Origin of the sequence: Arthrobacter sp. StoSoilA2, from assembly GCF_019977195.1 — a bacterium.
In the GTDB taxonomy this organism is placed as follows: Bacteria; Actinomycetota; Actinomycetes; order Actinomycetales; family Micrococcaceae; genus Arthrobacter.
This window is the reverse complement of record NZ_AP024643.1, coordinates 2,126,076-2,356,761: the sequence shown is the minus strand read 5'-3', so window position 1 is coordinate 2,356,761 and position 230,686 is coordinate 2,126,076. Positions and strand designations below refer to the sequence as shown.

General features: G+C 60.1%; 187 protein-coding genes and 8 pseudogenes (2 of these 195 only partly in view). 76 read left to right on the top strand and 119 right to left on the bottom strand.

What is annotated here, in order from left to right; translation table 11 throughout:
* The 11 genes from LDN82_RS10700 to LDN82_RS10650 form a co-directional block, all read right to left on the bottom strand.
* A protein-coding gene (locus LDN82_RS10700; protein WP_224089979.1) for a carbohydrate binding domain-containing protein crosses the window boundary here: on the bottom strand, positions 1 to 1,544 show its 5' portion. Its footprint begins 1,366 nt before the window's first position; the window shows 1,544 of its 2,910 coding nt (coding positions 1–1,544); the start codon lies at positions 1,542 to 1,544; the stop codon falls past the left edge of the window.
* Between the two features lie 186 nt (positions 1,545 to 1,730).
* Complete coding sequence (locus LDN82_RS10695; RefSeq protein WP_224167361.1) at positions 1,731 to 3,782, bottom strand: immunoglobulin-like domain-containing protein; 2,052 nt, start codon at positions 3,780 to 3,782, stop codon at positions 1,731 to 1,733.
* A gap of 344 nt (positions 3,783 to 4,126) precedes the next feature.
* Positions 4,127 to 6,055 carry a beta-L-arabinofuranosidase domain-containing protein gene (locus LDN82_RS10690; RefSeq protein ID WP_224089977.1) on the bottom strand — a complete coding sequence of 643 codons (1,929 nt, stop codon included), beginning with the start codon at positions 6,053 to 6,055 and terminating at the stop codon, positions 4,127 to 4,129.
* A gap of 63 nt (positions 6,056 to 6,118) precedes the next feature.
* The gene (locus LDN82_RS10685) at positions 6,119 to 7,063 is read right to left on the bottom strand and encodes a BadF/BadG/BcrA/BcrD ATPase family protein (protein WP_224089976.1); all 945 of its coding nucleotides are present in this window, start codon (positions 7,061 to 7,063) and stop codon (positions 6,119 to 6,121) included.
* 16 nt (positions 7,064 to 7,079) lie between these two features.
* Positions 7,080 to 8,354, bottom strand: a complete 1,275-nt coding sequence (gene manA, locus LDN82_RS10680; protein WP_224167360.1) for a mannose-6-phosphate isomerase, class I — start codon at positions 8,352 to 8,354, stop codon at positions 7,080 to 7,082.
* Between the two features lie 72 nt (positions 8,355 to 8,426).
* Positions 8,427 to 10,523, bottom strand: a complete 2,097-nt coding sequence (locus tag LDN82_RS10675; protein ID WP_224089973.1) for a glycoside hydrolase family 36 protein — start codon at positions 10,521 to 10,523, stop codon at positions 8,427 to 8,429.
* 3 nt (positions 10,524 to 10,526) lie between these two features.
* Positions 10,527 to 11,579: a hydroxyacid dehydrogenase gene (locus LDN82_RS10670; protein WP_224167359.1), complete on the bottom strand. Its 1,053-nt coding sequence runs from the start codon at positions 11,577 to 11,579 to the stop codon at positions 10,527 to 10,529.
* Positions 11,576 to 12,421: a sugar phosphate isomerase/epimerase family protein gene (locus LDN82_RS10665; protein WP_224167358.1), complete on the bottom strand. Its 846-nt coding sequence runs from the start codon at positions 12,419 to 12,421 to the stop codon at positions 11,576 to 11,578. Before LDN82_RS10665 ends, LDN82_RS10670 begins: the two co-directional genes overlap by 4 nt.
* A gap of 31 nt (positions 12,422 to 12,452) precedes the next feature.
* Entirely contained in the window at positions 12,453 to 13,322 is an 870-nt protein-coding gene (locus LDN82_RS10660) for a carbohydrate ABC transporter permease (protein ID WP_224167357.1), read from the bottom strand.
* On the bottom strand, positions 13,315 to 14,274 hold the full coding sequence (locus LDN82_RS10655; protein WP_224167356.1) for a sugar ABC transporter permease: 960 nt from the start codon (positions 14,272 to 14,274) through the stop codon (positions 13,315 to 13,317). The genes LDN82_RS10660 and LDN82_RS10655 overlap by 8 nt, the downstream gene beginning before the upstream one ends.
* Positions 14,271 to 15,551 (bottom strand): extracellular solute-binding protein, encoded by a 1,281-nt coding sequence (locus LDN82_RS10650; RefSeq protein WP_224089962.1) that lies wholly within the window; start codon positions 15,549 to 15,551, stop codon positions 14,271 to 14,273. The genes LDN82_RS10655 and LDN82_RS10650 overlap by 4 nt, the downstream gene beginning before the upstream one ends.
* A 151-nt stretch (positions 15,552 to 15,702) precedes the next feature.
* Between LDN82_RS10650 and LDN82_RS10645 the strand changes: the two genes are divergently transcribed.
* A complete protein-coding gene (locus LDN82_RS10645; RefSeq protein WP_224089960.1) occupies positions 15,703 to 16,326 on the top strand; it encodes a DUF624 domain-containing protein in 624 nt (207 codons plus the stop codon).
* Between the two features lie 38 nt (positions 16,327 to 16,364).
* Entirely contained in the window at positions 16,365 to 17,390 is a 1,026-nt protein-coding gene (locus LDN82_RS10640) for a LacI family DNA-binding transcriptional regulator (protein WP_224167355.1), read from the top strand.
* A gap of 107 nt (positions 17,391 to 17,497) precedes the next feature.
* Here LDN82_RS10640 and LDN82_RS10635 read toward each other — a convergent pair.
* The 5 genes and pseudogenes from LDN82_RS10635 to LDN82_RS10605 form a co-directional block, all read right to left on the bottom strand.
* Positions 17,498 to 17,572: pseudogene (locus LDN82_RS10635) on the bottom strand (recombinase family protein); the annotation flags it as partial.
* 1,267 nt (positions 17,573 to 18,839) lie between these two features.
* Positions 18,840 to 19,370, bottom strand: coding sequence for a DUF732 domain-containing protein (locus LDN82_RS10630; RefSeq protein WP_224167354.1), 531 nt, complete (start codon positions 19,368 to 19,370; stop codon positions 18,840 to 18,842).
* Positions 19,371 to 19,719: 349 nt separating this feature from the next.
* Positions 19,720 to 19,942: pseudogene (locus LDN82_RS10625) on the bottom strand (integrase core domain-containing protein); the annotation flags it as partial.
* A gap of 1,582 nt (positions 19,943 to 21,524) precedes the next feature.
* Positions 21,525 to 22,343 carry a VCBS repeat-containing protein gene (locus LDN82_RS10615; RefSeq protein ID WP_224167352.1) on the bottom strand — a complete coding sequence of 273 codons (819 nt, stop codon included), beginning with the start codon at positions 22,341 to 22,343 and terminating at the stop codon, positions 21,525 to 21,527.
* 531 nt (positions 22,344 to 22,874) lie between these two features.
* On the bottom strand, positions 22,875 to 23,570 hold the full coding sequence (locus LDN82_RS10605) for a hypothetical protein (RefSeq protein ID WP_224167351.1): 696 nt from the start codon (positions 23,568 to 23,570) through the stop codon (positions 22,875 to 22,877).
* A 647-nt stretch (positions 23,571 to 24,217) separates the two neighbouring features.
* Here LDN82_RS10605 and LDN82_RS10600 point away from each other — a divergent pair.
* The gene (locus LDN82_RS10600; RefSeq protein ID WP_224167350.1) at positions 24,218 to 24,646 is read left to right on the top strand and encodes a response regulator; all 429 of its coding nucleotides are present in this window, start codon (positions 24,218 to 24,220) and stop codon (positions 24,644 to 24,646) included.
* Positions 24,647 to 24,910: 264 nt separating this feature from the next.
* Here LDN82_RS10600 and LDN82_RS10595 read toward each other — a convergent pair whose 3' ends face one another.
* Both LDN82_RS10595 and LDN82_RS10590 read right to left on the bottom strand, forming a co-directional pair.
* Positions 24,911 to 25,756 (bottom strand): VCBS repeat-containing protein, encoded by an 846-nt coding sequence (locus tag LDN82_RS10595; RefSeq protein ID WP_224167349.1) that lies wholly within the window; start codon positions 25,754 to 25,756, stop codon positions 24,911 to 24,913.
* A 220-nt stretch (positions 25,757 to 25,976) separates the two neighbouring features.
* Positions 25,977 to 26,522, bottom strand: a complete 546-nt coding sequence (locus LDN82_RS10590) for an SHOCT domain-containing protein (RefSeq protein WP_224167348.1) — start codon at positions 26,520 to 26,522, stop codon at positions 25,977 to 25,979.
* A gap of 511 nt (positions 26,523 to 27,033) precedes the next feature.
* Here LDN82_RS10590 and LDN82_RS10585 point away from each other — a divergent pair.
* Positions 27,034 to 27,813, top strand: coding sequence for a hypothetical protein (locus LDN82_RS10585; RefSeq protein ID WP_224167347.1), 780 nt, complete (start codon positions 27,034 to 27,036; stop codon positions 27,811 to 27,813).
* A gap of 473 nt (positions 27,814 to 28,286) precedes the next feature.
* On the opposite strand, the gene LDN82_RS10580 is transcribed toward LDN82_RS10585, so the two are convergent.
* Positions 28,287 to 28,748 (bottom strand): hypothetical protein, encoded by a 462-nt coding sequence (locus tag LDN82_RS10580; RefSeq protein WP_224167346.1) that lies wholly within the window; start codon positions 28,746 to 28,748, stop codon positions 28,287 to 28,289.
* 752 nt (positions 28,749 to 29,500) lie between these two features.
* On the opposite strand from LDN82_RS10580, the gene LDN82_RS10575 reads away from it, so the two are divergent.
* A complete protein-coding gene (locus LDN82_RS10575; protein WP_224167345.1) occupies positions 29,501 to 29,746 on the top strand; it encodes a hypothetical protein in 246 nt (81 codons plus the stop codon).
* Between the two features lie 210 nt (positions 29,747 to 29,956).
* Here the strand turns inward: LDN82_RS10575 and LDN82_RS10570 are convergent, their stop codons facing one another.
* Complete coding sequence (locus LDN82_RS10570) at positions 29,957 to 30,259, bottom strand: DUF4259 domain-containing protein (RefSeq protein ID WP_224167344.1); 303 nt, start codon at positions 30,257 to 30,259, stop codon at positions 29,957 to 29,959.
* Positions 30,260 to 30,360: 101 nt separating this feature from the next.
* Between LDN82_RS10570 and LDN82_RS10565 the strand changes: the two genes are divergently transcribed.
* Complete coding sequence (locus LDN82_RS10565) at positions 30,361 to 31,296, top strand: GIY-YIG nuclease family protein (RefSeq protein ID WP_224167343.1); 936 nt, start codon at positions 30,361 to 30,363, stop codon at positions 31,294 to 31,296.
* A gap of 114 nt (positions 31,297 to 31,410) precedes the next feature.
* Here the strand turns inward: LDN82_RS10565 and LDN82_RS10560 are convergent, their stop codons facing one another.
* The gene (locus LDN82_RS10560) at positions 31,411 to 31,656 is read right to left on the bottom strand and encodes a DUF1508 domain-containing protein (RefSeq protein WP_224167342.1); all 246 of its coding nucleotides are present in this window, start codon (positions 31,654 to 31,656) and stop codon (positions 31,411 to 31,413) included.
* A 426-nt stretch (positions 31,657 to 32,082) separates the two neighbouring features.
* On the opposite strand from LDN82_RS10560, the gene LDN82_RS10555 reads away from it, so the two are divergent.
* From LDN82_RS10555 to LDN82_RS10535, 5 genes and pseudogenes are all read left to right on the top strand, one after another.
* Positions 32,083 to 33,822: a hypothetical protein gene (locus LDN82_RS10555; protein ID WP_224167341.1), complete on the top strand. Its 1,740-nt coding sequence runs from the start codon at positions 32,083 to 32,085 to the stop codon at positions 33,820 to 33,822.
* Between the two features lie 136 nt (positions 33,823 to 33,958).
* Positions 33,959 to 34,624, top strand: coding sequence for a hypothetical protein (locus LDN82_RS10550; protein ID WP_224167340.1), 666 nt, complete (start codon positions 33,959 to 33,961; stop codon positions 34,622 to 34,624).
* A 1,103-nt stretch (positions 34,625 to 35,727) separates the two neighbouring features.
* Positions 35,728 to 36,413: pseudogene (locus LDN82_RS10545) on the top strand (SOS response-associated peptidase).
* A gap of 150 nt (positions 36,414 to 36,563) precedes the next feature.
* A complete protein-coding gene (locus tag LDN82_RS10540) occupies positions 36,564 to 37,433 on the top strand; it encodes a hypothetical protein (protein ID WP_224167339.1) in 870 nt (289 codons plus the stop codon).
* A gap of 685 nt (positions 37,434 to 38,118) precedes the next feature.
* Positions 38,119 to 38,418 (top strand): DUF4193 domain-containing protein, encoded by a 300-nt coding sequence (locus tag LDN82_RS10535; protein ID WP_224167338.1) that lies wholly within the window; start codon positions 38,119 to 38,121, stop codon positions 38,416 to 38,418.
* A gap of 440 nt (positions 38,419 to 38,858) precedes the next feature.
* On the opposite strand, the gene LDN82_RS10530 is transcribed toward LDN82_RS10535, so the two are convergent.
* From LDN82_RS10530 to LDN82_RS10500, 7 genes are all read right to left on the bottom strand, one after another.
* Positions 38,859 to 39,872 carry a PASTA domain-containing protein gene (locus LDN82_RS10530; protein WP_224167337.1) on the bottom strand — a complete coding sequence of 338 codons (1,014 nt, stop codon included), beginning with the start codon at positions 39,870 to 39,872 and terminating at the stop codon, positions 38,859 to 38,861.
* A gap of 381 nt (positions 39,873 to 40,253) precedes the next feature.
* On the bottom strand, positions 40,254 to 40,625 hold the full coding sequence (locus LDN82_RS10525; protein WP_224167336.1) for a hypothetical protein: 372 nt from the start codon (positions 40,623 to 40,625) through the stop codon (positions 40,254 to 40,256).
* Between the two features lie 415 nt (positions 40,626 to 41,040).
* On the bottom strand, positions 41,041 to 41,376 hold the full coding sequence (locus LDN82_RS10520) for a hypothetical protein (protein ID WP_224167335.1): 336 nt from the start codon (positions 41,374 to 41,376) through the stop codon (positions 41,041 to 41,043).
* Positions 41,377 to 41,426: 50 nt separating this feature from the next.
* Entirely contained in the window at positions 41,427 to 41,810 is a 384-nt protein-coding gene (locus LDN82_RS10515) for a DUF4259 domain-containing protein (RefSeq protein WP_224167334.1), read from the bottom strand.
* A 374-nt stretch (positions 41,811 to 42,184) separates the two neighbouring features.
* The gene (locus LDN82_RS10510; RefSeq protein WP_224167333.1) at positions 42,185 to 42,436 is read right to left on the bottom strand and encodes a hypothetical protein; all 252 of its coding nucleotides are present in this window, start codon (positions 42,434 to 42,436) and stop codon (positions 42,185 to 42,187) included.
* A 427-nt stretch (positions 42,437 to 42,863) separates the two neighbouring features.
* The gene (locus LDN82_RS10505) at positions 42,864 to 43,061 is read right to left on the bottom strand and encodes a helix-turn-helix domain-containing protein (RefSeq protein ID WP_224167332.1); all 198 of its coding nucleotides are present in this window, start codon (positions 43,059 to 43,061) and stop codon (positions 42,864 to 42,866) included.
* Positions 43,062 to 43,180: 119 nt separating this feature from the next.
* On the bottom strand, positions 43,181 to 43,750 hold the full coding sequence (locus LDN82_RS10500) for a hypothetical protein (RefSeq protein ID WP_224167331.1): 570 nt from the start codon (positions 43,748 to 43,750) through the stop codon (positions 43,181 to 43,183).
* 389 nt (positions 43,751 to 44,139) lie between these two features.
* Between LDN82_RS10500 and LDN82_RS10495 the strand changes: the two genes are divergently transcribed.
* On the top strand, positions 44,140 to 44,568 hold the full coding sequence (locus LDN82_RS10495) for a hypothetical protein (protein ID WP_224167330.1): 429 nt from the start codon (positions 44,140 to 44,142) through the stop codon (positions 44,566 to 44,568).
* A 233-nt stretch (positions 44,569 to 44,801) separates the two neighbouring features.
* On the top strand, positions 44,802 to 45,530 hold the full coding sequence (locus LDN82_RS10490; RefSeq protein WP_224167329.1) for a hypothetical protein: 729 nt from the start codon (positions 44,802 to 44,804) through the stop codon (positions 45,528 to 45,530).
* Positions 45,531 to 45,807: 277 nt separating this feature from the next.
* Here the strand turns inward: LDN82_RS10490 and LDN82_RS10485 are convergent, their stop codons facing one another.
* From LDN82_RS10485 to LDN82_RS10425, 13 genes are all read right to left on the bottom strand, one after another.
* Entirely contained in the window at positions 45,808 to 46,101 is a 294-nt protein-coding gene (locus LDN82_RS10485) for a hypothetical protein (RefSeq protein ID WP_224167328.1), read from the bottom strand.
* Positions 46,102 to 46,477: 376 nt separating this feature from the next.
* Complete coding sequence (locus LDN82_RS10480) at positions 46,478 to 47,791, bottom strand: dihydrolipoamide acetyltransferase family protein (protein ID WP_224167327.1); 1,314 nt, start codon at positions 47,789 to 47,791, stop codon at positions 46,478 to 46,480.
* A gap of 5 nt (positions 47,792 to 47,796) precedes the next feature.
* Positions 47,797 to 48,804: an alpha-ketoacid dehydrogenase subunit beta gene (locus LDN82_RS10475; RefSeq protein ID WP_224167326.1), complete on the bottom strand. Its 1,008-nt coding sequence runs from the start codon at positions 48,802 to 48,804 to the stop codon at positions 47,797 to 47,799.
* 13 nt (positions 48,805 to 48,817) lie between these two features.
* Complete coding sequence (gene pdhA / locus LDN82_RS10470) at positions 48,818 to 49,966, bottom strand: pyruvate dehydrogenase (acetyl-transferring) E1 component subunit alpha (RefSeq protein WP_224167325.1); 1,149 nt, start codon at positions 49,964 to 49,966, stop codon at positions 48,818 to 48,820.
* Between the two features lie 224 nt (positions 49,967 to 50,190).
* Positions 50,191 to 51,204 carry an alpha/beta hydrolase gene (locus tag LDN82_RS10465; RefSeq protein ID WP_224167324.1) on the bottom strand — a complete coding sequence of 338 codons (1,014 nt, stop codon included), beginning with the start codon at positions 51,202 to 51,204 and terminating at the stop codon, positions 50,191 to 50,193.
* A gap of 447 nt (positions 51,205 to 51,651) precedes the next feature.
* Positions 51,652 to 52,503, bottom strand: a complete 852-nt coding sequence (locus tag LDN82_RS10460; protein ID WP_224167323.1) for a carbohydrate ABC transporter permease — start codon at positions 52,501 to 52,503, stop codon at positions 51,652 to 51,654.
* Between the two features lie 59 nt (positions 52,504 to 52,562).
* Positions 52,563 to 53,522 (bottom strand): sugar ABC transporter permease, encoded by a 960-nt coding sequence (locus LDN82_RS10455; protein ID WP_224167322.1) that lies wholly within the window; start codon positions 53,520 to 53,522, stop codon positions 52,563 to 52,565.
* Between the two features lie 73 nt (positions 53,523 to 53,595).
* Complete coding sequence (locus LDN82_RS10450) at positions 53,596 to 54,921, bottom strand: sugar ABC transporter substrate-binding protein (protein ID WP_224167321.1); 1,326 nt, start codon at positions 54,919 to 54,921, stop codon at positions 53,596 to 53,598.
* A gap of 1,067 nt (positions 54,922 to 55,988) precedes the next feature.
* A complete protein-coding gene (locus LDN82_RS10445) occupies positions 55,989 to 56,666 on the bottom strand; it encodes a TetR/AcrR family transcriptional regulator (protein WP_224167320.1) in 678 nt (225 codons plus the stop codon).
* Positions 56,647 to 57,300 carry a TetR/AcrR family transcriptional regulator gene (locus tag LDN82_RS10440; protein WP_224167319.1) on the bottom strand — a complete coding sequence of 218 codons (654 nt, stop codon included), beginning with the start codon at positions 57,298 to 57,300 and terminating at the stop codon, positions 56,647 to 56,649. Before LDN82_RS10440 ends, LDN82_RS10445 begins: the two co-directional genes overlap by 20 nt.
* A 67-nt stretch (positions 57,301 to 57,367) precedes the next feature.
* Complete coding sequence (locus LDN82_RS10435; protein WP_224167318.1) at positions 57,368 to 58,141, bottom strand: TIM barrel protein; 774 nt, start codon at positions 58,139 to 58,141, stop codon at positions 57,368 to 57,370.
* Between the two features lie 183 nt (positions 58,142 to 58,324).
* The gene (locus tag LDN82_RS10430; protein WP_224167317.1) at positions 58,325 to 60,799 is read right to left on the bottom strand and encodes a glycoside hydrolase family 2 TIM barrel-domain containing protein; all 2,475 of its coding nucleotides are present in this window, start codon (positions 60,797 to 60,799) and stop codon (positions 58,325 to 58,327) included.
* Positions 60,800 to 61,012: 213 nt separating this feature from the next.
* A complete protein-coding gene (locus LDN82_RS10425) occupies positions 61,013 to 61,465 on the bottom strand; it encodes an Lrp/AsnC family transcriptional regulator (RefSeq protein ID WP_224167316.1) in 453 nt (150 codons plus the stop codon).
* 148 nt (positions 61,466 to 61,613) lie between these two features.
* Between LDN82_RS10425 and LDN82_RS10420 the strand changes: the two genes are divergently transcribed.
* Entirely contained in the window at positions 61,614 to 63,290 is a 1,677-nt protein-coding gene (locus LDN82_RS10420) for a thiamine pyrophosphate-binding protein (RefSeq protein ID WP_263422297.1), read from the top strand.
* 193 nt (positions 63,291 to 63,483) lie between these two features.
* A complete protein-coding gene (locus LDN82_RS10415) occupies positions 63,484 to 64,659 on the top strand; it encodes a pyridoxal phosphate-dependent aminotransferase (protein ID WP_224167314.1) in 1,176 nt (391 codons plus the stop codon).
* Between the two features lie 614 nt (positions 64,660 to 65,273).
* Here LDN82_RS10415 and LDN82_RS10410 read toward each other — a convergent pair.
* On the bottom strand, positions 65,274 to 66,698 hold the full coding sequence (locus LDN82_RS10410; RefSeq protein ID WP_224167313.1) for an MFS transporter: 1,425 nt from the start codon (positions 66,696 to 66,698) through the stop codon (positions 65,274 to 65,276).
* 281 nt (positions 66,699 to 66,979) lie between these two features.
* On the opposite strand from LDN82_RS10410, the gene LDN82_RS10405 reads away from it, so the two are divergent.
* Positions 66,980 to 67,531 (top strand): methyltransferase, encoded by a 552-nt coding sequence (locus LDN82_RS10405; protein WP_263422296.1) that lies wholly within the window; start codon positions 66,980 to 66,982, stop codon positions 67,529 to 67,531.
* A 1,094-nt stretch (positions 67,532 to 68,625) separates the two neighbouring features.
* On the opposite strand, the gene LDN82_RS10400 is transcribed toward LDN82_RS10405, so the two are convergent.
* From LDN82_RS10400 to LDN82_RS10390, 3 genes are all read right to left on the bottom strand, one after another.
* The gene (locus tag LDN82_RS10400; RefSeq protein WP_224167312.1) at positions 68,626 to 68,769 is read right to left on the bottom strand and encodes a hypothetical protein; all 144 of its coding nucleotides are present in this window, start codon (positions 68,767 to 68,769) and stop codon (positions 68,626 to 68,628) included.
* A gap of 801 nt (positions 68,770 to 69,570) precedes the next feature.
* On the bottom strand, positions 69,571 to 69,939 hold the full coding sequence (locus tag LDN82_RS10395) for a type II toxin-antitoxin system death-on-curing family toxin (protein WP_224167311.1): 369 nt from the start codon (positions 69,937 to 69,939) through the stop codon (positions 69,571 to 69,573).
* Complete coding sequence (locus tag LDN82_RS10390) at positions 69,936 to 70,136, bottom strand: ribbon-helix-helix protein, CopG family (protein ID WP_224167310.1); 201 nt, start codon at positions 70,134 to 70,136, stop codon at positions 69,936 to 69,938. Before LDN82_RS10390 ends, LDN82_RS10395 begins: the two co-directional genes overlap by 4 nt.
* A 383-nt stretch (positions 70,137 to 70,519) precedes the next feature.
* On the opposite strand from LDN82_RS10390, the gene LDN82_RS10385 reads away from it, so the two are divergent.
* Both LDN82_RS10385 and LDN82_RS10380 read left to right on the top strand, forming a co-directional pair.
* Complete coding sequence (locus LDN82_RS10385; protein WP_224167309.1) at positions 70,520 to 70,999, top strand: DUF4192 family protein; 480 nt, start codon at positions 70,520 to 70,522, stop codon at positions 70,997 to 70,999.
* 53 nt (positions 71,000 to 71,052) lie between these two features.
* Complete coding sequence (locus tag LDN82_RS10380; RefSeq protein ID WP_224167308.1) at positions 71,053 to 71,550, top strand: DUF4192 family protein; 498 nt, start codon at positions 71,053 to 71,055, stop codon at positions 71,548 to 71,550.
* A gap of 529 nt (positions 71,551 to 72,079) precedes the next feature.
* Here the strand turns inward: LDN82_RS10380 and LDN82_RS10375 are convergent.
* The 3 genes from LDN82_RS10375 to LDN82_RS10365 all read right to left on the bottom strand — a co-directional run bounded on the left by LDN82_RS10375 (position 72,080) and on the right by LDN82_RS10365 (position 75,646).
* Positions 72,080 to 73,039, bottom strand: coding sequence for a D-glycerate dehydrogenase (locus tag LDN82_RS10375; RefSeq protein ID WP_224167307.1), 960 nt, complete (start codon positions 73,037 to 73,039; stop codon positions 72,080 to 72,082).
* Entirely contained in the window at positions 73,036 to 74,235 is a 1,200-nt protein-coding gene (locus LDN82_RS10370; RefSeq protein ID WP_224167306.1) for an aminotransferase class I/II-fold pyridoxal phosphate-dependent enzyme, read from the bottom strand. Before LDN82_RS10370 ends, LDN82_RS10375 begins: the two co-directional genes overlap by 4 nt.
* A 268-nt stretch (positions 74,236 to 74,503) precedes the next feature.
* Positions 74,504 to 75,646, bottom strand: a complete 1,143-nt coding sequence (locus LDN82_RS10365) for a glycerate kinase (RefSeq protein WP_224167305.1) — start codon at positions 75,644 to 75,646, stop codon at positions 74,504 to 74,506.
* 163 nt (positions 75,647 to 75,809) lie between these two features.
* On the opposite strand from LDN82_RS10365, the gene LDN82_RS10360 reads away from it, so the two are divergent.
* From LDN82_RS10360 to LDN82_RS10325, 8 genes are all read left to right on the top strand, one after another.
* Positions 75,810 to 76,709 carry a LysR substrate-binding domain-containing protein gene (locus LDN82_RS10360; RefSeq protein WP_224167304.1) on the top strand — a complete coding sequence of 300 codons (900 nt, stop codon included), beginning with the start codon at positions 75,810 to 75,812 and terminating at the stop codon, positions 76,707 to 76,709.
* Between the two features lie 239 nt (positions 76,710 to 76,948).
* Entirely contained in the window at positions 76,949 to 78,109 is a 1,161-nt protein-coding gene (locus LDN82_RS10355) for a branched-chain amino acid ABC transporter substrate-binding protein (RefSeq protein ID WP_224167303.1), read from the top strand.
* Positions 78,106 to 79,050, top strand: coding sequence for an NAD(P)-dependent oxidoreductase (locus LDN82_RS10350; RefSeq protein ID WP_224167302.1), 945 nt, complete (start codon positions 78,106 to 78,108; stop codon positions 79,048 to 79,050). Before LDN82_RS10355 ends, LDN82_RS10350 begins: the two co-directional genes overlap by 4 nt.
* A gap of 144 nt (positions 79,051 to 79,194) precedes the next feature.
* Positions 79,195 to 80,088 carry a branched-chain amino acid ABC transporter permease gene (locus LDN82_RS10345; RefSeq protein WP_224167301.1) on the top strand — a complete coding sequence of 298 codons (894 nt, stop codon included), beginning with the start codon at positions 79,195 to 79,197 and terminating at the stop codon, positions 80,086 to 80,088.
* 3 nt (positions 80,089 to 80,091) lie between these two features.
* A complete protein-coding gene (locus LDN82_RS10340) occupies positions 80,092 to 81,156 on the top strand; it encodes a branched-chain amino acid ABC transporter permease (protein ID WP_224167300.1) in 1,065 nt (354 codons plus the stop codon).
* Positions 81,153 to 81,875, top strand: a complete 723-nt coding sequence (locus LDN82_RS10335) for an ABC transporter ATP-binding protein (protein ID WP_224167299.1) — start codon at positions 81,153 to 81,155, stop codon at positions 81,873 to 81,875. The genes LDN82_RS10340 and LDN82_RS10335 overlap by 4 nt, the downstream gene beginning before the upstream one ends.
* A 1-nt stretch (position 81,876) precedes the next feature.
* Positions 81,877 to 82,599 (top strand): ABC transporter ATP-binding protein, encoded by a 723-nt coding sequence (locus LDN82_RS10330; protein ID WP_224167298.1) that lies wholly within the window; start codon positions 81,877 to 81,879, stop codon positions 82,597 to 82,599.
* A gap of 1 nt (position 82,600) precedes the next feature.
* The gene (locus tag LDN82_RS10325) at positions 82,601 to 83,911 is read left to right on the top strand and encodes a hypothetical protein (RefSeq protein WP_224167297.1); all 1,311 of its coding nucleotides are present in this window, start codon (positions 82,601 to 82,603) and stop codon (positions 83,909 to 83,911) included.
* A gap of 83 nt (positions 83,912 to 83,994) precedes the next feature.
* Here the strand turns inward: LDN82_RS10325 and LDN82_RS10320 are convergent, their stop codons facing one another.
* A complete protein-coding gene (locus LDN82_RS10320; protein WP_224167296.1) occupies positions 83,995 to 85,227 on the bottom strand; it encodes a helix-turn-helix domain-containing protein in 1,233 nt (410 codons plus the stop codon).
* A gap of 213 nt (positions 85,228 to 85,440) precedes the next feature.
* Between LDN82_RS10320 and LDN82_RS10315 the strand changes: the two genes are divergently transcribed.
* The 5 genes from LDN82_RS10315 (at position 85,441) to LDN82_RS10295 (ending at position 92,550) form a co-directional block, all read left to right on the top strand.
* Complete coding sequence (locus LDN82_RS10315) at positions 85,441 to 86,349, top strand: NAD(P)-dependent oxidoreductase (RefSeq protein ID WP_224167295.1); 909 nt, start codon at positions 85,441 to 85,443, stop codon at positions 86,347 to 86,349.
* Complete coding sequence (locus tag LDN82_RS10310; RefSeq protein ID WP_224167294.1) at positions 86,346 to 87,830, top strand: aldehyde dehydrogenase family protein; 1,485 nt, start codon at positions 86,346 to 86,348, stop codon at positions 87,828 to 87,830. The genes LDN82_RS10315 and LDN82_RS10310 overlap by 4 nt, the downstream gene beginning before the upstream one ends.
* A 97-nt stretch (positions 87,831 to 87,927) precedes the next feature.
* A complete protein-coding gene (locus LDN82_RS10305) occupies positions 87,928 to 89,409 on the top strand; it encodes an amino acid permease (protein WP_224167293.1) in 1,482 nt (493 codons plus the stop codon).
* Complete coding sequence (locus LDN82_RS10300) at positions 89,406 to 90,773, top strand: aminotransferase class I/II-fold pyridoxal phosphate-dependent enzyme (protein WP_224167292.1); 1,368 nt, start codon at positions 89,406 to 89,408, stop codon at positions 90,771 to 90,773. The genes LDN82_RS10305 and LDN82_RS10300 overlap by 4 nt, the downstream gene beginning before the upstream one ends.
* 388 nt (positions 90,774 to 91,161) lie before the next feature.
* The gene (locus LDN82_RS10295; RefSeq protein ID WP_224167291.1) at positions 91,162 to 92,550 is read left to right on the top strand and encodes an L-serine ammonia-lyase; all 1,389 of its coding nucleotides are present in this window, start codon (positions 91,162 to 91,164) and stop codon (positions 92,548 to 92,550) included.
* 1,367 nt (positions 92,551 to 93,917) lie between these two features.
* On the opposite strand, the gene LDN82_RS10290 is transcribed toward LDN82_RS10295, so the two are convergent.
* Together LDN82_RS10290 and LDN82_RS22570 are read right to left on the bottom strand one after the other, a co-directional pair.
* Positions 93,918 to 95,234 carry an ABC transporter substrate-binding protein gene (locus LDN82_RS10290; protein ID WP_224167290.1) on the bottom strand — a complete coding sequence of 439 codons (1,317 nt, stop codon included), beginning with the start codon at positions 95,232 to 95,234 and terminating at the stop codon, positions 93,918 to 93,920.
* A 223-nt stretch (positions 95,235 to 95,457) separates the two neighbouring features.
* Positions 95,458 to 95,580, bottom strand: a complete 123-nt coding sequence (locus LDN82_RS22570; protein ID WP_263422295.1) for a hypothetical protein — start codon at positions 95,578 to 95,580, stop codon at positions 95,458 to 95,460.
* A gap of 661 nt (positions 95,581 to 96,241) precedes the next feature.
* Here LDN82_RS22570 and LDN82_RS10285 point away from each other — a divergent pair.
* Positions 96,242 to 98,218: a N,N-dimethylformamidase beta subunit family domain-containing protein gene (locus tag LDN82_RS10285; RefSeq protein WP_224167289.1), complete on the top strand. Its 1,977-nt coding sequence runs from the start codon at positions 96,242 to 96,244 to the stop codon at positions 98,216 to 98,218.
* Positions 98,219 to 98,347: 129 nt separating this feature from the next.
* Here LDN82_RS10285 and LDN82_RS10280 read toward each other — a convergent pair whose 3' ends face one another.
* The 8 genes from LDN82_RS10280 to LDN82_RS10245 all read right to left on the bottom strand — a co-directional run bounded on the left by LDN82_RS10280 (position 98,348) and on the right by LDN82_RS10245 (position 107,377).
* Positions 98,348 to 99,262: an acyl-CoA thioesterase gene (locus LDN82_RS10280; RefSeq protein ID WP_224167288.1), complete on the bottom strand. Its 915-nt coding sequence runs from the start codon at positions 99,260 to 99,262 to the stop codon at positions 98,348 to 98,350.
* Positions 99,263 to 99,457: 195 nt separating this feature from the next.
* Positions 99,458 to 100,594 (bottom strand): serine hydrolase, encoded by a 1,137-nt coding sequence (locus tag LDN82_RS10275; protein ID WP_224167287.1) that lies wholly within the window; start codon positions 100,592 to 100,594, stop codon positions 99,458 to 99,460.
* A gap of 101 nt (positions 100,595 to 100,695) precedes the next feature.
* Positions 100,696 to 101,523: an ATP-binding cassette domain-containing protein gene (locus tag LDN82_RS10270; protein ID WP_224167286.1), complete on the bottom strand. Its 828-nt coding sequence runs from the start codon at positions 101,521 to 101,523 to the stop codon at positions 100,696 to 100,698.
* Complete coding sequence (locus tag LDN82_RS10265) at positions 101,520 to 102,503, bottom strand: ABC transporter ATP-binding protein (protein WP_224167285.1); 984 nt, start codon at positions 102,501 to 102,503, stop codon at positions 101,520 to 101,522. Before LDN82_RS10265 ends, LDN82_RS10270 begins: the two co-directional genes overlap by 4 nt.
* Positions 102,500 to 103,387, bottom strand: coding sequence for an ABC transporter permease (locus LDN82_RS10260; RefSeq protein ID WP_224167284.1), 888 nt, complete (start codon positions 103,385 to 103,387; stop codon positions 102,500 to 102,502). Before LDN82_RS10260 ends, LDN82_RS10265 begins: the two co-directional genes overlap by 4 nt.
* Positions 103,387 to 104,337 (bottom strand): ABC transporter permease, encoded by a 951-nt coding sequence (locus LDN82_RS10255; protein ID WP_224167283.1) that lies wholly within the window; start codon positions 104,335 to 104,337, stop codon positions 103,387 to 103,389. Before LDN82_RS10255 ends, LDN82_RS10260 begins: the two co-directional genes overlap by 1 nt.
* 60 nt (positions 104,338 to 104,397) lie before the next feature.
* The gene (locus LDN82_RS10250; protein ID WP_224167282.1) at positions 104,398 to 105,888 is read right to left on the bottom strand and encodes an ABC transporter substrate-binding protein; all 1,491 of its coding nucleotides are present in this window, start codon (positions 105,886 to 105,888) and stop codon (positions 104,398 to 104,400) included.
* Positions 105,889 to 106,450: 562 nt separating this feature from the next.
* On the bottom strand, positions 106,451 to 107,377 hold the full coding sequence (locus LDN82_RS10245) for a LysR family transcriptional regulator (RefSeq protein ID WP_217639235.1): 927 nt from the start codon (positions 107,375 to 107,377) through the stop codon (positions 106,451 to 106,453).
* A gap of 248 nt (positions 107,378 to 107,625) precedes the next feature.
* On the opposite strand from LDN82_RS10245, the gene hisD reads away from it, so the two are divergent.
* From hisD to LDN82_RS10215, 6 genes are all read left to right on the top strand, one after another.
* Positions 107,626 to 108,945: a histidinol dehydrogenase gene (hisD, locus tag LDN82_RS10240; protein WP_091325411.1), complete on the top strand. Its 1,320-nt coding sequence runs from the start codon at positions 107,626 to 107,628 to the stop codon at positions 108,943 to 108,945.
* A 118-nt stretch (positions 108,946 to 109,063) separates the two neighbouring features.
* On the top strand, positions 109,064 to 109,315 hold the full coding sequence (locus tag LDN82_RS10235) for a hypothetical protein (protein WP_091325409.1): 252 nt from the start codon (positions 109,064 to 109,066) through the stop codon (positions 109,313 to 109,315).
* A gap of 169 nt (positions 109,316 to 109,484) precedes the next feature.
* A complete protein-coding gene (locus LDN82_RS10230) occupies positions 109,485 to 109,787 on the top strand; it encodes a hypothetical protein (protein WP_224167281.1) in 303 nt (100 codons plus the stop codon).
* 181 nt (positions 109,788 to 109,968) lie between these two features.
* Entirely contained in the window at positions 109,969 to 111,648 is a 1,680-nt protein-coding gene (locus tag LDN82_RS10225) for a thiamine pyrophosphate-dependent enzyme (RefSeq protein WP_224167514.1), read from the top strand.
* A 56-nt stretch (positions 111,649 to 111,704) separates the two neighbouring features.
* On the top strand, positions 111,705 to 113,186 hold the full coding sequence (locus tag LDN82_RS10220; protein ID WP_224167280.1) for an NAD-dependent succinate-semialdehyde dehydrogenase: 1,482 nt from the start codon (positions 111,705 to 111,707) through the stop codon (positions 113,184 to 113,186).
* Positions 113,187 to 113,840: 654 nt separating this feature from the next.
* Positions 113,841 to 114,167, top strand: coding sequence for a hypothetical protein (locus LDN82_RS10215; protein WP_224167279.1), 327 nt, complete (start codon positions 113,841 to 113,843; stop codon positions 114,165 to 114,167).
* A 452-nt stretch (positions 114,168 to 114,619) separates the two neighbouring features.
* On the opposite strand, the gene LDN82_RS10210 is transcribed toward LDN82_RS10215, so the two are convergent.
* The 6 genes from LDN82_RS10210 to LDN82_RS10185 form a co-directional block, all read right to left on the bottom strand.
* Positions 114,620 to 115,156: an ANTAR domain-containing protein gene (locus LDN82_RS10210; protein WP_224167278.1), complete on the bottom strand. Its 537-nt coding sequence runs from the start codon at positions 115,154 to 115,156 to the stop codon at positions 114,620 to 114,622.
* A gap of 1,745 nt (positions 115,157 to 116,901) precedes the next feature.
* Entirely contained in the window at positions 116,902 to 117,846 is a 945-nt protein-coding gene (locus LDN82_RS10205) for a PfkB family carbohydrate kinase (RefSeq protein WP_224167277.1), read from the bottom strand.
* Positions 117,843 to 118,652: a Cof-type HAD-IIB family hydrolase gene (locus LDN82_RS10200; RefSeq protein ID WP_224167276.1), complete on the bottom strand. Its 810-nt coding sequence runs from the start codon at positions 118,650 to 118,652 to the stop codon at positions 117,843 to 117,845. Before LDN82_RS10200 ends, LDN82_RS10205 begins: the two co-directional genes overlap by 4 nt.
* A gap of 30 nt (positions 118,653 to 118,682) precedes the next feature.
* Complete coding sequence (locus LDN82_RS10195) at positions 118,683 to 119,486, bottom strand: pentapeptide repeat-containing protein (RefSeq protein WP_224167275.1); 804 nt, start codon at positions 119,484 to 119,486, stop codon at positions 118,683 to 118,685.
* Between the two features lie 80 nt (positions 119,487 to 119,566).
* Positions 119,567 to 121,861, bottom strand: a complete 2,295-nt coding sequence (locus LDN82_RS10190) for an AAA family ATPase (RefSeq protein ID WP_263422294.1) — start codon at positions 121,859 to 121,861, stop codon at positions 119,567 to 119,569.
* A gap of 682 nt (positions 121,862 to 122,543) precedes the next feature.
* Positions 122,544 to 124,283 carry a hypothetical protein gene (locus LDN82_RS10185; RefSeq protein WP_224167273.1) on the bottom strand — a complete coding sequence of 580 codons (1,740 nt, stop codon included), beginning with the start codon at positions 124,281 to 124,283 and terminating at the stop codon, positions 122,544 to 122,546.
* Positions 124,284 to 125,340: 1,057 nt separating this feature from the next.
* On the opposite strand from LDN82_RS10185, the gene LDN82_RS10180 reads away from it, so the two are divergent.
* The 3 genes from LDN82_RS10180 to LDN82_RS10170 all read left to right on the top strand — a co-directional run bounded on the left by LDN82_RS10180 (position 125,341) and on the right by LDN82_RS10170 (position 128,276).
* On the top strand, positions 125,341 to 126,372 hold the full coding sequence (locus LDN82_RS10180; RefSeq protein WP_224167272.1) for a DUF4192 domain-containing protein: 1,032 nt from the start codon (positions 125,341 to 125,343) through the stop codon (positions 126,370 to 126,372).
* 375 nt (positions 126,373 to 126,747) lie between these two features.
* Positions 126,748 to 127,089 (top strand): DUF1508 domain-containing protein, encoded by a 342-nt coding sequence (locus LDN82_RS10175; RefSeq protein ID WP_224167271.1) that lies wholly within the window; start codon positions 126,748 to 126,750, stop codon positions 127,087 to 127,089.
* A 389-nt stretch (positions 127,090 to 127,478) separates the two neighbouring features.
* The gene (locus LDN82_RS10170; RefSeq protein WP_224167270.1) at positions 127,479 to 128,276 is read left to right on the top strand and encodes a pentapeptide repeat-containing protein; all 798 of its coding nucleotides are present in this window, start codon (positions 127,479 to 127,481) and stop codon (positions 128,274 to 128,276) included.
* A 590-nt stretch (positions 128,277 to 128,866) separates the two neighbouring features.
* On the opposite strand, the gene LDN82_RS10165 is transcribed toward LDN82_RS10170, so the two are convergent.
* A complete protein-coding gene (locus LDN82_RS10165; protein ID WP_224167269.1) occupies positions 128,867 to 129,016 on the bottom strand; it encodes a hypothetical protein in 150 nt (49 codons plus the stop codon).
* A gap of 101 nt (positions 129,017 to 129,117) precedes the next feature.
* Between LDN82_RS10165 and mobF the strand changes: the two genes are divergently transcribed.
* Positions 129,118 to 132,681: a MobF family relaxase gene (mobF, locus tag LDN82_RS10160; RefSeq protein ID WP_224167268.1), complete on the top strand. Its 3,564-nt coding sequence runs from the start codon at positions 129,118 to 129,120 to the stop codon at positions 132,679 to 132,681.
* Positions 132,682 to 132,699: 18 nt separating this feature from the next.
* Positions 132,700 to 133,206 carry a hypothetical protein gene (locus LDN82_RS10155; RefSeq protein WP_224167267.1) on the top strand — a complete coding sequence of 169 codons (507 nt, stop codon included), beginning with the start codon at positions 132,700 to 132,702 and terminating at the stop codon, positions 133,204 to 133,206.
* Between the two features lie 307 nt (positions 133,207 to 133,513).
* On the opposite strand, the gene LDN82_RS10150 is transcribed toward LDN82_RS10155, so the two are convergent.
* From LDN82_RS10150 to LDN82_RS10110, 9 genes are all read right to left on the bottom strand, one after another.
* The gene (locus LDN82_RS10150) at positions 133,514 to 134,023 is read right to left on the bottom strand and encodes a single-stranded DNA-binding protein (RefSeq protein ID WP_224167266.1); all 510 of its coding nucleotides are present in this window, start codon (positions 134,021 to 134,023) and stop codon (positions 133,514 to 133,516) included.
* Between the two features lie 44 nt (positions 134,024 to 134,067).
* Positions 134,068 to 135,213, bottom strand: a complete 1,146-nt coding sequence (locus tag LDN82_RS10145) for an ArdC-like ssDNA-binding domain-containing protein (protein ID WP_224167265.1) — start codon at positions 135,211 to 135,213, stop codon at positions 134,068 to 134,070.
* Between the two features lie 87 nt (positions 135,214 to 135,300).
* Positions 135,301 to 135,801, bottom strand: coding sequence for a hypothetical protein (locus LDN82_RS10140; protein ID WP_224167264.1), 501 nt, complete (start codon positions 135,799 to 135,801; stop codon positions 135,301 to 135,303).
* The gene (locus tag LDN82_RS10135; RefSeq protein ID WP_224167263.1) at positions 135,798 to 137,600 is read right to left on the bottom strand and encodes a TraM recognition domain-containing protein; all 1,803 of its coding nucleotides are present in this window, start codon (positions 137,598 to 137,600) and stop codon (positions 135,798 to 135,800) included. The genes LDN82_RS10140 and LDN82_RS10135 overlap by 4 nt, the downstream gene beginning before the upstream one ends.
* A complete protein-coding gene (locus tag LDN82_RS10130; RefSeq protein WP_224167262.1) occupies positions 137,597 to 139,057 on the bottom strand; it encodes an ATP-binding protein in 1,461 nt (486 codons plus the stop codon). Before LDN82_RS10130 ends, LDN82_RS10135 begins: the two co-directional genes overlap by 4 nt.
* Positions 139,054 to 140,544, bottom strand: coding sequence for an SCO6880 family protein (locus tag LDN82_RS10125; RefSeq protein WP_224167261.1), 1,491 nt, complete (start codon positions 140,542 to 140,544; stop codon positions 139,054 to 139,056). Before LDN82_RS10125 ends, LDN82_RS10130 begins: the two co-directional genes overlap by 4 nt.
* Positions 140,537 to 141,949: a type IV secretion system protein gene (locus LDN82_RS10120; RefSeq protein WP_224167260.1), complete on the bottom strand. Its 1,413-nt coding sequence runs from the start codon at positions 141,947 to 141,949 to the stop codon at positions 140,537 to 140,539. Before LDN82_RS10120 ends, LDN82_RS10125 begins: the two co-directional genes overlap by 8 nt.
* Positions 141,950 to 141,961: 12 nt before the next feature.
* Positions 141,962 to 142,261, bottom strand: a complete 300-nt coding sequence (locus LDN82_RS10115; protein WP_091466830.1) for a hypothetical protein — start codon at positions 142,259 to 142,261, stop codon at positions 141,962 to 141,964.
* A gap of 376 nt (positions 142,262 to 142,637) precedes the next feature.
* Complete coding sequence (locus LDN82_RS10110) at positions 142,638 to 143,879, bottom strand: hypothetical protein (protein WP_224167259.1); 1,242 nt, start codon at positions 143,877 to 143,879, stop codon at positions 142,638 to 142,640.
* 265 nt (positions 143,880 to 144,144) lie between these two features.
* Between LDN82_RS10110 and LDN82_RS10105 the strand changes: the two genes are divergently transcribed.
* The 3 genes from LDN82_RS10105 to LDN82_RS10095 all read left to right on the top strand — a co-directional run bounded on the left by LDN82_RS10105 (position 144,145) and on the right by LDN82_RS10095 (position 146,504).
* Complete coding sequence (locus tag LDN82_RS10105; protein WP_224167258.1) at positions 144,145 to 145,314, top strand: hypothetical protein; 1,170 nt, start codon at positions 144,145 to 144,147, stop codon at positions 145,312 to 145,314.
* Positions 145,311 to 145,757, top strand: coding sequence for a hypothetical protein (locus tag LDN82_RS10100; protein WP_224167257.1), 447 nt, complete (start codon positions 145,311 to 145,313; stop codon positions 145,755 to 145,757). The genes LDN82_RS10105 and LDN82_RS10100 overlap by 4 nt, the downstream gene beginning before the upstream one ends.
* Before the next feature lie 96 nt (positions 145,758 to 145,853).
* Complete coding sequence (locus tag LDN82_RS10095) at positions 145,854 to 146,504, top strand: hypothetical protein (RefSeq protein WP_224167256.1); 651 nt, start codon at positions 145,854 to 145,856, stop codon at positions 146,502 to 146,504.
* A gap of 222 nt (positions 146,505 to 146,726) precedes the next feature.
* Here LDN82_RS10095 and LDN82_RS10090 read toward each other — a convergent pair whose 3' ends face one another.
* Both LDN82_RS10090 and LDN82_RS10085 read right to left on the bottom strand, forming a co-directional pair.
* Positions 146,727 to 147,575, bottom strand: coding sequence for a hypothetical protein (locus LDN82_RS10090; RefSeq protein WP_224167255.1), 849 nt, complete (start codon positions 147,573 to 147,575; stop codon positions 146,727 to 146,729).
* Between the two features lie 383 nt (positions 147,576 to 147,958).
* Positions 147,959 to 150,616: a UvrD-helicase domain-containing protein gene (locus LDN82_RS10085; protein WP_224167254.1), complete on the bottom strand. Its 2,658-nt coding sequence runs from the start codon at positions 150,614 to 150,616 to the stop codon at positions 147,959 to 147,961.
* 217 nt (positions 150,617 to 150,833) lie between these two features.
* Here LDN82_RS10085 and LDN82_RS10080 point away from each other — a divergent pair, with 217 nt between their 5' ends.
* On the top strand, positions 150,834 to 151,643 hold the full coding sequence (locus tag LDN82_RS10080; protein WP_224167253.1) for a hypothetical protein: 810 nt from the start codon (positions 150,834 to 150,836) through the stop codon (positions 151,641 to 151,643).
* Between the two features lie 90 nt (positions 151,644 to 151,733).
* Here LDN82_RS10080 and LDN82_RS10075 read toward each other — a convergent pair whose 3' ends face one another.
* Complete coding sequence (locus tag LDN82_RS10075) at positions 151,734 to 152,435, bottom strand: DUF6308 family protein (RefSeq protein WP_224167252.1); 702 nt, start codon at positions 152,433 to 152,435, stop codon at positions 151,734 to 151,736.
* Positions 152,436 to 152,500: 65 nt separating this feature from the next.
* Positions 152,501 to 153,136 (bottom strand): hypothetical protein, encoded by a 636-nt coding sequence (locus tag LDN82_RS10070; protein ID WP_224167251.1) that lies wholly within the window; start codon positions 153,134 to 153,136, stop codon positions 152,501 to 152,503.
* Between the two features lie 580 nt (positions 153,137 to 153,716).
* Here LDN82_RS10070 and LDN82_RS10065 point away from each other — a divergent pair.
* Complete coding sequence (locus tag LDN82_RS10065; protein ID WP_224167250.1) at positions 153,717 to 153,947, top strand: serine dehydratase beta chain; 231 nt, start codon at positions 153,717 to 153,719, stop codon at positions 153,945 to 153,947.
* A 64-nt stretch (positions 153,948 to 154,011) separates the two neighbouring features.
* Here the strand turns inward: LDN82_RS10065 and LDN82_RS10060 are convergent, their stop codons facing one another.
* The 3 genes from LDN82_RS10060 to LDN82_RS10050 form a co-directional block, all read right to left on the bottom strand.
* The gene (locus LDN82_RS10060) at positions 154,012 to 154,866 is read right to left on the bottom strand and encodes a riboflavin kinase (protein WP_224167249.1); all 855 of its coding nucleotides are present in this window, start codon (positions 154,864 to 154,866) and stop codon (positions 154,012 to 154,014) included.
* Positions 154,863 to 155,393, bottom strand: coding sequence for an NUDIX domain-containing protein (locus LDN82_RS10055; protein ID WP_224167248.1), 531 nt, complete (start codon positions 155,391 to 155,393; stop codon positions 154,863 to 154,865). Before LDN82_RS10055 ends, LDN82_RS10060 begins: the two co-directional genes overlap by 4 nt.
* 111 nt (positions 155,394 to 155,504) lie before the next feature.
* The gene (locus LDN82_RS10050) at positions 155,505 to 156,008 is read right to left on the bottom strand and encodes a flavin reductase family protein (RefSeq protein ID WP_224167247.1); all 504 of its coding nucleotides are present in this window, start codon (positions 156,006 to 156,008) and stop codon (positions 155,505 to 155,507) included.
* 714 nt (positions 156,009 to 156,722) lie between these two features.
* On the opposite strand from LDN82_RS10050, the gene LDN82_RS10045 reads away from it, so the two are divergent.
* Genes LDN82_RS10045 through LDN82_RS10035 form a run of 3 tightly spaced genes read left to right on the top strand, consistent with a single transcriptional unit; the run spans position 156,723 to position 159,426 of the window.
* Complete coding sequence (locus tag LDN82_RS10045) at positions 156,723 to 157,865, top strand: zinc-binding dehydrogenase (protein ID WP_224167246.1); 1,143 nt, start codon at positions 156,723 to 156,725, stop codon at positions 157,863 to 157,865.
* A 2-nt stretch (positions 157,866 to 157,867) separates the two neighbouring features.
* Positions 157,868 to 158,692, top strand: a complete 825-nt coding sequence (locus LDN82_RS10040) for an aldolase/citrate lyase family protein (protein ID WP_224167245.1) — start codon at positions 157,868 to 157,870, stop codon at positions 158,690 to 158,692.
* Positions 158,689 to 159,426, top strand: coding sequence for a nitroreductase family protein (locus LDN82_RS10035; protein WP_224167244.1), 738 nt, complete (start codon positions 158,689 to 158,691; stop codon positions 159,424 to 159,426). Before LDN82_RS10040 ends, LDN82_RS10035 begins: the two co-directional genes overlap by 4 nt.
* A 510-nt stretch (positions 159,427 to 159,936) precedes the next feature.
* Here the strand turns inward: LDN82_RS10035 and LDN82_RS10030 are convergent.
* The 13 genes from LDN82_RS10030 to LDN82_RS09965 form a co-directional block, all read right to left on the bottom strand.
* Entirely contained in the window at positions 159,937 to 160,194 is a 258-nt protein-coding gene (locus LDN82_RS10030) for an ATP-binding protein (protein WP_224167243.1), read from the bottom strand.
* Positions 160,195 to 160,285: 91 nt separating this feature from the next.
* A complete protein-coding gene (locus LDN82_RS10025; RefSeq protein ID WP_224167242.1) occupies positions 160,286 to 160,546 on the bottom strand; it encodes a hypothetical protein in 261 nt (86 codons plus the stop codon).
* A gap of 140 nt (positions 160,547 to 160,686) precedes the next feature.
* Positions 160,687 to 161,091 carry a hypothetical protein gene (locus LDN82_RS10020; RefSeq protein WP_224167241.1) on the bottom strand — a complete coding sequence of 135 codons (405 nt, stop codon included), beginning with the start codon at positions 161,089 to 161,091 and terminating at the stop codon, positions 160,687 to 160,689.
* A gap of 214 nt (positions 161,092 to 161,305) precedes the next feature.
* On the bottom strand, positions 161,306 to 162,202 hold the full coding sequence (locus LDN82_RS10015) for an SMP-30/gluconolactonase/LRE family protein (RefSeq protein ID WP_224167240.1): 897 nt from the start codon (positions 162,200 to 162,202) through the stop codon (positions 161,306 to 161,308).
* A gap of 246 nt (positions 162,203 to 162,448) precedes the next feature.
* Complete coding sequence (locus LDN82_RS10010) at positions 162,449 to 163,312, bottom strand: NAD(P)-dependent oxidoreductase (RefSeq protein WP_224167239.1); 864 nt, start codon at positions 163,310 to 163,312, stop codon at positions 162,449 to 162,451.
* Positions 163,313 to 163,386: 74 nt separating this feature from the next.
* The gene (locus LDN82_RS10005) at positions 163,387 to 164,163 is read right to left on the bottom strand and encodes an enoyl-CoA hydratase-related protein (protein ID WP_224167238.1); all 777 of its coding nucleotides are present in this window, start codon (positions 164,161 to 164,163) and stop codon (positions 163,387 to 163,389) included.
* A 46-nt stretch (positions 164,164 to 164,209) separates the two neighbouring features.
* Positions 164,210 to 165,004 (bottom strand): enoyl-CoA hydratase-related protein, encoded by a 795-nt coding sequence (locus LDN82_RS10000; RefSeq protein ID WP_224167237.1) that lies wholly within the window; start codon positions 165,002 to 165,004, stop codon positions 164,210 to 164,212.
* 2 nt (positions 165,005 to 165,006) lie between these two features.
* Complete coding sequence (locus LDN82_RS09995; protein WP_224167236.1) at positions 165,007 to 166,203, bottom strand: CoA transferase; 1,197 nt, start codon at positions 166,201 to 166,203, stop codon at positions 165,007 to 165,009.
* 452 nt (positions 166,204 to 166,655) lie between these two features.
* Positions 166,656 to 167,813 carry a hypothetical protein gene (locus LDN82_RS09985; RefSeq protein ID WP_224167235.1) on the bottom strand — a complete coding sequence of 386 codons (1,158 nt, stop codon included), beginning with the start codon at positions 167,811 to 167,813 and terminating at the stop codon, positions 166,656 to 166,658.
* A gap of 7 nt (positions 167,814 to 167,820) precedes the next feature.
* The gene (locus LDN82_RS09980; protein ID WP_224167234.1) at positions 167,821 to 168,627 is read right to left on the bottom strand and encodes an enoyl-CoA hydratase-related protein; all 807 of its coding nucleotides are present in this window, start codon (positions 168,625 to 168,627) and stop codon (positions 167,821 to 167,823) included.
* A 56-nt stretch (positions 168,628 to 168,683) separates the two neighbouring features.
* Positions 168,684 to 170,045 (bottom strand): MFS transporter, encoded by a 1,362-nt coding sequence (locus tag LDN82_RS09975; RefSeq protein ID WP_224167233.1) that lies wholly within the window; start codon positions 170,043 to 170,045, stop codon positions 168,684 to 168,686.
* A 480-nt stretch (positions 170,046 to 170,525) separates the two neighbouring features.
* Entirely contained in the window at positions 170,526 to 171,893 is a 1,368-nt protein-coding gene (locus LDN82_RS09970; protein WP_224167232.1) for an LLM class flavin-dependent oxidoreductase, read from the bottom strand.
* Between the two features lie 191 nt (positions 171,894 to 172,084).
* Entirely contained in the window at positions 172,085 to 172,879 is a 795-nt protein-coding gene (locus LDN82_RS09965; protein ID WP_224167231.1) for an aspartate/glutamate racemase family protein, read from the bottom strand.
* A 1,299-nt stretch (positions 172,880 to 174,178) separates the two neighbouring features.
* Here LDN82_RS09965 and LDN82_RS09960 point away from each other — a divergent pair.
* Both LDN82_RS09960 and LDN82_RS09955 read left to right on the top strand, forming a co-directional pair.
* Entirely contained in the window at positions 174,179 to 175,315 is a 1,137-nt protein-coding gene (locus LDN82_RS09960; RefSeq protein ID WP_224167230.1) for a helix-turn-helix domain-containing protein, read from the top strand.
* 915 nt (positions 175,316 to 176,230) lie between these two features.
* Positions 176,231 to 176,551 (top strand): EthD family reductase, encoded by a 321-nt coding sequence (locus tag LDN82_RS09955; protein ID WP_224167229.1) that lies wholly within the window; start codon positions 176,231 to 176,233, stop codon positions 176,549 to 176,551.
* Positions 176,552 to 177,158: 607 nt separating this feature from the next.
* On the opposite strand, the gene mftG is transcribed toward LDN82_RS09955, so the two are convergent.
* The 8 genes from mftG to LDN82_RS09915 form a co-directional block, all read right to left on the bottom strand.
* A complete protein-coding gene (gene mftG / locus LDN82_RS09950; RefSeq protein WP_263422293.1) occupies positions 177,159 to 178,664 on the bottom strand; it encodes a mycofactocin system GMC family oxidoreductase MftG in 1,506 nt (501 codons plus the stop codon).
* Positions 178,665 to 178,878: 214 nt separating this feature from the next.
* On the bottom strand, positions 178,879 to 180,264 hold the full coding sequence (gene mftF, locus LDN82_RS09945; protein ID WP_224167511.1) for a mycofactocin biosynthesis glycosyltransferase MftF: 1,386 nt from the start codon (positions 180,262 to 180,264) through the stop codon (positions 178,879 to 178,881).
* 247 nt (positions 180,265 to 180,511) lie between these two features.
* Positions 180,512 to 181,204, bottom strand: coding sequence for a mycofactocin biosynthesis peptidyl-dipeptidase MftE (gene mftE, locus LDN82_RS09940; RefSeq protein ID WP_263422292.1), 693 nt, complete (start codon positions 181,202 to 181,204; stop codon positions 180,512 to 180,514).
* A gap of 74 nt (positions 181,205 to 181,278) precedes the next feature.
* The gene (gene mftD / locus LDN82_RS09935; RefSeq protein ID WP_224167227.1) at positions 181,279 to 182,481 is read right to left on the bottom strand and encodes a pre-mycofactocin synthase MftD; all 1,203 of its coding nucleotides are present in this window, start codon (positions 182,479 to 182,481) and stop codon (positions 181,279 to 181,281) included.
* Positions 182,482 to 182,510: 29 nt separating this feature from the next.
* Positions 182,511 to 183,746, bottom strand: a complete 1,236-nt coding sequence (gene mftC, locus LDN82_RS09930; RefSeq protein WP_224167226.1) for a mycofactocin radical SAM maturase — start codon at positions 183,744 to 183,746, stop codon at positions 182,511 to 182,513.
* Complete coding sequence (mftB, locus tag LDN82_RS09925) at positions 183,743 to 184,039, bottom strand: mycofactocin biosynthesis chaperone MftB (RefSeq protein ID WP_224167225.1); 297 nt, start codon at positions 184,037 to 184,039, stop codon at positions 183,743 to 183,745. The genes mftC and mftB overlap by 4 nt, the downstream gene beginning before the upstream one ends.
* 19 nt (positions 184,040 to 184,058) lie before the next feature.
* A complete protein-coding gene (gene mftA, locus LDN82_RS09920) occupies positions 184,059 to 184,172 on the bottom strand; it encodes a mycofactocin precursor MftA (RefSeq protein ID WP_224167224.1) in 114 nt (37 codons plus the stop codon).
* Between the two features lie 281 nt (positions 184,173 to 184,453).
* Positions 184,454 to 185,581 (bottom strand): NDMA-dependent alcohol dehydrogenase, encoded by a 1,128-nt coding sequence (locus LDN82_RS09915; RefSeq protein WP_224167223.1) that lies wholly within the window; start codon positions 185,579 to 185,581, stop codon positions 184,454 to 184,456.
* 521 nt (positions 185,582 to 186,102) lie between these two features.
* On the opposite strand from LDN82_RS09915, the gene LDN82_RS09910 reads away from it, so the two are divergent.
* From LDN82_RS09910 to LDN82_RS09890, 5 genes are all read left to right on the top strand, one after another.
* Positions 186,103 to 188,271 (top strand): glycogen debranching N-terminal domain-containing protein, encoded by a 2,169-nt coding sequence (locus tag LDN82_RS09910; protein ID WP_224167222.1) that lies wholly within the window; start codon positions 186,103 to 186,105, stop codon positions 188,269 to 188,271.
* Between the two features lie 343 nt (positions 188,272 to 188,614).
* On the top strand, positions 188,615 to 188,890 hold the full coding sequence (locus LDN82_RS09905) for a hypothetical protein (protein WP_224167221.1): 276 nt from the start codon (positions 188,615 to 188,617) through the stop codon (positions 188,888 to 188,890).
* 239 nt (positions 188,891 to 189,129) lie between these two features.
* Positions 189,130 to 190,548, top strand: coding sequence for an aldehyde dehydrogenase family protein (locus tag LDN82_RS09900; RefSeq protein WP_224167220.1), 1,419 nt, complete (start codon positions 189,130 to 189,132; stop codon positions 190,546 to 190,548).
* Positions 190,549 to 190,695: 147 nt separating this feature from the next.
* A complete protein-coding gene (locus tag LDN82_RS09895; RefSeq protein ID WP_224167219.1) occupies positions 190,696 to 191,652 on the top strand; it encodes an alpha/beta hydrolase in 957 nt (318 codons plus the stop codon).
* Complete coding sequence (locus tag LDN82_RS09890) at positions 191,645 to 193,225, top strand: NAD(P)/FAD-dependent oxidoreductase (protein ID WP_224167218.1); 1,581 nt, start codon at positions 191,645 to 191,647, stop codon at positions 193,223 to 193,225. The genes LDN82_RS09895 and LDN82_RS09890 overlap by 8 nt, the downstream gene beginning before the upstream one ends.
* Before the next feature lie 86 nt (positions 193,226 to 193,311).
* Here the strand turns inward: LDN82_RS09890 and LDN82_RS09885 are convergent, their stop codons facing one another.
* The 9 genes from LDN82_RS09885 to LDN82_RS09845 form a co-directional block, all read right to left on the bottom strand.
* Positions 193,312 to 194,271 (bottom strand): AraC family transcriptional regulator, encoded by a 960-nt coding sequence (locus LDN82_RS09885; protein ID WP_224167217.1) that lies wholly within the window; start codon positions 194,269 to 194,271, stop codon positions 193,312 to 193,314.
* Positions 194,272 to 195,780: 1,509 nt separating this feature from the next.
* Complete coding sequence (gene pntB, locus LDN82_RS09880) at positions 195,781 to 197,256, bottom strand: Re/Si-specific NAD(P)(+) transhydrogenase subunit beta (RefSeq protein WP_224167216.1); 1,476 nt, start codon at positions 197,254 to 197,256, stop codon at positions 195,781 to 195,783.
* Entirely contained in the window at positions 197,253 to 198,812 is a 1,560-nt protein-coding gene (locus LDN82_RS09875; RefSeq protein ID WP_224167215.1) for a Re/Si-specific NAD(P)(+) transhydrogenase subunit alpha, read from the bottom strand. The genes pntB and LDN82_RS09875 overlap by 4 nt, the downstream gene beginning before the upstream one ends.
* 712 nt (positions 198,813 to 199,524) lie before the next feature.
* Positions 199,525 to 201,033: an NAD(P)/FAD-dependent oxidoreductase gene (locus LDN82_RS09870; RefSeq protein ID WP_224167214.1), complete on the bottom strand. Its 1,509-nt coding sequence runs from the start codon at positions 201,031 to 201,033 to the stop codon at positions 199,525 to 199,527.
* Between the two features lie 18 nt (positions 201,034 to 201,051).
* Complete coding sequence (locus tag LDN82_RS09865) at positions 201,052 to 201,921, bottom strand: alpha/beta hydrolase (RefSeq protein ID WP_224167213.1); 870 nt, start codon at positions 201,919 to 201,921, stop codon at positions 201,052 to 201,054.
* Between the two features lie 87 nt (positions 201,922 to 202,008).
* Complete coding sequence (locus tag LDN82_RS09860) at positions 202,009 to 203,079, bottom strand: alcohol dehydrogenase catalytic domain-containing protein (protein ID WP_224167212.1); 1,071 nt, start codon at positions 203,077 to 203,079, stop codon at positions 202,009 to 202,011.
* A 134-nt stretch (positions 203,080 to 203,213) separates the two neighbouring features.
* Entirely contained in the window at positions 203,214 to 204,020 is an 807-nt protein-coding gene (locus LDN82_RS09855; RefSeq protein WP_224167211.1) for an SDR family oxidoreductase, read from the bottom strand.
* 337 nt (positions 204,021 to 204,357) lie between these two features.
* Entirely contained in the window at positions 204,358 to 205,194 is an 837-nt protein-coding gene (locus LDN82_RS09850; protein WP_224167210.1) for an alpha/beta hydrolase, read from the bottom strand.
* 88 nt (positions 205,195 to 205,282) lie between these two features.
* On the bottom strand, positions 205,283 to 206,932 hold the full coding sequence (locus tag LDN82_RS09845; protein ID WP_224167209.1) for an NAD(P)/FAD-dependent oxidoreductase: 1,650 nt from the start codon (positions 206,930 to 206,932) through the stop codon (positions 205,283 to 205,285).
* A gap of 310 nt (positions 206,933 to 207,242) precedes the next feature.
* Here LDN82_RS09845 and LDN82_RS09840 point away from each other — a divergent pair, with 310 nt between their 5' ends.
* From LDN82_RS09840 to LDN82_RS09820, 5 genes and pseudogenes are all read left to right on the top strand, one after another.
* On the top strand, positions 207,243 to 208,925 hold the full coding sequence (locus LDN82_RS09840) for a helix-turn-helix domain-containing protein (protein WP_224167208.1): 1,683 nt from the start codon (positions 207,243 to 207,245) through the stop codon (positions 208,923 to 208,925).
* A gap of 423 nt (positions 208,926 to 209,348) precedes the next feature.
* Positions 209,349 to 209,666, top strand: a pseudogene (locus LDN82_RS09835) (alcohol dehydrogenase catalytic domain-containing protein); the annotation flags it as partial.
* Between the two features lie 157 nt (positions 209,667 to 209,823).
* On the top strand, positions 209,824 to 210,255 hold the full coding sequence (locus LDN82_RS09830; protein ID WP_263422291.1) for an IS110 family transposase: 432 nt from the start codon (positions 209,824 to 209,826) through the stop codon (positions 210,253 to 210,255).
* Between the two features lie 42 nt (positions 210,256 to 210,297).
* Positions 210,298 to 210,438, top strand: a complete 141-nt coding sequence (locus tag LDN82_RS09825) for a hypothetical protein (RefSeq protein WP_224167207.1) — start codon at positions 210,298 to 210,300, stop codon at positions 210,436 to 210,438.
* Positions 210,413 to 210,727 carry a transposase gene (locus tag LDN82_RS09820; protein WP_263422290.1) on the top strand — a complete coding sequence of 105 codons (315 nt, stop codon included), beginning with the start codon at positions 210,413 to 210,415 and terminating at the stop codon, positions 210,725 to 210,727. The genes LDN82_RS09825 and LDN82_RS09820 overlap by 26 nt, the downstream gene beginning before the upstream one ends.
* 41 nt (positions 210,728 to 210,768) lie before the next feature.
* Here the strand turns inward: LDN82_RS09820 and LDN82_RS09815 are convergent.
* A pseudogene (locus tag LDN82_RS09815) lies at positions 210,769 to 210,989 on the bottom strand (IS256 family transposase); the annotation flags it as partial.
* A gap of 630 nt (positions 210,990 to 211,619) precedes the next feature.
* On the opposite strand from LDN82_RS09815, the pseudogene LDN82_RS09810 reads away from it, so the two are divergent.
* Positions 211,620 to 211,775 (top strand): annotated as a pseudogene (locus LDN82_RS09810) (recombinase family protein); the annotation flags it as partial.
* 54 nt (positions 211,776 to 211,829) lie between these two features.
* On the opposite strand, the gene LDN82_RS09805 reads toward LDN82_RS09810, so the two are convergent.
* From LDN82_RS09805 to LDN82_RS09795, 3 genes are all read right to left on the bottom strand, one after another.
* The gene (locus LDN82_RS09805; protein WP_224167206.1) at positions 211,830 to 213,152 is read right to left on the bottom strand and encodes an MFS transporter; all 1,323 of its coding nucleotides are present in this window, start codon (positions 213,150 to 213,152) and stop codon (positions 211,830 to 211,832) included.
* 229 nt (positions 213,153 to 213,381) lie between these two features.
* Positions 213,382 to 214,524, bottom strand: a complete 1,143-nt coding sequence (locus LDN82_RS09800; protein ID WP_224167205.1) for a cupin domain-containing protein — start codon at positions 214,522 to 214,524, stop codon at positions 213,382 to 213,384.
* Positions 214,525 to 214,648: 124 nt separating this feature from the next.
* On the bottom strand, positions 214,649 to 215,029 hold the full coding sequence (locus LDN82_RS09795; protein WP_263422289.1) for a Dabb family protein: 381 nt from the start codon (positions 215,027 to 215,029) through the stop codon (positions 214,649 to 214,651).
* A 434-nt stretch (positions 215,030 to 215,463) separates the two neighbouring features.
* On the opposite strand from LDN82_RS09795, the gene LDN82_RS09790 reads away from it, so the two are divergent.
* Positions 215,464 to 216,324: an alpha/beta hydrolase gene (locus LDN82_RS09790; protein WP_224167204.1), complete on the top strand. Its 861-nt coding sequence runs from the start codon at positions 215,464 to 215,466 to the stop codon at positions 216,322 to 216,324.
* Positions 216,325 to 216,465: 141 nt separating this feature from the next.
* Here the strand turns inward: LDN82_RS09790 and LDN82_RS09785 are convergent, their stop codons facing one another.
* The 3 genes from LDN82_RS09785 to LDN82_RS09775 all read right to left on the bottom strand — a co-directional run bounded on the left by LDN82_RS09785 (position 216,466) and on the right by LDN82_RS09775 (position 220,475).
* Entirely contained in the window at positions 216,466 to 218,136 is a 1,671-nt protein-coding gene (locus tag LDN82_RS09785; RefSeq protein ID WP_224167203.1) for a CocE/NonD family hydrolase, read from the bottom strand.
* Positions 218,137 to 218,469: 333 nt separating this feature from the next.
* The gene (locus tag LDN82_RS09780) at positions 218,470 to 219,438 is read right to left on the bottom strand and encodes an IS481 family transposase (RefSeq protein ID WP_224167202.1); all 969 of its coding nucleotides are present in this window, start codon (positions 219,436 to 219,438) and stop codon (positions 218,470 to 218,472) included.
* A gap of 260 nt (positions 219,439 to 219,698) precedes the next feature.
* Complete coding sequence (locus LDN82_RS09775; protein WP_224167201.1) at positions 219,699 to 220,475, bottom strand: IclR family transcriptional regulator; 777 nt, start codon at positions 220,473 to 220,475, stop codon at positions 219,699 to 219,701.
* Between the two features lie 152 nt (positions 220,476 to 220,627).
* Between LDN82_RS09775 and LDN82_RS09770 the strand changes: the two genes are divergently transcribed.
* From LDN82_RS09770 to LDN82_RS09720, 11 genes and pseudogenes are all read left to right on the top strand, one after another.
* A complete protein-coding gene (locus LDN82_RS09770; RefSeq protein ID WP_224167200.1) occupies positions 220,628 to 221,848 on the top strand; it encodes an FAD-dependent monooxygenase in 1,221 nt (406 codons plus the stop codon).
* On the top strand, positions 221,848 to 222,909 hold the full coding sequence (locus LDN82_RS09765; protein ID WP_224167199.1) for a maleylacetate reductase: 1,062 nt from the start codon (positions 221,848 to 221,850) through the stop codon (positions 222,907 to 222,909). The genes LDN82_RS09770 and LDN82_RS09765 overlap by 1 nt, the downstream gene beginning before the upstream one ends.
* A gap of 10 nt (positions 222,910 to 222,919) precedes the next feature.
* Positions 222,920 to 223,828, top strand: coding sequence for a dioxygenase (locus LDN82_RS09760; RefSeq protein WP_224167198.1), 909 nt, complete (start codon positions 222,920 to 222,922; stop codon positions 223,826 to 223,828).
* A gap of 97 nt (positions 223,829 to 223,925) precedes the next feature.
* Positions 223,926 to 224,603: a substrate-binding domain-containing protein gene (locus tag LDN82_RS09755; RefSeq protein ID WP_263422288.1), complete on the top strand. Its 678-nt coding sequence runs from the start codon at positions 223,926 to 223,928 to the stop codon at positions 224,601 to 224,603.
* A gap of 1,023 nt (positions 224,604 to 225,626) precedes the next feature.
* A pseudogene (locus LDN82_RS09750) lies at positions 225,627 to 226,277 on the top strand (hypothetical protein).
* Entirely contained in the window at positions 226,277 to 226,966 is a 690-nt protein-coding gene (locus LDN82_RS09745; RefSeq protein ID WP_224167196.1) for a 3-oxoacid CoA-transferase subunit A, read from the top strand. Before LDN82_RS09750 ends, LDN82_RS09745 begins: the two are co-directional and overlap by 1 nt.
* A 1-nt stretch (position 226,967) precedes the next feature.
* A pseudogene (locus tag LDN82_RS09740) lies at positions 226,968 to 227,683 on the top strand (3-oxoacid CoA-transferase subunit B).
* A gap of 461 nt (positions 227,684 to 228,144) precedes the next feature.
* Complete coding sequence (locus LDN82_RS09735; RefSeq protein ID WP_224167195.1) at positions 228,145 to 228,297, top strand: hypothetical protein; 153 nt, start codon at positions 228,145 to 228,147, stop codon at positions 228,295 to 228,297.
* A 409-nt stretch (positions 228,298 to 228,706) separates the two neighbouring features.
* A complete protein-coding gene (locus tag LDN82_RS09730; protein WP_224167194.1) occupies positions 228,707 to 229,462 on the top strand; it encodes an SDR family oxidoreductase in 756 nt (251 codons plus the stop codon).
* Positions 229,463 to 229,502: 40 nt separating this feature from the next.
* Complete coding sequence (locus tag LDN82_RS09725) at positions 229,503 to 230,195, top strand: TetR/AcrR family transcriptional regulator (protein WP_224167193.1); 693 nt, start codon at positions 229,503 to 229,505, stop codon at positions 230,193 to 230,195.
* 249 nt (positions 230,196 to 230,444) lie between these two features.
* Positions 230,445 to 230,686: the 5' portion of a hypothetical protein gene (locus LDN82_RS09720; RefSeq protein ID WP_224167192.1), read on the top strand. It continues 490 nt past the right edge of the window; the window shows 242 of its 732 coding nt (coding positions 1–242); its start codon is at positions 230,445 to 230,447; its stop codon lies beyond the right edge, outside the window.

Below are 230,686 nucleotides of genomic sequence, written 5' to 3'. Positions count from 1 at the left end.
TACGCGTCGCGTCGCAGCGGAAGAGTGCCGGACGTGGGAGGCGTACCGTTGACCAGCTCAAGGGTGACGTCATCGAACCATGCTGTTCCGGTTCCCTCAAGGCGCAGGTCGATGCGGATGCGGGCCGCACCGGCGGGTGTGGGCAGTTCCGCGGTGATTTGCTCCCAGTCGTGGGTGCCGGCGGTTGCAAAGAACTTTCGGTCACTTTGCACCACTGCGCCGGCAGAATTGTAGAAAAGGATGTTCAGGTAGGCCCCCGGCGCTGTTGCAGCTGCGGTCTTACACCAGGCGGAGATGCGGTAGGTTCCGTTGCCGACAAGGGGTCGGCTGTTACCGGCGAGGGTGACGCCCACGACGCTGCCGGTTGAGCCGCTCGGGTTGGCCGTTACTTTCAGGGAACTCTTGCCGGAGCGTGCAACGGCGGGGTCCGCGACGGCGGAGCCGCTCCCCCTCCAGGTGGTGACGGTCCAGCCTGCCGTGCCTGCTTCGAATCCGGGGTTCGGAACCAAGGTGCTCCCTGGCGTGACCTGCTGGTCCAGCAGTGGCCGGAGGTTTTCCCACAAGGTATCCAGGGCCAGTGCTACCCGTCCGAATCCGAGCCATTGCTGGCCGGACGCGGTAAGTACGGCGTTGTTGGCTTTCCAAGCCATGTAGGTGGCGTCAATTGCTTCACAGATCTTGGTGAGTGCCAGTGGAGAGTTGTAGGCCGGGCTTTCTTTCCACTGGTATCCATGGGCGAGTGTCATCCATGCCCAGGGATCGAGCGAGGCTGGTGGTTTGGCGTAAAACAGGGCGTTTTGGTCTGTCAGCACCCGGTCGCGGACACGTTGGATGGCGGCCTCTGAATCATCCGGCCGTGCACCGCGCTGAGACGGCGTTCCGAACGGGTCGTCGGTGGCCGGGGCGAAGTAGGGATCGGTGTGTGAGTAGGCGGCGTAGATGGGTCGTGACGGGCTGGTCATGGGCTTGTAGAAGCTTGTTTCGTCCCCGTAGGCCCAGATTCGTCCGAGGGAACGGATCTGGACTTCCAGCTCTGTTTGGCCGCTGGTGAGCTTTTCGGGAAGTGGAATGGTGTGGAGGTAGAACATCCCGGCTGTCCTTGGTGCCAGGCTCATCTGGTCCAGGCCATCCACAGGACCCTGGTCCAGCCACCCGACAGACTTGCCGTCGATGAAGAGCTGAAGGCGCCATTCCTGCTCCTGCGCGGCGAAGTCCTCGCCCCAGAATTTAAGCGACAGGTATGTGGTTGCCTTGGGGTCCACCTTGATGCGGAAACGAATGGTGCCACCCCAGGACCCTGCCGGTTCGGTGGGGCTGAGGATCCTGGCCGGTTGGGACAGGGCACCGGTCAGAGTGGATGAGAGGGTGCCGGCCACACCGTGGGCCGTTTCCGAGGCGGCGTCGCCGAATGCGAGGCGGTCCAGGGGCCCGGACCCTGCTGGGGCAGCTTGGGCTGCTGTGGCATCGGTCAAAGTCCAGATGGCAGCTGATGCCAGGGCCGCGGAGGCGGCCTGCACGAAGGTACGGCGGGATAGTTCAGTCATTTGGGCTCCTTTGGCCGGTGAGAGGCACGTCAGACTGCGCCGGGCAGTGAGGCACAGGCTCTGATGTGGTGCCGATTCAAGAGGGCGTCAGTGGAAAGAGACACCGACGATTGGTGGTGAGCCATCCAGGTGGCTTGGTCCCGGGGTGCCGGGACCAGGCCACGGTGGATTCGAGGCTGCGGGGTTTCAGAAGAGCGGTACTTGGGAGGGATCGGTGAAGTACTGTGGCGGGTGCGTGAAGGTGGTGTTTTCGAGGGTGGGGTAGCTCTTCATCAGCAAGAGGTCGCTGTCGGTGTTGGCGAACGTGCTGTTGAGAACGGTGACGTTTGATGCGATCTTCCAGACGCCGCCGCGCTTGTTGCCGGTGATTTTCGATTCGCTGATGATGACATCGCGTGGCGCGTTTGCAGTGTCTTCGGTGTACTGGTTTGGGTTGCTGAATATTTCCGCAATGAACCACAGTGCGGTTTTACCTGAGCCGGTGATGTCGAACTTGTGGAAGAGGATCTTGTCGTCGTTGGCTCCGTCCGCCTGGACTCCATTGACCGTGGAGTTGCGGATTTGGGCTCGTTGGACGATCACGTTGGACGTTGAGGTGTACTTGGCCCCCTTGCCGCGGACCGGGTTCGACATGTCCACATCCGACTGCAGGATGTTGTTGTCGAAGAGCCAGTACACGTTGTGATACAGCCCGTTGGCGGACCCGTTCTGGTGGATATTCGCGTTGGACATGATGATGTTGCTCGAACGCTTCATGTGTACGCCGTGAACGGTGAAGTCTTTGACGGTGATGTTTTGAAGGGCGATCCGGCTGTGCCGCGAGGCGACCGGGTCCACCCCTTCCAGGAGGACGCCATGGGCGAGGTTTGCCGAGCCTCGGTCCCCTTTGAGGGTGAGGTCCTTGACGACCACGTCGGAAAGGATCCGCTGGGTGGTTCCGATGGCCGTGCCAGTGCCTTCGTACTGGATGACGGTGTAGTCACGGCCGGCACCGACAAGGGTGATGAGGTTTTTCAGGTTGATGCGTGTTCCGACGGTGTAGACACCCTCGGTGAGCCTGACTACGCCTCCACCCTGTGCTGCGAGTGAGTCGATTGCTGCCTGAATTGAACCTCCGGGGGCCACAGTGAGTTCGTTGGCGAGGTTCTGTTGCGGGTACTGGACATGGTTGAACTGATTGGACCATTTCTCGGTGATCAGAGTGTTCACTGTGGGTTCCAGCTCGACCGTTTCGACTTTGGCTGCTGGAGACGCCGGGGGCGTTTGGGCGGTCTCAAGTGCCGGGACATTGACCTCGAACCTGTCGGTCAGCTTGATCGGCCCGTTGGTGACCGTGACATCGAGTTTTACGGTGGCGTCGCCCACGGCTTTCTGAGGGCGGGTGACCTTCCCGTCATCGCTAATGACGTCTGAGTCCCAGGATGACCACGCGACCGCTTCAGGAGAAAGCGCCCGGCTGGTCAGCGGCAGGTCTGCCGTGGCTGTTTTGTTCGTCTCCAGGAGCGCTTGGGCCGAGGCCAGGTCCCTTTGGGCCTGCTTGACGTCAGAGATCTCCTTCGGGTCCGTCAGCACAGTAGTCAGAACCAGGTGGGGTCGCTGGTCTCCGATCCCTCCTTCGTCGGAGAAGAATGACAGTACCTTGCCCGGGTCTACCTGATCTGCGGTTACGCGCAGGCTGAGCTTCCCATCTCCGGCGCGCTCTGAGAGGGCAGCTTGCCCTACTTGGGCCGAATACTTGGCTGTGCCGTGGCTTACCTGGACCGATGCGCTTGTCCCGGCGATGTCGGTAGCGGGCAGTTTGGTGGCTCCGGTCATTTCGAATTGGGGCTGCTCGGCCCGCTCCCGGGTCGGCACCCAGGTGTCATTATTGACGAACCCCGTGGTCAGGGTCGTCGGACCTGCCGCCGCCGGGTCCTTCAGGGTCATCTCCAGTCGCGCGTCCTTCAACGTGCCCGGAATGTTCGATTTCACATCAAAGCGCAGATAGGAAGCCCGCGATTCAGGGCTGTCGGGAGTGCCCCCATTGGCAACTTCCAAGGTGGGAAGCCAATGGCTGGGGACAGTGGTTGTGCCGTGGACGTCGGTGTCGATGACGGGATAAATGACTTGGGTTACTTCCAACGCCGGTCCGCCGGCTGAACCGTCGGCCGCAGCCGGTACCGTGCTGGCCGTGAGCGCGGAGGCAACGACGACAACCAGCAGGCTTCCGAGCGGAAGTGCTTTCGATGATGGGACCATCTCTTTCCTCACTGAAAGGTGGTGGCGACAATGTCACCGGTGGTGAGCGCAGTGGATCCGGAGGGCGCTGCAAATCTGCCGAACGCTGGATTCGTTGAGTGGTGAGGGCTTTTCGGTACTACTTCTAGGCCGGTCGGGCCGCCTAGGTGATATCGATTTCACCACGGGTTATTCGCTCTGACAAGTGGTTTGGGCGTATTTGATGAATCAATTTTCGTGCCGTCATCAAGGGGCCCAGGATGCGTCCCTATTGACGGCACGACGGACTGGCAGGACTACTTCCAAAGCCACTGATGGAAGTGTTCCTGCCAATCTGCCGTTATTTATTTGATGGACGGGTGCATTCAGGACAAATCGGTGGAATCAAGGGTTGGAATCCAGATGCGCATAGTGGAGCTCCCCCGTTCAGCCCAGGAGTGATAGGGCACCAGGGGCACCTGGTTGGTTGCTGTTGCGCCCGGCTCCTCGTTGTGTGCGATAGTCGGCCAGGGCCGGTCGGCAGGGTTCTGGCGCCGTTTCAGGGTGACCAGGAGGCTGTCTCCGTCTTGGTGGATTCCTTCCTTGGTATCGACCATTGCTTGGTCGAGTTCCCAGCCCTCGGGCAGGTCGACTGATTCAAGCGCGAACACTTCGGGGCCTCGTTCGATGGCCACACAGCCTCGGACGGCATCGATCCGGTGGTCGGGCCAGGAAAACCGCGGGCTCATGGGCAGGTCCAGCACGATCCGCTGCCCGGGCGTGAACACCTGGGTGACGGTCGCGGTGCCCGTTTCCACCTGCTGCGGCCCGGATCCGGAATCAATGGTTGCCCCTTGAGCCCATGCCGGGACGCGGAACTGGATGGACGTGGGGGCTTCCGGTGCTTCTACCACTGCAACGATGACGCGCCCCGAATACGGGTAGGTGGTCTCCACGTCCACTTGCAGGGTTCCACCCGCCAGTTCTGCCTGGATTCGCGCCGCGGCGTATTGGTGGAGCTGAACACCGGTGGGATCCGAGGTTGCGAGATAGCTGCCGAGGCTGGCCAGCGTTCTGGCAACGTTCGGCGGGCAGCAGGAGACTTCGAACCAAGCCTCGCGCCCGCTGGAGCCGCCGCGGATGCACACACCATCCTCGTTCAGCGGCGCTTCTCCGGCAACCGAGCGCTGATGGAGGGTGTTGGCGTAGAAGAATGATCGGCCGTCTGCAGAGGGCGAGGTTGCCACGACGTTGTACAGCGTCCGCTCGATCAGGTCCGCGTACTGAGGTTCGCCGGTCGCCAGCAACAGGCGCCAGCTGAACATGATGGAGGCGACGCCTGCGCAGGTTTCGCAGTAGGAGCGGTCAGGGGGGAGAACGAAGTCCTCGCCGTAGGCCTCGTCCATGTGGTGCGAACCCATTCCGCCGGTGATGTAGGTCCTGCGGGCGACGGTGTTGTGCCATTGGAGCTTCAGGGCTTCGAGCAGTTCGGTGTCTTGGGTTTCGACGGCGACATCCACGGCTCCGGCGGCCAGGTAGAGTGCCCGCACGGCATGTCCGCGCAACACGGTGGCCGCCCGTACCGGGATATCGTCCTGCCAGTAGGCGCGCCCGAATTCAAACAAGGGCAGGGTTCCTGTGCCGCGCCGGTCGATGAACAATTCGGCCTGTTCGAGGTACTTGGTCTCGCCGGTCACCCGGTAGAGCTCCACCAGGGCCACTTCGATTTCGGCGTGGCCGCATACCTTGTTCAGTCCTTCGGGGCCGAACATGACGCATACGTGGTCTGCGAGTTTGCGTGCCACGTCGAGGAGTGTTGTGGCGCCGGTGGCGCGGTGGTTGGCAACTGCGGCCTGGATGAGATGGCCGAAGCAGTACAGCTCGTGGCCCCATTTGAAGTCAGAGTAGCGAGGTTGCTGCCAGGGCCGGCCAAAAAGGGTGTGGAGGTAGCCGTCGGGGTCTTGGGCTGCGTCCAGTTTGCCGATGAAGGTGTCCAGGATGTCATCGAGCCCGGAGGTACCGGCCCGGGCGTGTTCCCAGGACATTGCTTCGATGAGTTTGTAGATTTCGGAGTCCGCGAACTCGCGGCCCCGGTGTTCAAAGGACTCGGTGGTGGCCGCCTTTTCGAGGTTGCCCAGCCATCCGAGTCGGGTTACCCAGGAGAGCCCGTGGGGAATGATCGCCTCCCGGTTGAGTTCCTGCCGGTCACCCCAGAATCCCTTTGAGAGGGTGACGGCGTGGAGGGGCAGTGGCGAGAGGGTGCCACGGGAGGGGGCAACCGGGAGTGCTTCATGGGATGTCTGGGCTGTGTGCAACGGTGACCTCCGTGGTCGTTGATGTGCTGGGCAGTGGATGGTTCGAAGGTGGTGCGAGATTGCTTAGGGCATTTCGGCGGCGAGCCGTTTTACGCCGTGCACCGGATCGTGAGGGGCAACCCGGATGTCGTGGATTCCCCATTCAGCCAGTGCCGCGCGGAACGCTTCCTGGAAGCGGGTTGAATTCCTGCCGAGCCCCCCTCCGAGGATGACGGGACCGGTCATCTCCAGCTGGGTCAGCGTCTGGAAGGTGATGCGGGCCAGGTCCTGCGCTGCTTGGTTGATGATGCGCTGGCTTGGTTGGTGTCCTTGGTCGGCGGTGGCGGCGACGAGTTGTCCGCGCTGTGCCCAGTACCTCCGCCCGGTGCCGGGGGAATGAAAGAGTGCGATGAGCTGGCTGGGTTGGTCAATCCCACAGGCTTCCAGGAGCGCGAGGCCCAGCGCGTCGGGGGCGATGTTTCGGTTCATGAGATCAAGGCTGTGCCGGACTGCTTCCCGGCCAAGCCAGTAGCCGCTGCCTTCGTCTCCCAGAAGGTAGCCCCACCCTCCGGCACGCGCTTCATCGCATTGGCTGTTTCGTCCCCAGGCGGCCGACCCCGTTCCAGCGATGACGGCCACTCCGGTGTCGACCCCGCCGGCGGCCAGCAGGAGACGCGAGTCGTGAACGATGGCGATTTTTGCTTCAGGAACGAACGGTTGAATCAATTGCCTAAGTTCTTCGGCGTCCTCGGCCGTGTCGATTCCGCCTGCCCCTACATACACCCGTTCAATGGGCCCCTGGCCTAGGTGGTGGAACAGTTGTGCAAGGTTGGATTGGGCGGTTTCCCGGCTGACGTTCTGGACATTGGCGCTTCCGGCGATGTATTCCAAGGCCTGTTTTCCGTTTTCGAAACGCAGCCCGTGTGTTTTTGTCCCTCCGATATCAAGGCCGATCATGACTGGAAGGTGCCTGTTGTGTGCGGGCGTGGTTTCCCACACGGTCGTCCCCGGCGCTTGTGTATCTGGCATGGCAGTCCTTGAGCGGTTATCGGTGGCTGGGTTGGCTGGTTGTTGTGGCGTTGACATTGGTGGCGAGGGTTGTCACGAAGGCAGTTACGGTTTCGTTGGTCTGCAGGGTTACGCCGTGCTCCGTTGCCCCGATGAAGGCACTCTGGCCTCGGTGCAGGTGCAGCGATTGGCTCGTTGATGCCACGGTTCCTTGGCCGTCAACGACCAGCACAATGGCAGGGCTTCCTGGTGGCAGTTCGATATGTCGGTTGTCGGCATCCAGCTCAATTTGCTGGAGCTGGAACTCGTTGAAGGGTGGTTCCCAGACACGGCGGCCTGGTTCGGTCATCGAGGAGTTGAGGCGTGGCACGGGAAGTGGGGTGAAGTCGACGGTACGCATCAGCTCAGGGATGTCGACGTGTTTGCCGGTGAGGCCGCCGCGGAGCACGTTGTCGGAGGAGGCCATGACTTCGATGCCCAGGCCGTGAAGGTAGGCATGGATGTTTCCGGCCGGCAGGAAAATAGCATCGCCCGGTTTCAGGGCAACATGGTTGAGCATCAGTGAGATGAGCACTCCAGGGTCCCCCGGGTAAAGCCGGCTCAACTCACGTGCCGTTGACAGTGCATCCCCGAAGGGGTGGTGCGCCGGCTGGTCGTGGTCCAGCAGCTCCGCAAGGCTGTTGACGGCCTCTGTGACGGCAGGCCCGCCCGTGAGCAACTGGCCGAACGCTGCTTCTATTGCGGCGGTGTCGCTGCGGCCGTTGAGGGTGAGGGTTCGGTGCAGCTCACCAAACAGCGGCACAGACGATGATTCGCAGCTCGAGGACTCGGCAGCCAGAAAGGAAAAGATGCTGGCAGCCTCGGACACGGAACGGAATCCACACAATGCCTCGAAGTCGGTCAGGGCGACGATCATTTCCGGTTTGTGGTTTGAATCCTTGAAGTTTCGATGTGGGGCATCGCGGGGTATGCCCCGTGCATCCTCCTCTGCGAAGCCGTGCGCTGCTTGGTTTCGCGTGGGGTGGACTTGAAGTGAGAGGGCCGATTCTGCGGCCAGCACTTTCATGAGGAAAGGCAGTTGATCACCGAAACTTTGCCGGGAGGCCTCACCCAGGAGCTGTGGGTTGCCGAGGATGAGCTCATCCAGCCGGCTGTCATGATCGTCCGAAAGGGCAATCGAAGCGGCGCCGGGATGTGCGCCCAGCCACATCTCGGCCTCGGGCTGGCCTGATTTCTCATGGCCGAGGTAGTCCGCCATGAGCGTGGTTGATCCCCACTTGTAATTGCGGATGGTGTTCTTGAGACGATGCATGATGGGAGTTCTCGATTTTCTGGAGCCGCGGCTGGGCGGGTTGTGTCGAAAAGTACGGGGGGTGCCGGACGGTCAGCCGTGTCCTCTGGCGCTGACGGCGAAGGTTCCAGCAGAGATGTCAGCCGCCGTTGCGCTCACCATCAAGTAACCGGTCGTGTCCCACTTGAAATCGAATGCTCCACCCGCGCCGATCCATTCAACGAGGACCTCTTGTCCTGCCCATTGCGGTAAGTGAAGGGCGAATTCGCTTTCGGGTCCTTCCCGTTTCCACACTGTGACGAGGTCGCGGCCTGCGGCCTTCAGACCGACAGCCAGCCACTGGTCCTCCCATTGCGGGATGCCGGAGGGCAGGAATGCCGTGGCGGAGTGGATTTCCGGAAGCAGGTCTTTGTGGGCCATCACTGCGGTGCGGACCATGCTCATTTGTTCATCGGTCATTCGGTCCAGGAAACCTGACAGGCACATTCTGCCGAGCATGCCTGTGGACAGCGTGAATTGTATTTCCGCGCCGGTCATGTCCGCTTGCGGGTAGGCCCAGTGGGCCGCCTGCTCGGGTAGGACGCTGAGGAAGGCGTTGGCCGCGATCGGCGGGTAAAGCAGCAGGTCCTGCTGGTCAGAGGTGGACTGCAGGTCGAGGCGGGACAGGAGGGCATAGTCCTGCCGCATGGCGCCTGAGGCGCAGTTTTCGATCGTCAGAAGTGGATGGCGGGTTCTTATTCCGTCGAGCCAGGCAAGGTAGGCGCGGTTGTGTCCGAGAAGGCCGGCCCCCGTTGAACTGGCATCAATATCTGTTCCCGGTCCGGCCGTGATGTTGTAGTCGAGCTTGAAGTAACTGACGCCGAAGTCATGGACGAGCCGGTCGATGGTTTCGTCCAAGTGTGCCCTGACGGCTGGGTGGCGGAAGTCCAGGTGGTATCTGCCGTGCTCGACCACGCGTGTGCCGTTGCGTTGCAGGAATGCCTCCTGTGGCAGGGCTTCTGCCATCGGACTGCGTACTCCGACGACTTCGGGTTCGAGCCAGATGCCTACTCCCATGCCATGGAGGCCGATGGCGTCGGTGACCTCGGCCAGACCGTTGGGGAACCGTCCCGTGGAGGGCTGCCACTCCCCCACTGCGTCCCACCAGTCAGTTCTGTCGTCGTACCAGCCGGCGTCGATGCAGAAGATGTCGGCGCCGGCAGACTTGGCGCTCTTGATCAGCGGCAGAAGCTTTTCCGTGCTGGGCTCGCCCATGAGGGTGTTCATGAAGTCGTTGTAGACCACCGGAGGCCCTGGGGTGACGGCAGTTCCGCGGAGCGCGCGGCGGTGTGCCGTCATCTCGGCGAGGGCACCGTGGAGTCCTTCGTAGCTGACCGCCACCGAGGCCGGTACCGACGTAAACGTCTGGCCCGGCTGCAGCAGCTGAAGCCACTGGTGCTGGTCATCGGTCGGACCCAGCAGGGCAAGGTTGGCGCCTTGCCGGGTTTCGCTTAGTTCCCAGGCCCATCCGCCGTTGTGCTCCACCTGCCACATCCAGCACCACCTGTCGTCGGCGTCCACCAGAGCCGCTGTGGGCAGTGGGCCGCCCGTCGACCAGGAAGACGTTGAGGCTCGGAGCAGATGCCCTCGCTGGTCCTGGGCATGGAAACCCAGGTTCAGATCGGGCAGAACCTCGCGCAGCGCCTTGAGGGTCCACTGATTCTCACCCAGCCACTGCGACGTTCCGGAGGCAAGGCGCAAGCTGCGCAGGTCCGCCCCCCGCCCGCCGTTAAGGAGCGGTACTGCCAGGGAAGTAACTGCCTGCAAATGGAGGGGTTCTTGCCCGGTGTTCCGTACGGTGGTGACGGCCTGCAGAGCCCGCGCTTTTGTTGCTGTTCGGAACACAACCTCAGCTTCGATCCCGGTCCCTTCGTCACGCTGGCGGACCGTGAGGGTGTGCCAGTGTCCGTCGTTGCCGGTCTCGTGGCCGATGTACCGGAGCCGGGTTCCCACGACCGACTCGCCGTAACGTTGGCTCGTCCTGGCCCTCCCGTGCTGGACCGTCAGGATTTCTACAAGGGCAGGTCCTTGTTGGAACACGGCTTTTGGTTCGGTGGGGCCAAGGTGGGCGACCGCGACGGGGCGGTCCGTGGCGGTTTGCAGGACCAGTGAGAAGGATCCATTGGTCCACGAGATCGAATCGGTCGCCATGTGCTAAGCCATTCTTGCCAGGTCGGACAAGCCGACGGGAAACTTCGGAGATAGCCCTGCCGCGTAGCGCTCGACTTCGTCCAATGCATAGGCGGTGAGACGGTGCAGCTCGGTGCCCATGGATCCTGCGATGTGGGGCGTCAGCCAGACGTTGGGCAACGCAAAGAGGGGGTCTCCGGCTGGGAGTGGTTCCGGATGGGTCACATCGAGGTAGGCATTGATCCTGCCGGCCTGCAGCTCCCGGGTCAGGGCTGCTTGGTCCACGAGTTCGCCACGGGCCGTGTTGAGCAACGTTGAACCGTCTTTCATGGCGGCCAATTGTTTGGCCCCGATCATTCCGATGGTCTCTGGAAGGACGGGCGCGTGCAGGGACACAATGTCGCTTGATTCCATGAGTTCGTTGAGACTGACCGGCCTCGCGCCGAGTCTGCGTGCTTCGGCGTCGGTAATGGTTGGGTCGTATAGGAAGACGTCGAAATCGAACGGTTGCAGGCGTTCGAGCACGAGCCGTCCGATGGTTGACGCGCCGACGATGCCCACGGCCCGTTCATAGTTTCCGCAGCTGGGGAACTCTGCTTCCCTGTCGATTTTTGTTTGTCGTTGCGTGTACAGGCGGCTGGCGGTGACGGCTGACTTTCCTGCGAGCAGGATCATCCCCAAGGTGAACTCGGCTACCGGGATAGCATTGGCTTCCGCAGCTGTCGTGACGGTGATCCCCCGCTCCCAGCATTCGGGCAGGACGTGTCCTTTGACGCTGCCCCCGGCATGGGAAATGAGGTGGAGCCGGGGCATGCGTGCCAGAACATCGGCATCAATGCGTGGGGAGAACCATCCCGTAAACAGGACATCAATGCCATCAAGGACGCTGTCCGGGACTGCGCTGAAGTCCTGGATGACGTTGCTGAAATCGCAATCGCCGATGGTTTCCAGTCGTGACTGCAGCCGTTTGGAAAAAAGGGCGTCCCGCAGTTCAGCGTCCTGCATGGCCAGGCCGATTCGTGGGCGAAACAGTGCCTGTCCCTTTTGCTGGGCGTTACTGTGCAATGCAGCGCTCACTTTTCTTCTCCTCGCCAGTGCAGGTCCAGCCAGGTGCGGGTGGATTTGAGTGCCAGGTCCAATTGCGGAACCTGCGGGTACCAAGCCTTTTCCCATTCGAGCGTGACAGTGCCTTGATATTTTTCGTTGATCAGCAGTTCGGCGAAATCGTTGAGCGGAAGGTTGCCGCCGCCAAGGAGTTCGGGCGTACTTTCGGGCAGTGCGGCGTCCTTTACTTGCACGGTTCCACGGCCAGTGGAAAACCAAGGCCGGAGTGACTTCCAGGTGTCTTCCAGCGCCTCGCCGACCCGCCAGGGGTGTAGGAGGTCCCAGACGACGCCGACGGTGCCTTGGACACGTGCGAGGATTCGCGCGATGTCGGCCCCTGTCGGGTGCGAGTCGTGCGTTTCGAGCACTGGCATGACGCCTACGACGTCGCCATATGCGCTCACGCTTGTGAGCCGCCGGGCGGCGCGTTCATCAACAACGTCTGCAGGTTCCAGCAGGGCCGGTGCGGTGTTGAACGGGGCGGGAGCTGTCTCGGCTCCGGGGAACACGCGAACCATGTGTGCGCCGAGGTCCCGGCCGAAGTCCAGGGCTTGGATGAGCTCGCGGATAACGGTTTCGTCCTTGCCCGCCGCGGCTACTTGGACATAGCTCGCGATGGACGTCACCTTGATACCGGCGGCTTCTATTGCCTTTCTGAGTGCCTCCCGGGCCTGCCTGTCGAGGTTAGGATCGGCCGCTTCTCCGGGCGCCAGCCGCAGTTCGATGCCAGGAAATTGGACATCTTTGAGCCATCTCAGCACGACCGGCAATGGTGTTCCGGGCGCGCCTAACGTGGACGCCGACGGCGTGATCATGTGATTCCTTGAGTGTGGGAGGAGGATTGTGTCAGCCCTTGAGCCCTGCGCTGGCCATGCCTTCAACGAACCTGCGCTGGGCGAAGATGAACAGGACGATCATCGGAAGGGTGGCCAGGGTTGCCCCAGCCATCAGGTAGGGCCACTGGACGTTCAGGGGGTCTTGGGAGAAGATCGCCAGCCCGACCTGCAGGGGCCTGAGCTCATCGGAGTTGGTAACGATCAGGGGCCACAGGAAACTGTTCCAGGCTGCTTCGATTTGGAAGACGCCGATGGTGACCAATGCGGGTTTGATCAGAGGTGTCATGATGCGGAAGAAGATTCCGAACTCGCCGAGACCGTCGACCCTGGCGGCGTCGGCCAGTTCCGAGGGCAAGGTCACGTAGAACTGACGTGCCAGGAACGTGTACAGGGGTGCAATGGCGAGCGGGATGATCAAGGCCCACCAGGTGTTCAGCCATCCGGTGCCGCCTTGGCCGAAGATGTCGTTGCCGCCAAAGAGCGGGATGGACTTCACCAGCAGGAACAGCGGAACCAGGATGATCTGGAAGGGAACCATCATCAGGGCGATGAAGTAGTTCAGCAGTCCTTTGGCTCCCCTGATGGGCGCCTTGGCGAGGGCGTATCCGGCCATGGTGCAGAACACCAGGGTCAGGGCCGTTTCACCCAGGGTCAGCAGGAGGCTGTTTCCGAAGTACCGCAGGAAGGGTGCGGCGTTCATGGCCTCTGCAAAATTTTCCCAGTGGAACTGTGTGGGCAGCCACGAGAAGGTGCTGACTTCCCCAGTGGACTTCAGCGCGGTCAGGATCATCCAGATGAACGGTCCGATCATCACTACCGAGCCCAGCAGCAGTACTGCGTACAGAACTACCCGGCCGGGCGTGAGCTTTTTGCTATGCATCCTGGTTTTTCCTTTGCGAACGGCCGCCCAGATAGATGAAGACCGCAACGAGTATGAGCATGATGACCGTCTCAGCGGACGCGTAGCCCAGCCGGAGGCCTTCGAAAGCGTTGTTGTAGATGTCGAAGGTCAGAACGGTTGTTGAGTTGACCGGACCACCCTTGGTCATGACGAAGACGAGGTCGAAAACCTGGAAGGTCTGCACGATCGCGGTGATGAGGACGAAGTAGTGTGCCGGTCCCAGGGCGGGCCAGATGACATTGCGGAATACCTGCCAGCGGTTGGCTCCGTCGAGGTTGGCCGCCTCAAGAAGTTCCTTGGAGACGCCTTGCAGGGCAGCCAGGTAGACGATCATTTTGGCGCCGAGTCCTTGCCAGATTCCGACCGCCATCAATGCCGGAAGTGCCATGCCTGGGTCATTCAGCCATTCGGAGCGGGAGAGCCCGAAGAGGCTGCCGACGGCGTTGGCGAGACCAGCGCTGGGGTGATAGATCCACAACCACACCGAGGCCACGGCAACCGTGGCGGTAACCACAGGAAGGTAGTAGACGGTGCGGAAGAAGCCCAGTCCCCGGATCTTCAGATTCAGGCCCAGCGCTATCAGCAGTGCCAGGACCATCGACAAGGGAACCACTACCAGCGTGTAGGCGATCGTGTTGCGCAGTGCAGCCTGGAAACGGGTGTCCTGGAAGAGCTCGATGTAGTTCTCCGCCCCAATCAGCTTCCAGGCCCCGGAAAAGTCGTAGTCGGTGAAGCTGAGGAACAACGCAGCCACGGCAGGTACGGCAAGGAAGAACGTTGAGTGCAGCAGTGCCGGCGTCAGAAGCCACCAGCCGGCCCGTGACTGCTGCCTGGTCAGGCGTGATCCGCGGCGCCCCGTGGCGCGCACGGCGCGGGCGTTACTGCCCCGCGTCGCGTGCGCCACCGTCTTTGGTTCTTTGAGCGTGCTCACTTGGACTGCTGCTCCAATGCCATCAGTGTGTCCTGGACCGGCTTCTTGCCCAGCAAGGCGTCATCGAGGCTTGTTCCAAACGTTCCGCGCAGTTCCAGCCAGTTGGCAGCGCCTCCTTCGAACTTCGCGTCACCGAGGTTGGACGCGACGAAGGTGCTTGCCGGGTTGGATTTCACAACAGTGGAGTCAGCGGCGTCCTTGGCTGCCGGGACGGCGAAGTTCAAGGTTGCGATATCCGATTCGGCCGCCGGCTTGCTCAGTTCCTGAATGAAGTCCCAGGCAGCAGACTTGATCTTGCTGCTCTTACCCACCGAAGCCAGCTGGCCGCCGGTGAACATGGAGCCTTCCTTGTCCTTGAGGTTGAAGTAGACCAGGTCATCGCACGTGGCCTTGCCCACGCCCTTGTCGGAGCAGTCGATGTAACCGCCAGTGAAGCCCATTGCTGCTTCCCCGGTGTTGACCAAGGGCGACTTCGCGGCATTCTGCGCACCATACTTCTGCACGTTGTTGACCATGCTCTTCATCCACTCCAGGGTCTGAGCGCCCTCGGAGCCGGCAAACTGAGGCTTGCCTTCACCGTCGTATAGCGGCTTGCCCAAAGACCCGAGCAAGGCAACGAAGTCCTGGCGGTAGCCGCCCGGTCCTGCCCAGAAATCGAAGCCAGCCTGGGTGATGTTGCCGGCAGCGTCCTTGACGCTCAGCTTCTCGGCCGCGGCCTTGATCTCCTCCATGGTTGTCGGGGGCTTGCTCGGATCCAGCCCAGCCTTCTGGAACAGCGACTTACGCAGAGCCAGCGGCTTGGGGCCGGCGATCAGGGGGACCGCGTACACCTTGCCCTTGAACTCTGAGGCCGGGACAAGCGCCGGGTTGGTCGACTTTCCAAGGGAGTCACCTGAGGCTCCAAAAGTAGACAAGTCCTCGAAAACATTCTTCGCCGCAAAAGGCGGTACCCACCCGATACCCGTCACCAGGACGTCATAGCCCTGGCCGCCAGCGATGGACGTGGAAATCTTCTGGTTCAGCGTGTCGAACGTGGCGAAGTCCGGTTCAACAGTGACCTTGGGGTACTTCGCATTGAACGCTGAGACAACCTTTGCGAGAGCGGCTTTGCCCTCATTGCTTGCCGGGTAGCTGGGAACCAGGACCCGGAGCGTACCCGTTACTTCAGCCGGGTTGGATGCGGGGGCGCTGGACGATCCGCCGGAGCCGCATGCGCTGAGAGCCAGAGTGCCAGCCACTGCCAGCGCAAGAAAACCTGCTGCACGTCGACGTGCCATATCAATCCTCCTGAGTGAGCCATCCAACGGTGGACGGCGAGTGGAATCAGTGTATGATATCGATATCAGCGATGCAAGTCACATTTTTTGGAGGCCTCCGGGAACTCCACAGGCGTATCGTCAGCAACGAAGCAGACGGAAAGATGGACGCATGAACAAGGAACAGAACCGCTCCAAAGGAGCTGCCGTTACAAACGCATTCGAGGTCACCGGCGAGGTTCTGCTGCTCCAGCTACTGTTCCTGGTCGCCAGCATTCCGTTGCTGACGGCTTTTCCCGCAGCAATTGCTTTGCAACGGGCCTTCCAACAGGTGGTACTTGACCATAGGCCCGGCACCACACGGCGTTTCCTTAGGGAATTTGTCTGGGCGTGGAGGCGTGTTGGCTGGTGGGGCATCCTTGCCACGGCGTTCGCGGCCGCAGCCACCTTCGCCATTCTGTTTTGGCTTTCCACTCCCGGGATGCTCGGCACATTGGCTTTATGCGTACTGATACCCATATGCGGTGCAGCAGCTGCCGTCTATCTCGCGGTGCTAGGAGGCGCAATGAATGCAGGCCCGGACACCGGGGCCCGGGACCTTTGGGAAGAAGGAATGCGCATCGTCTTCAAAAAGCCACTGTTCCTCGCCGCAGCGGTCATTGCCTTGGCCACTTGGGGAGTTCTCGCGCTCCGCCTGCCTACACTAATACCAGTGTTCAGCGGCCTGGTACCGGCGCTACTGGCATGGCTGCTGGTTCGAAGGCCAGCAGATGCCCGTAGCCGCCAAGGGGGCTGAATCGGACAGACGAACACTATCTTGAGAGCAAGGATGCCATGACGATCGCCAACGATTCCCGCAAACCTGTCATTGCCGACGTCGCACGCCTGGCGGGGGTCTCTGTTCCCACCGTTTCGCGTGTCCTCACCGGGAACATCCCCGTAAGCCAAGGCCTGAGGGAGCGCGTCGAGGCTGCCATCAAGGAACTGGACTACCGTCCCAGCTCGCTGGCACGCAGCCTTCGCAGCGGAACGAAAACTATGATCGCCATCTTCGCGGCCAGCACAGCAGCATACGGCTACGCCAACACCTTGGCCGGCATCGAGGAGGCCGCCCAGGCAGCGGGCTATTCCGTCGTCATATCGGCCGTCAAATCTGCAGACGTTGCAGACGTCCAAGCAGCCTTGGAAGGCACCCTCCAGCAGCAACTCGCTGGGATCATCGTCTTGGACTTCGACCCTTCAGCCGCCGAAGTCCTGAAACAACTCCCGTCCTCCATCCCGACGGTGGCGGCCTCCGGCTTTCCCGTAGGCCAGCCAGGTTTCCCATACGCCTTCATCGACGAGTACGCCGCGGGTCGTCAAGCTACAGAGCACCTGCTGAGCCTTGGACACAGAACCGTGCACCACCTCGGCTTGTTTCCCCTAACCCAGTTCTCGGGACGCTACCAAGGCTGGCACGACGCGCTTACAGATGCCGACATCACCCCGCCACCCGTCCTCAAAGCCTCCCGCGCAGCAAAGTCCGGCTACGAGCAAGGACTTCGCATAGCAGCGGACCCTTCAGTGACCGCTATCTTCTGCTCCAACGATGGGCTCGCTCTCGCCGCGCTTCGGGCCCTCCATGAGAAGGGCGTGCGGGTCCCGGAAGACGTATCAATCATCGGCTGGGACAATCAGCCCTTCAGCGAATTTACGTGGCCATCATTAGCCACCGTCGCACCTGATTTCCAAGACCTCGGACTAAGAGCTTTCGAACTGCTCCAACAGCGTCTCACCGGAGACACAGTCGTCCGAGACTCCAAGGTTCGACCCGCCCTCCTCCTGCGAGAATCGACAACTACCGCATCACTGCGAAACTGAAGCGACCTTCCCGGGATCCAACCTGTTGCGTTTGCCTCGGCCAGAGCTGGTGTTGCCAAGGGAGATGACCGGAGCGCGGCCCAACTTGCGGCGTCAGGCTTACGAGCCGAGGCTAACGAATCGAGCTGCAGCTGTGCATCCTGGGCGGCCGTGCTGACTCGCGTGTATCCGAGCATTCTCATTCCGCAATTCTGCCTCATCAACTCCCCCGCACTAGGCCAGCGAGACACTTTACGGTGAGATGACTTATTGAGACAAAGCGCTGGGACAAAGTCCCGGAATTCAGGGCTTCGGGATCCAACCGGCAACCTCCTGAAGTGTCACCGCCAAATGTCTCATAAGACTTTAGCTTGTCGAGACAGCGCTGGTTCACTCCTCGACACCGCCCATGCTGATGCATCGGAGAAGGCAAAAACTCCCCCGAAAAGAAAGTCCGCCCGAAACACGATCGTGTTGTGTTGTTTGAGGTCTCTCGGCCACAAGAGCGATGTGGCGTGAATGCAAACGGACCTCTGTCCCTTCAAAGAATCCATCGATGAGACCGTGTCAAAGGCCTTCTCCGCGCTGACCAGTCAGAGGTCATGCAGCCAGCGGACACCCAATGAAAGTTCATGCCCTTAAAACCAAGAACAGACGGTCAGGAGCACGCCGCTACAGAACATCGCCCCTCGCTGCCCAGCCCTTGTGGGGACCAAGCCACACCCGCACCTCGGACGGAACTTTCCGAAAACGCTCCACGCCTTAGGTACCGACATCATGTTGTGAGCGTGGCCCGAAAGCATGAATAGGTGTTGGCCACCCACGACCAACCCGACAGCATCAGGAACGACGAACCACACACCCCTATCTCAAAGCCGGCGCAGCGTCCGTCAGCCAGGACGCTCACCCCGCCCCCACACACGCCCGAATAGGCCCTCGCGGCGGCCAGGCCAGGCCGCGAACCAGAGTCAGAGGGACTGACCACAAGATATGTGAACACGTTGAAGCAAAAACCCCCTCTGTCGAGGGGGTATGCCGTGCCCGAGGTGGGACTCGAACGGGATTCCAGGCCTTGGTATCACTGGGAAGTGGCGGAAACATGCGGAATCCGGGCCGGTTCGGCGGGTGTACGAGGCAGTCCGAGGTAGAAAGTGTGGACATTGTCCACACGCTCATTTTGCCCATTTGCGTGGTCGCCGGGACGACGTCTTTGGACGAGAGAAGGAAATGCACGTCGGGACAAGCGTCAAGTACACGTTGGTTGCCGGAACTGCCGACTAGCGCTGAGCAATACACCTTCATCAGATTCCCTCCTTTCAGAGATCCATGGTCAAGCGAACCGGCGGCAACATGGCGGGGATCCATCTGAGTCGAACGATCAGTACAGGTCCTTCAGCGGCGGCCTTGCAATTCTGCCTTACGGCAACGATGTCGGAATGCCAACTGCGCTGTGTCCAAGAATTTCGACCTCTACTTACTCGCGATAATGTTGTTTAGTCCGCTTGAACAGTAGTTGAGGACTGAAATGAAGATAAACTTGTATCCCTGTTCGTGACCCCAAGCCCGGCGGGCCTCCTGAACCGTCGCTGCCGCCGCGGCTGGGCCCCGGGTTACTGAAGGGCATGCCGAGCGGGCTTGGGCCAAGATAGTGGCGTCTGGATTGTGGGCAATGCCGGGGGCCACACTTCGCAGTCGCTCAAGAATCGCATCATCACCCGTACCGGTTTTGGCCAAGAATTCAGGACAGAAAGCGGCCGCTCCTGAACCAAAGATCAGCGTCATGTCGGTTTGATAGGTCTCCGGCAAGCCAAGCGCGAACATACTGTACGCAACTTCCTCGAATAGCTCGCCGCCTCTCATGCGCTCACACATTGCCTTTGCGCTGGCCAAGAGTTCATCGTCTGACTGCCCTAGTATCGTTTTGCTAACTGCCTTGCCGCGCACGTACTCAAGCCAGACGATTTTGTCGTTGTCCGTCTTCGCAGCAGCACTGGCGCGCATTGAGGGGCTGGAAGCCTTCGTAGGCGTGGGGGCAACCGGAGTTTCCGCGGCTGGCTGCGCAGTGACTGTCGTTGTTGGCTTGGGATCCGACAACGCCACCTCGGAGCAGCTAGATATGAGAAGCAATGAGGCGATAGCCGTGGTGGCTATCAGGCACTTGGACCGACATGATGGTTTCAATCCATTTCCTCCGTCAACTAGTCGAGTCCCAACGTTCGCACGGAGTAGTCCTGAGTGTCATGAGTAGCCGGTACCCGATTCTTTGTGGCGTACTACTCGGGCTCGCAAGTACCCGGGTTTACCCAAGCAGTCTTCAGGTCTCGCCCAATCGTTTTGAAGGCTAGCTGTACTAACCCGGGTGGTTGGTGACGCGGCCGGCTGGTGAGGCGCCTTTGAGTGCCGTTTGGCCTGCTGTGATTGTAGTGCTCGGTGAAGTCCTGGTAGGAGGCTTGGCGTTCGGTTTCTGAAGTGTATGGCTGGGCGTAGGCCCACTCTTCCAGGAGGACGCGGTTGAAGCGTTCTACTTTGCCGTTGGTCTGGGGTCGGTAGGGTCTCGTGCGTTTGTGGCGGATATGGTTCGCCTGCTGATTCCCCACTAAGACATTCCGTGAAGTCTTTGGTGACACCTCCGAGACCGGCTACTCCGCCGGCAAAATTGATGCCTGCTAAGCAGCGGCTTACGACTCCACCTGGCCAGCCTGGCCAGCCTATATGCAGCATTCACACCTTGACCAGCACCTGCGGTTGCAAGGGAAAACAGGTCCAGAGCAACCAATGTCCACTTCCCAGCGGCCTAGCGCTAGCATCCTGCCGCCGTCCACTAAGAACGTCATGACCCACGAATGCGGCTATTCTGCGGCAGGGCTCGGGTTGTCATTTTTGGTATGGGGGTTTCGAAAATATTGATGAAGACCGCTTGGAAGGCCCAGCACGTTTCATATGCTGGCCAGGCAGACGCTCGTCTTATTTGGGGTGCGCTGGAACGGTATCGGGTCGGGCTACGACGCCATTAATTACGTGCGAAAATACTGCTGAGGATACAGATCCCGATTCTTATGTGTTCGTGATTTTTGGATACGGGCTTGGTTGGGTCGGCCGTTTTAGGTTGATTCTCAAGAGCGGCTCCCGGACCGAACGGGTCCTTGAACGAATTCATCTTTCAGGAATCACTCTCTTGTCAATCATTATGATCGTGCTTCCTCCTCTCACCCTCTTTGGCGGGCACCCTGAACACGCCTACATAGCCTTTCGCAGTGCTATTTGCTTCTCTGGCACTCTTTTCCGTCAGAGTCTAGAGCATCCCCTTGCCACTGAGTCCTGCTACTGGTTCAAGAGCAAAGCCCATTGGAGAGCAGCGCCAGAGCAAATGGCCCCATTCGTCGGCGTGGTTCGCTGGCCGCATGGTATGTAGGAACTATCTATGCAATCTTCGGCTGGTGACATCATCAGGCTGGACGATTCACGACGGAGGACTTCGCCCTCTTGCGGTCATACCAGAAGGCCACAATCATCTGCAGCGAACACTTGTTTGAATTCCCGTAAGTCAATCAAGGGTGGATCGCACGGAGCTGGTCAGCTGACCGGCAAAACAGATCCGTCCAACCCGACGACGACGTTCACCTGCAACACTGCCGGGGACAAGACCAGCACTAGCCGCTCTGACGGCGCCACGCCGCCTGAAGCGCCATCCACCACTGAGTTCAGCAGCTCTTGAAGTAACAGTGACCGGGGCTGTACGCACCTTGTTCTGAACAGACCGTACAGAGCATACAGAAGTTCCTCCTTCTGGCGAACAAGCCAATTGGGCTCAGTGGTTGTGCAATAAAGGATAGGAAGCGATTCTTGTCAGGGATCGCTGCGAAGTGGCTTGATTCAACAACGTCAATCCGTCAGCACTTAGCACGATTCACTTCGGCAGTTGGTCCTGGGTTTAATGGGAAGGCACGAAGCTCGCGTGCCTGGGTACATCAGGTCTCTGGAGCCCGTGAAACCTCCGGGCTAACCTTTGATCACGTCACGCGATCGGAGGTCCATCGTGAAGACAAGTCGCACGCATCGACCTCTCGAACAGAGCTGATAGGCAGGGGTTCAACAGCTTCCAGGTGACTGGTTTATCCAGCCAACCTCAGCCAAATAGCGCAGGCGTAGGGAATGTCAGAAGCCGCCGTGTCCAAGTAAACTTCCTGAACCGTTGCCGGGATATAGCCACATTGACCCCGCGATGTCACGGGCAATGACGTCACCATGTCCGTCGTAGTCAAAATCCCCCGGGGCAGCAATGAGGTCCATCTTTTGCCATCCCCAGCCGACCTGAACCCGGCTTATCCACCCACCAGTGCCGTTTCCAGGGTAAAGCCACATCGCACCATCGGTGTCTACGGCGAGAACGTCGGGCCTGCCGTCCTCATTGAAGCCTCGTCCGCTGAAGATGGACTCCATAATGTTCCACCCCGACCCAACCTGTGTCCGCCCAAGCAGCCATCCACCAGCACCGTCGCCCCGGTACATCCACAGCACACCCGCCGGGTCGCGCGCCAGGACATCTGAAGGACCGTCACCGTTCCAGTCTCCCGGCGAAACCATAGCCGTCATTACGTCCCAGCCCCAACCCACCTGTTCCACGTCGGCTCCACCAATGCCCGTGCGCAGGTACAACCCGCCGTCGCTGCTGCGGAACATCCAATCGGCTTTGCCGTTGGTGTCCCAATCACCAGGCGTCACCAGTGCATCCGCGTCCAAAACGACGGTGTTGCCCGGACCAAGGCCCTGCCCTTCCCAACCAGGCTTACCCTCGTAGACGACGACGTGACCATCATGGGTGATAGTGACCAGATCGGAGTAGACCACGCCCCAGTCCCACCACAGCTGAATGAAGTTATGCCACGAATCATCCGCCCGCGCAGGAGCAGCCACCGCCGGCTGGACTAACATCATGGCAACCACAGCAGAAAGAATCATGACCAGACGGCGCACGACAGCCCCCATTCCCGGAGCACCCCAGCGACACGCTCCTGCCGCGAGATTACTGGCTAAGCCACGTCCGCAGCAATACCCAATGCTTCTTTTCGAGGCTGAACCCAGGCCCGCCCGGTAGGCTTTGCAAAGAGGGTGGGAGCCAAGGGAAAGTAGTCTGGACCAAGGCCGAAACTCCGCAGTTTTTGGGCCTTATCGACGGGCGAGGAAACCCTCCCCCCACGCGACCCCGGTCCGGACCGCAGAAAGCGGACGGAATGCCTGAATGCCTTCCCCGACCATGCGAAGTAGGCTGAGACCTCCATGACGAGGGGGTCAACCAAAGTGAGTCTGACCCTCTACTTCGATCGGAGTAGGACCGGCCGTTGTCACTTAGGTCCATCGATTCACGGACTAGAGAGGAACCAATGTTGCTCTCTTCGCGTACGCCGTCCACCTCTTCGGGACCGGCTCCATCGAATACGGGCGCAAACTCTCCATCACAGGGACCTTCCGCCACAAAGAACCCGCCACCAAATGAGCCTGACCCGCTTACGGTTCTGCGTCGATCGAACGGTTGCGCGCGGAGATGAAATCATTACTTCTCGCTAAGTACTCGAGGTAGTTGGTTTTGTTTCCCGGAACGGCAGCCTTTGTGCTGAAGTCATTGGTTGACGGGTGGAAGTACCGGATGGTGCCGTCTTCGTTCACCAGGTCTTGTAGTAGGAAGAACTCGACGTACCCGTCGAAGTCCTTGAACAGGGCGAAGAAGTCAGCGTACCTGTGCAATGGTTTCCCGAGGGGGTTAGGCAGCTCGCCGCGATAGTATCGACGGATGCACTCCAAGGTCAGGTCGAAACGATCAGCAATCCTGGGGTGGAATCCACGCGCGCCATTGATGGTCATCTGTTTCTCGATTTTGTTACCCGGGAACACAATCGTGCTTCCGGCCGTGTAACCCCGGTACGCAGGCAGTTCGTCGTCCGGGATCTCCCGCCGGACCCGCGAGGCCTTTCCCAGCAGTCGGGTGGTGATGGTCTCGCTGGCGAGGTGGAAGGTCCCCAGTGTCGATCGGTGCACGAGATACGACCCCGGCTCCTGCGTCAGGTCGAAGTGACCGTCTGTGGGCAACTCCTTGCTCCACAGCAGCTGGTGGTGCCGCCGCAGGGTTGGACTGAACTCGTCAGGGTCTTTCCCGGGTGGAGTATCTGAGCGGTAGTCGAACGACGTATCTACGCCTGCGGTCATGCGGTGTCCCCTCCTTGTCGGCTGGTTGCCAGTTCGGCGAGGTCGAGGATTAGCCTTCGTTGCTCATGCTCCCGGTCCCTGGAAGGCGGCGTTTGGTCTACTGCCCATGGCCGTTCCACAGGATTCTTTGACCGGGCTCGAACAGGAGCGTGCACGGTCGGTTTTTCTAGTGCGTACGGGATCCCATTCATACTCTTACGTCCCCCTGACGTAGTCGTTGCTTCACTTGAGGACACTCTAGGAGTCAAGATGGCGAGGCGGAAGGGAATCGGTCAATCCTCGGAAGATCCTGTGGCGATCTTGAGGTGTAACCCGGCGGGGATCCGAGCCCCGACGTCAAAATCGCCGCACATACCCGATGAGCGGCGGCCGGAAACCCACGCGCCGCGTTTGACGCAGGCGGCTATTGGGCACGCACCGCCATCCTCACAGGACTACGAACACAAATGCCTCCAGGCTGATCGTCATGGGCACCGCCTAACCCGGCGTCCAGCGATATTTCGTGTCTTTGGGCAGGTTGGGGTTGTTGCCGTTGGAGTCATTCCGGCCGTTTGTCCCCTCGAGGCGAGAGCTAATGTACAGGCCATTCTCTTGGTCCGCGACGGTCAGGCGGCCGTAAACTAGCGGGGAGTATTGGCAGGAGAACAATGACTTCACGCGGCAAGTGCCTTGTCATCGAGGATGACCCGGACATCGGTGGCTTGCTCGAGGTAATCCTCACTGGCGCAGGCTTTGATGTTCATATCGAAGAGACAGGCACGGACGGCCTGCTCACCGCCGCCAGCCTGGAGCCGGCGCTGATCACCCTTGATGTGGGACTCCCTGACATGGACGGCCGCCACGTTGTGCGAAAACTGCGCGAAATCACGCAGGCGCCGATTCTAATGATCACCGCCTTCGCCCAAACCGACTACGAACTGGACGGCATGGCTGGCGGGGCCACAGCCTACCTGTCCAAACCGTTCCGGCCCGCCGCACTGCGTTCCCTCGTGCAACGACTGTGCCCCGAACGGGATCCGGCCCGGGCCCTGAGCCGTCTACATGACACTCCGGACAGCGCCAGGCTCGCGCATTGACGAACATCGACCACTGCTGTCTGGTCACATCGGTGGTTCTTGAGCGTGGCGCCCGGTCTTTCAGTATGTCGCGGATCTCCGCAACGAATCGACCGGCATGCTGACACAGCCACGGCGCCTCCTGAAGTACCAGGTCCAGCCACCAAATACCCGGTCTCCGGGGACTGAACAAATCCAACCGGCTCGGATACTGTCTGGTCCAGATGATTTGAATTAGGGCATCGGCCCACCGGCACCGCTAGCGTTTAAGCTAGTCAAACACCTTCAGCCGAAGATGTCGGCGGTTGGAATGTCCATTAGCCAGCGCTGCCCTGTGAAGCCTCCGCTTCCATTTCCCTGGTAGAGCCATATAGTGCCATTGACGTCTTGGGCGATGACGTCGCCGAAACCGTCTTTGTCATAGTCGCCGGGGGCGGCGATCAAGTCCATGCCCTGCCAGCCCCATCCGATCTGAATGCGGTTTTGCCATCCACCGGCCCCGTTGCCCGGGTACAGCCACAGTCGCCCGGTGGTGTCCCTGGCGATCACGTCCGAGGGGCCATCGCCGCTGAAGTCGTGTCCGCTGAAGATGGCGTTCATGACATTCCACCCCCAGCCAACCTGGACCCGTCCGGGAAACCAGCCTCCATCGCCGTTGCCTCTGTACATCCAAAGGGCACCGCTACCATCCCTGGCCAGGACGTCAGGAGCTCCGTCGCCGTCCCAGTCCCCCGGTGAGGTCAGTGCAGTCATGACATCCCAGCCCCAGCCGATCTGATTCATCTGCGTGCCACCGCTCCACCCGGGCACCCTAAGTAAGTGGCCATACGGGGACCGAACAACCCAGTCAGCGTAGCCGTCGCCGTCCCAGTCCCCCGGCATAAGCACGGCATCAACAGGGCATAAGTTTCCTCCTCCCCTCTCTGGCTGGCTCTCACCGTTCGTTGCATAAACCCAGATTTGCCCGTTGTCCCGAATAGTCAGGAGGTCCGGGTAAACCTCACCGGCATCGGAAGGTTCCTGGACCAAGTTGTGCCACAGGAAATCGTCTGCACGTGCAGGGGCGGCCACAGTAACGCCGACCAGCAATATGGCGAAAAGGGCAACAACGGACATGCTTAAGCGGCGCACTGAATCCCCCTCATCAGATCCCCTTCCCGCCTGCCAGCGGGGCTCCTTGAGCTTATATGGGCACTTGTGGACCAGCAATACCGAAATGGAACCGCCGTTTCCGAGCACTATTGATATAGCTCTTGGCGGTTATGCGGGATCAACATTCTGTCATTTCCTCAGTCGAGGACAGCTGCCGGGTATCCAGTCAGCCCTTGTCCTGGACGGTTCGGCGGAAGTGCTAAAGCCTTCCCAAAAGCTCCGTCTTCTTGCTTTCAAATTCTGCTTCAGTGATGATACCCGCAGCCTTCAATTCCCCGAGTTTCGTCAGTTGCTCCATCACATCACCCTGGGCCGCTGGGGCAGTGGCGGGAGCCTGCGGTGCAGGAGCTTGGGGTGCGGGAGCGCTCTCGTTGGACTGTTGTGTCGGATGTGTACCAAGGATGAGCTGAGTAAGAACCTCTTTCACCTTCGCAGCTTCGGAATGCGAGACACGGAAATCCACTGTGTTGCCGGAAGTAATGACAGAAACTTTGCTGTTCAACAAGCCGTCGCGCGATGTGGTAACACTGGACATGCTCTTGACTGGGATCATTTCTGTCCCGGACTTACCGTTTTTGAACCCCGTCGCAAGCAAAGACACACCTACCGTGAGTACTCCCGCCGTGAGCTTTCCGCTGGATACTCCGCGGGGCTTTATCCATTCAATCCTGTCCTTATACACCGACACTTTGGCGTTTTTCCCGTCAATGTGCGAGGTAAAAGTGAAAAATGGCTGTGTTTCCATTCGTTCCCTCCCTGTTCCGGCCAACGACGTTGTCAGCGATCCTCCCCAAAGTCAGGAGAACTCAACCTCTTGGCGAGGATCTTAGCAATGTGGCGACCGGAAAGCAGGAGCCGTGGCCATGCAGCCCCTTCCTTCTCTGGACGATGAACCCTACGGTTGTTGTCTCATGGCCCGAATGTCTCCCAAGGAAGCTACTGCCATTTCAAGGTGCTGCTGGGCTACTTCGCAGGTCGGTCCGAACAACCACCTACAGAGATCGTGCGGTCGCTCGAAACGCTCGCCAACCGGGCCCATCATCGTTTGCAGGCAGGATGGGATGAAACTGTGGTGCGGAGGCAGCGGCCCTATACCTTTCAAGTGGAGATTGACCAAAGCAACGAACTGGCCACTGAAAAAACCCAGCTCCTCCTGAGGCTGATTAGATCGGCTCCCGACGGCGGCCCGTCCAGGCATTCCTCCAGAAAACACTGAGGCTCTCGCCTTGCTTTGCCTTGACCTGTAGGGTCACCCCATGGACCTCGCATCGCCCCAGTTTCCAGCCTCTGTCATCGGCCGCCTGGTCGATGAGCTGTCTTGGGAAGGCAGGAAGATCCGCCGGCTGAGGAATGGCGGCAGAGGAGATGAGAACGTCCTCACCGCTGAGGCGCTGCTGTTGCTGTCCTATCTTCCCCGGGAAGCGTTCCTCGGCGGCGTCCTGGGAGCTGCACACGGCGCAGACCACGTACGCTCCAGAATTGCCGCTGGTTCGGAGGAAGCAACGCTCCAGATGTTCCCCACAGAGATCAAAATCCCGGGCACCACCATCGGGGTTCAGGCCGATGCTGCGATCTGGCAGGAGCACTCGAGCGTGCTGATTGAGGCAAAAGGTCCGCGATCAGGTGCGCAATTCCAGAAGGCCCAGCTTGCACGGGAGTTCCTGGCGCTCATGGCAGATCCACGCGAAGACCGTCTCCTCCTGGTCATCTTGGGATCCCCTCCACCTGTCCGGATCCAGTCCTCAGGCCGCGTAGGGCTTTATGATGGCGTCGCCACCGGACTCGAAGAGCTGTGCGCCATCAGCGGACGACCGTCTGGGGACTACGAACGCCTGCGCCAACTGATTCCCGAGACCGTGAGCTGGATAACCTGGCAGGAGATCAGGGACCTCGTTTCGGCCACAGTCGCTGTCTTCAGCTGCCTTGATGACAGCGTCTCCAACACAGTGCAAAGGCTCGCTGGGGACCTCGTGAACACCGTCGACTGGCACTGCGCTGTCGCGACTCCCAAGAGTCCGAGCCCAGTTGCCCAATAACTGATCACACCGGAGAGCGGAACTGATTCACATGGACTTGTCCGGTCGGCGGCTCGATTCATATGTTTCGGTCATCCACCGACATGCCTCTTTGCTCCACGACGGCCCCGAGTTCGACCTCGAACTCGTCGAATCGACCGTACTGGACGGTCGAACACGGAAGCTCCTATGGATCCCGCATCTCCACACTGGCGTCCCCGAGGGCGTCGGGCCGACACCTCGACTTAGCTAGCGGCTGCGGTTACGACTCATCCGACGCATCACAGATCGAAGCCTCGGCAACCTTTGAAATGTCCATGCTGTCCACTGGATAAGTTTGAGAGTAAAACGATGTCAGGAAACGGTGCTTCTTGCTTTCATCAGGCATCCGTCCGTCTTAAAGCGGTGAGCATGGGCAGATGCGTACCGATCACCTCAGCGCACTGTCTGATTACTGGTTGATGCGGGAATTTAGCGAGGAACAGGAGGCTGGCCTACGTTGGCTTCACCAGCAACAGCCTGAGCGTTTGAACGCAGATACCCACATTCAGGAACAACATGAAGAGACTCGGGATCCTGCCGCTTGTTGTCGCGAAGTCAAGGATGTTGATAGCAGTGAACGTCAACGCAAGGCACGACAAAACAAGCGCAGCAATGAGCGGCAGCTTGGAGGTGCTGCGCCGGGCAGCGATGTTCCAAATACCAACAGCACTCAAAGCCAGGAAGTAGAAGATGTTGAGAGTAACGAAGACTGCTTGTTCGGATCTGTCGCTGTCGCTGAGGGTTGCCAACCCTGCCCCGTATAGCGAATACAGCCAAATCATCGCAGCCGAGCTGATCACTGCGACAAGAATGAGGCCGATGCCAATGGAAGTACGGGCTTTGCGGGTCTTCGTCGGGTCCTCGTCAGCTGTCGCTGTGGGCAGGTCGCCAGGGCGCGGTATTTGAAGGCTCATATGGGAACTCCTCGGGCGTGCAGGAAGCACCCTATGCACCCCCATCGGAAACAATGTAGCAGTGAGCGCAGTCACATGTGGAGGTCCGATGGTCGCGCCTGTCGAGAGTCAATGCCTATCTGGAGAGAATGCAGGACCATCCCGCGAGGCACACTGGCACATCTATGATCAAACGGGTCAATCACGAGCCGGTGGAGGCAGGCACATCTGCTGTGAGTTTATCGAACGCAACCTGCTAATGACCGTGTTGGACCGCCCTCCGTGCGAAGACTTTCGCCGCACGAGACACACGTGTTCATGATCCGGGTTTCGCTATCGAAACGACCACTCCAACTACCGGGGCGAATATGCCGAGAATCAAGAGAATCAGGGACGAGATAAGGCTTCCCACATATAAGTCACATTCACACATTTATTTAATGCGCATATTTCCTGATGCAGTCTTGAGCGTCCCGACCTTCACACAGTATTTATTGGCAGCTAGCCAGTGAGTTCCCAGCCTGGACCTCTGCCCGAGCGCCACCTCACACCAAACCGCAGCTGGCGCAACTCCTTCGCATACCCCGACTCCCACCGTCCCGGGCGCAGCCACGAGCATCCGGGGCAATCTCGTCGTTGATATCGGAACCGAACTGGAAGTCCGGCACAACGGAGTCAGCCTTGTTGCCATTACGGTGAGGGGAATAACACCGGATGCTGCGTGCAATTCGCAGTATTTCACTCCGCAGCGCGGACAAACGGTGATCCTGCACATGGAGATCACAACTTCACCCGCACTTGCCCAAGACCAGTTCCCGCAATTCACAACTATTACTGGTTGGAAGGCTGTCAGTTCCGACGGCGTGACGGTAAATGGCCGAATCGATAATATCAACTGCATCGCGCCAGCAGAACGGGTTCCTGCCGAGATCGGCCCAAGTGAAAAGATCATCGGCAAAATTGCCTTCGACTTACCCCTGGCGCGGGAACGCTCATCTGGCAGCCGTCAGGTTCCATAAAGGGCTGGGAGTGGAACTACGGGCCCAAATAGCACTGAGGGATCGGGGCCATGGCAAGAGGTCATCGGTGTTAGATCTTCCTCGCACAACAGGCTGCTCGTCAGAGGTTCGACAGCCAGCGGCTTACCTCGTCCTGAAAATCAGTCAGCTGATTTTCCTCAGCCCACAACTCTGCGAGTTCATTCGCTTCCTCGTTGGACATGCGGTCCATCAGGCCGCAGCTTTGACCCGCAAATGAGAGGGAAGTGCAAGCTCGGCCTGGGGCCATGGATCCGGCGCATAGGCAGCATCATCCCCTATTAGCTCAGGATGATCCCAAGCCACTACCATGGCTGCCGCGACAAGGGCCGTCCCGCCTTCGGACGCGTCCACGTAGTCGGTCGTATTCAGGACAGTGTCCATGGCTGTTTCAAGAACCGGTGCCACAGTCTCAGCAGCGTCCGCACCATCAAACTCCGCGGAAAAGTCGGCTGCGTCATCGTTTCCAAACACCGAGATATCCCACGCACCCATATTTGTCTCTTTCGCGTTTACCACTGATCTTTTTCTCTGGATCGAGTTGAAGGCTACCCCGCTGCTGCATCACTTCGGGCACGATGACATACAGTGAGCCCGTGCCTGATCTTGAATCACCTGTCGTTACTCCGCCGCCCGCGACTACCAGTCTTGGTGTTGCAACGCTTCGTGCGTCGTTGACCCTTGGTCACGTCCTTGCGGCCATGGGCGCAGACTATGTCCCCCGTGTAGGGCTGGAAGACACCCTGATCATCAGGCACACCTTCAAATCCGGAGATCCTGGATCGCTGCACGGCCCCGAGGATCTCACCGACGAACGGGTTCTCGCTTACACCATGGAGCAGAAGTTTGATGCGGCTCCGCGGTTCTGGGTCATCTTCGTTGCCGACGGCGGCAAACGCTCCAGGCTCTGGGGTACCGTTGAGAACCACGGCAAGCTGGAACCCACTGACAAATACAACGTCTTCGACCTGCAGCGCAGTGACTTCCTTGCATCGCTGGAGGACAGGCTCGTCATCGAATGGGACAGTCCGATTGCATGGTGCCGGCGGGCTGACGCTCACAAAACCTCACGCATTCCCGTGCTGGAGATAGCAGACCGGGACAAGGTTCCCTTCCCTGGGTTCGACGGCGTGCTGCTGCCCTATCACCAGCTCTGCGAGATGGTTGATGACCCCCGCTATGCGGACTGGCGCGTGGCGCTATCCGAAGTCCAGGGTATTTACCTCATCACAGACTCCTCCAACGGTAAGCAATACGTCGGTAAAGCTGACGGCGCCGAACGGATTCTGGGCAGATGGACAAGCTACGCTCGCGATGGACACGGCGGAAACGTCGCGCTCCGGGAGCTCGCGTTCCAGAGTGCAGCTGGTGACGCCAATACTCCTGCATCGAAGACAGATCATGCCCGCCACTTCATATTTAGTCTGCTTAGGGTCTTTGGGCCCAGCAGACCGTCCACGGAGGTCAACGCAGCCGAGTCCCACTACAAGGCAGCGCTGATGACGCGCACGTTCGGCCTGAACCGAAACTGATCTGTCCGCGGGCCCAGTCATGTTCGCCACAAGGATGCTCTGACACAAAATAAAAAAATTACCCCGGAGCAAGGATGCCTCGGGGTAATCAGAATTGATGCTCAGCTTCGAGCGCTACTTATCAGTGAGATCGACGACAACGGATTGAGCGTTCGCCTTGACTGAGTCTATGCCTTTTTGGGCGGCTGCTTTGGTTGTGTATGACTCGCTGGTGGCGATGACTTCGCCATTGCCAGCCTTCAGTCGAAAGCGAAAGCCCTGGGACTTGTCTGTATAGATTTCGTACTTGCCTGCCATGCGTGATCCTCCTGCAACAATGCCACCCCAAAAGGTGAACGTACCGGCGAAATGCTTGAACACCGTCATCCTAACCGCATGGAATCGCATTTGGGCTGGAACATGCGCCGAGCTACTAGCATCGCTTCTTCATCACGTCCAGCAGCTCTATGAGCGCACATGCATTCACCATGGCGCCCTTTGGGAAAGTGTACGGGCAGGAGCGTTGACCAGGATCGTCCGGTATGTTGCCTGTTATGTGGTCGACGGTCCTTGAAGCTGAGCCAGTGGCGGTGGCTGCCCGTGAATGGGCCGACGCCAGGAACATTCGCGTCAACGTTGGGGAAGGACCAAGTCCCCCATCGAGCAGTACCTGGCGCCGCCTGCGCCAAACGTGGTGCTTCTTCGACCCCCAAGGGCGCGCTGGCGCGGCGTAACGGAAGGCCGATGATGGCCGGTGCCTGAGCCGGGGTGGTAGACATGGAATCCTGAAGCGGAATGGGGGATTCGGTGAAAACCAGACTCGTGTTGGTGGCATTGGCCGTGGTGGCGGCAGTTGTAGCAGGAGTTTTGGTCTGGCAGCCGTGGGCCCGGCCCGCATCGTCTGCTGAGGGCTCCGTTGCGCTGGGTCCAGGCTGGTCCACGACCGTGGAATTCCCGGAAGGCTCAGGGCTTCGGGCGCTGGTCACGGCAAAACCTCCTACTGAAGAACAGGTGCTGGCTCAGCCGTCGGCGGCCACGCTCGTCGGCCTGTCCGCGTACGAGCTGGACGGTGGATCGTTCCCTGATGCCGGCGCCACGGTCAGGATGACTCTGGAGTCCCCAGTGGCACAGGACCACGTCGTCGTTGCCGCACATTGGAATGAGAGCGCCAAGACCTGGGAGCCAATTCCCACGGAGCTCTCCGAGGATCGCAAGACCGCAACGGCGAAGGTCCCGCACTTCTCGCAGTACGGGTTCTTCGACTATCTCTTCAACGCGCTGGGCCAGGTGACGGGCAACGCTGCAACGAGCGGGGTCAGCTGCGAGCAACCGGTGCCGGCTTGGGCAGATCCACAGTTCTTCGAGGACATCAACTCACCCATCCTGTGGTGCGGGGGCAAGGACGCCAACAACAGCGACCTCCTGGTCGCCAAGCTAAAGATGAACCGGGACACTGCCGCGAAGGTCACAGTTGCCATCGACCCTGCCTGGGCTTGGAGTGACCTTTGGCAAGCGGGGCCGACGGACCTGGCGACGATGGCAGCGGCGGCGGAGCTCCCCAAAAACCCTTTCGACAAGCGCCAATACTTGGTCCAGCCGTTCGGCGAGATGCACTTCGGTTTCAATCGCGCCGCCTTGGAGGAGCTCTACTACGGCAACAGCGGCAAACCCCTGATTCAGGTGGAGACAGGCTGGTTCTATACCGCGGCGGCCACGATATGGAGCCAGATCGGCGGGCTTGCAGGCGGGGACAGCCCCATCACCGCGGTCGCCTCGACGATGGCCCTGATGGAGTGCGGCCACGAATTGTTGACGATTGGCTCCGGTGGCGACGCTGTGGACGCATACCGGAAGGCTCGGGTCTGCCTGAGCACCGATCAGGCCAAGGACGCGGTCCACCGTGGCGTCAGGACACTTCTGGCGGACCGCTATCCGCACTTGTCGGGCGGATGGACCACCGTGTACGCGCAGAAGATCCTGTCCAAATTCGGGCTCATAGGCCTGGGGATCACGACAGCAGGCATCAGCCTCAAGATCTTCTCTGCCATCGGCGACTCCACGCTGAGCGATCATGTGCGGCAGTTCCGTTTCACTCCGTCCTTGGACGCCATCAAGGCCCGGGCGGAAAAGGCGAAGCCGTCGCGTTCAGTCCCCGGGTTGCCCGAGGAACTGCAGGGAAAGTGGTGCCCCCACAGCATCCCAGGAGATTGCTTCAGCGCCAACGAGTATTTGGCCAAGTACCCTGGATTCCGCTTTCACAGCTCCAGCCCTGCCAGGGGAGTGCCCCAGGCAACGGACTACGTGTTCTGCCTGAAGCTCGACCTTGGAGACAGCTGTACTACGGCCATGACGATCTACTTACGTTACTTTCCGTCCGGCGCGGCTTGGGATTGTGTGAAGATCGAGGTCGTCGGGGAGGGCTGGCCGGGGTGCAACCCGGATTACACCTCGGAGCATGATGCCTCTGAGCCTCGCGTCGTGAAGCTTGTCAACCACCAACATGGGACAAATTACTCAGACGACATTCCCATGTACCGCGTTGGGTGAAGCGGCTGCCGTCCGGCGGCCCTGTGGTCAGCCGGGAAGGCGACGCGCTGGGCGTGCGGGTACGAAGGGCGATGGGAAACACAGCCACAAGTCGAACCTAACCACCGCCAAAGCTTCTGCGGGTCATAATGACCACGTGATCATGTTCGTGAAGGTCCTCCACAACATCCTCTTTGCGGCTGGCTATCTCGCCATCGTAGTGCTCGCTGCCGTGATCAGCTTCTACGGCAAGCCGGAACTGGGGCTTATTATCATCGTGGTTGCATCGGCCATGGCTTTGATGCTGGCGGTCGCCACGGGTATCGTGAACCGCCGACACAAGCGTGCCGTCAAAGCCCAAGAGGCACGGGTCGCCACGGCCTCCGCCCCAACCACGACGTACAGCGCACAAACGACCGAGGCCTTTGACTACGACGCGCAAACCGTCTGGTCGCTCATTCGGCCTGCCGAGAGCGCCGTTTTGCTCACGGACGTCCAACGGGCTTTCACCGTCCCGGGAACACCTCATGGGGTTGGGGAGCAGCAGTGCTTCATCAGCCGCGATGGCTCGGTGTCCATCATCGAAGTCATTGGTGAGGAAAGCCCGTGGTGGGCCACAACAAGGCCCGTCACACCCAATGAGATGAACAGCCGTTCAACCTACACTCTTGAACCGACGCCGGCCGGATGCACGCTGACAATGGGAGTAGTCATCGAACTGCCGGCTGGCGCCCGGTTGGCCGATCCTCAGAAATGGTGGGAGTCGCACGCGCGCCCCTATCCAAGACGGGTGAATGAGGTTCTTTCGGCCCGGCAGGGATGACGTTCTCCGATCAGAGCGATCGGCTCAAGATCGGCCGCATCACAGAGCGACTATTGTGGCGAACGCTTGGGGCTGTGCAGCTTGCGCGCCTCTTCAGCCAGCCAATCGAAGTCTTTCCAATAGCCCTGGGCAAAATCACCCGACATCTGGCTGCGGAATCCGTCGATCATGGGTTTGCAAACGGCGTGACACCGAATGATGCTTGCCCCATAGTTCTGGATGATTGGCTCCCGGTCGACAACTCCGTTACGCAACAACGTTCCTACTAGATCGTACGAGGCAGACGCGTTCGAGGCAGTCGCCCTCTGGTCGTCCGTCCACTTTGACACGGGTATATTGGCCAGCACCGTGAGGACCTTCCTACGGGAATCGCGGATGTCTGTTCTTTGGAGGTAATCAAGGATGGACAGGAGGGATTGCGCACGCGAGGCTGAATGAGCAACAAACGCCTGCTTTCGTGCATACAGGGCACTGAGAGCCGCGGCTATGAGGGCCAAAATCGAAACCGCAAGAGCAAAGTCCATGAGGTCATGATCTCAGGGTGTTCGGCGCGTGAGAGCTGAAGCCGGGCAGCGTGTCTGAGGAAGACAACAGGCGGCCTGTCAATAGGCAACTGGGGCTGTTCTCCACCAGCGGTGTTGGTCATAATGTTCACAATGCGCGGGGCCGGAAATGACATCTGAGGGTTTCATCAATCGGAGGAACACGTGGATAGCACACGGCAAATTATTCGTTGGAGCTTGCCCGGATTGATATTTGCGCTGAACTTCCTGATTGTTCATGGTACGTGGATCGCATTCACGGAACATCGCTCGCCTGTACGGGCGCTGTCGGATGGCCTGTGCTGGGGTTCTTAGCCGTCCAACTTCTTTCATTGCGAAATGCAGGGCGAATGTACTCGACAACTACGAAGACCGGATCGCAGCCTCCTTGGCGTGTCCAAGGATCTCAACCCTGGATCGGGTTAGGTGGCGTCGAGCTGGCAGCTGATGTTGCGGTTGAGGCTGTCGGACCATCACGCTTCTGGCCGGCGATACGCCCAGCCATTGTTGGACAGCGGCCTGCTTGTGGGCAGAATAAGCCACATGTGCGGCCGATACGTGATGTCCAAAGCAACAAGCGATCTCTTGAGCTATTTCGATGCCAAGGAGGTGGAGGGTACTCCACCATCCCCGAGCTGGAACGTGGCGCCGACGCAGGATGTGCCAATCATTGCTGAGCGCCTGGATGAGGGGACCATCGACCGGCATCTGCTCATCGCCAAGTGGGGCCTGGTGCCGTCGTGGGCAAAGGACATCAAGATCGGCTCCAAACTGATTAATGCCCGCAGCGAGACGATTTTGGAGAAGCCGTCGTTCCGCAAGGCCGCAGTCAAGCGCCGGGCCATACTGCCAGCCGAGGGCTACTACGAGTGGCAGAAGACCGAGGACGGCAAAAAGATACCGAATTATCTTTTCTCTGAGCAGGTACCGTTGCTTGGCTTCGCAGGGTTGTACGAGTTCTGGCCGGATCCGGAGCTGCCCGAAGATGATCCGGGCCGCTGGCTGCTCAGCTGCACGGTGCTGACAACAACGACTCAGGACGCTCTGGGACACGTCCATGATCGGTCGCCGGTGATCATTCCCAAGGAGCGGTTCGCGGACTGGCTGGATCGGATCTCACAGACAAAGCCGATGTGCAGCAGTTGCTGGACTCGTTGCCTGAGCCGGTGCTGACGCCCAGGATTGTGAGCACGCGCGTCAACAGCGTCCGGAACAATGGGCCTGAGCTCATTGAGGCTGCGGAGTGAGCACATGGTTGCCCCGGCATCAGCGGCACGTGCTGTTCACACTGGCCCATGTAGACAGTTATTGAAAAGCTCGGCAGTGTTCTGAACGACTTCCTAACACCCGGACCATTGAAACTGGAAAGAAGATTCAAAGATGGCCGCGAACTAGTAGTGCTTGGGGAGAGCGCGCCGCTCCCCGAGGCCATACCGAGGCTGGCAGCGGATGCCCTCAACCAGCTCCGATCAGCTCTTGAGCACGCACTCTATGCGGAAGTGGAACACCTGAGCGAGCGGGGTCTGGAACCCGAGGAAGCAAAGGGTATTGAACTTCCGGTGGCGAAGGATGAACAGGCTTTGAGGGAGTGGGCAAGGCATAGGCGTCGACGGTCACTGCCCGTACTACATTTGGACGGCGTCCTGGGCCGCAGGATCGAGGAGTTGCAGGCATACGGCGACACCTCGCATCCACTGAGGGTCCTGGCGGAGCACACCAATCTCTCGAAGCACAGGATGCCCGCTGCGGCGGCTCTTCGGATGGGAGCCATCATGGCGGACTACCACGTGCCTGGGCTGGTCATTGCCGGCGAATATGAAGACGACAGTCCTCTGGCTGTCGGCGATGTGTTGGCGAGCGTTCCTCAAGGGGTCTTGGTTCCGCTGAGTGTCTGGCCCAAGATTGGTATCCGCAGGCCTCATACAGGCCAATGGATTGTTCTGTTGCACGAACTGCGGGTTCTGGAGGAGTGGGTTCGGACTGAGGCAATTCCCCGGCTCATCGTCGGTTCCACCGACGTCGTCCCACTCCCGCCGCATCTGGATATAACGCAGGGCTACGGAGACTTCCGGGAAGCATATGCAGGGGCCAAGGGCATGCCGGCGGCCGAACGGGAACAGCTTCGGATCAGGGCCAAGGTAGTTCGGCAGGATTTGCCGAGCGTTTTCCATCAGAAGGTTCCGGAGGCCCTTCCGGGGGTGGTCCAAGCGTTCATAGCCGGCTTGCCGGATTCGGATTGCGTGGAGCTCATCAATCGATACCAGTGAATCCGGGACAACCGTGGCGAGAAGAGCGCCGTGAACTATCTACGGCGGCAGCTCAGCAAATAGATGAGGCGCTCTTTGATGAGCGCAAGGTTTCTTTGTCCTCGTCGGATCCAGGGGTGCCCCGGCTGCTTGGGCGCCCCGCGCTGACCATCTGCGACGCCCTCGTCGCGGCGTGCCATCGTGTTCTAACGCCGCGCAGTGAAGCGTCTCCGGACCTTGGCGTGTCGTGGGCCAATACGGCGTTCGTTGCTTGAATCCCCGGCCATTGGCAAGTGCGGGCTGCTGAGCGGTTTGGAACGGCGTTTTCGGAGGACCAGAGCTCCCAAAGGTACGACCAGGAGGACTATGAAGGCCCCGAAGAAGGCCAATAAGAGAGCGCCGACAATCAGCATGCCCATAAGGGCAATATGCATGCTCGCTGAGTCAGCGTTGGCGACCTCAAGTGAAGTTCCCACGTGGTTTTGGGGGAAACCCATCTTTCTGTCCTGGTGATTTTGTGTCGTTGAGTCACCAGTAGGTGGGGCGTGTGCCCCTTTCGTGTCGTAGAAGCGCAATCATTACCTGTACCAAGGAGGGCTGCCGCACCTTTGGGTAGATAGTGCTACTCATCGCTATGGAATTTACCGGCAATCATGTACGTTGCAGGTCGAAGATCAGAGTCCGAACGAATGAGATAGCGAAAGCCGTGGCAGCTGATTACGACGAGGTACGTTCCGACGTCAAGGAATCCCAAGAGAACTCATTGGAGGACCTGAAGACAGCAAGCGCCCCTGATGCCCGCAGTGTTGTCCTTGAGCTCGACCAGGCAGACGGACTGGACCAGGAAGGCCCAGGCGGGGAATTCATTGCCGAAGAGCTGATCGTCCAGGTGGTGCCTCAGGCCGAAGACAAGTTCACGTGCTTCTCGTGCTTCCTGGTCCGCCACCGGTCCCAGATTGCCCGTGAGAAGGACGGCCACGCCTATTGCGTGGAGTGCGAGGGCTAAACATTCGCTGCTGTACAGGCTTCCGACGTCGTAGGGGAATGGACGTCGGAGCCCAGGAAAGGCCATACGACACTCTTGAAGCTCTCGGAGGACGGTACTTTCGTCCGGTCCGGAGTGCCCGAGGGAACCTTCAGTGACTGGCCCACCTCAGAGAAGCTCGACTGGGAAAGGCCAGGAACCTAGTCCGGCAAATGGTCGGTTGAAAAGGACCTCGTCAGCAAAAAGGCCACGAACATCCGGCTCAGGCCTGAGAAATCACAGGATGTGCCCATTTTTCCGCTGTTTGTTTGGAAGCGTGGTTCGGTTCGCTCATTCACATATTGGCTGGGCGATCCGGACTCGGCTGACAGATTCGAATTCCATCTCTAATCTCCGCTACCGCATATCAGCGAGCCGACAATGGAGCACAGGACCTGGCCGTTGGCCGCCGTTTCCTCGGCTCAGCCGATCTTGGTCCATACCCCGCAACGGTGGGATATGAAGCCCTCCCCTGTGTACACAGTGACGGTCACTCCGTCAGGGGCGAAGCCGACGAAATTGTTGTCAATGATGTCCCCGCCGCCGGTTGATCGCGACCAATAGCAGTCCGTCACCGCAGGTTTGGTCTTGTACGTTCCCGGCTCCATCGTCTGGCCTACAACTTTGGTGCCGTCCCCTATCTTGACCGCAGTCAGCACCTCATGGAACACCGCCGCATGAGGCGCGTCGGGGCAAACGGAGAGCGCGCCTTGAACGTCAGCACGGCGCCAATCCATTCTGGCGACCACCAGGTCTGCGAAGTCCTGGTCCACTCTTGCGCACATCAACATGACTTTGCCGACCGTAGCCGTAGGAAGGCTGACATCACCACCGAGAGAAGCGATGAGGTCAATCAGCGCTTGCTCGCCCGGCACCAATGCCTGCTTGGTCGATGGGTGCAGGCCAGCGATTTCAATTGAGCAGCGGCCGCTGCTGTAATCACGGCTTGCCCACACTTCTTTGTATGAGCGGTATTCGTTCGGGGTGGAAAGGCCGTCACCGCAGCTGTACGTGTATCGCTTCGCAAGCCTCTCGGCTGCCGTTGCGGCCTCGCGGGCTTCCATCGCGGCTTTCTCAGCTGCCAGCTGTTCCGTCTCGGTGCGGTTGAGAATGACCTTGATAGTTTCTTCGTTCGTTTCCGAGCCTGCCGCCGGTTCGGTCGCCACGACCGTAACCTCTTTGCCCGGGAGCGCGCGGTCCCAGCGGGCACCGTCCCTGCCGTGCGGCACAGGGGTCCTGAACCCTGCCTTGGAAAGAAGCTCGCTGGCTTCCGGATATGTCTTTCCAACCACATCCGGCACGAGAATCGCGGGCTTGGGAGCCGGGCTGACAGCTGCAGCGGTCGGTGAAGCCTGCGTCTGGTGATCTTGACCCGAGCAGCCGGTGAGCCCAACCAAGACTGTCGCTACCAGTACCAGTGCCAAAAAGCGCTTCATCGTGCCGACTCTCCTGCAAGGTTCCGCCCCGTACCCCACGCGTTCCTGCCCCGTGGTGGCTGCTGCGGTTCCGACCTCCATAGTGGGCCTCATCCTACGGCGGCAGCGCCTTGGCTCCTACCGTTTTGGACATGCGTTGTGGATGAGAAGTTCCATCCTCTCGGCCAGCATCCCCTGCCGGTCTATGACTATCCGGGCCATCTACTTTCCCTTCTGATGAGGGGGCAAACACTGACTTGGATACGTGGGTTTTTGGTCAATGCGCTGGCCGTGCTTCTGTGGGCACGGAGTCACTCAACGTTCCTTCATCACATCTCGATGTCACCACACCTGTGCCGACAAGATGCCATATGAGCCGACCTTGGTCGATAATCCGCAGTCCTACTGTCCGCCTTGGTTGATCGAGCCACCGATCGCACTGAGCAGCATCATGCCCACGTAGATCGTCGTCCACGCACTGGCAACGATAATTGCCGTCCAGCCCAGGATGACTCCTGCGCGACCGCTGACGTTGTACAGCTCAGCTCTCTTGCCTTGGACGGTGGCGGGGACCCCACATCCCACACCAGCGCCAACTCCGAGCAGACCCACCAATGGAATCCAGCCGATCATAACGGCAAAGAATGCTCCAACGATGCCCAGGACGAGTGCGTTCTGGGCATGCTTACTGCCCTGCAGTTTCCGCCGGTCCCGTTCATAGAAGGGAGTGTCTTCGTAGCGCTGCCAGTAAGGCCCTGGCGAGTAATTGGACATTGCTGCCTCCCTTGAAATTGCCCCGGTGCCGGTTCAAACACTGTTCCATGTCGCTGCACTCATGAACCACACTCGCCTGTACTCGAATTTGTGGTCGGGCTGGGGCCAGGGCTACTCGTTGACAACCCTGACTACCCGAATCAGCGCACGAGACGAGCGATCGAAGCTCAGGGCCGCATTTAGGTTCCATCCCCGGTCGGCGCTCTCGCACCCCTGGAGAGCAGAGGTTGTGTCGATCGTGGCATTGAAACGTCATGGTTGTTCGCCGACCTGATGAATGGCCAGTGATGACGCCTATATGAGTATCCGCCTGAGCTTCGACGGACCGGCGAAGCCGGGAGTTCACAACCACAGTGGATACCCCGGGGTCGTTGGTCCAACCATGGGGGTCAAGAGTTTTCGCGCGCGTCCACCGTCATGAAGTCCTGTCCCGGATGATCTGGTTCAACGTCTCGTCATCAGGACAGGGCTGGTCATCGAAAGGGCACCGACCTTCAGCAAGGGCATCCAGTCCTCCGATAGCCTCAACGCACATCGTGCAGATCACGTTGGGCTTCAGCACGATCGACGGGTTGGGGTCCTCAAACCCGCACGCAGCCTTCCGCCATTCGAGGTCTCTGCAGCAGACCACATGCGCGAGCTCCTCAGGATCCTGGTTCAGCGTAAACTTCGCTTCCCATGCCGGCACCCGGACAAGCTCCATGGCCCCACCGTCAACCAGCGTGGAAGGGTCATTCGCCGTCTCTGTCATGCTCTCCCCCGATCAGGACATGGCACCCAAGCAAAGACACGCTCCATTTCCTACTGCGGCCTGGCTTGAATGCTCTTGAGGTTTGCAAGCCAGGCAAGATAGTCTTCGTCATCCTCCCCCAGCTCGGCCCACACATCGTGGCCATCGACTTCAGGATCGTCGAGGATTGTCTGGATCGCGCTGACGGCAGCTTGCTTGAGCTCTGCCGGCGGAGCGGATCTGCCGGTGCACCAGGCAGCGACATCCGGATGGACGCCTGAGCTGTCTTTGCTGTTGAGCACCGCCAAAACAGCGCCCGCGGCTACGACGCTTTCGGTCGTGCCCGCGGCCAGGGTTTCATCGATGAAGTACAGCGCATCAGGGGCTGATTGAAGATCACCGAACCAGTCCAGGGCATCATCATTGCCAAAGCTCTCAACAGACCAAGCGCCCATCGTGTAAACCTCCATGCAGGTAGGAATTCATCAACGCGAGAAGCGCTGTCGAAACAAAGGTAGCGGGAAAGACCTTCGTGGTGCTGGATTCAGTCAGGCAGGTCACCCGCAGCGATGCGCTCCGCGGTGCGCCTGTACGCTTCAGCGATGAAGTCCTCGACGTCGCTGGCCCCGATGCGCCACACGTTCCGCTTATCTTGCCTACATGCACCTGTAGGGATCGTTTGTTTGAGCATTATGCTTCCCGTTACTAACGCTTCCAACGGCCGGTGTCAGCGTAGGCCTCCATAGGGTATTTGCTTTGCTGAAGTTGGCTGATTCCACGTAGTTGGGAACCACCGACCTCGCCCCCTCGATGTGCCCGGCTGCTCAGATCAGCTTTCTTTCCGCAGAAGCTCCTTCGCAAAGACGAAGAGCTCAGAGGTTATCTGGCCGCGGAGCCTTGGGATCTCGTCCCAGTCATCCAAGAGGTTCCACAGCTGCTCGAGCTCCTTCGGCTGACCCATCGGGAACCAGCCGACTCGGAGCATCAACCTCGATCCTTGAAGGACGTCGAGCCTCCCCTCCGTAATCTCCCGAGCCCAGTGCTGGAGGAAGGAAGCGTGGGGCCTGTTCTCCGGCCTCACGAGGGGTGCTGAGTTCTTCCCGAACGGTTTCCCAGAGTTCGGCAGCGTCTGACCGATCCCCTTTTGGGAGCCCCGCCAGTTCACGAAGTGACGGGCTGTCATACCCCAGGACGAGGAGTTCGGTGGCAAATTCAGGCAACTCGTGAGGGGGGACGAGGCCCATTTGCTCGCAAGCGAAGATGGCGCGCGCCCGATCCCGAGTCTGGTTGTCCATAGTAGAGACCATAGCTGGGGAGCGACTTGCCAATCGCATCAACCTTGAGTGTCGACCGGACTGACCAGTTCTTCGCGGATGTGGCGTCCTCAGAATCTCCGAAACATCAGCCAACGCCAGAAACCGCTTCTCAGCCACAGCACATCACGACCCAAACACTATCGAACCGCGCCCAACGATCCTCACGAACCGCACAGAAATCAAACACCGGAATCAGGCCGTCTGCCCATGAACGCCGGGCAGAAATGGCATCGACCCATGTGACTGAGCAAGATAACCGCGCCCTCCGATCTGGATCCCCTTCAGATCGCCAGACTTCAACAGCGCCCTGACCTGGACTTCGAAGACGTTCAGTTCTTCGGCAACTTGCTCAACGGTCAGGAACCGGTACTTCTTGGTTTCATCAGGCACTGCTCCATCGTAGAGCGGCCTGGCTCGCTCCCAGCAATGATCTCGACTTGGCTGCAAGGAAGTGCAGCAGCCACTCCTGCACTGGATTCACGGCAACCGCTGTGCCGCCTTAACTGCAGCTAGTGAGTCCAGTAGTCCGCTTCCGGATTGAGGGTACGGGCAAGCTCCCAATATGCATCGTCATCCATTTCAAGCCAACCATCGTCCAGGAAGAAGACACCCTGTTCATAGGCCTCGGCAAACGTTGCCAGCATGTCGCGTATGGACAAAAACTGCATCCTATGAACGTCCTGTTCGAAACGAACGTTGAATATGGGCTGGATATCTGGCTTCGAGCAGTCAACAAACGAGAAATCACCGCCACCATTGGTCAGAATTGGCAGCCATGAGCGGTTGACATTGAGTTTCTTCAACTCTTCGAAAGTTCTGAATGCCTCGTCGACACTCATGAGATAGAAGCCCGGAATAAGATGGGCATCATCCAAGACAACGCCCGGGGCGACGTTTGTGCCGTCATGCCAGCCATACAAGGCCGCAAGTTCTCCGCCCAACTGCAATCCGTTGGCATCAAAACGACGACGGGTCTCTTCGGCATCCATTCCAGGATTGAGCAACTGAACTGTCGGGCGCTGAAGCCGCGCCAGCTGCTCATCGATAGTGGCCGTGGATTCTGGAATGGATTTCATCATGGTTCATTCTGCCCAGAGATGCCGCGGCCCGCGATCCAGGTCCCCATCTATTGTCGGCGCGGCTCGCGAGACTGCGTTTACCAGGCAGACACATGCGTCGGCCGTGCACTTCGTGCCACACGGTCCAGTCAACTCCCTGCGTGAGTCCGCATCAACTGCGGACAAGTGGGCCCCAGACAAGAGCGTTCACGACGTTCCAGCCCTGCCCAACCTGGACACGAAGCAACCAGCCACCTACTCCGTCACCTGGGTAAAGCCACAGAATCCTACCCGAGTCGCGGGCAAGGACATCATGGAGGGCAGCCGCGTCGGTCCTTGACGTGTCAAGCGCTCTGGTGCCTGGACTCCAACGACACGGACGTCACTGAAGGTTGTGGTTAACTCCCACCATGGGATTGTTTCGCAGGAAAGTCGACGGCCCTCCGCCGGCCGTCCAGCAACAGAGCACAGTCGTCGGCGAGAACGCGGCAAAGACGCCGCTGCTATTGACGGCTGAGGAGTTGCCAGAGGGCATCGTGTACCCGCGGGGGCTGCTGCGGCTCGTGGAACTGGAACTGTTGGAGCTGGAGCCTTGGTGGATTCTGACCGGTGACCGTCTGCGGGAGCGGAACCGTGGCATGGCAGAGCGTTATCCGGACCGGAGGCTGGTCTTCTTTGCCAGACGCCAGGACAACGACGACACTGCCTGCTGGGACCTCGATACCGGCAAGGTTGCCATTGTGCACGACTTCGCGTCACCAGGCTGGGAAGCCCGGCGCGAATTTGATGACTTGGATGCGTGGCTGCACGCAGCGATAGTTGACCTCATCGAGTTCTAGATACGACCACAGCGTGAAACGAAAGTCCAACTGCCCACGCTGTATTGATCGGCTGCAAGTAGCGGCCATGCTGCAAAACGTTGCACGCTGTCCGATTGCTGCTCTGCCAACTTCATGCCCGCAGTGGCGAAAATGGAAATCGACTCGAAGAGGACCTTTTCCAGGTTGGGCGGTAAACAGCAACTGCTCTCCGCGCAACTCTTCATTGCCACGTTTTGTTTGCCGGAGGAAACTTGAGACGACGGCATCCCATCCGATGTCGCAGGTGCGAGTTTGAGGCCGATGATGTCTCGCTCCCGTCCGCCAGTGTTTCGACTACGGAGGCTAGGACGGTCACACCGCTGCCGGACGGCGCCGACACCCGCACGGTCCCACCGCTGCCGGAGAGTGGCGACATCGACGCCGGCACATACCTCGTCCTCGTCCCCGGCTACACGGCGCCTTTCGAGATCACCGTCCCGGACGGTTGGTCGACCACTGACGGCGATGGTCTGGCCAAGGACGACCCGGATCACCCGGATGAATGGGGGGTCTTCGTGGGTTGGTGGCCCGCCGGCTATGTGCCGACGGACGCGTGCGTGTGGCAGGACGCGCTGGTCAAGGTCGATCCGTCGGCTGAGGCCTTCGTCAACGCGATCACGGCGCAGACGTCAACGGCCAGCACTCCTCCCGTCAAGGTCGTGGTGGGCGATTACTCCGGCGTCGAGTTCGACCTCGCGGTCGAGGGCGACGTGGACATCAAAGCCTGCGACCGCGGCAAGTTCTGCATCCACTCAGAATTCTCAAACGAATGCTCACGCTGGTACTCGAGCGCCGCAGAGCGCGAAACCTACCGGGTGGTCGACTTAAATGGCCAGCGCGCTGTGAGCTGGGTGGTCCAATTCCACGAATCGATCAAACCGGAGCTGACGAGAGAGGCACGCGGCGTCTTCGACTCGATCGTATTCAGGTCGGGCAAGTGACCAGCTGATGCCCAGCCGATTTCCTGCTCACGCCATGAACGACCGGCTGATCCACAACGGGCCAGACATAGCTATTCAGTACGATCGGACCGCTGGCCTTGGCGTCTCCATCGAAACGCAGCTGCACGTAGTCATTGAGCACAAACTCGACCGAATACATCCTGTTTCCAACCAGCCTCGACAACAATTCGTTGGGTATGTACGTAGGACGCTGCCGCGGAATATCGCGTCGTACCGGGACCTCATAGTCGGGCCCAGCTCAAGCACAATGACCGAGTCAGGTTCCCCGGGTGGGCAAATGCTCAATGACCGATGCGGCGATGACGTTGTCGACTCCGTCCCCGCCCGCTCCCACCGCCTCAAAGCGCCCTCCCAGCCACCCCAATAGATCCCGCACGCGATTCGCCTGGGAATGATGGTTCGACATCACCCACCTGCATACGTCGGCCATTAGTAAATGAGGCAGGAGCTCGCCTTCGTTGTCGTCCATGTGCTCTGCGTGGATCGGCCGAAGATACGGATGCGCGGCGACCATCTCCCCCATGAATTGCCGTGCATCGCGGTCAGTCATGGTCGATCAAGTACATCTGTCTTGAGCCAGCGGGTATACCTTTCCTGAACCTGGTCCGTCATCGGCCAGGTCGACGGTTCCAACCACAGAACAGCCCCGAGGCCACAGACACGTCGACCTTCATCGTATAGACGTCAACAATTCGGACTTCGTCGTGAAGAAACTGAAACACCGGACTTGAGAACTGATAAGGCTTGTCGTTTAGTTACGAGCTCGGCCTCACGGAGGTCCCGTTGCTGCATCAATTGGTCCCGTGTTACCAGTCTTCCGGGACCGTACTGCTAGCTGTCCGTGCAGGAGCGTCCCCTAAATTGGTGAATCTCCGGGATTGGTATGCTCCCCCACCCACGAGGGATCCATTCTGCCGCTGCACCGGTTAACCCATGCTGAGCGCCAAGCCGGGATCAACCAGTAGACTGCCGACGTCGGCGAGGAAGCGAGACCCCTGCTCGCCGTCGACGAGGCGGTGATCGAAGGAAAGACTGAGGGTCATTAAGCTGCGAAGGGCAACGCCTCCTTTGTGCTCCCATGGCAACTTACGGATAGCACCCAGGGCCAGGATGCCAGCCTCTCCCGGGTTAAGGATTGGTGTTCCAGCATCGATGACGAAAATACCGATGTTTGTGATGGAAAAGGTCCCTCCGGACAGATCGCTCGGGTTGGTTCTCCCCGCTTTGGCGGTGTTGGTCAGGTCAGAGAGCGCAGCCGAGAGCTCCCTGAAGGACATCCCGTCCGCACCCTTGATGTTGGGTACCATCAGGCCACGGGGCGTGGCGGCAGCTATGCCGAGGTTTACATGGTTGAACTGAATTATCTCCTGGTTCTTTTCGTCCCACCTCGAATTCAAGGAAGCATTCCGGGCCAATGCCATCAGGACGGCTTTGGCGACCAGAGTGAGCGGTGTGAGCTTGAAGTCTGAAAACTCGCGGGCCTCCTTCAACTTTGCAAGCAGTTCGACAGTCTTGGTGACGTCGACTGTCAGGAATTCCGTGACGTGGGGTGCTGTAAAGGCACTGGCAACCATTGCGGCGGCAGTGTGCTTGCGCACCCCTTTAATGGGGGTCCTGGACTCTGCAGGCGAGTTTTGCCGGTTGGTGTCACTGGCGAGGGCGCTGGCTGCCTGAGAGTCCTTGTCTGCTGCTGAAGTTACGTCTGCTCTTGTGACAAGACCAGTGGGCCCTGTCCCTACCAACGCTTGCAGGTCCACCTTCAGGTCGCGGGCCAGCTTCCGGATGGGAGGCGTGGAGCGAGGTCGTTCAACTGAGGTTGCCGCAGGCTTGGGGGCCACGGAATGTGGGTCTGCAGCCGCCGCTGCAGACTGAAGGGGGGTGCCGGCGTTGGAGTTCCGGCTCCTGCGTCGAGGACGTCCCACTTTTTCGACCTCGGCACCATACCCCACAAGGGTTGGGACACGTGTAGGCAGGGAAGACTCGCCGCCTTCATTGGCCTCATCCAGTTCAAACGACACTATGGGTGCGCCCACCTGGACAACAGTGCCAGGCGCTTCGTGTAAGACGGCTATTGTTCCGCTATATGGGGACGGGATCTCGACCACAGCTTTAGCGGTTTCGACCTCTGCTATCACCTGGTTCAGCTCGACGGTGTCGCCCACGGCCACTTTCCAGCTAAGAATCTCTGATTCGGTCAATCCTTCCCCGAGGTCCGGAAGCCTGAATTCCTGAACTGCCATGGAGGCTATCCCTTCTGTCCCAGCAAAGTAGCTCGCCTTCCAAGGGCGAGATCCACGCCGTCAAGGATTCTGTCCAAGTCCGGCAGGTGATGTGATTCAAGCTTGGAGGGCGGGTACGGGATATCGAAACCGGTCACCCTGACTGGTGCCGCTTCGAGGTATTCAAAGCATCGTTCGGTGATCGTTGTGGCAATTTCAGCTCCGAGCCCTCCTGTCTGGCTGGCCTCATGGCTAACTACCAGCCGCCCGGTTTTCCGGACGGATGCTTCTATCAGGCTGTAGTCAATGGGAGCCAGGGAGCGCAGATCGATGACTTCGATCGAAATACCATCCTCTGCTCCAGCTTCTGCAGCGTCCATCGCCGTTGGAACAAGGGGTCCATAGGTAACCAGAGTGACATCAGAGCCTGGTACCACCACCCGGCCACTTCCCATTGGGAGCGCACCCAGCTCCATCGCCTCATCGACCTCCCTCTTGACGTGGTACCGCCGCTTCGGTTCGAAGTACAACACCGGATCATTTGAAGCTATGGCCTGTTGGATCAGTACGTATGCGTCCTGCGGGGTGGATGGACTGACTACTCGCAGACCAGAAGTATGCGTGAAATATGCTTCAGGCGATTCGGAATGATGTTCGGGTGACCCGATTCCGCCGCCGAAAGGTACGCGGATGGTGATGGGCATATGGACTCTGCCTTGGGTTCGATAGTGCAGTTTGGCGACCTGACATACGATCTGGTCGAACGCCGGGTAGATGAAGCCATCAAATTGGATCTCCACAACCGGGCGATAACCGCGATAGGCCAGCCCGACTGCGCTTCCCATAATTCCTGCTTCGGCAAGGGGTGTATCCACAACCCGGTTCGCACCGAAATGGTCCTGCAGCCCGTCAGTGATGCGAAAAACACCACCCAGCTTGCCGACATCCTCGCCCATAAGAATGACTTTGGGATCATTCTCCATCGCCTTGTGAAGGCCTGCATTGATTGCTCGGCCGAAAGTCATGCTCTGCATACTTTGGCTCCTCCTACTCTGCTGCCGCAAAGGTCGACAAGTAGTGGGCGTACGCTTCTTTCTGTCGCGTGAGCGCCGCGTGAGGTTCCGAAAAAACATTGTCGAAGACCGTGATCGGCTCAGGATCCAGCATGTTTTTGCAGGCTTCCCGCATTGCGTGGGCCACGGCATCACTCTTGTCAGCCACCAGACGCTGGAACCCGTCAATGAACCGTCCAGAGCTTTTCAAGTACTTTTCCAACCGCGCAATCGGGTCTTTAGCTGCCCAACCGGCGAGCTCATCAACATTCCGATAGCGATGAGGATCGTCCGCGGTTGTGTGTGGACCCATGCGGTAGGTCACGGCCTCGATAAATGTCGGTCCTCCCCCGCTTCTGGCACGGTCCAGGGCCGACCGGGTCGCGGCCATAACGGCAAGGACGTCGTTTCCGTCAACGCGCAGGGACGGAATACCGAAACCCGGGGCGCGGCGCGACAAGGGGACGCTGGCCTGGAGGCTGACAGGTTCCGAGATCGCCCAATGATTATTCTGGCAAAAGAAAATTACAGGCAACTGAAAGCTGGAGGCGAAAACCATGGCCTCATTCACGTCGCCCTGGCTGGTTGCTCCATCACCAAAGTAAGTGACCGCAACGCTATCCGCCCCGTCGTTCTTGATGCCCATCGCGTATCCGGTGGCGTGGAGTGTCTGGGCTCCGATGATGACCTGAGGCGTTGCCATGTTCAGTACAAAGGGGTCCCAACTTGAGTGGCTGTTACCACGCCACACCCGAGTAAGGTCCTCGAAGTCGACGCCCCGGCAATAGGCAACGCCACTCTCCCGGTAACTGGAAAATACGAAGTCATCCTTTCGCAGACTACGAGCAGATCCGATTTGGGCCGCCTCTTGGCCGAGCAAAGGCGGCCACAGCGCAAGTTCGCCCTGACGTTGCAGATATGTGGCTTCGGTGTCGATCCTTCGTATGACGACCATGTCTTCGTACAGAGAACCAAGCTGCTCATCCGTGACGTCCTGGATCCATCTTTGAAGGACCGAGCCCTGCGTTCGTTCGCCGTCTTGAGTGATGAGCTGAATGAGCTCGTCAGACTCCGGGCCGTCGTCCAGTTCTTGATGGTCAGAGGACAGGGGCAAATCATGTGTAATCAAAAGTACGCACCTCATTGTTCGTAGCTAACTTTATGAACGCTTAGAGCCTTGCTGGGCTTTGATTCATGACGCTGGTCTTCGGATTCACTATGGCCACTCCAGGCTCGGCAAAGTGGATGTCGCGAGTGCCGGCCGTCCATAGCAATTGGGGCCCTCCGATGAGCTGAGCTTCCTGCGGAGGTGATCAGGGGACTGACCGGTGGTTTTTGACCTAAACGCTATTCGTACGGAGATCCCGGTTAGCCGGTTATTGGGTTGTGGCCTCGAGCTGGCCGACGCAGGCGTTGGGCTATCCGGTCCAACGCAGCATGGGCGGGCGGAAATCCAACCCGGTTGAGATGTCCATGGGAGACGCCTTCCGCTAAAAAGGACTCAACCTCAATACCGGCGGCGGCCAGTGCTTTCGCGAATTGTTCGCCGCTGCGACGAATTTCGTCGAATTCGCAGTTTTCTATAAGGGTCGGAGGGAAGCCTGAGAGGTCTTCAGCGAGACCTGCGAAGGCTCCTGGCGATGCAGTCGCGGTTTGGCCTCCCACGAAATTCTCACTGATAGCGACAACCATGTCATCGGTGACTCTTAGCGCAGGGGGGATACGCTCAAGTGATGCCGTCGCTTCAGGGGCCGCCTCGGGAAGAGCTGGGTGTACCAAGGGATAGAAGAGGAGGCACTGCCAGGGAGTTATGTCGTAGGTGCTTAGCTTCAGGACAGCACCCGCCGCCAGATTTCCTCCGGCACTCGCCCCGCCAATTGCCAGACGTTCCGGATCCACACGTAACTCGCTCGTATCGTCCGACACCCACAAAAAGGCGGCTACCACTTCGTCTAATGGGACGGGATATTTGACTCGTGCATTTTCCGTGCTGCCACCTCCGGGGAAGCCGTTTAGCGGAGGGCAGAGCGAATAGTCGACTGAGACCACGACGGCGTTTGAACGCCCTGCTACACCTCTGGCAACTTCGTGCGCTTCGGGCATTTGAAGATCGCCGGACGTGTATCCCCCGCCGTGGGCCCATACCAGACATGGGCGTAGCTGAGTGCCGATCCGCCGAGAAGTTCGTGCATAAATCCGAAGACCAATGGGGCCGTGCGGGCCTTGGATAGTCGCATCCTCGATACGCAGGTCCCATTTTTCGGTGGGACCGTGAGGGGCGTTCCACTGGGACCTGACTTCTGCTGAAAACTCGGCTAGCGACCCGATATCGGCTAGCAGATGCCGACGCTGTTCCAGAAGAGGGTGAAAGCCAGGACTCATTGGTGGCCCTCCGCGCAAATGGGCCGGGTTGCAATCAAAACTTCTGGCAGACCGAGACTGAACAGTTTGCAACGCGTGCCATGGTTGCTCACACTGGTGCTCCTTTCTGATGAAGAAGGCTGGGCAAGATACTCACGGACACGGTACTGAGTGTCAGGCCGCAGCGGCATGACGCTCGCGTCCGCCGCGGTGAGCTGGGTGAACCCGGCGCCAATGAGTGAAAGACCTGCACCGCACAGCCACATGGCCGTGCAGTTCTCTCCCCCGCCCCCGGTGGAGAGCAACAGCGGAGCAACAATGGCAGCCAGCAGCGAAGGGATGGTGGAGGAGCGATTGAAGACCCGCATGCCCTTCGCGGCACCGTTTCTTTCATCAGGAAGAAGCTGTGCCACGAGTACATAGTCAACACAGAGGTAGAGGCCCTCAGTGGCCAGGCGACTGGCTGTCTCACTTTACGCCGCCTGCTGTCAGGTCGGAGCGCCAGTAGCGCTGGAGTATTGAGAAGGCGAGGAGCAAAGGGACGACTGCCAGCAGTGACCCGGTGATGGTTACGCTGTAGGGAATCCCCTCGTTCAGCCGTTCGCGCCAGTTTACGAGGCCGACGGAGAGCGGCTGTAACGTGTCGTTGTTCAGCATCAGAACGGGCAACAGGTAGTTACTCCAGATTGCCACGAACTGGTAAAGGAACACTGTGACCAGGGCTGGTGTCATGATTGGGAAGCCGATTCGCCAGAAGATCCGGGCTTCACTCGCACCGTCGAGGCGGGCGGCCTCAAGGAGCTCGGTCGGAATGGCTTGGCCTGCGTAAGTCGAGGCAAGGAACACACCAAAGGGGCTCACCAGGCTGGGCAGAAGGACGGACCAGTAGGTGTTGACCATCTGGATCTCGCTGAACATCAAGTAAAGGGGCAGTGCAAACAGGATGGCCGGTAGCAGCACTGCGGCCAGGATGATATTGGATACCACTTTCCGACCGGGGAATTCGTACTTTCCCAACGCATAGCCGGCCATGGCTGCTAGGAGCGTGGCGATCGCAGCTCCGCCCACACAGTAGATGATGGTGTTGCCGGTCCATACAGCAAAGATTCCGTTTTGCTGGTTGAAGACGTCGGCGATGTTCTGTCCGAGGTTGAAGTCGGCGAACCACATGGGGTTGGTGGTGAAGAGGTCCTGGCTGCTCTTGGTTGCGGTGACGACAAGCCACCAGAGCGGCACCAGGCTGTAGAGGGCGAACGTAGCCATGACAATGAGCGAGAATGCGCGCGCGGAGAACGGTGTGCGTTGCTGTCGCCATGGCATTTTGATCGTTTTGCCCGACCGTGTTTGTGGGCGTTCGGTCGTTCGCGTGGGGGCGGTAGTCATGAGTCTGCACCCTTTCGCTGAGTGAATTTGAGGAACCCGAACGACAGCACGAGGGCCACGAGGGCCAAGATGACCGATTGGGCGGCGCCCAGGTTGTAGTTGTTGGCTGCTGTCTGCTGTTGGGCTGCCATGATCGGGGTGAATGTTGAGGAGATGCCGGGTGCGACCTTGGCGAGGATGGCGGGGTCGTTGTACAGCTGAACGGTGCCGATGATGGAAAAGACGGCGGTGAGGATAACGGCTGGACGTACGGCGGGAATCTTGATGTGCCAGGCTGTCGCCCACCATCCTGCACCGTCGAGGCTTGCCGCCTCGGTCAGTTCCTCGGGGACGGCTTGAAGAGCGGAGTAGATCACGAGCATGTTGAAGCCGGTGAAGCCCCACGTCATCATGTTTCCGATGGAGAAGAAGACTGTGTTGTTGGCGAGGAAGTTTACGTCGAGGCCGATGGCACTGAGCCACCCACTGAATGGTCCGATGTTTGGTTGATACAGGAAGGACCACATAATGGCTGCAATGACGCCAGGGAACGCATAGGGCAGGAAGTAGATCAGTCGGAACCCACGCTTGAAGGGCGAAAACGCTGAGTCCAGAAGGAGTGCCAGGAAGAGGGCAATGGTCAGCATCAAGGGAACCTGGATGATGCCGATCAGGAACACACGACCGAAGGAAGCGATGAAGTCGCTATTCTGCAGTGCCGTGAAATAGTTCTCAAATCCTGCGAAGAGGCTCTTTGCGCTTCCTACGCCCAGGCCGCTCCGCTCCGTCTTGAAAAAGCTCTGGTAAATCGCATAGAAGATGGGGGCCATCTTCATTGACAAAAACATGATCATGAACGGAACCAGAAAAAGCAGCGCTGACCGCGTCGTTCTCCGTCCGAGCCGAGATTTGCGGGGCTTGGTGGTGGTGGTTCCTGTTTCCACAAGTTGCTGTGCAGGCAGCGTGGGTGCCTTCATGGTTAATCCTTTGGTGATGTTTGGAGTGGGCGGCGCCCTGCATTGGTGACTGGGCGCCGCCGGAGTTTCGGATTTACTCCTTGACGCTCAGGCCTTGGCTCTTCAAGTCGGCCACAGTTGAATCCTGGACGGATTTGAGCAGATCGGGGACGGTTCCCTGTCCTGCGCCAACGAGCTTGAGTCCGTCGTTCATCTTGGGCTGGAGGCTCGTCATGTTTGGTCCCCATACCCATTTGTCCGGGGTGTTGTTTGCCGCGGTAGTGAAGATTTCAGCTGTCTTGCTTCCGTTGACAAAGAAATCCGAGCCTGCCGTCACGGCGGGTAGCTTTTGCCCGCTCACAGAAGCCGGGTAGAGGCCGGTGTTTTTGACCAAGGTAGTTACGCTGTCAGCGTTCGAGGTCAACCACACCGCCGCCTCAGTGGCCTCCTTCGGGTTCTTGCAACCCTTCAAGACAGAGTAAGCGCCACCACCACGGTTGCCCGAGGCATGCTCACCCTTGTTCCACTGAGGGACTTCGGCCACTGCGATCTTTCCCTTCAGCCCGGGCGCGTTCTTCTCCAGTAGCGCGCCGCTCCAAGCGGCTCCGACGTAGGAAAGGATCCGTCCGCTTTGGAGGCTGGTGTACCAGGCAGTGTCAAAGGCCGGCTCGGCTACGACGAGCTTGTCTTTGACGAGACCCTGCCAGTAGTTGGCAACCTTCTTGGATGCATCGTCATTGATTGAGACCTTCCACGCATCATTTTCGGTTCCGAACCACTGACCACCGGCCTGCCAGGACAGAGCCCCGACATCGTAGGTGTTCAGCGGGAAGGTGGCCAGGTAGGCGGCGGGATCCTTGGCCTGCAGCGTCTTGGCGGCGCTGGCGAATTCATCCCATGTCGTTGGTACGGCGATACCGTACTTCTCGAACAAATCGGTACGGTAGAACAGAGCCATCGGTCCGAGGTCTGTTGGAATACCGAAGACATGACCGCCGAGGCTGGAAAGCTGCCAAGCCGCCGGGGAATACTGGTCCTTGCTGTCCTTGGCGTAGTCCGTAATGTCCTCAAGCGAACCCGAAGCAGCAAAGCTCGGGACTGTGTCGTAGCTGATCTGACCAAGGCAAGGGGCATTGCCAGCATTGACCGCATTGAGCATCTTGGAGTAACCACCAGCCGAACCGGCGGAGATTTGAGTGTATTTGATTTGGACGTCAGTGTGCGCGGCGTTGAAGACGTCGACGGCCTTCTCTTGACCGATGGCCGCGCCCCAGAATTCAATCGTTACCGGCTGACCGGCCGGGCGGGATTCCGTCGCGTTGCTGGGGCTAGTTGAACTGCTGCCGGAGCAACCGCTCAGAGCTGCAGCGCTCAGAAGAACCGCGGCGGCTGCCGTGCTCTTGAACCAACGTGATGCCATGGAAACTCCTACTGGTAAGTCGTATGGGATTGTGGACTGCAGTTCGCGCAGTACCGGCCCTGGGCGACTAACCCACCCGGCCGGCCGCAACTTCTTTGTCATTGGTACCGCGGTTCGGCCGCCGCCCCGCCTCATGCACATCTTGTGCGTCACCGGGCAAACGAGCCGATCCGTGGCCTGCCTCGCTTCATCTATTACGAGGACGAACTATCGTCGGAACGTATCTTTAGTTAGTCAGCTTTGTGAGATGAATCTCGTAATTGGGAAAACTATCTCAGTCTACAGACGTGATGTCAATGCTTCGACACTAAAGATCTCGGCCGGGCTCAGCCCTTGGATGGTTGCGACTCCAGGCTTTCCAGGCACAGGGCCGATGTCAGCCGCGACAGTGAGTGCTGCGGTGGGCGCATTGGGCCAGTAGGGTACGCACGAGTGGCCTTGGAATCGGTCCAGCCTGTGCCGTACTACAAAACGAAGAGTCTCCGACGACCATCGGTAATTGATTCCCAAATGAGATTGAGTTATCTTCAGAGTGCTCTTCAGTTCCTCAGGTGCAAACTACCCAACACCTCGTATGCAGGGGGTCAATCCGTGAACGTAGCCCGTTGTTCCATTGACGGGAAGGAATGGGAAGCGGCTGCCCTCGCCGCCGCACCGTTTTTCAGAACCACAGGGGTCCGTCACAGCCTAGAGTGCATCGGCTGCGGAGTTGCGGTGGAGCTTCGGCCGGCACGCAAAAAACGCCCGGCCACTTTCATCGCAGACCACCATCGGGAATGTCCAGCGATTGCACCTGCTTCAGGCGTTTTCCGCTTCCTGCAGTGATCGGTACCCCGGAGCCCCTGGGCGTCCTAATGTGCCTCGTCCCACAAATCACTTCATGTCGCCGAAACAGAGCATAGGCAATGAACGGTTCACCTGAACGTCCCTCCCCAGTGACGGATCGTTCACTACTCTGAAGACACGACTCTGAAGACACGACTCTGAAGACACGACGCAGTGAGGGGTCCAAGCATGTGGCATCTATGATCGTCTGCTCTGTTCACACAGATCAGGCATGACACCGGCTAGCCGGCGACGGCCGAGATCCATCCCTTCAGCGATCCCACCAGTGCTTCACGCAGGTACTCACCGAGGTCCTGGGGCTTAAGTTGCTCGGCTTCGACCAGGTCCAGAATATCCCGCGGGTCGGTGAGCGCATTGTGCAGGAAGAGGGCCTGGCGAAGCGAGGTTTGCGGCATTCCATAGTCTTTCAAAAGGCTCGCCAACGGCCGCTCCCAGATCGTCCTCGACGTTGCTATCACCGGGTCCCCCTGGTCCAGACGTTGGAGGTAGCCTGTTCGGGAGCGCAGCTGGACCAAAACCTTGCCGTGCTCCAGCACTAAGTCAATCCAGCGGTCAAGAACTGCGTTGAACAGATCGGCGCCTTCGAGCGTGCAGTCGCGCGAGAAATCCCGGAGCTCTTGGGTGATCATGAGCGTGTATGCTTCGAGCAACTCGTCCAACGAGGAGAAGTACCGGTAAGCGGTCGCTGTTCCGATTCCGGCACGGGCGGCGGCACTCTGCATGCTCACGCCGCCGGGGTTGTGTTCAATTTCCGCCCCAACGGCCTGCAGGAGGCTCTTGATGTTTCTGCGTGTGTCACTGCGCAACCGGCGCGTCCCTTCTCTTGGCGTCCCGGCTGGGACAGCTGCGGCGACGGCCTCGCCAGCCGGCAGAATTCCGTCAATACTCAAGGATGCCATTGGACTTCATCTCCCACGTGGACAGCGCCGGGGTTGCGGATGTTTTATGTTGCCAGGACCTCAGGTTAGCCGTCCCGAAGAGCGCTCCGATGAGGGATGCTCGAAGTCTGCCGGGTATCTGCTGCCGGGTCAGGCTCTCCACGCTGTGGAGTTCCAGGATTTCACGAGGATCGGAAAGAGCGTTGTTAAGGAACAGTGCCTGAACGAGAGCGTCCGGCGTCAACCCGGATTCGCCCAAAAGTGCCTTCAACGGACGCTCCCAGATGGCTCTGGAGACCTCCATGACAGGTTCCTGTGCAAGCAGTCGTTGCAAATAGCCGGTCTTGGAACGCAACTGGACCAGCACCGCGCCGTGCTCTAAGACAAGGTCAACCCACCGGGCCAGGACGGCATCGTATAGTTCGACTCCGCCTAGCTGGCAATCCTTTGAAAAATCCCTGAGTTCTGCGCTTATTTTAAGCATGTACGCCTCAAGCAGCGCATCCACGGACGGGAAGTACCGGTAGGCGCTGGCAACGCCCACCTCGGCACGGGCTGCAACGCCTTGAAGGGATAGTGACCCCGCGTTTTCGCTGACTTCCTCCGCGACTGCTTCCAGGAGCCTGGAGATGTTTCTCTTGGTGTCGCTGCGCAATCTACCTCCCTTGCCGCCCCAAGTCGACAGGCCTTGTTGCGGCGCTGTACGTACTGATCCTATGGAATCAGGACGGATTTACCAATTGATAGTCATCTGTGCCGTTTGTGTTCCACGGTTCTTCGGCAAGGAGCCTTCGAACGAAGGCCATGGATTCTGCACTTCCATTGCGGGGGATGTACTCCAGGCCAATGGTGCCGTCGTAGCCTGCTCCAGCCAGGGCCTGGAACGCGTGGGCCCAGTTTATGTTTCCGGTGCCGGGCTCATTTCGGCCGGGGTGATCGGCTACCTGTACGTGGCCGATCCGGTGGCAATGGTGCGGGACCAAGATATCGGCGAAGCGTTCGTTCATGACGGCCGAGTGATACACGTCCCAGAGGAGCCGGACGTTGTCAGAGGAGACTTCCTCAAGGATGTCGAGGGCGGTTTGCGCCTTGTCCAAGTATGTTCCCGGATGGTCCACTTTGCTGTTCCACGGTTCCAATATCAACTGAACACCAGCGGCTTCTGCGACAGGGGCAGCTGCTTTCAGGGATGCAACAAGGGCTCGACGATGATCGGCGTGACTGACTCCTCTACGGAAAGGACCCGAAACGGCAACCAGATTGGGAATCCTCAATCTGGCCGCGATCTTGACAGACTCGCGCAGGCCTTGGAGAAACGTCTCCTGCTGGACCGGGTCGACGAGATGGCCTTGGGGCTGGCTGACCATAGAGACGACCGACAAATCGAATTCATTGACAGCAGCTTCGACAGCATCGAGGTCTTTACCCACCCAGGACCAAAACTCCACATGCTCGATACCTGCCGCCCGGACGGCTTGGAGCTGACTCCTGCTCATCGGGGACCCGTATTCGCGGAAAAGCAATTCTGTGCAGACAGAGACACTGTAGCTCAATGGCTTTCCTCTCAAAGCTTCGGATTCCAGCCCCTTGAATCGCTGGTCTGGCTGCGTTCAACATGGCGTAGATTCCCTGTCGTTAATGATGTCGGGCCCCTTTCCGAAGGGCCCGACAGCGTTGCCTTAGCTGGTGAAAGCTCCAAGCTGTTGTGAATCCACCGGGTGCTGCACGACGATTCGCAACTCGGCGGTCTTCAGCCCGTTGGCTCGTGCGGTCAGTGTCACCGGGCCGACTTCACCGGTCGCCCTGACGACGGCTAGCGCTCGGCCTTTATAGGCTGTGTGCGCGGTGTCCAGGAAGCTTTCCTCGGTGGCAGGGTCGGCCGTGCCGAATCCCTGAAGAGTGCCTGGCCCCTCCAGTTCCAAGGTGATGGTTCTGTCTCTGAGGGGGTTAACCCGTCCGCTGGCATCGACCAGTGATATGTCGACATATGCGAGCTGCTGGTCATTTGTCGACATCGAAGGGCGGTCCGTTCGCAGTAACAGACGTGACGGTTCGTCGGCGGTATGCAAGATGCTGCGCCCTAGCTCGACGCCATTCCGGTATGAGATGGCTTCCAACGTTCCTGGTTCGAAGGGAACCTGTGCTTCGGCAACGAAATTCCGGTTAGCGCCCACTGCAGCCGTTGCGACCGTCGTGCCGTTCAGTTTGAATTCAACCTCGTCGCCGGTCGTGTAGGCCTCTACATGCATCTGGGTTCCAGAAGCTACATCCCAGGTCCAGCTCGCGGCGACATCCGCCCACGTCCACGCCTTGGGTTCAATGACATAACCGTCTTCCCTGGGCGCTCTGGCAGCAAGGTACGGAATCCCGGAGGTGAGACCGAACACTGTTTCGCGGTAGAAGGACATGGGTTTGCGGTCACCGATCAGGTCAATGTCCCCGCACACTGCGCTGAGCCACGGGTATGGTGCCCGGTGGACCTGCGCATCCTCGGGATATACATGCCGACCCGTGCCGACTTCTCCAAGGAAGTCCCATCCCGTCCATGTGAAGTCGCCAATAATGTACGGGTTCTCGCTGACCAGCTTCCAGAGGTGGTCGATGCGGGACGGAAACGATTCAGAGCCGACAATGACGCGGTTTGGGTAGGCCTCGCCATCCAGAACGTAACGGCTGTCACCGTAGTTCAAACCCACCACATCGAGTGGTGAAGAGGGCTCAAGGAGCCGGTCACCGACCACAGGCGAGGCCATCAGCTCGTCCATCAACTCGGTGACCTGACCAAGGTAGTCATTAAGGCCGCGGATGACCGAGCTGTCCTGTTTGGCCTTTGCCCGGAGCTCAGGGATCTTGTCCCTGGCGATATACATGCCTTGCAGAGCGTGGGTCACGAGCCGTGTTGGGTCTTGCTCGCGGACCCTGTCGGCGATTTTTCGGCCCCATCTGGCACCGTGGTTCGTACCGGCTTCAATGATCTCGTTGCCGATGGAGTACATGATGACGGAAGGGTGGTTGAAGTTCTTAGCAACGAGCGAGTCGACGTCTTGCTCCCAAGCCCCGACGAAACGCCGGGAGAAATCATCTCCAGACTTTGGCACTGTCCACATGTCGAAGAGTTCATCCATCACCAGCACACCATGCCGGTCGCATGCCTCGAGCATCGCCGTGCTCATTGGATTGTGGGCGGACCGAACAGCGTTGAATCCTGCAGCTTTGAGCACTCGGACCCGTCGATCGGAGGCGTCGGAGAACTCGGCCGCGCCAAGAATTCCGTGGTCGTGGTGGATGCACGCCCCGCGCAATTTGATTGGTTCACCATTGATGCGGAGGCCGCGCACCGGGTCGGCGGTCACGGTGCGGATACCAAAGGACGCAGTTGCGTCGTCAATGTGGCCGTTCTCATCAAAGAGTTTGATGGTTGCCTGGTACAGGTCGGGCGAGTCGACGCTCCACAGCGCAGGCTGCCGGATGAACGCCCGCTGCCTGGCTGTAATTCGCTCGCCAGGTAGGAGCGTCAGTCGGGACTGATCGGATGCGACCCTGGTCCCCTTCGCATCGCGGATCTCAAGCTCGACTTCAACCGTCCGGGTACCGGTGGCCCTGTTCACGACTTCGGTGGTAACCACGGCAGTCGCGAGCTCCGCGTCAACTTCAGGCGTTGCTATGCGCAGTCCCCGCGGGGTGATATGCACGAGGTCGCCAACGAGCAGGTGCACGGGGCGGTAGATGCCGCCACCGGAGTACCAGCGGGAGTCTTCATGGGCCTGTGCGTCCACGCGGATGGTGTTGGACTCGCCGTAGTTGAGATAGGCGTCAGCCTCGACGTGGAAGGCGGAATACCCGTTGGCGCATTGGCCTGCCAAGGCGCCGTTGATATAAACAACGGCGTCGCGGTAGACGCCTTCGAATTCGAAAGTAACCCGTTTGGAGACCCATTCAGCTGGAACATCGAATTGTTTCTCATACGTCCACTTTCCGTCCTGAAAGTAGCCCGTTTGTGGGCCACCGGAGTTATCGGCGGCCCGTTGAGATCTCAGCAGAGCATCGTGGGGCAAGGTAACAATGTCGTTGCCCGGTCCGGCCACGCGTATTGCTTCATGGACGGAGACGAGCGGACCGAACGCCCAACCATCGTTGAACGGTATGCGGATCATTGCACTCCTTGGTAGGTGGTGGGTCAGCGCCGCCTTTGGCTGCATCACCGGCGAAAGCAGTTCATGGGACATTTATCTTCGTGGAGCCCGTGGCCTCGGGCGCCGGGTGCCCAGGAGAGCACTCAGTGAGATAAACATATCTATTGAGACTAGTTTCCCAATTTTTTGCTCTGACCGCAAGGGGCTAAACCACAAGCGGTGCCTTGACGACGCCTACAGGAGCTGATTGATCCTGTAATCGATGTATTCATTCAGGACGATGGCAGTAGATGTTCTGACGATTCCCGGCGAGCGGAGAATGCGTTGGCCTACCTCGTAGAGATGGTCAGTGTCGCGGGCGACAACCTGGCAGAGGACGTCGTTGGCTCCGGAAATGGCCAGGCACTCCACGACTTCGGGGATGGAACGCAAGGCGGCAATCGAGCGCTCAAGGGCGTTCTGCGTGACGGCGGCCGTGACGAATGCACGCGCCCGAAGACCCAGTGAAGCCGGCGGGATCCGCACGCTGCTGGGACGAAGCACTTTACCCTTGCGGTACTTTTCCAACCGTGAGTTGACAGTCCCCCTGGCCAGACCCAATTCCTCGGCAATCTTTGCCGCCGGGCGCCTCGGGTCAATGTCGAGAACGCCGAACAGCTGGACGTCCGTACTGTCGAAAGGAGTCATTCTGGTCAGTCCTTCCAGAGCGGTGGTAGTGAATCTATACGATTTGCACATTTCAGGCCTGCACGAGTGAGCGATATGAGCGGCATCCTGCTTTCCTTTTGGCATGACATATGAATTTACACATGATAATGGGACTGTAAGCGTCGGGGTGTACCTTGCGACGAGGCTTGTCCAGTGCGGCGTCCACCACCTGTTCGGGCTTCCCGGCGACTTTAACCTGAGCCTTCTCGATGAGATGCTCACCGTGGATGAGTTGACCTGGGTGGGCTCGACGAACGAGTTGAACGCAGCTTATGCAGCAGATGGCTACGCCCGGGCAGGGCGCAAGCTCGGTGCCCTGTCAACAACCTACGGCGTGGGAGAAATGTCTGCGATCAACGGCATCGCCGGCGCGTATGCCGAAGACGTTCCGGTTGTACAGATCACAGGCTTCCCTTCCACATCGGCGGCAGCCGAAGGCCTGTTGCTGCATCACACTCTAATCGACTCGGACTATAACCACTTTTTCCGGGCCTACAAGGAAGTTACGGCAGCGGCAGCAATTCTCACAGCCGCCACCGCAAGCCGCGACATTGACAGGGTGCTGCTGGCCGCAATGCGCGAATCCAAGCCGGTTTATCTCGCAATCCCCACGGATGTTGCAGTGGCCCGGGTCCCGGACAGCAACCTGCGGGACCCTCTCGCCGGCCCCCGTAGCGATCCCGCCGCCCTGTCTCGCTTCACAAGAGACCTTTACGCACGCCTGCAAGGTACAGCCGAGGTGACCGTCCTGGCCGGGCCCCGCCTCCACAGGCGGCGACTCGAGGACACTGTGAGGCGTCTGGCGGAAGTCCCGGGAGTTCATATAGCGTCCCAGCCTGGTGCGAAAGCCATCGTGGATGAATCACATCCGAGCAGTCTGGGGACATACATGGGGGCCATCACCCGGAGTCAAAGCGCCCGGGAGGCGGTGGACCAGGCCCCGGTACTGATTCTGGCCGGTGTCGTGCTCAGCGACCTGCTTACGGGCTTCTTCTCACACCGCTTCGATCCCCGGCAGTCAGTGGACCTTGGCATGAACGAGGCGCACATTGACCAGACAACCTACTACGGCGTCACGCTGGAAGACTCCTTGAATGCTGTGGAGTCGGTGTTGCATGCGCAGCGAGTCATCACCGAGGGCCGACCTGTGGCGCCTGCGGCAACGAACCAAACGGTCCACCGCAAGGTTTCCGGGACGGACATTAGCTCAGGATCCCTCACACAGGACGCCTTTTGGTCGCGGATCCAGGCATGGCTGCCCGACGACGCGATCGTCATCGCGGATGCCGGTACCGCCTTCTGCGGGGCTCTTGAACTGAAGATGCCCAACAACTCCGACCTGCTCGGCCAGCCTGTATGGTCATCGATCGGTTATACCCTTCCCGCCACACTCGGAACCTCGCTAGCCGCACCCGAGCAGCGCTCCGTCCTTTTCATCGGCGACGGCTCGGCGCAGTTGACCATCCAAGAGCTCACGACCATTCTGCACCAGGGCCTGAGCCCGATAATCTTTCTGATCAACAACGAGGGCTACACCGTAGAGCGGGCCATTCAAAGCCCTCACGCCGTCTATCAGGACGTCTACCCATGGAACTGGACAGCGCTGCCCGGCGTGCTGGCTCCGGGAATCGACAGCGTTACCACCGTCGTGAGCACCGGTACCGAACTGGAGACAGCCCTTGAAACGGCCGCCGCGACCACCGGGAAGCTCGTTTTCATTGAAGTTCTGGTTCCGAAGCTGGATACGCCCAGTATCCTGACCGAACTCGCTGCCGGCCTTGCCGACGCGAACTCATCCGCCTAAATCAAGGAAGGGTTTCCACGGCCCCAGACGAGGCACGCCGCGAGCATCATCTCCGTCTGGGGTTGTGGCTTTTGGACAGTCCCAGAACCTCAATGTATTGAAAAAATTATTTCAATTGGTAAACTCCTCTTAGTTTTGGGAGACTTCGAGCCTTCCCGACAGCGCTGTCCCACACTCACAGTCCAGGAGCACCATGAATACAACACCCCTCACGAAAGCGGGATCGGCCGCGGCGTCGCTGGCCGTTGGGCGCATCGAGGCCGGGTCCCGTCGGCCTTCGTCACTTGGCGCAGTTGAACCCGGCTCCATCGCCTTGTCCATGGGCGAACCCGACAGCGGCACTCCCCGGCCGGTGATAGACGCAGGGATCGAGGCGCTGAACCGTGGGCGCACCCGCTACACGGCATTAACCGGGCTGCCTGAGTTGCGGGATGCATTGGCTGAGCACTTGTCCGAACGCTCGGGACGGGCCATCGGGGCCGAACAGGTGATCGTCACCCATGGCGGCAGTGCTGGTCTCGCCGCCTCGGTGATTGCAATGGTCAACGCCGGGGACCGCGTACTGATCCCTGAACCGACTTACTCTCTCTACGCCGATCATTTGGCCATGATCGGCGCGGAGGGCATCTGGGTTGCCAACCGACCCGACGGCGGGCTGGATATGGAACGGCTGGAACGCGAGGCGCCAGCCTCCCGGATGATCATTCTGTGCAATCCCGGCAACCCCACCGGCCGCTGCTACTCCAAGCAGGATCTCCAGGCCTTGGCTGCCCTTCTGGAAAGCAACCCGCACCTGCTGCTGCTTGCCGACGAAGCGTACGCCGATATTGTCTTCGACGGTGTGCCTTTCCGGTCCTCGCTTCAGCTTCATTCGGTTGCCGATCAGGTGGTCTACTGCAACACGTTCTCCAAGTCATACGCCATGACCGGCTGGCGTCTGGGCTTTGTCGTTGCGTCGCCGGAGCGTGCAGCCGCCATCAACCTGGTTCACCGCTCCATCAATGGGTCCATTAACACGTTCGTGCAGGACGCTGCCCTGGAAGCGTTGCGCACCCCTCAGGCGGATCTTGAGCAACTCACGGCGTCGTATCAGGCCCGCCGGGATGTCGTGGTCGAACAACTAAGCGGGCTTTCCAAGGTAAGCCTTCTGGCCCCGCAGGGGGCCTTCTACGCATTCCCGAAAATCGACTCCGGTCTCAACTCCGATGAGATGACGCGCAGGTTCGCCGCTAACGGCGTTCTCGTTCGGTCCGGTGCCGAATTCGGGCCTTCCGGGGAAGGTCATGTGCGCATCTCCTTCGCCACGGACATTGAGACTCTTGCAGAGGGCATGAAAAGGTTCGTCCACACGGTGCGAAGCTTCAGCTGAGGTGTGGCCGGCGAGGTCATGCTCACTGGCCGCATTTGCAAGAATGCAATCCAGCGCCCGCACGGAACGAGCGAACGTTTCGACAGCAACCGCTTATTCCGGCACTTCGCTGCAGGGAAGACGCTTTGGCGGCCTTCACCCACAGTGTGGGCCCGGCGTAGGATGCCGTACTCACGGGCCGGCGAAGGCAATCCGGCGCGACTTCGGGACGGTACCTTCTATCTCACGGTTCAGGCCGACGCCCTGCGGCGCCTGTTGGCTGAAGCCGGCTCCGAACTCAGCGCACCACCGCCATCGGAGGATGCGATATTTCTGCGGAACGCCTTCTTCGACCCGCGGAGATCATCGGCCTGGTCAAAACACTAGGACTCAGCCCAGACCAAGCCGCTTCCATATTGCCATCGCCGGCCGGGGCGTTGGCAGGCGATCGAGAACTGCTCCCAGTTCAGCCAACAACGCCAGCGTATACGCCGAGAGCAATTCACCCCAGCGACGGGAAATACCGGCAGGCCGTAGCCTTGGCGGTCCCAACTCTACAAAAAGGAACCGACCGTAGAGGGGGAGCCGGGTGGGCTGAAAATATCAATCCACCCGGCTCGATCAGTACACACTGGCTACTTCATATCTGCAGCTACCTGATCGGCAAGGTTACTTTCGGCTTCTGATTCTGCCACCGGAACACGACTCTTTGATCGGTTCGCCAGCAGAACACCTGCTGCAGCGAGAACTTGGACCGCAGCAATCACCGTGAAGGGCAGCAAAGTTGAGTTATTGCCGATCTCCTTGAGCCATCCAAATGAATACGGTCCGAGGAACCCGCCGATGTTGTTGACGCTATTGATCAAGGCAATGCCACCGGCCGCCGCAGCTCCGCTGAGGTATGCGGTGGGCAGGGTCCAAAACTGGGGCTGGGAGGCCAGGGCGCCCGCCAACGCCAGAGAAATCATTGCCATCTGCATGGCAATGTTGCCGTTGACCACCAGAACAGCTGCAAACCCAACGACCGAAACAAACACCGGAACCAGGATGTTCCAGAGCTTGGCTTGGGTGCGTTCGGCGATGCGACCGGTGATGTAGATACCCAGCGCGGCGCAAACGAACGGAATTGCCGACACCAAGCCAATTTGCAGTGACCCCAGATTCTTTGTGGCTGCACCTACGATGCTAGGCATCCAATAGACCATGGCGTTGGCCCCGAAGCCGAGGAACAAATAGGTCACTGCGAAAATCCAGACCTTTCCGTCGGTTAGGGAACCACGGAAGGAGTGCGGCGCATGCGCCGGAACATCGTGGTTCTCATCTTCAAGGGTTTCAGTAAGCCACTGCTGTTCCTGGGCGGTGAGCCATTTTGCCTTGGAAGGCCGGTCAGTCAGCCCGCGCAGCACGAACGGAGCAACAAGGATGGCTGCGAAACCCTCAATAAGGAACACCCAGCGCCATCCATCCACGCCGATCAGGTTGTCGGTGGCTTCAAGAATCCATCCGGTCAGCGGGCTGCCTAGGGCCATAGCGATGGGAACCGACAGGTAAAACGCACTCAAAGCACGTGCACGATGCTGACGCGGGAACCACTGCGCCAGAAAGAGGAACACCGCCGGTGCCATGCCCGCCTCTGCAATGCCGAGGACGACGCGCATGAGATAAAGATGCTCGGGGATCTGAATAAGAGCTCCGGTCATTACCACGACGCCCCACGACGCCATAATCCGTGTGATCCAACGGCGGGGTCCGACCATATGAGCCAGCTTGTTGCTGGGAATCTCAAAGAAGATCAGGCCTATGAAGATCAGGCCGCTGGCAAGGCCAAAAGCGACATCGGTCAGGCCGATGTCTACCGCCATGTCCTTTTTAACCATCCCAATGTTCACTCTGTCGATGTACGCGACGAAGTAGGCGAGGATGATCAGCGGGATGATCCGGAATGTGATTTTCCGGATTGTGGAATGTTCGACCGCGGAGCGGGACGCATAATATTTCATCAGCAACTTCCAAGAAAGGCCGGCAAGGCTAGATATGAGCCCCGGGAACTGAGATGGCATACTCAAATAGGATTATTTTCCCGGTTGAAGCGTGACATGCCTCACGCGTTCGGTCAAGGCGGCTTGGGCGATCTTCAGCGATGCGGTCTTGTCAAGAATGAGAATCTAGTCCAAACTAAGAAGAGATTGTCAATTGGTCCAAGCATTTCATTCTCTGAGAGGCCGCCGTGTTCATTAACGCTTCTACTGATTCCCTTACGGTCGGGACACACTCAACGAATGCATCCGCAGACGTGCTCCACCGTATGGAGCAGTACCCGGTAGCCAACGTAGGTGACGCCATGGACAGACTGAATCTCATGGATATGGGGATCACGTCTCAGTGGAACGGTGCCAAATGTGTAGGGCCCGCACTAACCGTCTTGACCAAGGAGGGCGATAACCTGGCTATTCACCGCGCTCTCGACGACGCCCGGCCCGGCGACATCCTCGTAATCAATGCCCTCGGCGGCACAACCCGCGCAGTGTTCGGTGACCTTCTCGCCGAGATCTGCTTGGCGGCCGGAATAGCGGGCGTTGTCATCGACGGGCTCACGAGGGACCGGGCCGGAATCCGCGATTTGGGGCTGCCTCTCTGGGCTCGAGGAGTGTCTCCGGCAGGCCCTGCAAAAACCGGCCCTGGTGCAGTCCACATACCTGTAGCCTGCGGCGGAGTCGTGGTGAACCCAGGTGATCTCATCACGGCTGACGACGACGGTATCGCCGTGGTTCGGCCAGAACGCGCGGAGGCGGTTTTGGAAAGACTTAAGCAAATCGACAGTCTTGAAACCGCACTTCGTTTTAAGATCCGCGGTTCCGCGATAAACCGCACTCAGGCACCAGCAAATGCCTGAACCCAGCCGTCAGGATTGGGCATCCATGGCCCAGGGCGTGGACGAAACATGTTCCACACCTTCACCGGGGAGCATGCACCGGTCAGTGGGTGGTGGCGCCCCGATGACGATCCCACGCCTTTTCGATACGTGATTCAAGGAGACATCATGCCGGCCCTTGATGGCACGCGCACCCTATGGGTTCTTGCCCATGGCCTTGAACCCTCAGCCCGCGTCCTCGTTCCAGCATCTCGGACCTGAGAACGCCAAGCACTCCCGAAACTATTCGAGGAACACCACCATGAAAAGCCGAACGCTTGTCCGTGCCAGGAATGCCGGACGTAGCGATATTTCTCCCCGACACACACCCACTCCGCCCTCGTCTCTGAGCACTGTATCCCCACATCGTAGGGTCACCATTCAACGGGAACTCGACAACCCAAAAGGACTGGCTTCAGGGGACTCAAATGCCACAGGAAGGACGGCCTAAAGCCGTGGACGATCCTTCACTTGCTCACACCACTAGAGACCCCGACGTCGCAAGCCAGCGGCACATGATCTGGTCACTGCTTGTAAATGCCACCGTTGAGATCCGCAAGGATAGCTGTCTCGTTCGAACAGGCAGGGTCGACACTGTGATGCCAGACGACTCCATCATCTGGTTGGCCGCTGACGAGAATGGTCCTCGGCAGCTCTTTCCAGCCGCCGAAGGCTTCGAAGTTTGGGTAGAGCCCCGCGAACTCGATGGCAAGTACAGCTTTCGTATGACCGCGTCGCTCCTCCGAGAGGGCATCCCTGGGGTAACACGCGGGGAAACCCAGTAGAGACTCTTTTCTCCCGCATGGCGGGGTGCCCTATACCTCTTTGGCTGGCTCAGAAGATCGCTGACAGAGGGCGGACCACTTGCGTGGTCTGCCCTTCCGCGTCGCTCATCTCGCTCTTTCAAACCGCCCACCATACGGCAGTTTTACTTTTCCGTGCTTTGGTTCAGATGCTGGTCGGCTGAAATGCTCTTGACTCGGTGAGAGTGTTCTGGAGCGGCTCGGTTTCTCGGAAGCGCCTGAGTACATTGCCTGTGATTTTGGCAATGTTGTTGTCAGCAGCAGGGACGCCCACTACGGAACAATTTCCGCGGATACCGCCCTTAGCCAGCCGTCAGTGGCCTCGCCTTTGACGGTAGCCTCACCCATTTCCACCACCAAGTGGACCTTCTGCCCGTTGCGCCAGCTCGTAGTTGCCTTCTCGTCAATGAACACCATGAGATCGTCGGCTCCACCTTTAGCTCTATTGATGGTCTCACGGGCTCCGCCCAATGTTGTACACGCAAGCTGACATTCGGCTCCGGCCCAAGCCACGAAGCGACTCGCCACCCATAGCCGTCGGCTGTACCGCAGATTCAAACTAGGACCGCATGCCAACCCCACCGCTTGCAATCTATGGCGGAGTCATGTCATCGAGGGCGGCCTCCGGAATGGACACGTTGAAGACCAAAAGAAGGCGAGCTGAGCGTGGTCACGAAGAAAGCAGACTTAAGTGTGGACAATGTCCACACCCCCTTTGGCCGGCCAAACACGACGAACCAGCAGTCCGCCAGGAACAATGCTGAGCAGGATCCAGAAAAATATTGAAGAAGTTTTGCTGAAAGTCATGTCATCGGTACATGCGAGGAACATGAAGTAGTGAACGGCAACAGGGACCGCCGCAACACCCGCAAAGGAGGAGCTGAATGACCCCAAAATCCAGCAAGCGGAGCGCCCACCAGCCACGGCGCTGACCCCGCTCCCCCACCCAAACTGAACAGGCCGCACCCGGCGGCCAGGCACCATCCGGGACTCCCGATCAGAGGGACTTGTCAAGAAATGTCCACACATTAAGGCAAAAACCCCTCTGACGAGGGGTTATGCCGTGCCCGAGGTGGGACTCGAACGCGATTCCCGGCCTTAGAAACACTGGGACGTGGCGGAAACATGCGGAATCCGGGGCAGTTCGATGGGTATACGGGCCAATCCGGGGTGGAAAGTGTGGACATTGTCCACACAGCCCTCTTAGGGAAGGCCGAGCTAACGCGGCACCAAATGATTCGAGATCACAGCGGCCGAGTCCCGTAGTTCAACGTCCCCAGCGGCGACCCCGACGACCAGTCCGAAGCCCTCGTCAGTGGTGAAGTCATGATGGTAGCCGTTGATCCACAACAACAGCACCATGAGCGTCCAAGCAGTCCGCTTGTTCCCATCAAGGAGTGGATGGAACCGCGCGACCGACTCAAGTAAGGCAGCCGCCTTCACCGCTAGTTCCGGATAAGCTTCAGCGCCCAAGACTGTTGTCGCGGGCCTGGCCAATGCCGACGCCAACAAGCCGACGTCGCGGATATGGAAGCCGTAGCGATCAATAACTTGAAGCGCATCCTCAATCTCAAGGTAAGCCGTCACGCGTCCTCAAGGCGCGCCAGCAGCTCAGCGTCATGACTCATCACAAAATCAAGGCCCTCACTGATTTCACGCCGGCGCGTGTGCCGCTGCAGAACCAACTCGGCCCCCTGCAACAGGAGTGCGGACTTGGACGTGTGTTCCTCGGCAGCCAACTTCTCCAGCCGTCGATCAAGGTCCTCAGGGACTCGGAGATTCATAGCCATGAGACCCATGGTACCAAAACGGTACCCTAGCGGGCCGGAATTAAGACATTCTCCACCGAGGGAAGTAAAACCGATAACGGCGCATATGTCGGGACTGGAAGCCCCCCCCCGGCCGACCCGGTGCTGCGATCCCTCCAAGCGATGGCACACACCGAAGAATATGGCAGCTCACGTCATGGCGCCGCGCATCAGCCTGCCCATGAATAGGCAGAAGCAACAATGCTGTTTGTCATTCTGATATCCCGATCATCGCTGGACGGTACTCCGTCTAGCAAGGGCACTGACGCGGCGGACCCGGTCCCCTGAGTTGCACTTCGGCCCGTATCAGAACGGCCCACAAGACCAAAGACGCAACGCATGTGCAAAGGAAAAGGGCAATGAATGCGCTCACCATCAAAGATCCGGCAGACCTGCTCAGCTTCATCGGGCACACCCTCGGCTTCTGGCCCAACGAGAGCCTCGTCTGCGTCACCCTGGACAAAGGCAAGGTCGGCGCCACCCTGCGCATCGACCTTCCCCGCCAACCCGGAACAGAACTCCCCTACGCCCGCACCGTCAGCAGCTACCTCACCAGTGACACCAGCGCGAAAAGTATCGTCTTCGCCGTTTACACCTCAGCCCACTGTGAACCCGGCCAGCCCAAACCACATGCGGCGACCATTGCCGCGCTCACGGGGGTCCTCGCCGAGAATGGCATCAGCATCCGCGACGGGATCTTCGTCAGCGACGACAGCTACTCCCCTACGACAGCGAACCCGGCCAAAACATCACCCTGCCCATCAGCACCACTGAATACAGCCGCGTCAACGCGGAATTCATCTACCGCGGCAGCACCATACAACCCACCAACCGCATAGTCCTCCCCACACCGACTCAGGAAGCAGACCACGCCACCGCCGTCGAAAACCGCATGACCACCATCCGAGCCCATGAACCCCACCAAGCAGCAATTCAAGCCAGTCAACTTTGGACTGGCATGCTCGACAGCAACGACTTCCCCACCGACGAAGACTGCGCCACGCTCATCGCGAACTTCCAATTCCCCCGCATCCGCGACCGGCTCATGGCCGACATCCCCGGCATCAACGAACCACCCCAACACGTCCTCTTCGCCCAAACGGACACGGCCCCGCAATGGTCACGAATTGAATGGGCACAACAACTCCTCATCCACGTCTACACCAGAACCAGCCCCCAGCACGCAGCACCGATACTCACCACTATCGGCTACATCAACTGGTGGGAAGGCCGAGGATCCAAAGCACACCAATACATGCAACTCGCCCTCGACACCGACCCCGGCTACCGCTTCGCCAGGCTCACTGACCAAATGCTCGGAGCCGGAATCATCGCCGGCTGGAACACCAACAAAGACACCGCCTACAAAACCCGACTCGACATGCCATAAACCCCTTCTTCAAGACTGGGCAGGTTGACCGAATCTGCGGTATCGGTGTTCCGTCTGCTGTGATACGACCTTTCGACAAGAGGCTGAAGATCGCATTCAACATCGGCGATGGATAGGCTCCGCCGCATCTGCCGGGGTGGGCTGCTTTCGATTCCGCACCGGGCCGCGTCCCGTCATCTCTTGGCCTGTTGGTGACCAAGAAGAAGATTCGTTGTCGGCCAAGGGGTCATGGAACAAAAGCGCGGTCGCTTCCAGGTCCCTCTTGGTCATTTTTTCTCTTTCGCGCCGGGGCAACCTGGAAACTGCACCTGTGGACATGGAGCCCAAGGCGACGGGCGAAGTCCTAATCCAGGATCCAATCTGCGCGAGCCCAGCCGTCGAGGTCTTGGCAGTCTGACCGTTGCCCGACTCGGCAACGGGATTCCGACGGCGTTTGCCTGGGCTGTACAGCACGTCGACGCCCCTACCTCATTCGAACGGAAGGGGCGTCGACGGACTTCACTGGGTGCCTCTTGGCTGGTCAGCGATCTTAGGTAATGGGTGTGGGTGGCTGTTTTCCGCCGAGCACTGCCAATGTGTTCTCTGCTGCGAGGACTGCCATGGCGGTTCGGGTTTCGACGGTAGCGGATCCGAGGTGTGGGACCAAAGCTACGTTCTCGACTTCGAGTAACCAGGGATGGACTTTGGGTTCCTGTTCGAAGACGTCAAGCCCGGCGCCGGCGATCTGGTTCTCGCGAAGGGCATGGGCGAGGGCGGCCTCGTCCACAATCGCTCCGCGGGCGGTGTTGACCAAGTACGCGGTGCCCTTCATAGCGGCCAGCTGCTCGGCGCCGATCAGATGGTGTGTGGACGGGCCATAGGGGCAGTGCAGGGAGACCACGTCGGAGATGGCCAGCAGTTCGTCGAGTTCCACGCGGCGGGCGCCGAGTTCGGTGGCGGTAGCGGGGTCGATTTCGCTGCGGGATTGGTAGACGATTTCCATGCCGAAGGCTTTGGCGCGGCGTGCGGTGGCTTGGCCAATGCCGCCCATACCCACAACGCCCAGGGTTTTACCTTGCAGGCCGGACCCGAGCAGGAAGAACATGCCCCATTTCCAGGGTTGGCCGGCGCGGATGAGCCGTTCGCCTTCCCCAAGCCGGCGGGTGGTCATGAGGATGAGCCCGAAGGCGATGTCGGCGGTGGCCTCGGTGAGCACGCCCGGGGTGTTGGTGGCGGTGATCCCGCGTTCCGTGCAGGCGGGGACGTCGATGTTGTCATAGCCAACGGCGACGTTCGCGACCACTTTGAGCTGCGGTCCCGCGGCATCGAGGAGTTCGGCGTCGATGCGTTCAGTGAGCAGGCTCACGATCGCGTCGGCTCCGGCCACCCGCCGCAGGAGTTCCAAGCGGCTGATGGAGTCAGACCCTTCCCAAGCATCCACATCGTGCGTGGTGCGGAGTTTCTCCAGTGCAGGTTCGGGGATGCGTCCCGTGACGACTATCCGGCTCATGCGTTTTCGATCCATTCGCGTAGGCGTCCGAGTCCTTCACGGATGGCGTCCACTTCGATGCCGGAGTAGGCCAAGCGGATGTACTGGCGGTCTTCGCCTGGCAGGCGACGGCCGAAGTGTTCACGGGTACAGAAGGAAACGCCGGTCTTGTGGAGGACGTCTGAAGCGAAGTCACCAACGGCGGTGTAGCCGAGTTTCTGCATAGCCTCGGTGACATCCGGGAAGAGGTAGAACGTTGACTGCGGCACGGCCACGCTCATGCCGGGGATGGCGTTGACGATGTCGCAGGCTGCGTCCCGGCGCACACGCAGGATGTCGAGCATTTGCTGGACAGGCTCCTGGGGACCGCGGAGGGCTTCGATGCCGGCCCACTGCACGTAGTGGGTGGTGCATGATTCATCGTTGGTGTTCAGGGTACTGAGCACCTGGGCGATCTCGCGCGGGGCCACAGCACAGCCCAAGCGTGAACCGGTCATGGCGAACTTCTTGCTGAACGTGTACAGGATTACGGTGCGCTCGGCCATGCCCGGAAGCGAGGCAATCGAGCTCGATACGCCTTCGTAGCGGGTCTCAAAATAGGCCTCATCGGAGAGGACCCAGAGATCGTGCTCGATCGCGATCTGGGCAATCGCTTCACGCTCGGCCGTGGTGGACTCGGCGGAGATGGGGTTCTGAAGGTCGTTGTAGATGATCGCGGTGGTGTTCGGGGTGATCGAGGCCCGGACCTGGTCCAGGTCGATCGCGAAGCCCTGGGCCGTGGGCACGTAGCGGTAGGGAACGGCCGTGCCACCCAGGTATTCGATCTGGGATTCGTAGATCGGGAAGCCGGGGTTGGGGTAGAGCACCTCCTCGCCGGGGTTCATCACGGCCTGGAGGAACTTGGTGATCACGGGCTTTCCGCCGGTCATGACCACCACGTTCTCCGGGGAAAACTCGATCCCGCGCCGGGATCCGATGTCCTCTGCCAGTGCTTCGCGCAACTGCGGGATGCCAGGGCCCGGGCAATAACCGGTGTACCCGCCGGCGATGGCCCGGTTCATGGCCTCAATAATGTGCGGGGCCGTGGGGATATTGATGTCACCCAGGTGGAAGGGGAATACGAGGTTGCCCTTCGCCTTCCAAGCGGCGGCAGCCTGGGCGACGCTGAAAGCAGTTTCAGTTCCCAAGTGCTCAAGCCGGTGTGCGAGTTTCTGCATGTGCTGGTTAACTCCTCATCGAGTGGAGGATCGGTCCCTCCGGCAGATATGTTTTGCCTCTGAGCATTTCGCCTGTTTTAGACACGTGTTTGCTCATGTCTCTCGGCTAGATCAACACTAGGAACCACAAGGAAGCCTGCGCATCGGATGGCTGTAGAGCGATCCGACTCATCACGCACTACACCTGTAGCACCATAAACGAGGCAAGGGCGTGGCAGCTTGGCCCCTTGCTGCCACGCCCTGGCCATTACCGAACAAACCTTGGCGGCTATACGCCTTCAAGGACCAGGGCGGTCGCCCGAGATACGTATGCGGCAGCATTGGCGACCGCGTCAGCCACGTCCGGAAGGCCGTTCTTGCGCTGAGCGACGTCCAGCAGTTGGGCAGCCGCGACAATTCCGTGCTTAGCCAGGTCCTCAGAGGTCACAGTGATACGACCGGCCACGGCCACCACTGGAATCCCGTGGGCACTCGCCGCATCTGCAAGGGCGATGGGCGCCTTGCCCGAAAGTGACTGCTCGTCCATGGACCCTTCGCCGGTGATCACCCAATCAGCCTCAGTCAGGTGCTCGGCCAGCCCGGTGAAGCCCGCTACCAGCGCGAAGCCGCCTTCCAGTGCGGCGTTAGTGAAAGCCAGGAACGACGCCGGGAACCCGCCCGCCGCTCCAGCTCCCGGAACGTTCACAACGCGGCCCGTGGCCTCCCGGAGGAGCGACGCCCAGTTGCGGAGGCCGGCGTCGAGCTTTTCAACGGCGTCCTCATCCGCGCCCTTCTGCGGGCCGAAAACGTGGGCGGCACCTTCGGGACCGAACAGCGGGTTTTGGACGTCGACGGCGATGCGGAACTTCACGGCGGACAGCCGCGGATCCAGTTCGGAGACATCCAAGGCAACGACGTCGGCCAGGGAACCTCCGCCGAGGGGTACCACGTTCCCGGCGGCATCCAGGGGTTTGAGCCCCAACGCACGCAGCGCTCCGCTGCCGCCGTCGGACATGGCCGAGCCGCCCAAACCAAGCACAATCTCGGTTGCACCGGCATCCAGGGCGACGGCGATCAGCTGGCCGCAGCCGTAGCTGTGGGCGCGCAGCGAGTTCTCGGGCGTCGGCTCCATATGCGCCAAGCCGGACGCTTGGGCGGTCTCGATGACGACGCTGGGGCCGCCAACGGCGTCCTTGCGGAAGGCCCATGAAGCGCTCACCGGTTTCAGGATCGGGCCCACAACGGCGTGGTTTCGCTCTTCATATCCTGCGGCAACGGCGGCGTCCAGGGTGCCTTCGCCGCCGTCGGCAACCAGGAACTGGGTTATCACGGCATCCGGGTAGACACGCAGGGCGCCTTCGGCCATGGCTGACGCGGCTTCGGCCGCGGTCAGGGATCCCTTAAATTTGTCAGGGGCGATGAGGATTTGCATGCGCCCATCTTGCCAGCAGCAGGCTGCCTCCTACGTAATGCGTCGAACCTGCCTATGCCCACGCTGCCGGCACCCGTCCTACCTGGGGTGGAAAGCTCTATTCTTAAGAATTATTCAACCGTTCGAGAAACGGTGACTGTGCTGACGTGGGCTGGAGAGCGAATTGCTGGACCTTAGACGACTGCAGATCCTTTCTGCATTGGACGCCACCGGCACGATGACGGCCGCCGCAGAAGCCTTGTTCATGACGACGTCAGCGGTGAGTCAACAATTGACTCTCTTGGAAAAGGAAGCGGGAGTTCCCCTTCTTGCACGCTCTGGGCGCCGGGTCCGGCTGACCGAAGCGGGCCTGGTCCTCGTACGGCATGCGCAGCAGATTTCAGCCGCAGCAGAGGCCGCGGAAACCAGCATGAAACGATTTCGTACCGATGTGGCCGGCGTCGTTGCCTTGAGCGCATTCCCAAGCTTTGCAAGTACCATCCTGCCGCAGGCGCTGCGGGCTTTGTCCGCGAGTTTTCCAGAACTCAGAGTGACAGTCAGCGACTTGGAGCCTTTCCAGAGTGTGGCCGAGCTAAGGGCTGGACGGATCGATCTTGCCGTAATCGACGACCTTCATCCGGTCCCCACAGAAGGCATGGTGCGGATCGAGTTGTACGAAGACGAACTGGTCCTCTGCTTGCCGGCGAGCAGCAGATCCCTGCCACCAGGACCAGTGCGGATCGGGACGTTGAAGAACGCGAATTGGGTTATGGACGTTCGCCAATCCGTCTTTGAGATCTTCGTGCGCAAGATGTGTCTGGCGGAAGGATTCGAGCCGAAAGTCGTCGCCAACTGCAGCAACCTTGCGGTGACGTTGGCGATGGTCGAAGCAGGCGTAGGGGTTGCAGTCCTCAGTGGGACGCAGGTGACCAGACACTCTTTCGACATCGAGACCCGATCGATGACACCCACACCCTCGCGGCGTGTGCTTTTGACGTACCGAGCGTCTTCCCAAGACTCCCCCTTGGTGGCAGCTGTGGCCGCCGAGCTCAAAGAGAAATCCCTTCATCGCAACGCCAAGTAGCAACTTCTCCATAACAGCTTGGTAACGACCTGGGAACGGCTGGCTTTGTTTCGCGGCCAACCGTAGCCGCAATAGGTGCCACAGATCAAGTCAAAGTGACCCTGCTTACATCGTCTAGTGAAGAACTCCTTAACAATCAGTTGATGGATTCTCGATAGACGCCCCTTCTGCATCGGCTCTAGCTTGAACCTACTGGCCGCTCGGCCAAGGTTCATCCCAGACCTTTGTGAAGGTGTACCGTGTTCAAATTCAAGAAAGCTGCCACCGTAGCCGCGGTGGCTGTGACAGCCCTTTCAGCGTTGACCGCCTGTGGCGGCAGCGCAACCCCTAGTGGTGGATCCAAGGATGCAGTCATCGGCTTGGCTATGCCGGTCAGTGGCCCCGATGCTCCCTTGGCAGCTCCCATGATCAACGCCGTCAAGCTCGCAATTGACGAAGCAAACGCCAAGGGTGACCTGCCCGGGAAGCTGACCCTCAGCGTGCAGGATGATCAGTCTTCCCCTTCGGTGGGAGCTTCCCTGGCCCGTAAGTTCTGCGGCGATACCGGCACCGTGGCCGCTATTGCCAACTACGCTAGCTCCATCACCCTGAACGCACAGCCGGTCTACAACGGTTGCGACATGACCCAGATCGTGCCCACCGCCTCCAACGACACCCTCACCACCAAGGGCTTCAAGAACTTCTTCCGCGTCACCGCAAAGAATTCCGACGCAACCGTCGGCTCGGTCAAATGGATCACCGCCAACCGCCCAAACGTCAAAACCGTAGCCACGATTGATGCCAACGATGCCTCAACAGCAGACACCGCTACGCAGTTCGCAGACCAAGCCAAGAAGGCAAACCTGAATGTTGCCGACAGCATTCACATCACCGCCAACCAAGGTGACTTCCGCGGAGCGCTCACCGGGCTGCTCAGCAAGAAACCGGACCTGATCTACATCGCGGCGTTCTACAACGACAGCGGACTGATCACCAAGCAGGCACGAGAGCTGGGCTACCAGGGCGAGATTTTCGGCTTCGACGGTCTCGACAGCCCCGACTTCATCACGATCGCCGGTAAAGATGCAGCCGAAGGCGTCCACATCGCTTCCCTCGGCCTGGATCCGACAAAGAACCCCAGCGCGTCCGGCTTTGTGGAGGCATATACGAAGGCCTACCAAACGGCTCCCAACAGCGCCGCTTCCCAGTCCTACGACACAGCGAACGTGGTCATCAACGCCTGGAAGTCCATCGGTGGAGGAACCGACCGCAAAGCACTCGTCGAAGCCATCAAGAAGACCGACCTCACCGGGGTCGGCGGAAAGATCTCCTTCGATGAGAACGGCGACATGCAAAAGCCCCAGGTCGGCATCACCGGCGTGAAATCCGGCAAATGGGAATTCGTTGGGGCTGCAGAATGACCACTCTGAAGACGGAGACCGAGGCTTCGCCCGTTTCCTTGACCACGGAGACCAAATCCATAGCGTTCATCGGCCTCGGTAACATGGGCAGCCGGATGGCAGCGCGACTGGTCAACGCAGGCTATGACGTCAGGGTTTTTGACACCAATGCCGCAGCAATGAAAAGTCTCGTGGGTTCGGGGGCGTTGGCAACACCCAGCCCGTCCCAAGCTGCAGCTGGTGCCGATTTTATCCTCAGCAGCCTTCCGACGCCAGCCATCGTTGAATCCGTGTATCTGGGTGAGGACAGTGTGCTTTCTGCCGCCAAACCAGGCGCCGTGGCGGTGGACCACAGCACCATCGATCCAGCCACCGCCATTCGTATATCCCGCGTCCTCGCTGACCACGGTGTCAGATTCCTGGACGCCCCGGTAAGCCGTGGAATCCCGGCAGCGGAAAACGGCACGCTGGCGATCATGGTGGGTGGAGACGGCGCCGCCTTCCAAAGCGCGCTCCCGGTCCTGAACCACATGGGCAGCACCATCACCCATGTCGGGGAATCAGGCTCAGGACAGTTGGTGAAGCTGTGCAACAACATGATTTCGGCCATCACTGCAGCAGCGCTCGGTGAAGTCATGGTCGTCGGCCGCAGCGCCGGTTTGGACACGAAAACAATGTTCGACGTACTGACATCCGGTTCTGCGGACTCACACATGCTGAACACGTACTTCCCCAGAACTGTCTTCGGCCCGACCCGTCCAACCGGCTTCTCCCTCGATTTCATGGTCAAGGACGTAGACCTGTTCCTTGACACCGGCAATAGCACGCAGGTTCCCATGCTGATCAGTGGTGTCGTCCGTCAGGTCTTCAAAATTGCCCAGGACCAAGGCCTCGGCCAGCAGGACTCATGCTCTGTCGTGGAATTCTACGAAGCCCTCGCCGGAGTAAAGCTGCAATTCTAAGCCGCACTCCTGGCCAGTCAGATGGTTCACCTGCCGGTACGCCGGCAGGTGAACCATCACCACCCATGGATGCTGCCCACCCGAAGAAAACGAGCAGTAACGACCAGGAGCGGCAGCTCCAGATCCCTCAAGGAAGAACAAGTTATGTCAGAGTTTCTCCAACAACTCGTCAATGGCCTCACCCTTGGCAGTGTCTACGCCATCGTTGCCATGGGATTCACCCTCATTTTCGGCGTCCTGCAACTGATCGCCTTCGCTCAGGGCGGGGTCTATATGCTCGGCTCCTACGCCGGAATCCTGGCAGTCGCCAGCGTCGGAACCGAAAGCAAGATCCTGGCCATCATCGCGGCCGTTCTCGCGGCAGCCACCGTCGGCGCCTTGGTCAACATTGGCATTGACCGCGTCGGCTACCGCCCTATCCGAGGCTCCAAACGCCTCATGCCCCTCATCAGCGGCATCGGACTGTACATCCTGATCGAAAACGCAGCCGGCCTGATCTTCGGGAAGCAGCCCAAGGCCTACCCCGCACTCTTCCCCGAAGACCAATTCGTCATCGGGCCTGTCGTCATCTCCCTAAAACAGATCATCGTCGTCGGCATCGCCTTTGCCTGCATGGCAGGCTTGTACTTCGTCATTAACCGGACCGGCAGCGGACTGGCCATGCGGGCCACCGCCGAACGCCCCTCCGCAGCTAGCCTCATGGGCGTCAACCCGGAAAAGGTCATCATCATCACCTTCGCCCTGGCCGGCGCACTCTCCGGCATCGCCGGAGTCCTCGTGGGAACCTACATCGGCGTAGCGACACCCATCATGGGCTTCCTCATTGGTCTGAAAGCCTTCGCCGCAGCTGTCATCGGCGGAATCGGCAACATCCCCGGGTCCCTCATCGGCGGCCTCGCCATCGGTGTCATCGAAGCCATGGGAGCCGGCTACATCTCCAGCGCGTGGGGCGACGCCCTCGTCTTCGGAGCCCTGGTCATCGTCCTGCTCATCAAACCGGAAGGCCTCTTCGGCCGCCGTTCCGTCGTAAAGGTGTAGGCCATGCAAACACTTCTCACCAAAGCCTCCCCCTCCCAGAAGCCCGCCAAGCGGCGCTGGTTCACCGGCCTGCTCGGCATCGGAATCCTTCTCCTGCTGCTCGGCATCGCCCCGCTCGTCATCACCAACCAGTACGTCCTGGACGTACTCCTGCGCGTGCTCCTGTTCGCCATGATGGCCATCGGCCTTAACATCGTTGTCGCCCAAGCCGGGCTGCTGGACCTCGGATACATCGCATTTTGGGGCGTCGGTGCCTACACGACCGCACTGCTGGCCAGCCCCAAACTCGGTCTTCACCTGGACTTCTTCACCGTTACCGCACTCTCCGCAGTTGCCGCAGGAATCTTCGCCATCATCATAGGTTTTCCCACCCTGCGGCTGAGAGGTGATTATCTGGCCATCGTGACTCTGGGGTTCGGTGAAATCGTCAGAATCAGCCTCAACAACCTCACCGGCCTGACTGGTGGCCCCTCCGGCATCCAAGCCATCGACCCACCGGTCATCTTCGGTATCTCTTTCGGCTACGGACTGACCCAGTACTACTACCTCGCGTGGGTGCTCGTCGCCTTGGGCGCCGGTGCAGCTACCTTCCTCTTCCGCAGCCGCATCGGCATGTCGTGGACGGCGCTGCGTGACGACGAACTGGCAGCACGCGCCAGCGGCATCAAGCCTTTGCGAATGTACCTGCTCGCCTTCGGTATCGGCGCAATCTTCGCTGGGCTGTCAGGCTCCATCTTCGCCCGCGTCCAAGGCAGCGTTTCGCCGGACTCCTTCGTGGTGGACCAATCCTTCATGGTCCTGGCCATCGTCGTCCTGGCAGGCCTGAGCAGGCGCGTCTGGCCCGTCATGATCGCCGCAGCTGTCATCATCGCCCTACCCGAGGTACTCCGGGAATTTCAGGAATACCGGATGCTCATCTTCGGCCCCCTCTTGGTCGCTGCGGTCGTCATCCGCGAAAACAGTCACCGCTTCCAGAGGAAGAACAAGCCGACACCCCAGATGCCACCTGCCCCTCCGGTTTCACCGACGGCAGAAGCAATGAGCCTCACCCAGGAGCCCACCTTATGAGCACATTGACAGTTGACGCCCTGACCATCCAATTCGGCGGGGTCAAAGCACTAACGGATGTCAGCTTCAGCCTGAACGCAGGAGTCACAGGCATCATCGGCCCCAACGGTGCGGGGAAGAGTACCCTGTTCAACAGCATTACCGGACTGGTTCCCACCGCCAAACGCCACGGAAAGGTGACATTCAACGGCCAGGACATCACCAAAGCCAACACCGAACAGATCTCCAGACTCGGCATCCGCCGCACCTTCCAGAACATCAAGCTCTTCCCGGAACTCGACGTGCTGGAAAACGTAGCCATCGGCGCACTCAACACCAAGACCGGCATGACGTCGGCGCGCTCCTCCAAGAAGGCCGCAGCCGACGCGCTGGACGAGCTGGACCTGGGCAAAGTCGCCCATCTGAAACCGTCCGAACTGCCGTATGCCACCCAGCGACAGGTTGAGATCGCGCGCTGCCTTGCCGCCAAACCGGAAATCATCCTCCTTGATGAACCCGCTGCCGGTATGCACGCCAACGACCGGGCGGCCCTGGCCGAGCTCATCACCGATCTGGGCAAGAGACTGCTCGTCGTTCTGGTCGAACACGATGTCGGACTGGTCTCCCGCGTCTGCGCCGAACTTGTCGTCCTCGACTTCGGCAAACAGATCGCCTCAGGAACCCCTGCAGAAGTACGTGCCAACCCCGAAGTTATCCGGGCATACCTTGGAAAGGCCTAACGTGAGCGCCCTACTGACCATCGAGAACCTCGTCGCCGGATACGGTTCCATCGAAGCCCTCCACGGTGTCAATCTGGAGATAAACGCCGGGGAAGTCGTCGCGGTTCTCGGCGCCAACGGGGCCGGCAAAACCACCCTGCTGCGCTCCATCAGCGGCATGATCAAACCCAAGAGCGGTGCCATCACCATGGATGGAACGAACATCGCCGGCCACAAAGCCCACAGGGTCCTTCAGCACGGCATCGCCCACGTCGCCGAAGGCCGGGAAATCTTCGGCCGACTTGATGTTGACGACAACCTGAAGTTAGGGGCCTTCATTCACCAGAAAGGAAAACTGGCCGGTCCCGAACTGGACATGGTGTTTGAGCTCTTCCCCCGCCTGGCCGAACGGCGGACACAGGTCGCGGGAACACTCAGTGGTGGAGAGCAGCAAATGCTCGCCATCGCCCGGGCCCTGCTGTCCCGCCCAAAGATCATGCTGCTCGACGAACCATCCATGGGACTTGCGCCGATCATCGTCGGTGCGATCTTCACGGCATTGGAAAAAATCGTCGCCGAAACGTCGTTGACGGTACTGATTGTCGAACAGAATGCCCAGGCAGCGCTTGATCTGGCATCTCGCGGATACCTGCTGGAGTCCGGCACGGTCGCTCAATCCGGCAACTCCCAAGAGCTGAACTCTGCCGCCATTGAGGCGGCATACCTCGGCACGGGCGGGCACTGACATGGCTGCCCACCAGGTCCAAAACACTGGAGAACCCACCGTCCAGGACACAAGCTACGACCGCTTCGGATATGCCATCGACCCTGCCGTCGGCTACGCCCGGGGCCATGTGCTTGCCACAGCTCTGGACGACACCCGCCGGATGGCATGGGCCTGGGAGAAGACCGCTGAACGGGTCCGGGCCTATGGACCATCATCCCTTGCTATCCTCACCGGCAATGCCGGGCAGTTTCCCCTCGCAGCCACGGATCTGGCGCTGTGCAATGAATGGACAGCGCCGGGTATCGGGTGGCCACGTTTGCGGGACCTTGCTCTGGAACATTTGGGTGGTCGGGATGAGGATCAGTTCGTCCTGCTGTCCAGGACATCATCGGTGATCTTCTCCTGGCTGATGCTGCACGGCAGAAACCGAATCGTGCTCTCGGTGGTTCCTAAGAACGGCCATGGGCATTCGAGCATCCACTTCGCCGCAGCTGCCGCGGGATCAAGGATCGTCGAGGTTGAAGCATCCGCCCTCGACGATGACCTCCTGCGGCTCCTACGGCCGGCCTGCGCAGTGATTACCTCGGTGACCAGCAGTATGGAGGAACTGGAAGACCATGAGATCAGTGCCGCGGCTGCCCTCATGCAAACCGTCGGATGCCTGACGTTGCTAGACGACGCGTACGGTGCACGCATTCGGCCGGTGTTCCGGGGACAACAGCGCAGCCTTCAAACAGGAGTAGACGTTGCCGTGACCAACGGGGACAAGGTCGGTCTTGGCGGGCCACGATGCGCTTTAGTCGCCGGCCGGGCCGATCTGGTCAATCAGATGGGTACCTGGGCGGCCGAGGCTGGGACCGACGCGCGCGGTCCCATTGTCATCGGCATGCTTCGGGCTCTGGAAAACTACACCCCGGACCGACTCCTGCAGGATGCCGCAGACGGCGCCGAACTAGGTCATGCGCTGCAGGGACGGTTTGGGTCCCGGTATGTTCAGCAAAGCACCTTGGGACCGAAAATCCTTGAAGAGGATGCCCTGGAGCTCGTTCTGAACAGATGCCAGGGGCATAACCCCCACCAGATACGACCGGCAGAAGTAACAGCAGCCGTGGGCCTGTACGTTCTCCAACACCGCGGGATCGTCACCGTCAATTCCCACGGCCAGCCTGGGGCACGGGTGTCACTGCGACTGAAACCAACGCCGGACAGTCTGGCCACTGCAGGCGGCGCCACGACAATTGTCGAAGCCTTTGAGGAAGGACTTGATTGGGTAGCGATGCACCTTCACCGCCCTGACGATATGCGTTCGATGATCCTGGGCTCCTCCTAGGGTTCCGGTCTTTGTCCGGAGCCTGACACCTTCAACATCCACAACGAGGGACCGCACCGTTAAGGTTCGGTCCCTCGTTGTGGTCAGCCCTTGTCGGTTGTCAATATGGGCCGGCTCAGCCAGCGGCGCGCCTTCATAGCCACATGGAGGTCCAACCGCACGAAACTGTCCAGCGGATCCCTCCCAATCGCTTCCCCGATCCGCCGCAGACGGTGATAGAGGCTCGTACGGTGAATGTGCAGCTCCGTTGCCAATTCTCCGCGGGGACCGTTGAAGTCGTAGATCCTCTCCAGCATGGAGAGCATCTCCTCACCATTGGGCATACGAAGCAACGCCTCGAGGTTCGACGAACGGATGCTCTTGCCCTCACCGGCGCGGCTGAGCTGCTGGTAAATTCCGATGGAGCCAAAATCGGCCTCCGACGGAATGGCGGGGTCAACCGCACGTGCCTGCAGGGCTGCTACAGCGTCCTCGTACAGGTCCGGGAGGGCTCTGGCCGAGCCCGCGCCGAGGCTCATTCCCGCTTCGACATCCGCCGGGCGGGAGGTCTTTGGCAGTCCGTGAAGGACCAAGGATTCGCCGAATCTTTGGCGGACGGCCTGGAGGTCCGGTCCGGAGACCCGACGGGGGACCAAAACAGCTGCGTGATCTGCTGCTGCACCCCAGAGGATGGGTCCCTGAACGAGCCGAAGAGCATCCAACATTGCCTGCCGGGCGAGCCTCTTGCGTTCCTTTGCCCCCGGCGCTGTCGGGGACCTTAGGCCTGGGTGACTCAGCACCAGTATTCTCGGCAGCGCCCCATCGGCAACCGCCAAAACAGCGTCCTCTGGAGGCGCGGCTGCCGCCCGGTGCAGGAATGAGATAAACGCCCGCTCCCTGGACTCTGCTTCAACAGATCCAGGCTCCACGGCTTCCATTACGGTGTAGGCGAAGTCTTCTATACGCACGCCGAAACTCTGGACCGCTTCAAGAATCGGTTCTGGGGCGTCGTCATGATCCCGCGCCTGAATCCACACGTACCCGACGCGAAGGCCCCGGTAGATCAACGGTATGCACACACGGGCCAAGAAACCCATGCTCTTGTTGGGGGGAACCACAAACGGCTTGTTTTGCCGGGACAAATCCAGACTGGATTCCCACGTCTGCGCATCGACCGAAACTGATTTCATCAACACCGATTCGATGCGGGCCCTGTCCGATGTCGGATGGCTCATGTTGTACGCGAGTACGCGCGAATAGACGTCGTCGAGCGTGACGTTGCGTCCCGTGATGCGGGCCACTTCATCGACGATGTCATCGAGTTTACTTTGATCCATTTCCATCCTGACAGACTCCATGGGCTGAATAAGGCCAGTGAAGAAACTACCCCGAAAAAGCCCCCTGACGCTCCACGCTACAGCTGTAGCACGGAGTGGTCTGGAACACTCTACAGCCATCCGATGTGGAGCAGTGCCCCCGTTTCCTACTGTGGATTTATTGGAAATGTGAACCACGCCATAACCGTGGAACAGCTCAGATGGGAAAGAAAAATGACTGAATCACTCGGCTTTGTCGGCCTGGGCAACATTGGAAGCCGTGTTGTGCCGCACCTGCTGAAAGCCGGCCATGAAGTGGCCGTCTTCGACCTGAACAAGGACGCCGTCGCAGCTCTCGTCGATCTGGGGGCACGTGCGGCCGAGTCCCCGTCGGACGCAGCCAAAACCGCCTCCGTCGTGTTCCTCAGCCTGCCCACCTCCCAGATTGTCCGCAGCGTCGTCGCAGACGAGGCGGGCGTCTTCGAAGGAGCAGCTGCAGGCACGGTCATCGTGGACCACAGCACCATCGACCCGGAAACGGCTCGCGACCTCGCAGCCGCCGCAGCCGCCGGTGGCTTCGCCTACCTGGATGCCCCCGTCAGCGGCGGCGTGCAGGGCGCCGAAGCCGGCACTTTGAGCATCATGATCGGCGGAGAGAAAGAAACCGTTGAAAAGGTCCGCCCCGTGATCAGCACCTACGCCGGTAACATCTTCCACGTCGGTCCCAGCGGCTCCGGTCAGGTCATCAAACTTGCCAACAACATCATCACTGCCGTCAATATCGCAGCACTCGGCGAAGGCCTGTCCGCGACGGTCAAGGCCGGCGTCGAGCTCGACACCGCCGTCGAGGTACTGAGCAAGAGCTCCGCCGCAAGCTTCGTCCTGAGCAGCTACTTCCCGCGCACCCTATTTACCGAGGAACGTCCCACCGGGTTCGCCCTGGACTTCATGCTCAAGGACATCAAGCTCTTCCTTGAGTCGGCATTCAAATCCAACATCCCCACGCCGGTGTCAAACATCGTCGGCGACCTGTACCGCATCGGAAACCGCGATGGACGCGGCGGCAAAGACTTCACCTCCGTCGTCGAATTCTACGAAGACTTTTCCGGCATCCGCCTCCAGTCGAAGGGAAACAAGGCATGACCATCACCAACACCGAAACAGGCACCAAAGCAGCCGGGACCGACGCCCCCCAGGTCAGCCAGCTCATCGGCGGGGTCTGGGGCCCCTCCGACAACGGCCAGTGGCGTCCGGTGGAAAACCCGGCCCGCCGTACCACGATTGCCTACATTCCCGACTCGCAGGAATCGGACGTCAACCGTGCCGTCGAGGCAGCGGCCGAAGCGTTCAAGAGCTGGGGCGTGCTCCCCTCCCGTGAACGCGGCAAACTCCTGATCGCCATCGGCGACAAGATCGCCGAACACCAGGAAGAGATCGCCCGGCTTGTCGCCGCTGAAACCGGAAACGCCCTCCGCACACAGGCCCGCGGCGAAGTCGCCTCCGCAGCCGACGTCTTCCGCTTCTACGGCGAAGCAGCCTTCCAGCAGAAGGGCGAGACCTTCCCGTTCGGCGAAAACCTTCTCAGCTACACCGTCCGGGAACCCCTCGGCGTCGTCGGCGGCATCGTCCCTTGGAACGCCCCGGTAATCCTGTCCACCATGAAGATCGCCATGGCCTTGATGACCGGAAACACCCTGGTCCTCAAGACCGCAGAGCTCGCTCCGCTCGGTGTGCTCAAGCTTGCGGAATACGCCAACGAAATCCTTCCGGCAGGTGTCCTGAATGTCCTGACCGGAACCGGCCAGGCCGTCGGCAACCCGCTCAGCCGCCACCCGAAGGTCGCCAAACTGACCTTCACCGGCTCGACCGGTGTCGGCAAGGACATCCTCGCCGCAGCAGCGGACCGTATCGTTCCCGTCACCCTGGAACTCGGCGGCAAATCCCCCGCGATCGTCTTCCCCGACTCCGACGACACCGCCACTGCCCAAGGCGTTATCGCCGGGATGCGCTTCACCCGCCAGGGCCAGTCCTGCACGGCCGGTTCACGTCTGTACCTGCACAAGGACATCTTCGATTCCTTCCTTGAAAAGCTCGCGGCTGAACTGGGCAAGCTCAAGATCGGCGACCCGCTGGATGAGGAAACCGACATGGGCGCCATTGTGAGCGGCAAGCAATACGACACCGTCATCCGCTACATCGAGGGCGCCGTCCAGCAAGGCGGACACCTGGTCACCGGTGGCATCGAGCGCCCCGTCGAAGGCGAAGGCTACTACGTCGCCCCGACCGTCATCGCCGGCGCCGGTGATGACTGGGCCGTAACCCGCGAAGAAGTCTTCGGCCCCGTCTTGGTCGTCATCCCCTGGGACGACGAGAACGATGTCATTGAGGCAGCCAACGACAGCGACTACGGCCTCGCCGGCTATGTCTGGTCCAAGGACATCTCCACCGCTATCCGTACCGCCAACCGCCTCGAAGTGGGCTGGGTACAGATCAACCGCGGCGGCGGGCAGCTGCCAGGTATGTCCTACGGCGGCAACAAGCAAAGCGGTCTTGGACGGGAGTACTCCATCGAAGGGGCGCTGGAAAGCTTCACCAACGTCAAGAACATCACCATCGCCATCTAGCGCCACCCCGGCACACGGCATCAGCGCCCGGGGGGAACTCTCTCCCCGGGCGCAGCTGCATCCACTTACATCCCGGCCACAGTAAAGGACAACCACCATGGCCACCCCCACAAAATCCGAGGGTCTGACCGAAGACGGTCTCGCTCTCGGACTCACCGCCCGCCACATCAAGATGATCGCCGTCGGCGGCTCCATCGGTGTCGGCCTCTTCCTCGGTTCCGGCAAAGGAATTTCTGTAGCCGGTCCCTCCCTGGTCCTCGTCTACGCGGTGGTCGGTGCCTTCATCTTCATCATCATGCGCGCCCTGGGCGAACTGCTGATGTACCGGCCGGTATCAGGTAGCTTCGCCGAATACGCCCGTGAATTCCTCGGCCCGGCCTACGGATTCATCACCGGCTGGGGCTACTGGATCACCTGGACCCTGATCGGAATGACAGAAATCACCGCCGCAGGTATTTTCGTAAACTTCTGGTTCCCGGAAATCCCCCAATGGGTCACCGCGCTGGTAGCCCTCGTCGCACTCGTTCTCCTCAATCTACTGAAGGTCGGCGCCTTCGGCGAAGCCGAGTTCTGGTTCGCCTCCATCAAGGTCATCGCAATTGTCGGCCTCATTCTCGGCGGACTCGCCGTCATCATTTTCGGCATCGGACCTGCCGGAGAACACGCAAGCTTCTCCAACCTGTGGAACCTCAACGTCGAGGGAACCCAGGGCGGATTCGCCCCCTTCGGGATCGTGGGCATCCTTTTCGCAATCCAGATCGCCGTCTTCTCCTACCAGGGCGCAGAACTGCTGGGCATGACCGCATCCGAAACCCAAAACCGTCGCAAGGTCATCCCCAAGGCCATCAACAGCGTCCCGTTCCGCATTGTCCTGTTCTACGTCGGATCACTGGTGATCCTCATGTCAGTGATCGAATGGAACAAATTCAGCGGGAACCAGAGCCCCTTCGTCCAGGCGCTCGAACAGATCGGTATCCCGGCAGCAGCCGGCCTCATGAACTTCGTTGTTCTGACCTCAGCGCTCTCCTCCTGCAGCTCTGGGCTGTTCTCCAACGCCCGCCTGCTCAAGCGACTGGCCACCGATGGTGTAGCACCGAAGCTCTTTGATTCGACGAACCGCCACCACGTACCGGCCGCCGCCGTTCTGGCGTCCGGCGGCTTCATGCTCCTCGGCGTGCTCCTGAACGCCGTGGTCCCAGAACAGGCGTTCCAGTACCTTCTTGCCGTCTGTTCGCTGGCTGCCCTGTGGACGTGGGGAGTCATTGTCGCCACCCAGATGGCCTACCGCCGCAAAGTCGCTAAGGGCCTGGTGCCCGCATCGGACTTCAAGCTTCCCGCAGCCAAGATCCTGGCTCCTGCCGTTCTGGTGTTCCTGGCCGGTGTTGTCGTCCTGATGGCGTTCGACGAGGGATCCCGGATAGCACTGTACGCACTGCCCTTTTGGGCTGCTGCCCTGATCGGCGGCTACTACCTCTCCAAGAAGTTCAATCCGCGTCACGCCCTCTTCGAACGTCCAGTCGTCAACACCATTGAAACTGGGGCCGGCTCGGAATCAGCCTCAGAAAAGGCGATCCGATGAATCAGTCACTGACAACAGTGCGGCCAGCAACATCCTCGACGGCTCCTTGGGCCTCGTCGGCGGCCCAAGACCGGCTCCGTTTCCTGGAACAGACCCACACAGAATCCACTCCCGATCGTGTAGCGGCCAGCGTGGCTGTGTCGCAGGCAGCATTCCGGCGGCGGATCGACGTTCAGGGCATCAGCCTGTACGCCGGAAGCAACGTAGTGTCTCCCGCCGTCGAAGCCGCCCATGACACCGCCATGGCCACCAGGCCGGCTCTCGGTTGGCCCGGCGAAAAAGTACAGCCCGGTGTCCAGGAAATCGAGGAGCTGGAAGTCATCACATCGCGTCAGGTCGCCTGCGCGATGAATGCCGCGTACGCAGAAGTCCGTTTCCTGACAGCTACCATGGCCAACCTCGCCGCGTACATCGCCTTCACCCAGCCTGGTGACACGATCGCTATTCTCTCCCCCGAGAGCGGCAGCCACGCAAGCCACCAGCAGCAGGGCACCGCAGGAATCCGGGGGCTGCGAACCGTCTTCCTGCCTTACGACGCGGAAACGTTCGACGTGGATCCCACCCGCATCGAACGGTTTGTGGACGAGACACAGCCCAAGCTGATTCTTGTCGGAGGCAGCGTCACGCTGTTCCCGCATGACCTCGCCGTCATAAGGGCAGCAGCCGACAGAGTAGGGGCGTTCCTCCTCTACGATGCGTCCCACACGGCAGGCCTGATCGCTGCAGGGCTCTTCCAGAAACCTTTGGCCGAGGGAGCGCACGCCGTGACTTTTTCGACCTACAAGACCTTCGCCGGACCCGCCGGCGGTGCCGCTGTCACCAACGACCCCGCCATCGCGGAAAAGCTCTCAAATGCCGCGTATCCGGTATTGTCCTCGAACTACGACGCATCCCGGCTGGGTCCTTTGGCCGTGGCAGCAGCCGAAGCCGCTGCGCAAAGCCCGGCCTGGGCCGAGCCTACGGTCGCACTGGCCAAAGGAGTAGGACAACACCTCGAAGAACTGGGTCTGACCGTTTTGGGAAGCAACCGCGGGTTCACTGAAACACACCAGGTCGTGGTCGACGCAACAGGACATGGCGGCGGACAGGAAGTCGTGCGCAAACTCGAACGCGTGGGACTGTACGCAGGAGCCTGCCGCATACCGCGGCAAAACGCAAAGTCTGGCCCGCAAGGCTTGAGACTCGGCCTCCAAGAAGCTGTCCGGCGGGGAGCAACCATCTCCCATGCAGGACGCATTGCCGAGATCATCTATCAGGGTGTTACTTCCTGGCCCGACAAACTCGACAACAGCCAAGTCGCGCATCTTCGTCAGTCCTTCGGAAACGACATCTGGGGCCGCCCGGCCACCGGGCTGCACCCCTAAGGTCTGGCGACCATGCGGCAGCGGGTTGTGGACCCATCGCGGGGTCGGATCCACAGCCTGCTGCCCCTAAAAGTTCGTTCGACTCTTAACACCATCCACGCAAGAGGAACCCATGCAGTATCACCGCCAGCATGATTGGCAACCGGTCCAAGGGGAAACCGTCCAAATCCGCAACAAAGGCCGAGTCGTCCGAGAGGGAATGGTCGACGCAGTGACACTAGACGACTCCATACTTTGGCTTGCTGCAGAGGGCAACACCCCACGCCAAATGGCTTGCAAGAACGACGGAGACGAAGTCTGGATCATCTACAGGTGGGAGACCACCGAAACCAGCAACACTTGAACAACCGCCCCAGGATCATTGGATCCCTCCAGCAGAAAGACAGAAATGCCCGTCAGCGTCTTCGACCTCTTCAGCATCGGCGTCGGACCCTCCAGTTCCCACACCGTCGGACCCATGCGCGCCGCCGCACGTTTCAGCAGCGCCGTGCAGCAAATGGGGGCCCTGGACAGGACCAGCCAAATACACGTCGACCTCTACGGTTCCCTCGCAGCGACTGGCAACGGCCACGGAACACTGACAGCGGTAGCAATCGGGTTGGAGGGCATCTATCCGGAGGACGTCGAACCTGCTGCCCTTGAGGAATCCCTTGATCGGATCCGCCAGTCCGGCAAACTGAATCTGGCAGGAAGTCACCCCATTTCCTTCGCCATCGAACGGATAGTCCTGCGTCCGTTGACCCTGCTGGCACGCCACACCAACGGAATGAAATTCACAGCGGTGGATTTGAGCGGGAATACGTTGCTGGAAGAAACATACTTCTCCATCGGCGGCGGCTTCATCGTACGAGAAGGCGAAGACGAGGCCATAGAAAAGAGTGGTAGTCTTCCGCTGCCTTTTCCCTACAGCTCAGCCGTGGAACTGCTCAACCACTGCACCACAACGGGCGTGCGCATAAGCGAAATCATGCTGACCAATGAACTCGTTCACCGGGATGAAAATGAGATCCGCTCCGGTCTGCTGAAGATCCACGCGGTCATGGAAGACTGCATCAAACGCAGCATTACCCGCCAAGGGAGCCTCCCCGGAGGACTCAACGTCCGACGTCGGGCGAAGACATGGTTCGACAAACTTAGCCTCGAAGACCCCGACTTCGATCCCTTCTTCGCTCCCGACTGGGTCAACCTGATGGCCATGGCAGTCAACGAGGAAAATGCCTCCGGAGGGCGCGTTGTCACAGCTCCCACCAACGGGGCCGCCGGCATCATTCCAGCCGTTCTCTACTACGCCACTACCTACATACCGAAAATAGCAAAAGCCACTCAAACCGACCGAAACGATGCAATCGTTAGGTTCCTCCTCACCGCAGGAGCGATAGGTGTTCTCTACAAAGAACGAGCATCCATATCCGGTGCCGAAGTGGGCTGCCAGGGAGAAGTCGGCTCCGCCGCATCCATGGCCGCCGCAGGCCTCGCTGAATTACTCGGAGGTACCCCCCAACAAGTCGAAAATGCTGCAGAAATTGCCATGGAACACAACCTTGGCCTGACCTGCGACCCCATCGGCGGCCTGGTACAAGTCCCCTGCATCGAACGCAACGCCATAGCCGCAAACAAAGCGATCAACGCAGCCCGCATGGCACTCCGCGGTGACGGGCAGCATCACGTCACTCTCGATCAAGTCATCGAAACCATGCGACAAACAGGCATGGATATGAGCGACAAGTATAAGGAAACCGCAATGGGCGGATTGGCCGTAAACGTTCCCCTCTGCTGATGCGGTACCCGCGTCACCCCACGGCTCGCCCCTAAAGAGCTTGGAGGGCGTCACTCTGATGCCGTGACTAAACTTCCGGTGGTGGGACATACTGTCGATCTTTCGAGATCAGCCACGAGTATCGCTTCGACTTGTTACACATCATCTGGACGAGCGGGTTCGCCGCCATTGCCGAGTCAGTCCAATACGGCGTGGATGAAGGCCTTGCCAGGGTTGCGAATCAGGCGTCGGGGTTTAGTAGCGCTGATCTGACCCGAGCGCATCTTCAACTCCTGATGTACAAAGCCGAAATAGCCGGGTTCTTCAATGGCAATGGATTACTACTGACTCCAACTACTTCCAGCCCTTCCTTCACGACCGGCACGACAACCCCGAAAACGTGAACGGAGTTACGGCCAACTATCTGGACGGGGCTTGGTTCACTAATGCCCTCAACCTCAGTGAACGTCCACCGGTCGCACTCCCCCATGGCTCTACCCCCGCAGGACTGTCCATGGACATCCAGCTCGTGTTGCAACACGACCCCGAGGTAAGGCTGATCTCCGCCGCTCCCGGACCGAATAATCCTTTGGGATGCCACAGCTTGCAGAAGCATGCAGCCCGCTCCAGGTTAGGAAGCGGACGAGCACGCGGAACCAGCGGGCATAGTCTTTTGGCCCTCCCGCCGCTTCTCGGGCGAGAACATTAGATTCAAGCTGCAGCGGGTGGTTCCGAGCCATCTTCCCGAAAAGCGTTGGAAGCAGGCAAACCAGATACCTAGCGCGCCAAGACGTGCCCTGCCTATATGGGGACGTGCAGGTGTCCGTGCTGAAGAACGTATGCGCCTGTTGATTCCGCCATGCACAAGTACCGACCAGAGAGCGCGCTTTGGCAGCTCGACGGAAGCGCCTACCCTCCCGGGCGGTTGGGTTGCTCAGGCACCTCGAACCCTCGAAGATGTCACCGCACACGGTACCGTTGAGTCGCTGGAACCAGCAGAGACCATACTTCTTCTGCCCTGAAGGCTCAACATTTCAGAACGGCGGGACCCGACCCTCCATGAAGGACACGGAGGTTGACACGTCCGGACTCGCCATTCTGAACCGCTGTTGATCATAGAAAGGGCACGTCCTGGTGCGTTTGGTAGTGTTTCTGCGCGTTAGGGGCAAGTTCGTGCGCAAATGGCGCGGTCAGCAAGCCGACCGCGCCATTTCACGCCGTTGTAGCGTAGCCTCCTATGCCATGAGCCTCGAGTGAAGTCCGGACTGCGACCTTCGAATCCGGTCAGCTTGGACCCTTGTCGCCACTGAACATGTCGATCTGTCTCGCAATGAAGACCGGGTTCTCGGGGCCATGGTTAGAAGTGGAGACCGTCTATGCCAGCACCGTTACCCTACGATGTAGGCGAATGAAGGGCTGATGTCGAAGATGTTCGAAGGAACACGGCTCGCAGACGAGGACAGGTTGGCTGCAATCGGCACAAGCGAAAGGTCTTGCTCGAACAACGTGTTGATCTGGTCGACCACCCCGGCGCGGGCCTCGTCACGAGTGGTGCCAAGTTGATCGAGCAGTTCATTCATCTTTGGTGACGAGTAACCGGTGTAGAAGCCCTGGAGGGCCGGGCCGAGCTGGAAGGGAAGAAGTGCGTCAGGGAAGTCGCCGTTTTCATACGTGAAGGCCACGAGAATGTCGAAATCCGCATCATTCGATCGCTGAACCATGGCGGCCGTTTCCATCTTGTTGATGTTCATGGTTATGCCAATTTCCTTGAGGTTCTGCTGTAGAACCACTGCAATGTCGTTCGATGGTTCGTCGGTGGAGTCGACGATGAGCTGCAGTGTGCAGCCCGTCTCGCACTTCGTCCCCGCGAGGTAGCGCTTGGCGCTGTCCAATTCGGGTGTCGCTGGGAGGAACGGGCGGCTGTATTGGGAGGACGGGGCAAACAGGCCCAACGCGGGTACGTTCATCCCGGCCCATGCGACCTTGTTGATCTGCTCGCGGTTAATCGCGCGGGCAATGGCTTGGCGGATGTTGACATCGCCGAGCACGCCCAGCTCGTTCAGTGACAGTGTCTGAATCCCGTTCACGCCCACGGTAGTGCGCGCTTCCAAAGGCGCAGAGAGCTGACTAAGCACCTTGGGAGAGACGCCATCTGCGAAGTCGATCTCGCCTCCCTGGACTTGGGCGAGGCGTGCAGCAGAGTCGGCGATTTTCTTGAACGTTATACTCTTCGCTGTGGGCTTCGTGCCGGCGTAATTGGGATTCGCCGTGAGTTTGATTTCACTTGGGTTTACGGTCTCGATGCCAAATTTCCCGGCTGTTGGCACGGGTGTTTCATAGAGCTTCTCCCCCCTGGCCTCGATCACCTCGGAGGGGATGATCGCGGCCTGCGGGGTAGCGAGAATCCACGGAAGAGAGGGATAGGCCCTCTTGAGGTTGAACATGACGGTGAGGTCATCCTTGGCAGTCACCGACTTGATGGGCGCAAACTTGTAGGCAAAGGCGTTGGTGGCGTCCGCGAGATGGTGTTCGAACGACGCGACGACGTCCGCAGACGTTAGGTCGGTCCCGTCGGAGAACTTCAGGCCGGGACGCAGGGTAATGGTGAAGTCCGTCTCGGTCTCTTTGATCGCATCTGCAAGGCCGTTGGATGTGCCCTTACCGTCGTCGTTGAGAGTAGTCAGCGTGCCCGACGCGAGACCCATGATCGATATGTCTTGTCGAGAGTACGCCTGTCCTGGGTCCAAGACCTGAGGAACCGAGGCCACTCCGACTGTGAGGGAGTCGAAATTTGCCGCCGGCTCACTGCCACTACAGCCCACGAGTAAACTCGCCATTCCGGCCACCGCGATCCAACTTGCTATCGTCCGCTTCGTATTCAAGGTATGTCCTTCGTCTTCTTTGATGATTGCTGGCGCACTCGCCGCTCTAGGTGATGTGTCGAAGGTCCCCGGCGTACCCCGCAGTTGCTGTAGCGCTGCTGGCAGCCATGCCCTTCAAATCCGACGCCACCTGCACTGCGTTGGCTGGTGCGGGTGGTGTCTTACGCATGATGCGCTGGTGGGTGAGCGCTCAAGTATCCAGCAGTCGACAGATCTGCACTGCCCTATGCCCCCGCCAGTTTAGGTGTGTCGATGATTGGTGTTTCGAGCAGCATACGTCCGGCTTTAGTACATGCACAACCCTGTACCGCACGTTACGTCTCACAGGATTATCCTGTGGATTTGTGTATCGGTTCTTGGCGTCTTCCGGGCCGCTCGCCAGCGCCCGCCCGGAGTCGTTGATAACTTATCCTTTAAGGCTTAGCCAAAGGGTTGCCCTATGCCTCCTGCGGTGATCATAGGGGCTTGTGGACCGAATTGAGCTTGCATAAAGTCGATTCATCCTCCGTGGGCAGACCCAGGCGGGTCCTGCCTGGCCCATCATTATCCGGAACAACAAGTCCAAAGCAAGGAACACTGTGTCACACGCTCTCCGCAGCTATACGAACACCCTCAGCTACCGTGCCGGCGATGCCGTCTCCTTATACTGTGACGGCGAAGCGCAGGACGTGCGGGTATCACTTAAACGACTTGTGCATTCGAGCGATGCCACGACGGACTTGGCAGTCGCGTGGGATGCGGAAGGAACGTATCAGGTTCGCAAGCAAAGGACTTGCCTCGGCTCATTCGCGACTGCGCCTATTGGGACGCTCACTGGAGCTGAGCTCACGGTGGGCCTGTTCTTCTGGTTGGCCTCCGGCCGGTTGGAGGGCACGCGCACGCTATGGAGCATCACATCGCCGGAGGGCGGGACGGCATCCGCGCAACTCAACGGCCAGATGTTGTCGGTCACCGTGGGTGAGAAAACAACAGACCTGGACGTGACTGTGCGCCCCTATGTCTGGTATTTCCTTGGCGTGGTGGTGGAGGACGGCGTGGCATCAATTGAGCTCATCTCGACCGACCTGTTGCGTGGCGACTCAGCCTCATCCACCTTTGCGTCGGGAGCGCCGTTCCATTCCAGCGCCGCGCTGACCGCAACTCTTGCGGGGAGAAACCCGCAAGGCATTGCAAGGGATTCGGGCCTCGTACGGGGCCACGCCGTGGACCTCTTTACCGGCAAGATTGGGGGGTTCTTCGTCTCAAGCGCAGCGCTTGACTCCAGTACATTACAGGACATCGCATCTGGAGCTATCGGAGCGTCGGATGCTGGTGGCCCCGATGTGATAGCGCGTTGGGACTTCTCCCCGTTCAGTGCTGGCGACGATCCCAACGTCATCATCGACCGCGCGAGCGGATCATTGGTCCCCCTCGTAAACTTGCCCACGCAAGGCGTTAGCGGGCGCTTCTTTGATGGAAGCGAAACTGACTACCGACACAATCCATCGCACTATGCGGCAGTGCACTTCCATTCCTCCGACATGTCGGATGCCGGCTGGGATCCCCTGCTGACCGCGAAGCTCCCTTCCGACCTCCCCAGCGGTGTCTACGCAATAGAGATTGCCGGGCCGACGTCCACCGACCTGATGCCGCTCTTCGTGACCCCGGCGGTCGGGGACATCACCGGCCGCAAAGTGGCCGTGGTGTTACCGACGTTCTGCTACCTCGCCTACGGTAACGAAGGCATGTACGCCTCGGGTGACCCGTCCACGTGGACAAACTCCGGGCTGGTTAAGGTATCGGCGGAGGATGCCGCACGCGTGGGCGACTCCACCTACGGCCTGTCTCTGTACGACTTTCACCCGGACGGAAGCGCCGTAGCCTACTCCTCGACCCGGCGCCCGATCGTGAACATGCGCCGCGGCTACAAGATGTGGCTGTTCGAGGCTGGGCGCGGCTTCTCTGCCGACATGTACCTCGTGGAGTGGCTCGAGAGCCGTGGGATCGAATACGACATCCTCACCGACTATGAGGTACACGCCGGAGGAGCCAGTGCGCTTAAGCCGTACTCCGCGGTGATCTCCGGCATGCACCCCGAATACACCACAGCCGAGCAACTGGATGCCTTCCAGACCTACCGGGATTCCGGCGGTGGATTGATGTATCTCGGCGGTAACGGCTGGTACTGGGTGACAGGTGTCTACTCTTCTGCCGGCCTCACAGTCGAGATCCGACGCGGGCACGCGGGACCGCTCGTCTGGATGGCATCGTACCCCGGCGAAGTCACTCTCATGTCCGGTAAACAGCCTGGTGGCCTTTGGAGGCACCGGGGCAGGGCCCCGCAAAAGATCTTCGGAGTCGGTATGGCTGCGCAGGGATGGAGCAAGTCTTACCCTTACTACCGCAGCAAGGCAGCAGCGTCCGACCCCTCGGCCGCCTGGATCCTGGAAGGTGTAGAGGAAGACCCCATCGGCGACTACGGCGCCTTGATGGGCGGCGCGGCCGGTGACGAGATCGATCGCGCCGACTTGTTCCTGGGAACTCCGTATCACGCCACCCTCGTCGCCAGTTCCCGCGGCCACGACAACTACTATCAACGCGTTCCGGAAGAAACCGGCGCTACACAGCCCAGCCCCAACTCGCCGGGTGGCGAGGACGATCCTGAAGTGCACTCAGACATCATCTACTTCCGCACGCCGGGCGGAGGCGAGGTGTTTTCTGCGGGGTCAATGGCCTGGTCCGGTGCCCTCAACCACAACGGAGGAGACAACGGTGTCTCACGGATGACCGAAAATGTCCTACGGCGGTTTCTCGCAAACCGTTCGTAGTCGACCCCATCTCATCGACAACGGCCTGCTGAACAGGTGGGTGGCAGTTGCCGATTGGCCGCAGGGACCAGGTCCGATCGAATCCTGGTCCCTGCGGATCACGCGCTGCTTTCAGTCGTGAATGCGCCTTTAGTGTTTGCTCCCTGAGGCCCGAAGAAGTTCATCGCCAATCTTGGTGAGCTCACTGCGGTGGCTGATAATTTCGCGGGCGTGCGCTGCGAGGCGGCGGTCTTCGGACGTGCGTTCGTCGATCGATGCTGGGCGAGGTTGGTCATTTGGAGCTGAGAAGATCATCATGCATCGGGTGGTGAGCGACGCCTGGTCAGGCGTTCTGGGCGGTGCTGACCGGACAAGGATGCTGATGTGGATGTCCGTTCCGGAGACGAGAATTGCTCTTGCATCGACTTCCACGATGTCGCCAATACGTATCGGGCGGTGGAAGTGGATGCCGCCCGAGTACCTGGCCCTGACGTGTACAGCGCCCAGGAGGACGGCGCAGGTAGCGGCCGCTTCGTGGATCCAACGCATAACGGTGCCGCCGTGAGCGTTGCCTGCCCAGTTGGCGGTGTTGTCGCCGGCCACGAAGCGGAGCGTGCTGCGTGGAGCAGTTCCTTGGCCGGAGTAGCGTTCGGCCAACATGGCGTCTTTGATGCGTGTGCGCACGGGGATACGTTCCAGAGCCAGTTTTTGGCGCGCGGCATCGTCGATGCTGCGGGGCTCCCAGGCCCTGACGGGGTGCGGTTTGCCGTGTTCGTCGACGGCCACAAGCACCAGGATGCAGTGCATGGCACGGTTGAATTCAGTGTCATGCAGGCCTCTGGCGTGCACGGAGACAAGGACGTGGACGCTGGAGGTTCCGGTGTGGATCACTTTGGCGCCGACTTCCACGACGGCGCCAGGGCCGATGGTTCCGTCGTAGTGGACGTTGCCGACGTATGCAGTGACGCAATAGCTGGTGCTCCACGCGGCGGCGCAGGCGTAGCCTGCACGGTCGATCCACTCGAGGACTCTTCCGGCTTGGACGTGTTTTCCCGTGTGGTCCATGTCCTGGGGTGAGGTCAGGAAGCGCAGGGTGAGCCTGTCGTTGGTGAATGCTTGCAGGCTGGGTGGGGTGTTGACGTTGATGGTCCTGTCCGTTCTAGTGCGTGAGGTTAGCGGGGCGGAAGCAGTATGGGTGCGGAAATGCGAAAGCGCTGTCCAGGCAAATTACTCCCGACAGCGCCTTCACATCCGAGTCCTCTACTTTGCAGCGACCGCGGCCATCATCTCGACGAGGGGAGCAAAGAACTCGAGGTCCTCGGCCGTTCTGTCTTCCAGCACGCTGAAATACACGACGGCGGTATCTGTCTCGTGATTCACGAGCAGGTACTGTCCTCCCCAACCGCCGTGGCCAACGAATGTACCGTTCGTGCTCATTTGGCGGTTGTAGCGAATGTATCCGCTGGCTGTCGGCCATGAGGGCCCGCTCGTGTCGCTGCGCGTCTCTGCCATGAACGTGGCATCACCCACCCGGCGGCCATCGACTCCTTCGCCGCCGCGGGCGAACAGCAGCCCATATCGGGCGAGATCGCGGGCGGTGAGCGAGGCCCCGCCCGCGAGCACTGGTACACCTGCCCGGTCGCAGCTGATGTGCAGGCATCCTTCAAGACCTGCGGCTTCCACGATCTCGATGAGCCAGTCCCTCAGGGGCCGGCCACTGACCCGTTCTACAATCCAGGCCAGGACCTCGGTGTTGGCCGATTTATAGTCCAGGTCGCCTGCGTGATTCGTCAGGTCATTTCCCGTGACGCCGCAGAGGAAGGAGCGGATCGTGTTTTCTTCCTGGCCTTCGCGCGGAGGGCGCCAGCCGATGGCGGCGTCGAGGTCGAAGACCGAGGCGTTGGGATCGCTCCAGTCCTCGGTGTAGTCGTTGACGACATTCATATTGGCGACATCTTTCACTGTCGCCGTAGCGTAACCCGAGCCGATCTCTGGTAGATAAGTCCCTACCGTCTCATTGAGGTCGACGAGCCCCTCTGCGACCACGCGGCCCAGCATCAGGTTGAGCGTTGTCTTGGTGATTGATTGGATGGAGTGGGGTTTTTCCGGGCCGAAATCCGGAGCGTAGGCCTCGTAGAGGACCCGATCGCCGCGCACTACAGCGAAAGCAGAGAAGTGTGGGACGGCCAGAAACCGTGCAACTCCGGACTGTTCGCCGATGGTCCAGTCTGTTTCTTTTCTCAGAGGCAGGAACCCGGGAGCGCGCAAGGTCATTCCGTAGCGAGTTGTGGTGTGCAGGTTATGCCAGCCGTGTCGACGATGGTCGGAAACCTCCCATCGCGGCTTGTCATCGTAGGTGATGGCGAGATCCGGGTTGGGAATAGAGTCGAGTGTCATAAAGACAGGCCTTTCATTGTTTTATCGCGTGAGAGCATGCCCGCCAGGCATCGGCGGTTTCTACTGTTAGCCATTGTCTGAATACGTTGCCGTGCTGCCCCCTAGAGGACCGAGTCGATCAGGCTCCGTGTATAGGGGTGGGCCGGGGAATTGAGCAGCCCATCGGTTGCCCCTTGTTCAACGACTTCGCCGCGTCGCATGACAATCGCGGAGTCGGTGAGGTAGCTGACGACATTGAGGTCGTGGGAGATCAGGACCAGGCCGATGCCTTGTTCTTGCCGCAGGTCACTCAACAGGTTGAGAATCTGGGCTTGAACTGAGACGTCAAGGGCAGAGGTTGGCTCGTCAGCGACGATGACCGACGGATTGGCCGCCAGCGCCCGGGCGATCCCCACTCGCTGGCATTGACCACCGCTCATTTCCCCAGGGCGTTTGTCAATGGCCAGACCGGTCAGTCCCACCTTGTGAAGCATCTCGCGTGCGCGTTCAGATGCTTCAGCCTTTGCCGCTCCGCTGCAGGCTTCGTAGACCTCGGAAACTGTCCTCAAAGCCGTCATCCGGGGATTAAGAGCAGTGTAGGGATTCTGGAACACCATCTGCACCGCGAGGCGGAGCGGGTCGCGTCGGCGGACCGAACTCCACGGCCGTCCGCCCACCGTGACGGTGCCGGTGGTGGGTGTCAACATGCCAACGAGAAGGCTGGCCAAGGTGCTTTTACCTGATCCGCTTTCGCCGACGATTCCGATCGCAGCGCCTTCCGGGACTGCCAAGCTAACGTTTTTGACGACAGCCGGACCGGATCCGTAGGCGAAGGTGACGTCGGATGCGACAAGAACCCCTCCCGCTGCAGGTACCGTGCGATTGATGCTGCCTTCAGGCTCCATCGGATTCACTTCCACCAGGTCTTGGTCACTGATTATATGTTTCATGCTGCTCCAGCGCTCTCAAGTGCTCCGATTTCGTGGACGCGGCGGCAAGCGACAAGCTGTCCGGAGTCAGTTGCTTCCAGTGTTGGGACTGCTTCGTTGCATGCGGTTTGTGCATATTTGCACCGCGGCGCGAAACGGCATCCGCTCGGCCAGGCATCCGGACTGGCCGGCGCTCCTGGTATGCCGACCAGCCGACCGGTGCGTCCGATGGTCGGGCGGGCTTCCAGCAATGCTTTCGTGTAGGGATGCCGGGGGTGCTGCAGGATCGTCTCAGTGGGTCCGTGCTCGACGACCATGCCTGAGTACATCACAGCAACGGTCTCCGTGGCGGCTGAGACGACACCGAGGTCATGGCTGACCAAGACCATTGCCATGTCCTCCTCGCGGGTCAGTTGTCCGAGAAGCTCCACGATCTCCTTCTGGACGGAAACATCCAGAGCCGTTGTCGGTTCGTCTGCGATGAGCAATTTCGGCCGACCTGCGATTGCCAGAGCGATCATGACCCGTTGCCGCATTCCTCCTGAGAGTTGATGAGGATACTGCCGCAAGATGCGTTCGGGGTCGCGGAGTCCGACCCGCTCGAGCAGTTGCGCTGCCCGGTTTTTGGGCCCAAGTCCGTCGTCGGCGTCGAGCGCTTTGATGGTCTCGATGAGGTGGGCGCCGATGCGCATTAGAGGGTTAAGAGCTGAAAGCGAGTTCTGCGGGACGAGCGATACCGTTCGCCCGTACAGGTCCGCGTAGGCCTTTGGCTTCGTTAGGTCGCGCCCATCGAGCGTCAGAGTGCCATGTGTGATGCTTCCACCGATCGCTGGCAGGGATCCAGCGATGGCCCGACAGGTCAGGCTTTTTCCCGAACCCGTCTCACCCACGATTCCGACGGCGCTGCCTTTGTTAACGGCTAAATCGACGCTCGAAACGAGTTGACGGCCATCGATCTCTATGGCGACATTGGAGGCTTGTAGAAGAAGTGTTTGGGTCATGTCAAACGTGCCCTTCGCGTATTTGAAATGAGCGAATCAACAACCATCATTACCCCGGTACCAAGAACCAGCACCACGCCGACGGTTGACAAAGAGATCCACCAAGCTTGGGATAGAACGCCCCGGCCTTCGTACATGATGCTGCCCCACTCCGGGGTTGGGGGTTGGATGCCGGCGCCCAGGAAGGGCAGGGCAGCGATGAGTGCCACGATGCCGAGTGTGTCGGCGACAGCGAATGTGGCCGTTGTAGGCGAGACCGATGGCAGAAGGTGCCGTACGACAATGCGTGGACGTGAGTAGCCGAGCAGACTCGTGGCCGCGATGAAGTCCTCCTGCCGCAAGACGTGCGTACGAGCTCGTGCGAGGCGCGCATAGGTGGTCCAATTTACGAGCCAGGTGGCAGCCAGCACCGACGCTGCACCTGGCGGTAACGGTGGAATCTGGGCTTCAGGCCCCAAGATGAGCACGATCAAGAGGACCACGATCATGAAGGGGAAAGCGATCAGGCCGTCCGTGAACCGCATTGCAACAACGTCAAGTGTCCGGCTGCGACTCGCCCCGATAACCGTGCCAATCACAGTTCCCGTGACGAGGGGCACTATCACTCCCAACGCCGCCAAGGCCAGGTCGAGTCGGCCAGCGGTAAACACCCGGATAAAGACATCGCGCCCTACCGTATCCGTGCCGAAGGGATGTTGGGCGGACGGAGGCTGGAGCGGAGCGGCGACAAGCGCGTTCGGGTCCGTAGTGTTCACGATCGGTATCACCACAGACGCGAGAATCACAGCGGCGATCAGTCCGATGCCGACCCGCAACTCGAGTCGTCGTGGGCGGCGGCGGCGGGCAGGGACGAGGCCGGGGGCTTCGGCTGCTACTACGGCCATTAGTGGCTCCTTCTAAGGCGGGGATCGGCAGCGATGTTGGCGAGGTCTGCGAGCAGGTTGAACACGACGATGGATAGCGCTGTGATGAGCGCGATTCCCTGCACGACGGGAAGGTCTCTGGAGCCCATCGCCTCGAGCAGTTTCGCTCCGAGGCCAGGCAGTGCGAAGACGGACTCTACGATCACGGCGCCGCTGACAAGAAATCCAGCGTTGAGACCGACCAGCGGGATGACGGGGAGAATCGCGTTTGGAAGGATGTGACGCAGCACGATACGGGAGCGTGGGACGCCCCTCGTGCGCGCTGCCTGCACAAATGGTTCGCCGATTGTGTCCAGCGCGGCCTGCCGCACTGCCCGAGCAATCAGGGAACCGAGGTAGATGGTAAGTGCCAGTGCCGGAAGCCAAATGTATCGAGCATTTCCCGGCCAAGAGCCTGCCCACCCGCCAGCGGGGGCGAGTTTGAGCTGGACGGAGACGACGTAGAGCAGAATCAAGCCTGCCATGAAACCTGGCAGTGCCAGCAGGACAGTCATTACCAACCGGCCGGCGAGATCAGCTTCGGGGCGGCGGACCAACGCAAGCCATAGCCCTACGCCCACGCCGCTAACGATTGAGAAGACGAGGGCTACGGCCGCAAGACTGGCCGTGACCGCTAAGGCAGGAAGGATGAGTGAGAGGACATCCTGGCCGCGGACGGCGAAAGAGGTGCCCAAGTCCCCTTGGAACAATTTGGCCACTGACTCGCCAAGCTGTTGACTCATCGGCAGGTCGAGGCCAAGTTCACCGCGCAGGGCACTGACCGCCTCCGGCGATGCCCGGGAGCCGAGAATGGCCCTTGCTGGGTCGCCGGGAATGAGCCTCACCAGCGCGCCGGTGCCGACCGTTACGAATAACGCGACCAGGACAATCTGAAGGACTCTCCCAAACAGGATACGTAATACGGCAATCATTTTCTTATCTCCACCCCGTGCGAGATCTCAGTGTTGAATCGACGAACGGGTTCGGGTCGGCTATCGAACATGGTAAAAAAGGGTCGAGTCGAGGCCGAAGCGCTCCGAAGGTATCCTGCTGGCGGAGTTGACCATGTAGTCGGCAATCGGGGCCAGTGGCAAATCCTCCTCAAACAAGGTCTTGACCTGATCGAGCGTTGAGTCCGCCTCGGACCCACTAGCGGTTTTGAGTTTTTCGAGAAGCTGAGTCATCTCCGGGTTGTTGTAACCCGTGCGCAGTGCTTGGATAGTCGGCCCGAGCGTGAACTGAAGGGAGATAGCTGGATAATCTCCCTGTTCGAAGTTCCCCGTCGCGAGCAGATCGTAATTTCCCTCGTCTGCATTTTTGGACAAGACGGCCGGCTCGACGTTCTCTATGCTTACTTCGATACCGACGGCCTTCAGGTTTTGTTGAACCACCACGGCAATGTCAGCATCGCCAGCGTTCGTAAATCGCAATGAACAACTGTTCTCGCATTTGGTCCCTGCTAGGAGCGACTTTGCGGCTGCGACGTTCGCTTTCTCTTGAAGGAAGGGGCGGTTGTGCGGCGAAGAGCTCGCAAACAGACCCAGTCCGAGCCGATTTCGGTCGGCAAAGACAATTTGGTTGATCTGCTCACGGTCGATCGCCGTCGAGACGGCCTTCCTGATGCGCGGGTCGCTGAGAATACTGTTGTCCCTGTTGTTCATTGCCAGGAACGTCTGCCCATTTGCAGCGAAGGCAGTGCGGGCTTCAACCGGCCCGGATAACTGGGCAAGCTGTTTGGGAGCGATTTCTTCGGCGTAATCGAGCTGACCGCTTTGAACCTGGGCAAGACGCGACACTGGGTCGGCTACCTTCTGGAATATCAAAGTCTTCGTCTCTGGTTGCTGCGCGGGATAATTTGGATTGGCCTCAAGGATGATCTGGTCCTGGTTGGACGTCTGGATCTTGTATCGTCCTGAGCTCGGCAGCGGGTCCCCCCTGTAGAGGTCAGCTCCCCGCTCCTCTATGTCTTTAGCCGGAACAATGATCGACCCGGGAAGTGAGAGGGCGTACTCCAGCGCAGGATACGGATAATTGAGGTCGAAAGCGACCGTCAAGTCATCAATCGCCGTCACTTTCTCAATCGGGGCATACGTGTAGTCGTAGCCGTTGGTCTTGTCCGCCAAATAGTGTCCGAATGACGCCGCAACGTCAGCCGCAGTCAGCGGGCTTCCGTCGGAGAACTTCAGGCCGGCCCGGAGCTTGACCACATACTGCTCATCGCCGGGAGTCACACTTTCGGCCAACCCCATGCTGACTGCTTTGCCGTCAGAGTTCAGGTTGGTCAAAGTCCCTCCGAAGAGGTTCGTAATGGCCACCTGGCCAATGGAAAAGTTTTGACCTGGGTCAAGGGTGGTCAGGACCGCTGATACACCGATCCGGATGGTATCGTCGTCGCCGTTGCTGGATGCAGCGTTCGTTGGGCCGCTGCATCCAGTGACCGCCAGCATGCCGCTGAACGCCACGAGCGCCGCGGCCACCTTCACGGGAGACTGCGAGTATTTCCGGCTGGCTCCCTTCCGTGGTTGAAGGCGCATTATTCCGGTCCTTCGGTCGTATTTGCGGGCATGATCGGCTCCTTTGCCTTCACGTTGAGTTGCCTAATGCTTATGAGGATGATCCGCCGCTAAGCGGAACCCAGTGGGTGTGGAGTCGCGCGGCGATTCGACAACTACGCGGCCGCTGGCTCCAGGCCAGCAATGCGTGGGCTATCTGGGCGCCGGTCGGACCGGAGTCTGGTTCGAGAGCCGCTGTGGTTGTTCGGCGCATATGACCTAAGCACAGTCAGGCTGTGAGGAACCCCGGGCGCTGAGCGCCAACGTCGGTAGCAGTCCAGCTTGGGGGCTACAGCGACTGTTGGCGAATATTGCATGTCATTCAGCGTAGAGCGACGAATCACCCCCCACAAGCCCAGTGGATACGATAGAAGCTACAGGTCTTTCCTATGGCTTACTGCAAACAGAATGGCGCGCTGACGACTTCGCGGGCTGTTCCGTCAAGTACTTTTGCGACTGGCACTGCATCGCGGCTCCAGCAACCGTCCAGTACTTAGTGCGCGGTCGGGATCCTCTGTTCCGGGCGGACTTTCGCCATGAGAGTGCCTTCCGCCAGTTGTGCGATTTTCCGAGTAGCCGGAGAAAGATACGACGATTCGCGTTGCACAAGAGCAAGCGTGTCGTAGAGGGGCTCGGCAAAAGGAACCGTTTTGATGTTCTTCGGAAAGCCAGGGCCCTCAGCTATGGTTCTGCAAACTATCGTCCCCGCAGCTCCTGTGGAGACGAGGCTGAGCGCTGTCTCAACGTGCTCGACTTCGATATCAGGCACAATCTTCAGCCCCCTCAACTGCGCCCGCTCTTGAATCTGCTTCCGCGTAGGGTCGCTCCAGCCCGCGTATGCGTCATAGAGAACGACCTTGGACTCGGCGAATTCCTCGATCGTCATCGGTCCCAGACGCGGACTGCGCGTCGTTGATGCATAAACCACCTCATCCCGGAACAGCGGCTTGACCACCAGGCCGCGGTCCGGGACGGGTAGAACGACCAGGCCGGCCTCGATTTCCCCGTTCAGCACGGACTCTGCAACGAGGGCGGAATTCAAACCAACCAAGCGGACCTTTACCGCAGGGTAGCGCTTGTGGAACCGCTGAACCAGATCCGAAAGGTCATAGTATCCGGCGTTGCGCAGCACCCCGAAGGTACAAACCCCGCCGTCCAGGGAGGAGATGGAACGAAGTGCCTGAATTCCGTTATCGAAGGATGTCACGGCTTGCTGCGCGTGCTCGCGTAATTCGACCGCTGCGTTGGTGGGTTGCAGGCGCCTGCCTCCACGCGTGAATAGGCTAAGTCCTACTTCCTGTTCCAACCGGGCGATGAGTTCGGAAACAGACGCCTGGCTGGTATCGAGAAGGTTTGCCGCGGCCGTGAATGATCCGAGGTCGTAGGCGGCTAAAAAGGCTTTGAGCTGGGTAAGAGTCACAGGAATATCCTATGGCTCCAGATAAATATTCGGGTTGGATCCGAGGGTTTTTTTCTGCGGATGCCGAACTTTGCCCTGCCGAACACGTGCGCGTCGAGGACCTGGGTCCGCCGTCTTTGAGCCCGAATTTTCGGGGTTTTTCGCCCTCGCTACAGCATCACAACCCGGCCGATCATCGGATGATCCGATGATTTCTATAGCTTCTTATCGGGTTGTGCGATGCCCGGCCCGTCTCTAGCGTTATTGGTATGCAAATCAACGAAGCCGACAAGGCATTCATCAACGGACACTTCGAAGTCATCAAGGCACCCGAGGTCGGAGGCGTTCCGGCACAGCGGCTTCCGGCTGTGATCGAAACAGTCTCCACGATGTTGACTGACATCGAAAAGAACGGCATCGACGCCGTCATAAAGTACTCACAGAAACTCGATGGCTGGGCTGGGAACGACATCGAAATCAGCCAAGCCCAGCTCGCCAAGACCGGGGATGAACTCACCCCCGAACTGCGCGAAGCTCTTGCCGCAGGCGCTGAGAGGACCCGTCTCTTCGCGGTCGAACAGCGCGAACACCTGACAGACTTCGAAACGGAGATTCTTCCCGGCGTCTTTGCCGGCCAGCGCTACACCCCCGTCCCCCGGGTAGGCGCCTACTTGCCCGCGGGCCAGTTCCCCATCCTCGCCAGCGCCTTCATGACGGTCGGCGTGGCCAAGGCCGCGGGTGTACCGACCGTGATCGCCTGCACGCCCCCAACGAGCCCCACAGGTGGACACCCGGCCGTCCTTCACGCCGCATACCTCTCCGGTGTAGACCGCGCCTTCGCTGTCGGCGGTGTCCAGGCGTTGGCCGCAATGGCTTTCGGCCTTCTCGGTGAGCAGCCCGCAGACATCCTCGTGGGCGCTGGCAACGCCTATGTTACCGAGGCCAAGAGGCAGCTCTTCGGTCGCGTCGGCATTGACCTTCTTGCCGGTCCTTCTGAAGTGGCCGTCATCGCCGACGAGACCGCAGATCCCGAACTGGTCGCAGCTGACCTCTTGGGCCAAGCCGAGCATGGTGTCCTCTCGCCCGCTTCGCTCGTCACCACCAACCGCACATTCGGCGAAGAAGTTATCCGGCACATCGAAAAGCAGCTCGAAACCCTGGCCACGCGGAACATCGCCGGACCGGCTTGGCGTGATTACGGCACCGTGTACGTAGCGGAAGACCGAGAGACCGCTGCCGAAATCATGGACATGTTGGCACCAGAGCACTTGGAAATTCAGACCTCCGATGACGCGTGGTACCACGACAATCTGAAGAACTACGGCTCCATCTTCCTGGGCCCCTGGTCGACTGTGGCCTACTCCGACAAGGGTATTGCCGGTACCAACCACGTCCTCCCGACCGGTCGCGGCGCCAAGTCTTCTGCTGGACTTTCCGTCTCCCGGTTCCTCAAGCCGCTGACCTTCCAGCGCGTCGAAAAGGAAGCAACTCCCCGCCTGGCGAACTACGTGGCCACCATCTCCGCATTCGAAGGCATGGAAGCGCACCGCGCCACAGCCACCCTGCGTCTGGACCGTTTCAACCGCTAGCAACATCCGCCTTCAGACAAGGCTGCCTGTAGGCGAATCTGGGGCTCTGGACAGCGTCCGGAGCCCCAGGCTCACCATTCGACTAAACAGAACCACCACTGACAACAAGGAAGAGACCATGAAGAAGAGGAATCCCGCCAGGGCCGCGGGACTGCACTGGACAAGGAGCAATACTGGTAGCCACTGCCCCAAGACCGGATGGTGGGTTCCGTCCGGCCAGGTGGGAGCAGAGCCACAATTCCTGACGGAAGGCAGCATTATGCCCACCCACGACGGTATTCGGGTCTCATGGGAGACGGACCGGATCCAGGTTGCCAATCGCCAGCGTTACGAACTCTGCGTTCCGGGGGCATACCTTGACTTGCTCTGATGCAAACGGCTCCACCCAGCGGCGATTCCGTTCGAGGCCGCAGCAAGAGTCCGGAGAAAGCTCCACCTGCGAGGACCGCTGCTTCTTCTGCGCAGGACCCGAGACAGACTAGCAGCAACGCCGCGCGCTTCCAGGACCATCCATTCTCCTCCCAGCAAGCTGAAAGCCCATGCATAGATGTGACCACTGGCCGAGCCTGATCGGCTTAAGAATAGAAATCCGGCACCACGGCAACCCCGTCCGGGACGGACTGGTGGAAGCCGCGACCACTGACGCGACCACAGATTCCTCCATACTCTGGCTGCATGCCGAAGGAGTCGATGGACGGACTCTTTACTTGGCCGACGAGGGCTACGAAGCGTGGGTCGAGCCGGCAACCCTCCCCAACGACGTTTATATGCAGTTGATCTGCCACCGCGAATCAGTCGGCGAAGGCCTCGAGAACGATTTGAGCGCCACGTCCGCCCAATAGCAGTTACCCGATGACTCAGAACATCGCGAAACCCAATCAGAACATTCAAGCAGCCCCAAGACGACACGAAGACACAGAGGCCATGACAACGAAGTCTGCTCACCCCACACCTTCCATTTCCAGTGCCGAGGTCACAGACCTTGGGACATCGGAGAGCGGAGGCAGCACACCAACGACGCCTATGGCCGACCTCCGCCGTTCATTCGCTCCGGAAACAGATCCACGTCCGGCAACGACCTCAGCGGGACATGTCATCGTCCAGTCCTTGGCTTCGCATGGAGTTAAGCGCACTTATGTGGTGCCTGGAGAATCCTTCCTGGAAGTACTCGACGGGCTGCACCAATCAGACATCGAAACGATCGTCTGCCGCCATGAAGGCGGCGCAGCCTATATGGCAGAGGCCGATGGAAAGATGACGCAGGTTCCGGGCATCGCCATGGTGACCAGAGGTCCAGGTGCAGCAAATGCCCACGTAGGGCTGCATACAGCTTGGCAGGACTCGACGCCGATGGTCCTTTTCGTGGGTCTTATTCCCTTCACCCACAGGGATAGGGAAGCGTTTCAAGAGTTCGATATCAAGGCTTGGTTTGATACAGGTGCTAAACGGGTCATGGTCCTCGACCACCCTGAAAGAGCATCGGAAATCGTAGCCGAAGCGATGTTTGCCGCTACGAACGGCAGGCCCGGCCCAGTGGTCGTGGGCCTGCCCGAAGACATCATTCGAGAGCACGTCCCCAACACCATTCATCCACCCATCCCTGTTGCGACCGGCGGAATGACCGTGGCCGACTCTGCAGCCATCGCCGAAGCCCTGGCAGCCTCATCGAAACCGCTTTTTGTCACCGGTGGCAACGACTGGACCCAGCATGGCGCCGATCAACTGACGCGATGGCTGGAAAAGCACCACATTCCCGCGGCCGCCGAATGGCGCACAGAAGGCACTGTTCCTTTTGACTCGCCCTCTTATGTTGGACCTATCGGCTACGGCCGTCCACGACCTACGTACGATCTCCTGGACGAAACGGATCTGTTGATCTTTGTCGGGACAGTTCCTGGCGATGTAATCACCGACGGCTTCGTTTGCCGGCAGGACTGGACCAAGAAGAACTTCCTCGTCACCATTGACCCGTCACTACGTGGCCGCTCCGGTCCGGTCTCCTACCAAATCGTCGCAAAACCGGATGTCTTTGTGCGCGACCTGACCAAGATTGACCTTCCCGTCAAAGAGGAATGGAAGTTCTGGACAGCCCGGATGCGGGGCGAGCAGGAAAAATTCGCAACGCTGCCACCCGCAACGCCGTCGGATGGTAAGGCAAGTATGGACACATTAATGGCCAACCTCGTTCCGGCTCTCGCTGATGACGCCATGGTGACATTCGGCGCGGGTGAACACACCAACTGGGCGCACCGCTACTTCCCCACCCGCCGCTATGCCTCCATGATTAGTGCCCGCAACGGTTCCATGGGCTACTCGATACCGTCAGCTATCGCGGCCTCACTGGCTCATCCAGAGCGTCGCGTTGTCACGATTGCCGGTGACGGCGAGTTCCTGATGAACGGACAAGAACTCGCCACCGCCGCGCAGTACGGCGCCACGCCCTTAGTGGTCGTCATGGATAACCAGGAATACGGCACCATTCGCACCCATCAGGAGCGTCACTACCCTGACCGTGTCTCGGGAACCCAACTCAAGAACCCGGACTTCGCACTCATGGCCCAGGCATTCGGCGGGTATGGAGTAAGAGTTGAACAGGATGCGGATGTGCCGCAAGCCCTTCAGAGCGCTCTGAAGGCCATCGATGAGGACAAAATCTTCGCGCTGATCCACATCATTGTCGAACAGCGGGTCAAGGCCTACTGACTCTCCGCCCCCGGCGCTCCCGCCGTCGGCATGATGGCCTACGAATGGAAGAAAAAATGTCTATCTCCGCTTTGATTGAACTTGAACTACTCGATTCCGTCCCTACCGGCCTGCTGATCAACGGTCAGTGGCGTCCTGCGGGATCCGGGAAGACTTTTGATGTTGAGGACCCGGCAACGGGCAAGGTCCTGCTCAGCATTTCCGACGCCGGTGCCGAGGACGGCGCTGCCGCGCTCGACGCCGCTGCTGCCGCGCAGGCCGATTGGGCCCGCACCGCGCCGCGCGAACGCGGCGAGATCCTGCGCCGTGCCTTCGAGCTGGTCACCGAGCGTGCCGAAGACTTCGCCCTGCTGATGACCCTGGAAATGGGTAAGCCCCTGGCCGAAGCCCGTGGTGAAGTCACCTATGGTGCCGAGTTCCTGCGCTGGTTCTCCGAGGAAGCCGTCCGCGTGTCCGGCCGTTACTCCGCAGCTCCGGATGGCAAGAACCGCCTCCTGGTGCAGAAGAAGCCGGTGGGTCCTTGCCTGCTGATCACCCCGTGGAACTTCCCGCTGGCCATGGCCACCCGCAAGGTCGCCCCCGCTGTAGCTGCCGGTTGCACCATGGTTCTCAAGCCCGCCAAGCTGACACCGTTGACCAGTCTGCTCTTTGCACAGGTCATGCAGGAAGCCGGCCTGCCCGCTGGTGTGTTGAATGTTATCCAGTCCTCCCGGGCCGGGGCCGTGACGGGTCCGCTGATCAAGGATGACCGTCTCCGCAAGATTTCCTTCACTGGTTCCACCCCGGTGGGCCAGGCTTTGATCCGTGAAGCGGCGGATAAGGTCCTGCGCACCTCCATGGAGCTCGGTGGTAACGCCCCGTTCGTCGTCTTCGAAGACGCTGACCTGGACAAGGCTGTTGAAGGTGCCATCGCGGCGAAGATGCGCAACATGGGCGAGGCCTGCACCGCCGCGAACCGCTTCATTGTGCACGAGTCCATCGCCGATTCCTTCGCAGAGAAGTTCGCCGCCAAGATCGGTTCCCTGACCACCGCCCGCGGTACCGAGGCCGAATCCAAGGTGGGACCGTTGATCGATGGCAAGGCCCGCGATGGCGTTCACGCCCTGGTGTCCGAAGCCGTAGCAGGAGGCGCCACAGCAGTCACCGGTGGTGCCGCCGTCGACGGTCCCGGTTACTTCTACCAGCCCACCGTGCTGAAGAACGTCGCCGCTGACGCCCGCATCCTGCAGGAAGAAATCTTCGGACCGGTAGCGCCCATCATCACCTTCTCCACCGAAGACGACGCCGTTCGCCTGGCCAACAACACCGAATACGGCCTGGTTGCCTACGTCTTCACCAAGGACCTCAACCGTGGCCTGCGCATCAGCGAAAGGATCGAGACCGGCATGCTCGGCCTCAACGCCGGCGTGATCTCCAACGCCGCCGCACCGTTCGGTGGCGTCAAGCAGTCCGGCCTGGGCCGCGAAGGCGGCTCCGAAGGCATCGAAGAGTACCTCTACACCCAGTACGTAGGTATCGCGGACCCGTACGCCGACTAGGCGGCAATCAGACCACCAGGGCCTTCCGTCCTCGCAACGCGGAAGGCCCTGGTATCCACATCAAAAGGATTTGCAGGTGAACGAACCGATGTTTGATCGAACCCAGGAAACACACGAATCCCTGCCCCTTTTCTACGACCCCCTTGCCGGATCGAAGCATTCGGCCACGACGAGGCCACGGAAGAACCGAGGACAAAAGAAGAGTGAGTTGCATCGACGGGCAGCCGCTGTGTCGGCCGTATCCCGCGATCTGGAACTACTTGCAACTCGGTCAAGTAAAAGTGGTAGGCAGCACCGATAAACACCCACGTTGGCCAGACAACGTAGTCCTTATCCGTTGGCCCCAGCACTGGACCGATGAATGAGACACTGGCCCCGTGCGAATGCGTCAGCTCGACTCCACGTTGATTACGGCCCTTCAGTCACTCCACGTTGGGGCAGAGCACGTGCCAACACCTTCGGCAGAATTCGCCGGAGGCTAGCCGCTTATAGGTATGACACTTGACACCAGTCAGCATCCTACGACGAAAGCACCCCGCGCACTCGATCCACATGATCGCGATTCCCGCGACCGGCGACTTGACCGGCGCGGAGATCCGAACCGCGGACAGCGCAATTGAAGCACACCCCGATCGATCCCTACCAGGAGGACTTGTGTCCCACAATTCGCTTTCTTTGGTAACCAGCGCTGTCTTCTCGATAACGGACAACGACATTCTCCCGATCCTTTCGCCTTTACTTTCCCTTGAAGTCACTGTGGAGGAGCCCGGAAGCCGGGACGAAAAGCTCAACCATGCGGTCGACACACTCATGCCCGCCGCTTTGGAACGCAAGCAGGGCATCCTCGTCATACAACGCGATTACGGAAAGTACGTCGTCCGCGTCGATCAAGACGTGCCATGCGGCGTGACTCAGGAGTCCCCGTCATCACGTCTTGCAAACCGAACCCATGAGCAAGACACCTCTGCGCCAACAGTATGAAATACACCCCAACCTGACGTCAGAAGGGGCACCTGCAAGCGTCAAGTGAGAATTCGGAAAATGATTTGACAACACGCATTTGCGGAAGTCTCAGATCTGAGCCTGACGCATACTGGTCTGGGCCGCGTTGAGTACGCGGAGAGACTCCGGCGACCACCCTGGATACCCACAAGTGCCAATAGAGGGGGCTCAGGGTTGCACTTACCGACCCCCATCGGGTTCGCCGGGTCTGGTCCTCACGAGTGCGATTTGGGATTATTAAGGTGTCTTTAGAAGCAAGGGCACGACGACTACTAGCGGTGTTGGGCCGCTGGTCAGGGGCAACTCTGCGGAGAATCCTCGCGTGACAGCGCTTAAGCTGATTCAGCAGCACGTCGTCACCCTAGACGACCTATGGATGCAGTACTGGGCCAACGGCGGCAGTGCCATGGAATTCGAGTTGGATGCTTTCCTTAACGGCGCCTTCGAGCTGTGCCCGTTCGACAACACCGTCGTCGCTTGGGCGTTGGAGGACCTGAACTTCGCATCGCCCAGGCTGCGTGTGTCCTTTGGGCCAAGCAGGATCTGTCCTGGAAATGGGCCGTGATGTGCCCGCTGCTACCGGTACGGGCTTTGATGATGCCGTCAGCGACGTCGTGAACCTTCTGGTTGCGGTGCTGGGAGGCCGTCGTGAGGAAATTGAAGGCCTCTTCCTGGGTGCAGTGGCTTTGCTCCATGATCATTCCGCATGCCAGATCGATGGGCGTCCGGAGCTCCATCGCGGCCTTCAGGTCTTGGGCGAGCAGGTTGGCGGCAATGACACGCAGGGTGAGCCGTAAAGCCTGGCCTGCCATGTCGCCGAAGACCACGGCCTCGCCGATAGCCTCTTCGGTGAAGAGTCCTGTCGCGGGGGCGAAGAACTTCAGGGCTGCTGAGGCGTCCTTGCCCAAAGCCAGCGGGAGACCCAACACGCTGTTCGCCTCCGGGTAAAGGGCCGTAAGGTCCCTCACCGGCTAACTGGTTGGGTTCGACATGCTCGGCCGTCTATCGCGTGAACCAGCAAAAACTCCATTTGTAGTCCCGCTGGAGTACCGCGTTGACTACGCGGATGAAACCAACCCCAAAAGCAGTCGATCGGCTTATTGATGGAGCTCCCACGCAGAGTGGCCCTGCACTTGCAGTGCGCTTCCGAACCGGCGCCACGTCGCTTTGGCCACGCGCATGCAATGAGTAGATATAGGACTAAGGAGGGACAACGCGATGGTGGTGATCAGTCTCGATAAAGGAGATTTAAGTGTGGACACTGTCCACACCCCCTTTGGAAGGACAAAGACGGCGAGCCACCGCTCCGTGTGGAGTGCTGGTGAACCGGATCCCGAAAACTCCTCTAAGAATTTTGCATAAAGTCATGTCATCGGCACATGCGAGGACCATGAAGCAGTGAACAGCCAAACAGGGACCGCCACAACACCCACTAAGGAGGGCTGGAGGACCCCACAAACCAGCCAGCGGAGGGCCAACCAGCCAAGACTCTGAACCCGCTCCCCCACAACCAAACAGGCGACCCGCGGCGCCAGGCACACCCCGCGGCCAGAGTCAGAGGGACCTGACCGAACAGAATGTACACACGTTAAAGCAAAAACCCCCTCTGACGAGGGGGTATGCCGTGCCCGAGGTGGGACTCGAACGCGATTCTTGGCCTTGTTATTGCTGGGAAGTCGCGGAAACATGCGGAATCCGGGCCAGTCCGGCGGCTGTACGACCCAGTCTGAGGTGAAAAGCGTGGACATTGTTCACACTTCTTTTTTGCTCAGCCGCGACCACCCCCAAGGCTGTAGCTGGGCATAAAAGTTCGAGCGAAAGCACCATGTTCCCGGTGGGCAACCACACAGCAATTTCCATCAATCGATTCACCTCCTTTCATATCCTTCATGACAGAGATCAGCAACCTGAGTGCCCATCGGAAGCCCGACGGGCTGCCTCAGCCAACCGTGGGTTCACTAGACAGAGACAAGGATTTGCCTAGATGGAGTTCAGCGGAGCTCGGTGCTATAACGACGCACCGTCAGGCACAGCGCTCCTGTAGTTCCCTGACGCACAAACCGCGTAGCTATGAACCCGGCGGATGAGCCCACATTTGTCGGCCTAAGTCCGCCACGAGCCTGGCGAGTGAACGAAAACCGTACGAGAACTGGGCGAACTTTAGCCTCATGTGACCGTTCTGCAGACCACCGCCGCTACGAACGAGCTCGCTTGCTTTGAACTCAAGCAATTCATCCGGCACGAATCGAGGTGTTGTCCGGCTCACCCATGGCCAGCGGTCAGCTTCATCGCCCGGCACGGTAGTCGTCGGCAGGAACTCTGGATATTACGTCACTTCGACGACCGCGTAGCAGTCTCTCGTCTCAGCAGAGATAAACACGTTCTCCTGGCTTTATGCTTAGCCCCCCTTTGCCGGGCTTCCGAAATACCATTCGCTGCGCCAGGGGTCCAGCGCCTGGCCATTATACTCGGACTTCAGCCACAAGGTCCACGTTTCATCACGAACGTCAACCAGAAGCTGCTCAACGAGTGCCAGCGCAGAATTCTTGTCCAAGTCACCGGAAGCAGGCGTTTGGCACGAAGCCAGGCGCAGGCATACTCCAGTATTCCCGCCGCGCCAGCAGCCGGAGGCCGACCGTTCCAGGAAGCGGGACCGGCGTCCAGGCCAACGGCTCAACATGCCCAGCCATGAAACCGCTGTCACTACACCCTCTTAGAGCGAGTCAAGCACGGCACTGTCGATTGACTCGATTCGCTCGTGGGTCGACCTCAACCCTGCATCGCCGGCCACTTGAGCGGATGCTGCGGCGACAGCAAGATCGATCGGCTTCAACTTCATTGGCCCTTGTCCGGACGCTCCCAGGCAATACCCCGCGACGAACGCGTCACCGGCCGCAACAGCTACCCGCGCCTCAGCGACCGGACAACTCGTGAGCATTATCGCGTGATCGCAACGGTGGACAATCCCGCGCACCCCTAGGGATACGACGGGCTCGTCGACGCCGTGTGACGCCATCCAACGCAGCCCGGCCATCGCTCGTGACAAGAGTGGGTCATCGACTCGCACACCAGGAATCGCGCCCGCCTCATGCTCATTTGGCTTTGCCATCGCCACGACACCCGTGCGTACAGCCTCGACAAGGGCAGCCCCCTGCCCGTCGACAACGACAGAGCCGCCAGCGGCCACGACAGAGTGTGCCATGCGAGCCCATGTGTCAACGTCCAGACCGTCTGGGATCGCGCCGCTCAAGACCACGATATCGCCAGGACTCACGTCGCGAAGCAGCCTTGAAAGCAGCCGATCAACTACTTCCGACGAGACTGGGCCGAGTCGCGGTCCGCTCGCGTGCCCCGCCATCGCGCCCAAAGCTTCACTCGTAAGCGTGAGGTTATCTCGTGTCAGGCCCGGAACAGCAAAAGTGTCGACGTGAACGCCGTCAGCGGCCGCCGCTTCTCGGAACCTCCCCTCGTCGAGATCACCGACCAGGGAGTACGCGTGCGCTTCCGCTCCGAGGGTCCTGACGAAGCGCGCCACATTCATTCCCTTGCCTGCAGCGTGAACACGCCACGACATCACCCGACCAACCTCACCAGGATCGATGCGGTCAACATGTACCTCGTGGTCAAATCCTGGGCTAAGGGTTACCGTGCGGATCACGCGCTGGCCGCTGCGAGCCACGTCTCGAGGTACGCTGCGACACCGTCATCGTGATGGCGCGCGGTGGTGACCGTCGCCGCGTCCAGCACAGCCTGTTTGCCGTTCGCGACCGCGATGGAAGTTCCCACGGCGGCGAAGGCCGGGATGTCATTGTAGTTGTCGCCGAAAAAGTAGCAGTCGCTCTTGTCATAACCAAGCTCTTCTGCCGCAGCCTCGACACCAAGTCCTTTCGAACAAGTCGAGTTGGCGATCTCGAGGTAGGTGTCTTTCGAACGGTACGTTACGACACCGGGCTCTGTGCTAAGGAGCGCCTCGATCCCATCTACCAGCGACTGCTCACCCATGCACATGACCTTGTGCGGCGGATGTGCATCCACCCGACCAGAGGAGATGTATTTCTTCGACGACATCGAGTGCGGCGAAACCCCCGTGTTGTTGATTTCACGAGCGGTCCACGGATCATCGCCCCAGACGTGCCAATCCTCACCAGCGAAGAAGCTTGCGTGCAGGTCAACGCCTGAGCAGTATTCGGCGATCCTCCGAGCGTGCTCCGGTGCGATGGCGATATCGTGCACAGCTTTGCCCGAGCGGGACAGCACGAGTCCGCCATTGTAGGCAATCAACGGCTCGTCGGCACCGTCGTACAGCCGCTCGAGGATCCGCATCGACTCCGGCATGCGCGAAGAACAGAGCACGAAAGAGTGCCCTGCGGCCCGGATGGCCCTGACAGCGCGGATAGTGCGCAGAGATAGTGTTCGGTCTGGGTTGAGCAATGTGCCGTCGATGTCTGTGCAGAACATGGCCATGTCTTGGGTCTCCTCGTGAGGTGTGAACGATCAGGTCAGGTGTGGGGCAGAAACGGGCAACCGGGTCCGATCGTCGACGATCGGTTCCCGCAGCACAAGCCCCTCGACGTTGCAGTCACGCAGGTCGGTGCCGCGTAGGTCGGGAGACTCGAAGGTGGCGTTTCGCAGGTCCGCGGCGCGCAAGTCAACATCGCGCAGGTCCGCGTCTATTAGCCGGCCTCCCCGCAAGCTGGCGGCCCGCAGATCCGTCCCTCGAAGAATGACGGCGCTGCCACAGCAATCCGATAGGTCGGCGCGGCGCATGTCCGCTCGTTCCAAAACTGCTCGGTCAAGCAGCGCTCGTGGAAGCCGGATGTCCACGAAGGAGGAGTCCATGATCCGAGCTTCGGTGAAGTCGGCATCCGAGCCAGCCAGGCGCGAGAGGTTTGCACCCGTCCAGTCCACGTTCCTCGCCTTGAGCGCGTCCACAGTCGCACCGTGCAGGTTGAGGCCGGCGGCACAAGAACCGCTCAGATCTGCCCTCGATAGGTTTGCTTTGCGGAGGTCTGCGCGTGTGAGGTCGGTCGAAGTGAGATCGCCACCGCTAAGATCGCGTGCGGCGAGGATGATCCCGGCAAGGCTCCTGCCAGGGATACGGATCTCAGTCAAGTCAGCGGCGGCGATGAGCGTCTGGACGAACCGCTGCTCCTCAGCCAGTCGGCGCTCACGTTCCGCATCGGCCCGGCCGACCACCGCCTCGACATACAGAACGGCCACACCAAGCAGCGCGCCGACGCCGAGATTGATTCCTAGATCGGAGTATTTGTTGCCTTCGCTTGGACCTAGAACCCACATTATGATTCCGACGCTAAAGATTACAGCGATAAGGACAAGCGCGGGCAGGCTCGTCGATTGGAGCCTGGACCAGAGACGCCTCATGCAGTTGCTGCCTCGGCCTCGACTGAATCCCGGATCAGGGCCGCTCGATCTTCCTCTCCGTTGGCGTCGAGCTCGATCGCGATTACCTCCAGGAGTTCGTTGCTCGCAAGACCACGTGCGTCAGCTGCTGAGGTGAACCACTCAAGAGCCCGCAGGAGGTCCCCGGTTCTCAATGCGATCTCCCCAAGCACGATCTCAGTCTCGCGGATGCCCTGCGCGTAGCCAATTGATCGATGCCCATGCAAAGCACGCTCGGCGGCCGCGTTCGCTTCCGAGAAGGATTTTTCATCCTTGGCGAGAGTCATGAGGAAGGTCGCCTTGTACTGCCAACCGATCGCCTGGGATCGAGCAGAACCGACCTGAGTGCTCCACGAGATTACGCGCTCGATGTGGTCGAGCGCCTCCTTCGCTTTGCCCGCCCGACGAAGGGTCTTCGCGTAGGGTACAAGAAAGCGGTGACTCGCAACGCGGCCGTCAACGGTGTCGATAGCCTGCCGGTAAAGGCTCTCCGCCACGGCGAGGTCGCCGGATACACGAGACAGCTTCGCCTTATTCCGAAGCGCCCGAGCCCGCAGGGGGCCGGGCGCGAGGTCTGCGCGCATGGCAAACGCTTCATCAACGTGTGTGACGTACTGGATCCGATGATTCTCAGCGATGGCTGGTGCGATTCCCGCCTGTCGTTCGTACTGGCGGCCGTGTAATTCGGCCAAATCACATAGCACTTCACATAGAGCTTCGGTGTCGTCGAGGGCCTCTGCGAGTCGGCGACTCTCTTCATAGGCGACGAGGGCCTGGTCTATCTCACCCTCGAACAGGAGCACATCGCCCAGCAAGTCAAGCGCAACAGTCCTGATCGAGGAGGGATTGGCCGCACCGGTCAGCTGCGCAAGCAAACGTCCAGCCTTTGCAACCTCGCTCGCACTTATGTACGCGTTGACGAGCTCGAGCTGAATCGAAGCCCTCGAGTCGTCCCCGTCGAACACGACTCCATCCGATGACTCCAGCGCTTTTCCAAATAGCGCCGCTGCCTCAGCGGAAGCTCCCGTGGCTTGCGCGTTGCGGGCCGCCCTAATCAGGTACGGGAAAGCATCTGCGTACTTGGCGGCCAGATACAAGTGCTCTCCGATCAAGGCGTCCCAGTCCTCGTTGGAGCTCGCCCGCAGATTGGAGATGACGCCGGCAACCTGGGCGTGCAAACGACGCTTCCGCAGTCCACTTAGCTGTCCGTAGAGCACGTCACGGATCTTGCCATGTGAGAATTCGAAGGACTCGTCACTCGACTGCAGCTCACGAATTAAGTCCACGTCGAGGAACTTCTCCATGTCACGCAGGAGTTCGTCCTCGCCTGCCTCCATCAAGCCGTGAAGAACCGCAAAAGCAAACCGTCGTCCGACGACTGCGGCTAGTTCGAGTTCGTGCCTCTCTTCGACGTCGAGCAGGTTCAATCGAGAGGCAATAACCTCTTCCACGGAGTCAGGGATGTCCCAGGACCCAATGTCCCCATCGAACAACCAGACATCGTCGACTTGACTCAGCGAAACCCGACCGGACCTTGGGTCGGGAGAGCAGAGCATTCGGATCAGCTCACGGGTAAAGAGCGGATTTCCCTCAGTCTCTTCGTAAAGCTTCATGGTGACCGTCTCCGGTAGTTTAGCGGGACCGCCGAGTAATGATTCCACGAGCGACCCGAAGCCCACGACGTCGAACCCCCGGATCTCGTGATTCTGGTAGATGCCTTCCATACGTCGTGCCGAAGCGATGACAGGACGGACGGGGTGCGTGGGTTCCGCTACCCGGTCGGAGCGAAATGCCCCGAGGATGACGACGGGACCTTCATTGAGGCGCGAGACCAAGCAGATCAGCGCGTCAGCGCTCCCAACGTCCAAGTGTTCGAGGTCATCGATGAACAGTAGCCTCGGCGGAGATCCGGTTTTGCGGTAGTCACCCATGATCACGTTAGTGAAAGTGGCAACGATGGCTTCTCTTCGGCTCGCTGGATCAGCAGAAATTGATTCGCTCACGGCCGCCATCTCGACCTCGGACGAACCGGATCCGAACTGCTCGGCGACTAGTTCTCCCACGGGCCGGCCCCCCGCCATCTGCCGTACGAGTTCTCGCACCGGGAAATAGCTCATCCCCTCGTGGAAAGGTTCGCATGCCGTGCGGACGCAGTCGTAGCCCAGTTGTTCCGCTGCCTCCAACACCGCTTCGGCAAGTGCCGACTTTCCCGCCCCGCTAACCCCGCTGAGCATGATCACCGCTCCCGCGGGACTGGTTTCTCGTCTGCTCACGCGTTCGAGAGTCCTGCTGATCTGCGCCAACTCCGCGTCTCGGCCGTACAAGCCGCCTACAATATTGCGATTCACCGACACCCCAAATATGCCCACATCGCACCGGTTAGGCGATAGTGGGTTCATGCTATGGGCGGCTCAGGCGGAGGTCAAGGACTCGCGTTGACTCTTCAAAGAGCTGCCCTCGTGGCGGCGGGTCCACCTGCGGTCATGTCCGCCGCTTGATGGGTGTCAACCATGGACCTTGGGAGACGAAAGGTCCACGCCGGGTGCAGTCCATGTCATGTGCCGACATCGTCGGTGGTCGCCCCCGCCGGTTCCAACCAACGCATGCGAATCAAGCCTTGACGCTTTCGCGAAATGGATACTTGCCATGATAGGCGGTGGCTTCAGAGTCCGGCGCCACCTAGTCCAACATCTCTGGAGGCGCATACGAGAACCTAGCCAAAGCCAGTAAAGAAGTCTGGCTGAAAACCGTGGCTGCGCTAGTGGGTGGACTCTGGGTCGTTTGCTATGCCGCTTTCAGCCGGTCCAGGGATGAGTCATCATCAGCTTCTTGGAGGAACGGAAGTTGGCGCGGGCGCCGCCGCAACAAACGTGCCCAGCCGATGGAACTCAGTCCCCGCTGAATCACCTCAGGGCCTGCCCGGACTGCCGCGGCGCTGTTGGACGCACAGCCGCTTCATCCAAGGCTGTACATCGGTATGGCGTCTGAATAATTTGTCCCATGCTGGTGGTTGAGAAGCTTCACGACGCGAGGCTCAGAGGCATCATGCTCCGAGGTGTAATCCGGGTTGCACCCCGGCCAGCCCTCCCCGACGACCTCGATCTTCACACAATCCCAAGCCACGCCGGGCGGGAAGTAACGTAAGTAGATCGTCATGGCCGTAGTACAGCTGTCTCCAAGGTCGAGCTCCAGGCACAAGACGTAGTCCGTTGCCTGGGGCACTCCCCTGGCAGGGCTGGAGCTGTGAAAGCGGAACCCAGGGTACTTGGCCAAATACTCGTTGGCGCTGAAGCAATCTCCTGGAATGCTGTGGGAGCACCACTTTCCCTTCAGCACTGCAGGCATCCCTGGGACTGAGCGCGACGATTTCGCCTTTTCCGCCCGTGCCTTGATGGCACTGACGGACGGAGTAAACCGGAGCTGCCGCACATCATCGTTCAATGCGGAGTCGCCGATAGCAGAGAAGATCTTGAGGCTGATGCCAGCCGTGCCGATCCCCAATCCGATGAGCCCGAATTTGGACAGGATCTTCTGTGCGTACACGGTGATCCATCCGGCCGACAAGTGCGGGTAGCGGTCGGCCAGGAGTGTCCTGACTCCCCGGTGGACCGCGTCCTTGGCCTGATCGGTGCTCAGGCAGGCGAGGGCCTTACGGTATGCGTCCACTGCGGTGCCGCTTGCCCCAATCGTCAATAGTTCGTGGCCGCACCCCATCAGGGCCATGGTCGAGGCGATCGCGGTGATGGGGCTGTCCCCGCCGGCAAGCCCGCCGATCTGGCTCCATATCGTGGCCGCTGCGGTATAGAACCAGCCTGTCTCCACCTGAATCAGGGGTTTGCCGCTATTGCCGTAGTAGAGCTCCTCCAATGCCGTCCGGTTGAAACCGAAGTGCATCTCGCCGAACGGCTGGACCAAGTATTGGCGCTTGTCGAAAGGGTTCTTGGGGAGCTCCGCCGCCGCTGCCATCGTCGCCAGATCCGTCGGTCCGGCCTGCCAAAGGTCACTCCAAGCCCAGGCAGGGTCGATGGCCACTGTGACTTTCGCGGCAGTGTCCCGGTTCATCTTTAGCTTGGCCACCAGGATGTCGCTGTTGTTGGCGTCCTTGCCCCCGCACCACAGGATTGGTGAGTTGATGTCATCGAAGAACTGCGGGTCGGCCCAGGTCGGCACCGGTTGCTCGCAGCTGACCCCGCTCGTTGCAGCGTTGCCCGTCACTTGGCCCAGGGCGTTGAAGAGATAGTCGAAGAATCCGTACTGCGAGAAGTGCGAGACCTTCGCGGTTGCGGTCATGCGGTCCTCGGAGAGCTCCGTGGGAATTGGCTCCCAGGTCTTGGCGTTCTCATTCCAATGGGCGGCAACGACGACGTGGTCCTGTGCCACTGGGGTCTCCAGAGTCATCCTGACCGAGGCACCGGCATCAGGGAACGATCCGCCGTCCATCTCGTAAGCTGACAGGCCGACGAGCGTGGCTGCCGACGGCTGAGCCATCAACTGTTCTTCAGTAGGAGTTTTGGCCGTGACCTGAGCTCGAAGTCCTGAGCCTTCCGGGAATTCCACGGTGGTGGACCAGCCTGGACCCAGCGCGACGGAGCCCTCAGCAGATGATGCGGGCCGGGCCCACGGCTGCCACACCAAAACTGCTGCTACAACTGCCGCCACCACGGCCAATGTCACAAACACGAGTCTGGCTTTCACCGAATCCCCCATTCCACTTCAGGACTCCATATCTACCACCCGGGTTCAGGCAGCGGCTCATCATTCGCGTTCCGTTACGCAACGCTCAGCCGCGCCGAGGAGCCCTGGGCCGGGCGGAGCCATGAGCAGCCGCGGTGCCTTGTTCTCGGGGTTTTCACCGGAAAGGTGTTACACGGTGCGGCGCAATGTAGTCCGGTCATCGGCGGAGAACTCCCCAGATCCGGGCAACGCATCCGACGGCCAGACGGCCGCCGTCCCTCCGTCGATCTGGTCTGAAAGCCATGCCATTCAAGAAACATGGATCGCGTTTTCGCAGGTCAGAAGCAGCCGGGAACTTTTCGAGTCAAGCGTGTCATTTGTATTGATCCGCTACCCGAACGACACAACCACCCCCGACGCCCCGCACATTGGCGAACCCTCCATGTCTCCAGCCCCGACCCCGCAACGCTTGTCGTCGGCGGTTTTCAGCGCTTTTCGCCGGTCGCTACGAGTCAGCGATGCCGTAAAGATCCCGTTGCAGCATACTGTGGGGCCAAGGGTAGCTGCTTCTTTTGACTGGCGCAGCAGATCTAACGTCCCTTCGCCCGTCCCGTATGAAGGGGCCTATGGTCCGGTACGGGACAGAATGCTCTGGCGATTCCCAGTATGAGAGTGCCGATGGCAGGCCTTTGCGGTCTGTGATTTACGGTCTTTGATTAGCCGCCGGAACGGGCATCTCAGGGGACCGACCGGTTAGTCAACATGAGTCGAACTGCTGCGTCGTTATATTCAAAAGAGGACCCAGGGCGGATAGGGCCTATTGGGTCGCCGGCAAAAGAGGAGCATCGCGGCCCGCATCCGTGACCTTGTTTGCGGCGCTCCCCCATCAGTTCCTTTTCGCAACTCGGCACTCTCGCTACTGTGACAAAAGGTCGCAGCAACCACCGTCACAGGCCTTGCCGTACATCCACTGGCAGCTGAGCTGAGGCGGTGAATCATGGCGCCGTGGCGTTGATTCCTCATGAAGTGACAGGGCCGGACCGATCGCATGGCCCGATCACGACAAGGAACGACGACAATGAATGCTCTCACCATCAAAGACCCCGCCGACCTGCTCAGCTTCGTCGGCCATACCCTCGGCTTCTGGCCACAAGAAAGCCTCGTCTGCATCACCCTCGACAAAGACAAAGTTGGCGCCACCCTCCGCATCGACCTCCCTAAACAATCAGGCCACGAGATCCACTTCGCCCGCACCGTCGCCAGCTACCTCACCTCGGACGAACGAGCGACAAGCATAATCTTCGCCCTCTACACCACCCAGGACCCTGAGCCAGGCGAACCCCGGCCACACCGGGCCACGATCGCCGCCCTCACCGGAGTCCTCGCACAGGAAGGCATCACCATCCGCGACGGCATCTACGTCAACGACACCACCTACTCCCCCTACGACACCCAACCAGGCCAGTCAGTAGCCTCACCTATAGGCACCACCGAATACTCCCAAGTCAACGCCGAATTCATCTACTGCGGCAGCACCATCGAACCCACCAACAGAATCACCCTGCCGCCGGCCACCCACCAGCATGAGCACGCCGCCGCCGTCGAACACCACACGAAAACCATCCTCAGTCGACACCCAGCCGCAGCCACCCAAGACGCCCACAGACTCTGGACAACAATGCTCGAGACCAAGGATTACCCCACCGATGAAGACATCCTGACCCTCATCGCCTACTACCAATTCCCCCACATCCGCGACCGACTCATGGCTGACATCCCCGGCATCGACGAACCACCCGAACACATCCTCTTCGCACAAACCGATGCCGCCCCGAGTTGGTCACGGATCGAGTGGGCCAAACAACTCCTCACCCACGCCTACACAATGACCAGCCCCGAACACGCAGCACCCATCCTCACCACCATCGGCTACATCCACTGGTGGGAAGGCAGAGGTTCCAAAGCACACCAATACCTCCAACTCGCCCTCGACACCGACCCCGGCTACCGCTTCGCAAGACTCAGCGACCAAATGCTCGGAGCCGGCATCATCGCAGGCTGGAACACCAACCGAGACACCGCCTACAAAACCCACCTCGACATGCCCTAACCCAGACCATTGCGAAAGCAGCAGACGCCGAGAAACGGAGGCACGGCCAGGCGGATCTTCGGAACAGGGCTGCCTCCACCCCTTGCCGTCGAGTGCCTTGAATCCAAGTATCGGTTGACGGAACGCCGACCATCAGCCAGCGAGTCCGTGCGCTATTAACCTCTGAGCGGAACTTGAGAGCGGGGGATCACTTCGGTTGTATGCAGAATAAAGCCTTGCGCGGGCATGCGTCCCTGCGAAAGACTCGGCGAACGCATGCTGAATTTGATGGAAATTTGGATGGCGGGATACCGCGGAAAACGAAGGCAACGGTGCTTCGTGTCCGGTGGCGGCAAGGATGCAGCCTCAGGGATCCATCAGACCGAAAGGACCGCAATGGCAGGAATGTTCGAACTCTTTATGGACCCGCAGTCAGCATTCAGGTTCCGGCTCACAGCACCCGACGGGACCGTTATGGCAGTCTCCAAGCCCTTCGACACCAAGACCGACGCCGTTGCCGGCATCGCCGCTGTCCGCGAGTACGCCGGCATGGGGCTGATTACCGACTGCTGCACAACATCGACAAATGCCGCAGTGCCATCAGCCTGGAGCGATACGGGTAGCAAAACTGAGGATTCTCCGCGCATGCCAAAGACCGACTTCCACGGACGCGCCAGGGCGGTCCGCCGGGCCGTTTCCGGCCCCCGCTGGGCCGGGGCAATCCACAACCTTTCCTGAGTCCGGGGAGGGCTCCCTTCCCTCTTAGCGCGCTTTAAATAAGGTCAGCTAGCGGACGCCGAGCTCCTCGCAATGGCTTGAGATGTCGGTTTAGGGTCTGAGACGTTAGTTGCGGAACGTCATGAATTTGGCTTTTGGATCCTCACCTGACGCTTGCCATGATTCCCTCTGACGTCAGGTTGGGGTGTAACTCCAACCGACGACGCATTAGCGTGACTAGGAAAATCAAGAGATACGATCCAGAGAGATTCAGCGCTCCTACGATGGCAAGGAGGCATTCAATGCGATTCAGCCAAGAAAGTGCGCGGCGGCCTAATAGGCCCCGGTGGGCATTGAAGGAGATTCCCCATAAAAAGCGGAGGTGGTGGGAACAGGAGCCGCCGTGGTGGGTGCAGGACATACTCGTTGCGTTCCTCCTCGGTGTTATCCTCCTCCTCGGCCAGTCGTGGCTTGACGACGCCCGTTCTGACCGCGAATTGAAGGCTGCTGTGACCACCGCAGATGAGGCCGATAGGCGTGAGAATCTGCGCTTCGTTAGGGAACGGTCAACGTTGCTGGCGGTCGAAAGACCTTTTCACTCAATGGACTTGGCCGATCAGAATCTGTCAGGTCTTCAGATGTCTGGCGCGGACCTTGCAAGTGCAAGGCTCACCTCTGCGCGACTCGACGGCGCCAACCTTGAGAACGCCGTTCTCACTGAGGCCGATCTTCGAGACGCAAACCTAACTAACGCTGTCTTTAGTAACGCAAACCTCACAGGCGCAAATCTAGCCGGTGCAAGGTTTGAGGGCATCGATCTCTCCGGGGCTGACCTGACATCCATAAGGGGCCTTTCGGGGGCCTATCTGAGCAGTTTTGCGACACAAAAGACAGTTAATCTAACCGGAGCGCGACTCAGGAGCACTTCCCTTGAAGGGGCTAATTTCTCGTACACGAACCTGACGAATGCCGATCTCGCGGAGGCGAGGCTTTACGACGCCTTATTCATCGGAGCCAATCTCAGAGGGGCGAAGCTCACGAACGCCTGGCTCGGCGGTGCCGACATTACCGGCGCAGACCTTCAAGATGCGGATCTCAGCGGTGCGCATATCGCATCAATTAGAAATTTTGGAAGATGGTGTTACAACTCCGCGACGTTATGGCCTGATGGGTTTAGGCCTCCTGCCAGCCGCTGCCAAGTTAACTAGGAGGCCGCGTCCTGCCGGCCACTGCCGTTGGCACGACTGCTAGGCCCTTCGTCATGCCCCGATCCTCCTAGCGGCTGTGGTACCTGCCCCCGAAATGCCACGGTGAGGCGAGTTCTTCATCTACTTCTACTCTTCCCACTCAAACCCCGAACCTGATTTTTCAGCTGCGGGATTGCGGCTGGGCGTCGGTTGACGCCGTCCCGAAGCTCCAGCTGCCGCAAATAATGCGTCTAATCGTGGGACCCACCCACGTGAACACCAGGCAGAAACGTCCGTCCGCACCCCATTTTTCTGCCTATGCTCTCATGGGTCATGAGCAATCATCAGCCCGGGCGCCGAGTCACGTACGCAAATCCTTGACACCATCCAGTATGGTCAAAGTTCAAAGAAGCTGCCCCTTATCCCAGCGCAATTCTGCACTGCCATTCGCTTCACACCTCTGGCATCCAAGGCCAACTGCGGTGGGAGCTCACGAGAAATCATGATGGCTCTGGCCACTGTGCTTATGAACAGTTGTGAAGAAGAGAGCTTCCGAAGCGACAGCGGCCGAATGTCAGCCTCTGATTGACCGGCTCACCACGGAACTGAGGTCACAGTCCTCCGAGCTCGAGCGCCTCCACGCGACCTACGCAGAACTCGAAACCAGAAACAGCCTCCTCCACAATGAAGTCCTCCGTCTTAAGCGTGCCCAACGAACGAACGTCCAGGACCTCGCTCACGTGGCTGCTGCGCTGGTCCACCTATCACGCGCCAAGGGAATCGCCCTCGACTCCGCCAGCGTAAGCATCCTCCGCCGTCGAGGTTGGTTGCCCGGCAAGCCGCAAGCAAGAGCCAGCCGGCCATGACCATGTCAATCGCCAGGCTGTCCGTGCAGTCGGGTCTCAAGTACCTCTTCAAGTCCACGATGCTGGACGACCAATCACCGGCACCAAGCGACACCATCAGCTACTACGTCAAAACCGGAACACCACAAGGTCGATGGATAGGCAGCGGTCTCGAGGGGATCGACCGCGCAAAGGGTGACGTGGTGACAGAATCAGATGCAGAGGCCCTCTTCCAAAACGCCGAACACCCTGACACGACAACACCCCTTGGCCGCCCATATGGCGAAGCCACCATTGCCCAGAAGCCCCAGGGACAAACCCAGGCCAGGCACGCCGTCGCCGGCTTTGACCTGACGTTCAGCGTCCCCAAGTCCGTCTCCGCACTTTGGGCCCTTAGCCCACGGCAGCTCCAGGAGGACATCCTCAAGACCCACCACCAAGCCGTCGAAGCAACACTGAACTGGCTAGAAGACCTCGTCATCAACACTCGCGCTGGCCGTAACGGTGTCGCCCACCTCGGCACCCATGGAGTCATTGCAGCGGCCTTCGACCACTGGGAGTCCCGAGCGGGCGATCCACAGCTCCACACGCACGTCGTCATTGCCAACCGCGTCCAGCGCATCACCGACAATGCCTGGGCCACCCTGGATTCTCGGAGCCTGTACAAGGCAGTAGTTGCAGCGAGCGAGCACTACAACGGATTGCTCTTCGACGCCCTCGGCCAAAACCTCGGCACCGAAGCCGACATCCGCTCCCCCGCCCTCAACACACACCATCCGAGCCAGCAACTCACCGGCGTAGACGATGACCTCATACGCGAGTTCTCCAATCGATCACGACTCATCGATATCGAAACCGACCGTCTGGTGCACGCGTGGGGCACGGAACACCGCTCGCCGCCGAGTGCTACAACCATCGTCAAGCTCCGACAGCAGGCAACACTCTCAACGCGCAACGCCAAGGAGGGCGCCCCGTCTCCCCTGCACGAACTTTCCGCCCGATGGCGCAACCGATCTAAACTCAAGGGTTTTGAGCCCGAAACCGTCGTAGCCTCCACCATCCAGCGGTCGAAACACCATCCGTTCCACACCCGTGACTTCACGACTGTCTGGATCGTCGCCGTCGGGCTTGTCACCAGGCAGCGGGTGGCCGCAAAGCGCTCCACATGGAATCGCTGGAACCTGATAGCAGAAGCAGAACGCGTTTGCGCCGAGATTCGCTGCGCCTCCGCTGAAGACCGCAACGCCATGATCGACGCCGTCGCAACGTCGGCCGAACAGCACTCCGTGCCGATCAACGAGTACCGCTACAGCCTCCCTGCCAGCGCGGGTGATGACCTGCGGTACACAGACCGTATGGTCTTCGAGTTCCACGGTTCACGGCTCTACACCGATGAAGCCACGCTCGCCTTCGAGGATCAAATTCTTGCGGCAAGGAACGACGACGGCGGGCCGGCGGTGAGTGCGCACGTCGCCATGGAATCACTCGCTTCATACACAACAAACGGCGCCCTTGAGCTGCATGAGGATCAGAGAGCGGCCGCGGCCGAAGTCCTGTTGAGTGCACACCGGCTCGATGCTTTGGTGGGGCCGGCCGGGACAGGTAAGACCACGACACTCGGTGCCATCAAGACTGCTTGGGAAGCGGAATTCGGAGCAGGCAGCGTTGTCGGTCTGGCACCTGCGGCTGCGAGCGCAGAGGTTCTTGGTTCGGGGCTTGGCATGGTCGCTGAGAATGTTTCGAAGTGGCTCTTCGAGTCTGTTGGCAGTGGGGCGAGCCATCGGGCCGCTGCCTACTTCGAAGCGCAGTCGCGGATCGGATCGGTCGTGGGTTCGCGGGGCGCCTTTGCTGCTGTGCTCGAACAACGGATTGCCCGACTGGCGGCAGAGCAAATTCAGTGGTTGTTCAAGCCTCATCAGCTGGTCATCGTTGATGAGGCGTCGATGGTGTCGACGCAGCAGCTAGCGGGAATCGTTCGGCAGGCTCAGGACTGTGATGCGAAGGTTCTGTTGGTCGGAGATCCTGGGCAGCTGGATTCTATCGATGCCGGTGGTGTTCTTGGTTGGCTGGATCGGCAAGGGAAAGCTGCCCGTTTGAGCTCCATATGGCGGTTTCGAAACGAGTGGGAGCGTTCGGCGTCGTTGGGCTTGCGCGACGGTGACGCGACCGTACTGGGCGAGTACGAGCGGCGCGGGCGGATCAGCCACGGCAGATACCTCGACATGGTCGATCAAGCTTATTCCTCGTGGCATGCCGATGTGCTTGCAGGGCAAAGATCTGTGTTGATTGCACCCGACAATGAGACTGTCCAGATGCTCAACGAACGGGCCCAAGCTGACAGGGTGATCCAAGGAGTTGTTGACGCTGAACACACTCTGGCGCTCAGAGACGGTCTACGTGCGGGCAGTGGCGACATCATCATCGCGCGGCGCAACGACAGGAGGCTTCAGGATAGCCAAGGCGCTTTCGTTCGAAACGGCACACTGTTGGAAGTGCTCGATATCAATGCACGTGAAGGGTCCCTGAGGGCCCGCAACAGGGTCACAGGTGCAATCGTCCATCTCGGTTGCTCTTTTCTGCAGTCGTCCATGGAACTGGGCTATGCCACCACCGCCCACCGTTCCCAGGGCATCACCGCTGATACCGCCCACACGGTCGTGACTCCGGGTCGCCTCACCCGCGAACTTCTTTACGTGAGCATGACCCGGGGCCGAGACTCCAACACCGCGTACGTCAGTGAAAACGACCCGGACGAAGACGAAATCCTAGACCCCGCCACCCAAACGGATTGGCGAGGAATCCTCGCACAAGTCTTGGCCGCAGAAGGGGCAGAGCGAACTGCACACGAAGTTCGCGCCTTTGAAATGGCGCACGCGGACAGTCTCGAGAGACTATCTCGGGAGTATGACTACCTGGCCCAGATAGCTGCCGGCGCTGATCTGACACGGGCTATTGAAGACGTGTCCGCCGGAGAATCAAACGCATTTCTGACTTCTCCTGCTTGGGGAGCTGCAGTTGCCACGTGGAGACGGGCTATCGGCGTCAATCGGGCAGGCGCTCGCCGCATCTTGACCGGGGCCATTCAAACGGACAGCACTGCCCAGGATCCGGCGGCAATCGTCCACTCCCGACTTCGCAGGTTCATTAAGGAAATGCCACAGGTCGCGATTGATCCGCTCACCGAGAATCTCACCACACCAAGGCAGGACCTCAAGTCAGCGCTCAACCAGGTGCGCCAGAGAACCTACAACAGGATCGAATTCGTCGGGCGAACCGCCCTGCTGGACGAGCCCTCATGGACAGCGGCCTTGTTTGAGAAGCTAGGCTCCAACCCAGATCCGCTTGAGGCGGCGATACTGGTTCGCGAGGTAGCTGTTTACCGGGATCGGTGGAATGTCGGCAACTCTCCCCTACCCCTGGGTACAGCCCCATCGGAGTATGAGTGGGAGCAGCTTTCACAGTGGAACGAGCTTCACCGCAGTCTGGCTCGTGTCGCAAGGCTAGAGGCAATAGGCGCTGATACCGGCCCCGTCAACACACCGGAGCCCGCAGGCCTTATCAACGCTGGTTGGCAGCTTTAAACTGAACCAGAGGCCCGAATGCAAAGTAACCCAACCGTCAAGCCCAGAGTTGGAACACCCGCTCTTGTTGTCGTGAGCGCGGTGACGTTGGTCCTCGCCGTCGTGGCGGTGGCACTTGCTTCTGCAGGTCCCGGCAACGGCTGGTTCTTTGCAGGAGTGGCGGTTTTGGGTCTCGTCACCTTGTTGTATTCGGCCCTGCGCTTCCGCAACCAACGAGTCTGGCAGAACGCAACAGATGCTCAATGGGAGCAACTCGAAAACGTCAAGAGCAGCAGCGGGACCACTACCGAGATCACTGTCCTCAGCGTTGATGCCCTGCAGCCAACGGGCTCTTGGATCACCATCCTGTGGAATCGGTTCGACTTCACGCAGCCTGCTTGGATCGAAGCACTTCCCGAACCAATCTGGCCCGGCTCCGTTCTCCTCATCAGACCGGACCCAGACCAAGTGCGGCCAGGATCTCCATGGCCGGCGACGTATCTCATCAGAGGTAGCCAGATCCTCGCGTGGGCGCCGCAGCTGTAGGCCAGAAGGCGTTCACTGGGAGCCGCGGCACCGTTTCAAGATATCCAACTCGAGGCCGTTGCCTACAGGGGCATCCCTCGCCATGTTTCGGCGTCTACCCGCTTAACCCGACCTGCGGAAACCATTGGACGTGATAGACCCGCAGGTCATCCACCCACTCGATGAGCCCATACGATCCCGTGTACTTGATAGCCCGGCCGTAGATCATCGAACAATGACTAGAACATGTATTCGAATGGATACACCGGAGCAGGAAAAAGCCCACGCTGCGAACAGGCAGCGTTGGCTTGAGCCTGGAGAGCGCGGATCACATCGTCATGTCATTCCGCGGCCCGCCTAAAGGGGACGCCACCACCGGATTCTTCGTCGTCACGTTGTAAACCGGCCAGCCCGTCGCAGTTGTCGCCTCCGGCCCGGCGGCCTCCACCGCCGCTTCCGGCTCGGACACGGCGCGTGCAGACCGCTGGTAAGTGGCAGTCCCGAACCGGAGATCCGGCCCAATCGTGTCAGCAATGATTCGCCGAGCCTCGCGCCGCTCACCGTCTTTGTCGTAGGCGCGGAATTCAAGCTCTCCCGACACGGTCACAGGGTCGCCCTTCTTGAGTGATGCGGTGGCGTTCTCCGCAAGCATTCGGAACGCGGACACATTGTGAAAGACTGGTTCGCCATCCCTCCAGGTGCCATCTGGGTTCTGGATCCGTTGGTTCACGGCAACCCGCAGCTTCGCATGCGGTGTGCCGGATTCGCCGATAGTCAGCTCAGGGTCGGCCACGAGATTTCCCGCGATGCTGATGGGAATCTTTTTATTCACAGTCATTACCTTTCCTTGTCGACGGGCTTCTCCCATCGGACAACTTTTGCTCAGGGCCCGGCCAGCTCAGGACCGCCCATCGAAGGGCCAGGACCCGGGACGCCGGCGTACGTGGAAGAAGCCGTCACGGTTCGGCCCGTATCAACAGCCGCGAGCTTCCCTCCAAACCCGGGCGGGTCCGACACTGCAAGAATTCCCTTGGTAGCAGCTGTCACGCGTCCAAGGACAGACTTGGCGATGTCGACGCGAGAGGTCACCGCCCGACCCTCCAGCGTCACCCGCTTCATGTCCCGTTCTGCGGTAATCACAGCATCTGCCCACCCAGCTAAGTAGGTTGCCGATTGTGGCCCTCGATCGATACCGTGAGCCCTGAGGACCGTGTAGGCGACCGACTCGGCTTCCACTTCGGCCAACCCCCTATGGTTTGCGCTGCTGCCGTAAAGCCGACCAACACTGTCGTCCGGTCCGTGCAACAGGACGTGACCGAGTTCGTGGGCAAGCACGGCCACCTGCTCTTCGGTGTTCATCCAAAGGCCAATTTGGATTCGACGAGCGTCGAAGTCGGTGTAGCCACTCGTATAGCCGTACTGGACACCCGAGACATCAACCCTGAAGCCGTTTTCCTTCGCTACTTCACAGAGGGATCGCCACAGATCGTCCAGATTCGCCCCAGACTGAGCACCGGGTCGCGGTACCAGGAGAGGCGTTCCCTCCGTTTGGGTGACATCAAAGACTGCCTGTCCACGCCAACCGGTGATGACGTTCTTTTTGCCGCTGCTGACCGCATCCGTAGGTACAGCCTGGCTCACCGGCAGAAGCTTTCGCTGACCGTCCGCCAGCGTCAGTTCCTGCATTGCTGCTGTCCGCGGTGCGATGATCCACAGCGCGTGTTCGCCCCTCAGTACCGTCCGTCCGTGGCGCGCCCACTCCTTATACCCGGCCACAAGCGTGGGTTCTTCAGTTCCCCGTTGAGCCATCTGCAGCATCAAGAGAGCCACGTTGCCGCCCGAATAGCGCCATAGCGTCGCTGAAGCGTCCAGTAGAACCTGCCAGCGGGCGGGCGAGTCAATCGCCTGCTCCAGGGCGGAGTGAAGCCCCTCCGTAAGGTTGGCGATGCGATCCTCCGCGGACATTCGAACGGCAGAGGAGCCAGCGTCAGCCCCGCGGGAGTCATGTGAATCATGTGCAGCGGCCACGACAGCCATCCTTCATACTTCTGAATCAGCCCCAAAAAGGGGATCACTTCTCCATGTCCGGCATGTGTGTGAACGCCATGACGAAGCTCAACTGCGTTTCTGGTGGGCACTCAGCTTCCATTCGTCGAAAGCAGCATCGGCTGTGACCGCACGCGGGCTCGGTTCCTTATGGCTTAGCAGTCCAACGCACCCTGCGGTTCGGGTATGCGTCCGGAGACGTTCGACGGCGTGTGGCAGCCTTTCGTGGAAGGCCAGCGGGCCAAATCCCGAGTCGTCTGATGTGAAGGAAGCCATTTCTGCGCGCTGAAGTGCATAGAGCTCGGCAACTATCTCCGAATGCCGCCACCAACAGTCAGGCACAACTGAGGTCGTCAGCTGGTAGGTCGCCACAAACCAGCGCACCCAATCGAGCAGGCTCTGCCACACAACCTCCGCCTGCGCCGACGACATGTCGCGCCATCGATGCGTGACACCGACATTGCGTGGTGCGGACTGGAAGGAGGACCTGAACAACTCCGCTGTCAGTTCGTCGTCCAGGTCCGTCACGCGGCCAACTTCGAAATCGGAACCATCTGCTTGGGTACTCACTGCTCAACCTCGTGGTTCGCTGCTTGCCGATTGAGGTGACCGGCGGCCAACTCTCGCTCCGTCTCCATCTTCGAGCGGCCCAGCTCGGAACCGTCCTTCCGTTTGTGCCAGTCACGCAGGTCCAAGAGGATTGGGCGCGTGCGCCGTCCAAGCATGAGCGCCGTGCCAACCGGAAGACGCCTGATCTCGTCAAGCCTGATCACCGGGCTTTCCCGAATCTGCTCGCCGTCTTGTCGCCCCTGAGCAGACCAAGAGCGAGTGTTCACAATGAGGCTGCGCTCGCCGAGTAGCCCCGCCAGCGAGCGCAGATCACGCTCATCGGAGCCACCGCCGAAGATCACTTTGATAATCGCGGAATCCCAGATCGTCGCCGCCTCCTCAACAGACCAGCCGCTCCGAGCCTGAGACAGCGACTGGAGGACTACCAGGGTCGAGATACCAATGCCGCCACCGTCGGAGAGCACCACCGGAAGTCCAGGCCACGGCGAAAGGTTGGCTATCTCATCCAGGATCAGAGAGAGCGGTGGATCCAGCCGGCCCCCGGCAGATACAAAGGCCATATCGCGGGCAGCATTGTCTATGTCATCAATCAGAGCCGAAAGGTACGATCCAGCAGCTGCAGCTCCGGATCGGGTGCCAATCAAGTAGAGAGTCCCACGCTGTCGGATGAAGCTCTTTGGATCAAATGCCTCCGCCTCATCTTGTGGATCCAGTGCCGCCAAAACCCGAGGGGACGACAATGGTGCCACGGCAGCCGAGACGCCAATCCATGAGTTAGATGTGTTGCGGGGATCGTCCTCAAGGATCCCCATGAGGTCTGCCTGCCAGCCGAGCGCCGCGCCAGGCTTACCTAGTATGTCCAGGGCTTCTCGAGCCAGCACGGGACTTGAGGACCACCGTCGGAAGGCACCAATTCCTTCTCCCGATAGTGCTGCCGCGTGGAGCAAGCACTGCAGGACGATCAGCGAGCGTTTCTGCCATGCCGCGTTCTCGCCTTTCATCTCCGTGTCCGCAGTGATGACCAGCGCCCGGCGAGTAGCAATGTCCGGGTCAGCGCACCCCCGTACAGGTGACCATCGCAGAGTCGACGGCAGCCCCGACATTCCTTGCGGATCAAAAACAGTCACGGGTCTCCCCTGCGACATCCTGGCCCTCATCGTGACCACCAAGTTGTCGGCGCGCGTCGACGTCGTGACCACGGCCCCAGGAGCATCCAGAATTGCATTGATCACCACGTACAGCCCCTTGCCGGACCGCGGTGCCCCCTGAATCACCATCGATTCCTCGGTCGAGACGTGGATGGTTACTCCCCGCGAGCGGCCGAGCGTCCATGAGACGTCGTGAATGCTGGGCTTACTCAGTCCAGGGCGCGTGTACTTACCCCGACGTCGGACAGCCCTCGACCCAAAATCGCGCACGATCTCTGCTCTGCCCGCTACGCCATCCCGACTTAGTATGTCCTGCCGCAGCCACGCCCCTGATTGCTTCCACATCCGCCACCCGACCACTCCAGCACCTGCGAGCGCAGCGATGAGTCCTAAGACACCGCCCACGATCCACCACACAGCAGCCAGGTTGACTGAGCACTCGGCTGAAATGCGTGAAATCCAGTCGGGACGTCCAGCCAACAATCCAACACCCGCCGCCGGATTCAATGACGAGCCCAGTCTGCCACCACACTGCGGTGGTGCAGCAATGGCGGACGCCGCCTGGACGAGAAGACAAAAGACCACGTAGCCTGCGACCACCCACAAGCCGACAGAGACCAAGGGATTCGTGGGTCCGGATCGTGTACTCACAGGTGCATCCGATCATCAGTACCGAAGACTTCCAGCTCATCTGTCGTGACCCTGTTAGCGACGATGAAGGACCGATTCCCCACCTTCCACAGACCAACACCCTTGGGAAGATTCTCAACATGCTCGCACTCCGCCTCCGTAAGGCCCAAGGCTTCCTTGGTCAGGCGCATGGCATCGTGCTTCTGCCGATAGATGATGCGGGTGTCGGCCTCCGTCAGTAGGCCGAGTGCCTTCTGCCGATGGCCGCTGGTGCTGTCGCCGATCTCGTTGAGGTCTGCCACCTTGTGCATGATCAGCAGGTTCGCGATCCCATAGGTGCGGGCGAGCCTCCACTGTTCGCTCATCTTTGCCAACAGGTACGGGTCGGCGAGCATCCTCCAACCCTCGTCGTACACCACAAGCCGCTTACCGCCGTCGGGGTTTGTTACTGCTGCCTCCAGCCAAGTGGCACTGCAAGCGGCAGCAAGCGACAACGCCTGCTCGGACGCGCCGATAAGCGCCGACGTGTCCATCACCATCATTGGCGCGTCGGCGTCGAACGCAACGGTAGAGGGCGCATCGAACATCCCTTCCAAGTCGCCCGAAACTGTCCGCCTCAACGAGTGACTGACCGCAATTCCCCCTTCCTTGCCCACAAGTGTCAAAGTTTCCGGCGACGGGTTCATCAGGTGGTCCAGCACCATGGGCAACGTCGGCGTCGAGTTCTCCGCAGTCGTCTCCAACAACGCCATGTCTAGGGCCGTGTGCTCCACCGGGTGCAGTGGAGTGCCTTGCCGCATGAGTGAGACGAGCGCGACCAGCAGTTGCCGGCGACGCTGTCGGACTACGGCGTGCCACTGAGAGTCGGTCAAAGAGCTAGGCCTGGGCCCTGCGTCCAATGGGTTCACACGAGCTGACCGTCCCGGCCCCACGGAGATGACTTTCCCGCCCACCGCGTTGGCTACTGCTACCCACTCGCCCTTGGGGTCGGACGCAACGGCTGCCTTCCTGCCCAGGGTTATGGAACGCGCAACCAGCGACTTCCCGCACATGGACTTGCCCGTACCCACCGTGCCGATCACGACGATAGACGGCCCGCTGATGATTCCTTTGTCGTAAAGGATCCACGGATCATAGGAGAATGCGCCGGAGCCAAAAATGTCAGTGCCGATGTAGGTGCCCTCGTGGCCCAGACCGGATTCGGTGATGAAGGGATACGCCGCGGCGAAGGTCAGCGTCGACGCACGGTGCGGTGCCGGCCTCAACCGATGCGGACCCCATAGTGACTGCGGTTCCCTACTCCCCCAATCACCGACAAGGCGCTCGCGATAACCGCGCCGCTCCAACGCTTCGTCGATCCGCCCGCTGAGTTTGCGCTTCTGTGGCATTGACCCAGCGTTTGCCGCTTTTCGGAGACTCTTGCGTTCGGCGCGAGTACCCGACGGCGTATGGGTCACCTCTTGGTTCTTGAGACTCATTTCAATCCCCTTCCCAGGGGCAGCCCGCCCGCAATGAAGGCTGCCCATTGCTGCCCCGCCAGCAATCGAAGTTCGACGAACGCGCCGGCTGCCGCGGACTCTAGTTCGTGACGGTGTCGGGCCAGGTCCTCCAAGGACGCTGCAGTGATGGTCACGAAGGCGGTCGGACGAACATCGCCATGACCGGCAACGATCTCCTCTTCCCGTTGCGACACTTCTTCCTCCTCGGCTCGCTGCTCCCGCGTCGTGGGCCGGTCGAACCGGGCATTGATCCTGCGGCGGGTTTCGTGGGCTTCCTGGGCCGATCGAATGTCCCTCAACGCCTCCAACGTCGGAACCGCTCGAATCACTTGGGTAACCGTGTGCCGGAAGTCGCCGACATAAACGAGCGGATGCAGGAATCCGGGATAGACCTTTTGCCTCGGCCATTCTGCAACCCAGAAGGTCTGGTGGAATCCAGAGTCAGTACGGAGGTAAGTCCAGTGCTCCTCTACGGCCATAGGGCTCGAACTGAGTCTCCGCTTCCCGGTCGGCTGGTCAGCCTGCGACTCGCTGTCGTTCTTCGCCGACCCTCGGGAGACAGTCTCAGGATCAAAGGAACCCCTGAACACTTGAAGCAGCCGGGACTCCGAAAGCCACTCGTCCACCCGCACTCCATGAGTTGCCAGGGATGTAGAGATTGCTTGTACCTCCAATCGCAGGACACGCTCGAGTCCATTTATGCCTCCCCCGGACTCTTTGATGCGCCTCCTTGATTTCGCTGTGTCCACAACAATGGACAACAAGACGTCGTGACTCATGGAGGATCCAGCAGCGGCTATCAAGTCCTGGTACGCCAACTCACCCCACGGATTGCCACCAGGATGGCCAGCGTTTTGCACGACGGTGTGGTCATAGAAATCCTGAAGGGCGGACGACGGATACGGAACCGTATAGTCCTGAACGGCGATTCTTGCTATGTCCGATCGCTGTGCCAGCCCGGCCTGCACACGTGACCAAGCCTGGGCTGCCCACGCTTTATCATCGTCGTCGAGGAGAGCGAATGATCGGGTCGTGCAACGCAGGACGACGGTCGCTTCCCTACCTTGAGGGTCGACGATAAAGCACTCTCCACGTCGGGTCATCTGGAGTTTAAGGCTGCCGAGACCACCAGGCAGCGCAAGCTTGCCCGCTTTCAGTGCCTTTTCGGGACGGGCGAGGTAACGGGTCTGCCCCAGGATCAGTCGAACGAAGAACAGCGTGATGAGGCTGAGCCAGATGGGATATGGTGTTCGAGCGTGTTGGAGCACTCCCATGAGCATGAGCAGCAGCCAGATGGGACTCATCGTCGTCAGTCCGACCGGACCTCCCGTTGCAGAGGCGATAATCGCCGTCAGGATGCCGAGGGCCAGCAGCACCAGCTGGTACCACTTCAGCCCCATGAAGATGCCACGGCGCTCGTATCGGGGAAATTTGACGGCCTCAAGGGCGCGCGTATCTTCAGTCATCGCGTTTCTCCGGAGGAAAGTGCCCCTCAGAAGCCTTGGGCCTGATGGGCGGCAATTGGGATGCGGGCAGCGCGCTGCCGGTACTTCGCACTTCGGGCTGCCGAGGGATCCTATGGCGGTTTGCCTTCGGCGGTCCGGCGGCCGGGTTCGGGCCTAGCGGCGAAGGTGTCGCAGACGACATTTGCTTACTCTGCTCGGTGGGGACCTCTCCGCTCACCACCTGCCTGGCCGCGCCTCCGCGGGCAGAGCTTGCTTCGTTAGATGCCGAAGCGTTTGCACCAGAGGTGAGTATCGGCGTCGTTCTCGTTAGGCTTCGAGGCAGGGGCACTGACGGTGGCAGAACGCGCGTGGGGATGTCTCTGCGACTTGAGGGAATTGGTCGGGCTAGTGACGATCTGGCCAGCATTGATGCAATCGTCATGCGGCCACCGAGTTGTCGACTGAACTGCCTGGAGGCAACGCTGCTGCTGCGAGCAAGAACGTGGCCGCCGCCGGCCGTTTGAGCCGCTGCTGCGAGTTCGCCGCCCGCGAAGCTCACCAGCCTCAGCGCCATCAAGGGTGCTCCGCAAGCAAGAGCCATGCCGACAGTTCCGGCTGCCAAGCCCGCAAAGGACCTCGAATCCGCGAAGAGTTTGATCGCCGCCGCCAGAACTGTCGCCGCTAGCGGTTTCGCTAGCAAGAGCGCCACGACGACTTCGCACCACCGTCCGGCCCAGGCCTTTGACTTCTCCCAGGGCATCATCATGAGGGCGACGGGTGCGACAGCTGCCAGGACGGCGAGGGCGAACGTCCTGAAGATCATGGAGCACATGAGAATGAACGCCAGTATCCACACGACGATGGCTGCCATTACTGTCACTACCGCGCCGCCGACAGCTCCGCCTTGATTGCCCGGCGCCAGGGAGATGACGTTCCATTCGCGCTCGGAGCCTTCGGGAGCTCGTTCGAAGCCGAAGAGCCGCATGAAAACGACATACGGATCGGTTCCCATCGATTCCAGCAGGGCCGCCGACGCCTCGTCGCTGACCTTGGTGAGCTGCCGAACCACGTAGACGGCCGCCGCAACTAACGGCACTGCCGCCGCTCCCCCGACGAGTGCCCTCAGCAGTCGGCGTGGTTGCTGGCTGATCAGACCGGACAAGAGTTGCAAGATCATCACAACCACCAGCGGAGTCATCATCACGATGACCCACCAGTTGGTCAGTCCACCGATGGCCGCCCACTGGGAATCGTCGACTTCGGAAACTCTGAAGGCCCCGGTGATGAACCCCCACATCCAGGAGGCGATGTTCTGAAGAACGTTGGCGAAGATTGACGTGATGGAACCTTGGATGCCGTCGTTGGCTTGGGAAACCAGGCCGCAACCAGGCGGCCACCAACCGTTGAGGTCACACTCGATAGGCATGATCGCAAGCGGCTAGAAGCCCAATGGAAAGGCCGTCTGGGACCACAGTATGTATCCGTTGATACCGCCGAGGATTGCCGCGACCGGACCTGTCCACAGCAGGATCACCCCGCCGCCTGAGGCCAGTCTTGAGGATTGGCTTAGTTTGCCGGCCAACAGCATCGCAGCCCCGATGATCGCCACGATCGCAATGACGATGAAGGCGCCGACGAGGATGCCCCCGCCGATCTGCTTCAAGGACTCAAGAAAAGGAAAGTTCGTGTTTGGTGTGATCCCAGGATCCACCGCTGCCAGTACCATCTGGTGCTCCATCCAGTCGTCTCCCAATGAATGAGCTGATTGGGCTCACGACTTCATGGGGGCATAGTTTGCGAACGACATGACCTCTGGCCCGGTCGACGTCCACCCGGGCGATAGGCCAGTGCGCAGCCTTTGACAGCACCGAGGGAGTGAATGGGTCTTGGAACAGAGGCATCCCGAAAACCGGCGATCGTTCTGTCAGTTCTGCTTGACCAACCGCCGATCGACCCATCTCTCATCAGTGTCTCCCCTCATCGTTGGAGTAGGAGGTGGGTAGTTTCTCTGCAGAAATCCTCCCTGTTTGCCGAGCCCCAACCTAGGTGGCATCAAGGTAGCGCCCCGCGATGTGGTCGTGCAGAGGGTTCCCACCCCGTCTCGCTCATGGTCACTACCCTTCTGTCGCCGCTTCGTGCGCCCGGGCCTCCTCGTCAAATCGGTACAGCAGGCTGCAAGCCACCATGATGCCCTGGACGGCGTTGCGGCGGTTGTACTGGCGGGGACTCACCGTGTGTGCAGTGGCGTTGCGGCTGAATGCTGCGGGCACCTTGTCCCCGTCGGCGACGAAGAACTGCTGGTACGTCTGCCACATGGGAGCGAATGCAATGAACTGCCGAACGCTGAATTCGTCATAGGCGTCCTTGGTCCGCTTTCCATTCCGATCGGGAGTGTACTTGTAGCGGTCCTTTCCGAAGTACGAAGTCAGGATCGCATCGATGAGCGAGCCGGCGAGTGCTTGGGCAGCCGCAGTATGCCCCGCGTCTAAAGCATCGAGCGCGGCCACGGCGAATGGGACATACGGTGCAACCGCGTCGGTGCCACATCCGTTGACGGCCGTACGACAGTCGGACGAAATCGCCTTCCAGCGTCGACCCAGGATCTCTCGCCTTGCTCGTGCCCCGTTCGCTCGGATTATCGCTTCGGCGATCTGCGGCCGCGGCAGTCCGTAGAGTGGGATGCCGTCGGCCATGACGACTTGCTCTACTTCTTCGAACTCCAGCCCCTCGATGCTTCGGAGGTTCGGCGGGTAGAAGGCAGCGCGCATCGATGCGAGTACCGGTGCGATGTTCTTGAGCCATGTCGCCTGATGTGTCGTGAACTGCTGTGCGATCCGGGCTGCGCCCGCAAAGGCGCTGAAATCGATGTTCTTCGTCAACTGGGAGGCAAGCAGGTTCAGGTTGGGTTGACCAAGTGAGTAGGTCTTGAAGATGTCGCTGCTGATACTGGCGAATTGCTTTTGCCAAGGTGGCTGCATGGCGAACATCGGTCTGATCGCTCTGGCGACTACGGATTGTTGTGATTCGAAGATGCGCGAGGCGGCAAAGATGTTCTTGAAAATTGATTCCGGGAGCTTGAAGTTCGGGGGTCCGATGTTGCGGGCCAGCGACTGATGAATGCCCTCCAATGTCCTTGCTAGGTTTGCCTTCTGTTCGGGTGTGAGGGCGATGCGTTCTTCCGCATCGTCGTGATTCTCCGCGTCATCATCGGCGGATTCTTCTGAATGTTCGTTTTGGCTCACGAGAGCAGAGTAGCGGGCAACACTGACGATTTCTGACTTCGCTCGTCCGCGACAGGTCCGTTCACCGCACGCCACGTAATCCGCTCGACGCAGCCCACGGATCTCGTGTGACACGAGGCCGCGGCAAGATCCTGTTTTGGATACGGAATTACCCGATGGTCCGCACGGGGGAATCTGATTGGCCCAACATGGGCTATTCCGAATGTCGTCAGTCCATTGCGGGCGGTAATCAACTGAGCAAACCACTCGAACGTCTATCCACCCTTTCAGGCCATAACTGTGCCGAGACCTTGAAAAGCGATTCCGACGGTGTAAATTGCGGAAGCATAGGCCAAGGACTGGCTTTACGAATAGCGACTGGAGTTTTGGGGGCTTCACGATGCGCGTGATGATTGCGGGCAAGTCGGTGCCGATTAACCGGTCGGTGTTCGTTGACCTTCTGGAGAACTCCGTGGTGAACGGCCGGGCACCGTATATCCAGGCCCTGGAGAAGTCGAAGATCCCATATACCGATCTCTTGGACCTTGCCCGGAAGGCTGAGGTACCCCATCCACTGTTCTTCGCTCCCCCAACCGTAGTCCAGGCACAACTGCGCGCCAAGACCTCAAAGCTGCTTCAGGGAGTTGCGCCGGAGACGTTCACGGTGAACACCCGGACAACTGTAAAGCTGCGAGACGTCGAGCTGATCGTGAAGGACCTCCTCCGCAAGCAGGATCTGGCCCGGAAGCACGACCCCACACTCGTCAAGAACAAGATCGTCGGACTGCTCCGCAAGCCACGGCCGACCATCCGTGAAGATGCCGAGGCGCTGATCAATGCCCTCGGACTCGACCGTGATGCGATCCGTCAGGTTCGTAAGAAGGAAGCTGCGCTGGAGCTGATCATCAAACGGCTCGAAGCCAATCAGGTGCTCGTGTCCCGGAGCGTGCGAGGATACATGCCCCAGCTCATCGAGGTGCATTTCAGCGGCATGACAGTGCGCGACTCGAAAGTGCCCTACATTTTCCTGACCGGCGGTGATCACGGGGACTTCCAAGAGCCTTACGGGCGGCAGATCTTCACCCTCGTCCTAATGGCAGTGCTCGTTGCCCGCGGGATCTTCGCGCCGGTCAGCTACGACGCGAACAGTACAGCTCCTGACGCCGGCCGCGAGTACGACATCGTGGGTGAGATCCTCATGCCCGCGGCCGAGATGCAGGGAATCATCCTCCAGGACCCCGACGATGTGAAGGCCGCTGCAGACCTGTTCAAGGTGACCCCGAGCGCCCTGGCGGTCAGGGCGCTCCGCCTTGGGAGGCTCACCCCGCTGATCGCGTCAGGTTACCTGCACGACCTCGAAAAGGAGTTCCGCGCCCGGAATAAGACGAACCGGACGAACCAGCCCAAACCTGTCAACGCGATCAGGAAGTACAGCGGCCGCGAGCTGACGGCACGCATGCTCCGCGCGGTTGAGGAGCGCCGGCTTTCCCAGCGTGAATTCTGCCGGGTCGTCTGCCTGAACCGCATCGGTACCGGTGACCTTGGCGAACTGAAGGCGGCTCTCCGATGAATGAGGAGATGTACCTCATCGACAACAACGTGCTCTCCCACCTGTCACCGGCACAGCGGTCGAGCGAGTTCTTCCGCGCACAATGCCGGATCCCGTCCGAGGTTCTCCACGAAGCAGACGGTTACACCGACGCGGATTCACTCACGGCGGTCGAATACCCGACGACAATGGGCGTGCTGAAGTTCCTCCAGAAGGTCATGGCCACAGTGCCGGAAGACGACACTTCGCTCGTGAACCTCTACGCGAACAAGGGCGCAGCGGACCCGCTGCTCGTGGCCTGTGCGCTGGACGCGATTCAAGAATCCGAGACGTGGCTGTTCGGCCCGGCATGGATCATCGTGTCCAACGACAAGGCCGTCCGCGCAAAGGGCGCAGAATTCGGCATCGAATCCTGCACGAGAGACGAATTCGTATGCCGGACGCAGGGCAAATGGCGCGATTAATTTTCGTTGCCCGGACGGCCGGTTCGGCCACGATGACGCAAATCGCGCTGAAGGCGGCGGCAGTCGTTCCCCGACGTCCAAGCGTAAACTCAAGAGATGCCATGGACGTCAAGCTGGGGTAAGAACGCCACGTGGACCGCTCCTGTCTTCGAAACAACTGGCCGAGCGCTGTTCGCAGCACAGGAGTTTGAGGACAGATGCAGGGCTTTGCTCCGGTTTCTGAACCTTATCGAGATTTATGAGAGTGCGACTGACGATCCGCTCGATTCGCTGATTGCCCGAGTGCCAAAAGACAAGCTGCTCGGCAAGACCATCGACGGTCTCAGGCGACACCGGGTGTTCGATGACGAAGACACCGCCGAAATACTCAAGGCCGCGAAGGACGCCAGGAACTTCATCGCCCATGAAAGCGCTCGATTCAACCCGGCGCGCCGCCGCCGGGACGTTGTAGAGAGGATCGAAAATGAACTCCGGCCCAAGTTGCGAGACCTTGCAATCGGCGACCACATAGTCTCAGAGGTGCTGCTTGCGATCGAAGACAAGGAGTCGACTTTCGGCATCTCATGGATCAAGGAAAGTTACCCCGACATTCTTGAGTCCTGGGTGCTCTTTCCGATAAAAGCGATTCTAAAATCTGAAGGAATGCCGCCCCTTCCTTACCCCGTCGACGATCCCTGGTACGCCGCGCGTAGGGCAGCCGACATTGCTTTGGCGGCAAAGTATCAGGCCGAACGCGCACAAGAGTGACTCCCTAAGTCCTGGTCCCGGACTCTCTTGCAGGACGGAACCCATCAGGGCTTCACCGTAGTTTCCGCGGCGCAGGGCTCTCTGCTCCGGCTGGCATGGTCCGCCACGGGCTTTCGCCTGACGGCCGATACCGCTGAGGTCGACGCTCCGCAGATTCAGATAAGGCAGTGCACCTGACGACATGTCGGTCACGACGAGATGATGCTCACCTAACGCCATGATTTACCAGTAGTCATCCAAGCCGTATTGCCGACTGAGGTAACGGTCTTGGCGCTCCTTCAGGGTGTCCATGGAAACCGGTTCTTCCTTCAGTTCGAGGGACAGAAGCGGGAAAGTCCATTTCTCGGGAATTAGACGCAAGGCGCTGCGCAGCTTCTCGGACGGGACTGTATCCGAGGTCAAGGTCGCTTTGAGCACTTCCCAGGCCTTGTCGCGGCAAAATTCCCAACGAGTATCTGAGTCGAAAGTGGCTCCCTTCCATGCCGCCGCCGTAGCCTGTGCCCCTCTCGCTGTTAGAAGTCCTGCATGCTTCATGGCCAAGACGAGGCGGGCCGCTCCCATGTCGACGTGGAACTGGTCCGGGTCTCCTCCTGTCCACATGTAGTCGTCATCTGTCTCTTCGTAGTCGACGTAAAGGGCGTTCTCGCGGGTTCTGAGCAAGTCGTTGCGCCAGATCCAGTCAACATCATTGGGGCCATCGAGGTAGTGGCTCGGACGAAGCCATGTTAAGTAGCGTTCGATCTCACGGAAGTCTGCAGGGTTGCTGGCATGAACGTTTGCATAGATCAAGCGTGGAAGATGAGAGTAGAAGTAATTGCACCCCTTGCGTGCCATCCCCTGGTCGTGCGTACGCGCGATGTCAAGGAGGATGAGCGCTTTGGCGCTTTCCTCGACGCAGATCGCTTGGAGAGCTCCAGCCCCGGACTTCTGGCCTTCCCTCAGCAGGTGTTCTATCGACGACATCAGCTGCTCAACATGGGCTCCCAGATGTTCTAGCCCGTCGCCGATGACGGAAAAGCGCTCCTCCCGCTTCAGGTCAAATATGCGGTGAAGCCTGCGTGCCTGCTTCATTGCGCAGACTCCTTGGATGAGGTTGAGATATCCAGAACCATGGCACATGCTATCCAAATCGAGTTGGGTAATGCAGCGCATCATCGACTGGGTGGAAACCTCGTGGCGGGGTGTACAAACGACCGCAGTTTTCCACATACGCCACGACTCCCCTACCGACTGCTGGCCGCTGATGCTGGACTGGCTCCATGCTTGGCTACGAAGACATCATCCTGCTCGGCGAAGAAGGGGTCCTCGTCATTCAGGAACACGAGCAGGGCCGCTGCTGGTGTGGAGAGATCTGGTGATGAGAAGACTGTTGCCCCGGGAGTCCGAGTCGTCAGACTGGAATGTTCGTCAGACGCGATTCCCCTTCCCCCGCGCGTCGGCTGCAGAAGGTAACGTCAGGTGAGTTTCATCGTTCCTTTGCAGGTCGGGTACCCGGCGCAGCCGAAGAACCGGCCGTAGGGCCCTTTGCGTTCCCTCATCGTGTGTTTCTTGCATTTCGGGCAGACCACTGGGGTGATATCGTCGCCTGTCGCGGATCGGACCTTGACGACACGATCTCCGACCAGCTCGAGGAGGAACGCTGATTCCCTACCGGCGCGCGTGACCAGGAGCGCTGAGCGCTTGGCACGGGTCAGTGCCACATAGAACAGGCGTCGTTCTTCTGCGTGTGGGTAGGAGTCAGGGGCGGACATGGCCAGTTGCAGGAGCGCATCATCCTCGACAATGCTGGGGAATCCGTTCCTCTCAAGGCCGAGCACAACGACGTAGTCTGCCTCCTTTCCTTTCGAGGCGTGCACGGTGTTGAACTCGATGGTCAGGTTGGCGTATCTGGCTTCCAGCGCCGAGGTGACATCGTCCTTGGACCGGGAGTACCGGCCGAGCAGCAGCACAGTGGCTGGCTCAGTGAGCTCTGAGTCAAGGGTTTTCAGGTGCTGCCGGACGGCCGATCCGTAGTGGCTGCGCTCCCGTACACTGACCGCGCATAGGGTCTCGCCAGCCTCCGGCGCTGAAGATCGGACGTTCTTGAAGATTTGATTGGGGTTTTTCATCACGAACCCACCCGCGACATCGCACAGGGACTGCGGGGACCGGAAGGTGCGATCCAGCCAGATGGTGGACGCTGTCCCGAACCAATTATCGAAGCGGGTCATCACACTGAGGTCTGAGCCCGCGAACCTGTTGATCGACTGCCAGTCGTCGCCGACCGCGTAAAGGTAGTTTCCAGGAGTCTTCATCAGCGCCCTCACCAGCGCCGCACGGGCAGAGCTGGTGTCCTGCATCTCGTCGACCATGACGAGCCGGTAAGGGCTCATCCAACGGCCCGACTCGACGTGATCGGTTGCGAGATTCAGCATGTCCTCGAAATCGATCTGGCCCGCGGCTCGGAGCTGACGGTCCCATTCGGCGAGGATGACGCCATACAGGCGTGTGAAGAGCCTGGCCCGCAAGGTTCGGCCGGCCCGCTGCGTCAGCACGTCAGGGGTGAGGCGGTTGCCCTTCGCGTGGGCCATGAACGACCGCATCAGCGTCATCATGGCTGGTTCGGTGATCGGAGGCTCCCCTACCGCCTCCCGGTAGGGGTCTTCCTCGAGTTGGATTCCGTGTCGGCGGAGCTCCTGTTCGAGGTGCTCGAACCCGGACCCGTCCCGGATGGTTGCCGAGGTTGTCTCGATAAGTCTTGTGCTGTATCGAGTGTGGGTCTGACGCCGCCACGCCATACTCTCGGCATACCCGTCAAAATGTGGCGGCGGGTTGCCGTCTGAACCGAGCGCCCAGTGCTCATGCCAGACGTCGATGTCCGGATAGCAGAAGTCCGGCTGATACTGACGGTGGTGCGCGTCCGCAACGTCGTGCGCGTAGGGTCGCTCGTATTCATATCGGACGCCGTTGAGGAAGAGCCAGTTGGCGATCATCACCTCTTCCTGGCTCTTGACGACCTCTCCAGCGAGAGTGCCGAAGCCGTTAATACCTGTGTTCCTGTCCGACTTCTCAGGTTCGGCTTCATCCCCGAGATCCGGCAGCTGCCTGCCGAACACGAGCCTGAAAAGGTCCCAGTCCCGCCGGAAGGCCGGTTCACGGTCGCGCAGGCCATCCACGATCCCCGCAAGCCGCCCCATCCCATTGTCCCTGGGGAGGTCATCGGGGACGGCGGGTTTGCGCCCGGTGGCTTCACCGACGACTCGCAGTCCGAAGGCGTGAAAAGTGCTCGACGCTACCGACGCGCCGTCATCGCCGAGGCGGGAGACAAGCCGCTCCGAGAGCTCACCGGCTGCCTTCTTGTTGAATGCGAGGGCGAGGATCTCCGTCGGCTGGGCGATGCCACGCCGGATCGCATACCCGGCGCGGGCTACCATCGTCGACGTCTTCCCGGAGCCCGCGGCCGCGATCACACGCACCCGGTTGTCGAAGCAGACCGTCGCCCTCGTCTGCTCTTCCGTCAACGGCGACTTCTCGACCTTGCGGAAGAAGTCTGCCAACTCGTTTTTCTCCCACTCCAGGAACGCCTCGTTCCGCTGGGCAGCCCACCTTGACAAGTCAGTGGTGCGGCAGGCGTCGACTGCGGCACGCTGGTCCTCACGTTTACCCTTGGGAAGCCCGGAGAGCCTCGGATCGCTGTCGGCAGCCAGCCAGACAGCGACGTCCGGACGGGAGCCCTCGAGCGCGGCGATCGTGTCCTGGTCCGCCCACCGTTGTCGGTCCATCACATCCCGGACCCGGGACCACCACAGGCTGGCCGCCTCGCCCTGCTCCTCAGCCTTTGAGAGCAGGGCGGCGAGATGCCGTCGCTCATCGAGCTCGGAGTGGTAAGCAGCGGCGACCTCACGCACCGCGCGACGAGACAGCCCATTGAGCACCGTCTCTGTCCCGTGGACGAGAGTGACGATGAGCTGCCCTGAGCCTTCATCGACTGCGAGTCCGAGGACGTCGATGACATCAGCGTCCACCTCCCGGGGGATTCCGCAGACGCGCAGGCGGCCCTCACGGATCGACAGCACCCATGACCCGGCACCTCTGAACGCGCGTGCCCACCAACCCGGCTTCCACTCCGTCATGCTTCCCCCGACTCACACATGTTCAAAAGGAGACCGTTGCCCTCTTTCCACGGTATCAGCGAGGAATTGTGTGTCGTCGAGTGCGTTCACCGGGTTCGTGCTGATCCGCAGGTACTGGACTCGGCGGGCTTGCCCGTCAACCCTTCGATGGCATGGTGGAGGCGGACCTCCCCAGCATGGAAGGATATGGCAGAGGTCTTGGGAGAAGGAATGGGTTGTGAGCACCACACACGAAGAAGTGAAAGCCGACCACGGGGCGCAAAAGAAACGTCCGCTCGTCCGCGTTGAGCCGCAAAGCCACCGTGACGACGGGTCGCCCATCGCAGGTGAAAATCAGGCGTATGTGACCCGCTCGGGCAAGCTTTTCCACACTCAATGGTGCTCGATCATGGATGGTCACTGGCGGGCCGTCAATGGAGGCATCTACGTGACCATGATTGCGGATGTGGGCCTGCGGGGACGCTGCCCGCAATGCGACCAGGACCCTGAAGAGAAGAAGCGCTCCAAATTGGAGCGTGCGGAGAAGCGGGCAGAGAGGCTGCGACTCAAAGAAGAAGCGAAAGCCGAGCACTGGGCAAAGGAACGGCCGCTGGTCCGCGTTGAGGCGCAAAGCCACCGTGACGACGGGTCACCTGTGGCAGGTTACGGACAGGTGTACGTCACACGAACCGGGAAACTGTTCCACACTCAGTGGTGCTCGATCATGGATGGTCAGTGGCGATCCGGCCAAAGAAGCATCTACGTAACCATGATGGCTGATGTGGGCCCGAGGGGACGCTGCACGCAATGCGACAGGGACCCTGAAGTGATGAAGCGCTCCAAATTCGAGCAGGCAGAATTGCGGCGACTCAACCAGGAACTGGATCAACTGGGCAGGACCATAGCGCGAACCCTCGTGGTGAAGGGACCGGAGGGGGTCAACACATTGGGCCCTCAAGTGATCCGGTTCAGGGAAACCGAGGCAGAGCTGACTGCATTGTCCGGTCGCGTCGGGGGCTCGTACTCATACGAAGCTCCGAACTCGTAGCTATTCCTTCATCGAACGACATCGGCCGGCTGCGAAGCTGGCGCGGACGGTTGCGAGATTCGACCAAGTTTGTCGTGGCTTCGCTGTGCTTCAGCCGGCGATTCCGAGTTTGCCGGCTCGCCCGCCCTTGATGCCATGGTCCTTGCCGTAGCGCCACAGGATGGCGTCGATGATGCGCAGTTCGGAAATGGGTGTCTGGACCGTAGAAAGCTTGTGAATGCGCCCCAATCGTCCAGCAAGGTCGGGGTCTTCCATGAAGAGGTTGTGCCAATTCAGCCATTGGCCTTCAGAGGTGTCTTTGCCCACGACTGCCCCAATTACTTTGTCCCAGATGGGGATGAGATGCGGTCGCTCCCTCGCCATGATCTTGCTGGCTGTGGTGGCCCCGACATCCCAGCGCGTTTTGGGTGTGCGTCTCAGCTCCTGCCAGAGCAGCCATGGGGGGCTGCCCTCCCCGAGAGTGGCATCTGCTTCCGCGACCGTGAGGTCGCTCATCTTCACGTCGGTGGGTATATCAGCCAGGAGATCTCGTATTTTCCCCGCCAACAGCTCCTCCTGCAGTCCGATGATGGCCTGGGCCGGCACTTTGACGCTGAGCATGGACACGGCGACAACGTCGCTGTCGGTGATCCTGTCCCTCACCTTCGGGTTGTCGCCGCGGTTCGCCCATTCATCAAAGTAACTGCCGGTACTGAGCAGCCCCGTCTTTGTGGACGGTTCGAGGTAGTAGCGCCGGAGCAGTTCGGCTGCGGCTTCGACGTTCTCTTCTTCCAGGATGGCTGGTAGTTCCATGAATCCCCCTATAGCTCCAATGCGCGGACTATGACCCTGACTGACCCTGCGACGTCGCTGGGTAGTCAGTCTGTATGGCGAACCTCAATCCCTGGGTGGTTCTCCATGACCCAGGCGGCCATCCGACGGCTCCGTGCCGAGATGAACTCCAGCGTGGCCTCCCGGTACGTTACGTACTCGTCTTTTGTGGCCGGCATCCCGGAACGCTTGAAGTTGTCGAAGGGCAGGTAGAACCGAACCTCTTCGTAGTCGGGTGTCACGAGGTCTTGAAAGTGGAAGAACTCCACGAACCCTTTGAACCCTTGCTCCCGCTGCCCGAAGAGCTCGAAAAAGTCCTTGTAGGCGGTGGCGACATCGGCAAGGGGGCTGTCTGGTTCTCCTGTGTAGTGACGCCGGATGCATTCGCGAGTGAGGTCTATGCGGTCCGCGATGAGCAGCCGGCTCCCTCGGGCCGTGTTCATGGTTGGGAGATCCTTCGACCGGAGCGGCCAGATCATTGCGCTGCCGATCGTGTAGGGCGGGTTGAGGTACTTGATCTTCTGTGCCGGAGTCAACTCTTCGATGGCGTTGACCAGGGCCCTTGATCTGGGCCTCTTCGCCTTTATCCAGGTGGTGTAAGAGGCGGTGATGGCGTCGCTGCCGCAGCAATGCCGATCTGTGGCGTCTGTGAAGATGAGGTACTCGCTCTTTCTGGTTGTCACCTTCGGAGCGAAATCATCTTCGGACGGCAGCTCTTTGCTCCAGAGCAGCTCATGGTCCCACCAGAGCAACTGGCTGTCACTATCAGCGTCGGGTTTGGTCCTTGAAGGTGTGTCGGTCTTGTAGTTGAACGAAGTGTCAAAGACGCGCGGCAGATGCTGCTGCGGATATTTCGGATACCTCAAGATTCCCCCAAAGACCAAAGTGATCAGACGCTGTTCACCGTACCGGAGTCAGGGTTTCGGGCACTGGTTCCCAAGGCTCTTTAGATGTGGCTGACAAGGCCAGGACCGTCCGCTCACTGGCTCTATTGAAAGTTGGCCAGTCGTCGATCCTCATTGCGGCCGACAATGAAACGGTCGGCATGCTCAATGAGCGCACCCAAGCGGACCGAGCTGGGCAGGGTGAAGTTGATCCCGGACTAACGATGCTTCTCAGCGGCGGCCTAAATCCAGGTCTTGGTGACCAATCATCGCCCGGGAAAATGACCGGCGACTCATCGATAGCAACGGTGGCTTTGTCCGTCACGGAACGCTATTCGACGTCGAAGGCATTCGGCGGCGCGACGGCTCACTGCATGCAGTGCTGCGCGACACAGGCGCGAGCGTCCTACTCCCCCGGGCGTATCTGGAGACATCCGTTGACGCGGACTCCTCTAATTCGCTGGGGGCTACTGGAAGAGGCCACGGCTCGAACAAGGCTGTGATCCTGGGGCTCACGGGTGAGCTCGCGGAGTCGGCCGGCACCAAGACGGCGGACAGCAGGTTTGCCGAGACGACCGAAGCCAAAACGATCCCCCGGAGAATCGGATGAATCCATGGTGCGCTTCCTCCTCACAGCAGCGGCCGTTGGCGTGCGGATTGATTTGGTGCGGTTGCTAAAGGTTCCGTATGGGGGATGCCTTGAATACGTGGTCTGCGGTCATCCGGTAGCGGAGGGCCCCGGGCAGTTCCCGGGGCGCAACCCACACTTGAAGGCCCTGGGATGCATCAAACATCTGGCGTGGATCATTAGCGTCCGCGGCAATCCAGAGTACGGAGGAGTCCGGCATGGCGTCTTCAACAAAGCCGGTTCTGATGACCCGTCCGTTATGCCGGACTTCCACCAGCGCGTTGATCAGCGTGCTCCATTCGACCTGCTCCCGTGGCGTTGCCCGTTTGGATCTCTCGAGACTTTCGGGCACTGACGCGGCAGGGCCGGCCGGTGCCCGCGGCAGCTGCCCCGGCGTAGCAGGCACGGTTTGGGGTTTGATCGTTCCCAGTGCAGCGGCGGTCTCCACAGTTCGATCCTTCACGTCCATGGACTCTGCAGCTCCGGCGGCCCAGGAACGCACCTGTGCCACGTCATCCCGGATCTGCGCTGCGAGTTCATCCGGCCCGTGGAAACGTCGTTGGGTGCGGATATGGGAGTACAGAGTTACCTCAACAGTGCGCCCGTACAAGTCACCGGCATAGTCCAGAAGATGGGCCTCCAGGAGCCGGGTTCCATTACGGTAGTAGGTCGGACGACGCCCTATCGAGACGGCCGCAACATAGGCCCCGTCCTCCCCTTCGGATCTGAGGCGGACCGTGCCTGCCCAGACGCCATCCCGGATTTCCCCGTCCGGAACGGTGAGGTTGGCGGTGGGGTAACCAAGCTCACGCCCCCGCGCGTCACCGTGTTCAACTACGCCCTCAAGCCGGACGGTGCCCCTGATCCCTGTTGCGTACTCGGCTTTGGAATTGCATGTCATTTGCTCACCCCGATTGTCTGGCTGGTTCCGGGCACAGCGCCGTGGCTAGGGTCAGATGCCTCATCGACGGAAGGGTGGTGGCCGGTCGCGTCGAGCACACTGTCCAGCCAACTCACCCGGTTGGCGAAGCGTTTCACCTTATGTGCGGCAGCCCACCGGTAGCAGTCATGCTCCCAATTGAGACGCAGCCGGCGGCGGGAAGTTAGAACAGTGAAAGTGTGCACGAGCCAAGGCATCCCCGACCCGTCGGCGATCACCAGATCCGGGCCCCGCCGGAGGTCCAGGAGGTCCTTGGCCTGCAACGCCGTTTCTTCAAACAGCTCTTCAAGAGCCTGCTGCTCAGGCGTCGCCCCAGCTTCAACAAAACCCGTGATGCAATGCCAACGTCCACTGTCATGGCCAAGACCGTGGCTCCTTCTGAACAAAGCAACCTTGCCCCGCCACTCGATGACAGTAGCAATGACGGTGTGTCCGACGGGAATGTCGATTGAGGCCCCGGGATGAGACCCGAGAGCAGGGGGTGCCATGATGGTGCTCATTTCGTCCTTTCAACTCCCTCGAAGGGCCTGTTTTTGCTCCCTCGCATTTTGCCAAGGCCTGACCTGGAGATTCGTATCCCCGGTCTAGAAACTTCCTGGTCAGGGGCGGAGATAGCGGTATTTCCCTTTGAAGTAAAGGAGGGGTTCGTGGATGTGCCAATCAGCCGGGCTCATCTCGTTGACCCTACCTAGGACGATGAGGTGGTCTCCTGCGTCGTGCTCGGCCCAGATGTCGCAGTCGAGCCACATGAGTGTGTCTTCGATGACTGGGTTGCCGGCGCGGCTTGCCTCCCAAGCGATGCCGGCCCACTTGTCGGTGCCTTTTTTGGCGAACTGGTTCGACACGGAGACTTGTTTATGGGAGAGGACGTTGACGGCAAACTTCCCGGTCTCCCGTATGCGCGGATAGGTAGTTGAGGTTTTCATGACGCTGAACGAGATGAGCGGCGGTTCGGTAGAGACGCTGTAGAAGGACTGGCAGGTGAAACCAATCGGCCCCGTTTCATCGATACCGCTGATGATCGTGATTCCGGATGCGTAGTGCCCGAGGGTGTCACGGAAGGCCCGGGGATCGATAATCTGCTGCTGAAGTGCGGTGTTCATGACTGACTCACCAAGCTTTCTGGTTGTGGGTGAATTGGTTGTCGGGCCAGGCAAAGCCCAGCTGCTGTCGGGCGTCTCCGGGCACTTACGTAAGAACCTCTGCGCTTCTGCCGTTCGGGACTACAAGGTTGACGAAGTCCACGAGTTCTTCAGCGAGGAGGCAATCGAATCTGTCCTTACTGTCTGGCAATGTTTCTATTGGACGTTTCAATACTGGCCACCACGGCTATTAGCTGGCCATGGACGATCGTCGTGAAAAAAGACAAAACCGTTGAACGAGGGACTTCTCACATAGGGTTGCGGGGCGGTGTTAGGTCCACAAGAAACGCCGTCCGGCCTCGTTATCTCAAACGGGCTGGAGGCCGCGCCAGCCTTCGTCCTCGTATCAATCCTGGTCCAGCCCCGGCATCTGGGTCGCCCCGTGGTGATGCCAGCGTGCTGCTAAACCCTTGGTACAGGTCATGATCGGGTAGAACGTCTGCCGTACTCTCTTCCATGAATGGACTCCCTCGCGGGCACGGAATGTAGGTACATGCGCGCTGACTAATCGCCTACTCCTGGCACCGCTCGCGTTACCGGAAGCGGAAAGAGAAGTACCCGTGTCCTGCCGTTTGGCCTTTTTTCACGACGCTCGTCCATGGCCAGTGCGTAGCCGGAATGGTCACTATTGAGACGTTCATAAAGTCCAATCCTCAGGAAGTCAGGAGCGATTCCATGGTGGTCGATTCCCCACACGGTGGTCCTCAGTCTGCAACCGCGGTCGTTTACAAGCGACCGGAAGTATTTGAAATCGAGTCAGTTCCGCTGCCGGAGCTCGCCCCGGGTGAACTGCTGGTCCAGGTAGAGATAGCAGGCGTGGACGGTTCTGAACTCCACATGTTCCGTGGAGCATTCGACGCTCTCAATGAAAGGGCGCCGCTGATCTTCGGTGACGAAATTATCGGGCGGGTCGTGGCGGCCGGTGAACCGGTAAGAGAGGGAATTGCTGTCGGTGATCGCGTAACCGTCGAAGCACGTTGGCCATGCGATGGTTGCCCGACCTGTGACAGGGGGCAGTATTATTCGTGTGAAAACAATCCCGGCCGTGAAGGCTACGGCCACATTTCCCTGAACAGGTCACCCGGCCTGTGGGGTGGATATGCATCACACGTCTTCGTTCCTGAACGTGCGCTTGTCTACCGTGTGCCAGACGAACTGGACCTCGAGTCGGCACTCTTGGCTTGTTCTGTCTTGGCCAACGGGCTGCGGTGGAACAACTTCGCCGGGATCGGCTCCGGGGATCGTGTCGTCGTCGTGGGCCCAGGTCCGCAGGGACTGGCATGTGCTGCCGTGGCGCGGAGGGCCGGTGCGAAGGTAGTCGTGATCGGGGTAGAGCATGACTCTGAACGTCTCGCAGCTGCAACCCGTCTTGGAGCAGAAGCGGCGCTGGTTTCGACTCCCGGGGCGGAAGACGAGCTGGTCAAGGAGGTCCGTGCCATCCTCGGCGAGGTCGACTACGTCGTGGAGGCTTCCGGAGCCGCGGCAGCCAAAGAACTGGCAGTTCAACTAGTTCGTCAGCAGGGGACCATTGTCAACGTTTCAGTTTCACGTAGCGGGTCGGTCGACTGGATGGCCCTCCTACGCAAGGAAGTGACGCTCGTGCACGCGCTATCCCACCCCCACACAGTGGAGGCCGCTTTCCAACTTGCGGTAGAGATGCAGGAGCAAGGCACAAATTGGGGGGAACTGGTGACTCACCGTTTCGGCCTCTCCCAGGCTGAACAAGCCATCCAGGTCGCGTCATTCAACACTGAAGAACGCCCGATCAAGGTCGCCCTCCTACCTTCACTCGATGAACACGACACGAAAAAGGCATAACAATGAAAACCAACGCAAAGGAGCGTTTCGATTCACTGGTAGGGCGGGGGCAGCGGCCCCTGGGCGCGTTCGTGATGTCGAACGACCCAACGACCAGCGCCATCTTCGCCAGCACCGGCTTTGATTTCGTCATCATCGATCGAGAGCACGGCATGATTGACCTCGCTGCCGCCGTCGGTCACGTCCGTGCCGCGGAGATGGGCGGAGCCACTCCCCTGATTCGCGTTCTGGAGCCAACACCGGCCTCAATCCAGCAGGCGCTCGATGCTGGTGCACATGGCATTATCGTCCCTAAGGCAGAGGACCCAGGAGAGATTGAGCGGCTCGTAAAAGCAACGCGGTATCAGCCAGGCGGACGAGGTAAGTGCCCACAAACCCCTGGGGCAAATTTCGATGGCACGGACTGGCAAGCCCGTAGCACGCGTCACAATGAAAACGTGTTGCTGGTGCCGCTTTTGGAGACAATCTCGGGCGTCGAAAACGCGGCGAAGATTGCAGCGGTTGACGGTGTCGACTACCTCTTCTTCGGCCCGGCCGACCTCTCGCAGGATCTCGGTCTGGACACCCACGCGGACCGGGAGCAGATCCGCGAAGTGTGGAACGAGGTTCTGGCGGTCGTCCGCCCGATGGGGGTCCGGCTCGGAGCGCCAGCCGGATACGGCTTTGACGAGGAGGCCGACTTCCTGACAGTCGGATCAGACGTCGGCAACATAAGGACCAAGGCTGCCGAGGGATTAACGCTGTTCAGACGAACCGGCTCTCAGGCAGGTGCTGCCGAGGCTCCAGCCGTGGGGCGATCCCTCGTGGCCGCGGGTGATCGCCGATGACTAGCGATCTGACAGCCGGTCAAGTCGACCGCTCGCACCCGGTGCCCTCTGAGACCAGCCTGGCATCTTCGTTCCAAGCCCTTGTCCGGGAGCGTCGGTCCTGCCGCAGCTTCCTTTCCAAACCTGTGGATGAGCTGACCTTGCGTGAGACGCTTGCTGATGCCGTGTGGGCGCCGTCCAATTGCAACACCCAGCCCTGGGAAGTCCATGTCGTCTCAGGTCCTGCCCGCGACCGACTTATCGCAGCCGTGGTGGAGGCCGAAGCAACCGATGCTCTCAGCCCGGATTTTTCGTTCGACGGTGCTGCCTACACGGGCCCGTTCGGCCTCCGTCGACAGGCCCAGGGGGCTTCATATCACGAAGCACTGGGAATCGACCGCCGGGATTACCAGAAGCGACGCTCGGTATCCGCACAGAATCTTTATCTCCACGGCGCACCGCACGTTGCCTTCCTCTTCATGCCGGAGGTCGGGGACTCCGTCCGTGTTGCTTCCGACGTGGGCATGTTTGCACAGACTTTCCTGTTAGCCCTTACAGCACGGGGACTCGCCGGCGTCCCGCAAACCAGCGTGGGCATGTTTGCCGACACAATACGCCGGGAATTGGGAGTTTCTGCCGAAAGCAAGCTGCTCTTCGGCATCTCGTTCGGTTGGCCCGACAAGAGTGCAGCCGCTTACAGTTATAGCAGCACAAGAGAGCCCCTTGAGAGCTTTGTCACCCTGCACCATCAGTGAATCAACCGAGTCCTGAAGTAACAGTCGAGCCGCACCGTTTCGAGATCTCATGCACTAGGACTCATTGAGAACTGGGCGTCTATCCCGCTGACTCAGATAGTGAACACCTTCCCTCAGGACCCTTGGATCCTGAGGGAAGGTGTTCATATGAAAACAACAACAGATTCCCGGCGATTAGCGGTGCTGGCTCGGGTGAGCCAGGGTGGAACATATCCCGGTCCTCGCTGCGTCGTCGACGGTGAAGTCTTCAAGCAGTCGACGGTGAAGTCTTCAAGGGTGAGTCCGTCCGCGATTGCCGGTGCAACGGCCAGGGTTTGAAATCGGGGTGAAAGTGGTAGGCCGAGGGCGGCGATATTGCCCTTCGGGGCCATTGATAGTACCGGTGGGGGCAGCGGCCCTGGCTACGGGGTCCGCTGGCCCCCACCAGTGTTTCTCACAGGGTCATAGTCGCGTGTTCGCGCATGTTGTGATTGCCGGTATGGACCCGGATGGTGTTGTGCACGATTTGGTTCATGATGGCGTGGGAGTGGACCCCGGAGAGCCGCTGGCGCCAGTCCTTTTTGGCGTACCCCGGCAGAACGCCGTCGGCGCCGAGTCGTACCGGCGCTCGAGCAGCTCCAGCAGCATACTGCGCATGCCCTCGTCGGTATGGTCGAGAAACCATCCGACGATCACCAGCAGGGTGAAGGCCGCGTACTTTTTCAAAAACCTCGTGACCCCCAATGGCTTGTCCTTCGCCAGCACCCAGGCTTCCTCGAGCTCGGGCATGCCCGACAGGGACTTCCCGGACCCGGTGAAACCTTGAAAAATGACGTTTCTGCGCCTGTTCTATGAACTGAGCATGTGCCGAGCCGGGCGATCAGGTTCCGGTCCAGGCGCCTTCGTCCACGAGGTTGAGCCGACGCAGGTCCGCGTCCGGGTAGCATAAGCCGGCCAGTCGGATCAGTCCCTCGACCTTGGCGTGGTTAAAGCCGGAGTGTGCCTCGTCGACGGTCAGGCGGGTCGTTCCTCGAAGGCCCCCGAGTACGGGTGTCTCGTCCTGGGCCTCGAGCGCTTGCAGCATCGGGACGGCACCCACCTCACGCCGCATGGATTGGGTTTCGACATCGATCCAGCTCATTTGGCACCCCCCTTCGTTGCAGTTGGCACGCGCACGTAGCCGCCGTTTACTAGTCGAATATCCTATGGTGGCCTGAACCCGGCTCGCCTTCGTCCCGTTCCCTGGCATAGATCGGCTGTAGATGCGCATACCGTGGGACCTCACCTGGCCTGCCAGCGCAAGGCGAGCATGTCGCCTCGACCCCGGCCAGCCGAGTGGCGCCGGGAAAGCTGAAATACGGCCAGTGCCGCGTCAAGGCCCTGCTCGTCCACCGGGACGCGGGCGAAGGGCACTGAGTAGTGGTGCTTCCGCTCCCACGCCACGTGCCCGTTCCGGCCCACCCGGGGACCGTAAACCCACCTGCTAATTTCGTTGGCGGCTGCCGGCAATCCCGTCAGTAGGAGCTTTTCCTCGGCTGCGAACGCGCTGGAAACAACCCGCGGTGCCGAACCGGCAAAGGGGCTCTGCGACCTCGAAGCATTCCGGCTTGCAGCACCAGCACAGAGCCGATCACCGACCCGGGAACTGACGGCCGTCCTCGCCGACGGGAAGGATTCCCGCATCATCGAATCCGCGAACAATTGCCCCTATTGTTGGCCAGAAAGCAACGACACTCGGGAGCCAACAACTCTCCGGCCAGCGCGTCGAAATTCAAGTACCCACTTTGCGCGTCCTCGCGTCCCCTGCATAGGACCGGTCCTATGCACCAGCCTCACCAGTCCAACCGACGCGCCTGAGCCATCGATTATTTCGGCAGCATCCCAGCGCTTTCCGTCCGGGTCATCGCGTTGTAGTGCTCGGCGGGTGCACCATGGTGGTGGCAAGTGGTTCGGGCAGGCCAACTACTCCGGTTTGTTCGATTTTGTACAGCGCGCCGCTGTGCGGGTCGCTTGTGGGTCGGCCAAGCTTTTCAGGATCCAGGGAGGTCAAATACATGGTGTCGAACTTCTCGCCACCGAACTGGATGCTCGTCATGGATTTAACGCCGGTGGCGAGGCGCTGGTGGATCGTTCCGTCTGGGTTGTAGCAGATCAGCCCTCCGTCACTTCCGACGAAGGTCCACCATACCCGGCCGTCAGCGTCGACTGTCGCCCCGTCGGGGAGTCCGCTGATGTCGGAGGTGTCCGCAAAGACACGCTTGTTCGAGAGCGCACCGGTGGCGGTGTCGTAGTCATAGGCGTAGATGATCTTGGGGATCGTGTCGGCGATGTAGAAGGTGCGGCCGTCCGGGCTCCAGCACGGGCCGTTGGAGATGGTGAAGCCGTCGTCGAGTTTGGTGACGTTTTCGCCGTCGAAACTGTACAGGCCCGCGCCCGGACGGCGTGACTTGTTGCTGGCACCGGCAACAAAGCGTCCCTGCCGGTCTATTTTGGCGTCGTTGATCTGTTCTTCGTCGTTGTCGAATTCCACCTTGGCGATGAGGCGGAATACTCCCCGGTCGGGGTCAAAATCGTAAAACCCGTCGGCAAGGGCCGTGATTAGTCGCTGGTCCGTTGTGCGGCTGATTGCTGAGGGCTGCACGGGGGTCGGCCAGCTGGTGAAAAAATCCCCATCCGGGTTGTACCGCCAGATTGCGTTTCCCAGGATGTCGACGAAGTACAGTACGCCAGCGGTCGGGTCCCAGTACGGTCCTTCGCCCAGCGCGGTTTTCACGTCTCCAACACGTTGAATTTTCAACGTTTCCTCCTTGATTAGTACGGTTGACGCAGCAACTGCCTGTTGGCCGCGGCCCGGCCCGGAGCTTTGCTGAGGGTATTGCCGGCCAAGGTGGTCAGGAAGATCAGACTGTCCGCCCCGAGGCAAAGATGGCAACCCAAGTGACGAACGGAAAGCTGCCTGCAGCTGGACCCTTAGGAATCGTTTCGGGCACGCTCCGCCGGAGCAGAGCGCCACCCTCCGCCCGAACGTGCTGGTGAGTTGCATTCAGCTGCTTGCAGGCACGTGTTGTTCCTTGTTGGTCAACCGGGCATAACGGGCTTCGTGAATGATCTTGGAGTACTCCAATGCGGCCTCGGTCATTCGCATACGCACGTCGCGGCTTTCCGCTGTCTCGAGAATCTCTTTCGACTGCTTGCTTGACATCCGCAAGGTGAAACCAGATCGCAGCTGTTCGTCGAAATATTCCCAGTTGTCCAGTACCCAGGAGCCGCCGCTGCTGATCATGACTGCCTTGGCCAGATCCTCCTCCGACACCCCAAAGGCACGACCAAACTCCAACGATTCAATCGTAGCCAGACGTGTCACCGTCATGATCGCGTTGTTGGCGAGTTTGGCTACTTCTCCGCCCCCGAGAGCGTTTAGGTAGAGCGGCCGGCCGATCGACTCAAGCAGGGCGGTCTCGGCCCCCACTCCTTCCACAGTGGCACCAGCGAGAACTGACAACGTTCCGTTGCGTCGATCTTCGTGGCTGCCGCTTACAGGAGCGTCATACAGCTTCACCCCCTTCTTCGCCACCACCTCCGCCATCTCAATAACTGATGCCGGAGACACGGACGACTGAATAATGACCGTCTGACCGGGACGCAGGAACTCGGCCAACTCGTCAACCACCCGCATTACTTGTCCCTGAGGGTCAACGCAAACAATGATGACGTCGCTTACCGCAGCCAGTTCTGCCAAGGAAGCTGCGCTTTTCGCCCCCTTCGCTACGACAGCGGCGACTGCCGCCGGCTTGAGATCGAATACCACCAGGCGCACACCGGCCTCGGCTAAGTGAGTCGCTATTCCACTTCCCATGTTTCCCAGCCCGACGTAACCAACCACACCCATATATTTGGTCTTGTTCATGCCACTCCCTTTACCAAGACTCGAAGTGTGCCGCCCTCTGGCAGACATATAGATTGGTCCGATCAGGACCCTTTCTAGGAGCTCTTTCTAAGAAACTTAGAAACTCCCTCTCTGAATGCAGGAAGTTCAATGAGGACACCCTGCCGCTCCGCTTCCATGTGCAGTTGCTCGCGAAGGGAATTTTCTTCCGCCGAGCTCAGCGCCCGGTAGAGATCGACAAAAGCCTGTCGAGGCACTTCAGCCAGCCTTCGCGCAAGCGACTGCGCCTCCTCAGCCAGGCTTTCATCATCCACACACTTATGAATCAGTCCCATGTCCACTGCCTCTGTCGCGGACAGACGCTCGCCCAGGAGGCATAGCGACAGCGCCCTGGCCATACCGACGTATCGGGGCAAGAACCATGTCGCCCCCATGTCCGGAATCAATCCGAGCTTTGGGACAAAAGGGGCGCTGAAATAGGACGTTCGAGCGGCTACAACGACATGGCATGCCAGGGCGAGCCCGAAACCGCCACCGACCGCAGGCCCATTGACCGCCCCAATGACCGGCACAGGCATCGTTTGAATGGCCTCGACGATAGGAGAACAGACTGAAGTCATGAATTGGCTTACTCCGGCGCCGAAACTGTCTTTTGCCATACGCGAGTCCATGGCGGACAGCTCCGCCCCGGAACAGAAGCCACGTCCGCGCCCAGTGAGAATCAATGCCTTGCTGTGCTTGTCTGCTCTTACCCTGTCCAGTGCGATCTTCAGTTCATCAAGCATCTCGTAAGACATTGCATTCAACGTCTCCGGTGAGTTCAGCACTAACGTATAAACCCCGTCTTCGACAGACGTAATAACTAGATTCAAATGCTCTTCCTCCCGCTACCTAGCGATTTACCCAGCGATCCGGAGACTAACGTCCAACAAATACGGCTGGTCGTTTTTCCATAAAAGCAGTGACTCCCTCCACGAAGTCTTGAGTCCTGCCGAGAGCCGACTGGTGAAATGTCTCTAATTCAAGTTGCGCGTTCAGGTCTTGATGGCAGGCTACGCTCAGAGTCTGCCGCAGTGCAGCAAGCGCTCTCGTGGGCATTTTGGCCAGGTCCTCAGCGAGGGACACGGCATCCTGCACGCACGATTCGCTGACGTCCCAAACGAGCCCCCATTCCTTGGCCCTGTTCGCATCAAGCCGACCACCTGTCATGCACAAGCCCATTGCACGCCCATAACCAATACGGTTGACCAGGGTCCAGGTTGCTCCCGCATCCGGGATCATTCCGATCTTTGTAAACGATTGAACGAAATAGGCGCTGGGATGGGCAATCGTGATATCACAAAGTAGCGCCAGCGACGCACCAGCGCCGGCTGCCACTCCGTTCAAAGCAGCAATCGTTGGAACGCGGAGTTCCTGGAAAAGTCTTACGGTGGGGTTGTAGGACTCGCTGAGCAGTCGACCGGGGTCGATGCGATCGAAAAGACCGGAATCGGGCGTCATGTCGATTTCTGACAAATCAGCGCCTGCGCAGAAACCTCTTCCGGAGCCAGTGACAACCAGGGCCCGAATTTCCGGAGAGGACTGAATCTTCTCCAGCACGTCCCTGATTTGAACGTGCATCTCCGGCGTAAGACTGTTCAACACCTCCGGCCGATTCAACGTAAGAACTGCTACACCATTGGCCTGTTCGAAAAGAACCAGATTATTTTCCATAGTTAACCTCGCACCGCGTCGACATCGGCGTTCGTTGCCAGCGAATACAACTCTTTCAGTACTTCGTCGGTGTGCTGCCCGAGCCGCGGGGCATGCCCGACCTCCGGGGAGCCAGTTGCCCCGAACCTGATCGGTGGTTGCATCTGAATGTAGGAACCTTCTGTCGGGTGTTCCACTACCTTGAAGAACTCCCCGGCCGTGAGATGCGGATCGTCGAGGATGTCTTCGATCTTTCGTACAGGCATGGCCGGCACGTTGATTTTGGTCAGCGCACTCATCCACTCCTCGGTTGTCCGTCCAGGAGTTCGTTCGCCTATTGCCTCGTAGAACCGCCCGACGTGCTGTACCCGTAACAACGAGCCTTCTACAGGCACAGTGGACAGGACTTCCGGGCACTCCAACAGGTCGAATAGGTCATGCCAGTTCTTATCCGTGTACGGCAGGATAGTGATGAAGCCGTCGGATGTTGCAAACGGTTTCCGGTCTTTGTCCACGATGCGCCGGTACCCAATGCTGCCCACTGGCGGCTCATAAGTTCTTTCGAACAAGTGTTCCTCAAGCAGGAAATGAACGAAGCTCTCGAACATGGGTACTTCTACGAATTGCCCCTCGCCCGTCTGATGCTTATGTATCTGTGCAGCAAGAACTGCCTGCACCGCATACAGGCCACTAACTTTGTCAGCCACAATGGTAGGAACGAACTTGGGCTCGTAGGTATTCGAAGTGCTGGCAACCAGGTCGATGAACCCACTCGCGGCCTGGATGGTATCGTCGTAGGCCGGATAGTCGGCATAGGGACCTGCGGACCCGTATCCTACGCAATGGACATAGATGATGTCCGGCGCGTGGAGCGCAACTGATTCGTAGTCAAATCCCAACCGTTGAATGGCGGATCCTCTGATGTTGTGGATGAAGACATCTGCAGAGCGGATGAGATCGATGAGTGTCTGCTTACCTTCAGCCGACTTCAAATCAATAACTACGGAGCGCTTTCCCCGGTTCAATGTCATATGGATAGGACCCATATCTTCGGATTCTTTCGACTTCCCACTCTGCCTGAAGAAGTCGCCGTCCGGAGATTCGACTTTGATAACGTCGGCACCCATGTCAGCAAGCATCTGCGTACAGTAGGGACCAAATACAATGGTCGACAGATCAATGACCTTAAGACCATTCAGCACACCAGAAGCACGCGGCATTCTGAGTACCTCCTAGTTCTCTTTAATAGCCTGACGAGGCTTAGGCGGGTTCAAAAGTAGCGAGCGTAATGTCTTGATCGACTTCGTCGAATCTCACCTTTAGTTTCAGCCCCGCGGTCAGCTCATCTGATTCGGCATTCACAACCCGGGACACTACACGCGGGCCCTCTTCAAGTTGGACAAGTGCTACGGTGAATGGAACGTCGTCCTTAAGAGTGGAGAGCGGAGCCACTATCGTTTCGGTCCAGGTGAACAACTCGGCCCGACCTGAACACTCGTCCCACTCAAGGTCGAAGGAACCACACTGAGCGCACATCTCTCTAGGAATATGGATCCACGACTTACAGTCGACGCATCTCTGAAGGCACAGCTTTCCGCGCCGGAAGTGACTGTAGAACTCATCGGACAACTTGGACGCCGCCGGCTTGATAAATGTAAGTTTTTTTGTCATCTCAGTCATTTCGGAGAACCGCCAATCCACCGTCACCAAAGTCTCCCCACCCTGTCACCAGACCAACCTTTGCATCGGCAACTTGACGGTCGCCGCATTCTCCACGAAGCTGTTTGACTGCTTCATTGATATGGTTCATGCCCCAGATGTGTGCTTCGGAATGAAGCCCGCCATGCGTATTCATGGGCAATTCTCCCCCTAACCGCAAGCGTCCACCCTTCACGTAGTCCTCGACTTCGCCTCTTTCGCAGAAGCCCATTGCCTCGATCTGAAGCAGAGCAACGAAGGAAAAGCAGTCGTATACCTGCATGAAGTCGATGTCGGAATGGTTAACTCCAGCAGCAGCAAAGGCACGAGGAGCGGCGTCACTCAATCCGATTTTGAAGATGTCCTCCCGCGATGAGAAATCGTCTGCCGGGTAGGGATGACCCTCCGCGATTCCGGATATAAAGACCGGCTTCTTGCGGAGATCGCGCGCACGTTGGGGAGAGCTCACGATTACCGCACATGCTCCATCGTTTTCCAGGCAACAATCGAACATCCTAAAGGGCTTTGAAATCCAGCGGGAGTCGTCATATTGTTCGCGGTTCAATGTACGACCGTACATCAAGGCGTTGGGGTTCAACTGTGCATTGGCCCGACTGCTGAGGGCGACTTCTGCCAACGCGTCGGGTGAGGTGCCGTACATGGCCATATGTCGTGTGGCCAGCCAGGCGTACCACTGGACTGGTGAAACGGCACCATGGGGGATGTAGTACGATCCCAGCGAGCCAGCGATGGCTTCGATATTTGTTCCGACTTTGCTGATTCTGCGATCCGTATATCCGTTCCATCCCAAGGGAACCAGTACATTTTCCGCCACACCGCTTGCTACCGCCATCGCTGCGGTTTGAAGCGCGACCACGGGGCTGGCACCGCCCATGAGAACCGTCGACGCGTACTTCAGCTCTTTCACCCCCAGGTTGGCAGCGAGCTGTTCAGAGGTGCTGGCCACGGGTGGGCCCACTATGCCGTCGATTTCGTGCGCTTCGAGGCCAGCGTCGTCCAGCGCGTTCTTCGTCGCTTCGAGAAGCAGGCGAAGTTCTGTTTTCTCCGTGCCTCTGGTGAACTCGGTTTGGCCGATGCCTACAATGCACGCTTTATCAGAAAGTGTGTTCACTTTGTGCCTATCTCCCGACATATAGTGCGGGACGTTTTTCCATGAAGGCGATGGGGCCTTCTTTTGCATCCTCTGAGTTCGCGACTTCGTCCCATGCCTTGTCTTCAAGCACATAGGCATTTTCATAGGTCAGGCCGGAGCTCTGAATAACGGCTTTCTTTGCTGCAGCTACGGCCAACGGGCCATTGGCGCTGATTTCGTTGGCGATCTCCAGGGCCTTGTCCAGGAGGTTGTCCTGGGTGGTTACGTAGTTCACGAGGCCGTATTGGAGTGCTTCTGCAGCTGACATCGGGTTTCCCGTCAGAATCAGCTCCATCGCTTTGGCGAAGGGGATTTGTCGACTCAGGCGGGTGAGTGACCCACCGGCTGGAACGATAGCTCGCTTCACTTCCGGCAGACCGAAGGTAGCGTTCTCCGTACAGACGCGAATGTCGGTTCCTTGAATGAACTCTGTTCCGCCGGCAACACAGAAACCATTGATGGCGGCAATGACTGGTTTGCGGAAGTACGCGCGGAGCATGGCGGTATCACGGACTTTTGGATGCGACTCCAGCAGAAGGGTCTCGTAGTCGTTCTGCGGCGGTTTGGCGCCGGTGAGCACGGGGATGAGTGTGCCAAGGTCACCTCCCACAGAGAACGCTTTGGTGCCCGCTCCCGTCACGACTGCGCATCGAACGTTGCTATCAAGTGACCACGCTGTCCAGGTTTCAGCCATCCTGACAAACATCTCTGCGTCCATAGCATTGAGCTTTTCGGGACGATTCAAGGTCATAATGCCTATGTGTCCGCGCACTTCAGTTTGCAGTACAGACATTTGTGCTGCCTCTCTATTTTCTGGGTTATTGGAAGGCCGGCAGAATAGCCGGGCGGCTAGTGGTCTTTGCCGAGCAAGTCTTTGTCCCTAATGAGCAGCAGGCCGCCAACCGACACCAAGGCTGTGAGAAGGAAGTACCATACCGGGCTGGAGGGGTCTTTGGTCCATGCAATGAGTGAAGATGCAATGAAGGGCGCAGATCCGCCGAAGACGGCTATGGCCACGTTGTATCCGATGGCGGATCCAGTGGACCGCAATCGAACTGGCAGGAGTTCGCTCATCATCGCCATCGGGTTTCCCAGCAGGAGTCCGAACGCGATGGACAGTGCGATCCACGGTGCCAGCAGCGTGCTTGGGGTGGCGGCGGGTGCTGTGAAGAAGAACCACACCATGGCCAGGGCGACGAGTACGGAAGTCAGAACCAGGTAGTTTTTCCGGCGTGCAAACTTGTCACCGATCTTCCCGCTGATCGGAGCAAGGACTATGGCAATCACTCCAGCGAGGACTACATATCCGAACGTGGGGCCCCACTCGAACCCGACAACAGCCGTCAGGTATGTGGTCGAGTACGTCATAACCATGTAGATGGAAGAGCCCATAAAGGTTACTGCCGAAAACACAAGGAAGAGCTGCTTTGGGTGGCGCAGTGTCTCCCTCAGCGGGGATTTGGAGATTCCGTTTTCTTCCTTCAGCGCCTTGAAGTCAGGGGTCTCTTCCAGCTTCGTACGTATGTAGATTGCGAGAAGACCCAGGGGGGCGGCTAACAAGAAGGGAATACGCCAACCCCATGCCGTCATGGCCCCGGCCCCAAGGGCCCAGCTCATGCCATTGGCGACAAACGCGCCGAGAAGGAGCCCTACGATTGATGCCGCTGCAATGACGCTCGTGGCAGATCCCTTGTTTCCCTTCGAGGCATTCTCGGCGATGAACGTGTTGATGGTTCCAAGTTCTCCACCGGCGGAGACTCCCTGAATGAGCCGTAGAAGAATCAATAAAGCGGGTGCCAACAGGCCTACGGCCGCTGATACGGGCAGAAGTCCCATTACTACTGTGCTGCCGCTCATCAAAGTGAGCACGATAAGGAGCGTCTTCTTACGACCAATTTTGTCGGCCATGGGGCCGAAGATGATTCCGCCGATTGGTCGAATGAAGAAGGCCAATGCGAATACAGCGAAAGCGCTAATCACGTTGACCGCAGGGTCACCCGAGGCGAAGAAATTTGCGCCGATGTACACGGCCAGGAAGCCATAGATAGCGTAGTCATACCATTCGAAAATTTGCCCGCAAATCGCGCCAATAAACGCCTTTTTCCGTTGGCTGGAGCTTCGTCGTTCTTCGCTGTAAGCCTGGGGAACTAGCAGTTCTTCCTCAGAGGCACTATGACTGCCACTTGTGATTATACTGTCTTGGTTATTCATGGGTTTCTCCCTTTGATGTTGCTGCGCTGATGTTGAACGCCCGCCCCGACCTGCTGCCGGCTTCGTTCTCTTTGTGGCCGAATACATGACGTTTGCTGGGTTGGAATTCGTCCTCGAATCACTGCCCATGGTTGCGCTGGCCTCATACTGAGCCGAATTGTCCGTGCTTCAAAGGCGTTTTGGTGCTGGCACCGGCCCGCGACGCATTTGTGAGGTGGTTCGTGTGCACGAAACCATTCCTTGGGTGTTTGTTCCTGCTGAGAATCATGGCCCCATGGGCGCTTGCGAAACTGTCCGATTCTGAGCCAGTAAGGACAGTCGCTGACGCGTGTAGCACTAGGGGCAGCTGGAGCCGGTCCCCCACGGGGCCATGCACCGCATTGCGACTGTTGCTAGCCAATCCCACTGCTCGGGATATGGTCTCACCGCCGCGTACACTGTTGGAATCCCTGATGAGTACCGGCCATTCCGGGGGGTTCGCTAGCTGGCTGTAAGCGATCCAATCGGGGTTTCAGACTCAACAGCAGTTCCACGCCGGTATTTCGCCGCGGGGTGCCGATCGTTTACGCGCGGCGATCCGAACCACTTGTCCCTGAGAGTGCCCGGAGCGTATTCGGTCTGCATGAGTCCGCGTCGTTGCAGCTCTGGCACGGCGTAGCGGGCGAAATCGGCGAGTTCGCCGGGACCGTTGATGAAGGAGATGTTGATGCCGTCGATGCCGGATGCCGCCCATTCTTCAATGCAGTCTGCAACCTGTTCCGCTGTCCCTACAACGTGCGGTGTCATTGGTTTCGACACCACCTCACGGAAGGTCCACTCCTTGTTTGGAGCTGCCTCGATGAGTGCACGCAGACCTCCCTGCATCGCGTCTGTTTCCAAGTCACCCAGGGGCGTGTCGAGGTCCACGCCGCTGAGGTCGATACCCATGGCCGAGCTCTGGAACACAAGACTTGCCTCATCGCTCAGGAAGGAGCGCATGACCTCGGCCTTTTGCTGTGCCCCTTCCTCGGTGGCACCGACGATGCAGGATATGGCCTGGAAGACCAAGATGTCATCCGGATCCCGGCCGGTCTCCGTCATCCGAGCGCGAATATCCTCCACGAAGGTGGCAGCACCTCGTGGGCTCTTTGCCGAGATGAAGATTGCCTCAGCATTGCGCGCCGCGAAAGAGCGGCCGTCATTGGAGGAGCCCGCTTGGAACAGAACTGGCAGCCGCTGCGGCGACGGCTCAACAGGCAGAGGCCCCGCAGAACGATAGAACTCGCCGACGTGATCGACGGAATGAACAGCGCTCGGATCGGCGTACACGCCTGTTTCGAGGTCGCGCGTTACGGCACCGTCCTCCCAGCTGCCCTCCAGCAGCTTGTAGAACACATCGACATATTCCTCGGCCCGCGCATAGCGCTCAGCGTGGCTGGCGACTTCCTCGTATCCGACGTTTCGCCATGCCGAGCGCTGAAAGGAAGTGACGATGTTCCATGCGACACGCCCCTCAGTAAGGTGGTCCAGGGTGGCTGCGCGTCGGGCAAAACTGAACGGGTGCTCCTGAATCACGTTCGCACTGAAGGCGAATCCCAGATGCTCCGTGACGGTTGAGAGCGCGGAGACGAGCGAGCTCGGATCGTTGATCGGAAACTGAACGGCGCGCTGTACAGCTGCGTCCCGCGAGCCTGCATAGGTGTCATAGACCCCTGAGTGGTCCGCCCAGAAGATGGCGTCAAACTTTGCAGCTTCGAGTTCGCGCGCCAGTTTCATCCAGGACTTCAACGACCGGTAGTCGTGGCTTGCCGCCAAAGGCTGGTTCCACGGAGAGCCCGGGAACCCCGCCGGAGCATTGGTTGTAAACATACAGAAACGCAGCGGCCGCCCGTCCCGAGTCTTATTTTCATTGCCTTCACGCATTTAAACCCCTTCAATCTGTATCTGATAGTGACGTCTGGATGGTGTCGGCGGGCCTGGCACACAGCCAGGAGCCTTCAACCGGACCACCTTGAAGAGCCGGAATGCGGCCCTCTTGACGTCGGTCGTCGTAAGCGTGGCTAGGACGACAAAGCCGTCGTGGGAACGGTGTGACCTCGAGCGATGATTGCCGATTCCACAAAAATTGCTGCGGACACCAATGGGTTGAGCACGGGGACCCCGAAGAGTGAGCGATTTCCGCTGAGCTCATCCAGCCCCCGGCTCCAAAAGGTGCAGGCAAAGTAGATGACTTCGGCACCATCCTCCTGGACAGCCGCCTTGGCCTGGGCCACGCCCTCCGTGAGCAATGCGGCAGTCATGGCATCAAGGGTCATGTCTCGAAGTCCGTCAGGGTCAACATCGGTAAGGTGCTCGAGCGATTCGAACTCGGGATGCCGGGTGATAGGTACACGGCGAATCGTGAACTCATCGTCCGCCAACCCGTACTCGCGGGCCTTATCCTCCCAAAAGTCCCCGTTTCCCCGTCCCGACAGGCGCGACAGGGGCGCCGAGTAGCTGTCCGGCATCCGCCTCGCCAGGACCGCGACTTTGCCGAAAGAGCGCGACAAATGAATCGCGGCCTCAGTCGGAGCTGAGACCGGTATGTCGACCGCCTCACGCACAACCTTGAGGTAAGGATCCCCGGAACAGGCGATCACCAGACCGTCGAAGCCTTCCGCCTGCGCCCGTTGCGCCTCAGCGACCATCGTCGCCTCGAGGTCTTCGACCGGCCATGGAAGCGGAGGGGCGGCCTCGCCCAGGTTGCGCACCTCGACGGTCGTATCGGGCCTGACATGTCGTGCCACTAACTCGAGAGCGGGCTCATCCATGTAACTCATGCCCCAAGGGTTAAGTAGCAAAATTCGCTGAGACATCGTCGTCTAATTCCTTCGCTTGATTGGCGTTCCATAAAGTCTGTCAGTGGCCCAGCTCATGCGCTTGCACCAACTGTCTGGTATTTGCTGGCGCGGAACCAGACAGATGTCGGATGGAGGAGATCGTCGACTTGGCATCGGCTCAGCCCACAAGGCGTCCTTAGCAGGACGCCAAGCAGTTCCTCACGGCAAGTGATTGTCCCGGGATTTGGCTCACGACGGGTGTGGGCGGCCCGTTGCGACCAATGCGACGGAAGGTGCACTCCCGTGTTAGGACAACTGGCGGTCATCATGGGCATGGGCACGAAGTGAATTGAGGAGCAAGTGCTATGGAGTTTTGTGAGGTCGTTTCCGGTTCGGGCTTCCTGGCGAGTCCAGTCAGTCTCAACGACGGAAGCTTGGTAGTGACCGCTGTCGAGAATGGCATCCGGGTTGTGGTGGACGGGATCTCTGGCAGTACTGAGACCTTGGCTACGGCCAGGGCCGACAACACGAGGCCGTGCGCGGGCCCGACGTAGCTCAGTACTGCGTGTGAAAACGGCGGTGACCTTTGTCCGGCGCAGTTGACTGTAGGCTGGGGGTCCCTCCACTGCCCCTCAAAGCTTTGTCCCTTCAGGCATTCACCCGGTGAAACTCTGGACGGTGGGACCACCGTCGCTCTACACCGAGCGCGACGGCCCCCGGGTTAGGCCAAACGACATTGTTTTAGAAGCCCCTAGGAACACTTCAGAGAAATTGGTTCGGCGGAGGGTCGGCTACGATTCAGGCCGTTGTACTGTGCCAAGGCCGATGGTTCCGCCATAATTAAGCTTGTCCAGAACTCACGGCCACCTTCCTCTGGCCCCACCAGACGGTGTCGGCTATCCCCCGATGGCGCTACCGTTCAGGCTGCCGAACTGGTCTGGCCGTGTCTCCAGTTGGGAGGTAGTGGCGCGTGGTGAGTTTTTTGCTGCACCGTCCAGTTTTTCCCATGGCCCCTGAGGTGCCATGTTTGACTCCTGGCAATCGACGCCGAAGGAAACGTCTGTGTGGCTACGCTTATTATTATGGGTAGTATCACCGTACTGTAACCTCAGGGTGAAATCCTTGCGATTATCCCGCACACCTTACTCAGCCCATGTAACCAACATCTGTCGGGGGCAGGAACTCGGCGTCGCTGACGGCCCTCGGGGCGAGGAGCAGGCGTGCGAGAGTACTGGACTCTCCACCGGATGCCCCTGAACGACTCAGCTCTGAGAGCTTGGCGGTAAACGTATAGGCTTCAACTTTTGAGATTCAGCCCCAACTGCAGGAGAAATTGTGACGGCCAGTCAAGCCCAGCTACTTGCAGACCTTTTGTATGCCCAGTTTGATACGCCGATCCTAATAACATCCGGCGTTGGCAGCATTCTGGCCTTCTCTGAGCAGCCGGCTGACCGCACTGATGCCCCTCGACGTGACGGCATCCTGACCAGCAATCCGTCTCGTGTCCCCGACTGGCTCATGCCTTATCTGGATCCCGACGTAGGCCTCGTCCGCGTACCTGCAAATGAGGAGTTTGATACTCTTGCGCGCACCGTCATTACAATTCGTCACCGGGGCTACCCAGTCGGCTATGTGTTCGCGCTCGACCCCGACCAGACAATTCCGTCCGACTGGCATCTGGAGAACGAACGCACGCTCACAGCACTGGGCTTGGAAATCGAACTCCTAAAGTCACAATCCGATCAGGTCCAACTTGCAATCCGGTCGACATTGAGCCGTAGCCCTGCGACTCACCGGATTGGGGTTGACAGCCTGAGCTCTATGCGGCCGTTCGAAAGATCCACTCGAATTCGCGTTCTCGTGTCCGAACTCAAAGAGAGTCTGTCGCCCGGTGCCCGCCTGATGTGGGAGGGTATTCCACACATAGATGGGGCGTGGGCAGAGATGAACGGCCGGCTCGTCACGATCGTCAATGAGAATGAACGTGCTCCCATGAAAGAGATAAATCGCGTATGTGCCGCTCTGGAACGCAGCACGTACGCTTCAGGAGCTTTCCACGGGGTTGGAGGAGAAGTGCCAGGCTTGGACCTGGCGAGGCAGTCGTATGAGGAGGCGCTGGGCGCTTTGCGTGTGGCCAAGACCCAGCGCGGATCCTCCTCAATTGTTCAATGGGACCGCATGGGCTCGTGGCGAACTCTCGTAATGATCGGTCGCGAACTTGGATTGCGCACCATCGACCCCAGGGTTGCACTTCTTGTCGCTCGCGAAAGCGAGGAGAACATAGCGGTGCTACGAGAGTATTTGGAGCGCAACGGTGAGGTGGACAGGATAGCCGCCGAATTCCACCTCCATCGTTCAACCGTCTACAGTCGGCTTAAACGACTCGAAAGCAAGTACGAGCTTGATCTTAATGACGCGGAAGACAGGCTCACAGTCGTGCTGGGTCTTAGACTTGCCCAGCTCTTCCCCTGATCAGTTCTCAACCAATCTTGGCATCGGATGCGAGAAACAGAATCAATGGCAAGTACCCGTGAAGAAAATACGAACGGCATGGTTCTTCTCTGCGCCCGGATGACGGGCCAAAGCGGCTGCAGCTACACTGCGCGAATCAGGTCACGACGTCGCCGTCCCGGTCGCTCCCGTAGACCATGCGCCCTCGTGGTACCACCACCTCATGCGGACCTCTTGCACGCCTCAGCTCAAGGTCACGGTGCCGTGGTCCTGCTCTGTTGATCCCGAGCGGGCGGCCCGTACCATTATGGGCATTTAGAACAGTACGGAAAGCTCGACGCCGTTGGTCCCGATGTGCCCGGCTGTTGAGTTCGTTGGGGCTACTGGCAAGGGCCACGACCCCCTCAGGGCCGTGGTCCTCGGAGGCTTGGGCGAAGCATCGGAAACGCTGGACCCCTTGCCGCAGACGGAATGGTCGCCGGAAGGCCACATAGGCGAAATACCACGGTCGCTCCGCACATGGGAAACGCGGCCGACATCGGCATTGAACACAGCCGCAGACTGACCAGCTACTCTCTCGCCGGCTTACCCAGACTCCTGCGTAGAACGATGCAATGGCCAGCATCAAGCCAACAACCCAACTCGAATCAGCCTGCGCGGCGATGGCATTGGTCTCCTCTCCCTGGACACCGCCCAAAAAGTGCCGGCAAATCAGATTATCCTCGTTGCCCAATGGCCGGAACAGTCAGCACGCTGTCCGTTCTTATCATTCTTCGTGGTTCCGGAAGTCAGTAAGGTTGGCCACACACGATATCGACGTTGTGGCCGCAAAGGGCTCCGTGCCTACGGATGCCCAAGCGTGCACAAGGATCGCTTCTGGAACTTTGGGCCCAGAGCGCCGACCGTGTTCCAGTCAGACCCGAGGAGAAAAGAACCATGCACAAGCTCATCGTCCTATACCCAGAACCGGCTGACCGCGGTGCTTTCATCGAATATTACGAGTCGATCCATTTGCCGCTCGCGATGAAGCTGCCGGGGTTGCGTTCCTGGCGATACTCAACAAACATCTCGCCGGACCCCGAAGGCCGCCCTACTCCCTACTTCGCGATTTTCGAGGCCGAGTTTAATGACGTCGCGGAACTCCAGGCTGCGATGGCCTCACCTGAAGGGCAAGCAGTTGCTGCCGACGTGCCCAATTACGCCACAGGCGGCGCCCTCGTCCTCGACTATGGGCTTTCGGGCGGCAGCATGGCCTGACCCGGGCAATTGCGGTGCGGCACTAAAGGACAAGCAGGTAGGTCTTCGTGTTACGTCCGATCCACGAGGTGCTGACCCTTCCTTCGGGTGCAGGCTTGGAACTTTGTGTCGGGCTTGAGAGGCCCAGTGCCCGCAGACTATAGGCGGCTGAGCCTTCTAGCGGTTGTCAACGACTGAGTTGTTAGCGGTCGGCCTGGCCCCCTGACAGCGATGACCCACTCATAGCTGCCTGTCGACGGTACGCAGGGCGTGGTAGGCGCAGGGGCTGAATGGGGCGACTTCTTTCTGGAGGGTGCGCGAGTAGTCGGGCCAAAAGGGTGTTCAGCTGGTTGTTGCGGGGATCTATGTACCGAGAGTTGCAGCCGGTGAGCCAGACAATGGTGGAGGCACGGCGGTCTTCTGCGGCGGGGGTTACCTCTAATGCAGGGATGTGGTTGACGGACATGTGGTCAAGTGCCTCTAGAACGTTTTCCACTGGATCTCGAGCATTAGACCTGGGAGTCATGACCGATGCCGGTGTTAGGTCCGCCCAAGACGAAGACGCTGACAACGACCGTGGCCCGGCTGACGCTGACATGCTGGTCGCAGCGCTCGTCTTGCCTCTCCCCTAGATGAATTCTGCTATCCGCTCCCCAATGAGTACTGCCACGGCCGCGGGGCCGCGGGTGGGTGTTGTCGGCAGAATTGATGTGTCGGCCACGCGAAGCCCTGTGACACCGTGAACGCGGCCGTATTGGTCCACTACGGAGTCAGGGTCGCTCGGGGATCCGAATTTCGCGCTGCCGCAAAGATGGAAGGCCGTCCCCAGATGGGACCGCATCCAACCATTGAGTCGCCTGTTGTTTTGCAGGATTGGCTCCGCTAGTTCCGTCAGCTCCTTAAAAATAGGGCTGAATGCCTTTGACCGAAGGAGGCCGACGGCGGTGCGGACCGCCTCGCGCATGCGTCTGAGGTCGGTCGCCGTGGAGAGATAGTTGAAGTCGATTCGCGGTTGCACAGCAGGGTCTGCAGATTCCAGGGTTATCTGACCTCGCGACGTCGCAGCCTGAAGTGAAACGAGAAAAGCTAGGTCTCCCCATTTGAGGGCGTCTGGAGCGTTGGGTGATTCATTCACTGGAGATGCCGGACTGCCGGTCAGCATGTAGCCAATTGGTTTGAGAAGTGGAAGTATCTCCAGATCACCAGGACAGGGTGAACCTCTGGAGGTAAAGCTGAGGACGTCAGCCATGGATTGTGTCGTGTCATAGTCGACCACCGGGACTTTGGATCGCCAGCTGATAGCGAGACTGGGATGGTCACTGAAGCCCTTACCGACGCCGGGCAGGTGCTTGATTATGGGGATGTGGAATCGGTTCAGTTCGGTTTCAGGGCCCAGTCCGGACAGCAGCAGGATATGTGGCGTTTTCACCGCCCCCGCGGAAAGAACGACTTCGTTTGCTTGGATCGTGAAGACTGCTCCGTCGCGTAGGACTTCGACGCCTATCGCTTGGGTACCTGCAAACAGCACCCGACGCACGACAGAATTTCCCTCGACCGTGAGGTTCCGGCGGTCGCGTGCAGGATTGATGTAAGCCATTCCGGTGTTGATTCTCAAGCCGCGGATGCTGTTTGATGGCACGGGTCCGTAGCCGGGTCCATCGCCACTGTTCTTGTCCTGTTCCGCTGGGAAGCCCAGCTCTTTGACGGCCCGCTGAAAGGCTTTTGTCACGGCATGGTCTTGCGGCGGGCGCGATACGGTTATTGGACCAGTGCCTCCATGCATGTCGCTCTCGCCGTATTCCAGGTCGTTTTCCAATTTTTTGTAATAGGACAGGACTTTGTCCCACGCCCACTCCTCATTTCCTCCCGAGGACCAGCGGTCAAAGTCTTGTTTCGGTGCCCGGATGAAGTAGGTTCCGCTGATCGCGGTTGATCCGCCCAGAATGCGGCCTCGGGCAATAGAGTAAGGCAAGTCTGGCGTGAGGTGAACCGCGAATGACCAGTTGTGGGGGTAACCGGGGAGGGCTCCTTGGACGGTCCCGGCATCGAGCAGCTCTTGCGGGAAGGACTCCGTGTTGTCGGGGACTGGGCCTGCTTCGAGCAATAGCACGGTTCGTTGCGGGTCCTCACTCAAGCGGGCCGCCAAGGGAGCGCCTGCGGCGCCGGCCCCAACCACCAGGACGTCGTATCTCACGCTGGCGCTCTTATCCCTGTGCACATGATCACCTCGTTCATCCTGTTTGATTCTGCATTCCGTCCTTTTGGCTGCTGGGGCACCTGATTCTGATCCCCAGCGCGGCTGTCAATATCACTTCGAACCTGATGGCATAGCAGTGAAACATTGGGCATCAGTTGGGGTTCTTCCGGATGTCGGGCAGCAGGCAACGGAGGGACGGGCCTCGCAGTGCGCTGGACCAGACGCCGGTCCCGTATGCCAAATCGTCCAGACGGCGTGCGGCCGCAAACCGAAAAAAATCGAGTCGAGGGCGGGTGCGGCGGTACTCCCAGACCGCGTCCAGTACGCAAGCAACGGCGAGGGCGCGGCGCAACCTGCGGGAGAAGATGCTCGCCGCGATGGCAAGCGGCCACCAGTGGCGGACCAAGAGGGCCATGGTCTGCGTTTGTGCTGCAAGTACTCCGCGTGCAGTCAGACTGGCAGCAATTCGGCCCGGATGCTTGCTTCTGCCGAGCCTCTTGGAGATTTGCCACCCGGCGAAGGCAGAAATCGCTCCTGCTGCCGGAACCGACCACGAGCGCTGGCACAGGAGCACAGCGACGACGACGACAGACCAGGGTGCGAAGACAGCTGGTGCAATAGCTTTCGGGTGCCGGAGAGAAAGGGCGTGGGCGGAAGTTCCATAGAAGGCTTTGCGGGACAACCAGCTCCTAATTGATTGCCGGTGCTCGTGCCACACTTTGGCCTCTGGTTCGAAGCGGACCCGCCACCCCTGTTCAACCAAGCGCCAAACGAGGTCAACGTCCTCCCCGACACGGCTGGCTGAGGTGAATCCTTCACCCAGTGCGTCGGTTCTGCCCAAGAGAAATGCACCTGGAAGCCACGACACCGGGGACCGGGGCCGAACTATTGCCGGGAAAGTGCCCAGATCGAGCGAGGATCTTGCCTCTTCGTACCGCTCGATCCAGTTCATGCCCTTTCCGTCGTCCCAGCCAAGTACGCGGGGACCGGCCAGAGCCACATACGGGTCGTTAAAGTGTTTCAAAAGGAACGGAATAGTGTCGGAATTGAGCACAACGTCGGAATCGGCGAAGGCTACGTATGGTGTGGTCACGTGCTTAAGGCCCTCGTTGCGGGCCTGTGCCGGGCCGCTGTTGGACGATAGGCGGACCAGGTGTACGCCGTGCTGCTCTGTAATGTCCCGGATCGCCGCTGGGTCAGGGGAAGCGTCGTCGACGACGATAACCTTGTACTTTTTTCCGATGCTGGTCAGCAACCTGGCCAAGGCGAGCGGGCGCCCGAAGGCTGGAACGACGACCGTGACGGAAGAAGTGTCAAGCTCAGGCAGCGATTCGAGCACGGGATCAGCCATCCCGCTTTCCAAGAGGCTGTCCACCAAGAGGCCCGTAGGAGTGTCTGAGACGACTGCTGTCCTATCGAGGATCATTCTGCTGGCACGTTCTGTGAGGTAAAGAACCCGCGTCGGGGAACCTCCGATGAGCTCCCTCCCCCTGCCAGCGAATTTTGCTCGTCGGTTCAGTCTTACCGTGAAGCCCATAGGGAGTTGATGTCGCTTAACCGTCACGATCGCTCACCCACGACACTGGGCATCACGTCGCCAACATGACCTCGTCGGTGAATCTCGCCGTCGCAGCCAACGTCCACGAATTGTCGAGAAAGCGTCATTCCATCTGGGATGTTCGGGGGCATGAGGTCGGTCGTCATTGGCTTAGTCGACACGGGGACTCCTTTCTTCAGAAGCCAGCAGCACGATTATTTTTCGAGGTTAAGCAGGCAGGGAAGTTTCAACCCGGCTTGCTCGAAGTCAACCCCCTTGCCTGTGGCTCATTGACCGCAAGCATCCCGTTCCGGCCTAAGGCGCCCGCGATTATTCGGTGGGCAGCGTCCTGAACCATCAGGTCCAGCAATCGGACACCCTCGGATGCATGTGCCCCGCTCGGCTTGCCCAGAACGCCGGAGGAAGAGACAGCAGCGACACCCCCGGTAAGCAGCGCCGGCATAAGTTCATGGAGGGGACGAAGCTCGCCGGCTTCAGACCGTTCCAGTCGGACCGCGCTTGGATTGAGGTGAAGCATCAGGGAAGTCTCCGTCCTGCCGGCATGCAGGTCAGCGCCCGGGACAAGGCATGGTAACCAAGCGACGCTGTGCCGCTCTTCTTGCAGCTGAAGCACCGCCTTTGAAAGGGCCGGGACGTTGCCGCCGTGGGCGTTAACAAAGATGATGCGGCCCGCCCAGGTGGAGAGGGAACGGACCAGCTCGACGATCAGGAGACGCAGTACTTCCGTTCCGATGGACACTGTGCCTGGGAAAGACTGATGCTCCCCGCTGGAGCCGTAACTGACCGCCGGAGCAACCACCACCGGACCCTCAACCTTCAGAGCCAATGCATGGGCAACCGTGGTTGCTATCACCGAATCTGTATCCAGGGGCAGGTGGGGACCGTGCTGTTCGGTGGACCCAACCGGGACGAGCACCATTGGTCTGTTTGGAACATCGGGCCAGGTGAGACCCCCGAGTCTGTGCTGCTCGCCACGTCTGTGCTGATTGTGGATCACGAATACGTTGTCACAGGGACGCCCAGCTCCCGGACAAACCCCGGAGGGATGACAAGGTGTTCAGGTCGAAGGTCCTGCACTGACGGGACGCTGAGTCCGAGCAGGGAGGAGTCGATACCGCAGCGCAGGATGTCCAGGACGTTTTCCACTCCCGCTTGCCCATTGGCGGAGAGCCCCCACAGGTATGCGCGGCCGATCATGACAGCACGGGCTCCGAGGGCCATGGCCTTGACGACGTCACTGCCGCGGCGGATGCCGCCGTCGAGCACGATTTCCACCTGGTCGCCCACGGCGTCGGCGATCGACGGCAAGACGCGGATAGGGGCCGGTGTGCTGTCCAGGTTGTTGCCTCCGTGGTTGGAAACGGAGATGGCGGTGAGGCCAGCGTCGACGGCGCGCAGCGCGTCATCCACACGGGAAATACCTTTCAGCATCACGGGGCCGCCCCACTCAGAGACGATCCATGCGATATCGTCCCAGGTCGGCGGCGGGGTCTGCATCCATTCGTAGTAGGCACCGAAGAAAGTGGGGCCCTTCTCCCCCGCGGGGGCGAGATTGGGTGCGGTCAGGTCGGGCAGGCTGCGGGCGAAAGACGCAAGCCAGCGCGGCTTGAGCATTACTTCGGGGGCAAGCCTGATGGCGGCTTTAAGGTTCACCTTTTCTGGGATCTCGGGGCTGCCCCAGTCGCGTCCCATCGAGAAGGACCAGTCGGTGGTGACGATCAGGCCTTTGGCGCCAGCAGCACGCGCCCGGTCCATGCGGCTTACCATCTGCTCCCGGGTTCCGGTCCAGTACATCTGGTAGAACGTCTTTTCATTCGCGGCCGTCACCTCCTCCACGGGTCTGGACGCGAAAGAGCTCAGGCCGATGATGGTGCCTCTCGCGGCGGCTGCCCGGGCAACTGCAACCTCGCCGTCCGGGTGCACGGCTTGTACTCCTGTCGGGGAGATCATGACCGGAAGTGAAATGTGCTGGCCCATTACCGTCGTGGCCAGATCACGCTGCGCGGGCTGGCCTACGACATGGGGGGCGAAGCCGAGTTCGCCGAAGGCGGCAGTGTTGTCATCGAGTGTGAGCCCGCGTTCGGAGCCTGCCACAAGAGCGGCATACACCGACGCAGGAAGGCGTTTTTTGGCCCGGCGCTGTGCCTCGGCCACGGATTCGAACCAGGGGTTCTGTGCCCAAGGATTCTTGATCATGATTGCCTTTCAAGATGTTGCAGAACTCGCTACGGCTGGAAGCCGGCGAGGGGGCTGGCGGCGCAAGCGGATACGGGAGGCGCCGAGATGTCCGGCTTGGTGAGGCTGAGTTGGACCATGACGGGCTGGGCTCGCTTCGGTAGGGCCACGCGTGAATGGTCCTGACCGGGCTGGGGCCGGCTGCGCTCGCCCGCCAGGGCAGCTTCGCCGTAGCCTTGAACGCACTCGGGGTCGGGGCCGTCCAGCGGCAGTCCGGTGAAGAACTTCGCCGCCATGCACCCGCCGCGGCAGCTGTCGAAGAACGCACACTTGGTGCACGCCCCTGAGGTCTGTGGCGAGCGGAGTTCGGTAAACAGTTCTGATTCCTGCCAGACCGTCTTGAATCCCCCTTCGTCGAGCACGTTTCCGGCATGGAAGGTTTCGTGAATCGCGAACGGGCACGCGTAGACATCGCCCACCGGGTCGATGAGGCACACGACCCGGCCCGCGCCGCACAGGTTCAGCCCGGGCAGGCTTTCCCCGAAAGGCGCCAGATGGAAGAAGGAATCACCGGTCAGGACGTTATCCCCGTTGGCGGTCAGCCAGTCATAGATGATGCGCTGTTGTTCGGGCCGGGGATGCAGCTCATCCCAAACGTCAGCGCCCCGGCCGGAGGGGCGCAACCGTGTCAGGCGTAGCGTGGCACCGTGCTCGTCTGCGATGCGCTTGAACTCATCAAGCTGGCCTACGTTCTGGCGCGTGACGACGACCGAGACTTTCGCATCTTTGAAACCCGCTTCGTTGAGGTTTTTCAATGCCTGGATTGCCGTGTCATAGGATCCAGGACCACGGACGTAATCATTGACCTCGGCGGTGGCTCCGTCGAGCGATATCTGAACGTCCACATAGGGCGTGGACGCGAGGAATGCCGCTTTTTGCTTGTCGATCCGGATGCCGTTGGTGGAGAATTTCACGCCGACCTGGTGGTCGACTGCGTACTGGAGCAGGTGCCAGAAGTCCGGGCGGACGGTCGGCTCGCCGCCGCCGATGTTGACGTAGAAGACCTGCATGCGCTGGAGCTCGTCAATCACGGCTTCACACTGCTCCGTGGTCAACTCGCGTGGATCCCGCCGACCCGAGGACGACAGGCAATGAACGCAGGCCAGGTTGCAGGCGTAGGTCAGCTCCCAGGTAAGGCAGATCGGGGCGTCGAGGCCGAATTCAAACTGGTCCACCAGGGACCCGCCCGTCGGGCGTGCCACAGGTGTGCTGATGCCGTTAATCATTGGTTTTTTCCTTCGCTGGCGCGGATCATGTCGGTCGCGGCGAGACTGTGCAGCGCAGCAACATACGCGGACCAGTGGGCTTCGGGCACGCCTGACTGCCGCAGCGCGTCGCGAACTGTCGCGCTGTCTTCCAAGGACCGAATTATCCTGACGAGTTCGGGTTTCTTGAGGAAGGTGAGCTTGCGGTTCCCGAAGTGATAAGCCATGGCACCGAACGGTTCCGGCCTTAACGCAACGGCCGGTGACAGCACCCATCCCTCATCAAGCATGGTGTCTGTGCTGGTTGGCGTCATTGTCTTTTCCCGGATGCGCTTAGTAGACGCCACACATGCCATCGATGGACACGTCCTCGACGAGATCTTCGATGACAAGGTTGGCCTCGTCTGGGGTGGTGACGCTTTCAAGATTGGGGTTTACGTATTCCACAGCTTCTTCTCCTATATGGACCGTCTCGGAATTTCGACGAATTCAAAAACCACTTGCGTGAGGGGTACCGGCCGACGCGCGTCGCCATGTCTGTTGGATCCCAGGCGGTTCTCTTGGGCAGAGATTCACCGCGCCGCCGCAATCTCCTCCCCAGTAGCGGATTGACCACGGGAATGAACTCAGTACTCGTCGACGGGTGCCACCCGCCATTGATGTAATGCTTGTCGTAAAAGTGATATCAGCTACTCGCTTCTTCGAGAGTCGGTGGGCAGTGCGCCAGCTTAGTAATCCGCTTCGGTGTAGCGAATGACGCCGCGAAGGTTCTTGCCGTCACGCATGTCCTGGTAGCCCTGATTAATATCCTTGAGGCTGTAGGGCGTAACTAGCTCATCGAGCTTGAGATTTCCGGCGCGGTACTGCTCAAGCAGACTCGGGATTTGGGTCCGTGGGCTGACGCCGCCGAAGACTGCGCCCTGGACACGCTTCTGCAGCAACGTCAGCTCGAACAAATTGAGGGAGACCTCGTTAGCGGCATAGTGCCCCATTGCGGTCACCACGACCTGGCCGCCCTTGGCCGTAAGCGAAAGCGCCTCCTGAATGTGTTTCCCCTCGATCTCACCCATTGTCAGCACGACCACTTGAGCGAGACGACCCCAGGTGAGGTCGGGCAGGGCGGCCTGGGCATCAGCCATAGAGTCGAAGACATGAGTCGCGCCGAACTCCAGAGCCTTCTTCTGCTTGAACGGCACTGGATCGACGGCGACCACGTAGCGCGCCCCGGCCGCTGCCGCGCCCTGTACGGCATTGATTCCGACCCCGCCCACCCCAACGACTACGACTGTATCGCCTGGCCTTGTACCGCCGATTGCAGTGGCCGATCCCCAGCCGGTTGAAACGCCGCATCCAAGCAACGCCGCAGCCTCGAGGGGGATGTCTTTCTCAATCTTGATCACTGACGCCTGGTTGACAGTAACGTAAGGCGCGAAGGTGCCAAGTAGACACATTTGCAGCAGCGGCCGGCCATCGCGGGTCTTGACGCGGAATGACCCGTCACTGATGGCCTTGCCTGCAAGCAGTCCAGCCCCCTCGTCGCACAGGTTCTGCATCCCGGATGAACAGGGACGACAGGTACCGCAAGCCGGGAGGAATGCGAGTACAACATGGTCGCCCTCTTCAAGGCCGCGAACGCCAGAGCCGACCTTCGTAACCACGCCCGCACCTTCATGTCCGCCAAGAATCGGCAGAAACGGGACGGGGCTTGAACCGGTAGCTAAGTGCTCGTCAGAGTGGCACAGCCCGGACGCGGCAAGACGGACCTGCACTTCACCCTCGACAGGATCGCCCAATTCGATCTCTTCGATCTGCCACTCGGCGCCGATCTCGTGCAGAATGGCGGCTTTAATCAACATAGATGATCTCATTTCGATGGAAGAAGGGACACAACCGGGAGCACCGCAGTCCTGGGAGGCGATGACGAGGTGTGATGCAGTGGCCTGAGCACCACGATGTTGCGTGGAGTTCTTGGATGTGACTCACGTTACTGAGCGACCAGACGATGCGGAATGTTTAGAGCGGACAGGATGTTGGCCGTTCCGGCCACAATCCTGTGCAGTCCGAGACCATGCCTCGGTGTTGGCGACTGTCTGCAATGACGACCTCTAAGTACACCCAGTCCTTAGACCTGTGTACTAGATGATTAAAGGGTCGAAATAGTTATCTGCGGTGCGCGGATGACTCCGCCACCGCAGTTTTGACCGGGAGGGGCTGTTGGTACATACACTGCGCAACAGCCAGGGAAGTGCCTGTGCCGCTCCGTATCTTTCATCAAGCCCAGGACAAGCGTATGGTCAATTCGTTGGGATAGGGCGGCATCGACGGGACCTTGAAATCCCGATAGTGCTGCGCATGTCTTTGGCACGAAGGAGTCGGGATGGCCGGTTGGAATGCTGACACGGCGGCCGGGCCAGTGGGTTCCGGCACCGTTACCCTGGTGGAGGGTTCGTCTTTCTGCATTTCCTTTGCAAATGGGGACATCTCTCCCGAACATCCTCACGGGGTATTCCACGAGGACACTCGGATTCTGTCACGCTGGAATCTGGCAGTGAACGGCCGGTCTCTGGAGCCGCTGACTGCGGCGATGAAGGAACCCTACCGGGCCTTGTTTATTGGCCGTGTTCCCCAATCAAACGGGTACGCAGACACCCCTTTGATCGTGGAGCGCCTGCGGGAAGTAGGCGCCGGGATCCTTGAGAAGATCACGATCAGGAACTACTCGTCGGAAGCCGCCGAATGCCTTGTTGCCCTCACCGTTGAATCGGATTTCGCAGACCTTTTTGAAGTGAAAGAAGCACGCGTCCAGCGTCACTGGGACCAATCCCGCCAATACAACAGCCACTCCCTAACCATCACAGGCGTTTGGCGCGAGGTCCTGAAGTGCGTCGTTGTCAAGGGAAGCGGCGCCGACATCACGGCAAACGGTCTAAAGTATCGGGCTGTCGTCCCTCCGCACGGAGTGTGGAGCACGCTTCTCAGCGTGGGACCCAGGGACGAACGTGGTGCCATCCCCGCGACATCCTTCATACAGCCCCCCGCAGATGAGGTGTCCCAGAGTGACCGGCGTCGCCAGGAATGGGTAGCCAAGATCCCCAAGGTCCACATGGGAAACCATTCCATTGAACGGACCCTGCAGCGCAGCTACGACGACCTCGGTGCCCTCCGCATTACGGACCCCGCCCACCCCGAACGCGTTGTGGTGGCAGCAGGCGCACCATGGTTTATGACGTTGTTCGGCCGCGACTCACTTTGGGCTTCGCAAATGGCCCTGGCGGTGGACCCCTCTTTGGCCCTCGGCACCTTGCAGACACTCGCGGACCGCCAGGGCAGCGTCGTGGACCCGATAAGTGAGGAGGAACCTGGCAAGATCCTGCACGAAGTCAGACTTGGGGTCTCTAGCGGCCTCGCGTTGGGCGGTAAATCCGTTTACTACGGCAGCGTCGACGCCACCCCGCTGTTCGTGCTGGCGCTAGGATCTGTCAGCCGCTGGGGCTTTGCCAAGGACACCATCGCTGCGCTCCTGCCCCACGCCGACCGGGCACTGGACTGGATCCGGGACTACGGGGACAAGGACGGCGACGGGTTCGTAGAGTACCAGCGGTTGAATGAGCAGGGCCTCGTCAACCAGGGTTGGAAGGACTCGTGGGACGGGATCAACTTTGCTGATGGAACAATGGCAGAGCCTCCTATTGCACTCTGCGAGGTTCAAGCCTATGTATACACCGCATTCGTTTCGCGGGCATGGATGGCCTACGACGACGGCGATACCGCTTTGGCTGCCCGACTTAATGACAAAGCTGCCGAGTTGAAGAGACGATTCAACGAACAGTTCTGGCTCCCTGACCGTGGCTACTTCGCCATCGCCTTGGACGGCAATAAAAGGCCTGTTGACGCATGCGCCTCGAACATGGGGCAATGCCTGTGGCATGGAATCCTCGATGAGGACAAAGTACCGTTGGTAGTCGAACGGCTGATGTCTCCCGAGATGTTCAGCGGATGGGGCGTTCGGACCCTGGCCAGTGACATGGGTGCCTACAACCCCGCGAGTTACCACAACGGTTCGGTCTGGCCGCACGACAACGCGCTCATCGTGGCTGGACTGCTGCGCTGTGGCTATGTTGAAGAGGCCCAGCGAATCGCCACGGCCCTGTTGGAGGCGGCTGATTACGCCAATGGCAGGCTGCCCGAATTGTTCTGCGGCTTCAGCCGTGACCATGTTCCCGAGCCTGTGCCGTATCCGACGGCGTGCTCCCCTCAGGCCTGGGCGGCGACAACACCCCTACTGTTGATGACAAGTCTGATGCGATACGACGCCCACATACCCCGAGGCGGCTTTTGGATGGACCCGGTCCTCCCGGCATCCTACGGTGACCTGCATATTAGCAATGCACCCATGGCCACAGGCCGGATAACTATCGACATAAAAGGCTCCGAGCCTTCCGTTCGGGGATTGCCTGAAGGAATAGAATTTCATAGGGGACACCGGCCATGGTATACCGAGCTCTTGGAGCAGGAGTTGGCGAGGTTGACGACGGACGATCAATAAAGCCCTCACGCTGACGCCGACCCTCAGCGGTAGGTCAATCAGAAGGTTCGGGGCTGGTGCGCGCGGCTACTGCTTTGGGTTCCGCCAATACGCCCGGCCCATCATGAAGTCTTGGCCCATCTGGTGGCCGCTCCATCAAGACCGACCGTAAGCGCGAGCTCACGATGACCGCCAGGCTGTTCCATGTACTCGCCACCATCATTGGCCGCCTCACCCGGAATCGGCAGGGCGTGCTGCTGGCGACCCGTTTGACCCGTGCGACCCCATCACGATTGAACCACAGCCGTTTCTGTTCCTACATCATCGGCCTACGCGCTGAGGTGATCAACCCCCGGGACGGTGCGTGCAAACCGAGGGACGCCCTGACAGTCCCAGCCTGCCGATCCACACTGGCGCCGCTCTCCTTGGACAACTGGACGTGCAGACCGCCCACGGCTACAAGACGTCTTCCAGAAAGAAGTCATCCGCCACTGCCAGACCCACCTTGCCTGCCGCCGGGCGGCCCGGGCGCCCGGGCGGCTTTGACCGGACCGGTATCCAGCAGCGGACACCCTATCGCGGGCCGTTTGCCGGTCCGCTGAGAGTTTGCGACGCCAAGGAAGAGGTCCAGCGTTGGTAGTAACCCCTTGGCCGGAACGGCCAACATAATGTCCGCCCTGACCATTCCTGATCGTTTTATCGATTAGTAACGTGGATCACACGGAATTAGAGGTCCAATCGTGGGCGATCACACTGTGGCAATGGCAGCCGGCGACCGCCTTCCAGAGGAATGTCGCGTGCTGGGCCTCGTTCCTTCTACACCCAGTGCGGACTACTTAGCGCACTGCCCACCGACTCTCGAAGAAGCGAGTAGCTGATATGACTTTTTACGACAAGCATTACATCAATGGCGGGTGGCGCCCGTCGACGAGTACTGAGTTCATTCCCGTGGTCAATCCGGCTACTGGGGAGGAGATTGCACGTGTCGTGGCGGGGACGGCTGCGGATGTTGATGCAGCGGTGGCTGCGGCGGCCGCTGCCGGGCCCGGCTGGTCCGAGACGCCTGTTGCGGTCCGCGCCAAACTGCTTGAGGGCGTGTCCCAGGGGCTTACCGAGCGGCTGGAGGAGATCGCCCAAATCATTTCCAAGGAGATGGGATCACCTATTGGCTTTGCCCGCGCGGCGCAGCTTCCTCTGCCGATCCACAGTTTCGGTAGCGCGGCGCAGATCGTTTCCGATTTCGAGTTCGAGCACCGGCAGGGACCGTCCACGATAGTGCGCGAGCCGTTTGGTGTGGTAGGCGCAATCACCCCGTGGAACTATCCGCTCTTTCTCGTCGCCTGCAAGGTGGCCTATGCTCTTGCCGCGGGTAACACCGTCGTTCTTAAGCCGAGTGAGGTTGCTCCTCTGAGCACCATTGCACTGGTCGACATCTTTGATTCGGTGGGGTTGCCTCCGGGCGTGGTCAACGTTGTGTTTGGCACCGGTCCGGTGGTCGGTGAAGCCATAGCGGGGCATCCGGACATTGCGATGGTTACTTTCACTGGATCGACCGGGGCGGGTCGGCGCGTCGCCGAACTGGCAGCGCCAACGGTCAAGCGCGTTGCCCTGGAGCTCGGTGGCAAGAGCCCTACTGTGGTTCTTGAAGACGCCGACTTTACAAAGGCGATCCCCGCCGCGGTGCAGAACGCGATGATGAACTCCGGGCAGACATGTTCGGCGCTGACCCGCCTCGTTGTTCCGCGGGAAAAGCAAGCAGAGGTCGAATCGCTCGTGACCGCGGCCCTGGCTGGCTACACAATGGGCGACCCCTCCGACGAGAATACCGTCCTTGGCCCCTTGTCGTCCGCGAGGCAGCAACGACGGGTTCTGGATTACATCACGCAGGGCAAGGCTGAGGGTGCCCGCTTGGTCGCTGGCGGTGGCACCGGCCGGCCTGAGGGCGACCGGGGGGCCTACGTTGAGCCCACGGTCTTTGCTGATGTCGATCCGTCCATGGTCATTCACCGTGAGGAGATCTTCGGACCGGTTCTGGTGATCGAGCCGTACGACGATGAGGATGATGCTGCCCGGATTGCCAATGACAGCGTCTATGGGCTGGCCGGGGCGGTGTGGGCTGGCGATCCGGCCCGGGCACGTTCCTTCGCCCGACGGATCAAAGCCGGTCAGGTTTCTGTCAATGGCAGTCCTTTTGATCCGAACGCGCCGTTCGGTGGGTACAAGCAGTCGGGCGTTGGCCGGGAGGCTGGTCTTTTCGGCCTCGAGGAGTTCCTCGAGATCAAAGCCATCCAGGACTAGAAACTCCCCTGCTCAGGGCGGCGGCACCGGACCGGAGCCTGCCAGGGGAACTACCCTTCGGATCGCGCGAGCGGAACGCTCGCTCCACACCATGCAGGTGGCTGCCTATATGTCACCTTCAAATCCAAGATTGATGAGGAAAAGGTCATGCCGTTAGAACCAGCTTCGCAAGCCCTGTTGGCGCAGTTCGCCACGGGGGGAGGCCCTGCAATCCACGAGTCCACTCCTGCGATCGCCCGAATGAGCGGCCCAATTATGTCCGGGTTGACCGGGCCGGGACCGGAAGTCGGCGCTGTCCGCAACGTGAAGCTTGATGGCAAGGGCGGCACTTTCCGGACCCGCGTACTTCAGCCGGCTGGCGAATCGCAGGCGATCATCGTGTATTTCCACGGTGGTGGCTGGGTCCTTGGTGACATCGATCTGCAGTACGACTACCTTGGCCGCCGGCTTGTGAACATGACCCAGTCGACGGTGGTGCTTGTCAACTACCGGAAAGCACCCGAATTTCCTTTCCCCACTGCGATTGAGGACAGCTTTGCCGCGTTGACGTGGGTGGCTGAGCAAGCAGGCGAGCTGGCACCTCAGGGGGTTCCGCTTATCGTTGCCGGGGATAGTGCCGGAGGGGCTATCGCGGCTGTAGTGACGCAGTGGGCCCGGGACAAGGGACCGAAGATCGATTACCAGGTCCTGGTCTACCCGGTAACCGATTGCGACTTCAACAGGGCCTCGTACTTGGCGCCGGAGAACCAGCTGATGCTCAGCAGGGACACAATGATTTGGTTCTGGGAGCATTACCTTGCCGACGAGGAAGCCCGTAAGCATCCTGATGCTTCCCCGCTCCGCGCAGAGACTTTGAAGGGGCTGCCGCCGGCGCTGATATACGTAGCCGAATACGACCCCTTGCACGACGAAGGCGTCGCGTACGCGAAGGCCCTCGAGGACGCTGGTGTATCCGTCACGCTCGAAGAAGCGGAAGGCCAAATGCATGCATTCTTCCAAATGGCCAACATCCTGCCAGGATCCGACGAGGGCATGCGCCTCGTGGCAGACCACGTCAACAATTTCGTTGCCTCATTCAACCCAAGGAGCCTGATCAATGTCTGACCACGACGTCCTCATCATAGGTGCAGGTTTTTCCGGCCTGTACCAGCTACACCGGCTGCGCCAGCTCGGCTTCAACGCCCACGTCATCGAAGCGGGCGAGGATGTTGGCGGGACCTGGTACTGGAACCGCTACCCCGGGGCGCGCTGCGATGTCCAGTCCATTGAATATTCCTATTCCTTTGACCCCGAGCTGGAACAGGAATGGAACTGGAGTGAACGGTACGCCTCCCAGCCGGAAATCCTCTCCTATATCCAGCATGTGGCGGAGCGTTACGACTTGCGCAGCGACATAACGTTCGGGACGCGCGTCCAGGGGATGCAATGGGACGAAACCGCTAACCAGTGGACAGTGGTAAGCGACGACGGCATACCACGGACGGCACAGTACGTCATCTCGGCGACCGGATGTCTTTCCGTTCCCTCCCAGCCCAGGTTCGAGGCAATGGACGACTTCCGCGGTGAACTCTACTGGACGTCCAACTGGCCCCACGAAGGCGTCGACCTGACCGGAAAAAAGGTCGCGGTCATAGGAACAGGCTCGTCCGGTCTGCAGACGATCACCGCTATAGCTCCGGTCGTAAAACAGCTCACCGTCTTCCAGCGCACCCCGGTTTACGCCGTGCCAGCCCACAACGGACCCAACGAAGAGCGCAACAAGCAAGCGAAGGCCCGATACCGCGAAATCCGCGAGTACAGCCGCACTACTCTCAGCGGCGTCGCGTGCAACGAAGGCACACGCAGAACAGTTGAGACCGAACCTGGAGAGGTCGAGAGGGAACTCGGCCAGCGATGGGCCGAAGGTGGCCTGTGTTTCACGTTCGGTTTCAAGGACACCCTGACTGACCCGCAGGCCAACGAGTTTGCAGCCGAGTACGTCCGCAGCCAGATCCGGAACAAAATTAAAGATCCCCAACTGGCTGAGAAGCTGTCACCCCGGTACCCCATCTCCAGTAAAAGAATGTGCGTGGATACGGGGTACTACGAGGTCTACAACAGGGACAACGTATCCCTAGTAGACGTCACAGAGCACCCCATTCATCGGTTCACCAAGTCCGGAATAGTCACAGGCGAAGCCGCGTATGATTTCGACGTCATCATCATGGCGACCGGTTTCGACGCGATGACGGGCGCGCTGAACAAGATGGAGATTCGAAACGGCGCAACCACCCTGCGTGAGAAGTGGGCCCACGGACCGCGGACATACCTGGGCCTTATGTCGGCCGGCTTCCCTAACCTGTTCATAATGACAGGCCCCCAGAGCCCTTCGGTGTTCTCAAACATGCTCACCTCAATTGAATATCATGTGGACTGGATTACCAGTGCCCTGGAGCACCTGCGGGAGCATGGACTGACGCGGATGGAGGCGGACCCTGGGGTTGAAGACAACTGGGTAAACACCACCAACGACCTGGCCGCCCTGACATTGATGCCACAGGCCAACTCCTGGTACTTGGGCGCTAACATCCCCGGAAAGCCACGAGTGTTCATGCCATTCGTCGGTGGAGTGGGAACCTACAGGCAGATCGGAAACGGCGTAGCGGTCTCGAACTATCACGGCTTCGAGCTGGCCTGAACAACTTGTCAACCGAGCCTCCAGGACGTCTCAACGACCTGGGTGCTCGGTTGTCATGTAGTGACCGAGGGCCGCCTCGGGGCGGTTCAGTAGCGGCGGAATCGCGGGAGGGTCTCGGCCCAGCGTCGTTGGGCCCGTAAGAAGCTCGAAAGGTCGCTGAAACCCAGTCGATACGCTGTTTCGGTTGCTGTCAGCTGTTGCACCATCAGCAGCTCTTCGGCTAGAGCTGCGCGAACTTCATCTACGATCTGGCGATAGCTGACACCTTCCGAGGTCAACTTCCGTCGCAGGGTGCGTTCGGTCATGTTTAGCTCGCGTGCAGCGGCCGCAATGCCATCCTCGCGCCCACCCAGCCTTCCCAGTCTGGCTCGGACAGCCCCGGCGGTCCCGGGGCGGCCCAACCTTTCGCTGAGTATCCTCTCGCACTGAGCAATACTTTCCCGTGCGGTCTCGGGGCATGCTTGTGGGAGTGCCTGAGTTAGGTACTCCCGCTCGAAAACGATTGCGGTTTCGGGGGCGCCGAACTCGACTGGGACGCCGCAGAGCGGATCGCTGTAGGTCGCGGGGAATTCGGAGTGCACCGAAAGTATAGGAATCCCCGCAGAGTTACCCCCGAAAACTTCGGTGTGCATGTTCAGCGTGGCAGCAAGATCACGTTCGACGAGGAAGCGCCTAACATCCTCAGGGACTCCCTGCCCGCTGAGGCGGGTGGAAAACCGGCCGTCCGGTGTGATTTCAGCTTGAAAGTCGGGAAACGCGAACGTTAGCCCCATCAGACGCATTGCCGTCCGCAGCATGTCGACCGTCCGGGGACTGCTCAGCAGGGCGAACCCGAATAGCCCGTACGTCGTCAGATGGAACTCCCGCCCAACCTCCAGCCCTAGACCAGGCCTGTTCTTAAACAAAGCGAGGAGATTCCGTGTGGCGGCAATCTCCTGGCTGGCGGTTACCAAGGTATCGCGCCGGTCCAGTTCCTCTGGAAGCAACCCGGTTGACACGAGAACCGCTTCACGTGAATAACCGGACGCGACCGCGAAATCGGCCATGACACGGAGGCCAAGCGCAGTCCGCAGGTGATCCCAGTGCACCCGGGAAGCAGCGATGGTTCCAAGGGCACCTTCAGCTTCCGGATCGGACCCTACAATCGGTGGGGCGGGGGCCCCTACTACAGAAAAGACAGCGTTCATCGTTGGCACCTCTCTGCGTCGTCTTCGTCGCAAATGCGGCAACCGCTCCGGGTATTGGTAGTAACCGGAGAGGCATCGCTGCTACAGGCTTTCATTTTTCCACAACTGGAAGTCAAGGACACGAGGGGTCCCTCACGGACCCGACACTGCCACTTCGGGTCGCGTCCAAAAAGTCTCTGTGCTCGAGAAAAAGTATTTTAATAGGATACGGTCTCAATTGACGTCCCGGGAATCGTCCTTCGAAAGAAGTGCCGTTACTTAAGGCGGAGCGGGCCTTGCATTCCGGCATTAGGCTGGCTGGCTGGTCCATCGCCAAGTCACGCCTTACCCTTGGAAATCGACTGGCTGCCTCCCCGACCCATCCCCACCTCAATTCAGGTGACCGCATCATCCTTATGCGTTCTGTAGAGGGACCACTCGAGGCAACGGGACTCGCCCATGCCGCGGGGAACTAGGTGTCCTTCCCGACACGCCGGCGATCGTGATCTCCTCGTGAGCAAGCCCTAAGCGGCGGTCCATGAGTTGCTCAAGGTGTGGAAAGACGTTAACCGCGGCGATGCCTTGCGCGAAGTCGCCACGACGGGCAGCGACCAGGTGCGCGCTCCCAGCTAATTTCTCGCGGAGGGATCGGAAGCCGCAGCACGGGAAGCTGTGCCTGCGAACGCGAAAGCCGAGCAGCTCACGGGCAGGGGCCGGTGCGTTATGGAATCCGCTGGTGAGGCCGGCGAGACACAGGCACAGACCGGCGAAGCCCTGGGAGTCACGAGACAAGTCGCCCACGCCTTTACCGCCGCAAATCGACGAAACAGGAAAAGCATCCGCCCGACCTGCACGATGCGGATGCGGTGCGGGCGGAAAGGGAAGACTGACAACGCGCACGACCGCATGTCCCCAGGCGGTCTGCCGGCAGCCGCCATACTCTCACCGCTGGATTGGCTACTGCGCGTGATGCCCTGCCTGTCGATTGGGGTGTCCGCTCGCGCTTCGCTGTCAACTTCTCGTCGCGATTCAAGAGAGAGACGGCAACAAACCATGCGAAAGACCCAAATCACAAGAAGCACAAGCACCAGAGCAATAGCTTCCTGCCGCCCCGACGAGGCGCATGAACGAAATCACCGCCCACGCATTCTTCATTGGGCATCAGTCCTTGTGATGTGTACCAACTGCTCGTGCCTGTAGTGGAGCAAGAACTCATGGCGGTAGTGGAGTCCAACCCAAGGGGATGCGGAAAGTTCGTCAATGTTGATGGCGTCTCTGGGCACCGGTGTTTCCTCTGCGCAGGGGGTCGGATCGTGAACAGCCGAGAGCCTCTGCATGTGACTAGCTCCCATAGAAAAAAGTCGACCTCTGGGCATATTCCTTCTCTCCTTAAAATGCACGAAGGATGTCTTCGACGCGTTGTTTGGCGTCGCCGAAGAGCATTTGGGAGTTGTCTCGGTAGAAGAGGGGGTTTTGGACTCCGGCGTAGCCTGCGGCCATGGAGCGTTTGAACACGATGACGTTTTCGGCTTCCCAGACTTTGAGGACGGGCATGCCGGCGATGGGGCTGCCCGGGTCTTCGGCCGCGGCGGGATTGACGGTGTCGTTCGCTCCGATGACCAGTACCACTGACGTGTCTTCGAGCTCGTCGTTGATTTCGTCCATTTCCAGGACGATGTCGTAAGGGACTTTGGCTTCGGCAAGGAGCACGTTCATGTGCCCGGGCAGGCGACCGGCGACCGGGTGGATGCCGAACCTGACGTTCACGCCCTTCTCGCGGAGCTGGTGTGCCAGTTCAGCGACGGGGTACTGCGCTTGGGCGACGGCCATTCCGTAGCCGGGGGTGATGACGACGCTGGAGGCGTTGGCCAGCATTTCCGCTGTCGCTTCGGCCGTGATTTCCCGGTGCTCGCCCTGGTCCGTGTCCCCCGTGCTGGCCGGGGCGGCGATGCCGAAGCCGCCGGCGATCACGGAGATGAAGGACCGGTTCATGGCTTTGCACATGATGTAGGACAGGTAGGCGCCGGAGGAGCCTACGAGGGCGCCGGTGATGATGAGCAGGTCATTGTTCAGCAGGAAGCCGGCGGCGGCTGCGGCCCAGCCGGAGTAGCTGTTGAGCATGGACACAACCACGGGCATGTCACCGCCGCCGATGGAGGCGACCAGATGCCAGCCCAGCCCCAGAGCCAGGGCCGTGATAACGATGAGTAGCCAGAGCTGGGAATCGTTGACGTACCAGACGGTCAGGACGACGAACACAACGAGGGCGCCCAGGTTGATCCCGTTTTTGCCCGGCAGCATCAGCGGCGAGGACTTCATCCGGGCGGAAAGCTTCAGGAACGCCACGATCGAGCCGGTAAACGTGACGGCGCCGATGAACACGCCGATGAACACCTCGGCGTGGTGGACCGCCATCAGCTCCCGTGACAGGGCCGGCGCTTCAAGGTGCCCGTTCCAGCCCACCAGGACTGCGGCGAGGCCCACGAAGCTGTGCAGCAAGGCAATCAGCTCGGGCATGCCGGTCATTTCCACCACCCGGGCACGCCAGAGACCGATGGCACCACCGACGACAACGGCGGCCAGGAGGAGGACCAGGCCCGTGATGCCATGCCCGGAACCCCAAGCACCCTGGACAGTCAGCCAGACGGTCGCGGCCAGGGCGATGACCATGCCGGCGATGCCGTAGATCACCCCGGCACGGGCATTCTCGTGTTTGCTCAGCCCCGCGAGGCTGAGGATGAACAGCAGGGCCGCAACAATGTATGCAGCTCCCGCAATAGTGTCGGCGGTCAACGGACCGGTGACAGTGTCGGACACGGTAAGGCTCCTCGTAAGTGTTACTGCTGCTTCAGTGACGGCGTTCATTTACGTGCCCCGTCTCCGCGGGAGAACATGGCGAGCATACGGCGGGTCACGGCGAAGCCGCCAAAAATGTTGATGCTGGCCAGCATCACCGCGACGGCGGCGAGGACCTGCATCACCGGGTTTTCCGAGGTGACCTGCAGCAGGGCGCCGACGACGATGATCCCGGAGATCGCGTTCGTCACGGACATCAACGGGGTATGCAGGGCGTGGTGGACCTTCCCGATCACGTAAAAACCGACCACGACCGAGAGCATCAATACCGTGAAGTGCTGCGGCAGCGGCGCCGGGGCAACCGCGCTGACCAGAAACAGCGCGGCGATGCCCGCGGCAAAGAGCCCGGCCTTACCGGCCGCGCTCAGGCCCTGCTTTTTCTTCGGTGCCGGGCTTTCGGCGGCCACGGACGCCTCCGGCTTCACCACCGGGGCGGCGGAAACCTGGACCGGTGGCGGCGGCCAGGTCAGCTCCCCCTCCCGGACCACCGTCACCGACCGCTGCACCACGTCATCAAAATCGATCCGGAGCCGGCCGTCCTTGCCCGGAGTCAGGAGCTTAAGCAGGTTCACCATATTCGTCCCGTACAGCTGGGAAGCCTGGGCCGGCAAACGGGCTGGAAGGTCCGTGTAGCCCAGGATTACCACTCCGTTGTCAGTGACGATGCGTTCTCCGGCAACGGAGCCTTCGACATTCCCGCCCTGCCCCGCAGCCATGTCAACAATCACGCTGCCGGCCTTCATCGCGGCCACATCCTCGGCCGTTAGCAGCTTGGGTGCCGGCCGTCCCGGGATCAGGGCGGTGGTGATGATGATGTCAACGTCACGGGCCTGCTCCGAGTAGATTTCCGCTGCCCGGGCGTTGTACGCCTCCGACGTCGCTTTTGCATACCCGTCAGAGGATTTCATCTCCTCCTCCACCTCAACCTTGAGGTAGGTCCCGCCAATTGACTTCACCTGGTCCGCCACCTCAGGGCGTGGATCCGTCGCCCGGACAATTGCTCCCAGACTCGACGCGGCACCGATCGCCGCCAACCCGGCAACGCCGGCACCGGCCACCAGCACCTTCGCTGGCGGAACCTTGCCTGCCGCTGTCACCTGCCCAGTGAAAAACCTGCCAAACTCATGCGCCGCTTCAACCACCGCACGGTAACCGGCGATATTCGCCATCGAACTCAGCACGTCCATCGATTGAGCACGCGAGATCCGCGGAACCGCATCCAGCGCCATCGCCGTGATCGGACGCGAAGCCAAAGCCTCAACAAGCTCCGGCCGCAATGCAGGGCTCAACGAACCGATCAGCGTGGAACGAGGAGCCAGCCGACCTATTTCCTCTCCGGTGGGCGGATTGACCCGCAGCACAACGTCGCTGCTCCATGCCTCATCAGCACCAACAATCAGCGCCCCGGCTTCAGCATAGGCTTCATCACGGAACGACGAGGACTCCCCCGCGCCCTTCTCCACCACAACCTCGTAACCCAACCCCAACAACTGCCTCACGGTGACAGGCGTCGCCGCCACCCTCGTCTCTTGGCCCAACTCAGCCACGATCCCGATACGTGTCACGTTTCCACTCTCTTCTCTTCTCTTCTTGAATCCCCTGAAGGATTCCGACGTCCAGCAACCAGGGTCTGCTTAACAGAGCCAGTACCAGCAGTAGGTTGACCACAGCTCCGCCGTCTTCCGCAAGGAGCGGAACGTCTCCTACCCACGACGGCGCAGACAGCGAGCAGAAGACCTGTGAAGGGCACGTCTTCTTGTTCTATCGAATCGTCATGAATGTTTTTCAATCAGAGACGGAGGGTGCGTCATAGGGCCGCGGGGTCCACTCCCCGGCAAAGTTAATCGCAGATGCAGGAGTCACACCTTTTCATCCCGCTGCCCGCCGTTACAGCCTGTCAGTGCGGCTCACAAACACAGCGTCGCCTAGCTGAGTGCGTTCCGTGGCCACGCTGGACCGCATCCGCATGCGACGTCGCCTCGTTCGATGTTGATTCCTGAGTTGCCTCCGTGTTTTCTCGGCTGCAAGCTTGAACAGCGACGCCACCCGGTTTTCCAGCTGCCGGATCGAAATCACGTCGTGCTGCATGGGTTTGTCCCATGTCAGCCGAGGTGTGCCAATCGGGTCACCTTTCAACTCGAGCTAAGCAATGTCCCGTCGAAGGCAAATACCGTCTGGCGGGTCACCCTCAGCTCATACGCGCCCAGCCCGTCCCGCACGCCAGCAGTCCGATATGCTCGGTGACTGCGGGTACGGGTGACGTGTTCTTGTTGGTGGTCATCGTGTCCCTTCAACTGGGGTCGAGTTCGCTCCGGTTCGCACGGCCTGATAGGCAGAAGGGCTGAATGGTGCGACTTCTTTCTGAAAAGTGTGGGAGTAGTCGGGCCAAAGGGTTGTTAACCGGCCGTTGCGGGGATCTATGTACCAGGTGCTGCAGCCGCCGGTGAGCCAGACAGTGGTGGAGGCGCGGCGGTCCACACTCTCCCTGAATTCGTCTTCTGCTGTGGGAGTTACCTCTAATGCAGGGATGTGGTTGACGGACATGTAGTCAAGTGCGCCTAGAACGTGTTCCACTTGGGCCTCGAACATATACACCTGCGAGTTGTGACCGATGCCGGTGTTGGGTCCGCCCAAAACGAAGAGGTTGGGAAAGCCGCTGACCGAGGTGGTCTTGTATGCCTCCGCTCCTTGTGACCAGCGCTCAGATAAGGAGCGGCCGGCGCGTCCGTGGATGCGCTTGGCGATGGGCGGATCGGTGGCTTCGAAGCCGGTCGCCAGGACCAGCGCGTCCAGCTCGTGCTGGCTGCCGTCCTGCATCGAGACCATGTTCCCCTCGATCCGCTCAATGCCGCCCGTGACCAGATTCACGTTGTCGCGCTGTAGGGCGGGGTAGTAGTCGTTGGACTTGAGGATTCGCTTGCAGCCGATCTCGTAGTCCGGCGTAAGTTTGGCGCGCAGTTCTTCATTGCGGACCTGGGTGTGGAGGTGCCCGAGGGCAAGTTCGGTTGCCTTGGCCAGCAGGGAGGGAATGGCTGCGCGCTGGGCGAAGCGTTCTTCGTTCTCCCAGAACATCTGGGTGCGCAGCCGCTGCATGATCGCGGGGTCCTTTCGGAACATCCCCTTTTCGGAATCACTGTATTCCTTGTCCGCTCGCGGGACGATCCAGTGCGGGGTGCGTTGAAAGACGGTCAGCTGCAATGCTTCCTGCGCCAACTTGGGGATGATCTGGATGCCTGACGCCCCGGTGCCGATCACCCCGATGCGCTTCCCCGCCAGTGTGGTCCGGTGATCCCAGCGGGCCGAGTGGAACAAGTCACCGGTGAAAGTCTCCAGACCCTTGATCTCGGGCAGCTTGGGTTCAGATAACAGACCGGCGGCACTGACGAGGATATTGCCGACATAAGTCCCGGCCCCCGTGGTGACAGTCCACTGCTGTGCTTCCTCGTCCCAGCTGGCATCCAATACCTCGGCGTTGAAGCGGATGTGCGGCATTAGGTGCTCTTCACGGGCAGTGGTACGCAGGTACTCCCAGATCTCCGGCTGGGCAGAGAATGCATTTGACCAATCCGGGTTCAGGCGAAAGGACAGAGAGTACATGTGCGAGGGCTGGTCACAGGCGGCCCCGGGATACTGATTGTCACGCCAGGTGCCACCCACGTCGCCAGCGCGCTCAAGGATGATGAATGAGTCCCGGCCATGGCGCTTGAGCTGAGCAGCCATGGCAAGACCGGAGAAACCGGTCCCGATGATGATGATGTCCGTCTCGACGGGGTTTGAGGTGCTCATGGGAGGTCCTTTGTGTTTCTAGAGTCGGCTCAGTTGCTGCAGGACGTCGTCGCCAACCACGGTCCCAGCGGGATGGTCCTGTGGTTCTCGGACGAAATGATCGATCAGGTGGAAAATCTCGGCCGGTCGCTCCGTCACCGATGCGTGGCCACTGCCGACCTTTGCCAGGCGCGCATCGGTGATGCCGCCGAAGAGTTCGTGGCTGTGGCCGATGGGGATGAGCTGGTCAAACGTGCTGCCGATCACCAGCGTGCGGGCTTGAATTCCAGCCAGGGACGAGGAGATGTCCAGGGCAGAATTCAGCTCCATCATGCGGTTGCTGCCCGGACCCACCTGATAGGCGGTACGCAGCTGTTCGATCTCGGTCCAGGATCTCGCGTTGAGCCAGACGCGGCTGTACACATTGAGCATCATGTACTCCGCCAAGGCTTCGGAGGGTCCCTGCTCGTAGAGTCTCCGCCACAGCGACAGGCGCAACCGGAGGGCGTGATCGGTCACGGCCCAACCGTTGACCAGTACGAGAGCCTCCACGAGCTCGGGGTGTTTGGCGGCCATAACAGCGACCGTCGCCGCCCCTAAGGAGTATCCGACCAGGACCACGGACCGCCCAGGAACCACCGCATCCAGCACAGCCCGTACCTGGGCTGCTAAGTGGTCAACTGTCAGCGGCTCCTCCCCGGGAGTCTGGTCCGACATGTCCACTCCAATCACCCGATGGCGTGAGGCCAGCATCGGGTACAGGGTGAAGAAATGCGTGTCCGTCCGGCCACCGGTGCCGTGCACCATCACAATGACCGGGCCGGAGCCCGATTGGCCGCCGTCGTAGTAGCGGACAGTTGCCCCCGCGGCATCGACCGTACCGGAGACCACTCCCGGATAAATACTCACGAAACATCCTTCCTTGCACCAGACACCCGTGGGGGCCGGCTAGCTTTTATGAACCGCAGCATTGCGGCCCTCGATTGGTGATGGGGACTAGCCGGCTTCGCCGGGATCGTCGAAGATAATCACTTGGCGCACGGCCCGGCCCGCGTCGAGATGGTCGAAGGCCTCATTGATTTCGTCCAGTCGGATTCGGGACGAGATAAGTGTTTCGACGGCGAGCTTGCCCTCGCGCCAAAGCTGGGCGAATACGGGAATGTCCCGTTCCGGAACAGCGGACCCGAGGTAGCACCCGGTGATCGTCTTTGCTTCTGCAGTGATGGCCAGGGGGCTGATTGTAGAGCGGGCGTCCGGAGCCGGCAGCCCGACCGTTACCATTGTTCCGCCCGGAGCGGTGAGCCCGATGGCCGCTTCAAAGGCTCGCGGATGGCCTGCGGCCTCAATGACATAGTCCGCCCTTATCCCTCTTTCAGAGGCCTGTGCTGGAGTATAGGAGGCGCCGGCACCTGCTGCGAGTGCTTGGTCAAGCTTCTCTTCCAGGTTGTCAATGCCAATCACTTCCTTCACACCCAAGGAAAGTGCCGTGATAAGGGCAGCCATCCCCACCCCGCCAAGGCCCACGACGGCGACGCTGTCATCCGGTCCCGGCCGGGCAGCGTTCAGTACCGCTCCGCCGCCGGTGAGCACAGCACACCCTAGAACGGCTGCCACTTCGGCGGGGATGTCATCATCGACCCGGACAACTGAGCGACGATCCACAACGGCGTGGGTGGCAAAGGCCGACACACCCAAATGGTGCTTTACCGGGCCGCCAGCACGTTCCAGACGAATTCCACCGCTGAAGAGCGTGCCCGCAGTGTTCGCCTCAGTACCCGGAGAACACGGTTGTTTGCCACCGGTTCTGCAGCCGGAACACTGCCCGCAGCGAGGCAGGAATACCATCACCACGCGGTCGCCGATCTCCAAGTCGGTAACCTCAGTTCCACGGTCCAGAACCCGGCCGGCCGCCTCATGGCCCAGCAGCATAGGGAGGGGACGCTCCCGACTTCCGTTGACCACGGATAGGTCCGAGTGACATACCCCGGCCGCTTCGATCCGCACCAGGACCTCATCGGGTCCCGGTGCGGACAATGTGACTTCAGTAACCGATACTGGACGGGACATAGCGTAAGGCCGGTCCCTGCCTGCGTCTTCCAGCACAGCCCCGCGGATCGTAAGTGGATACTTAACTCCCCCATCTTCTCCTCGAGATGCAGGGGTGGTCGCGGGCACCTTAGTGCCCGCCGCTGATCCATTCGTCATAGGGATTTGCCTCCGTCTACTGGAATAAGAGCGCCGTGGATGTAGCTCGATGCATCACTGGCTAGGAATAGAGCCAATTTGGCGATGTCGTCAGTCTCTCCCCAGCGCTTTAGCGGAACGCTGTCGGTGAAGTTCTCCATGAAGGCAGTGTCGTCAAAGAGATTCCGCGTCAGCGCGGTTTTGGTAAACGTAGGACAAATCCCATTGATCCGTACTCCTTCCGGACCATATTCGAGGGCGGCACAACGCGTCAGGTTGGCCTGTGCCGCCTTGGAAATGTTATAAACCGATTGCTTCAGGTTGCCATGGAGTCCCGCAGTTGAGACCAGGTTGATGATCGTTCCGGCGTTGTCCGCACTGACGCGCTGTTGGTCCCTAAACTGTCGAATGGCCGCCTGAGTCCCCAGGAAAGTACCTTTGACGTTAACGTCGAAACAGAGCTGGAGGTCTTCTTCCGTGAACTCGTCCAGCAATTTTCCGCCACGGTAAACCCCGGCATTGTTAAACATCACGTCCAGGCGGCCGTAGCGCTCCACAGCAGCTCGGACCGCAGCATCGACCTCACCCGCTTTGGTGACGTCGCACTTGACGAAGACGGCGTCACCCCCGTTGGATTTGATCAATTCAGCGGTCGAGGATTCCTCGTCGGCTCCGAAGCCTCCCGCCAACGGCTCCTCGATAATGTCGGCCACGACGACTTTCGCGCCTTCAGCGGCGAACACGGTGGCGCTGGCTCGCCCGACTCCCGAACTTGCCCCGGTTATGACGACTATTTTGTCTCGGAGCTGTCCTCGAGTATTCATAAATTCTGCACCTTCCCGGTCTGGAGATTCGCTTCATGCCACCCTGATGCCTAAGAGTCCCGGCCTTCGACCCCTTGGTGTCCTACTGGGGAGGCCGGCGATCCCAAATCCTGCGAACAGGGTCGCCGTCCTCGCCCAGGAACGCGCTTCGCTGACCAAAGCATGTGTTTCAGTGTTGCCATAAGGAGTCTTGCCGACCTGCTCCATGTCGAACCGCGGCTACATGAAACAGTTGCCCAGGGGGAGAACCATGATCCAGTCCCACGTGCTACAGGTGGCCGCCGACATCGTCGATGTCGGCGGCGCTGGATTTCCGCGGGCTACACGAGGCCAATAACTAGGCGTCGCCCTGCCGAGCGTCAGCGCCCTCGCCGATCTCCTGAAGGAAGGAGAGCAGCTCGGCATTGTACGCGCTCGGGTTCTCCATGTTCGGAGCGTGCCCGCATCCTTCCATCTTCACCAGCCGGGCACTTGGGAACAGATCCACTGCCGCCAGGACGCCGTCGTACGGCACAAAGGCGTCCTCGTCCCCCGCCACGACGAGAACCGGCCGGTCGAACTCACGAGCGAGCTGCCGCTGGTCAATATCGAGCAGCTCACGCAGGCTCTGCTCAGCTACGGGCCCGTTCAGTGCGAACTGACTCCATGCCCACGCGGCCAGCTCAGGTGACACCGGCTTGGCGAAGCATGCATCCGCAATACCCTTCATCACTGCCGGACGGTCTACGGCCATCAGGGCCAGGTTGTCCTCGCTTCCCTGACGGTCGTTGCCGTACGGCCAGCCTTCGGTCGGCGTGAAACGGGGGGTGGCTGCACCTGTCAGAACGAGCCCGCTGACATTGTCGCCCAGTCGCGATCCAGCCTCCATTGCAACCGCACCGCCTAAGGACCAGCCGTTAATGACCGGCTTGGCCAGTCCGCAGTGCTCCACAAGAGCGACGACGTCGGATGCGATCGCTCCGATGGATGCATCCGAGAAGTCCTTGTCAGACTGCCCACAGCCGCGCTGGTCCAGCCTGACCACTTCGTGCCCCGCGCTGAGCAGCGCGCTGAGCGTCGAGTTCCACAGCTGGGCTGTGCCTCCCCAGCAGTGCACGAGCACCACGGGGGTCTTGTCCCCGCGGTAGTGCTCGTAGTAGACGCGCTTGCCCTTTTCGACCTCAAGAAATGCCATGACTGCTCCGTTCAAGATGTGTGGTTATACAGGGTTGATATTGGTGTGAGCTTCGCCGGGCTGCGGTGCCGGCAAGCCGGGGCAAGGGTCAGGCGACGGGTGCGGCCTGCCGTGCACCGATGAGGTGGAAGCCGGCTTCCTCGGTCCGGTCGAGCATGTCGTTGTAGGCCGGCGAGCCGCCGAACCAGTAGAGGATACGGTGCGCTTTACCGGGGATGTTCGCTCCCAGGTACCAGCTGTGCGCCTGCTCGCCAGCACCGAGAACTGTCGAATCGAATGCTTCCTTCGCGATCCGGTACCAGGACTCGACTGTCTCAGTCGACACCTCCGCAGCAATGCCCTGCTGCTCGCAGTAAGTGATGACCTTCCCGATCCACTCCGCCTGGTGTTCGATAACAGGGGGGTTGTTCGAGAATGGGCCCTGTGGGCCGAGGATAGTGAAGAAGTTCGGGAACCTGTCGACCATTACCCCCATGAAACTTTCAGCGCCATCGGCCCAGCGCTCCTTCATCGACAGTCCTTGGCGGCCACGGACGTCCATATGGGTAAGCGCGCCGCTCACGGCATCGAATCCGGTGGCGATAATTACGACGTCGAACTCGAGCTCACCATCGGCCGTCATCAGCCCGTTCTCGGTAAACCGCTCGATGGGGTTCGAGTTGACGTCGACCAGGCTCACATTGGCGCGGTTGAAGGTCTCGTAATAGAAATGGCCGAGAGGAACACGCTTACCTCCCACCGGGTGATCGGTTGGGCACAGCAGCTCAGCAGTCACGGGATCCTTCACAATTGCTCGGATCTTATTCCGCACAAACTCGGAAGCCGCAGCGTTGCACTCCTCGTCGGTCAGGAGATCATCAAACGTCTCGAAGATGTAGCGGAAGCCGCCGGCCTCCCAGCCAGCCTCCAGAACCTGGTTCCGGGATGCGGGTTCGGTGTCACCGAGAACACGGTTAACCGGATCGAATGCCATGCCGAAAGGCTGCTCGCTGACCTTGGCCCAAACATCGTCATAATCGCGTTTGATGGCAGCGCGGTGGGTGTCGGTCAGAACATAGTTCCGGGCGGGCATGACGAAGTTGGGTGTGCGCTGGAAGACCGTCAGGCTCCCGGCTTCCTGGGCGACCAGAGGGATGATCTGGATGCCCGTAGCTCCGGTGCCGATGACCGCGACCCTCTTTCCTTCGAAGCTCACGGGTTCCTCCGGCCAGCTCGAGGAGTGGTACGCGATTCCCTTGAAGTTCTCGACTCCCTCGACCGGGAAGTGCTGGATACCCAGCTGACCTGTCGCAGCCACGACATAACGCGAGGTGTATGTCGCGCCAGCATCTGTAGTCACCGTCCACACGTTCGCGTTCTCGTCGAAGATCGCGGACGTCACGGTGACACCGAATGTTATGTCCTTGCGCATGTCATGCCGGTCGGCGACGTGCTCAAGGTACGCCTGCATCTCGGACTGGGTCGGGAATCGCTCCTTCCAGTCCCACTCCTGCAGAAGGTCTTTATCGAAGGAATAGCAGTACACCCAGCTCTCACTGTCGGTACGTGCTCCCGGGTAGCGGTTCCAGTACCAGGTGCCGCCCACGTTCGACCCCTTCTCCAGGACCTTCGAGGAGATGCCGCGCGAACGGAGCTCCCACAGGGCACGGAGGCCGCCTATTCCGGCCCCGATGATGATGGCCTCGACGTCGACCCCAACCTGTTCCTTCGTCCCGGGCGTCTCGTTTGCTGGTGCCATGTCACTGCTCCTCAAGTCTGTCTGTTAGATGGCTGTGCGAACCATTTCTTTGGATGTGTTTGGTCCTGCTGAGAATCATGGCTTCATCGGGGCTTGCGAAAGTGTCCGATTCTGAGGCAGTTCGGACAGTCCGGGCTGCGTGTAGCATTATGGGACAGTCCTGTCGCGGCTTAGTGAGGTTGACTTAGACCACACCGCAACGGCGGTGGCCTTCCATCAGATTGCAAGCACAGCGAGGTGCCACGTGATTCTTGACCATCGGGAGCGGGTCGTTAGTAACGCTCGCAAGGATTTTTTTTCGGATGATCAGTTGGATCCAAATGCCCAGCTCCGCCCGGAGATCACGACGTCCTGGCGTCGATCGCGGTTGTCGGGGGTAGCTCCAGATGGCACCGATGTTCCGTTCTCCCCACTCACGGAAGGGGCCAATCGGCTGCTCGTTACGGCCGCCACTCCTGTTATCGACTGGCTTGCAGACCAGCTCCCGGCTGGCACTGCGGTAATCCTGGCGGATCCTGAAGCACGCATACTGGACCGGAGGGCTTCCGGCAACATGTACTCGCGCCATCTGGACGAGGCGTTGTGTGTCCCTGGTTCCAGTTACAGTGAGGAACATATCGGAACCAACGGCATCGGCAGCGTCATCGAAACATCAAATCCGGTCATAGTCACGGGGTCGGAGCACTACCGGGAGAACCTTCAAAATTTCACATGCGCGGGGGCACCGTTGCATCATCCGCTAAGGCGGAACCTGACGGGTGTGCTCAGTGTGTCCTGCAATTCCTTGGACAGACATGGCTTGATGGTTCCGCTACTGCAATCGGCAGCGCGGGAGATCAAGTCCCGTATGTATGCCGAGTCATCGCTGCGGGAGCGCATGCTCCTTGAGGAGTTCCTCGGAGCCTCACGCCGTACGTCCGCCGCTGTGGTCAGCCTCAACGAGGACTTCCTGATCAAGAACACTGCAGCAGCCACCCTGCTCGATCCTACAGACCATGCCCTGCTCTGGGACTGGGCCACGGCATCGATGGCCCAGCGAACGGAGATCAGGTCGGAAGTCACCTTGCGCAGCGGGGCAGTGCTCCAAGCATGGGGCAGAATGGTGGGCGAACGGCCCGGCGGCGCCGCAGGAGTGGTCGTCGAGCTTCGGGCTGCTGGTTCGGGACCGCCACACCGCAAACCTGCGCCGCCGTCATCTGACCCGGAGCTGCCTGGGCGCAGTGCAACGTGGCGCCGAACGCTCGCCGACATGGAATCCGCTGCCCGCTCCGGGCGGGACGTCCTCCTCACGGGCGAATCCGGAACAGGAAAGACCCGCCTTGCGACGCGCATCGCCGGTGGCAATGCGGTTATTTTCGAGGCCGCACTCGCCGCAGTTGAACAGGACTGGGCTATGCAGATCCGCAGCAAACTTGACGGCCCGGAACCCGTCATCATCCGGCAACTCGAGGTTCTGCCTCCAACCCACGTTGCCCTTCTCGCGGCCCTTCTGGGAAGTCCTCATACCGCACGTGTTGTGGCGACTGCCAACGTCGCCGATTTGAGTGGCCAAGCCGCCCGACTGCTTGACCACTTCGGAGTACGTGTCGAGCTTCCTCCTCTGCGGCAACGGCCCGAGGACATCCCCGATATCGCAACTGCGCTGCTCCGCGGGGATGGCGGTCCCTCACCGCGCGTTCAGGCGGCCGCCCTGCGGGCACTCGGCAACCACACTTGGCCTGGAAATATTCGCGAACTCGGAGCCGTGCTCGCATCGGCTCGACTACGCGCGGGGGGCGCGGACATAGGCGATTCTCATCTTCCGGCAGAGTATCGACGGGCCGCCGGAAACCCACTCCCGTCCCTCCAGCGCTCCGAGCGGGAGACAATCGTGGCAGCATTGGACGACTGCCGGGGGAACAAGCTTGCCGCCGCTGACCTGCTGGGTATCGCGCGCTCCACTCTTTACCGCAAGATGCGAAGCCTTCGCATCGACGATCAGCGGTGGGCCTGAGCTGGCAGTCAAGCAGACAGCTGCATTACCACGCAGCGTAGTGATGCAGCTGGCCGGTAATTGACCCTTCAGCATGGCGCGGTCTCGCCTGGGTTTGTGGTGGCATCAGCCTTAGGAAAGCCGCGTCGCTCTAAGTCCGCATAGAACGGCCGGTGTCCATGGACGTGCGACGCGGTGAGTGCGTCTGGGGGCGCCGGGCGGGTGGCAAGTGGTTTGGACAGGCCGACGTCCCGGTCGTTGTCTGGTGGACCCGAGCTTTTCAGGATTCACGGTGGTGAAGTATATGGTATCGAATTTCCAGGGCTCATCTATGTGCACGTGGAAACTTCCCCTCGGCAGGCCAGTGCGTTTGCATTAGAAATCGGTAACGTCAGTCAGAGGAACCATGCAGCCCTCGCGGGTAGCGGATCAGGAGTAGGCGAGATGAAGGCTTTGCAATACCGCACCATCGGTGCGCCCCCTGAAGTGGTAGAAATCGAAACCCCGGAGCCCGGCCCTGGCCAGGTCCGGCTGAAGATCACCACGGCCGGAGTGTGCCACTCGGACGAGTTCATCATGAACTTGCCAGAAGAGAAGTACGCCTTCGGGCTTCCCTTGACGCTTGGACATGAGGGCGCCGGTATCATAGACAAGCTCGGAGACGGAGTCGTGGGCGTGCAGCTCGGCGACTCCGTGGCCGTGTACGGGCCGTGGGGGTGCGGTACTTGCTACGCATGCTCCCAAGGCAAAGAAAACTATTGCCCACACGTAGCAGTTCAGGAGCTGTCCGATAAACAATGAAGATGGAGTTGGCTGCTCCGGGCGGGTCTGACTTGCTGATTAACTGACGTGCTCTCGGGCATTGTCCTGACACCGACGGGTCGCTTCATCACGCGGATATCGTGACGCGCTGGACTGGTTGGCAAAGTTCGGGTTAATTGACAAGATCGGCGTCGAATCCACCGGTTCGTATGCGGCCGGCATCACAAGGTTCCTCCTCGAATCAGGTGTCGATGTCGTGGAAGTCAACCAGCCGCACCCGCACCTGAGAGCGCGCCGCGGCAAAGACGATTCGATCGACGCTGAAGCAGCAGCGCGCAAAGCGCTCTCGGGGCAGGCCACCGCGATCCCGAAGGTCACCACGGGTGTTGTCGAGTCGATCCGTGTGCTGCGCTTGGCCCGGGAATCCGCGGTTCGTTCCCGCACGAGAACGATCGTCCAACTGCGCAGTCTTCTAGTCACAGCGCCTGCGCAGCTGCGGGAGCAGCTCACGGAACGGTCCGCAGCCGTGCTGGTGGCACGATGCGCGGGTTTGCGGCCTGATCTGGATCGTCTTGATGACCCGCTTTAAGCCACAAAGCGTGCACTGCGCGCCATGGCCCGGAGGATCCAGATGCTCGATGAGGAGATCAACGAGACCGACGCCTCACTCAAACAGTTCGTCGAGCGCACCGCGCCGACGCTGACGTCCAAGCTCGCGATCGGGCCAGGGGCACGCCGCGCAGCTGTTGATCACCGCCGGGCAGAACATTGAGCGGCTCCACCCCGAGGCCGCATTCGCCAGACTCTGCGGCGTCGCGCCGATCCCGGTCTCCTCCGGCAAGACGCATCGCATGCGCCGGCACCGAGACGGTGATCGTCAAGCCAACGCCGCGCTCCACATGATCGCGGTCTGCCGGATGCGCTACCACCAGCCCACCATCTATTACGTCAAGCGACGCCTCGCTGAAGGACTGTCGAAGAAGGACGTGCTCCGATGCCTCAAACGCTTCATTGCCCGGGAGGTCTACCACGCCCTGAAAACCGACCTTGGACTCACTTGACGTCTATAGGACCTTCGGTGTGTAAGCTCCCGCCGGTTTCACTATTGAGCGGTTCTCTCGAACTCGCCGGTGAAGGTAATGGCGAGTGCGTTCAGCGCAGCCTTCCACCTCATCACCCAGCGTGCCCGGCCCCCGCCGGTAGGATCACGAGATATGGTGACGAGAATAAGGCCTTTCGGGCAGCGGTTTCGCGTGCTTTGATCGACCCGATCGCGTTCGTTGTGCAGCTTTCCCGCCGGGTCGCCAAGTCCGACTCCAGGAAGGACGCCGCAGGCGGCGAGGCGCCCGCAGGTCCGCGTCGATGCTGTAGAAAGTCTGACATAGGTCGGGGATCCTACTGATGTCCTCCTGCTGGGTCCGTGATCCTTCGGCCGTAGGTGAGTTCAATGTCAACATTATCCAGCGGTTCGATCTCTGGGTTGAGGTAGCTGCCGAACACCTGAGGGTACCGAGGAACAGTGGCTTGAGAACGTCCAGGACGACCTCCGGCGCAGCATGTGGCGGCTCCCCTTGCTCCTTTCCCGGCCGCATCCACGGGGCGGACACGATGGACGGGGCGGCGTCGAGACTTATGCTCAGTACTTCTGCGGAGAACGACTGCAGGCCCCCTTGCGAACGCCCTATCCTTCCTGGGCAGAAGCGCCGTAACAATTCTGTAATCTGCGCAAGCTTTTGCTACGGGGTCACCTCAATACATGCCCCCGCAATTGGTCGGCGTCCATAATATGGACGTCGGGGCATCAAGAGTCCACGTTCTGAGTAGAGGCTTTTTTGCTGCCACACCCACGGCCTGTTAACTTCCGTGTAGGACGGTTCTAGAGCTCTGTCTTACGGGCGAAGGTTGGAGGCGGCAGGGGCCGGGCAGCGGATCGGGTATCTGCGGGTGAGCACGATGGACTAGAACGAGAAACGTCAGATCGAAGGCCAGGTCCTGGACAGGGTCTTCACGGACAAGGCCTCCGGCAGAGACACTGCCAGGCCGGAGCTAACGGAACTGTTGCGGTTCGCCAGAGATGGGGACACCGTCGTGGTGCACAGCATGGACCGAGCACGCAGCTTCCTGTGCACATTTCGGACTGTGAGTGCGTAAGGTCGTGGGGTTCTACGCCGAAGTGTTGCCGGCGAGGGCTACCTCACCCTGCGGAAGCATGCTGCGCCGCCGTTCCAATGCCGTGACCATCACAAGAAGTACCGAAGAAACAACCATCGGAACGGCAAAGGCTATGAATATGGTCTGGATGCTCCAGCCCGCGCCGATAAGATAGCCCACCACGATGGGAGCGGCGAAGGAGGCGATGCGGCCCGCGCCGAGTATCCAACCAAACCCAGTGGCCCTTGCAACCGGGGAGTAGACGCGCGGCCCAAGCGTATAGAAGCCCGCAATCGAAGCGTTGTTCACCAGCCCCAATGCAACAGCAAGCACCAGCGCTACGGCGACCGCCCCCAACGAAGCGGAGAATCCGACATAGATCACCGCGGCCACGCCCAGAAATGCTATTGTCAGCACGCGCTTGGGGATCCAAACGGACAGCACCGCGAACACGACTGACCCAAGAATGCCCCCCAAGCTGACGAGCGATCCGGCCAGGACGCCTAACTGCGCGTTGCCGGTAGCAAATGTCAGTGCCTGGGGCGTCCATGACGTTGTGGAGAAGTAGGCAGCCTGCAGCATTCCGAAGGACAGCCACATCAGCACTGTTATCGCCAGCATCCGTCGTCCGAATATCTCGCGAAGAACCTCCGAGAATCTCGGGCTTCCGGCTTGTTCGCGCAGCGGAAGCTCAGTCAGCGCGGGGTGGTTCATTTTGAGCAAAATGGCGTTGACCCGGTCCAGAGCATTGGGCGGACGTTTCATTGTGAGAAAGTCGAGGGATTCCGAGAGGAACCGCGAAGCCACAGCAACCACCAGGACCGTGGCCAGGGCACCGGCAAGGAACGCGGACCGCCAGCCCCACGGACCGACTGTTGCGCCAATCACCGCACCCGCTACGAGTCCACCCAAAGGTAGCCCCGTGGTGTACAAACCCATAGTCAACCCGCCGTGCTTTTCGGTCGAGTACTCCGAGACCAGAACGCTGACACTTGACATGGTGCCACCTACCCCGAGTCCCGTGAGCGCCCGCAGGAACACCAGCTGGGTCGGATCAGCGGCGAGATAGGACAGGCCCATGCCGACAGCGACAACTCCCAGACAAGCCAGGATCAGCCGCCTGCGGCCGATCCGATCCCCCAGGGGAGACAGGGCGAAGGATCCGACCGTCATGCCGATAAGGGCTGCACTGAGCAGATAACCGATCTGCACCGGACCGAGGTTCCATGTTGCGGACAGTGCAGGCATGACAAAGGCCATCATGAAGATGTCGAAACCTTCAATTATGTTGACCAGGAAGCAGGTAACAATCACGCCCACCTGGAACTTGGACATTTTTCCTGCACGTATCTTTTCGAGAAGATCCACTTTGTTCCATCTCTTTGCTTGGTTCTTGAAGTTTTCCGCGAGTGCTTCGATTCGTCAGCGGCTGAGGGACGGCCGGCTGGAGACGCGGCTGGCGTGGGACACCGGGAAATGCCCCGAGGTGCACTGGGGCACCTCGGGGACCCGGATCATGAGAATCGGCCGGCTGCGGCCTTCCGGAAGATTCTCTTGGTGCTGATCAGTTCGACGGCGTTTCCAGAGTCAGTTCAGGCGACGGGAATTCGCCGGGCCATTCGCTCGGTCCAACCAGGAACTGTCCCGAAGTCTTATTGGTCCATTCGGCGAATTCGATGAGTTTTTCCTCCGTTGACAGGTCGGCGCCCCGTCCTTCTACCGCGATTCCGTAAAAGAACTTCGTGAATCCCGATCCGCCGGGAACCAGGCAGGTGAGGACACGCGCGCCTTCCGCGCCGGTGATGTGGTAGTAGTGCGGGTAGTCGCGCGGGCCCCAGAGGAAGTCGCCAGGATGGCCCACCTGCTTGGTGATTCCCTCCGGTTCTGCGACGTAAAGGGTGAATTCACCCTCCAATACGTAGAAGCCTTCTTCCTCCAGCGTGTGCACGTGGGGAAATACGATGTCGGGCTTGCTCCAGGCAACCTCCAGCAGCTCGAACAGATCCCCCGTCTGATGACCCCAGGAATGGAATATAAGTTCAACCCCCGTCATCACGCCGCGGTCAACGTTCAGCGTGTACTTGGCGGTGGCGTCAGATTTGAAGGGGGCGTTGACCATACGGTCAACCTCCGCAGGCATCAGGAGCCTGGCATCCGGTGTTACCGGGCCGCGGGAGGCTGCAGGCCGCTTCGACGGCGGAGCGCCCTCGGGACCGAAGACCCGCACCCCGTACTCACGGAACGCTTTCTCGCCCAGCTCTGCGATCTGTTCCGGAGTGTCCAACGCCAGTTCGGCACTTTCCTCGAAGAACTTGGGGACCAGGTCCGTACCTGGCACCAGGTACTGCAAAACCTTGACCGGCGCATCTCCAGCGGTGAAACTGTGTGCCCTGCCGACCGGATGCCACACAAACTCACCCGGCCCGGCTTCGATCACACAGTCATCATGGGGCATCTGGAAGGTGACGGTCCCTTCAAGGACATAGAAGCCCTCGTCCTCCAGAGTATGCATATGGACGCCCGATTCTTCACCCGGCGCCAGTTCGTGAATGGCCACTGTCACGCGGCGGTTGGTTTGCGACGCGTCGGCGAGGACGTACATGGTTTTTTCTCCACCCGAGCCGTCCATGTAGCGCAACTCCCGCCCGGGGGCGGGAGTGCGGAAAGCACCATTGGCGACTGCCGGCTTGTAATCCGTGGTTGTCATTGTTTCTCCGTGGTTGTCGTGGGGCAGCCAGTGGCGCACCCTGGATAGGCCCATTGAATAGCCCGATAAGAATCCATGTAGTGGTGTTGCGGCGCCGTTCTGGACACGGAGCCGGGGCATATGTCTACACAGCCTGTCGAGGTTCTACCCGTGCAGTGATCTTCCCGATGTGGGCACGGAGTTCCGGGCTGCCGCTCATTTGCACGACCGTGTCCTGGATCCGCCCATACATTCCGGGATCGAATTCTTCGGAAGCATCACAAAACATCATCTTCTTCCAGCGCGGCAAGACGTAGTCGATCACGTCAGCGTGATCGGGGTCTGTGAGGTAGGCCAGGTAGTCCGCTTCGCCGCTGAAGGTGATGATGGCAGAGTGCGTAAAACCGTCGTCGGGATTGCCCACATCCTGACACACCCTGGACGTCAGCGTGGACGGCAAATTCTCCAGCGAGGCGATCTGCCGGCACACTTCTTCGCGCTCATCTGATGCCAGATCGTCCTTCATTGCAAACCTCATAATGTGGTGAAACAAAATACCTCCCTGCCGGGCGTCAATCGCCCCTAATATTCGCCTGACACCGTCGTCAGTGACAGTCGCAGCCCCCCGTATGATGCTTCAGTCCGCAACGTCCGGTGAATAGTTTGATTGTGATCCAGATAACTTTCGTTTCAAGCAGGGTGTTCATTGAACGAACATAGAAGACGCTGAAGGGAACGAACACCGCTCCAAAAACTTCCCCGCCGGCTCCTGCGGATTGATCATTGAGCGAACATGGGAATGGCTAATTCCACGTGGAGCTGCAGACTTGAAGCTCCAAGCCCAATGCCGCTGAGGGAGTTCCGCCCAGGCCCAGGTCCGTTTGCGCATCGCCGATCGCCGGACGCCTCTCTCCCCTCCGGCCTCCGCCAACTTAATTACCAAGCAGAACGGCCCCTGTGATGACCAGATATGTACCCTCGGCAGCAAGTCGCACCATAGTCGTCGACGGAATCCGAACCCACTACCTCGACTGCGGTGACGGACCCCCGGTGGTTCTGCTCCATGATGGAAGCTACGGATCCTCCGCCGAGCTATCCTGGTACCCCACCATCAAAGCGCTGAGCTCCACGCACCGCGTTGTAGCCCCGGACTGGCTTGGCTTCGGGGGAACGGACAAGCTTCACGACTTCGGCAGCGGCCGCAAACGGCGCCTCTGGCACATGACGAGGTTCCTGGAGGCCATGGACCTTGGGACAGCAGCTTTTTGTGGCGTATCCATGGGCGCCACGCTGCTTCTCATGGTCGCCGCCGGCGACGAATATGACTGGTCCATCGGCTCGATTGTGTCGGTGTCAGGTGGCGGTGTCATTCCGATGAACGAAGCCCGCAGGGAAACACTGGACTTTGACTGCACGTTGGAAGGCATGCGCCGTATCGTCCGCCACTTTGTCTATGACCAGGCGCTGTTGGAGGACGAGCGGTTCCTCTTGGCGCGGTATGAGGCGGCAATCCAGCCAGGGGCCTGGGAGGCAGTAGCCGCTGCCCGGTTCAAGTCACCCCTGTCCGGTTCGCGTTCTGAATTCGGAAACCTGGACACGATCCCCTACGAGCGGATCCGGGTGCCTACTTTGCTGATTGCAGGAGCCGATGACGAACTCCGCGAGGCGGGATATGCGGCGCCGCTGGCTGAACGGATCCCGAACGCGACGCTGTTGACGTACCAGCAATGCGGGCACCTGCCCCAGCTGGAGCAACCTGCCCTCTTCAACGCCGACGTCGCGAAATTCTTGGGAACCCATGGTGCCTTAGCAAGCCGCTGAGCCAGACCGCCGCGGCCCGGCTACAGCCGCCGGCCGTTCGTCCCCGGGCGCTACTCATCGGACTCACGGGATAACCAAGAGGGATGCCTCCGAAGATAATTCCTTCGGAGGCATCCCTCTTCCCATCTGCTGGTGCTGCTGTTAGAGGACCGGAACCAGCAGGTGCGAGTCGAAGCGGCCGCCTGTGTGAATCACGTGGACTCCTTCATTAACCGTGTCCTCGTGCCGCGCGAACACTTCTTTCCTTGGGAACTTGTGTACATCTGTGCCCTGCACGACGAAGCGGAGCCTGTCCCCTGGCTGGAAACTGGTACCGGACGGCAGAATTTCTATGTCGACACGGGTTGGCGCTCCATTCTCCATTTCGAGGAGACGCTGGTGGGCCAGGACCGGCAGGTAATCCGAGGAACGATTTTCGTCGAGTTCGCGGTGTGACGCGCGGAGCCAGCCAAGAGCCACAGCACCGTTTTCGAAATTGCCGTAGTACGGGAAAGTAACTGCGTCGCCGGCGGCATTGATTTTCCAGACCGCGACGAAAAGATCCATGTCCGGCGCCTCGGCACTCACGTACAGCGTGGCTTTCATGTGACCGACGAGGTCCATGGGCCGGTCAAAAGTAAACTCAAACTCGGCGCGGTGAGCGCCCGGGCCGCTTCCGGCACCGTCGTAGCTGGCGGATGCTTCCTGGGGAGGAAGCGTCCAATCGAGGGACCCCCGTGAGGCATCGAGATACAACTTTTGGTAGTCAGTCTCTGCAGGGGGCCATTCCCCGGCAGTGCGGTACTTACCTACGCCGGATGATTGTCGTACGTCCAGCCGAACAGGCGGCCAGTTCAGGACGTCGTTGTCGATGCCCTTCAGGTAACGGTCAAAAAAGGCCCGCTGGCGTTCCACACTTTCAGGTTCGTAGTAGTGCGCCCACTTTTTTCCGCCGTGAACTTCCAGCCACTTTTCAGATGAAGAAATGCGGGAAAATCCTTCAAGGGTTCCCCTCGTGTGCAGGCCCTGGTCGCTCCAGCTCGCCACCACGTAGGCGGGCACCCGGATCTTTTCCAGTTCGGCTGACTTGCTCTGCCAAAACGCGTCGAAGAAGGGATGCTCGGCTGTTTCCCGCTCCAGGTCTTCTATTTGCGTACGGCTCGCGCCCCACCGCTGAGACAAGTACGGCCAGAAAGATGTTGACGGGATTCCGCCATGCCGGACGACCTCCCGGTAGGTGTCGGTCCATCCTTCGTAGGGATTGATGGCCGCGAGATGGGGTGGCTCCAGCTCTGCTACGCGCCACTGCGCAACGGTCAGGTATGAGACGCCGGACAATCCTACTTTTCCATTGCTCCAAGGCTGCGTTCCAGCCCATTCGATGAGGTCGTAGAAAGCTTCTGCTTCCTCAGGAGAACAGTAAGTCGCAGATCCGCCGGAGTTCCACGTTCCCGGCAGGTCCACAAGGATGACTGCGTAACCGTGCTGCACCCAGTACACCGGGTCCGGGCACTCAAAGGCCGTGTGGCTGCTGGTCCATTCGGGCCGAACGCCGGCGTTGGGGAAGATCTTCTGGATGGGCAGGGGGTTATGTTTCCCGTAGGGCATCCACGCAACCAGCGGCGCTGCCGGCTCATCGTTGTTCGGCCGGAAGACATCGATGAAAATCTCGACGCCCGTGCGGGTGGTGACGACGACGTCGCGTTCGATCAGCATTCCGTCTTCGAGGGAACTCCGGTACTCCGGCAGCGTTCCCCCGCGTGCTTCCGGGGTCATCTTGGGGTCGCGGAAGCGGTATTCGAATGTAGTTCCGCTGACATCACGGTTCGTCATATTGGCTCCTTCGCCATGTATTGGTTGTTGCCATGTCTACCAGCGGTAACGGCCGCCCCAAGCAGGAATGATCATTGAACGAACAATACCGTCATCCAAGGACTCTCAGGGAGATGGGTCAGGCCTGATGTTCGGCCCTGATGGAACCCCGCGTGGGCAAAGCGGCACGCAGCTCCCCTGAGATGCCACGGCCGGCAGCCGCCAGGGCGGGCACGACCGAATTCAGGTTCACCGGTCCGGCCTCACGACCACACACCAAGCGGCCGCGTACTCCCCTGACCTGCCAATGATGGCCACAGACTGGGCGCCGGGCTGGACCCACGCGAGTCCGATCTAGTTGTATTGACCTGAGAGGTTGGTGACGCGGCTGGCCGGTGTCTGACCCTTGAGGGCAGTGTGGGCTCGGTGGTGATTGTAGGCATGGAGCCACTCGGGGAAAGCTGCGACACGCTCGGCCTCGGAGCGGTAGGGCCGGATGTAGGCCCATTCCTCCAGCATCGTGCGGTTGAACCGTTCGACCTTGCCGTTGGTCTGCGGGCGATAGGGGCGGGTGCGTTTGTGCTTGATGTCCGGGCCCAGGGCCTGAGCGAAGGCCTTGGACCGGTAGCAGTTCCCGTTGTCCGTCAGGACCCGCTGGATAGTGATCCCTTGGGCTTGGAACCAGACATTGGCCCGCTGCCAAAAGGCTGCTGCTGTTTCCTTTGTCTCGTCCGCGAGGATTTCGGTGTAGGCCAGGCGGGAGTGGTCATCGACTGCGTTGTGGAGGTAGTGGTAGCCGGGCCGGCGGTTGGACGGCGTCCCGGCTTTGTTTCGGCGTCCGGCGGCCCTGCTCAGAACCCGGTGTCCACCGCCGTCCGGGATCCGGCCGAGTTTCTTGATGTCGACATGGACCAGGTCCCCGGGCCTGTCGTGTTCGTAGCGGCGGATCACCCTTCCGGTGCCGCGGTCGAGCCAGGCCAGCTTCGCCAGCCGGTAACGGGACAGCACGCGGTGCACAGTGGACGGGTGGATGCCCAGCAGATAACCGATCCTGGCAGGCCCCCACCGGCGGTTGACGCGCAGGGCGATGATCCGCCGCTCGATACGCGTTGCCGTCCGCCGTGGAGAAGAATGCGGGCGGCTGGAGCGGTCCTCCATCCCAGCCGGGCCGTGCTCGCGGTAGCGCCGCGCCCACCGCGCGGCGGTCGGAACCGAGACCTGGAACCGTTCCGCGGCCCGGCGCAGACTCCAGCACTGATCAACGACACATTGCGCGAGCCGCAGCCTGCCACGAGGCGTCAGAAGAGCGTTAGGGTGGGACATGAAGACCTCCGTGCGTGGAATTGGACTCTAGACAAGCCCCACTCCACCCGGAGGTCTTCTTCATGTCACCAAACCACGCCGAGCGTCATCAACGTCCGTGGTCAATACATCTAGTCCGGGAGGACAGTCAGCGGCTGACATGGTGGTCCTGCAATCAATTGTTCGATCACTGTGGCGTAGGGCAACCGAACATGGCGAGTCACCGGGGCGGTTTCGGCTTCACTCGCTCCCCCGCTTGGGGCGGCTTTTCCTGTGTGGACTTACGGCGAGGTGCGCCGGAACATTGGAGCTTCGAGCCTGCGGGAAATCCCTCTGCCAGCTGCCACTACCGCAGGCACAACCGAGTTCAGGTTCACTGTTCCCGCTGCAACAACAACCGAGAGCGCAGCAACACACTCCCCTGAGCGGTCGAAAATGGCCGTTGCGACGGACTGCGCGTCCGGACTCGTCTCCTGGTCCACCAGTGCAAAACCTGTCCGCCTGTATTCGCCCAAGTCAGTTCGAAGCTTATCGGGGTCGGTGATTGTAGTGGGCGTGTATTTCTCTAAGTCCTTCGAGGTGACTTGCCGAAATAGGCTCTCACCGCCGTGGGCCAAGAGCACCTTACCTACACCGGAACTGTGCAGCGGAAGGCGACCCCCAACTTGGGAAACCAGCCCGAGTGCCTTGGACGCGGACATCCGCTCGACAACTACAGCTTCCAGGCCGTCGAGCACCGCCAGTTGGACGTGCTGCTGCAGAGCAGCGTGGAGATCCTCCATGAACGGCAAAGCGACCGTGCGGAGGGGAACACTCCGAGGGGCAAGTGTGCCCAGTTCCCAGACCTTGATCCCGATCACGTACTTACCGTCATCGGTCCGCTCCAGTAAGCCCTCGGAGAGCAGCTCCAGTGCCAGTCGCCGCACGGTGGGGTGGGGCATACCAGTGCGGCGGGTGAGATCGGCAAGCGTTAAGCTGCCGCCGCCGGCCTTGAAGGCGAAAAGTACGGCACTGAGGCGGGAGGCGACGCTGCGCCCAGGTTCGGTGGTCAGCGGCATCGCGGCCTCCGTCGTTTCGGGCAATTACACGAACCAGTCGTTCGTTCAATGAACACTATCCTCTCATTTGTCGTAGGCAAACCGACTATGGATCCAAGCCCACAGCCCGGAATGTCGCTCACGCGACGATCCCTCCCCGGAAGGAATCAAGCATGACTACAGATACGGATAGGACAGCGGGACCGGAAGGTCTCCGCATTGTCATTCTGGGCGGCGGCATCGGCGGGTTGGCGGCAGCTGGCTTCCTGCACCGCGCGGGTATGACCGCAACAGTTTACGAACAGGCACCGGAGTTGGGCGCAGTCGGCGCCGGCCTGGTGGTTTCTCCCAACGCTGCACGCCTGATACGCCGTCTGGGCCATATCGATGCGTTCCTTGAAAGGGCAGTGCCTCTGGATGTGGGATGGGAATTCCGACGCTGGCAGGACGGCGCAGTTCTGTCATCCGAGCAGCTGACCGGAAGGTGTGAGGATATTTACGGGGAACGTACTTATGTGGCCCACCGCGCAGACCTGTTGGATGCCGTCAAGGCGGCGGTCCCGCAGGAGTGGCTGCGGCTGGGCAAACGCTGCGTGGAAGTTCAGCCACATCACAGCGGTGCGAGGCTGACATTTGATGATGGCAGCACCGCTGATGCAGACATCCTCATCGGTGCCGATGGAGTCCACTCTGTGGTGCGAAACGCGATTGCCGGTTCTGGACCAGCAGAATATTCCGGCATGTGCGCCTACCGGGCTATCGTGCCGATGGAGGATGCCCCCGAGTTCGCCCGTCGGGCAGCCCAGACTTTGTGGATTGGACCGGAGCACCATCTGGTGCACTACCCCATATCCGGTGGCAGCGCCGTCAACATTGTTGCATTCGGTCCCGCCGGCGATTTCACTGCGGAATCCTGGAGCACGAAATCGACCGTCGATGAACTGCTCGGCGAGTTTGATGGCTGGGATCCCCGCCTCACGGAACTGATCCGGGCAGCCGGAACACCGGGACGCTGGGCCCTGCTGGACCGTGAACCGTTGACGCAATGGTCCTATGGCCTGATCACTCTGCTCGGCGACGCAGCCCATCCCATGTTCCCCTTCTTCGCCCAGGGCGCTGCCCAGGCCATCGAAGACGGAGCTGCCCTCGCGCAGTGCCTGGCCGATGACCCCCAGGACCCGGCCCGCGCCCTACGCACCTATGAAAAAGTGCGTATCAGCCGGACTACGAAGATTCAGCAGCTTAGCCGGGCCCGAAAACACATAAACCATCTGCCCGACGGCCCTGACCAGCGGGAGCGCGATGACACCCTGGCCCAAGGGGACCCACTGCTCGCCAACGGTTGGCTCTACAGCCATGATGCCGAACTCGCAGCCAAGGAGGCGTTGGTCTGATGACTACTTTTGAGCATGTAACCTTGGGACAGCGTGTCTTGTTCGGCTCTGGCAAGGCAGCTGTAAACCTCGCCGCAGAGGTATCCCGGCTGGGCGCCACACGGGTGATGGTGATCGCCGCCGAGTTCGAAGCGCCGATCGCTGCCGACGTGACGACCGGAATCGATGTCACGTCCTTCTATGAGGACGTTGCACCCCATGTACCCATTGAGAAGGCAGAAAAAGCGCGGTCGACAGCTGCAGAGCTGGGCATTGACTTGCTGGTCTGTGTCGGCGGCGGCTCAACGACGGGCGTCGCTAAAGCCATTGCCATGACCACAGGACTGCCCATCATCGCGGTCCCCACCACCTACGCCGGGTCCGAAGCCACCAACGTTTGGGGGCTTACGGAAGCCTCCCGGAAAACCACCGGTGTGGACGACAGGGTCCTGCCTGTCACTGTAATTTACGACGCAGCCCTGACGCTCTCTCTTCCCGTTGACCTGTCTGTCGCTTCCGGCCTCAACGCCTTGGCCCACTGTGTCGATTCGATGTGGGCTCCACGTGCCGACCCAATCAATCAGGCGCTGGCCGCGGAGGGAATCCGCGCACTCAACCAGGGGCTTCCGCTGATCAAGGATGACCCGTCGGACCTCACGGGCCGAGAACAGGCCCTGTATGGGGCGTACCTTTCCGCGGTCGCATTCGCCTCCGCCGGCTCAGGGATGCACCATAAGATCTGTCATGTCCTCGGCGGGGCCTACAACTTGCCCCACGCCCAAACACATGCGACTGTCCTGCCCTATGTGCTGGCATTCAACGCGCCCTCCGCGCCGGACGCTGAGGTCCGGATCGCCGCCGCCTTCGGAGCCGATGACGCCCTCAAGGGACTCAACGCCCTGCGAGAAACCCTTAGTGCGCCCAAGGCCCTGAAACACCATGGCCTGGCCGAGGAAAACATCGCCGAAGCGGTCAAGCTAATCCTGCCCGCAATCCCGGGCTCCAACCCGCGCCCGGTCACGGAAGAGAATCTTGAGGAACTGCTCCGCTCCGCCTACTCCGGCACCATCCCCGGATTCTAAGGAACCCGCCATGTCCACCCACACATCAACAGTCCAAATTGCAGCCGAGCAGGTTGCTGTCGAGCAGCAGCTTGTGGACACCGTCGTCGCATCCTTCGACAAAGCCGAGGACCCACGGCTGAAGGAACTGATGCAGTCCCTGACCAGGCACCTGCACAATTTTCTTCGAGAAGTGCGCCTCACCGAGGAGGAATGGAACGCCGCCATCGGGTTCCTCACCGCCGCCGGGCACATCACTAATGACAAGCGCCAGGAATTCGTACTCCTCTCCGACGTGCTCGGGGCTTCCATGCAGACCATCGCGATCAATAACCAGGCATACAAGGAGGCGACCGAAGCTACGGTCTTTGGACCGTTCTTCGTCGCCGATGCCCCGGAAATCCCGATCGGCGGCGACATCGCCGGAGGCGCCAACGGGCAGCCCTGCTGGGTCGAAGGAACTGTCACCGACACCGAAGGGGCCCCCGTCCCCGGCGCCCGCATTGAAGTCTGGGAGGCAGACGAAGACGGGTTCTACGACGTCCAGTACACCGACCACCGCGTGGCAGGACGCGCACATCTGAACGCTGATCAGGACGGGAAGTACGCCTTCTGGGGCCTCACCCCGACCCCCTACCCCATCCCCCACGACGGGCCCGTCGGTAAAATGCTCGAGGCTGCGCGGCGCTCCCCAGTGCGCGCTTCCCACTTGCACTTCATGGTGACCGCTGAAGGCCTGCGCCCCCTCGTGACACACATCTTCGTCCAAGGAGACCCTCAAATCGAAATTGGCGACTCCGTGTTCGGCGTCAAAGACTCACTGATCAAGAAATTTGAAACGCAGCCCCCCGGCACCCCCACCCCCGATGGCCGCGACGTGAACAACCAGTCCTGGGCACGCACCCGCTTTGACATCGTCCTCGCCCCGGTTCTCACCTGAAATGAGAACAGCCGGCGCGCCACTTAATAGGTCGGGGCCGGACGCGGCCTCCGGCGTCCCCCTATCGCTGTTCTGTGCTGTGGCCCTGAAAAGCGCTATGGAAGCGCATATCCTTCCCGCCTTCACAGAGGCGACTAAAGCAGTCGTTGATGTCCGCTATGAACCGACCGGTCTGCTTCTGAAGCGGATTGAAGCCGGGGCGCGGCCTGCGATCTTCGTAGGAATAACAGGGTCCTTGGAGGCCTCTACCTCCAAGGACGACTTCGACCTGACAACGTTCCTGCCCGTCGCAAAATCCGGAATTGGGGTTGCAGTGCCACCAAACGCCAGCAGCCCCGATATCGGTTCAGTTGACCAGCTCATCAGTGCTCTCTTGGCTGCGCGCTCTGTCGCATACTCGCGGAACGGGCCGAGCGGCGTCTACTTTTCCCGCCTGCTACGGGAACTGGGCATAGCGGAGCAGGTGGATTCACGGTCCACAATCGTTGACCAAGGACCGACGGCATACGCACTCCTCGACGGGCGGTCGGACCTGGCCATCCATCAATTGAGCGAACTGATGCTCGTCCCCGAGGCGAAGATCATAGGACCACTCCCCCACGCCGTCCAGCACGACACCGAGTTCTCCGCGGCGTTATCACATAACGCTCTCGAGGACTCGCTGGCCGCTTCCCTCTTCGACTTCATAACAGACGCGTCGGCGGCGCGCGCCTACCATGCCAGCGGCCTCCAGTCCCCTGACCCTCGTGCAGTTGCAGGAGTGCAAACAAGATAACCAACAACACGCAAAGCGAAGGGAACCATGATGACACCATTCAGAGTTGATGATTGACATCGATTGCCGTCCCTGCGCGTGGAGGCCAACCGATACACGGTCTTCGTCCCTAAAGGCGTGGCATTAACCCCTTACTCCAGAATGCTCTGGCCATGCCATCCAAAGGTGTCAACAGCTGGTCTTGCTCGACAATCTCGAAGGTACGCAGCTTGGATCCAACCGCATTAATGCCCCCGGGGAAGGTCTGAGGCAACCCAGGGCGCGGAACGCGTTGTTCTGGGTCCCACTCATTTCAGTGTTTGTCTGTTGCACGGCAGCACCCCTTGCCCGGTCCGCTTCCGGGTTACGCAGAGACATTCTGGTTACTAGGAGGCCAAACGAAACATGGTCTTGATAAGAGGTGTTGCTGCTCGTCCATCGAACATGAGCATGCTGAAGGCGCCTCGACCTCTGATTATGGAACTAAATACCACCAAGGGAGTCACAGCCGAGGCTTCACTCCTCGGACGGAAGGCAATGAAGTATCCACTGAGCCGATGCGTGGCACCACCAAGGACGACGAACAATTGGCAAGGCTCTCGCGGGAGTTTGAGTTAACTGCTTCGCCTTGGATTGGACTCCATTACAAATACGAAGATAACCAATCAATACATGCGAACTGATAACTGAAACCGTCACCAAACACCGGTAGCGGCTCCCGCACACGGCCGGCGACGCCGCACTACTCCAATGGCCACGCCACCATCGCAAGTGAAGATGAGCGAGCCGGGTCCAAATACCGCGGCACCCGGTTACAACCCCGCGGGTGAAGGCCGTCTTACCGGCCAGCGTGCCGGTGTCGGTGACCAAACGCTGCTTGAGCAGCATCAACTTAGACCCGAACGGCTTCAAAGGAGATACCCGGGAGGCAGGCTACGAGACCTCAGTTCTTAGCCTCTTCATGGGTCCCTCTACCGACCAGCCCTACCGTGACGTCGGGGGCCGGGCTGCCGCCCTGCGACACGCCCCCTTCAAAGGAGCATTATGAACCAGGCTCTTGTGTACGACGCCGTGCGCACCCCGTTCGGCAAGTTCGGCTCCGGCCTCGCAGCAATCCGCCCGGATGACCTGGCCGCGCACGTTAACAAGGAGTCCGTGAAGCGCGCCCCGGCCATGGATCCGGAACGGATCGACGAGGCGGTGTTCGCCAACGGCGCGGGCGAGGAAAACCGGAACATTGCCCGCATGGGCACCCTGCTGGCGGGCCTTCCGGTGTCCATTCCCGGGACCACCGGGAATCGGCTCTGCGGTTCGTCCCTGGACGCCGCCATGATCGCCTCGCGCCAGATCAACGCCGGCGACGCGGACCTGGTGCTGGTGGGCGGTGCCGAATCCATGTCCCGTGCCCCCTGGGTGCTGCCCAAGGTGGGCGCCGTCGAACTTAACGAAGCCTTCGCCGCGCAGTCCCTGGCGTGCATCAACGCCTAGGGAATCGATCCAGCCATCGTGAACCGGCACGGCGGGGCCATCGCGATGGGCCACCCGCTCGGTGCCTCCGGCACCCGGATCCTGGGCACGCTCCCCCGCAGCCTCCAGGCTTCCGGTGAGCGCTGGGGCGTTGCCGCGATCTGCATCGGCGTGGGCCAGGGCCTGGCCGTCGTTCTGGAAAACGTGACTGCTGGAAAGGACCAGTAATGCTGAACTTTGTTGATTCGGTCCAGGAGGCCGTAGCCGGGATCAAGGACGGTTCCACCGTGATGATCGGCGGGTTCGGCAACGCCGGCCAGCCGTTCGAACTGATCGACGCGCTGCTCGAGTGCGGCGCCACGGACCTGACCGTGGTGAACAACAACGCCGGCCAGGGCGACCAGGGCCTGACCCTGCTGATCAAGGAGGGCCGGGTGAAGAAGATGATCTGCTCCTTCCCGCGGCAGCCCGACTCCTGGCACTTCGACGCCAAGTACAAGGCCGGCGAGATCGAACTCGAACTCGTCCCGCAGGGGAACCTGGCCGAGCGGATCCGCGCCGCCGGGGCCGGGATCGGCGGCTTCTTCACCCCCACCGGGTACGGCACCATGCTCGCCGAGGGCAAGGAAACCCGGTTCCTAGACGGCAAGTGGCAGGTGTTCGAAACCCCCATCCACGCCGAGGTCGCACTGATCAAGGCACTCAAGGCGGACGGGAAAGGCAACCTCGTCTACCGCAAGACCGCCCGCAACTTCGGCCCCATCATGGCCGCCGCCGCGAAACACACCATCGTCCAGGTCTCCGACATCGTCCCCACCGGCGGACTGGACCCGGAAAACATCGTGACCCCCGGGATCTACGTCAACAGCATCGTCAAGGTTGCCGGCAGCGGCAACACGGCAGAAAAGGCGGCCTGAGATGAGCCTCACCGACACGTCCCTTCAAACTTCCGCCACTCCCCTCAGCCGGGACGACCTCGCCCGGCTCGTGGCCCGCGACATCGCCCCGGGATCCTTCGTGAACCTGGGCATCGGCCAGCCCACGCTGGTGTCCAACTACCTCACCGGGGAACAGAACATCACCCTCCACACGGAGAACGGCATGCTCGGCATGGGCCCCGAACCCACGGGTGACCAGATCGACGGCGACCTCGTCAACGCCGGAAAGATCCCCGTGACCGAGCTACCGGGCGCCTCGTACTTCCACCACGCCGACTCGTTCGCGATGATGCGCGGCGGCCACCTGGACATCTGCGTCCTGGGCGCGTTCCAGGTCTCCGCCAGCGGTGACCTGGCGAACTGGCACACCGGCGCGCCCGGGGCGATTCCCGCCGTCGGCGGCGCGATGGACCTCGCCACCGGGGCCAAGAACGTGTTCGTCATGATGACCCTCCTGACCCGCGACGGCGCCTCCAAGATCGTGGAATCCTGCACCTACCCGCCACCGGCGTGGGCTGGGTGACCCGCGTCTACACCGACAAAGCAATCTTCCTGACCGGACCCGACGGCGTCACCGTCCGCGAAACCTTCGGCTGCACCCTGGAGGAACTCCAGGAACTCGTTCCCGTCCCCCTCAGCGTGACGCCAGCTGAGACCGGCCCCCATGTACGAAAGGAACGTCAGGTTGCAAAGTGAACTGTCCCATGGGGAAGTCAAGCTCATGGAACTACTGACCCCGGGTGATCTGGTAGAGATTTTCGACCGGCGAGGAAACGTCGAGTGGCAAGGTGCCGTTGAGGAGACAGCACCAGCGCTCGGCGTTGCATGGATCCGTACCGCAGTCGGAGAACCCAAAATTTTCGACATCCGCGAACACTCCGTAAGGCGTTTCCCACGGTGGGACTCCTACCGAACTGCGGCAGCCGCCAAATACGCCGAACCACCTGAGGACCATAAGACACTGCTGGCCTGCGTGCATACTTCGAGTTGTTCTTCCCGGTCGCGATCGCCGCAGGCAACACCCTCATCATCAAACCCAGCGAGAAAGATCCCACCGCGCTGAACTGGATCGCCAAACTCTGGAGCTCGGCAAAGACCGCAGCACCAGGGAGCCATTGGCATCATACGGTGGGTCGAGCACAGTCATGGACCAGCTAGTGGCCACCTGCAGGCTCAAGGGGCTGATCCCGTTCGCGAACTTCAGCCTGATCCACGTCGTCCCCCCTTGCCACATATCCGACGCGGACGCCCAGATTGGGCCCAACATCATTGATGAGGTCCTCTTACTCGCCGACGAGGCGATAGCGTGACCTGCCGTATTGATATCCCTGTACGTCAGGACTTGGTGTCCTTCGACAAGGACTGGAAGAGCTAATCGGTACTGCGGCCGAAGTTCTCCATCAGGGAACGATAATCCGCACCGGCGTAATTGATGACCTCATGCCCGACACCGGCATTGTCTGGCTTGCTTCCAGCGGGGTCGAACAACACGCTCTTCGATATGGGTAGCGGATACCAAGTTCGCCTTCTGCCCCTCCGCTCCACCATCCTGCGAGCCTAAACCTCATGAACACCACAGCACCCACGCCCCGCAAGGGCGTGACCGAAGCGCTCCAGTCCAGATGGTAAGTGGATCAACTTGACTATGCGGATGATTCGGGATTTACTCTGTGAGGTGAGTCGATCGACTTACCTAATACTTGGCAGGGAGCAATCAACATGAATCGTCTTGCGGGCAAGCGCGCGCTCATTACCGGCGGCACGAGTGGGATCGGTCTGGCGACCGCGCAGCGTTTTGTCGCGGAGGGGGCCGACGTGCTGGTCACGGGCGTAACCCCGGCCAGCATTGACAGGGCGCGGCAGATCCTCGGAGATAAGGTGCCGGTAGTGCAGGCCGATGCGCGCGACCTTGATGCGCAGCGCGGTCTGGCGGAGCGTGTGCGTGAGCACTTCGGGGAGTTAGACGTGGCCTTCCTGAATGCTGGCGTCTCGGACTGGCGGCCGTTCGAGGACCACACGGAGGACAGTTTCAACCGGCTCTTCGACATCAACGTCAAGAGCGTCTTCTTTCTCACGCAGGCCCTGGTCCACGTGCTGGCCAACCCCTCCTCGGTCATCGTCAACGCATCCAGCAGTGCGCACGGCGGCTACGGTCGGTCGAACGCTTACGCCGCCACGAAGGCTGCTGTTGGCTCCCTGATGCGGTCATGGAACGCGGACCTGCTGAGGTCTCACGGCATCCGGTTCAACGCGGTCAGTCCCGGTCCTGTGGACACCCCTCTGTACTCTAAACTTGGCATCGAGGACCCCGCGGAGCAGACCGCGGTACTGCAGGGGATAAGCTCCGGCATCCCGCTGGGCCGCATGGGCAGGCCGGAAGAGGTCGCGGAAGCTGTCGTCTACCTGGCCTCCGATGTCTCAGCGTTCGCTGTGGGCCAAGACCTTATTCTGGACGGCGGCCAGACCGTCCTCTGACAGCTAGGATGCGGCTGGGAGACGGGTGAGGAGCATGGGTATGAGGGTGGCTGACCGTGATCAAGCGGAAACTGGCGTTGATGCGTGCCAGGCCGGGTATCACGCGCAGATCAAGGCAGAGAACCAGGCGCGCATCATTCGCGCCGCCCGCGACCTCTTCCTTGCCCGGGGGTACGACAAGACCTCCCTGGCCCAGATCGCCAGGGAGGCCAGCGTCTCCACCGGGACCCTCTTTAAACGGTATCCTTCCAAGGCTGCGCTGTTCGCGGCCGTCACCTCTGAGCAGTGGCAGCTGGACGTGCAGTATGCCGCACCGCCCCCTTCTGGTGATCCCCGGTACGGGCTGGACCATATTGGTCGTGACTATGCTTGTCTGGTTTCGCGGCCCGGCACCGCAGCACTGTGCCGGCTCGTCATCACCGAACTTCCTGAGATGCCGGAGCTCGCCGACATAGTCGGCACCGGCTTCGCTATCGATAGGGGACCCTTTTTTGAACGGCTTCGCGATTACCTGGACGCTGAAGCGCGGGCTGGCACACTCGACTTCCGTTCGGCGGACGGACAGACACAGTCAGCATCCGCAGTGGCCGAACAGTTCCTCGGCATGATTTGCGGCCAGCTCCTGTGGCCTCAGCTCGTGCGGACTGACTTCATCCCGCCCGATCCCGCCGACACCACCGTCGTGGACGAAGCCGTCGCCCTCATACTCACCCGCTATCGCGCCGTGTCCTGAAATCCGGAAGCCCGCAGAGTTCAAGAGTGTGGCCCGCCGAAGAGCAAATTCCAGCCCGTCGTTTAGCAGTGTGCGCAGTCGCCCTGCCTGCTCATCTGCGTCCAGGACTATCTTCTTGAGGTCCAGAAACATTCGGCCGGGGTTACCGCTGAGTGGGCTTACGGGCTGCGTGACGATGCGCCGTCCGAGCGGGTGCACATCGTGGCGGTGCACCAGGAGGGTCGAAGATTCCGGGTCGACATCCGTCACATGCACGGCCATCCACCGGGCAGGGAGGAGAACGTCCCTCGCTCGCGGCTCAAGGTACCGTGGGAAGAAGTAGTCCCGTACGATGCCGCAATGGATGGCTGGAGGCGGCTCAAGGCCGAGGCCATCGACGAACATGAGGCGTCGGCCCTTTGGGCGGCCCTTGAGCTGCTTGTACCTTCGGAGGTCGCCGAGCTGTCTGTCGCTTCAAGCGACGATTCGTTGACGGTCCACGATCACGTCGC

Bases quoted from the DNA above. Each gene is read 5' to 3' on its own strand.
- LDN82_RS10695 (WP_224167361.1), bottom strand. From the start codon at position 3,782: ATGGTCCCATCATCGAAAGCACTTCCGCTCGGAAGCCTGCTGGTTGTC.
- LDN82_RS10685 (WP_224089976.1), bottom strand. From the start codon at position 7,063: ATGCCAGATACACAAGCGCCGGGGACGACCGTGTGGGAAACCACGCCC.
- manA (WP_224167360.1), bottom strand. From the start codon at position 8,354: ATGCATCGTCTCAAGAACACCATCCGCAATTACAAGTGGGGATCAACC.
- LDN82_RS10675 (WP_224089973.1), bottom strand. From the start codon at position 10,523: ATGGCGACCGATTCGATCTCGTGGACCAATGGATCCTTCTCACTGGTC.
- LDN82_RS10665 (WP_224167358.1), bottom strand. From the start codon at position 12,421: ATGATCACGCCGTCGGCGTCCACGTTAGGCGCGCCCGGAACACCATTG.
- LDN82_RS10660 (WP_224167357.1), bottom strand. From the start codon at position 13,322: ATGCATAGCAAAAAGCTCACGCCCGGCCGGGTAGTTCTGTACGCAGTA.
- LDN82_RS10650 (WP_224089962.1), bottom strand. From the start codon at position 15,551: ATGGCACGTCGACGTGCAGCAGGTTTTCTTGCGCTGGCAGTGGCTGGC.
- LDN82_RS10645 (WP_224089960.1), top strand. From the start codon at position 15,703: ATGAACAAGGAACAGAACCGCTCCAAAGGAGCTGCCGTTACAAACGCA.
- LDN82_RS10640 (WP_224167355.1), top strand. From the start codon at position 16,365: ATGACGATCGCCAACGATTCCCGCAAACCTGTCATTGCCGACGTCGCA.
- LDN82_RS10630 (WP_224167354.1), bottom strand. From the start codon at position 19,370: ATGCGCGCCAGTGCTGCTGCGAAGACGGACAACGACAAAATCGTCTGG.
- LDN82_RS10605 (WP_224167351.1), bottom strand. From the start codon at position 23,570: ATGACCGCAGGCGTAGATACGTCGTTCGACTACCGCTCAGATACTCCA.
- LDN82_RS10600 (WP_224167350.1), top strand. From the start codon at position 24,218: ATGACTTCACGCGGCAAGTGCCTTGTCATCGAGGATGACCCGGACATC.
- LDN82_RS10590 (WP_224167348.1), bottom strand. From the start codon at position 26,522: ATGGAAACACAGCCATTTTTCACTTTTACCTCGCACATTGACGGGAAA.
- LDN82_RS10585 (WP_224167347.1), top strand. From the start codon at position 27,034: ATGGACCTCGCATCGCCCCAGTTTCCAGCCTCTGTCATCGGCCGCCTG.
- LDN82_RS10580 (WP_224167346.1), bottom strand. From the start codon at position 28,748: ATGAGCCTTCAAATACCGCGCCCTGGCGACCTGCCCACAGCGACAGCT.
- LDN82_RS10575 (WP_224167345.1), top strand. From the start codon at position 29,501: ATGGAGATCACAACTTCACCCGCACTTGCCCAAGACCAGTTCCCGCAA.
- LDN82_RS10570 (WP_224167344.1), bottom strand. From the start codon at position 30,259: ATGGGTGCGTGGGATATCTCGGTGTTTGGAAACGATGACGCAGCCGAC.
- LDN82_RS10530 (WP_224167337.1), bottom strand. From the start codon at position 39,872: ATGAAGCGCTTTTTGGCACTGGTACTGGTAGCGACAGTCTTGGTTGGG.
- LDN82_RS10525 (WP_224167336.1), bottom strand. From the start codon at position 40,625: ATGTCCAATTACTCGCCAGGGCCTTACTGGCAGCGCTACGAAGACACT.
- LDN82_RS10520 (WP_224167335.1), bottom strand. From the start codon at position 41,376: ATGACAGAGACGGCGAATGACCCTTCCACGCTGGTTGACGGTGGGGCC.
- LDN82_RS10515 (WP_224167334.1), bottom strand. From the start codon at position 41,810: ATGGGCGCTTGGTCTGTTGAGAGCTTTGGCAATGATGATGCCCTGGAC.
- LDN82_RS10500 (WP_224167331.1), bottom strand. From the start codon at position 43,750: ATGATGAAATCCATTCCAGAATCCACGGCCACTATCGATGAGCAGCTG.
- LDN82_RS10495 (WP_224167330.1), top strand. From the start codon at position 44,140: ATGGGATTGTTTCGCAGGAAAGTCGACGGCCCTCCGCCGGCCGTCCAG.
- LDN82_RS10485 (WP_224167328.1), bottom strand. From the start codon at position 46,101: ATGACTGACCGCGATGCACGGCAATTCATGGGGGAGATGGTCGCCGCG.
- LDN82_RS10480 (WP_224167327.1), bottom strand. From the start codon at position 47,791: ATGGCAGTTCAGGAATTCAGGCTTCCGGACCTCGGGGAAGGATTGACC.
- LDN82_RS10475 (WP_224167326.1), bottom strand. From the start codon at position 48,804: ATGCAGAGCATGACTTTCGGCCGAGCAATCAATGCAGGCCTTCACAAG.
- pdhA (WP_224167325.1), bottom strand. From the start codon at position 49,966: ATGAGGTGCGTACTTTTGATTACACATGATTTGCCCCTGTCCTCTGAC.
- LDN82_RS10465 (WP_224167324.1), bottom strand. From the start codon at position 51,204: ATGAGTCCTGGCTTTCACCCTCTTCTGGAACAGCGTCGGCATCTGCTA.
- LDN82_RS10460 (WP_224167323.1), bottom strand. From the start codon at position 52,503: ATGCCATGGCGACAGCAACGCACACCGTTCTCCGCGCGCGCATTCTCG.
- LDN82_RS10455 (WP_224167322.1), bottom strand. From the start codon at position 53,522: ATGAAGGCACCCACGCTGCCTGCACAGCAACTTGTGGAAACAGGAACC.
- LDN82_RS10450 (WP_224167321.1), bottom strand. From the start codon at position 54,921: ATGGCATCACGTTGGTTCAAGAGCACGGCAGCCGCCGCGGTTCTTCTG.
- LDN82_RS10445 (WP_224167320.1), bottom strand. From the start codon at position 56,666: ATGGCATCCTTGAGTATTGACGGAATTCTGCCGGCTGGCGAGGCCGTC.
- LDN82_RS10435 (WP_224167318.1), bottom strand. From the start codon at position 58,141: ATGAGCAGGAGTCAGCTCCAAGCCGTCCGGGCGGCAGGTATCGAGCAT.
- LDN82_RS10430 (WP_224167317.1), bottom strand. From the start codon at position 60,799: ATGATCCGCATACCGTTCAACGATGGTTGGGCGTTCGGTCCGCTCGTC.
- LDN82_RS10425 (WP_224167316.1), bottom strand. From the start codon at position 61,465: ATGACTCCTTTCGACAGTACGGACGTCCAGCTGTTCGGCGTTCTCGAC.
- LDN82_RS10415 (WP_224167314.1), top strand. From the start codon at position 63,484: ATGAATACAACACCCCTCACGAAAGCGGGATCGGCCGCGGCGTCGCTG.
- LDN82_RS10410 (WP_224167313.1), bottom strand. From the start codon at position 66,698: ATGCCATCTCAGTTCCCGGGGCTCATATCTAGCCTTGCCGGCCTTTCT.
- LDN82_RS10405 (WP_263422296.1), top strand. From the start codon at position 66,980: ATGGACAGACTGAATCTCATGGATATGGGGATCACGTCTCAGTGGAAC.
- LDN82_RS10400 (WP_224167312.1), bottom strand. From the start codon at position 68,769: ATGGTGTTCATTGACGAGAAGGCAACTACGAGCTGGCGCAACGGGCAG.
- LDN82_RS10390 (WP_224167310.1), bottom strand. From the start codon at position 70,136: ATGAATCTCCGAGTCCCTGAGGACCTTGATCGACGGCTGGAGAAGTTG.
- LDN82_RS10385 (WP_224167309.1), top strand. From the start codon at position 70,520: ATGAATGCGCTCACCATCAAAGATCCGGCAGACCTGCTCAGCTTCATC.
- LDN82_RS10380 (WP_224167308.1), top strand. From the start codon at position 71,053: ATGACCACCATCCGAGCCCATGAACCCCACCAAGCAGCAATTCAAGCC.
- LDN82_RS10375 (WP_224167307.1), bottom strand. From the start codon at position 73,039: ATGAGCCGGATAGTCGTCACGGGACGCATCCCCGAACCTGCACTGGAG.
- LDN82_RS10370 (WP_224167306.1), bottom strand. From the start codon at position 74,235: ATGCAGAAACTCGCACACCGGCTTGAGCACTTGGGAACTGAAACTGCT.
- LDN82_RS10365 (WP_224167305.1), bottom strand. From the start codon at position 75,646: ATGCAAATCCTCATCGCCCCTGACAAATTTAAGGGATCCCTGACCGCG.
- LDN82_RS10350 (WP_224167302.1), top strand. From the start codon at position 78,106: ATGACCACTCTGAAGACGGAGACCGAGGCTTCGCCCGTTTCCTTGACC.
- LDN82_RS10345 (WP_224167301.1), top strand. From the start codon at position 79,195: ATGTCAGAGTTTCTCCAACAACTCGTCAATGGCCTCACCCTTGGCAGT.
- LDN82_RS10340 (WP_224167300.1), top strand. From the start codon at position 80,092: ATGCAAACACTTCTCACCAAAGCCTCCCCCTCCCAGAAGCCCGCCAAG.
- LDN82_RS10335 (WP_224167299.1), top strand. From the start codon at position 81,153: ATGAGCACATTGACAGTTGACGCCCTGACCATCCAATTCGGCGGGGTC.
- LDN82_RS10325 (WP_224167297.1), top strand. From the start codon at position 82,601: ATGGCTGCCCACCAGGTCCAAAACACTGGAGAACCCACCGTCCAGGAC.
- LDN82_RS10320 (WP_224167296.1), bottom strand. From the start codon at position 85,227: ATGGATCAAAGTAAACTCGATGACATCGTCGATGAAGTGGCCCGCATC.
- LDN82_RS10315 (WP_224167295.1), top strand. From the start codon at position 85,441: ATGACTGAATCACTCGGCTTTGTCGGCCTGGGCAACATTGGAAGCCGT.
- LDN82_RS10310 (WP_224167294.1), top strand. From the start codon at position 86,346: ATGACCATCACCAACACCGAAACAGGCACCAAAGCAGCCGGGACCGAC.
- LDN82_RS10305 (WP_224167293.1), top strand. From the start codon at position 87,928: ATGGCCACCCCCACAAAATCCGAGGGTCTGACCGAAGACGGTCTCGCT.
- LDN82_RS10300 (WP_224167292.1), top strand. From the start codon at position 89,406: ATGAATCAGTCACTGACAACAGTGCGGCCAGCAACATCCTCGACGGCT.
- LDN82_RS10295 (WP_224167291.1), top strand. From the start codon at position 91,162: ATGCCCGTCAGCGTCTTCGACCTCTTCAGCATCGGCGTCGGACCCTCC.
- LDN82_RS10290 (WP_224167290.1), bottom strand. From the start codon at position 95,234: ATGGGTCTCGCGTCGGGCACGCTGACTACTCTCAACGACGACGGTAAG.
- LDN82_RS22570 (WP_263422295.1), bottom strand. From the start codon at position 95,580: ATGCGTAAGACACCACCCGCACCAGCCAACGCAGTGCAGGTGGCGTCG.
- LDN82_RS10280 (WP_224167288.1), bottom strand. From the start codon at position 99,262: ATGGACCACACGGGAAAACACGTCCAAGCCGGAAGAGTCCTCGAGTGG.
- LDN82_RS10275 (WP_224167287.1), bottom strand. From the start codon at position 100,594: ATGACACTCGACTCTATTCCCAACCCGGATCTCGCCATCACCTACGAT.
- LDN82_RS10270 (WP_224167286.1), bottom strand. From the start codon at position 101,523: ATGAAACATATAATCAGTGACCAAGACCTGGTGGAAGTGAATCCGATG.
- LDN82_RS10265 (WP_224167285.1), bottom strand. From the start codon at position 102,503: ATGACCCAAACACTTCTTCTACAAGCCTCCAATGTCGCCATAGAGATC.
- LDN82_RS10260 (WP_224167284.1), bottom strand. From the start codon at position 103,387: ATGGCCGTAGTAGCAGCCGAAGCCCCCGGCCTCGTCCCTGCCCGCCGC.
- LDN82_RS10255 (WP_224167283.1), bottom strand. From the start codon at position 104,337: ATGATTGCCGTATTACGTATCCTGTTTGGGAGAGTCCTTCAGATTGTC.
- hisD (WP_091325411.1), top strand. From the start codon at position 107,626: ATGCAAATCAACGAAGCCGACAAGGCATTCATCAACGGACACTTCGAA.
- LDN82_RS10235 (WP_091325409.1), top strand. From the start codon at position 109,064: ATGAAGAAGAGGAATCCCGCCAGGGCCGCGGGACTGCACTGGACAAGG.
- LDN82_RS10230 (WP_224167281.1), top strand. From the start codon at position 109,485: ATGCATAGATGTGACCACTGGCCGAGCCTGATCGGCTTAAGAATAGAA.
- LDN82_RS10225 (WP_224167514.1), top strand. From the start codon at position 109,969: ATGGCCGACCTCCGCCGTTCATTCGCTCCGGAAACAGATCCACGTCCG.
- LDN82_RS10220 (WP_224167280.1), top strand. From the start codon at position 111,705: ATGTCTATCTCCGCTTTGATTGAACTTGAACTACTCGATTCCGTCCCT.
- LDN82_RS10200 (WP_224167276.1), bottom strand. From the start codon at position 118,652: ATGGCCATGTTCTGCACAGACATCGACGGCACATTGCTCAACCCAGAC.
- LDN82_RS10195 (WP_224167275.1), bottom strand. From the start codon at position 119,486: ATGTGGGTTCTAGGTCCAAGCGAAGGCAACAAATACTCCGATCTAGGA.
- LDN82_RS10180 (WP_224167272.1), top strand. From the start codon at position 125,341: ATGAATGCTCTCACCATCAAAGACCCCGCCGACCTGCTCAGCTTCGTC.
- LDN82_RS10175 (WP_224167271.1), top strand. From the start codon at position 126,748: ATGGCAGGAATGTTCGAACTCTTTATGGACCCGCAGTCAGCATTCAGG.
- mobF (WP_224167268.1), top strand. From the start codon at position 129,118: ATGACCATGTCAATCGCCAGGCTGTCCGTGCAGTCGGGTCTCAAGTAC.
- LDN82_RS10155 (WP_224167267.1), top strand. From the start codon at position 132,700: ATGCAAAGTAACCCAACCGTCAAGCCCAGAGTTGGAACACCCGCTCTT.
- LDN82_RS10150 (WP_224167266.1), bottom strand. From the start codon at position 134,023: ATGACTGTGAATAAAAAGATTCCCATCAGCATCGCGGGAAATCTCGTG.
- LDN82_RS10130 (WP_224167262.1), bottom strand. From the start codon at position 139,057: ATGAGTCTCAAGAACCAAGAGGTGACCCATACGCCGTCGGGTACTCGC.
- LDN82_RS10125 (WP_224167261.1), bottom strand. From the start codon at position 140,544: ATGACTGAAGATACGCGCGCCCTTGAGGCCGTCAAATTTCCCCGATAC.
- LDN82_RS10120 (WP_224167260.1), bottom strand. From the start codon at position 141,949: ATGCCTATCGAGTGTGACCTCAACGGTTGGTGGCCGCCTGGTTGCGGC.
- LDN82_RS10115 (WP_091466830.1), bottom strand. From the start codon at position 142,261: ATGGAGCACCAGATGGTACTGGCAGCGGTGGATCCTGGGATCACACCA.
- LDN82_RS10105 (WP_224167258.1), top strand. From the start codon at position 144,145: ATGCGCGTGATGATTGCGGGCAAGTCGGTGCCGATTAACCGGTCGGTG.
- LDN82_RS10100 (WP_224167257.1), top strand. From the start codon at position 145,311: ATGAATGAGGAGATGTACCTCATCGACAACAACGTGCTCTCCCACCTG.
- LDN82_RS10095 (WP_224167256.1), top strand. From the start codon at position 145,854: ATGCCATGGACGTCAAGCTGGGGTAAGAACGCCACGTGGACCGCTCCT.
- LDN82_RS10090 (WP_224167255.1), bottom strand. From the start codon at position 147,575: ATGAAGCAGGCACGCAGGCTTCACCGCATATTTGACCTGAAGCGGGAG.
- LDN82_RS10085 (WP_224167254.1), bottom strand. From the start codon at position 150,616: ATGACGGAGTGGAAGCCGGGTTGGTGGGCACGCGCGTTCAGAGGTGCC.
- LDN82_RS10075 (WP_224167252.1), bottom strand. From the start codon at position 152,435: ATGGAACTACCAGCCATCCTGGAAGAAGAGAACGTCGAAGCCGCAGCC.
- LDN82_RS10060 (WP_224167249.1), bottom strand. From the start codon at position 154,866: ATGACATGCAATTCCAAAGCCGAGTACGCAACAGGGATCAGGGGCACC.
- LDN82_RS10055 (WP_224167248.1), bottom strand. From the start codon at position 155,393: ATGGCACCCCCTGCTCTCGGGTCTCATCCCGGGGCCTCAATCGACATT.
- LDN82_RS10050 (WP_224167247.1), bottom strand. From the start codon at position 156,008: ATGAACACCGCACTTCAGCAGCAGATTATCGATCCCCGGGCCTTCCGT.
- LDN82_RS10045 (WP_224167246.1), top strand. From the start codon at position 156,723: ATGGTGGTCGATTCCCCACACGGTGGTCCTCAGTCTGCAACCGCGGTC.
- LDN82_RS10040 (WP_224167245.1), top strand. From the start codon at position 157,868: ATGAAAACCAACGCAAAGGAGCGTTTCGATTCACTGGTAGGGCGGGGG.
- LDN82_RS10035 (WP_224167244.1), top strand. From the start codon at position 158,689: ATGACTAGCGATCTGACAGCCGGTCAAGTCGACCGCTCGCACCCGGTG.
- LDN82_RS10030 (WP_224167243.1), bottom strand. From the start codon at position 160,194: ATGCCCGAGCTCGAGGAAGCCTGGGTGCTGGCGAAGGACAAGCCATTG.
- LDN82_RS10025 (WP_224167242.1), bottom strand. From the start codon at position 160,546: ATGAGCTGGATCGATGTCGAAACCCAATCCATGCGGCGTGAGGTGGGT.
- LDN82_RS10020 (WP_224167241.1), bottom strand. From the start codon at position 161,091: ATGATGCGGGAATCCTTCCCGTCGGCGAGGACGGCCGTCAGTTCCCGG.
- LDN82_RS10010 (WP_224167239.1), bottom strand. From the start codon at position 163,312: ATGAACAAGACCAAATATATGGGTGTGGTTGGTTACGTCGGGCTGGGA.
- LDN82_RS10000 (WP_224167237.1), bottom strand. From the start codon at position 165,004: ATGGAAAATAATCTGGTTCTTTTCGAACAGGCCAATGGTGTAGCAGTT.
- LDN82_RS09995 (WP_224167236.1), bottom strand. From the start codon at position 166,203: ATGCCGCGTGCTTCTGGTGTGCTGAATGGTCTTAAGGTCATTGATCTG.
- LDN82_RS09980 (WP_224167234.1), bottom strand. From the start codon at position 168,627: ATGTCTGTACTGCAAACTGAAGTGCGCGGACACATAGGCATTATGACC.
- LDN82_RS09975 (WP_224167233.1), bottom strand. From the start codon at position 170,045: ATGAATAACCAAGACAGTATAATCACAAGTGGCAGTCATAGTGCCTCT.
- LDN82_RS09970 (WP_224167232.1), bottom strand. From the start codon at position 171,893: ATGTTTACAACCAATGCTCCGGCGGGGTTCCCGGGCTCTCCGTGGAAC.
- LDN82_RS09965 (WP_224167231.1), bottom strand. From the start codon at position 172,879: ATGTCTCAGCGAATTTTGCTACTTAACCCTTGGGGCATGAGTTACATG.
- LDN82_RS09955 (WP_224167229.1), top strand. From the start codon at position 176,231: ATGCACAAGCTCATCGTCCTATACCCAGAACCGGCTGACCGCGGTGCT.
- mftF (WP_224167511.1), bottom strand. From the start codon at position 180,264: ATGGGCTTCACGGTAAGACTGAACCGACGAGCAAAATTCGCTGGCAGG.
- mftE (WP_263422292.1), bottom strand. From the start codon at position 181,204: ATGGTGCTCGTCCCGGTTGGGTCCACCGAACAGCACGGTCCCCACCTG.
- mftD (WP_224167227.1), bottom strand. From the start codon at position 182,481: ATGATCAAGAATCCTTGGGCACAGAACCCCTGGTTCGAATCCGTGGCC.
- mftC (WP_224167226.1), bottom strand. From the start codon at position 183,746: ATGATTAACGGCATCAGCACACCTGTGGCACGCCCGACGGGCGGGTCC.
- mftB (WP_224167225.1), bottom strand. From the start codon at position 184,039: ATGACGCCAACCAGCACAGACACCATGCTTGATGAGGGATGGGTGCTG.
- LDN82_RS09915 (WP_224167223.1), bottom strand. From the start codon at position 185,581: ATGTTGATTAAAGCCGCCATTCTGCACGAGATCGGCGCCGAGTGGCAG.
- LDN82_RS09910 (WP_224167222.1), top strand. From the start codon at position 186,103: ATGGCCGGTTGGAATGCTGACACGGCGGCCGGGCCAGTGGGTTCCGGC.
- LDN82_RS09900 (WP_224167220.1), top strand. From the start codon at position 189,130: ATGACTTTTTACGACAAGCATTACATCAATGGCGGGTGGCGCCCGTCG.
- LDN82_RS09895 (WP_224167219.1), top strand. From the start codon at position 190,696: ATGCCGTTAGAACCAGCTTCGCAAGCCCTGTTGGCGCAGTTCGCCACG.
- LDN82_RS09890 (WP_224167218.1), top strand. From the start codon at position 191,645: ATGTCTGACCACGACGTCCTCATCATAGGTGCAGGTTTTTCCGGCCTG.
- LDN82_RS09885 (WP_224167217.1), bottom strand. From the start codon at position 194,271: ATGGCCGATTTCGCGGTCGCGTCCGGTTATTCACGTGAAGCGGTTCTC.
- pntB (WP_224167216.1), bottom strand. From the start codon at position 197,256: ATGAACGCCGTCACTGAAGCAGCAGTAACACTTACGAGGAGCCTTACC.
- LDN82_RS09870 (WP_224167214.1), bottom strand. From the start codon at position 201,033: ATGAGCACCTCAAACCCCGTCGAGACGGACATCATCATCATCGGGACC.
- LDN82_RS09860 (WP_224167212.1), bottom strand. From the start codon at position 203,079: ATGTCCCGTCCAGTATCGGTTACTGAAGTCACATTGTCCGCACCGGGA.
- LDN82_RS09855 (WP_224167211.1), bottom strand. From the start codon at position 204,020: ATGAATACTCGAGGACAGCTCCGAGACAAAATAGTCGTCATAACCGGG.
- LDN82_RS09850 (WP_224167210.1), bottom strand. From the start codon at position 205,194: ATGGCATTTCTTGAGGTCGAAAAGGGCAAGCGCGTCTACTACGAGCAC.
- LDN82_RS09845 (WP_224167209.1), bottom strand. From the start codon at position 206,932: ATGGCACCAGCAAACGAGACGCCCGGGACGAAGGAACAGGTTGGGGTC.
- LDN82_RS09825 (WP_224167207.1), top strand. From the start codon at position 210,298: ATGCTCGATGAGGAGATCAACGAGACCGACGCCTCACTCAAACAGTTC.
- LDN82_RS09805 (WP_224167206.1), bottom strand. From the start codon at position 213,152: ATGTCCAAGTTCCAGGTGGGCGTGATTGTTACCTGCTTCCTGGTCAAC.
- LDN82_RS09800 (WP_224167205.1), bottom strand. From the start codon at position 214,524: ATGACAACCACGGATTACAAGCCGGCAGTCGCCAATGGTGCTTTCCGC.
- LDN82_RS09795 (WP_263422289.1), bottom strand. From the start codon at position 215,029: ATGAAGGACGATCTGGCATCAGATGAGCGCGAAGAAGTGTGCCGGCAG.
- LDN82_RS09790 (WP_224167204.1), top strand. From the start codon at position 215,464: ATGACCAGATATGTACCCTCGGCAGCAAGTCGCACCATAGTCGTCGAC.
- LDN82_RS09785 (WP_224167203.1), bottom strand. From the start codon at position 218,136: ATGACGAACCGTGATGTCAGCGGAACTACATTCGAATACCGCTTCCGC.
- LDN82_RS09780 (WP_224167202.1), bottom strand. From the start codon at position 219,438: ATGTCCCACCCTAACGCTCTTCTGACGCCTCGTGGCAGGCTGCGGCTC.
- LDN82_RS09775 (WP_224167201.1), bottom strand. From the start codon at position 220,475: ATGCCGCTGACCACCGAACCTGGGCGCAGCGTCGCCTCCCGCCTCAGT.
- LDN82_RS09770 (WP_224167200.1), top strand. From the start codon at position 220,628: ATGACTACAGATACGGATAGGACAGCGGGACCGGAAGGTCTCCGCATT.
- LDN82_RS09765 (WP_224167199.1), top strand. From the start codon at position 221,848: ATGACTACTTTTGAGCATGTAACCTTGGGACAGCGTGTCTTGTTCGGC.
- LDN82_RS09760 (WP_224167198.1), top strand. From the start codon at position 222,920: ATGTCCACCCACACATCAACAGTCCAAATTGCAGCCGAGCAGGTTGCT.
- LDN82_RS09755 (WP_263422288.1), top strand. From the start codon at position 223,926: ATGGAAGCGCATATCCTTCCCGCCTTCACAGAGGCGACTAAAGCAGTC.
- LDN82_RS09745 (WP_224167196.1), top strand. From the start codon at position 226,277: ATGCTGAACTTTGTTGATTCGGTCCAGGAGGCCGTAGCCGGGATCAAG.
- LDN82_RS09730 (WP_224167194.1), top strand. From the start codon at position 228,707: ATGAATCGTCTTGCGGGCAAGCGCGCGCTCATTACCGGCGGCACGAGT.
- LDN82_RS09725 (WP_224167193.1), top strand. From the start codon at position 229,503: ATGAGGGTGGCTGACCGTGATCAAGCGGAAACTGGCGTTGATGCGTGC.